The following is a 163,498-nucleotide window of genomic DNA, read 5'->3' as shown; positions in this document are numbered from 1 at the left end:
GGCTCAACTCGGCCATCTCAGTGCTCCTGTTCCAAGATTGCGCTTCAACAGCCGCAATCCTTCAAAACAGAAGCCTCAACCGCAAACCGACCCGCCAAATGCCGCGTCAGCGGCTTCGTTCAATCCCTCTTCGATTCTGTCAAAAGCTGAACCGCTCTAGACCATGCGATTTAAGTCTTTCGATTGGTGCGTGTCGTTTTCTCATAACCGCCATACGCTTTTGAGCGACATGCATTGGTAGAGGCGGCTAATATGCAGTCACCCGGCAGGGCTAGGAATTTACCTTAACCCAAGCGATTCGCGAGCCGTGGTTAAGAAATGGTTGATTTTCATACGTTCTTGCGCAAATCTGCGCTGCATAGACCGAACACGAAGCCGGCACGAGGGTAGACTGCCCGGCTCGATCCGAAAAATACCCCATGATGCTCAGGTCCGCCGCATCTCCTGGGTCCGTGGGGTCGGCCGGCCGGCGCTGGCACATAGTGGCCTCCTCGTACCGCTGCCAAACGCCGACCGGCCCCCTTTTCCAAGACATGATGTCATGAGGTAGCGCCAAACCGCGTCGCGCGCTTTCCTGCGAGCCCGCCTGCCGAAAACAAAAACGCCGCCCGAGGGGCGGCGTTTTGGCATTTCAGGATAACCAGATTACTTGATCTTGGTTTCCTTGAACTCGACGTGCTTCTTGGCGACCGGGTCGTACTTGCGGAACGACAGCTTGTCGGTCTTGGTGCGGCTGTTCTTGCTGGTCACGTAGAAGAAACCGGTGTCGGCGGTCGACAGAAGCTTGATCTTGATGTTTGCGGCTTTGGCCATGATGTTCGTCCGTTAATGTTCGTGGAGTTTTGGCCGCTGGAGCACGGGGAAAACACCCGGACGCGGGAAACTTGGCGCGACACATAAAGAACGCACCCGGAAAGTCAAGCCCGCGTAGCCTCCAAGCCGCCCTGGGGAGGCTGCTGGGGGCTGTCCGGGGCAGAGCTTCCGACGGATCAGGCGTCCTGCCGGATCAACGATTCGGCCTTCTTCCAGTCGCCGGTTGTGTTCCACCAACGGTTCGGATTGGCACGGTCGTCGAGGCCCTTGGAACGGCTGGTCAACAACGGCTGGATGCGGATCACCGGCTCCTCATAGGAGTGAGCCTGGAATATGGCCTCGACGACGCGCGCGGCAAGCGCCTGGTCGTCGGGCAGCTCGAACGACACCTCGACCGTGCCCGGGCGCCTGCGCAACTCGATCTCGGCACCCGCGGCGGCCCCTTCAAGCGTCCGGTAACGCTCGATGCCCTGCGCCGTCTGGTAGGCGTTGCCGTCATACCTGCCCATGCGCAGCGGCGTGATCGCCACCACCGCCTCCATGATGCGCTCGACATCGGCCGCCGGCGCCTGGAAGGTGACAAGCAGGAGCAGTTCCATCCTGAGGGATTTGGTTTCAAAGCCGCTGTCGATCATCGGATGTGTCCTCACTTTTCGTGCGTTGGAGCGAGGGTATAGCAGGGGTGCTGCTGACACGGTGATGTCAGGATACCCAAGCCTTGGCGACATCGCTGTGCCTTAGAAGATCTTGCGTACCAGCCGGACGCAGACCAGGAGCATATAGGCGGCAAAGAACAGCGCGAGCGACCAGCCGAAGCCTGAGGGACCGAAGGCGTCCATGCCGATGCCGATCGCCTGCGGGCCGATAACCATGCCAACGCCGTAGCAGAGCACGAATGCAGCGTTGGCGGAGGCGAGCTCGTGGCCCGAGAGCTGCGAGCCGAGATGGGCAAGCCCGATCGTGTACATGGCGGCGACCACGCCGCCCCAGACAAACAGCAGCGCCGCCATCAGGTGCCAGTTCTGGGCAAAAAGCGGCATGAAGACGGTTCCGATGAGACCGACCGTGGCGCAGGCCAGAAGCAGGTAACGGCGGTCGGAGACGCGGTCGCTGATCATGCCGATTGGTATCTGCAGGAGCACGTTGCCGAGGCCGATCATGGTAAGCAGCAGCGCTGCGTCGGCCTCCGAATAGCCAATGCGGTTGCCATAGACCGGGAACAGCGAGAAGCCGCCGGTCTCGACGGCCCCGAACACCAGCACGGCAAAGGTCGCGGTCGGCACCATCCAGACATAGCGCAGGAAGTGGCTGGTCTCGCCGTCAGCGACGATTGCCGGGCTCTCGTTGCGGGCCGCAAGCACCGGAATGGCTGCCAGCATAACCAGCACTATGGTGACGCCGAACGGCAGGAAGCCGCTGGAGCCGAGATGAGCGAACAGCCAGGGGCCGGCGGCGAAGCCGAGCGACAGCACCGTTGCGTAGATGCCGAGCACCAGGCCGCGGCGATGCGGCGGCGCCGAGGTGCTGATCCAGAATTCCGACAGGATGAAGAGCACCGTCAGCGAGATGTGCAGCGCGACGCGGAGCGGGAACCACATCCAGAAGTCCGGCGCGAAATGGAAGCCGACGAAGGCGAGCGCGCCAACGGCGATCATCAACAGCATGGTCCAGGCGACGCCGAGCCGCATGGCTAGCGGCGTGGCGAGCGGCGCGCCGGCGATCGAGGCGAGGCCGGCGACCGCCGTGTTGAGGCCGATCATCGAGGCCGAGTGGCCGCGTGTTTCGAGGATGACGCTGAGCAGCGGCATGCCGAGGCCGATGGCGATGCCGACGACGCTGATCGAGGAGATCGCCGCGATCATCGGCAGCCAGTGTACGCGTTCGTCGCCCTGTTGCTGGGTATCGACCGTCATGGGATATGGATGCTCTGCTTCTAAAGGACTTCGCGGACGAAGCGGTTTCGGACGAGCCGGAAGAACGGCACGGCACCGCCCGGTCGCAGCAAGGGATCGTGGGCGAGCCGCTTTTCCAGTTCTTCCAGGATCATGCGGGTGATGTCGGGAATGTCAGCCTTGCGGGCCTCGGCGAGCGGCAGCCAGACGAGCTCTTCCAGCTCGTTGGTCGGGCCGCCACCCGGCAATTCCACGGCGACGTCATCGCGCCAGGCGCTGAAGAAGCGCGTATCGAAACGGCGCACGCGGTTGGGCGGAGTGATGGCGCGGGCGATGAAGCGCAGAGTGTCCAATGACGGCGTCACGCCGTGATCGACGAAACCCTGCCAGTCGCGCCTGGCGGTCGCGAACAGGCCTTTGCGGCCGATGAGCAGGCCGGCTTCCTCGTAGGTCTCGCGGATGGCCGACAGGGCGATGGCGCGCGCCCGCGCGGTGCTCGCTCGGCCAGGGCCGCTGGCAAGCCTTGCCTCTTCCTTGGCGTGCAGCGGGGCAGCGACCGGAACGCGGCTGTCGGCAGGGTCAGTCCGGCCGCCGGGGAAGACGAATTTCCCGGGCATGAAGGCATGGCCGGCATGGCGCCGGCCCATCAGCACCAGAACGTCGCTGCCGCTCCTGTCGAGCAGAATCAGGGTTGCGGCATCTCGCGGACGAAGCGGCCGGCCGCCGCGCACGGCCAAGCCTTTATCGAGCTTGTCGACATCCGCCTTGGTCATTCCTTCCATGCGCTCGACCTAGCGGAAACTTCTCGAATGCGAAAGTGGCTTGCGTGTTCGGGCCTTGCGCCAGCCTCGGACGAAAGGTCGCTGCCGGAGGGATTGCGTAAAACGGAACTGCGTAAAAACAGGTCGTCAGAGTGGACGGCGTTCTGCACGATCGCTGAGTTGTTCCAGGCCTAGGGATTCAGTTCAAACTCGTCCTTCTCGCCGCCGAAACCGTGCATATAGAGCGCCCATTGCAGGCCGATGACAGCGCCCTTGATCGGCTGCAGCAGCGCGATGGCCAAACCAAATGTGAGGGGCACCCAGATCAGCGCGTGCTGCCACAGCGTAAGCGTCGAGGTCGCCTCCACGGTCATGAAGGCGCCAACCACGATGTGGCCGACGATGACGATCACCAGATAGGCGGGAAGGTCGTCGGCGCGATGGTGATGAAGCTCCTCGCCGCAGACGCTGCATTTGTCGACGGACTTGGTGAAGGCGCGGAACAGCTTGCCTTCGCCGCAATGCGGGCAGCGGCCGAGCATGCCGCGCTTGATCGCAGTCCACAGCGGGCGCGTGACGCGGCCCGAATGATGCTCGCCGCCGAAAACCTGTTGTTCCATCATCTTCTCCTGCCGCGGGGCCCGAAACGCGACTGCGATGCACGGGCGCGGCCTTTGGCCTTGTGGAACGACCGTCGCGAGCCAGGCAGCGGCTTCGGGTCGCTCAGCATCTCGAAACGCATCGCGCCGGCCATCGGCGCGACCTCGAGCAGCCGAACCTCGACGCGGTCGGCAAGCTGATAGCCTTTGCCGGTGCGTTCTCCGAACAGCGATCGAGCGGTTTCGTCGTAGATATAGTAATCGCCGTTCAAACTTGACACGGGGATGAAACCATCAGCGCCATACTGCGGCAATTGGACAAAGAGTCCCGCCTTGGTGACGCCGGAGATGCGCGCGTCGAAGGTGTCGTTGATGCGCTCGGCGAGGTAAGCGGCAATCAGCCGGTCGACGGTGTCGCGCTCGGCGGCCATGGCGCGGCGCTCGGCGGCCGAGATCAGCGCTGCGACTTCCTCCAGCCGGTCGGCTTCGGCCTGCGTCAGGCCGCCGGGACCGAGCCCGAGCGCTGCGATCAGCCCGCGATGCACGATCAGGTCGGCATAGCGCCGGATCGGCGAGGTGAAATGCGCATAGCGTCTCAGGTTGAGGCCGAAATGGCCGATATTCTTCGGCGAATATTCGGCCTGGCTCTGCGAGCGCAGCACCACTTCGTTGACCAGCGCCTCGTTGTCGGCGCCGCGCACGCGTTCCAGAATGCCGTTGAACTGGCTGGGCCGCATTTGCGCGCCGCGCGCCAATGACAGGCTGAGCGTCTGGAGGAATTCGCGCAGCGATTCCTGCTTGGCCAGCGAGGGCGCGTCGTGAATGCGGTAGACCAGCGGCTCCTTCTTGCCTTCAAGCGTCTCCGCGGCCGCGACATTGGCCTGGATCATGAATTCCTCGATCAGCTTGTGGGCATCGAGGCGCTCCGGCACGACAACCCGGTCGACGGTGCCGTCCGGCTTGAGCAGGATCTTGCGTTCCGGCAGGTCGAGCTCCAGCGGCTGGCGGGCATCGCGGCCGCGCTTCAGCACGGCGTAGGCGTCCCACAGCGGCCTGAGAACCGTCTCGAGGATCGGCTTTGTCCTGTCGTCCGGCGCGCCGTCGATCGCCGCCTGCGCCTGCGGGTAGGCGACCTTGGCCGCCGACTTCATCATGATGCGATGGAAGGAATGCCTGAGCTTGCGGCCTTCGGCGGAAAAGGTCATGCGCACGGCGATGGCCGGACGGTCCTCGCCTCCGCGCAGCGAGCAGAGATCGTTCGAGATGCGCTCGGGCAGCATCGGCACGACGCGGTCCGGGAAATAGACCGAATTGCCGCGCTTCAGCGCCTCGCGGTCGAGCGGCGTGCCAAAGCGGACATAGGCCGCGACATCGGCGATCGCCACGGTGACGATGACGCCGCCCGGATTCTTCGCGTCCGTATCTGGCGTGGCGAATACGGCGTCGTCATGGTCCTTGGCGTCGGCCGGATCGATGGTGACGAGCGGCAGGTCGCGCCAGTCCTCGCGGCCGGCAAGCGCCGCCGGCTTCGCGGCATCGGCCTCCGCGATCACATCGGTCGGAAAGATGTGCGGAATGTCATGGGCGTGGATGGCGATCATCGAGACCGCCTTCTCACTGGTCAGCGAGCCCAGCACCGCCAGCACTTTGGCGCGCGGCAGGCCATAGCGGGAGGCGCGCGCAGGCTCGACCTCGACCAGGTCGCCGTTTTTGGCGCCGTTCTGGAATTCCTTGTCGACAATGAGTTCCGGCTGGCGCCGCTCCACCGGCTCGATGCGGAAAGTCCCGTCCTTCAGCACGCGGAAGACGCCGAGGACGGCTTCACTTCGCTTCTCGAAGACCTTCATCACCCGCCCGGTATAGGCAGGGCCTGACGGATCATCGGTCGGGAAGGTCTTGGCAAGCACGCGGTCGCCGATGCCGGGAACAGGGCCGGTGGCGCCGCGCGAGATCCGGATGGCGATAACGGGCGGCGAGCCGGGGCCGGTATATTCGCTCGGATTGGCCAGCAGCACGCCGTCGGCGTCGCGGCCCACAATGTCGAGCACGGCGACATGGGGCAGGGCGCCGGCGCGGGTGAGGCGCTTGCGTTCCTTGGTCAGCAGGCCTTCGTCCTGCAGGTCGCGCAGCAGGTCCTTCAGCCAGATGCGGTCCTCGCCGCGCAGCGCGAAGGCCTTGGCTATCTCGCGCTTTCCGGAGCGATCGGGGTTTTCGGCGATATAGCGCAGGATTTCGTCGCGTGAGGGCCGGTAGTCGTCCTTGACCTTGGCCCTGGTGTCGGCGCTGCGCAGATCGCCGTGGCTTCTTCCGGAGATCCTGCGCGCCACGTCCTGCTATCCCTTCTTCGCCGCCCTGCGGAACGGCTTCTTGCCACCTCCGCCCTTGGCTTCTTTCTCGGCAATCAGGGCGATTGCCTCTTCAAGCGTCACCGATTGCGGATCCTTGCCCTTCGGCAGCGTCGCGTTGACCTTGCCGTAATTGACATAGGGGCCGTAGCGGCCGTCGCGTACCACGATCTTGCCGCCGCCGTCGGGGTGGTCGCCAAGCTCCTTCAGCGCCGCGGGCGTGGCGCCATTGCGGCCGCCCTTGCCCTTCTGCTGCTTCTCGGCGATCACCGACACGGCACGGTTGAGCCCGATCGAGAACACGTCCTCGATGCTTTCGAGATTGGCGTAGGTGCCGTCGTGCAGCACGAAGGGCCCGTAGCGGCCAAGACCGGCCGAGATCATCTTGCCGGTCTCCGGATGCTTGCCGACGTCGCGCGGCAGCGACAGCAGCGCGATCGCCTTCTCGTGGTCTATCGATTCCGCGGTCCAGCCCTTGGGCAGGCTGGAGCGCTTGGCGTCCTTGCCTTCGCCGCGCTGGATGTAGGGGCCGAAACGGCCGCTGCGCAGCGTGATCTCCTCGGCCGTGTACGGATCCTTGCCGAGCAGCTTGACGCCATCCTCGCCGTTGCCGTTCTCACCATTGGGATTGGCGGCGTCGCCGAGCTGGCGGGTGTAGGAGCATTCGGGGTAGTTCGAGCAGCCGACGAAGGCGCCGAACTTGCCGAGCTTGAGCGACAGGTTGCCGGAGCCGCATTTCGGGCAGATGCGCGGGTTCGAGCCGTCTTCCCGCTCGGGGAACACCAGCGGCGCCAACTCGTCGTTCAAGGCATCGAGCACGTCGGCGACGCGCAGTTCCTTGATGTCGTCGACAGCGCCGGAAAAATCCTTCCAGAAGTCGCGCAGCACGTCCTTCCAGGCGAGTTTGCCGTCGGAGATCTCGTCGAGCTTCTCCTCGAGCGAAGCGGTGAAATCGTACTCGACATAGCGCTCGAAGAAGCTTTCGAGGAAAGCCGAGAGCAGGCGGCCCTTGGCCTGCGGCACCAGCTTGCGGCGGTCGATGGTCACGTAGTCGCGGTCTTCCAGCGTCTTCAGGATCGCCGTGTAGGTCGACGGGCGGCCGATGCCGAGCTCTTCCAGCTTCTTGATCAGCGACGCCTCAGAGTAGCGCGGCGGCGGCTCTGTCGTGTGCTGGGTGGCGTTGATCGCCTGGCGGGCAAGCTGCTCGCCCGAGCGGATCTCGGGCAGGCGGCGGCTTTCCTCGTCCTCCGCGTCCTCGTCCTTCTGGTCGGTGTAGGCGGCAATGAAGCCGTCGAAGCGGACGACCGAGCCGACCGCGCGAAGCTCGGCGGTGCGGGCGCCGTTGACCGCCTCGATCTCGACCGTGGTGCGCTCGATCTCGGCCGGCTGCATTTGGCTGGCGATGGCGCGCTTCCAGATCAACTCGTAGAGGCGGGCCTGGTCGGCATCGAGATATTGCCGCACCGATGCCGGCGTGCGCTTGAAGTCGGTTGGGCGGATCGCCTCATGCGCTTCCTGGGCGTTCTTGGCCTTGACCGAATAATAGCGCGGCTTCTCCGGCAGGTATTTTGCGCCGAATTCGTTGACGATGGCGTCGCGCGCGGCCTCGATCGCCTCCGGCGCCATCTGCACGCCGTCGGTTCGCATGTAGGTGATGAGGCCGGCGGTCTCGCCGCCGACATCCATCCCTTCATAGAGCTTCTGAGCCACCTGCATGGTGCGGTTTGCCGAGAAGCCGAGCCGCGAGGATGCGGCCTGCTGCAGCGTCGAGGTGGTGAAGGGCGGGCCGGGGTTGCGCTTGGTGGGCTTGGCCTCGACCGACAGCGCCTTGAAGGTCGCGCCTTCCAGCATCGCCTTGATGTCGTCGGCCTGCGCCTTGTTGGCGATGTCGAGCTTCTGCAGCTTCTTGCCGGCATAGGCGGTCAGCCGGGCTTCAAAACTGTCGTTGCGCGGCGTGCCGAGGATGGCGGCGATCTGCCAGTATTCCTCGCGGATGAAGCGCTCGATCTCGGATTCGCGGTCGCAGACCAGGCGCAGCGCCACCGACTGCACACGTCCCGCGGACCGGGCGCCCGGCAGCTTGCGCCACAGCACCGGCGAGAGCGTGAAGCCGACCAGATAGTCGAGCGCGCGGCGGGCAAGATAGGCGTCGACCAGCGGCGCATCGATCTGGCGGGGATTTGCCATGGCCTCGAGCACGGAAGCCTTGGTGATGGCATTGAAGACGACGCGGCTGACCGGCTTGTCCTTCAGAGCGCGCTTCTGCCTCAGCACTTCCAGCACATGCCAGGAAATCGCCTCGCCCTCGCGATCCGGGTCGGTGGCGAGAATCAGCCCGTCGGCGTCCTTGACCGCCTTGGCGATGTCGGCGAGACGCTTGCCGGAGGCGGTGTCGACCGACCAGGACATGGCAAAATCCTCGTCGGGGCGCACCGAGCCGTCCTTGGCCGGCAGATCGCGGACATGGCCGAACGAGGCAAGGACCTTATAGTTCTTGCCCAGATATTTGTTGATTGTCTTCGCCTTGGCCGGCGATTCGACGACGACGACGTCCATGAGGTCTCTTATCAGCTGTGAGGCGGCGGAAGAACTCCGCGGCGCACGACGAAATCCCACTCTTTTCGTCGCTCACATGGCCGTGCTTTTGCAATCGGTCAAGGGGAAGAGACCAATTTGCGGACCCGCCGGGAACGATACACTCTTAGAGTGTATGGCGAAGATCACATTTTTTGGGAAGCGACGGCCCGCATGTCAGCGGACCCATATCGTCCCGATAGAGTCGAGAGGGTGAGCGTGGCCGTCGAGGCAGGCGCCGTGGGAGGGCCGGCTGCCGAAATGTCAGGCAGCCAACCGATCCTTCGAAAGTGTCAGTCGGCTTTGACGACGTGCCAAACGCCGGCGACGCCTTCGCCGGCCATGTCGCCGGCCTTCTTGTCCTTGACGAAGGTGTAGACCGGCTTGCCGTCATAGGCCCACATCTTGGTGCCGTCGGTCCGGTCGACGATCGTCCATTCGTCGTCGGCCTTGGCGCCCGCCTCAGCCTTCAGCGGCGGCCAGTTGGCGGCGCATTTGTCGTAGCAGTTGGATTTGCCCTTGTCGTCCTTGTCATAGGTGTAGAGCGTCATGCCCATGGCATCGGTGTAGATCTTCTTGCCGCCGACTTCGGCTTCCTTCCACGCCTCGGCGGCATGGGACGCGGCAGTGCCGAGCAAAAGTGCCGCCAATCCGAGTGCGATCGATTTCATGACAATCTCCCTGAGAACGAGCGCGCGGCAATCGCGCGCCTGTCCAGTCAACGCATTGGCAAGGCTGTTTCTTCCTCAGTCAGGCGACCACGTGCCACACAATGGTGATTGGCAGGGTGGCTCCGGCATCGCTATATCGACGCCAGCACAATCACGGCGGACGAAATGGCATTGGACATCGGCTATGTCAGCGCGGTCGGGGCAGGAGCGATCTCGTTCCTGTCGCCTTGCGTGCTGCCGCTGGTGCCGCCCTACCTCTGCTACATGGCCGGCGTTTCGGTCGACGATTTCCGCGGCAATCGGGGTGTGACGGCACGGGAAGGCGCGCGCGGCGCGCTGCTCTATGCCTCTTTGGCCTTCGTGCTCGGCTTCTCAACCGTCTTCGTCGCGCTCGGCGCCGGCGCCTCGACCATCGGCCGCCTGCTGCGCGTCTGGCAGGAGCCGCTGGCGATGGTGGCGGGCACGCTGATCATCGTCATGGGCCTGAACTTCCTCGGCATCCTGCGCATCCCGCTTCTGTCGCGCGAGGCGCGCTTCCAATCGCAGGGCAAGCCGGCCAACATGGTCGCGGCCTATGTGATGGGGCTTGCCTTCGCCTTCGGCTGGACGCCCTGCATCGGCCCGGTCCTGGGGCCGATCCTGACGCTGGCCGGCGGCCGCGAGACGGTGGGCGAGGGGGCGCTGCTGCTTGCCGCCTATTCGCTTGGCCTCGGCATCCCGTTCCTGATCGCGGCGCTGTTTTCCGGCGCCTTCATGCGCTTCCTCGGCAAGTTCCGCGTCCATCTCGGCCGCGTCGAGAAGGGCATCGGCGCGCTGCTGGTGGTGGCCGGCGTGTTCTTCCTGACCGGAGGCGTGCAGAGCGCTTCCTACTGGCTCTTGGAGAACTTTCCAGCGCTAGGAAGGCTGGGATAGGGTCGGCAAAGCGGGATCGGTCGAGCCAGAGAACGGCCGTGGAACTGCTGATTGAAAGTCAGCTCCTTGTCATCTCACCGGAATTTAACCGCATTGGTGCAGCATCACGCCGCTGCTAGCATGCATTGATTCAGAACGCCTTTCATATGGTTGCCTATTCATGAGCCAGAGATCCTGCCTGTCCGTCATCCTCGCCGCCGGCGAAGGCACGCGCATGAAAAGCGCGATGCCGAAGGTGCTGCATGCCATTGCCGGCCTGCCGATGGTGGCGCATGTGGTGAAGGCGGCAGAAGCCGCTGGAGCGACGGGGCTGGCGCTGGTGATCGGCCATGGCGCCGAGGAAATGAGGAAAGCGGCGCAGAAATTCGCGCCGAAGGCGGAAACGTTCGTGCAGGAGAAACGGCTCGGCACCGCGCATGCCGTGCTCGCCGCTCGCGAAGCGATATCAAAGGGTTATGACGATATTCTCGTGATGTTCGGCGACACGCCTCTGATCGATGCGGGAGCATTGGCCGCCGCGCGGCGGAAACTGGCGCAGGGTGCCGCCGTCGCGGTGATCGGCTTCCGGCCGCCCAATCCGACTGGCTATGGGCGGCTGATCGAAAAGGGCGGCCGGCTGGTCGCCATCCGCGAAGAAAAAGACTGCTCCGAAGAGGAAAAGAAGATCGGCTTCTGCAATGCCGGGATGATGGCGGTGGCCGGCAAGCACGCGCTTCGATTGCTCGACAAGGTCGGCAACAGCAATGCCAAGGGCGAGTTCTACCTCACCGACATCGTCGAGATCGCGGGTGCGGAGGGCCTCGATGTCGTCGCCACGGAGGCCAGCTTCGAGAGCGCGCTCGGCATCAACAACCGGGCCGAGCTCGCCGAGGCCGAAGCCATCTGGCAGGCGCGTCGGCGGCGCGAGGCGATGCTTTCCGGCGTGACGCTGATTGCACCGGAAACGGTCTATTTCTCGCACGACACCGAAATCGGTGCCGACGCGATCGTCGAGCCGAATGTCTGGTTCGGTCCGGGCGTCAAGATCGCCTCGGCCGCCAAGATCCACGCTTTCAGCCATATCGAGGGGGCGGCGATCGCTTCGAATTGCGACGTCGGGCCGTTCGCGCGGCTGCGGCCGGGTGCGGATTTGAAGCAGAAGGCGAAGGTCGGCAATTTCTGCGAGGTCAAACAGGCAACGGTCGAGGAAGGCGCCAAGGTCAACCATCTGACCTATATCGGCGATGCGCGCGTCGGCGCTGGAGCCAATATCGGCGCCGGCACCATCACCTGCAACTATGACGGCTTCTCGAAATTCTTCACCGATATCGGCGAGGGCGCCTTTGTCGGCTCGAACTCCTCGCTGGTGGCACCGGTGACGATCGGCAAGGGCGGCTATATCGCCTCGGGCAGCGTGATCACCGAAAACGTGCCCGACGATGCGCTCGCGTTCGGCCGCGCCCGGCAGAAGACACTGCCCGGCAAGGGCAAAGAGTTGCGCGAACGGTTCGCCTCGGCGGCCGCGGCGAAGAAAAAAGCAGCGGAATGATCGTCAAAGGGCGTTTTCGGCGCCCCATGCAGCTCCTGCAGGCGATGAACATTTGGGGACCGGTACTGCGAAAAGCCGAGCAATTGCGATAACCGGATTGCAAGCGCGGCCTGTCATGGTGCATCGAGTGCAAAAGCCGTTCCGGGTGACACGGAACGAAACGCAAAGTGACTTTCGCGTCAGGCCGGCAATCCCTAGATAACGCCGGGTTTCTGCAAGGAATCGGGGGCAGCGCATGTGCGGTATCGTTGGAATTGTCGGCCATTCGCAGGTCGCGCCGCTCATCGTCGACGCGCTGAAGCGGCTCGAATATCGCGGCTATGACTCGGCAGGCGTCGCCACCATCGAGAATGGAGCGCTCGGCCGCCGCCGCGCCGAAGGCAAGCTGATCAACCTCGAGCGGCGCCTTAAGGAAGATCCGCTCGACGGCACGATCGGCATCGGCCACACGCGCTGGGCGACGCATGGCGTGCCGAACGAGACCAACGCGCATCCGCATTTTTCCGACGGCGTCGCCATCGTCCACAACGGCATCATCGAGAATTTCGCCGAGCTGCGGGACGAGCTTGTCCGCGACGGCTACACCTTCTCCTCGCAGACCGACACCGAGGTCGTCGCACATCTGGTGGCGCGGGAGCTCGCCAAGGGGCTGAAGCCGGTGGAGGCCGCGCACCAGGCGCTGAAGCGGCTCTCGGGCGCCTTCGCGCTGGCCATCATGTTCAAGGGTGACGAGGATCTGATCGTTGGCGCCCGCAACGGCCCGCCGTTGGCCGTCGGCCATGGCGACGGCGAAATGTTTCTGGGCTCGGACGCCATCGCGCTGGCGCCGTTCACCAACTCCATCACCTATCTCGAGGATGGCGACTGGGCGGTGGTGCGCCGCAACAGCGTCGCCATCTACGACATCGACGGCAACAAGGTCGATCGCAAGCGACAGCAGTCGCTGTCGACCAGCTTCATGGTCGACAAGGGCAACCGCCGGCACTTCATGGAAAAGGAAATCCATGAGCAGCCGGAGGTTATCTCGCACACGCTGGCGCACTACGTCGATTTCGTCTCCGGCGTGTCGAAGCCGCTCGAATTGCCGTTCGACTTCGCCAAGATCGGCCGGCTGGCGCTTTCGGCCTGCGGCACCGCCTATCTCGCCGGGCTGATCTCAAAATACTGGTTCGAGCGATATGCGCGGCTGCCGGTCGACATCGATGTCGCCTCGGAATTCCGCTACCGCGAGATGCCGCTGTCGGCCAACGACGCCGCCTTCTTCATCTCGCAGTCGGGCGAGACCGCCGACACGCTGGCCTCGCTGCGCTACTGCCGCCAGGCCGGCATGAAGATCGGCGCGGTCGTCAATGTGCGGGAATCGACCATGGCGCGCGAATCCGACGTCGTGCTGCCGACGCTGGCCGGACCGGAAATCGGCGTCGCCTCGACCAAAGCCTTCACCTGCCAGCTGTCCGTGCTGGCCTCGCTGGCGGTGCGTGCGGGCGTTGCGCGCGGCACGATCTCGCGCGAGGAGGAGAAGCAACTGGTGCGCGAGCTCTCCGAGGCGCCGCGCTTCGCCACCCAGGTGCTGAAGCTCGACGAGCAGATCGAACGCATCTCGCGCGAGCTCTCCCGCTACAAGGACGTGCTCTATCTCGGCCGCGACACCAATTTCCCGCTCGCTATGGAAGGGGCGCTGAAGCTCAAGGAAATCTCCTACATCCATGCCGAGGGCTATGCCGGCGGCGAGCTGAAGCACGGGCCGATCGCGCTGATCGACGAGAATATGCCGGTGATCGTCATCGCGCCGCACGACCGCATCTTCGAAAAGACGGTGTCGAACATGCAGGAAGTGGCGGCGCGTGGCGGCAAGATTATCCTGATCACCGACGCCAAGGGTGCCGCGCAGGCGGGCATCAAGGCGATGGAGACAATCATCCTGCCCGAGGTGCCGGAGATCATCTCGCCGATCATCTACGCGCTGCCGATCCAGATGCTGGCCTATTTCACCGCCGTGTTCATGGGCACCGATGTCGACCAGCCGCGCAATCTGGCGAAATCGGTGACGGTGGAGTAGACGGATATGCCCCTTTTCTGCGAAGGCATCCTTTAAAAACTTCGCAGTTCCAAACCGGCTCGCGGTTCACTAGTCTTGCGTCGCAACCTGCGCCGCGGTGATCTCATGTCCGATGCCCTGAAGACCTCTGGCATGACCCGGCTCAGGAACTATTTCCTGACCGGCTTCATCGTCTGCGCGCCGCTGGCGATCACTGCCTATATCGCCTGGTCCCTGATCGGCTGGGTCGATTCCTGGGTGAAGCCGTACATCCCGGCGCGCTACAACCCGGATACTTATCTGCCGTTCCCGGTTCCGGGCTTCGGACTGATCGTGGCCTTGGTGCTGATCACGCTGATCGGCTTCCTGACAGCAAACATCGTCGGCCGCGCCATCGTCAATTTCGGCGAGCGGTTGCTCGGCCGCATGCCGCTGGTGCGGGGCATCTATAGCTCGCTGAAGCAGATCTTCGAGACGGTGCTGTCGAACAAGGGCGACATGTTCCGCCAGGTCGGGCTGGTCGAATATCCGCGAAAAGGGGTCTGGTCGCTGGTCTTCGTCGCCAGCGAGAAGGAAACCGAGATCAACCAGAAGCTCGATCAGGAAGGCGATCCGCTTGTCGCGGTGTTCATGCCGTGCACGCCAAACCCGACCACCGGCTTCCTGATGTATGTGCATAGATCCGAGATCGTCTTGCTCGACATGACGATCGAAGACGGCGCCAAGCTGATCGTTTCGGCCGGCATGGTGGCGCCGGAGGTCAAGACCAAGCTGGTGACGCTGAACGGCGAACGGATCGAGGGCCCGCTTGCCAACCCGCCGCTCGGCGCCGGGCCTCAGCCGGCGCGCAGCAAGCGCACAGCTTCGTCGCGACCGAACAGATAGAGCAGCAGCCGAAGCGCCTCGCCGCGTTCGGATTGCAGTTCCGGATCGCGCGACAGGATCAACCTTGCATCGTCGCGCGCGGCTTCGAGCAGGTCGGCGTGGAACTCGATGCGCGCCACCTGGAAGCCGGGCGTGCCGGACTGGCGGGTGCCCAGCAGCTCGCCTTCGCCGCGCAGCTTCAGGTCCTCCTCGGCGATGCGGAAGCCGTCCTCGGTCTCGCGCATCACCGAAAGCCGGCGCTTTGCCGTCTCGCCGAGCGGGTCCTTGTAAAGCAGCACGCAGGAGGAGGGGCGGTCGCCACGCCCGACCCGGCCGCGTAGCTGGTGCAACTGGGCGAGGCCGAAGCGCTCGGCATGCTCGATGACCATGATGGTGGCATCGGGTACGTCGACGCCGACCTCGATGACGGTGGTGGCGATCAGGATGCGGGTCTCGCCTTCTTTGAAGGCGCGCATCGCCTCGTCCTTCTCGGCCCCCTTCATCCTTCCATGCACGAGGCCGATCCGGTCGCCGAACAGCGGTTTCAGCGAAGCGAAGCGATCCTCCGCCGACATCAGCTTAATCTCCTCGGATTCCTCGACCAGCGGACAGATCCAGTAGATTTTCTGGCCTTCGGCAACGGCGTCGCGCATGCGCCCGACTAGTTCGTCCAGGCGTTCCATCGGCAGCGTCACTGTGCGGATCGGCTGCCGGCCGGCTGGCTTCTCGGTGAGCTTGGAGACGTCCATGTCGCCGAAGGCGGTCAGCACGAGCGTGCGCGGGATCGGCGTGGCCGTCATCACCAGCATGTCGGGCGCATCGCCCTTGGCGGTGATCGCCAGCCGCTGGTGAACGCCGAACCGGTGCTGCTCGTCGACGACGGCGAGAACCAGATCATGAAACGTCACCGTTTCCTGGAACAGCGCATGCGTGCCGACGACGATGTCGATGGCGCCGCTGGCCAGTCCCTCCAGCGTCTCCGTGCGCTCGCGGCCCTTCTCGCGCCCGGTGAGGATGGCCGTGCGCAGCCCTGCTCTTTCCGCCAGCGGCGCGATCGTCGCCAGATGCTGGCGCGCCAGGATCTCGGTCGGCGCCATCAGCGCGGCCTGGCCGCCGGCCTCGACCGCTCGTCCCATGGCGAGCAGCGCCACCACCGTCTTGCCGGAGCCGACGTCGCCCTGCAGCAAGCGAAGCATGCGTTCGGGGTCGGCCAGGTCGGCGTTGATCTCGCCGAGCGCAAATTCCTGGCTATGAGTAAGCTTGTAGGGCAGGGCTGCGCGCAGCTTCTCGACGATGCGGCCGTCACCGACCAGTGGCCGGCCCGACAGGCGGCGGATTCTGGCCCGCACCAGCGCCAGCGACACCTGTCCGGCCAGAAACTCGTCATAGGCAAGGCGCCGCCAGGCCGAACCTTCGACGGCGACGTCGATCGGGTCCTTCGGATTGTGGATGCGGGCAAGCGCGTCGCTGAAGCTGGGAAAAGTGTGCCGGCGCTTGAAGGCGTCGTCCTGCCATTCCGGCAGATCCGGCAAGCGGCCGAGCGCTTGCCCGATCGCGCGGCGAAGCACTTTCGCCGACAGGCCGGCGGTGAGCGGATAGACCGGCTCGACCAGCGGCAGGCCCTCGGCCTCGTCGATCGGCGCGATATGGTCGGGATGGACCATGCTCGGGCGGCCGTTGAACCATTCCATGCGGCCGGAGATCACGACATGCTCGCCTTCCGGCAGCATCTTCTGCAGGTAGGCCGCATGGGCATGGAAGAAGGTCAGCGCGATCTCGCCGGTGTCGTCATGGGCGTAGACCCTGTAGGGCACCGACTTGTTACCGCGCGGCGGCGGCTGGTGGCGGTCGACGCGCACGTCCAGCGTGACGATCTGGCCTTCGGCCGAGAGCGCGATGCCTGGGCGGTTGCGGCGATCGATCACCGTGTTGGGCAGCAGGAAAAGAAGGTCGCTGGCACGTGCGGGACGGTCGCCGAGATCGGCGGGCACGACCCGTTCGATCAGCAAGCCAACCTTCGGGCCGACGCCTGCAAGCGAGGTGATCGGAACGAACAGCGGATCGAGGATGGAGGGACGCATCGTGTCAGCTTATGTCGCGACAGCCGTAGCGCAAAGGCTGACACCGTCCTCTATCCACGCTATATGCGCCGCTTCAACTGGGAAGCGGCGTCATGACCGGAACACAGCGACCAAGCGAGGGGCTCGACGCCCGCCGGCGCAAGCTGCTGTTCCGTTCCTGGCATCGCGGCATGCGCGAGATGGACCTGATCCTCGGTCCCTTCGCCGATGCCGAGATCGGCGCCTTGACCGGCGACGAAATCGACCAATATGAAAAGCTCCTCGAAATCCCCGACACCGAATTCCTGCCGATGATCACCGGCGAACGCTCGGTCCCGCCCGATATCGATTGCGCGGTGCTGCACAAGATCCTGGCGTCACGCCGGACCATGACATTTTGAAAAACGCATAAGCATGAGCCTCATTCCTTCCATCGGCCTGCCCAAGGGCCGCGCCGGCCAGTTCATCGTCGACGGCGTCGCCGACGGCTATGAAGCCTTTGCGCTGGTGCGGACGGCGCACGAGATCGCGCCCGACAAGCCGGTGCTGTTCGTGGCGCGCGACGGCCAGCGGCTGCCGGCGATCATCGATGCGCTCGCCTTCGCCGCACCCGGCCTGCCGGTGCTGGAACTGCCGGCCTGGGATTGCCTGCCTTACGACCGTGTCTCGCCTGGCGCCGATGCCGCTGCGCGGCGCCTCGATGCGCTTTCCGCCATCATCGCGCTCGCCAGGAAGCCGCATCGCGCCGTGATCCTGACCACCGCCAATGCGCTGCTGCAACGCATTCCGCCAGCCGGGCTGATCGAAGCGCAGACCTTCCATGCCAAGCCCGGCAACCAGATCGACATGAACGTGCTGATCGCACGCCTGGAGAATTCTGGTTTTGAGCGCGTGCCCACGGTGCGCGACGTCGGCGAATTCGCGGTGCGCGGCGGTATCCTCGACCTGTTTGCGCCAGGCTGGAGCGAGGCGCTGAGGCTCGATTTCTTCGGCGACACGCTGGAATCGATCCGCGTCTTCGACGTCGCGACCCAGCGCACCACAGGGCAGCGCAAGTCGATGGCGCTGCAGGCGATGAGCGAGGTGGCGCTGACCCCGGAGACGATCAGCCGCTTCCGGCGTTCCTATATCGAGGCATTCGGCGCGCCGTCGCGCGACGACGCGCTCTATGCGGCGGTGAGCGAAGGACGCCGCTTTGCCGGCATGGAGCACTGGCTGCCCTTCTTCTACGAGCGGCTGGAGACGGTGTTCGACTATCTGCCGGATGCGCCGGTGGTCTTCGACCATCTGGCGCATGAGGCGCTGGCCGAGCGCCACACGCTGATCCTCGATCACTACGAGGCGCGCCGCAAGCAGGCCGACGCCGCGCTGAAGGATGCGGTGCCCTACAAGCCAGTGGCGCCAGATCTGCTCTATCTGTCGCCGGAGAACCTCAAAGCTTCGCTCGGGCCGCGCGAAGACATCGACTTCACTGTCTTCGATGCGCCGGATGTCGGAGCCAAGAAGGTCTTTCATGCCGGTTCGCGGCATGGCCGCAGCTTCGCCGAGGAGCGTGCCGATCCGAACACCAACGTCTTCGACGTCGTGGTGAAGCACATTGCCGAGGAGCGTGCAGCGCGCCGCCGTGTCATCGTCGCTGGCTGGACCGAGGGCTCGCTCGACCGTCTTGGCCAGATCCTTGCCGAGCATCATCTCGGCAATTTGAAGCCGGTGGCGACGCTCGCCGAGGTCGAAAAGCTCGAACCGGGGCAGGCGGGGCTCGCCGTGCTGCCCCTCGAATCCGGCTTCGAGACCGACAGCATGGTCGTCGTCGCCGAGCAGGATATTCTCGGCGACAGGCTGATCCGGCGTTCGAAGCGCAAGAAGAAGGCTTCCGACTTCATCGCCGAAGCGTCGTCGCTGTCTTCTGGCGACATTGTCGTCCACGCCGATCACGGCATCGGCCGTTTCGTCGGTCTGCGCACCATCGAGGCGGTGGGTGCGCCGCATGATTGCCTGGAAATCCACTATGCCGGCGACGACCGGCTGTTCCTGCCGGTCGAAAATATCGAGCTTCTGTCACGCTATGGTTCGGACTCGGCCGAGGCCCCGCTCGACAAGCTCGGCGGCGGCGCCTGGCAGGCGCGCAAGGCGCGGCTGAAGCGGCGTCTGCTCGACATGGCCGGACAGTTGATCCGCATCGCTGCCGAGCGGCAGATGCGCGCGGCACCCTCCATGATTCCCGCTGAAGGGATCTATGGCGAGTTTGCGGCACGCTTCCCGTATGAGGAAACCGACGACCAGCAGACGGCGATCGATTCCGTCATGGACGATCTCGGTGCCGGCAAGCCGATGGACCGGCTGGTCTGCGGCGATGTCGGCTTCGGCAAGACGGAGGTCGCGCTGCGCGCCGCCTTCATAGCGGCTATGGAAGGCTTCCAGGTGGCGGTCGTGGTGCCGACGACGCTTTTGTCGCGCCAGCATTTCAAGACCTTCTCGCAGCGCTTCTCAGGGCTGCCGATCCAGATCGCGCAGGCCTCGAGGCTGGTCGGCGCCAAGGAACTGGCCGAAACCAAGAAGGGCATCGCCGACGGCACAGTCGACATCGTCGTCGGCACGCATGCGCTGCTCGGGTCCTCGATCTCGTTCAAGAATCTCGGCCTGCTGATCATCGACGAAGAGCAGCATTTCGGCGTCAAGCACAAGGAACGTCTGAAGGAGCTCAAGAACGATGTGCATGTGCTGACGCTGTCGGCAACGCCGATCCCGCGCACGCTGCAACTGGCGCTGACGGGCGTGCGCGAGCTGTCGCTGATCGCCACGCCGCCGGTCGACCGCATGGCGGTGCGCACCTTCATCTCGCCCTTCGATCCGCTGGTCATCCGCGAGACGCTGCTGCGCGAGCGCTATCGCGGCGGCCATTCCTTCTATGTCGTGCCGCGCATCAGCGATCTTTCGGAAATCCATGATTTCCTGCGGGAATCCGTGCCGGAGCTGAAAATCGCGGTTGCCCACGGCCAGATGCCGCCGGGCGAGCTCGACGACATCATGAACGCCTTCTACGACGGTCAGTACGACGTGCTCCTGTCGACGACCATCGTCGAATCCGGCCTCGACATTCCGACTGCCAACACGCTGATCATTCATCGCGCCGACATGTTCGGCCTGGCCCAGCTCTACCAGTTGCGCGGCCGCGTCGGCCGCTCGAAGGTGCGCGCCTATGCGCTGTTCACGCTGCCTGCCAACCGCAAGCTGACCGACACGGCCGAGCGCCGGCTGAAGGTGCTGCAGTCGCTCGATACGCTCGGCGCCGGCTTCCAGCTTGCCAGCCACGACCTCGACATCCGCGGCGCGGGCAATCTGCTCGGCGAAGAGCAGTCCGGCCACATCAAGGAGGTCGGCTTCGAGCTTTACCAGCAGATGCTGGAGGAGGCGGTGGCGGAAGTGAAGGATTCCGGCGAAGTGCAGGATGGCGGCTGGTCGCCGCAGATCGCGGTCGGCACCGCGGTGATGATCCCGGAGAGCTATGTGCCGGACCTGCAGCTCAGGATGGCGCTCTATCGCCGCCTCGGCGACCTCGAAACCACCGAGGAGATCGACGGTTTCGGCGCCGAGCTGATCGACCGCTTCGGGCCGCTGCCGGAAGAGGTGACGCATCTGCTGAAGATCGTCTTCATCAAGGCGCTGTGCCGCAGGGCCAATGTCGAGAAGCTCGACGCCGGCCCCAAGGGCGTCGTCATCCATTTCCGCAAACGCGAGTTCCCCAACCCGGTCGGGCTGGTCAAGTTCATCGGCGAACAGGGGTCGCTCGCCAAGATCAGGGCCGACCACAGCGTCGTCTTCATCCGTGACTGGCCGAATGCGGAGAAGCGCCTGGCAGGCTCCGCGGTCGTCATGACGCAGTTGGCACGACTGGTCGACAAGGCCGCCTAAACGGCTTCGCCTTGGCATCCCAGGCGGTTCAAGACATTCGCCACTGCTGAAAATCCCGTCTAGAATAGGAAATCGGCTTCGTGTAAGGAGCCGCCACCTCATATTGGGGCTGAAATGGCGGGCGAGGACGTTCGCCAGGTTGTTTGACGCAATTCCGGACGGAAAACCGCTTTGGCACTTTTCCGGAAATTGCTCTGAAAGGCGTTTGGGTGCAGCGATGACGAAATGGTCGCCGAATTCGTGGAGAGCAAAGCCGATCAAGCAGGTGCCGGCCTATCCGGACCTGGCGGCGCTGCAGGCCACGGAAGCGCGGCTCGCCACCTATCCGCCGCTGGTTTTTGCCGGTGAAGCGCGCAAGCTGAAGAAGCAGCTGGCGGCGGTCGCCGCCGGCGAAGCCTTCCTGCTCCAGGGCGGCGACTGCGCCGAGAGCTTTGCCGAGCATGGCGCGGACAACATCCGCGACTTCTTCCGCGTCTTCCTGCAGATGTCGGTGGTGCTCACCTTCGCCGGCGCTCAGCCGGTGGTGAAGGTCGGCCGCGTCGCCGGTCAGTTCGCCAAGCCGCGCTCGTCCGACAACGAGACCAAGGGCGGCGTGACGCTGCCGAGCTACCGTGGCGACATCATCAACGGCATCGAATTCGACGCCGCGTCGCGCATTCCCGATCCCGCGCGGCAGGAGATGGCCTACCGCCAGTCCGCCGCGACGCTCAATCTTCTGCGCGCTTTCGCGCAGGGCGGCTACGCCAGCTTGGAGAACGTGCATCGCTGGATGATGGGCTTCGTCGCCGACAGCCCGCAGGGCGAAAAATACGAGCTGCTCGCAAACCGCATCACCGAAACGATGGACTTCATGCGGGCAGTCGGCATCACCTCCGAGACCAATTTCGCGCTGCGGGAGACCGATTTCTATACCAGCCACGAGGCGCTCCTGCTCGGCTATGAGGAGGCGCTGACCCGGGTCGATTCGACCTCCGGCGACTGGTACGCGACCTCGGGCCATATGATCTGGATCGGCGATCGAACCCGCCAGCCCGACCATGCGCATGTCGAATATTGCCGCGGCATCAAGAATCCGCTTGGCCTGAAATGCGGGCCGTCGCTGACGCCGGACGGGCTGCTGGAGCTTATCGACCTGCTCAACCCCGAGAACGAGCCGGGCCGGCTGACGCTGATCGCGCGCTTCGGTTCCGACAAAGTCGCGGAGCATCTGCCGAAGCTGGTGCGGGCTGTGAAGAAGGAGGGCCGCAACGTGGTGTGGTCGTCCGACCCGATGCACGGCAATACGATCGAGGCGGCCGGCTACAAGACGCGGCCTTTCGACCGCATCCTCAAGGAAGTGCAGACCTTCTTCGAAGTGCATCGCGCCGAAGGCACGCATCCGGGCGGTATTCATGTCGAGATGACCGGCAAGAATGTCACCGAGTGCACGGGTGGCGCCCGCGCCATCACGGCGGAAGATTTGCAGGACCGCTATCACACCCATTGCGATCCGCGCCTGAACGCCGACCAGGCGATCGAGTTGGCCTTCCTGGTCTCGGACCTCCTTAAGAAGAGCCATCCGGTCCATCAACGGCAGGCTGCCAGCGCCTGAGTCACTTGTCTAAAGCGCGTCGCGATCTTTCAGATTCGCTCGGTGCGCTTTAGGTTTGATTTTCGCGCATGCTTTTGAGATCGATCATCGATCAGAGCGCCGGCTTTCGTCCGGCGCTCTTTTTCGTTCGGGACAGCTCCTGCGAGGCGTCCGCCAAAACCTTACGAAAATTTATGTTACGCGACCATCGCGAAACCAAGATTGAGGCGGAGGTGTCGCCGCCGCGGCCGAAAAACCGCGCACACGATACAGGTTCCACAATGCGCCACGAGCATGCCATCATTCACCACCGCGCGATCGACTTCTGGTCTGCGCGGGCGGCGGTGCTTGTCGTCATCTGCCTGCAGCTTCTGGTCATCAACGACCTGTCGTTCGGTCCGCGTTGGCTGGCCCCCGCGATAGAGGCCGCACTTCTGCTGCCCTTGTCGATCGCAACGGCCTGGACGCAGATGGCGACGCAGAAGGCCGTCGACCACGAGCATTGGTACGCAATCGGCCGGTTCCGCGTCTTCATTCGCCGCACCGCCCTGGTCATGACCGGGGTCATCAGCATCATGAATTGCGGCTCGCTGGTCTTCCTGGTCCGGGCGTTGCTCGAAGGCCATGCCGGCGCGGGCTCGACACTGCTGGTCGATGCGCTGAACATCTGGGTCACCAATGTCATTGTCTTCGCGCTGTGGTTCTGGAGCACCGATCGCGGCGGTCCGCCGACCTGCGGCCTGGTCAAGCGCGCGCATGCGGACTTCCTGTTTCCGCAGATGACGCTTCCCGATCGCGAAATCCGCGACTGGCTGCCCGGCTTTGTCGACTATTTCTTCCTGGCCTTCACCAATGCGACGGCGTTCTCGCCGACCGATACCTTGCCGCTTTCCCAGCGCGCCAAGCTCTTGATGATGGCCGAGGCGATGATCTCGCTGCTGACCATCGCGCTGGTGGCGGCGCGTGCGGTCAACATCCTGGCTTAACGCGCGTCGCAACGCGCTTAAATCTTTGTTTTTTATGCATGTCGTTCTCCCAAAACCGCTGCCCACTCTTGGGCGACATGCCTTAACGTCCGCGCTCCCAGCGCATGTTCGCCAGCCGCGGATCGGGAAAGGCCGTCCTTGAGAACTCGAGCCGCTTGTCCGGGAATTCGCAGATCGCCTGGACACCGAGCGAGCCGATGCGGATACGCCAGGTGTGGGGCTCCAGCGGTTTGGCCTTGGCGAATCCCCTGCACGTCAGGAGCGCGATGTTGGCGCCCTTCGGATCGCGCGCCGAGCGGTAGCGGATCGCCTGCATCCCGGCCTCGCGCGCCACATCGGCGATGGCCTGGCAGGCGGCATAGTCGGTCGGATGCGTCCATGCCTTCTCATCGCGGTCGAGCGGCGGCCGGGTGAGGTCGACAGCCTTCTCGCATTTGATCGCCGCGGCAAAGGCGGTGTATTCGGCCGCGTCATTTGGCCATTGCGTCTGCGGCGATTCGGCAAAGAAGAGCAGGCGGTAGAAGGCCATCTCCGCCACCGCCGTCAGCATCGTCTCGGCGGCGTAGTAGACGCCTCTCGTCTTGCCGGCGCGGCGGAAACGCGAGCCGTATGGATAGATCGAGCCGTAGCGGAAGGGCGTCGCCAGGAGATAGTGAAGGTGGCGGCATTCGAGCGGGATCTGCGGCTTGGTCTGCTCGATGAGGTCCTCCAGCAGGCCCTGCTCGTCGAGCGTGTCGACGAGCTTCAGGGTCGAGACGCGGTGCTGCGCCTCGACCATCCGCCAATACTTGCCTTCGAGCCTGAGGGCCTCAGACGAGAGCGCGTCGGGAGTCCAGGTAGGCGATGACATCGACAAGTCCGGCAATGGTCAGGATCTTTTCCAGCGGCGTGCCGTCGAGCGCCGTATTCGGGTTCTTCAGCCATGCCCGGGCGACGGTCTCGTTGCCGCCGACGATGGCGTCGAGCGAGCGGAACAGCCGGACGAACAGCACCGCGAGCTCGAACGGCTTGGTGCCGCGCTCGAGCAGGAATTCCTGCTTGCGCATTCGCGAGACCGTCGCTTCCGAGACGCCGATGACGAGAGACAGCGTCCTCGCGGTGATGTCGAGCAGGTCAGCCGCGCGCAGCGTGGCCTTGGTGATGACGGCATTTTCCGCCGCTGTCGCGGCAGCGACTGGACGTTGCATAAGCGCACCCTTCATTTCTGTGGAAAATATAGTCCACAAAAATTCATTTGGAAAGGGATGGGCCTGAGTACGTCCGCCGAAATGTCAGTCTTTCTTATAGAGCAGCCAGCCCTTGCCGGCACGGCTGGCCATGGTGGAATGCCTGGTGACGCGGTTGCGGCCGCCAACTTTGGAGCGATAGAGCGCGCGGTCGGCCTTGGTATAGAGGTCCTCGGGGCTCTCGGCCTCGGAAGCCATGCAGATGCCCATGGAGACGGTCACCGTGCCGTAATTCATTCCGGTCTGGCTGCTGGTGAACGGCGTCTGCTCGATCAGCACGCGGATGCGCTCGGCGATCTCGTAGGTGGTGTCCTCGCTGGCGCCTTCGACGATCAGCGCAAACTCCTCGCCGCCGGTGCGGGCCACGAACATGTCGGCGCGGACGCTGGATCGGAGGATCTCGGCGATGATCTGGATGATCTTGTCGCCGACCGGGTGGCCGTAACGGTCGTTGATGTCCTTGAAGCGGTCGATATCGGCAAGGATCAGCGCGTTGAACAGGATCCCGCGATTGCTGTTGTAGATGCGGGTGATCTCCTTGTCGAAGGCGCGGCGATTCCAGATCTGCGTCAGCGGATCGGTATCGGCGAGCCGCTTGTATTCCTCGAGCTTCGATTTGACGCTCTCGAGCTCGGCGGTCTTTTCGCTGAGCGTGTTCGAGATCTGGCGGTTGTGATCGAGCGTCGAGCTGGTGGCGGCGGACATCGCGCCGGCAATCTTCTGCAGCAGGTCCTGGGAAAGCAGGCTGCGATTGGCCAGGCCGCTCGACGTCTCGTCGAGGATGCGGCCGTATTTCTCGATATGGCTGCGCTCGCTTCGCAACAGCGCGGCGATGTCCTCGAGCTCCTTGGCGACCATCTCGCGGGCGTGCTCGACGATGGCCGGCCCGTGATGCTGCGGGAAGAAGGTGCGCCCGATATGATCGAGATCCTCCTGCGTCGGCCGGTTGCTCAAGGAGACGACGGCAAGGCTGAGCTCGTGATTGCTGCCGCTGAGCGCCTCGTAGAAGATTTCATAATTGCGCGGCAGGCCAAGCACGCCGAGCTGACGCATGGTCGCCACAACGGTGCTGGCGATGTCGCCATTTCTGTCGGTCGGGACGGCTGCCGGCTGCATAGTCTGTTCACTACCCCTTCAGTGCGACCGCAGACCTGCCACCACCGGGAGTCGCGCTAACGGGGATTTGAAACGGAATTGCGAAATGCGACGGCGTGTCCCCAACACGACCCTCGCTTGCAGGAAACATAGATGCAATTGCGCTAAAGTTTCATTAATGGCCTGCATTTCCTCGCGATCCTTGCTACCACAGGCTGCATTTCGGTGCGGGCGCAGCTTTTGAAACGCGCCGCTTCGGTGTCGCATTTGCCTGCGCCAGGCAATCGCAAAGCTGGAATTCTGTCTGCCAGCGATTGAGGCGAGGGATGTCGAAGGAGGCCGGGATGGGAGAAAACCACAGTGGATCGTGCCTGTGCGGAGCAGTGCGTTTCCGGACAAGGGGCTCGTTGCGCGGCGTGGTCTATTGCCATTGCTCGCAATGCCGCAAGCAGACCGGCCATTTCGTAGCCGCGACCTCCTCGAAGGATGCCGAGATCGACATAGAAGGAGCCGACTTGCTCACCTGGTACGGCGCGTCCGACGTAGCCAAACGCGGGTTCTGCCGCAACTGTGGCTCGATGCTGTTCTGGAAGCACAGCGAACTGGACACAATCTCGATCATGGCCGGCTCGTTCGACAAGCCGACCGGTCTTTCGGCCGAAAGCCACATCTTCGTCGGCGACAAGGGAGATTACTACGCGATCGACGACGGACTGCCGCAGTTCGAGAAGTCGACGCAGTCGATAAAGGTCGCGGACGATTGATTTTTGCGGCGGCTGCCTTATTCCCTTGATCCTGTCGTTGCGATATCCCCCTGCGGTGACTCAGAAAAGGGCCGGGGCATGCAGCGGCTGATCGACGCATTCATCAATTCGGTGCGGGCCTTCCGTAAACTGGCCGCGCACGAAAAGGCCTTCCAGCAGGAACTCCTGCTGCTCGCGCTTGCCCTGCCAGCCGGTTGGTTCATCTCGACGTCCTGGCATGGCTACGCGTTTCTGATCGGCGCGGTGCTGCTCCTGATCATTGTCGAAGTGCTCAACACCGGCATCGAGGCGGCGTGCGACGCCTTCAGCCGCGAATTCAACGTCGACATCCAACTGGCCAAGGATTGTGGTTCGCTGGCGGTGCTGATCTCGATCGTCATAGTCGCGGGCGTCTGGGGGATCGCCCTCATCGAACGGCTCATCGGAGCTTCGATCTGATCCCCACGGGCATAGGCGCTAGCGATTTGCCTGATCGTCGCTTGCGTCCTTGACGCGTTCCCTTCCGGCGAAGTGGTGGGCGACCAGCCAGGCAAGCACCGCGACGCCGAGACCAACCGCCAGCGCAATCAGCAGGCGCTCGTGGCGGGCGAATGCCTGGCCGACCATGCGCTCCGCGCCCAATCCGAAGACGTAGCCGACAGTGCCGAAGAGGGCCGCCCATACCGCCGACGAGATGGCGTTCAGGATGACGAAGCGCGGCACCGACACGGTCGACAGCCCGGCGGCGATGCCGCCGACGAGGCGCATTCCGTAGATGTAGCGGTTTGTCAGCACGAAGATATTGGGATGGGTGTTGAGCAGCCGGTAGGCGCGGCGGAAGCCTGGCCGCCTGCGCAGCCTGCGCACATAAGGATGATCGGCAAAGCTGCGGCCGAGGGTGAAGAAGAAGGTGTCGCCGACGAAGGCGCCGAGAAACGCGGCGACAAAAGCCTGCCAGAGCACGAAGACCTGCTGATGCGCGAAGAAGCCGCCAAGGATGGCCGCGCTTTCGCCCTCGGCGACGCAGCCCAGGAAGACCGCGACCAATCCGTACTGCGCGATGAGACGATGGATGACCTCGGTCATCAGCTTGCCGACCGCGCCGACAGCTTCTCGTCGATCCGCCTGATCTGCTCGGCCATGCGCAGGATCTCGTCGCGCATGCCGATGATCTCGCTGTGGCGCAGTTCATCGAGCTTCTCATGCAGGGCCATAATCTCGATCTCGGCCTTCAGGTTGACCTCGTAATCGTGGGTGGCGTCGATGCGGTCGCGCTCGGTCTGGCGGTTCTGCGACATCATGATCACCGGCGCCTGCAGGGCGGCGACCATGGAAAGCACGAGGTTGAGGAAGATGAACGGATAAGGGTCGAAGGCGTCGCGCGTCAGCAGCCAGACATTGCCGAAGGTCCAGAGAACAAGAAAGGCGATGAAGCCGAGGATGAAGGTCCAGGAGCCGCCGATCCGGGCGATGGTGTCGGCGATACGGTCGCCATAGGTCTGGTGGAAGGCGATGGCCTTGTTGGTGTCTCTGGTGACGGTGGTGCGCTCCAGCGTGGACTTAAGCACGCGGCTCTCGAGAGGAGTGAGACCGTCCGGCTTTCGCTTCAGCCAGCGGTTCGCCAGATCCTCGACCGTCTTGTTCATTGTCCTCTCCACGTCAGGCCTGCATATTTGCTTCCACGCAATTCCGGCCGGAAACCGCAACGCACTTTCCTGGAATTGCTCATAGAGGTAGAGGCTGCCGGCCCGGACGGGAAGTGATAGATTGATCGGAACAGGCGAGGGCGGAGATGGCCGATTTCCAGAAAATTCGTGCCCGGGCGGCAAAACGCAAGGGCGGGGAAGAAGCGCTGGCGTCGCTCCTCGGACCGATGCCCGACAACACTGCGGTGGCTAAGATCAGCGACGACCGCCTCCTCTCCACCATGGCCGAGCGCATCTTCGCCGCTGGTTTCGTCTGGCGGGTCATCGAGCAGAAATGGCCGGGTTTCGAGGAGGCCTTCCTTGGTTTCGAACCCAAGCGGCTTCTGTTTCAGCCGGACGATTTCTGGCATGAGCTGGCATCCGACAAGCGGATCGTGCGCAATCCGCAGAAGATCAGATCCGTGCGCGACAACGCGGCCTTTGTCGACCGCGTCTCCAAGGAGCATGGCGGCTTCGGCAAATTCCTGGCCGAATGGCCGGCCGACGATCAGGTCGGGCTGACCGCCTATCTCGGCAAGCATGGCAGCCGGCTCGGCGGCAACACCGGCCAGTATTTCCTGCGCTGGCTGGAGTGGGACACGTTCGTCATCTCGGCCGACATGGCGGCGGCGTTGCGCGACGCCGGCCTCAACATCGCCGAAAGCCCGACCTCGAAGCGCGATCTCGACAGGATCCAGGTCCAGATCAACCAATGGTCGGCAGAGACCGGCCTGCCACGACGGCACATCTCGCGCATCCTGGCCATGTCGATCGGTGAGAACCGCTCCGTGGAGGCATTAAGCGAGTATATGAACGATTAGGCCTGATCGCATCCGCGAGCGCTGCGGATTTGGTACAAGCAATCGTCATTGCCCGGCGATTTCCGCCACGCTAAACCCGATGCATGACCCAGACCGCTCCAGACACCCTGCGCATCGCCATCGCCCAGTTGAACCCGACTGTCGGTGACGTCGCCGGCAATCTCGCCAAGGCGCGCGAGGCGAGGGCGGATGCGGCCCGCCAGGGCGCGGACCTGGTGCTCTACACCGAGCTCTTCCTCGCCGGCTATCCGCCGGAGGACCTGGTGCTGAAGCCGGCCTTCCTGAAAGCCTGTGAAAAAGCAGCGCAGGATTTCGCCAAGGACACTGCCGATGGCGGTCCAGGCGTCATCATCGGCACGCCGCTGAAGCGCAAGTCGGGCACGCACAATTCCATCGTCTTCGCCGACGGCGGCAAGATCATTGCCGAGCGCTACAAGCTCGACCTGCCGAACTACGGCGAGTTCGACGAGAAGCGCGTCTTCCAGGCCGGGCCGGAGCTGCAGGGGCCGGTGAATTTCCGCGGCGTGCGCATCGGCGTCCCGATCTGCGAGGACATCTGGGGCGACATCGCCGTCTGCGAGACGCTGGCCGAAAGCGGCGCGGAGATCCTTTTGGTGCCGAACGGCTCGCCCTATTACCGCGCCAAGATCGACGTCCGCCACCAGGTCGTCATCAGGCAGGTGATCGAAACCGGCCTGCCGATGATCTACGCCAACCAGCTCGGCGGCCAGGACGAGCTGATCTTCGACGGCGCCTCCTTTGCCATAGGCGCCGATAAGACGCTCGCCTTCCAGATGAGCCAGTTCGAGGAAGCGGTCGCCGTCACCACCTGGAAGAGAAGCCGCGTCGCCGCCGGCGCGCAAAATGGGAGCAATTCCGATCATTGGGTCTGCTCGGAAGGGCCGATGTCGAAAATCCCCGACCGGGAAGAGGCCGACTACCGCGCCTGCATGCTCGGCCTGCGCGACTACGTCAACAAGAACGGCTTCAAGAACGTGGTGCTCGGCCTCTCCGGCGGCATCGACTCGGCCATCTGCGCAGCACTTGCCGTCGACGCGCTTGGCGAGGAGCGGCTGCGCACCGTCATGATGCCCTATCGCTACACGTCCAAGGACTCGCTGAAGGATGCCGAGGACTGCGCCCGCGCGCTTGGCTGCCGCTATGATATCGTTCCGATCTTCGAGCCGGTCGAAGGTTTCCGGCACGCGCTGACCCAGCTCTTCGAGGGCACCCAGGAAGGCATCACCGAGGAGAACCTGCAGAGCCGCGCGCGCGGCACGATCCTGATGGCGATCTCGAACAAGTTCGGCTCGATGGTCGTCACCACCGGCAACAAGAGCGAGATGTCGGTCGGCTACGCCACGCTCTATGGCGACATGAACGGCGGCTTCAACCCGATCAAGGACCTCTACAAGATGCAGGTCTATGCACTGTCGCGCTGGCGCAACGCGCATGTGCCGCCCGGCGCGCTCGGCCCGTCGGGCGAGGTGATCCCCAAGAACATCATCGACAAGGCGCCTTCGGCGGAGCTGCGCGAAAACCAGACCGACCAGGATTCGTTGCCGCCCTATCCGGTGCTGGACGACATTCTCGAATGCCTGGTCGAGAACGAGATGGGCGTCGACGAGATCGTCGCGCGCGGCCATGACCGGGCGACGGTGACGCGCGTCGAGCATCTGCTCTACATCGCCGAATACAAGCGCCGGCAGGCGGCGCCCGGGGTGAAAATCACCAGGAAGAATTTCGGCCGCGACCGCCGCTACCCGATCACCAACCGGTTCCGCGACCGCGGCTAGCCGCGCACATACCCGTCATTGTTGCAAAAGCGCCTCAGTGCATGGACCAGATTTGCTTTTGGTCACGGCCTGCCTTGGCGGCGCGATGACGCATCCGTATAAGAGCCTTCCCGCGATTCCCTTGTGGGAGGACCGTATGCCAGGATTTGACATCGTTATGCGAGGCCGCGAAGCCTAGGTCTGCAGAGGCCGTCCGAAGTCCCTTCGGATAGCCGGACGCAGAACAGGCATTTGCCGCTGCCGGTCGCCGCCCCCGCGGGCGGGCGCCGGACCATACCGAACCTCCGCATTCCCAGGCGCCAAAAGGCGCCGCCGCGGGTTTTCCAATTTGACTTTACCGGGACCGGGCCTGTCTGCGCCCGGATGACATTATGGCTCGTTTCAAGATAGATCTGCGCGCCAGCGCCTTCCGCAGCGTTCTCGGCTTCACGTTTTGCCACTGGCGCCGCCAGCCGTGGCGGCTGTCGCTCATCATGGGCGCATTCCTGCTGTCGACGCTTGCCGACGTGCTGACCCCGCTCTACTCCGGGCGGCTGGTCGACGCCGTCGCCAGCAGCGCCGGCGCCGATGAGGTCGCATGGCACGCTGCAATGGTCGCGTTCTCCATCCTGATAGCGCTGGCGCTTACCGGCGTCGTGCTGCGCAATGCGGCTTTCATGTGGATCGTCGAATTGACGTTGAAGATGATGTCGGACATCGCCGCCGATGCCTTCCACCGGGTGCAGCGCTTCTCGACGGACTGGCACGCCAACAGCTTTGCCGGCTCGACCGTGCGCAAGATCACGCGCGGCATGTGGGCGCTCGACCTGCTCAACGACACGATCCTGATCGCGCTGCTGCCCTCGGTCGTCATGCTCATCGGTTCGACGCTGCTGCTCGGCTGGTTCTGGCCGATGATGGGTGTTGTGGTCGCGATCGGCTCGGTGCTCTTCATCGCCGTCACCGCGATGCTGTCGCTCGGCTATGTCGCGCCGGCCGCGCGCCTTGCCAACAGCTGGGATACGCGCCTTGGCGGCGCGATGGCCGACGCGGTGAGCTGCAACGCGGTCGTCAAGGGCTTCGGCGCCGAGACCCGCGAGGAGGCACGCCTTGCCCGCGTCGTCGCCAAATGGCGCCGGCGCACGGGCCGCACCTGGATGCGTGGCACGCTCAACGGCACCACGCAAGGCACGATGCTCCTGGTGCTCAGGGCAGCCGTGATCGGCCTGGCGCTGGCGCTCTGGAGGTGGGGCGAGGCGAGTGCCGGCGACATCGCCTTCGTGCTGACATCGTTCTTCGTCCTGCAGGGCTATCTGCGCGACATCGGCACGCATATCCGCAACCTGCAGCGCTCGATCAACGACATGGAGGAGCTCGTCGACTTCCAGTCGGAACCGCTCGGCATCGAGGACCGGCCTGGTGCCCAGCCGATCCGGATCACCAAAGGCCGCATTGCGTTCGACAAGGTGACGTTCCACTACGGCAATCATCGGCTGCCGCTCTATCGCGACTTCTCGCTCGAGATCGACGCAGGCGAACGCATCGGGCTGGTGGGGCATTCGGGATCCGGCAAGACGACCTTCGTCAAGCTGATCCAGCGCCTCTATGACGTGAATGCGGGCAGGATCCTGATCGACGGCCAGGACATCGCGCAGGTTGCGCAGGCATCGCTGCGCAGCCAGATCGCCATCGTGCAGCAGGAGCCGATCCTGTTCCACCGGTCGCTGGCCGAGAACATCGCCTATGCCAGGCCGGGCGCCACCCAGGCCGAGATCGAGTATGCGGCCAGGCTCGCCAGCGCGCACGACTTCATCGCCAATCTGCCTGAGGGCTACGGAACCCTGGTCGGCGAGCGCGGCGTGAAGCTGTCGGGCGGCGAGCGCCAGCGCGTCGCGATCGCGCGTGCCTTCCTTGCCGATGCGCGCATCCTGATCCTGGACGAGGCGACATCGAGCCTCGATTCCGAATCGGAGGTGCTCATCCAGAAGGCCATGGAGCGGCTGATGGTGGGGCGCACGACACTGGTCATCGCGCACCGGCTTTCGACCGTGCGTGCGCTCGACCGGCTGTTGGTTTTCGACCGCGGCCGCATCATCGAGGAAGGCTCGCATGACGAGCTGATCCGGCTGAACGGAGGCATCTACCGGCGGCTGTTCGAGCGCCAGGCGCTCGAACTGACCAAAGGGCTCGTCATGTGAGATAAATGGGTATCTGAAATACAGGGCATCCGGCCTCGGCCGGATGCCTTCACAAGCAAGTTGTCAGCCGTAATGCAGCTTGGGTTTGGGCTCGCTGCCGGTGAACTTGACACCGACGCGATCGTTGCGGCGCCAGCGGACTTCCGCCCGATAGGCCACGCCATCGAGCGGCACATAGAGCAGGAAACGATCGGGAATGCGCGATTCCGGCGCGACCTTCAGTTCGGCGCCGCCCTCATTCTGGTTCCGCAAGGTGCAACTCACCTCGGAATTCTGAATGCCGGTGATGATCGTCCCACCCTTGAGCACGCGCTGGCGGTGCCCACGCCGGTGTTCGCCGGAGTTCTCTTCGATCGATTGCGTGGGGTTTGTCATCGATCAACGCCGTTAGCCGAATCGGGACTACGACAGCAACAAAGCACTGACATTCATGCGCGGCAATACGCGACCGCCCGTCACGCCTGCATGGGCGACTATACGATCGACACTTAGGCGAATCTATGCGGATCGGCGCAGAAATACGCGATGATCTGGCAAAGATCCGGCTCATTGATCATCCGAACGGCCTCGGTTGAGCCAACCCATTTGCGGGTGCGTGCGCGCTTTTCCTTCCAGCGGTCGGCGACGCGGTCGACCTTGAGCGGAAACACCAGGACCTCGCAAGGCACTTCCTCGCCTGACGCCAGGACCTTGGCGTAGAAATAGCGGCCGGCTTCGAGATGGGAAATGGTGCCGCGCAGTCCAGCTTCCTCGCCAGCTTCGCGGGCAGCGGCGTCGCACAGCGGCTGCTTGGCCTCCGGCCAGCCTTTTGGCAGCACCCAGCGCCCGGTATCGCGGCTGGTGATCAGCATGACCTCGACGCTGTTCTCATTCTCGCGCCAAGGCAAGGCGGCAACCTGCAGGCGGCACGGCGCCGTGCCGAAGAGTCGCCGGACTCGTTCGGCCATTTGGTTGTGCGTCGTTGGCCTCGTCAACATGGTAGAAGCTGCCCCCAGCCTCCAGAATCATTTGCCGTCAAACGAATCTTACGACGTATTGTGGACAACAAAAGTAAAAAACTTCACTCGGACTGGTTAAGTTCGACCAGGGTGGGTCAATTTCGCGAAATAGCGCGCCCGACAGCCTTCTTTACGCAGCAAACGGCGCTCGTCGCGGGCGCTGGACAGCAATAGCTGCTTCCGGCGAATCAGCCGGCGTGGTCATCAGCGATCGGCTTCTGGTAAGTGAAGCCCATATCCCAGGGGAAATAGATCCAGGTGTCCTGGCTGACCTCGGTAACGAATGTATCGACCAGAGGCCGGCCCTTCGGCTTGGCATACACTGTCGCGAAATGTGCCTTCGGCATCATGGCGCGCACGATGCCCGCCGTCTTGCCGGTGTCGGTAAGGTCGTCGATGATCAGCACGCCGGCACCTTCGTCAGCGAGCAATGGGGGCGAAATCTCCTTCAGCACCTGCAACTGACCCTGGCTGGTGTAGTCATGATAGGAGGCGACGCAAACCGTCTCGATGACGCGGATGCCGAGCTCGCGCGCGATGATGGCCGCCGGCACCAGGCCGCCGCGTGTGATACAGACGATCGCTTTCCACTGCCCCTTGTTGGCGCCGGAAAGCCGCCAGGAGAGCGCGCGGGCGTCGCGGTGGAACTGGTCCCAGGAGACCGGGAAGGCTTTTTCGGGAAGGGACATGGTTCGCACACTCCGCAAGCGCGCGCCGCAGCGCGCAGATACAATGGAATGCATGCGGAATTAGCCGGAAAGCGCCGGCCTTGGCAAGGTGGCAGCCGGCGATGGCTGTGGACTTATCTCGACAGGAAGGCCGCTACGTTTGTCGTGCGCAGCACCGTGCGGGTGACACCGCCAAACAGAAGCTGGCGCAGCCATGAGTGGCTGTAGGCGCCGAGCACCAGCAGGTCGGCGCCGGACTCGGCGATCCTTTCCTGGATGATGTCGTCGACCGAGGCTCCGCTCGATTTTTGCACGCAAACGCTGACATTGGCGCCGTGCCGGGACAATGCCGCCGCGATCTCGGCACCCGCCGCCTCGGGAGACTCGTCCAGCGTCTCCGGCGGGTCGATGACGATGATGTCGGTCTTGTCTGCTTCACTGATGAAGGGCAGGGCGTCGAATGCGGCGCGCGCCGCCTCCTTGCTGCCGTTCCAGGCGAGCAGCACGCGCCTGAAGGTGGTGACGAGCGGCCCGCCATGCGGCACGACAAGCACCGGCCGGCCGGCGTCGTAGACAAGCGTGTCGACGTCGGCGCCCGGATCGCCACCCGTATCCCGCTGCGCCGCGACGATCAGGTCAGCCGCCCGTACGCTCGATATGCCGGTCAACGCGCTGTCGCCGGAGAAGCTCTCCAGGCTTCGCCATTCGAAAGACAGGCCGGAATCCTCGACGCGCCTGAGAAAGACCGCCTGCAGCTTGCCGGCGCGCTCCTTGTTCATCTCGGCCGAGACCTGCAGGAATTCCGTGTCGGGAAAACCGGTGGCCGACGTATAAGGGACCGGAAGCGCCTCCGCATGGATCCCGACGAGGTGGCTTTCGAACCGTTCGGCAAGCGGGATGGCGCAGTCGAGCACGCGCTCCGCGTCCTGTTCGTTCTGCAGAATGGCGACGATCGTCTTGAAGCTCATGATGTCCCTCAGACTTGTCGGCGCAAACGCGCTTGCGGCCCTCAAATCGCTGCCACGAAGTAGCGAGCCAGAAACGTCGATGCGCCCCTTCTGGTTCCGGGAGCTCAGCTCGCGGCCGACAAGCCCGCCACCATCGTCTCCATGTCCCTGCGCGCGGCCTCGAGTGCCTGTTCACTGCGGGCGCGCACCACGAGCTCGGTCCAGAACTTGCCGTCGCCGTATTTCGGGTAGGACCCGATGATGGTGTCGGGATGCGCCTTCTGGATATCGGCCAGCGGCCCGCCGATCAGGCCTTCGCCGAGCGGGCAGTGCACGGTGGCTGACAGCATTTTGGTGCCCGTCATCAGCGTCGGCACAACATTGTCGAGCATCGCCTGGAAGATCGAAGGCACGCCGGCCATCACGTGTACGTTACCGATCCGGAAGCCCGGCGCGATCGATACCGGATTGTCGATGTGGTCGGCGCCGCGCGGCATGCGCGCCATGCGTTTGCGCGCCTCGGTGAATTCCATGCCGCGCTGCGCATAGCTTGCTTCGAGCATGGCATAGGCCTTGGCATCGTATTCACAAGGCACGCCGAAGGCCTTGGCGACGGAATCCGCGGTGATGTCGTCGTGCGTAGGGCCGATGCCACCGGTGGTGAAGACATAGCTGTAGCGGGTGCGCAGCGCATTCACGGCGGCGACGATTTCCTCCTCCTCGTCGGGAACGATGCGCACTTCCTTCAGGTCGATGCCGATCGCCGTCATGATGTCGGCGAGATGGCCGATGTTCTTGTCCTTGGTGCGGCCGGAAAGGATCTCGTCGCCGATGACGAGCATGGCGGCGGTAACGATTTCAGGCATGGCTCACTCCGGCTGCAGGTCGCCTGAGATAACGCGGCGGCCGGCCGCCTGCAATGCGCAGGCGAGGCGGGCTCTTGTGGCAGAGGCGGTTGCGGATAAGGTGCGCCGGTCCGGCCGGGGTGCAAAGATGCTGATATCGGTTTTGTCGTGGCTGATCGGCGGCCTGCTTGTTGCGGCCGCTGTCGCCGTATTCGGCTTGATGCTTGCGACCTGGCGGATCGCGGCCAGGGCCGAAAGGCTGGTGCCGGCTTGCGGCAAGTTCGTCGAGATCGACGGCAACCGCATCCACTATGTCGAGGAAGGCGAGGGCAGGCCGATCGTCTTCCTGCACGGCCTCGGCGCGCAGCTTCACCATTTCCGGCATACGCTGTTCGGACGCTTCGGCGCCGGCTACCGGCTGATCGCGCTCGACCGGCCGGGTTCGGGATACTCGGCGCGCGCAGGCGGGGCGACCGGCCGTCTACCTGAACAGGCGGAAGTCGTGCGTCGCTTCATCGAGGTACTTGGGCTGGAACGGCCCTTGATCGTCGGCCATTCGCTGGGCGGCGCCATCGCGCTTGCGCTCGCGATCGAGCATCCGATGGCTATTTCCGGCATCGCGCTGCTTGCCCCGCTGACACATCTGGAAGCCAGGGTGCGTCCGAGATTCGACCTGCTTTATGTTCCCTCGCGCCTGTGGCGCCGGATACTGGCTTGCACGATAGCGATACCGGTCAGCCTGGAATACGCGGAACCGGCGATGAAGTTCATCTTCGCGCCGCAGGCCGTGCCGGGGGACTACATGACCGCCGGAGGCGGGTGGCTTGGGCTGCGGCCCGCCCATTTCCACGCGACTTCGACCGATTTCGTGGCGGTAGAAGAGGATCTCGGCCGCCTGGAGCAGCGCTATGGCGAAATCGCGATGCCGGCCGGCATTCTGTTCGGTGTGGATGACAGGGTCATCGGCATCGCGGCGCATGGCGAGCCGTTGCCGGCCAAGATCAGGGAACTCGACTTCGAACGGATCGAGGGGCTCGGGCATATGCCGCAATTCGTCGAACCGGAACGCGTGGTCGCCTTCATCCAGCGCGTCGCCGAACGTGCATTCGCGAGCATCACCTGAATTTCAGCCAAGTGGAATGTTCCAGCAGCTCACGACTTCGTCACACAAACGTGTCGAACATCTTGTCTCGTCACGATTTTTCCTTGGAACTATTGCGCCCAACCCTGGGTTTCATTCGCGTCGCCGTCAACGTTTCGGCGACCAACCGAATGGAGTATCCGATGCTTATAAAGGCTCTTGCAACCTCCGCGCTCGTGCTGGGCATGGCAACCTCGGCAATGGCGCAATCCTCGGACATGTGGTCGTGGTGGCACCATGATCGCCCGGTCTCGAACAGGCGGGTCGTGCCGGTCGATCCTTACACCACCGGCAGCATCAGCTCCGGCAGTGAGGCATCCGGCCTCAACAGCCTTGGCAATCCCGGTCCCGTCGGCCCGTGCGCTTCCAACACTCCCGGACCCGATGCCAATGCCGGGCAGAACGTCAACGACCAGTATTGCGGCAAGTGATCCACGCGCCTGCGGGCGGCCGACGTGACGGTTGGGGCCATGTCGGTCGCGGCGCGGGAATGAAGCGACAGTTAGTCCGAAACTTCCGTCTGCGGCCTGTCGCGGCCATCAGCCAGCTCGTCATGCCAGACACCCTCGGAATCCTCGTACTGGATGCCGTCCGTGGCGCCGGCGATCTGCTGTTCGGCCGAGGCAATCTCGGCGGCGCGCAGCGCGTCCTGGTGCGTGGGGAATGTTTCCGAGAAGGTCGAGCCGACCTTGTAGGCCCAACCGCCGTCATGCTCGACGATCTTGTACGTCAGTTTCGCCATGGAATCCTCCGGTCGAGAAACCCTTGCCTGCTAGAGCAGTTCGGCGCCTGTCGGAATCGCCGACCTGCTCTAATTGTTTTCACGCTATTCCGGACGGAGAACCGCTTCGCGCTTCTCCTGGAATTGCTCAGTGCAGCTTTCCGGCAGGCAACCTGTCTTCAGGAACCAGCACTTCGGATTCCTCGGCTGCCTCGATCAGCGCGCGGCGCGCGTCCGCCGTCGAACGATACCCTTCCAGCGCCTTGAGGCAAGTGTCGAGGGCATCACGATGCCGCTGGCCGCGATTGAGCGGCCAAACGGTCATCAGGCACTCGGCGGCTTCGCGGGTGCTGCTGATCTGGCGATATTTGCCGACATGGCCGAGCTCGACCACCACCGGCTTTTCAAATGGCTTGCTGTCTGTCATGGCCGCCAACGCAAAGCGGCCAATTTGGTTGCAATCGTGGCGAGACGCCTGCGCCCAAAGGTCTCAGCCCCTGCCTCACCAGCGGAAGCAGCCGCTCAGCCGGCCGCCTTCATCCAGTGCTGCATCGTCGTCACCGAGCGCGCCAGTTGCGGCGCCGGACGGATTTCCTCGCCGAACGACGCCGCCGCGCGCCAGCCCCAGCGCGGATCGGCGAGGAAGGCGCGTGCCAGCGCCACCATGTCGGCGCGGCCATCGCCCAAAATCGCCTCGGCCTGCTTCGGATCGTCGATCAGCCCCACTGCGCGTGTCGGAATGCCGGCGCCCTTGCGCACGGCTTCCGCCAGATGCACCTGATAGCCAGGGCCGCCAGGCAGCTTCTGCAATGGCGAATTGCCCCCGCTGGAGCAGCAGAGATAGGCGATGCCTTCCGCCTTCAGCGCCTTGGCCACCTCGATCGCCTCTTCGACATCGAAGCCGCCGTCGACCCATTCCTTCACCGAAAGACGCGCGCCGAGCATCAGGTTTGGGACGGCTTTCTTGACCGCCCTGGCGATCTCGACGGCAAAGCGCATGCGGTTTTCCAGCGAGCCGCCCCAGCGGTCGGTGCGCTGGTTGGAGAGCGGCGACAGGAACTGGAAGATCAGATAGCCGTGAGCGGCGTGCAGTTCGATGAAATCGAAGCCGGCGCGCTCGGCTCGTTTGGCCGCCTCGACGAAGCGTCCGATGACTTGCTGGATTTCTTCTTCCTCCAGCGCGTGCGGCACATTCCACCCGGTGTCATAGGCGATGGCTGAAGCCGAAACGGTCTGCCAGGGATCCTCGCCCGGCTGCAGGGGGCCACCGCCTTCCCAGGGCCTCCTGTTGGAGGCCTTGCGGCCGGCATGGGCGAGCTGGACGCCGAATTTGGTGCCGGGCGCCGCGACCCGCCTGGCGGCGTCGAGCGTGCGCTTGGCCGCGGCCTCGTTGTCGTCGGAGTAGAGGCCCAGGCAACCATGCGTGATGCGGCCGCGCCGTTCGACGTCGGTCATCTCGACCGTCACCATGCCGGCGCCGGAGATGGCGAGGTTCATCCAGTGATGGAGATGCCAGTCGCTGGCGGAGCCGTCCTCGGCCGAATACTGGCACATTGGCGCTACCGCGATGCGGTTGGAGAAGGTGAGGCCGCCAAGGGTGATCGGCTGGAAAAGCGATGATGCCATGAAAGGGGCTCCTGGGAGAGATACCGCTATCTAGGCAGCCGCGCGGCTTCGCGCCAGACACGAGCTGGCGAAAGTCTGCTGGGCCAGCGGCTTCGGCACATTGCGCATAAGCCTGTTCGCCGCTAACCCTTGCCGCCGTCAGCAAGGAGTTCATCATGGAAGATCGCGTTCGCATCCGCTCGGAAGAAATCCTGTCCGACGACTGGGCGGTGCTGAAGAAGACGGTGCTCGATTATCGCCGCCGCGACGGACAATGGGAAACGCAGACCCGCCAGACCTACGACCGCGGCGACGGCGCTGTGATCCTGCCCTTCGACCCGCAGCGCTCGACGGTGCTCCTGGTGCGGCAGTTCCGCTATCCGGCCTATGTCACCGGCCATCGCGAGCCGCTGATCGAGGCCTGCGCCGGGCTGCTCGACGAAAACGATCCGGAAACCTGCATCCGCAAGGAAGCGGAAGAGGAGCTCGGCTATCGGCTGAAGGACGTCGAGCGGCTGTTTGCGCCCTATATGAGCCCCGGCTCCGTAACGGAACGGCTCTGGTTCTTTACAGCACGCTATTCGCCGGCCGACCGCATCTCCGACGGCGGCGGAGCACCGGAGGAAGGCGAGGACATCGAGGTTCTGGAGATGCCGCTCGACGAGGCGCTGGCCGGCATTGCCGGCGGCCGTATCGTCGACGCCAAGACCATCATCCTGATCCAGCATCTGAAATTGAACCCGATCGTTGGCTGAGCCGAAGACATTCATGCGGCTAAGTCCGGCAGCAGCCTGCCGCGACAATTGTAAACCAGGTCAGCGGCGGCGCGAATGCTCCAGGCAGTTGGAAGCTGCAGAGATAGCAGCACTCGCCAAGGGATTTTCGCCGGCCAGGATCGCTAGCAATGTGGCAATTCCACTCCCCATTGGTGCGCCCGGCGATGGATCGGTTTGGCCCGACCATGACAGGTCCTTGATGGTCAGGGCTTGGTGAAGTCGTGGAACGAAATCTGGATGCCGGTTCCGCCGGCGAAGTCGGTGGCGTCATTGAAACTGTGCTCTATGCCGGCCATGACATGGCCGTCATTGGCAAGCTGATCCCAGATGAAAAACGCGGCGACAGCAGCAGCGATCAGGAGGATCGGTCGCATTGGACCACCTTCCGAAACTACGCCGGCTGGAGCAGTCCGAAGCCGTGCTTGCGCATCCTCAACGTCAGAAGGCGAGCCGCGGCAAACGGCGTCATGACCAAAAACGCCATCGCGACGCTGACCATGAACGACAACAAGCAGAATGCGCTAGGGACGTAACAAACGGCTTCCATAACCAAACCCCTTCAACCACCGTTAACCCGGTGGCCTCCTCCGCCCGCGCCCTAAGCATGATCCTGCTCTTTTCGAAATGCAAGCCGTTGCTAATATGCGGATGGGATCGGGAGGGGCGCTGGTGCTCAAGCCAAGGCGAAAGCCGCAAAAAGCTTATCCGAACGCCGATCGGTACGGAGAGGACGGCAGGCGGCTTTACAGCACCTACGATCCCGCCGGGACTGTCCGGCGAACTAGCCAGAAAGTCTGGGTGAAGCGCGCTCGGCTCGCGGCAACCCTACTGACGTTCGCCGCCGCAGTCCTAGCCATCATCGTCATTAGCGCCTTGCCGCACTGAGCCAGCCGATGGTGAGCCGCGTCTGCCTTGCAGCATTGTTCGTAGCGGCGCGTCTCTCCGCTCATGCCGATGGCGAACGGTGGAGTATGATCCCAGCCTGCGAGTGGGCGGTGCGGGTCGTCAGTATGCCCCACAGCTACGAACGTCTGAAAGCTGTTGAAGACTTTGAGGCGATGCGCGCGACCATTGAATACTCGTCGCGCGACGATCATGGCGCACGCCTACATCACTCGGCGCAATGCCGTTTTTGGCATCGCCGCCTGAGCGGGATGAGCATCGATAACGATGCACAAGGGCAGATAATCGTCGACTGAAGATTGCTCAGTTGGCCCTAGCCGGCGATCGCGCGCACGATGGCGAAGCCAATGCCAATAACAAGGCCGGTGAAGAGCTTCCCGAGCAGATCAAGGGCGATGATGCGGATCTTGCCCCACGCCTCTTTACGCGGCGCCTGCAGGGCTCTAGCGAGGTCGTCGAAAGTCGCGTCCATGGTTGCCACCTTTGTTTGCGATCTTTTAGGCTAACCATAAATCGAAACCTGGAATCTGTGAATCCCCACCTTTATAGCGTCTTCGCGCTATTTGGGCTTATCAACGAGCGCTGACTTCCTTTTCGGCGGGACGTAGGGCGTTACCATCCTGAGTGTGTTCAAGCGCTTGCTAATATTCTTCAGGAGGCGCAGAATTTCTGACACATGAGGCTCTTGTTGATCGCGCTCGCCGTCGCTCACAGCTGGTATACCGGCTACCATGATCCGGTCACCGGCTATGAATGCTGCGACGACAAGAAGGATTGTGGGGTCATCAGCCCGCGCTATGTCGAGCAGCTGCCGGGCGGCGGCTTCAATATCCGCACGGGGTCCAAAAGCCGATATTTCATCCCTAAGAATCGCGTCATAGAGAGCGAGGACAGTCAGTATCACATCTGCTTGTCCCCACCGTTCTCGTATATCCGCTGCTTCTTTGCGCCGCGCACGGAGGCGAGCCGATAGCGAAGCTACCCCGGCGCCAATGGGTGGAACTTGCTGCTTCGCGAGGCAGTTGACCACTGGTCGGGCGAAACCGGACCTATCCTCGAATCCAATGTTGAGGAATTGGACGGCGCGTCCTTCTCCAACCGGACACACCTCCTGCAGCTCGGAAAGCGTGGCCTTCATTTCCCTTCCGTCGCATTGCTTCGCGATAGATGTAGGCCTGTTCCAATGAGGATCTTGCCCCGGTGGCCAATTCCTGGAGCGTGGTGCGGACGACGGGAATCGAACCCGTACGATCAGAGATCGAGGGATTTTAAGTCCCTTGCGTCTACCAATTCCGCCACGTCCGCAGGCGAGCCCTTTTCAGATGCCAGTCGCCAGCCGTCAAGCGATGTTTAGGGAGGCGCTGTCATCCATCGAGAACGATGGCGCGCAACCGGCGGCAATTGGACAGTTTTTTCGCTTCAGCGACCAGCGATGGATCGGCTAGTGGCGCGATCGCGGAATTACGGATTCCGGGCGGAACGTTAGGGTTGTTCGCACGGCAGATTTGATCTGCCGAGGCCGGCGTCCATCAGGCCCTACCCATTCCCCCGCCCCCTGCGGGGCGCCGGCCTTTATCCCTCTCAGAACTTATAGCTGAAGTTCACGCCAAGCGTGTGCAGCTTTACGTCCTGGTCGCGGTCGGAGAAGTCGTCCGGGACGTCGAAATGCTCCGTGCCGAAATCGTAGTAGCGGTATTGGGCGCCCACGACGATATTGTTGCTCAGCGCATAGTCGACCCCGGCGCCGATCGTCCAGCCGGCGCTTGTGCGTGTCTTGGCGAAGCTCGGCCCCGCGTCCTGCGAGGTCTCGATCCCGGCGAAGGCGACGCCGCCGACGCCGTAGATCAGCCAGCGATCGACCGCCAAGCCGGCTTCGGCATCGACCGAGCCGAGCCATTTTATTTCGGTGCCGGCGGCATTTCCGGGTTCGAGCAAGGCCGAACCGTCGATCGAGGAATAGTTGAGCTCGGCCCGCGCGCCGATCACCGCCTGGTTGAACTGCCAGAGGCCGGCGACATGGCCGCCGACAAAGCCGCCATCGAGATCGGGTGAAGCGGCGAACGGCTCGCCTTCCGTGCCGGAGATGTCGGAGGAGCCCCAGCCATAGCCGGCCTGGAGGCCGGCATAGTAGCCTGTCCAGTCGAAGCCTGGCGCGGTCATGGGCAGGTCGGCGCCTGCGTCCGCGGCCAAGGCCCGCCCGGACAGCAGGATGAGAAAGCCGGCACTGGCAAGCGTCGAATGACGCATCGAGCGCTCCGAAATGGCGGTTTCGAAAGACTCCTTGGTGCAACCTAGCGTTTTTCGCCGCAAAGCGAAATTGCATTCCTGCAACAGTGGTTTACGCAGGTGGATTGCGGACGCGGTCTTCGAGGTCTCGCCGCTTCTCCTCAGGCGATGCCAGCCGGTTGAAGGTGTATTCGGCAAGCAGGGAGCCGGCGACGACGATCAGAATCGCCGCGACCCATGTCCAGTATGAGCGCAAAGTGAAGACGGCCACGCCGGCCAAGGCTGCCGACACCGCGAAGATCGCGAACCTGATAGTCTGCGCCATCTTTCGCCAGTCCGGATGGTCAGGGAACGACCATTGTCGCTTGCTCGCCGATGCGCCGGCTATTTGGCGTCGATGAAGTCGAGCGCCGCCTGGCTGTATTCGTCCGGCGCCTGCAGCATGGCGAAGTGGCTGGCGTTGGGCAGGATGATCGGCTTCGCACCCGGTATGACGGAGGCCATATAATCCGTGTGCTCGCGCTTGATCGCCTCGTCATGGTCGCCGGCCACGATCGCGGTCGGGGTGGTGATCTTGCCGAGCTGTTCCTTGGTCCAGGACGGTTGCGACTCCCACATATGGCTGATCTGCCCGACGAAGGCGTCATATTGGTCAGGCGTCTTCGACATCTTCTTGTAGTCTCGGCCTGACCGTTCGATGTAGGCGGCGAAGGTCTTGTTGGTCAGGACGCCGGGGTCGACACCGTCCGTGGTGACGTTGGCTGCCTGTGCGAACAGCCTCGTCAGCCGTTCGGGATGATGGAGCGCGATGTCGATGCCGATGATGCCGCCGTCGCTCCAGCCGACAAGCGCCGTCTTGTCGATCTTGAGATAGTCCAACAGCGCCAGGTAGTCCGAGGCCATCAAGTCGTAGCCGTAGGGCTCGCCCGTGCGGGTCGAGCGGCCGTGACCGCGGCTGTCGGCGACGATAACCTTGTGGGTCTTGGACATGGTCGCTACCTGGCTCGCCCATATATCGGCATGGCCGAGGCCGCCATGGATGAGCAGCAACGGGTCGCCCTTGCCGAAAACGGCATAGTACATCTGGATGCCGTTGACCGGCGCGTAGCCGCTCTCGTCGGCTTTGGGCATTGCGGCAGGCTCAGGCAAGGTCTGCCAGCGTTCCTCGGCGGTGGCGAGGCTGGTCGATGCGATGAACAGGATGATGGTGGCGAACGCTTTCGAGAAACCGGTCATTTTTTGCCTCGCAAGGGTCGGTTCGACGGCGAGCATCGCCTTTTGCCTGGAATAGTCAACATAGGCGGTGTTTTCCCCGATAGCTGTTTGAACCGCTCTGGCTCCGTGCGCCGACATTTGCGAAAGTGGCTGCAAGCAGAGGACTCGCCGATGAAGAATGCCAAGCCGAAGAGCGCCACAAAGCCGAAACCCTGGACCGAAGTGGCGACGCATCTGGTCGACGTCGCGATGGGGCGCAAGCCTGCCGACCTGGTGATCCGCAACGGGCGCTGGGTGAATGTCCATTCGGGCGAGATCATTCCCGGCACCGACATTGCGGTTGCCGCCGGACGCTTCGCCTATTGCGGACCGAATGCCGGCCACGCCATCGGGCAGGGGACCAAGGTGGTCGATGCCGGCGGCCGCTATCTGGTGCCTGGGCTCTGCGACGCGCATATGCATGTGGAAAGCGGCATGGTGACGGTGACGGAATTCTGCCGCGCGGTGATCCCGCACGGCACAACCTCGATGTTCATCGATCCGCACGAGATCGCCAACGTGCTCGGCCTGCCGGGCGTACGCCTGATGCATGACGAGGCCGTCGCGATGCCGATTAACGTGCATGTGCAGATGCCGTCCTGCGTGCCGTCTGCGCCTGGCCTGGAACATGCCGGGGCGGAGCTTACGGTCGCCGACGTCGCCGAGGCGATGACCTGGGAGAACATCATCGGGCTCGGCGAAGTGATGAATTTTCCAGGTGTCGCCGCCAACGATCCGGTGATGTCGGGCGAGATCGCCGAGACGGTGAAGGCCGGCAAGACGGTCGGCGGCCACTATGCCTCGCGCGACCTCGGGCTGCCGTTCCACGGCTATGTCGCCGGCGGCGCCGAGGACGACCATGAGGGCACGCGCGCGGAGGACGCGATCGCCCGCGTGCGCCAGGGCATGAAGGCGATGCTGAGGCTGGGGTCTGCCTGGTACGACGTCGCGGCGCAGATCAAGGCGGTGACCGAAGGCGGCATCGATCCGCGCAACTTCATCCTGTGCACCGATGACAGCCATTCCGGCACGTTGGTGCATGAGGGGCATATGGACCGCGTGGTGCGGCACGCCATCAGCCAGGGCCTGAAGCCGGTGACGGCAATCCAGATGGCAACGCTCAACACCGCGCAGCATTTCAGGCTGGAGCGCGAGATCGGCTCCATCGCGCCGGGGCGGCTGGCCGATCTCTTGATCGTTTCCGACCTGGCCCAGATGGCCATAGACGAGGTCTACGGCCGCGGCGTCAGGCTGGCGAAGGCCGGGAAGCTCGAAATCGACATTCCGGCCTATGACTATCCAAGGACGGCGAAGAACACGGTCAAGCTCGGCAAGAGGCTCAGGGCGAGGGATTTCGACATCGCCGCGCCCGAAGGCGCCAACGAGGTTCGGGCGCGCGTGATCGGCGTGATCGAGAACCAGGCGCCGACGCGGGCGCTGGAGGCAGACCTGCCGGTCGAGGACGGGCTGGTCGCAATGGACCGCCGCAACGACATCTGCCAGATCGCCCTGGTGGAGCGCCACAGGGGTACCGGCGGCGTCACCAACGCCTTCGTGTCCGGCTTCGGCTATGTCGAGGACTGCGCGATGGCGTCGAGCGTGGCGCATGACGCGCACCACATCATCGTCGTCGGCACCAACAAGGAGGACATGGCTTTGGCCGTCAACCGGTTGGGCGAGGTGGGCGGCGGCGTGGTGCTTTACTCCAAGGGCAAGGAACTGGCGCTGGTCGAAATGCCGATCGCCGGGCTGATGTCCGACGAGCGCGCCGAGATCGTCGCGGCCAAGGCGGAGCAGCTGACGGAAGCGATGCGCAAGGTCGGCTGCTCGCTGAACAACGCCTACATGCAGCATTCGCTGCTGGCGCTGGTGGTGATCCCGGAGCTTAGAATCTCGGACGTCGGCCTGGTCGACGTGACGACGTTCCAGAAGGTCGATCTTTTCGTGTGAGGAGGTTGCCCTTAGCGGATCATTGGCCGCCGGTGGCGATGGTCAGCACCTTGAACGGCGTGGTGATCACCACTTCGGCGACCGATCCCACGGCTTTGCCGAGACCTTGGCCGATATTGTCCAACCCGGCCCCTTGAGGTTCGTCCGCACGCAGGGCTGCCGGTGTGCGCAGCCGGTCGCCGAGCAATTGTACCAGGACCGGATTGTCGGCGAATTTGGCGTGGTTCAAACGGTCACCGCCTTTGGTGTTGGTCAGATCCGCAACGACCACGCCGTAGCTCGCAAGATCGGCCGCGTTGCCGTAGTCGCCGACACGGGGCTTGTCGCCGGAAATGAAGCTCGACAGCTTGAGCGCCCGGTCGTCGCCTGACAGCAGGATGGCGAACGGCTTGTTGGGCTTGCCGTAACGGATCATCTGCTTCTTGAAGACATCGACGTCGATGTCGGGCGAGGCGAGGATGACATAGCCGAGCTTGCCGCCGAGATCGCGGTCGCCGGTGATGGCGAGCTGGCGCAAGGCTTCCATCGTCAGCCAGGTTCCCATCGAATGGGCGATGATGTCGATGCTTTTGGCGCGCGTCTTGGCAAGCATCCGCAGTGTCGCCTCGAGGTCGTCGCGCGCGGCCGTGGAGCTGTCCTTGTCATAGATGTAGCCGGTCGTCTTGCCGCTCGACGCCCATGAGAACAGCACCGGCGTACCCTGATATTTCGTGTCATGCGCAATCTGGGTCAGCCGGTAGACGCCGTCGTCGAAGCCGTTGTTGAAGCCGTGCGCGAAGACCAAAGCGCGGTCGCCGCGTATGGCAATATCGGCGCCGACCGCCTTGGCGAATTGCGAGGCGTCCCCATAGTGGACGACGTCGGTGGCAGTGAACTGCTTGGCCGGATTGCTGTCGGCCGAACCCTTGGCGCGCTCGATCGCGCCAACCTGATGGCTTTTTGGAACCGTGACGTCGACACGGGCGTAGCTGGCGGTCAGCGAACGGTCGCCGTCGAACACCTGCCGCGGGTCCTTGGTCGCCTGCTGGCGTGTCGTGGCGACGAAGATCTCATGGGTGGCCGCAATATCTGAGGCCGGCACCGCGACCGCCTTCCGGTTCAGAAGATCATGCGTATTTCCGCCGGCGCAGCCCGTCAGGGCGAGCGCAAAGGCAAGGCCAAGGACGATCTTCGAACGCACGATCACCCGGGGTCCCCCAAGGGCGGCAATCCTCTGACTACTTCGATAAAGCCAGAGGGCGGCCCGGTCCAGTTCAAAGTCGATGCAGGGCTGCAGCCGCGTAAGCACGGTCACTGGGCGGTGAGCTGGCTGATGCGGTCGGTGACGTCGCGGTCGCTGGCGAAGCCATCGTCCTCGCGCAGCCGCTGGCCGATCATCTTCACCATCGCCGGGTTGTCGGCGAATTTGGTGTGGTTGAAACTGTCGCTGCCCTTTTCCTTGGAAAGGTCGACGACCGTGACGCCATAGGAAGCGAGATCGGCGGCGTCCCTGTAGTCGCCGACGCGCGGCCTTGAACCGGCAATCAGACCGGAGAGTCTCAGCGCCCGGTCGTCGTCCGACAGGAGCAGGATGAAGGGCTTGTCGGGCTTGCCGTAGCGGCGCATCTGGCTCTTGAAGACATCGACGTCGATGTCAGGCGAGGCCAGAACGACGTCGCCCAGCTTGCCGCTGAGGTCGCGGTCGCCGGTGATGGCGAGCTGACGCAGCGTCTCCATCGTCACCCATGTCCCCATCGAATGGGCGACGATGTCGATGCGCCGCGCGCCGGTCTGCGCAAGCATCCTCAGCGTCACTTCCAGCTGGTCGCGGGCGGCGGCCGCACTTTCCTTGTCATAGACATAGTCCGTGGTCTTGGCGCCCGAAGCCCAGGAGAACAGCACCGGAGTGCCGGGATAGCCGGAATCGTGGACGATCTGGGTCAGCCGGTAGACGGCGTCGTCGAAGCCGGTGTTGTAGCCGTGGACGAAGACCATGACGCGGCCGCCTCGCGCATCGATATCGGCGTTGAGCGCGCTGGCGAATTTCGGCTGGGTGTCGTAGCCGACAACCTCGGAAGCCATGAAGAACTTGGTCGGGTCGTTCGACGAGCCGCGCGAGCGCCGCTCGATCTGGCCGGTCTCGTGAACCGGCGGCACCGTGACGCTGACGCGGGCATAGTTCAGAGTCGCCGAGCGCTCGCCGTCAAAGACCTTGTTCGGGTCGTCGGAGCGCTTGCGGGTGGTGGCGATGAAGATCGAGTGGTTGCCGGCGATCTCCGTCGCTGTCGTCGGCACGACGACGCTGCCCAGAATCTCCTGCGTCTGGCGCCCGGCGCAGCCCGCCATCAGCAGGGCCAGGGCAATGATCAAAAGCGTCTTTACATGCACGTCGAACAAATCCACTGCGGCCACAATTGGCCATCCAACTCCGCGAAACCTCCCGGACAGGCCAAGTGCGGCCAAAGTAAGTCGTGTCCAGCGGAAATTCGTTCGGCGTCGGGCGACGGCGGACGCACTGTTGCGCGAAAGCCAAAACGGCGGCAGGAAGGCTTATGTCGAGGGTCATGCCCGGCGCGTGCCGCCGAGAGCGAAGATGAGGGTCTAGCCGTGAACAGCTTCTCAGCCCGGGTTGCCGCCGCCGCCGAGGCGATCCGCGGGATCTTTCCGGAGACGCCGCTGCAGGAGAACGACTATCTGTCGAAGAAGACCGGTGCCCGCATCCTTCTCAAGCGCGAGGATCTGACGCCGGTCCGCTCCTACAAGATCCGGGGCGCCTTCAATTTCTTCCGCAAGGCGCTCGCCGCCGGCAACAATGCGGAGCTGTTCGTCTGCGCCTCGGCCGGCAATCATGCGCAGGGTTTTGCCTTTGTCTGCCGGCATTTCGGCAAAAAGGGCGTCGTCTTCATGCCGGTGACGACGCCGCAGCAGAAGATCGACAAGACGCGGCTGTTCGGCGGCGATTTCGTCGAGATCCGGCTGGTCGGCGACTTCTTCGACGATTGCTATCGCGCCGCCTTCGAATTCACCGAGACCGCTGGCGCGCATATGGTGCCGCCATTCGACCACAAGGACATCATCGAGGGCCAGGCGACGGTGGCCTATGAGATCGCGGCCCAGATGCCCGCCGCGCGCATACCCGACATCGTCATGCTGCCGGTGGGCGGCGGCGGCCTGGCTGCCGGGGTGACGCACTATTTCACCGACCAGCATCGCGACCCACGCTTCGTTTTCTGCGAACCGGCGGGCGCGCCGAGCCTCAGCGAGAGCCTTGCCAGCGGCAAGCGGGTCAAGCTCGCCAAGGTCGACAATTTCGTCGACGGCGCCGCGGTGGCCGAGATCGGCCGCGAGCCGCTGCGCCATCTCAAGGAGTTCACCGCCGACGCCGTGCGCCTCGTTCCGGAAAACCGACTCTGCGCGACGATGATCGAGATGCTCAACGTCGAGGGCGTGGTGCTGGAGCCGGCCGGCGCGCTGGCGATCGACGCGCTCAAGGATTTTTCGCGCAAGGAGATCAGGGGCAAGACCATCGTGGCGGTCGTCTCCGGCGGCAATTTCGATTTCGAGCGCCTGCCCGACGTGAAGGAGCGGGCGCTGCGTTTCGAGGGGCTGAAGAAGTATTTCATCATCCGCTTTCCGCAGCGGCCCGGCGCGCTACGCGATTTCCTCGAAATGCTCGGCCCCGACGACGACATCACCCGCTTCGAGTATCTCAAGAAGTCGGCGCGCAATTTCGGCTCGGTGCTGATCGGCATCGAGACCAAGGATCGGCGCAATTTCGATCTGCTGAAAGCCAATTTCGACGCCGAGGGCGTGCAGTATCAGGACATCACCGACAACGAGACGCTGGCGGGGTTCATCATATGAGCAGGAAGGACAGGGTCTTCGTCGCGCTGTTTTCCGGCATCAATGTTGGCGGCAACCGCATCGTCAAGATGGCGGAGCTGAGGTCGTTCTTCGAGGATTTGGGGTTCACCGACGTCGCGACCTATGTGCAGAGCGGCAACGTCGTGTTCCGCGCGAAAAAGGGCGATGCGGGGTCACTGAAAAGTGAGATCGAAGCGGCCTTCGAGAGGAAATGGGGGTTCCATTCGCGCATCATGGTGCGCGATGCCGGCTGGTTCGAGTGCCTGGTTGCGGACAATCCCTATCCGGAGGTTGCCGGCGAGCCGACCAAGCTGCACGCCTATGCGCTGGAGCGCCAGCCGACCGCGGAAGAGACCGCGCGGCTGGCCGAGAAATGCACTGGGCCGGAGCGGTTCGAGATCAAGGGCGACGTGCTCTACCTGCATGCGCCGGGCGGACTCGGAAAGTCGGTGTTCGCCAACCTCATTCCCCGAACGCTCAAGGTGCCGGGCACGGCGCGCAACTGGCGGAGCGTGCTTGCCCTGCTCGAAATGGCCGGCAAGGCAGGCGGCTGAAACCCGATCCTCTCAGGCGGCCTGCTGCCAGTCGAAGCTCAGCTCCTCGCGGAAGGCGAAGCGCTTGATGTGGTCGGCGACCACGCTTTCCAGGCGCTCGAGCGAGGCGGCGTCGTCAGCGGCCACCGCAATATGAAGCGCCTTGTCGTCGGCTTCCATCACGGTGCGGCCGAGCGAAAGCTGGATGGCGCCGTGATGCGGATCGAACTCGACCGGGAACTTGTGCGCCCAATGCTTGCAGAGCTGCTGCAGATAGCGGCTGGCGTGTTCGGTGGCGACGTCGGCGCGGCTGGTCGGCATGGAATTCTCCTGGCGGATCGAGAAAACGCCAGCCTGACGAGGCTGGCGCCATAACCGGTTAGATAGGCAGCCCCCTGCCAAATGCCATAGAACTGCCGGTCAGATTTCGGCCGATGGGCTACCAGCTTCCGGTGTTCGGCATCGAGGCCCAGGGTTCGGCCTTGGCCTTGGCAGGGCCTTTCTGCAAGAGCTCGATCGAGATGCCGTCCGGCGAGCGAATGAAGGCCATGTTGCCGTCGCGCGGCGGCCGGTTGATGGTCACGCCATTGTCCATCAGCTTCTGGCACGTGGCGTAGATGTCGTCGACCTGATAGGCCAGGTGGCCGAAATTGCGGCCGCCCTTGTATTCTTCCGGATCCCAATTGTAGGTCAGCTCGACCAGCGGGGCCTTTTCGGCAATGCCGCTTTGCTCGTCTTCGGAGGCAGCGAGGAAGATCAGCGTGTAGCGTCCCTGCTCGTTCTCGTAACGGCGTACTTCCTTGAGGCCGAGCTTGTTGCAGTAGAAATCGAGCGATTGATCGATGTCGGCAATGCGGACCATGGTGTGGAGATAGCGCATATCGGGCTCCTCGGAGTTGCGTTGCGGCGCACCATAGGAGCCGCTCCGCCAAAGGGCAATCGTCCGACAAAAAACGGGCGGCGCGGCCGATTTCAGGCCACGCCGTTGCGCGTCAAACGGCGCCGGCAAACAACAATTAAGGCTTTCCAGTGCTCAACGGTGAAAAAAGGCACGTCAGGTCTTGCACACCCCGGAAGCCGCAGTGTTAATCTGATGGTAAGAATCAGTGACAGTTGCAGTTAGAAAAGGGGGCATTCTTATGGGGGAAAAGGCCTCTTTCATGGGGCGGGACGGAAGCCTTGACGACGCCTTGACGCGAGACAGTGGCGGCGATGCCGCAGAGCTTGTCGAAATCGCCGGCGCTATCAAATGGTTCGACGTGGCCAAGGGCTACGGCTTCATTCTTCCGGACGACGGCGTCTCGGGCGATGTTCTCCTCCATGTGACATGTCTTCGAAGGGACGGCTTCCAGACCGCGCTGGAAGGCGCGCGCGTCGTTTGCCTCGTCAAGCAGGGCGAGCGCGGCCTGCAGGCTTTCCGCGTTCTTTCGATGGATGCCTCGACCGCGGTGCATCCGGCGGAGCAGGAGCAGCGCACGCATGTCACGGTGACGGCGGAGAGCGGGCTCGAGCGGGCGCTGGTGAAGTGGTTCAACCGCACCAAGGGCTTCGGCTTCCTGTCCCGGGGCGAGGGCACCGAGGACATCTTCGTCCATATGGAGACGCTGCGCCGCTACGGCATCACCGAGCTCAGGCCGGGCCAGGTCGTGCTGGTTCGCTTCGGGCGCGGCGACAAGGGCCTTATGGCTGCCGAAATCCACCCCGATGTGGGCACCTTGCCGATCTCGCACTAAACGTGCGTTGATATTCAGCTGATGCCGGCCTGCAAATGCCGGGTTCCTGTGCTTCCGGCCTTCGCCGACCGAAGCACTCATGAGCGGAGTGGCAGTTTAAGGCTACGGCCGGCGTAGGCCGGTGCTCACGGACCTTAAGTACGCTCCGCTCTGGTGCTCGGAACCCGTCATTTTCGGCGCGGCCTGACGTGAATCTCAACACGCATCGAAGCGCGTTGCGTCGAAAACGATCTGGATGGCCAGTCGCGATGAGGTCGATCCTGTTCGAAACCGGTTCCACTCGCCTGGATCATGGTCTAGGACGAGCGCAGGACGAGGTATCACATGACTGACCGCAACTGGCTGACTGCAGGCGCGCTGTGCGCCGCCATCGTTTTGGCCGCCTATTTCGGTGCCTTGAAACCGAGTTCGGCGGATGGCCAGGCCATGATGCTGCCGGTCGATCCGACGCCGCTTGTCGCGGTGACCAGTTCCGGCAAGCATTCCTTCTCCATCGAGATCGCCGACACTTCGGACGAGCGCGAGGCCGGGCTGATGTTCCGCAAGGACATGGCGGACGATCACGGCATGCTGTTCGTGTTCGAGAGGCCCGGCGAGGTGAATTTCTGGATGAAGAACACGCCGATGCCGCTCGACCTGGTCTTTGTCGGCCAGGACGGCAGGATCAAGGCCATCAAGCGCGGCGAACCGGAATCGGAGGCGATCGTCTCGCCGGGGCAGCCGGTCCGTTTCGTGCTCGAGCTGAAGGCGGGAACCGCCGCGAAGGACGGTCTCAAGGATGGCGATCTCTTGCGCCACCCGGCGATCGCCAGGGCGTCGGGCGCCGGCTCCAACTGACCGCGACAGCACCGATGCAATATTTTTCCCATGACGGCTTCGAACTCGCTTACCTCGACCGCCAGCCGGCGTCCGGGCAGGGCGATCCGGTGCTGATGATCCACGGCTTTGCCTCAAGCCATTACGTCAATTGGGTCTCGCCCGGCTGGTTCAAGACGCTGAACGATGCCGGATACCGCGCCATCGCCTTCGACAATCGTGGCCACGGCTCTTCATCGAAGAGCTACGACGAGGCCGACTACACGCCGGCCAAGATGGCCTCGGATGCGGCCGCGCTGCTCGACCACCTCGGCATCGAACGCGCCCATGTCATGGGCTATTCGATGGGCGCGCGGGTGTCGGCATTCATGGCGCTATCCAATCCGGACAAGGTGGCGACGCTGGTGTTCGGCGGCCTCGGCATCGGCCTTGTCGACGGCGTCGGTGATTGGGATCCGATCGCAGACGCGCTTCTGGCCGAGGATCCGGGTACGATCAGCCATGGGCGCGGCCGCTCGTTTCGCGCCTTCGCCGACCAGACCCGCAGCGACCGCCGGGCGCTTGCCGTCTGCATCGTCGGCTCGCGCGCGTCGATGAGCGAGGACGATGTCGCGCGCATTGCCCAGCCGACCTTGATCGCCGTCGGGACCAGGGACGACATCGCCGGCTCGCCCGACGAACTGGCCGCGCTGATGCCCAACGCAAAAGCTCTTCACATCGAGGGCCGCGACCACATGCTCGCCGTCGGCGACAAGAGCTTCAAGCAGCGCGTGCTGGCGTTCTACGCCGAAAATCCGCTTTGAGGGCACCCGACCGCCGTTCTTGAGCTGACCATGGTCGACCTTCTCGTCACCTACATGGAGATGACCGCGCCGCCGTCCGGCGAGCGGCTTGCGGCGCCGATGCCCGGTGCCGTCGTGACGCGTGAGCTGCTGGACCCTCCTAGCTATGTCCGCCTCTATCGCGCCGTCGGCGGGCCGGTGCAGTGGGACCAGCGCTTGCGAATGCCCGAGGCGGAGCTCGAAATGCTGCTCGCCAGCGCCTCGACACATATCCATGTGCTGCGTGTCGATGGCCAAGCCGCCGGTTTCTGCGAGTTCAACGGCGTCGGCCAGCCAGCCGTCGAACTCGTTCATTTCGGGCTTGTTCCCACATTTCAAGAGCGGCGGTTGGGGCCGTTCCTGCTCGACCGGGCGCTGCGCGCGGCATGGTCGCATCAGCCCGAAAGGCTCTGGCTTCACACTGATACCCACGATCATCCGGCCGCCCAGTCGGTCTATGGGCGTGCCGGATTCAAGGCTTATGCGCGACGGATCGAGACCTTTCCGGACTAGGGCTTATCTGCTTTGAGAGCCATGAGCGACCGTTCCAGGTTCTGCCTCGCCCGAGGCTCGAAACGTTGCCGGAATTCGGCGGTGTGGAAGATGTGCGGGCGAGTGAGAAAGCTCTTCAGGACCGCCGCGCGGCCGGCGCGCCACATCGGCTCCTCGAGCCAGCCATACTCGCGCCGGACCGCCGTCTCATAGGCATCGGAGGCATCCGGCTCGGCGCCGAGGATGGCCAGGTCCATGTCGAGGAAGAGCGCCGCGTCGCTCGTCGCTCTCTCATCGTTGAGCGGCGGCAATTGGTGGGTGGCCGTGGCATTGATCATCGCCACGATGCGCGCGAGGCGACCGGGATTGGCGCGCCCGGCAAGCTTCTTCTCCGCCAGATCAGCGCTTTTCGCCTCGTTGTCCTTGGCGCGGCTGTCATAGATCGCGTCGTGGAACCAGATCGCCGCCTCGACGGCATCCGGGTCATGGAGCAGGCGCCGGTATTCCGTGGCTAACGCCAGCATGGCCTCGATATGGACCAGGCTATGGTAGTGCCGATCCTCAGCCTGATAGAGCGCGCGAAGCTCGCGTTTCAGGGTTTCGTCGATCAAGGGTTCGTTTTCCATGGCCGCTTGAATTTCCGTGAACCAAGTCCATTTGACAAAGCACTAAGGAAAATTGAGTTCAACCGTGCTATGATCTGGCCTATATGTGCCGCCGGAGAATGAGCAGGCCGGAGACCGTCGATGAACAGCGTAACGATAGCCCGCCCGAGCATGGTGCAGCCGGTCGACCCGATCTGGCGTTCGATCCGCGACGAGGCGATGGAAGCGGTGAACCGCGATCCGCTGCTGGCTGCTTTTCTCTATGCGACCATCCTCAACCAGGAGAGCCTGGAAGAAGCGGTGATCCACCGGCTGGCCGAGCGCCTCGACCATCAGGACATCGGCTCGGACCTGATCCGGCAGACCTTCAAGGCGATGCTTGCCGACGATCCGGAGTGGAGCGCCACAGTGCGCGTCGACATCCAGGCCTACTATGATCGTGACCCGGCTTGCGACCGCTTCATCATGCCGGTGCTCTACTTCAAGGGTTTTCATGCCATCCAGACGCACCGGCTGGCGCACTGGCTGTGGAACCAGGGCCGCAGGGACTTCGCGCTCTACCTACAGAGCCGCTCGTCCTCGGTGTTCCAGACCGACATCAATCCGGCAGCCCGCATCGGCAAGGGCATCTTCCTCGACCATGCCACCGGCCTGGTCGTCGGCCAGACAGCCGTCATCGAGGACGATGTCTCGATCCTGCATGGGGTGACGCTCGGTGGTACCGGCAAGGCCAGCGGCGACCGCCATCCGAAGATCCGCCGCGGCGTGCTGATCGGCGCCGGCGCCAAGATCCTCGGCAATATCGAGGTCGGCCACTGCTCGAAGATCGCGGCCGGTTCGGTGGTGCTGTCGCCCGTGCCGCACAACAAGACGGTCGCCGGCGTGCCGGCGCGCGTTGTCGGCGAGACCGGCTGCGACCAGCCCTCGCGGCAGATGGACCAGCTCCTGCCCTCGCAGACGATGGACCACGTCGTCAGCTTCGACATCTGAATCCGGCCGTCATCGACGGCGGCCGGATCGCGGCCGTCATTTCAGGTGCGGGTCGTCCCGTGTTATCCTTGCCGGCTTGCCTTTACATCGCCATTGTCGGCGTGTCAGAAGCGCGTTCCAACGAGCAGACCGACATTTCGGAGAAGACTTTTGAAGCCGGACGAGATCAGAAAACTGGACGCCTATTTCAAGCGCGTCTTCCAGAATCCCAAGCTGCAGGTGAAGGCGCGCCCGCGCAAGGAAGACTCGGCCGAGGTCTATGTCGGCGATGAATTCCTCGGCATCGTCTTCAAGGACGAGGACGACGGCGACTACAATTTCTCGATGGCGATCCTCGACGTCGATCTGGCCTGAGCCTGCCCGGTGCTGACCGGGCGCGACAGCAACAGCCCGGTCGGACCAGACTTCACTAAGTTTGCTCCTAGTCCTGGCAATGCCGCGGAATATGCACCCGCCGCCAACTGGTCGAGCCTTCCCGCACCACCACGCGGCGCGCCACTGTCCTGTAGGAAGGCGGGATATCGGTGATGCGCCGCTCTCCTGGCCGCACCAGCACTTGGCGGGCAACGCTCTCATACTCGGCCGGGAGGACGACGCGCCGGACGCGCTCCGGCTCGACGATGACGGTTTCGGCGACCCGGGCGTAGCGCGCCTTGCGCCACACCTTGCACAGCACCTTGCGGCCGTGGATGACGCGCCATTCCCAGGCATAGCCGCCATTGTCCACCTTGACCGTGTGGTAGACGGTGCGTGTGACGGCTGGCACGGCCTCATAGGTGACGCGAGGCGGGGCGATCTGCTCCAGCCCTTCGCTCGTGCCGTAGATCGGCGGGTCATAGTCGACAAACTGGCCGCCGGGGCTCACCATCACGTCCTCGTAGACGGTGTCGTAAAGGGCAGGCCGATGCACCGGCTCGTAACATTCGAGGGCACGGCCGCCGGCCGCGGTTTGCGACACGCCGGCAAGCGTTGCGAGGCTGGCCGCGGCCAGGGATATGGAACTGTTGCGAAGGGAACCTTGGCGAAAGGAGCTCTGGCGAAGCATGACATTCCCCCGTTGAAAAACGACGCCGGTTCAACGCGGGAGTGTAGCGGAAGGACCGCCCTCCGACAGGGATTTTAGGGCTTGTCGTTAAGCCATGCGGTTAAGAAATTGCTACCGTCGCGGCCGGTCAGCGCTTGAGCACTTCGGGCAGGGGTAATCCGGCGCGCAACCATGGGTATTTCCTTCGGCCGGGGCGCTTGATTCGACTTAACCAGATGGCTAGGAGGGGCGGCCTTGCGCTAGGGTGAGCCGGCATCCTATTTAGGTCTTAACGATCCAGAACCGATTCCGCCGATTGCTCATATTTTCACGGCGCCGGAATCCATCCAACAAGGGTAGTCCATGAAGAACCCCGTCGAAACCTACATGAACCTCGTTCCGATGGTGGTCGAGCAGACCAATCGCGGCGAGCGCGCCTACGACATTTTCTCGCGCCTCTTGAAGGAACGCATCATCTTCATCACCGGCCCGGTCGAGGACGGCATGGCGACGCTGGTTTGTGCACAGCTTTTGTTCCTCGAGGCTGAGAACCCGAAGAAGGAAATCAACCTCTACATCAACTCGCCGGGCGGTGTCGTCACCTCGGGCATGGCAATCTACGACACCATGCAGTTCATCAAGCCGGCGGTGTCGACGCTCTGCATCGGCCAGGCGGCCTCGATGGGCTCTCTGCTGCTTTGCGCCGGCCACAAGGACATGCGCTTCGCCACGCCGAATGCCCGCATCATGGTGCATCAGCCGTCAGGCGGCTTCCAGGGCCAGGCGTCAGACATCGAACGTCATGCGCAGGACATCATCAAGCTGAAGCGTCGCTTGAACGAGGTCTATGTCAAGCACACCGGCAAAAGCTATGACGAGATCGAGCGGACGCTCGACCGCGACCATTTCATGAGCGCCGACGAGGCCAAGGACTTTGGTCTGATCGACAAGGTCATCACGACGCGCGAGCTGGGCGAAACCACCGCCGCGTAGGCCCTGATTGGCAGCTGAATGGCCGGATAACGCGCTTTTGGCGCGGCTTGCGGCATTTCGGCCACAATTGCCTGTTCCCTCGACGGTCGGGATTGCCTACGTTAAGGCTATGTTGATTTTCGACGGCTTAGCTTTGCATGGGGTTGCTGCGAATCATTGAAGCGTTTTCTGATTGTGTTTCGTACGGAATGCGCTGTGTGAGCCGAGACACTGGCGGCTGCGGATTCCTGCGATAGATTGGTGAGACGCCAATGCGGCCAGATCATCGGCGGGCAGGCGGTGAAAGGACAAGAAAATGAGCAAGGTAAGCAACAACGGCGGTGATTCAAAGAACACGCTCTATTGCTCGTTTTGCGGCAAAAGCCAGCATGAAGTGCGCAAGCTGATCGCCGGTCCGACCGTCTTCATCTGCGACGAATGCGTCGAGCTCTGCATGGACATCATCCGCGAGGAGAACAAGACCTCGATGGTGAAGTCGCGCGAGGGCGTTCCGACCCCGCAGGAGATCCTCAAGGTCCTCGACGACTATGTCATCGGCCAGCCCTACGCCAAGCGGGTGCTGTCGGTGGCCGTCCACAACCACTACAAGCGCCTCGCGCATGCCGGCAAGAACAACGACGTAGAGTTGGCGAAGTCGAATATCCTGCTGATCGGCCCGACCGGCTGCGGCAAGACGCTGCTTGCGCAGACGCTCGCCCGCATCATCGACGTGCCCTTCACCATGGCCGACGCCACGACGCTGACCGAGGCCGGGTATGTCGGCGAGGACGTCGAGAACATCATCCTGAAGCTGTTGCAGTCGGCCGACTACAATGTCGAGCGCGCCCAGCGTGGCATCGTCTATATCGACGAGATCGACAAGATCTCGCGCAAGTCGGACAACCCCTCGATCACCCGCGACGTGTCGGGCGAGGGCGTGCAGCAGGCGCTCTTGAAGATCATGGAGGGCACGGTCGCTTCCGTGCCGCCGCAGGGCGGCCGCAAGCATCCGCAGCAGGAATTCCTGCAGGTCGACACCGCCAACATCCTGTTCATCTGCGGCGGCGCCTTCGCCGGGCTCGACAAGATCATCTCGGATCGCGGCCGCAAGACCTCGATCGGCTTCGGCGCCACGGTGGCCTCGCCCGAGGATCGCCGCACCGGCGACCTGTTCCGCCAGGTCGAGCCCGAGGATCTCCTGAAATTCGGCCTGATCCCCGAATTCGTCGGCCGTCTGCCGGTGCTTGCCACGCTCGAGGACCTCGACGAGCCGGCGCTGATCCAGATTCTGACCGAGCCGAAGAACGCGCTGGTCAAGCAGTATCAGCGGCTGTTCGAGATGGAGAATGTCGACCTGACCTTCCACGAGAACGCGCTCTCGGCGATCGCCAAGCGCGCCATCGAGCGCAAGACCGGCGCGCGCGGCCTGCGCTCCATCATGGAAGCGATCCTGCTCGACACCATGTTCGAGCTTCCGGCGCTGGAAGGCGTGCGCGAAGTGGTGATCTCGGAAGAGGTGGTCTCGGGCAATGCCAGGCCGCTCTACATCTATTCCGAGCAGAAGGAAAAGAAGGGCAACGTCAGCGCCTGACATGGCAGCTCACCCGGCATTTTTCATGGAACGGCGCCCGCGTGGCGCCGTTTTGCTGGGAGGGATGTGCCGCCTGGTGATGGAGTGGACGAACGGACCGTGCTAACCCTTGATCTTTGCCCCGCCCGCATCCACCTAACAGCGGAAGGCCGAAGCGCCGGATTCTGTGCTGTAAAACTCCCGTCACAAACGGTGGTAGGCGGAACGACGCTCGGTCGTTAATATAAGATTCGCGGTTGGCTCAATTAGCGGCCGCGACATGAAAGGTTGGACAATGGCCAAGATATCCAAATCTTCCAGCGACGGCGTTTTCGCGGTTCTCCCACTGCGCGATATCGTCGTGTTCCCGCACATGATCGTTCCGCTCTTCGTGGGCCGCGAAAAGTCGATCAAGGCCCTGGAAGAAGTGATGGGTCAGGAAAAGCAGATCCTGCTTGCCACCCAGATGAACGCAGCCGACGACGATCCTGAGCCCGATGCCATCTTCGACATCGGCACGCTCGCCAATGTGCTGCAGCTGCTGAAGCTTCCCGACGGCACCGTGAAGGTGCTGGTCGAGGGCGCCTCGCGCGCCAAGATCGTCTCGTTCACCGATCGCGCCGACTTCCACGAGGCCCGCGCCACGGCGCTGGTCGAGCCGGAGGAGGAAGAGGTCGAGATCGAGGCGCTCGCCCGCTCGGTCGTCACCGACTTCGAAAACTACGTCAAGCTGAACAAGAAGATCTCGCCCGAAGTGGTTGGCGCCGCAAGCCAGATCGACGACTATTCCAAGCTCGCCGACACGGTCGCCTCGCATCTTGCCATCAAGATCCCCGAGAAGCAGGAGATGCTGGCCACGCTCTCCGTCAAGGAGCGTCTCGAGAAGGCGATGGGCTTCATGGAAGCCGAGATCTCCGTGCTCCAGGTAGAGAAGCGCATCCGCTCGCGCGTCAAGCGCCAGATGGAGAAGACGCAGCGCGAGTACTACCTCAACGAGCAGATGAAGGCGATCCAGAAGGAGCTCGGCGAGGGCGAGGACGGCCGCGACGAGGCTGCCGAGATCGAGGCGCGCATCAAGAAGACCAAGCTTTCCAAGGAGGCCCGCGAGAAGGCGGAAGCCGAGTTGAAGAAGCTGCGGTCGATGTCGCCGATGTCGGCTGAATCGACGGTCGTGCGCAACTATCTCGACTGGCTGCTGTCGATCCCGTGGGGCAAGAACTCCAAGGTCAAGCAGGATCTAGGCTATGCGCAGGACGTGCTCGACGCCGACCATTTCGGCCTCGACAAGGTCAAGGAGCGCATCGTCGAGTATCTCGCCGTGCAGAGCCGCCAGAAGAAGCTCAAGGGACCGATCCTGTGCCTCGTCGGACCGCCCGGCGTCGGCAAGACCTCGCTCGGCAAGTCGATCGCCAAGGCCACGGGGCGCGAGTTCATCCGCATGGCGCTCGGCGGCGTGCGCGACGAGGCCGAGATTCGGGGCCACCGGCGGACCTATATCGGCTCGATGCCCGGCAAGGTCATCCAGTCGATGAAGAAGGCCAAGAAGTCCAACCCGCTCTTCCTGCTCGACGAGATCGACAAGATGGGCCAGGACTTCCGCGGCGATCCGTCGTCGGCGCTGCTCGAGGTGCTCGATCCGGAGCAGAACTCGTCGTTCATGGACCATTACCTCGAGGTCGAATACGACCTGTCGAGCGTGATGTTCGTGACGACGGCGAACACGCTGAACATCCCTGCGCCCCTGATGGATCGCATGGAGATCATCCGTATCGCCGGCTACACCGAGGATGAGAAGATCGAGATCGCCAAGCGGCACCTGATGCCGAAGGTGATCCGCGACCACGCCCTGCAGCCGAACGAGTTCTCGGTCGGCGAGGACGCGATCCGCGGCATCATCCAGACCTACACCAGGGAAGCCGGCGTGCGCAGCCTGGAGCGCGAGCTGATGAAGCTCGGGCGCAAGGCGGTGACCGAGATCCTAAAGACGAAGAAGAAGACGGTGAAGATCACGGCGAACAACCTCGCCGACTATCTCGGCGTTCCGCGCTTCCGCTTCGGTCAGGTCGAGGCTGACGATCAGGTCGGCGTCGTCACCGGTCTTGCCTGGACGGAAGTCGGCGGCGAGCTGCTGACGGTCGAAGGCGTCATGATGCCCGGCAAGGGCCGCATGACGGTGACCGGCAACCTGCGCGACGTGATGAAGGAATCGATCTCGGCGGCGGCTTCCTATGTCCGCTCGCGGGCGATCGATTTCGGCATCGAGCCGCCGCTGTTCGACAAGCGTGACATCCACGTGCACTTGCCGGAGGGCGCCACGCCGAAGGATGGCCCGTCTGCTGGCGCCGCCATGGCCACGGCCATCGTGTCGATCCTGACCGGTATTCCGGTCCGGGCCGATGTGGCGATGACTGGCGAGATAACGCTTCGCGGCCGTATCTTGCCGATCGGCGGCCTGAAGGAGAAGCTGCTCGCGGCGCTGCGCGGCGGCATCAAGAAGGTGCTGATCCCGGAAGAGAACGTCAAGGATCTGGCGGAGATTCCGGACAATGTGAAGAACAACATGGAGATCATCCCGGTCTCGCGGGTCGGCGAGGTGCTGAAGCACGCGCTGGTCAGGATGCCGGAGCCGATCGAATGGGTCGAGCCGGTCAATCCGCCGGCTGCCGTGGATGCCGGCGACGATGCCGGCAAGTCGCTAGCTCATTAGAATCTTCTAACATTGCAGCGCACAAAGAGAGAGCCGGGCTTCAAGCCCGGCTTTTTCATGTGAAAAAAGCTCCGAAAAGTCGAAAAAAGCCCGGAATTCCGCGGTTTTCGGCTTGGGTTCCGGAACGCTTCTTTCTAAAGTCCGTTTCCTGCCGGATGAGTCGTAGTTCCGGTTTTCTCATGGAAGGGAATTTTGATGAACAAGAACGAACTGGTGTCCGCTGTCGCCGACTCCGCAAGCATTTCGAAGGCTGATGCACAGTCCGCCGTCGATGCGGTGTTCTCCGTGATCACTGGCGAACTGAAGAAGGGCGGCGATGTCCGGCTTGTCGGCTTCGGAAATTTCACCGTGTCAAAACGCGCTGCTTCGACCGGCCGTAATCCGCAGACCGGCGCGGAAGTGAAGATTCCGGCGCGCACCGTGCCGAAGTTCTCGGCTGGCAAGGGCCTCAAGGACGCGGTCAACTAAGACCTTTTCTTTAAAGCTCAGAAGAGCCGGGCTTGCCCGGCTCTTCTTTTTTGTGCCCTGCAGCGGCACGACATGCATCAAGGCAAGACCAAAAAGCGCGGCGCGCTTTAACCGGTCGGCGCGTCGGCGCGCATCAGGCCTTCCTGCTTGAGATCCGCCCACAAGTCCCCCGGGATCTTGACGTCGAGCAGCGCTCGGTTGCTTTCGACCTCGGCCGGCCGCTGACCGCCGGGGATCACCGACATCACGCAAGGATGCCGCAGCGGGAACTGCAGCGCAGCCTCGATCAGCCGAACGCCATGGCGCTTGCAGACTGCCTCGATGCGCGCCACGCGCTCGAGCACACCCTTTGGCGCCTCGCTGTAGTTGTAGAAGGCGCCCGGCCTCGGTCCCGTCGCCAGTATGCCGGAATTGTAAGGCCCGCCAAGAACGACGCCGATGCCACGCTTTTCGCAGAGCGGCAGGAAGGAGCCTAGCGCTTCCTGCTCGAGCAGCGTGTAGCGGCCGGCGAGCAGGAACAGGTCGAAGTCGCCGCGCTCGGCCAGTGTCTGGCAGACCTGCCATTCGTTGATGCCGCCGCCGAACGCCTTGATCACGCCCTGGTCGCGCAGCGAAAGCAGGCCGTAATAGCCGGAGCACATGAACTCCTCGATGCGCCGGTCCGACGCCTCCTTGCTGCCATGGGTGAAGATGTCGACATCGTGCACATAGAGGATGTCGATGCGATCGACGCCGAGACGCTCCAGCGAAGCCTCGAAGGAACGCATCACGCCGTCATAGCTGTAGTCGTAGACTTCCTTGCGCGATGGCGTGTCGAAGAACTTGCCGATGCCGGTGCGCTGGTCGGGTGGGCAGACGCGCATGAGGCGGCCGACCTTGCTCGACAGCACATAGTCGTCACGCTTCTTGCCGCGCAGGAACGGGTTGAGCCGGGTTTCGGAGAGGCCGAGGCCGTAGAGAGGCGCAGTGTCGAAGTAGCGGCAGCCGGTTTCCCATGCCGCTTCCAGCGTGGCGTTGGCGTCCTCATCGGAGACGGCACGGTAAAGATTGCCGAGCGGCGCGGTGCCGAAGCCAAGTTCGGTGAAGGTGATGCCGCCATTGCCGATGCGGTCGAAGTGCCGTGTCTTCATAGTCCACGATGTCCCGGATTGATTTGTCCGACATGACACTACCACGCCGGCGGCACAGCAAAAGCGCCGAGGCTCGTTGGACACGAGTTTTCGCAGTGATAGCATGAACAAAAACAAGTGTTTCGCGGGACGGGCGGTTGCGAAGCCGCAAGCCTATGCAAGCTTCGGTAACGGGACGAAGAGCCATGACGCAAGCCGGATCGGAGATGTTTGCGGCCGCGCTGGACGAACTCGGCGCCGTGGTGGGGCGCATCGACGGCGATCGGATCGACGCCGCCTGCGAAATGCTTGCCGGCGCCGGCAGGATCGCCGTCTACGGCTGCGGCCGCGAAGCGCTGCAGGTCAAGGGCTTCGCCATGCGGCTCTTCCATCTCGGCCTGCCCGTCGCGGTGGTAGGCGACATGACCACGCCGCCACTGGGCGAAGGCGATGTCTTCCTTGTGAGTTCCGGACCGGGCGAGACCACGACGGTGCTGACCCTGATGCGAGTTGCGCGCGATGCCGGCGCCAAGGTGCTGCTTCTGACGGCCGAGCCGGCAGGCAGCGCCGCGAAGCTTGCCGATTTCACGCTGTTCGTTCCGGCCCAGACCATGGCCAGCGACCAGGGCGCCGCCAGAACCTCCGTGCTGCCGATGGGCTCGCTGTTCGAGGGCGCGCTGTTCCTGCTGTTCGAGGTGATGGTGCTGAAGCTGAAGGCGCTGACAGGCGCGACGCCGGAGGCGATGCGTGCCCGGCATACCAATATGGAGTAGTGTGATGCGCTACGAGCTGATGCTGCCGCACCAGATCGGCAAGGCGATCGAAGAGAACTGGCCGGTCGTGCTGCCACTCGGCGTGCTCGAATACCATGGCGAGCACATGGCGGTCGGCATGGACACGCTGGCGGTGATCAAGACGCTGGAACGCTTCGAGAAGGAGACGGACATCGTCATCCTGCCGCCCTTCTACTATGGCGCGGCGAGCTATGCCGTGGCGGCGCCGGAAGGCAGCGGCTCGGTGCAGGTCGGCGGCCCGGTGCTGGCGCCTTTCGCCGAGGAGCTGTTTTATGGCCTGCTGCGTATCGGCTTCCGCAACATCCACGCCATCATCCATCACCAGACCGAGAACTTTGTTGCCGGCATGCCGACCGATCTCGCCTTCAAGACCGCCGGCCGCCAGGCGATCTTCCGCTTCCTGGAAAAGGAGCGCGGCGAGGGCTGGTGGGGCTCCGACAAGATGGCCGATTACTATGCCGGCCATGCTGCGGGCGAGAACGTCTTCAACTGGGTGCAGGTGCATCCGCTTATGCCGGCCGCGATGAACGGCAGATACCCGTTCGACCATGCCGGTATCGGCGAGACCTCGCTGATGCTGGCGCTGTGTCCCGAAGCGGTGGACGCCAATCATTTCGCGGACAACACCGGCTGGTACACGAAAAGCGCGCCGGAGGCGTCGGCCGAGCTCGGGCAGAAGGGTGTCGCGATGATCCTCGATCATCTCAGGGCGATATTGGTGAGGTAGGTGCGCGTCTCCTTCTCCCGCAAGGGAAGAAGGGGAAAGCCGCCTACTTCACCGAACCGGCCGTCATGCCCATGATCAGGTAGCGTTCGAGCGCGATGCCGATGATCGCCAACGGCGCGATCGCCGCCGTGGCAAGGGCTGCCATCGACCACCAGTTGATGCCTTGCGAGCCCGTCTGGCTCGCCACCATGACGGGGATGGTCTTGGCATCGGTCGAGGTGAGCAGGGCGGCGAAGAAATATTCGTTCCAGCAGAGCACCATCGCCAGGATGAAGGCGGCGACCATGCCCGGAAGCGCGATCGGCATGACGATGCGGAAGAAGGCGCCCCAGATCGTCAGGCCGTCGACCAGTGCTGCCTCCTCCAACTCGACGGGAATAGAGTTGAACTGGTCGCGCATGATCCAGATGACGATCGGCAGCACCATCAGCGTGTAGAGCAGGACGAGGCCGATGCGTGTGTCGAGCAGCGCCACTTCGCGGTAGAGCACCAGGAAGGGCAGCGCCAGCACGACCGGCGGCAGGATGAGCTGCGACAGGAAGAAGAAGGAGATATCCTCGTTCTTGAACCAGGCGAACTTGTAGCGGTAGCGCGTGAGGCCGTAGGCGGCGAGGCTGCCGATGACGATGGCGAGGCTCGATGCGCCGACCGAAGTGATGACCGAGTTCATGAAGCGCTTGATGAACTCGTCGCGCACGGTCGAGGTCTGGAAGATCGAATCCGGCGACAGGCCGAGCGAGCGCCAGCCTTTCCAGTCGGGCATGAAGTCGACGAACGGGATGAGGTGGCCCTGCGTGACGTCGACCGCCGATTTGAAAGAGGTGGTTATCGTCCAATAGATCGGGAACAGGCAGACGAAGGACCAGAACACCAGCGCGCCATAGATGAAGACGCGGCTGGCAAGGAAGGCCGCCGGCGAGCGGATCTCGGAAACGGTGTAGTCAGTGGTCTGGATGCTCATGATGCCGCTCAGTTGACGTTGCGCACGAAGCGGCTGGCGAGCTTCAGTAGCCAGGTGACGAACACGATGATGAGGACGAGATAGGCCATGGCCAGCATGGTGCCGTAGCCGACATTCGAGCGGTCGCGATACTCGCGATAAATGAAGCTCGACACGGAATCGGTGGCGCCGCCAGGGCCGCCGGATGTCAAGGTGATGATGATGTCGGCAAGCTTCAGCTTGAAGATGATACGCAGGATTACCGCCGTCACCGACACGGGCAGCATCAGCGGGAAGGTGACCTGCCAGAATGTCTGCCATGCGGTCGCGCCGTCGACCCGCGCGGCTTCCAGCACCTCGCGCGACATCGCCTGCAACCCGGCAAGCAGCATGATCATCATGAACGGGATGAAGGTCCACGCGTCGAGCATCATGATCGAGATGCGGGCGGTGATCGGATCGGAGAAGAAGGCGGGATTGTTCCAGCCGAGATGACGCGCCAGCGTTGCCGCAGGCCCGAAGCGGTACTCCATCAGCGACTTGCCGACCATCCAGGACACGGCGACCGGTGACAGCATCAGCGGCAGCAGGAAGACAACGCGGAAGAGTTTCCTGGCGCGGATCTGCGCGTTGAGGAGCAGCGCCAGCGCGAAGGCGATGACATATTCGACCAGCACCGCCAGCACATAGAGCACCATGTTGAGCAGCGCGTTGCGGTAATAGGGATCGCTCAGCATCTGCCAGAAATTGTCGAGGCCGTTGAACCTGCGCCCGGTGAAAGAGCTGAGGTTCCAGTCGGTGAGCGCAATGTAGAAGCCGAACAGCGTCGGGAAGATCACCATGGCGATGGTGAAGAGAAGCGCCGGCAGCAGGAACAGCGCGCGCTGACCATCCTCGCCGCGCGTCAGCACCTGCCATGCGCCCAGCGCAATGCCCCACAGCACATAGGCGTAGATCACCGGCCGCCATGTGTCGAAACCGGTTGTCGACATCTCGGTCTTGTAGAGGATCTGCACGACGATGATCGCCAGAAGGGCAAGCGTCGCGATAGCCAGCAGGCCCCAGCCGAGGCGTTTGCGGCTGGCCGGGATCAGGTCCGCCGGATTTGCCGGCCATGCATTCGCGGTCGAAGTCTGCTCAGCCACGCCTCTCGCCTCTTTGCACAAATATCCCGGCCGCGGCCGGTAAAGATACGGCCCGGCGACATGGCGTCGCCGGGCCGCGACTTGGTTGAGACTACATGCCGAGTGAGGCTTTGTAGAGCTTGATCTGGTTCTCGCGGCCGATCTGGTCGGTCAGCTTCTCCCAGGCGGCTGCGATGGCGTCGGCGCCTTCCTGCGCCTTCATCTTGCCGGCGAAGGTGTTGGCCAGGATATCCTCGGCGGCGCTGTAATACTGGAAGATGCCGGGGATACGCGGCTCGATCGCTGCGTTCGGATGGTTGTAGGAATCGCCTTCCGACTTGAGGTAGGAGGTGATGAAGGCCTCGTCATAGCCGGCCGCCACCCATTCCGGAATGTTGAAATGGGAGTTGCGGTAGGGCTGGAAGCCGGACGGATACATCGCCGTCCAGATCGACAGGTCCTTGCCGCCGAGATGGGCTGCGGCGGACCATGCGGCCTTCTTCTTCTTCTCGTCGCTGTCGACGCGGGCCATGACGTAGACGCCCCAGCCGAGATAGGCGCAGTTCGGCGCATAGTTCGGGCCGCTGGCGAGTTTGTCCCACTTGCCGGTCTTGGAGTTGTAGACGTCGTCCGAGCCGGGCAGGATCGAGAAGCCGGTGACGTCGCCGATCACCGAGGAGTCATTGGTCTTCACGTTCGAGCCGACGTCGCCCCACCAGGGGATCATCGAGCCGGTGCCGGCCAGGAATTGCTGGAAGGCGGTTGTATTCGGATCGGCGTTGATCTGGTCGGCGGGCTCGGACGGCAGGGCGTCGATGACGTCCTGGATCGCCCGCACCCAGGCCGGGTTGTTGATGCGCGGCTTCATGGTGTCGGCATCGAACAGCCAGGCCTTGTCGTCGGGATGCTTGGCATAAGCGCTGGCGCGGCTGCCGAGGAAGTAGAAGCCAAAACCGCCCCAGGGCTTGGGCGCGTCGAGATAGCCATAGACGTCCTGGCCCTTGAACTGCTTGCCCTTGAGGAACTTGGTGACGGCCTGGACTTCCTGCCAGGTCTTCGGCACGCCCCATTCGGTGGTCGCCCCGCTTTCCTTCCACGCCTTGGCGAGGTCGGGATCGGAGAAGACATCGGTGCGATAGTTGAAGTTATGCGCGTCGCCATCGATGGTGATGCGATACTGCTTGCCGTTCCAGGTGCCGACCGGCGGCTTGAGGTAGTTGACCAGATCGTCGAAATCGATCTGCTTCTTGACCCAGTCGGGCATCTCGGAGGTGAGGCCCTTGCCGCAGACATCGCCTTCGAAGGGCGCGCCCATCTCGATGATGTCGAAGTCGACGGTGCCCGTGGCGATCGACTGCTGCAGGCGGGCGTTGTAGTCGGCCTGGGCGAGGTCGATCCAGCTGATCTTGGCGCCGGTATAGGCCTCCCACGGCTTCAGGAAGCCACGGAACAGCACATTGTGCAGGTTCTGGTTGTTGAGGCCCATGAAGGTGAGCTCGACGCCGGCGAACTCGCCTTCCTTGACGTTGGCCTTAGTTGCTTCCAGGCAAAGCTCGCCAACCTTCTGGAAGTCGGAATCCGTGGGCTGGCCTTTGCCTACACCCGGAATCTGCAGGATTTTGGCGCGCAAGCTGTCGTCGGCGGCCGCCGGCTTTGTCAGCGCGCCGAGCCCGGCGCCGGACGCCGCGGCGAGTGCGGCCATGCTGGCCGCGCCTTTCAATAGATCGCGGCGGGTCGCCCCGGCGCGTACCAGCTTTTCGTAAAGATCGACTCTCATCTCAAGGTTCCTCCCAGAACTTCAGGTCGTGATTTGACCGATTTCGAATTGGATATGCCAATCTCTCAGACGCCCAAACGTCTGTGGTTCTCCTATACCATAGGGGGACGTGGGACCCCACCCTGCGTCGCCTGGAGATCCGATTTCCTGGGTCAAGACCGAAAACCGGATTGGCACTCGCCAACTATTCGCGTAATCGATTACCTTGTCAACAAGAATGGCTTTTTATCTATAAGATACCGACTTGCCCTTGCCGCTGGCAATGGCTAGCTTCACCGAAAAAGATAGGGGAGAGGATGGCTCAAGTCGCAATCACCAATGTGGCCAAGGCTTTTGGAACCGTCAAGGTTCTGCATGAGGTCAGCGTCGATATCGCCGACGGCCAGTTCGTTGTCCTGGTCGGCCCTTCGGGGTGCGGCAAGTCCACGCTCTTGAGGATGGTGGCGGGGCTGGAGACGGTCTCCGGCGGGACGATCTCGATCGGCGACCGCATCGTCAACAACCTGCCGCCGGCCAAACGCGACATCGCCATGGTGTTCCAGAACTACGCGCTCTATCCGCACAAGACGGTAGAGCAGAACATGGCTTTTGCGCTGAAGCTGCGCGGCACCGATCCGGCCGTGGTCGCCGAGCGGGTCAAGCGCGCGGCCGACATCCTCGACCTCGCCCCCTATCTCAAGCGCTATCCGCGCCAGCTTTCCGGTGGCCAGCGTCAGCGCGTCGCCATGGGCCGCGCCATTGTGCGCAATCCGCAGGTGTTCCTGTTCGACGAGCCGCTCTCCAACCTCGACGCCAAGCTTCGCGTGCAGATGCGCACCGAGATCAAGGAACTGCACCAGCGGCTGAAGACCACCACCATCTACGTCACCCACGATCAGATTGAAGCCATGACCATGGCCGACAAGATCGTGGTGATGCGCGACGGCCGCATCGAGCAGGTCGGCGCGCCGCTGGAACTGTTCGACCGGCCTGCCAACCTGTTCGTTGCCGGCTTCATCGGCTCGCCGGCGATGAACCTGCTCAAGGGCACGGTGAAGAAGGGCGGGAAGTCCGTGGTCGACATCGCCGGCTCGGCCTTTCCGATGCCTGCCGGCACCCAAACCGAGGATGGACAGGCCGTCGTCTATGGCGTGCGCCCGGAGCATCTGGAAATCCATCCCGACGGCGTCGCCTCGACGATTTCGGTGGTCGAGCCGACGGGCTCGGAAACCCTGGTGTTCGTGCGCTTTGGCGAGGCCGAGATGGTGGCCCTGTTCCGCGAGCGTCACGACTTCAAGCCAGGCGATACGCTGAAGCTCAGGCCGCGGCTCGACCACGTGCATCTCTTCGACGCAGGGACCGGCAAGCGTCTCTGACCGCAACAGACTTCCAAGAGGAAACCATGCTCAAAGGGATCAATCCGCTGCTCAATGCCGATGTGCTCCAGGCGCTGCGGGCGATGGGCCATGGCGATGACCTGATCATCGCCGACACCAATTTCCCGTCCGATTCCGTCGCGAAGCAGACCGTGCTCGGCAGGCTGCTGCGCATCGATGCGCCGGCGGCCGATGTGGTGAAGGCGGTGCTGTCGCTCTATCCGCTGGACAGCTTCGTCGACGATGCGGCCGCACGCATGGAGATCGTCGGCAAGCCGACCGAGATCCCGCCCGTGCAGAAGGAAGTACAGAAGGAGATCGACGCTGCCGAGGGCAAGTCCTGGCCGATGATCTCGATCGAGCGATACGCCTTCTACGAGCGCGCCAAGAAGGCCTATTGCGTCATCCAGACCGGCGAGCGCCGCTTCTATGGCTGCTTCGCCTTCCGCAAGGGTGTCATTCCGCCGGATGCGGAGTAGGACAATGGCCATCGGGAAGCCCGTCGTCATCCTCGGTGTCTTCGTCGCGGATACCGCTTATCGCGCCGACCGCCAGCCACGCATGGGCGAGACGATCCTCGGCAATTCGTTCAAGCTCGGGCCGGGCGGCAAGGGCTCGAACCAGGCGGTGGCGGCAGGCAAGCTCGGCGCCGACATCACGTTCCTGACGCGGCTCGGCGTCGATGCCTTTGCCGACATGGCCAAGCAGACCTGGAAGGGCGCCGGCGTGAAGAGCGCGGTCATCGACACGCCCGACAGCTACACGGGGGCGGCCTACATCTTCGTCGAGGAGGGCAGCGGCAACAACGCCATCATCGTCAGCCCGGGCGCGGCGATGCTGATCTCGCCCGCCGACATCGAGGCGCATGCCGGTTTGATCCGTTCTGCGGGCGTCTTCGTCACCCAGCTCGAGCAACCGATCGAGGCGGCGCTGAAGGCGCTTGAAATCGCGCGCGGGGCAGGGGTGACGACCATCCTCAATCCGGCTCCGGCGGCCACCTTGCCGGATAGCATCTACGCGCTCTGCGACTATGTCACGCCCAACGAGTCGGAGGCCGAAGGGCTGACCGGCATCACGGTCTCGTCGATCGACGAGGCCCGCCGGGCCGCCGACAATCTTTTGGCGAAGGGCGTCGGCACCGTCATCGTGACGCTCGGCGAGAAGGGCGCGCTGCTGCACACCAAAGACCGTTCCGACCATGTCGGTGCTGTCAATGCCGGCCCGGTGGTCGAGACCACGGGGGCGGGCGACGCTTTCAATGGCGGGCTGGCCACTGTACTTGCCAAGGGCGTCGAACCGCTGGAAGCAGTGCGTTTTGCCTGCGCCGTCGCCGGCATTTCGGTGACCCGCCCGGGCACCGCGCCCTCCATGCCGACGCTCCAGGAAGTCGAGGCGCTGCTGGCGAGGGGTTGAGCCGCCCCATTTTCGCTCTGCCTCCGCGCTTCGGAACGCAACCGGAGCGCGCGCGTTCACTGTCTTGACCGATACACTTGGTCGACAAAAGGCGGCCTGGTTCCGGAACGGCGCGATGAAGAAGCCCTATGAAAAGCCCACGCTCGTGAAGCGCGAGAAGCTCACCGCGCGAACCGCCCAGATTGTCGCCTCCGGCGTCGTGTTGGGCGAGTGAGCCAGCCGCTGGAGCAGCTCCAGGAAGAGTGTGCGGCGGTTTCCGTCCGGAAGCGTAGAACAGACGGTTAGAGCGGCTAAACGACTGCGGACCGATTCCGCTGTCTGGCCCCGTCAATCAAGGCTGCCGCTGAAGCCGGCTTGGCGACCCCCGAGTCGAGCATCGGCGCCGTCTATGCCGGCCCGGTGGCCGAAAACGGGGGCGAGCGCGGCGGCAGGCGAGGGCATGAGCCTGACTGTCGCTCTCTCCAATCCATCAAAGTCTAATGATCGGGAAAGTACACCAGTAGGCACGTGCGGTAACAGTTGATTCAACCATTGCTGGTATGTTTGCGAAAGGTGGCGGCTCCGACACGGCGATGGGGTGCTGGGATGTCGGAGCCGCCCGCGCAGTCAGGGGGGTGTGTTGACCGCGCTGTCTCAGAATAGGACAGTGCGGTCTATGATTAGTTAACGCTAATCAACGGCGCTGCAATCGGCGTTCGATAGGGGAGCGGACCGGCACCTGCGTTCGTCCCTTTGGGCACCGGACAGGGCGCAAACCCTGGCCTGACAGTCCTCCTCACTCGGTCTTTCCGGTCACGGTTACATATTAGCCACAGTTAATGTTAATCGACGCTCCTGTCTTGCGCCTTAGGCATAGATGTCCCGTAATGGGTCATCAGGGCTGGCACCGCAATTGCTCTGTCAGCAATGCCGGGGCGACCATCACCCTGGTAGCCGGGGGGCAAATTAGGGGGCCCCGCCGCTTCACAAAAGAAGCGGCGGGCTCTTTATCGGCCGAGTCCGAAGCCGCCTGAAACATGGGAGGCCGCAGCCATGCATTTTCCTCGATTTCTAGTGGGCATGCTCGCGACGTCCTTCGTCGTGGCGATGTGGGCTGAAATAACCGGTTCGGGGTGGGAAGCGCTCGGCTGGGCTGTCCTTGCCATGATCATTCTTCAGGCCGGATATTTCGGTCTGATCATCTGCCTGATCTGCACACGGAGACCGGAACGCGCGGAGGCCATCCGCATATCAGCAAATTCCACGCCGTCCGCCTGAATACCGGCGATAGGGCTTCGCCGCAGCGCGCAGCCGCGCGGGCAGGAACAAAAGCTGAGATTCTCCGACATCTGGAAACTTGAAACTTGTTTCGGAGAAGCAGGGCCCAGGCCCTTGAAAAGACTGGCGCGAGTGACGGGGCTCGAACCCGCGACCTCCGGCGTGACAGGCCGGCACTCTAACCGACTGAGCTACACCCGCGCACTGACGAGCACGTGTCAGGCGTGTTCGTCGTTGGGGCGCTGGATAAGGGGTTCGTTTGCGGGTGTCAAGCGCGGCATGTGAGCATAACAGCAAACTAGAGAAGGTTTTTTGACAAGTCCGACGGCGCCGCGGAAATCCGCCTGGCGACTGGCCGCCCGGTTGCTCATTGGGCCTTGCGAATAGAGCCCTAACTGCTTAAAGGTCCGGCCCGGAGCGGGCGATTAGCTCAGTTGGTAGAGCGCTTCGTTTACACCGAAGATGTCGGCGGTTCGAGCCCGTCATCGCCCACCATTTTCCCGGCACCAATCAAGAATCACGGCGGCGTCAGGCGGAAATCCTGGCCTTCGGGCAGCAACTGGCCGCCGTCGACGACGATGGTCGTGCCGGTGATGTAGCCGGCGTCGTCCGAGGCCAGGAACAGGAAGGCGTTGGCGACGTCGCGCGGCGTGCCGAGGCGCCCGAGCGGCACGGCGTCCTCCATGCTCTTGATGAAGGCGGCATCGCGATGCAGCTTCATGCCTTCGGTCAGGATGTTGCCGGGCTCGACGCCGTTGACTGTGATGCCATAGCCGGAAAATTCCAGCGCCGCGGCACGGATGAAGCCGTTGATGCCGGCTTTGCTTGCCGAGTAGTGGCCATGCCCGGGGCTGCTCACCTGGGGGCCGGTGATGGAGGAGGTGAAGAGCATGCGGCCGCTGCGCTGCGCCTTCATCGGCGCGAGCGCTGCGCGCGCGGCGTTGAAGCTGCCGCGCAGGTTGACCGCCATGACGCGGTCCCAGTCCTCCGGGCTGGTGTTCTCGATGAGCTGCCAGGGGTAGATGCCGGCGTTCTGGACGATGATATCGAGGCGGCCGTGGCGTTCCAGCGCCAGTGCCACCACCGCTTCCGCATCGGCCATCCTCGAAATGTCGGTGTGGATGAAGGCGGCGCTCAACTCGTCGGCGCTCGCCTTGCCGGCTTCGGCTTCGCTGTCCGCAAGCATCAGTGTTGCGCCTTCCTCGGCAAAGCGCCGGGCTATGCCCTTGCCGATGCCGCGCGCAGCGCCAACGATCACCGCCACCTTGCCTTCGATGCGTCCGGTCATGCGAGCCGCCCTTTCATGCGAGTTTTTGGCGAATGGTTTGCTTGAAAGCGTCGAGCAGCACGGCCGCCAGCACCAGCAGGCCGTGGATGACCTGGGTGAAGTTGGCGGGCAGGCCCATGAGGTTGATGGCGGTGTTGATGGCCGACAGAAGCAAAACACCAGCATAGACGCCGGGCAGGGTGCCGACGCCGCCCTTGAGGCTGACGCCGCCGATGACGACGGCGGCGAAGGCGTTGAAGAGCAGGCCGACGCCGAGATTGGCGGTTGCGCCGGACGTGCGGATGGCAAGCAGCCAGCCGGCCAGCCCGGCGATGGCGCCGGCAAGCACGAAGGCGATGATCAGGTTGCGGTTGACGCGGATGCCGGCACGGAAAGTCGCCGTCTCGTTGCCGCCGATCATCACCAGATGCCGGCCAAAGGGCGTCTTGGCCAGGATCAGCGAGAAGACCACGAAGCAGCTGACCGCGATCCATGCGGTGAGCGGTAGGCCTGCGAGCCGCTGGATACCGAACCAGCGTATGGCGGGTGCGAGATCCTGCGCCGAGCGTCCGCCGGAAACGACGAGCACCAGGCCCCGCACCCAGATGTAGGAGGCAAGCGTGATGATGAAGGCGCTCATCTTCAGCCTGACAATCAGAAAACCGTTGATGATGCCGATGATGCCGCCGACGGCAAGCGCGATGGCAAGCGACACGGGCACCATCAGCCAGTCCGGATGCAGTTGCAAGCCAAGGCCGATGCCGGACGAGCAGAACATGATGCCGACCGCCATGGCGCTGAGCGCGGCGACCGATTCGACCGAAAGGTCCATATGGCCGGCAATGATCACCAGCGCCAGGCCGATCGACATCACGCCGAGCACGCTGGAGGCTTCGATGATGTTGGCAAAGATGCCGAGCTGGAAGAAGTTCGGGATGAAAATCGAAAAGACCGCCAGCACAAAGACCAGCATGAACCAGACGAGATTGTCGAGCACGAACTCGAGACTATGGCGGGTGCGCGGACTCATAGGCCGATCCGGTTGACGTCAGGACGTGATGCGCAGCCGCCTCAGGCGGACGCGCCGCGAGGCTCCGGGCCACAGGCCCGGAGCTCGATGGAAAAAGCCTATTCGACGGACTTCACTGTATCCGTCGGTGGCTTCTGGTTGCCCCAGAAGGCGGGGTTGCCGACGTTTTCCTTGGTGATCGCCGCACCCGGGATCTTGATATTCGGGCCCCAGGCCTCCTTGGTCACCACCGATTTCAGGCCGAGTACGTCATAGTCGCCGGGCTTGATCTCCTGCTTGTTGGCGATCTTGTCCATGAACATGGCGACGGCTGCCGCTTGCGCGTAGAGCGGTTGCTCGACCTCGACGTTCAGCCAGCCCTTGCGGATCAGGTCGAGGCCGACCGGAGCGCCGTTCGAGCTCATCAGCATAACGTCGCCCGGCTTCTTGCCGGCGGCCTCCAGCGAAGCGACTGCCGCGACCGAAAGATGAGCGGCGTGGCTGAAGATCAGGTCGATGTCGGGATTGGCCAGCATCTGGTCGGCGACGATGGTGCCGGCGTTGCTCGCCTCCCACTGCATGGCCGGCAGCGAGATGATCTTGACGTCCGGAAACGCCTTCATCTTCTCCTCGAAGCCCTTCTGGATGTCGAGCGTGTACGGGTCGCCGGGATCGCCGAGCACCTGCAGGATCTTGCCCTTGACCGAGCCGTTCTTGGCCTTCAGCAGCGCCTCGGCCTGGTCGGCCGCGATATGGCCGATCTCGACCGTTCCGGCGACAGAAGTGAAGTCGGACGGTGTCGCGGTGATCTGGCGGTCGAACTCGACTACCGGGATGCCGGCCGCGCGGGCGGCTTCAACAGACGGCTTCAAGGCGTTGAAATCGACCGCGGCGAGGATGATCGCCTTTGGCTTCAGCGCGATGACGTCGTTCATCTGCGATTGCTGGGCGTCGGTCTTGTTGTCGGCGTTCAGCGTCTTCATCTCGTAGCCGACCTGCTTCAGGAACAGTTCCAGCGCGCTCACCGAGCCGGTCTGGAATTCGTCGAGCAGTGTCGGGACCAGGTAGTAGACGGTACCCTTGGACTGGGCGAATGCCGGCGTGAGCGTGGCAATGGCCAGTGCCAGGATACCGAAGACAGAAAGTAGCATTCGCTTCATGTCGTTCGCTCCTCTTCTCGCCGGACCCCTCATTTGTCCTCAGCTCGCCGGTCCGGCACCGGCGAGTGTTTCCCCGGTGATCATGTTGATCACCGCATCGGGACTTGTCTTGTTGCGGGCAACGTCGCCCGCCACGACGCCCTGGCGGATCACCACGATCCGATCGGCGACCTGAAAGGCCTGCTGCATGATGTGGGTGATGATGACGACACCGATGCCCTGGCTCGCCACCTGGCGGATCATGTCGAGGCCGCGGCGCGTCTGCTCGACGCCAAGCGCGGCAAAAGGCTCGTCGAGCAGGACCAGCTTGCCGCCCCAATGGACGAAGCGGTTGAGCTCGATCGCCTGCCGCTGGCCTCCCGAGAGATGCTCGACTTTGGTGCGCAACGAGGGAATGCGCGTGCCCGCATTGGCCAGCGCCTTCGCCACCACCGCTTCCATAGCGCGCTCGTCGAGCACCGGAACGCCCAGCACCTTGCGGGTGATCTCGCGGCCCATGAAGAAGTTCGCCACCACGTCGACATTGGTGCAGAGCGAGAGGTCCTGATAGACGGTCTCGATGCCGGCGGCCTTGGCCTCGGCGGGGGATCTGGCGAGGAACTCCTTGCCCTCGAACAACATGCGACCGGAGGTCGGCTCGAGCCCGCCGGCGATGATCTTGACCAGCGTCGACTTGCCGGCGCCATTGTCGCCGAGCAGCGCCACGACCTCGCCGCGCCTAATCGAAAAGCTGATGCCGCGCAGCGCCTGGATGGCGCCGTAGTTCTTGGCGACGTTGTCGAGGACCAGCAGGGGTTCGCTCATGCCGCGATGTCTCCACCTTTCAGAAGGTCGCCCTCGCTCTGTCGCCTGGCAGTGAAGATCTGGCCGAAGCGAGGCGAAAGCACGCCCGAAACGGCGAGCGCCGCCGCTCCCCGCAGCACCGTGTGCTGTCCTCCTTGCGCCACCAGGATGCGCGGCGTCGTGCGATCCTTGCGGGCCGAGACCGAATTGTGCAGCGGCTCCGCCGATGCCGCCAGCCGCTCGAGCAGGGCAGGCGAGGCGAGCCCGCCAAGGACGATCGTCTCAGGGTCGAAGAGGTTTTCGATGGTGGCGATGGCGTTGCGAAGGATCGGTGCGACCTCGGCGACCCACTCGGCATCATCGCCATCCCAGCGGCCGCGAGCTTCCAGCGAGACGTAGCGTTCGAGGCAGCCGCGATTGCCGCAGGGACAAAGCTCGCCGCCGGGGACGACCGGGACATGGCCAATCTCGCCGGCATTGCCCCAGGCGCCGCGCAACACGCTGCCATCATGCAGCATGGTGCCGCCAAGCCCGAAGCCGAAGTAGAGATAGTAACATTCGGAGTGTTTTGTGCCGAGACCGTAGAGGCGCTCGCCCATCGCGGCGGCGGCCATGTCATTTTCGAAGAAGGCCGGCAGGCCGGTAACAGCCGCCAGCCGCTCGCGCAGCGGAACGTCCTGCCAGCCGGCCATGGTTGTCGGGCCGACGAAGCTCATCGGCTCGACGCCGAACGGTCCAGGCAGCGCCATGCCGATGCCGATGACGCGGCCACCAGAGCGGCGGCCGGTCAATTCGGCGACCATGGCGCCGATTGCATCGAATGCATCGTTGGGGGCTGCATTGGGTGCCTCGCGATGCGCGCTCTCGATCACGTCGCCGCTGAGATTGATCAGCGCGGCATCGATGCCGAGCGGGGTGAGGTGGATGCCGACGGCATAACCGCCTTCCGGATTGACGCGCAGCGTCGCCGGCGGCAGGCCGCGACCCTTCGGTTCCTCGCGGACCGACAGGATAAAGCCCTGTTCCTCCAGTTCGCGGACGATGGTCGACACCGTCTGGACGGTGAGCCCGACATGCCGGGCGATTTCGCCGCGAGCGATAGGCCCGAAGCGGCGGATGGATTCAAGGACGATACGCCGATTGTAGGGCCGCCCGAACTCCTGATTGGTCCCCCGCAATGCCATGCCTTGCGCTCCCCGGTTGACGCAAGGTTCGCAGAGAATATTTATTCAGTCAAATGGAATTCAAAAATAATTTTGGACCGGCAAACTGGCGATCGCGCTGGTCGCAGCGCGGCAGACCGGGCCTGGAGGATTAGTATCTGATGGCGCGGCGTTCGATCAGCACGACGATGCAGAACAGCGCGATCGACAGCGACGACGACAGCATGATCGCCGCATAAAGGCGGTCGGACTGGTAGTTGAAGGTCGCCTGGATGATCAGCGCGCCGAGCCCCTTGTCCGAGCCGATCCATTCGCCGACGATGGCGCCGATCACGGCGGTCGCGGAAGCTATGCGGAGCGAGGAGAACAGCATCGGCAGCGCGCGCGGCAGGCGCAGGCTCCAGAACACCTCCCAGCGCGTCGCCGACAATACCCGAAACAGCTCGTGCTCGTTGTCACCAGCCGAATCCAGCCCCCGGATCATGTTCACCAATGTCGGGAAGAAGCAGATCACGGCGGCGATCACGATCTTCGGCGTCATGCCGAGGCCGAAGATCAGGATGATGATCGGTGACAGCGCCAGGATCGGGATGGTGTTGAGGAACAGCACGATCGGGAAATAGGCGGCCTGGAGGATGCGGCTGTGCACGAAGAGCACGGCAAGCAGCACAGCGGCCAGGTTACCGATGACGAAGCCTGCCAGCGCCTCGATCAGCGTCGGCCTCAGGTTGTCAATGAGCAGGGCGAAATTCTTCTGGAAGACGCCGAAGATCGCCGTCGGCGTCGGCACGATATATGCCGGCACGCCAAGCAGCGGCAGAAGATACTGCCAGGCGAGCAGGATCGAAGCAGCGCCGAGAACCGGCAGCGCAACGGTCATTTGCGGGGAAAGCGGCGCCGCTCTCACGATGCGCGCTCCAGCGCCGTGCGCAATTCCGCCATTGCGGCGACGATCGCGGCGTCCTCGCGCGAGCAGCGGTTGCCTTCCTGCTTGATGGGCCTCATGTCGAGGTCCGTCACCACGCGCCCCGGATTGGCGGCAAGGACGATCACGCGTTCGCCGAGATAGGCGGCTTCGGCGATCGAATGGGTGACGAAGAGGATCGTCGTGCCGGTACGCCGCCAGAGCGAAAGCAGCTCGTCGTTGAGACGATCGCGGGTGATCTCGTCCAGGGCGCCGAACGGCTCATCCATCAACAGCAGCTTGGGCTCGCCAAGCAGAGCGCGGGCGATTGCGACCCGCTGGCGCTGACCGCCGGACAGTTGGTGCGGCAGGCGCTCGCCGAGGCCGCCAAGCCCCATCAACTCCAGCAGTTCGGTGCTGCGGTCCTCGATGCTGCGCGTCAGGCTGCCCTGGCCGACGCCGAGCGGCAGACGCACATTGTCGCGCACCGTGCGCCAGGGCAATAGGGTGGCATCCTGGAAGACGAAGCCGACGTCGCGGCGCGAGCGCACCGCGTGCGGCGTGGCGCCAAGCACGCTGATGGTGCCGCCGAGCGGGTCGAGCAGGTCGGCGACTACTCTCAGCAGGGTCGACTTGCCGCAGCCGGACGGTCCCAGGATCGCGAGGAAGGAACCGGCCGCGACCGTGAGGTCGAGGCCGGAGAGCACTTTGATGGCCGCCCGCTGGCCGCCATAGCCGACATCGAGCTTGCTGGCTTCGATCGCGTTCGGCATTAGATCAGTATGACGTTTGGTTGAATCATCATACTGATCTAACTCTTTGCTCGAGCATGATCTTTTCCCAAAACCGGTTCCCACTTTTTGCTACGCGGACCTTCGCTTCAGGATCATGCTCTAGGCCGCGGGCGCGTCGAGCTTGGGCCGGTCGGCGGCGGAAAGCTCCAGGATCTTGGTGGTGTAGACATCCTTGGCGGCCGGGCGCCCGTTCGGATACTGGCCGACCTTGTCGAGCAGCGCCAACTGCTCCTCGATCGAAGCGGGGTCGAACGTGCCCCAGCCGTCCTTGGCGGTTGCGCCGTCGAAGGAGAGCTTCAGCACCAGGTTTACGGTCTTTTCTTCCCAGCCGAGATCCATTTCCGGATAGGCGGCGACCATCTTCTTCACCGCTTCCTGCGGGTTGGCATGCACCCAGCCCCAGCCCTTGCTGACGGCGCCGATGAATTTCGCCAGCGTCTCCGGGTCCTTCTCGATCGCCGCGTCAGTGGCGAAATAGACGTCGGCGTAGGAGGCAAGCCCGAGGTCGCGCACCAGGAGATCGATGCGGTCGTCGCCCACCACGCTCAGCGCCTGGGTGTTGGTGATCCAGCCGCCGATGGCGTCGACGTCGCCGCGCACCAGCGGCGCCTTGTCGAAGCCTACATTGACGATGGTAACTTCGGAGGCATCGATCCCGTTCTTGGCCAGGATCTCGTCAATGACGAAGCGCGCTGTCGGCTGGATGCCGATCTTCTTGCCCTTGAGGTCGGCGACATTGCGGATCGGCTTCCCCGGCTTCGAGGTCAGCGCATAGGGGCCGGTGCGGAAGCCGCAGGCGATGATCTTCACCGGCACGCCGCTGGCGCGCGCGGCATAGAGCTGCGGTGTCTCGGAGAACTGGCCAAGCTGCGCGGCGCCGGAAATCACCGGCGGCACGGTCGAGGCGTTGGGGCCGCCGGGGCTGAATTCGACCTCCAGCCCGGCATCCTTGAAATAGCCGTTGGCGACGGCGGCGATGTCGCCGATCTGGCCGTTGGACATCAGCCAGTCATACTGGATGACAACCTTGCCGGCCGCTCTGGCGCCCGACGTCAGCACGAGTTGCATGCCCGCCGACGCGGCCGCGACAGCGGCGAGACCACCTTTCACGAAAGTGCGGCGATTTAATCGATAGTCCGTGTTCCCACTCATTTTTCGCTCCTGTTGCAGACTTCTTGTATCTTCTTCAGGCGGGCCGCTCCCTCTGGCGCGGCGTCGTCTACGGCTGTTCGTCGTGGTAGTCGCCAGGGCCGCCGTCGAGCCAGGCGTAAAGCTCCCAGAGCGTATCGTCCGGGTCGGTGAAATAGGCGCAGCGCGCATTCCAGACATAGTTTTCGGGCGGCCCGTAGAAGGGCACGCCCTTGGCGCTGAGTTCGGCGTGCAGCCGGTCGATATCGCCAGGTGTGTCGAGCCGGACCGCCACGCAGACTTTGTGCGCATGGTGCGGCGATCTCAGCTTCGAAACGCCGGTATGCCGGTTGATGTGGTCGAGCTCCCACGCGGCGAGCGTGACGCCCTCGCCATGAAAGTCGGCAAAGCCTTCGGCGCGGCGGCGCAGCCGGAAGCCGAGTTTCTCGACATAGAAGTCGACTGTGCGCTCGATGTTCTCCACCAGCAGGCAGACGTCGGAGATGCGGGTGACGCTCGCCGGCATGGTCATTTCGCTCCACGAAGTGGCAGCTTGACCCCGACGCGATCGGCCGCGCCGACAATGTGGGCGCGCATCGCTGCTTCCGCCGCTGCCGGATCGCCCGCCACCAGCGCCTCGTAGATGCGCACATGCTCGCCGACATTGACCTCGACGAGATCGTGCAGAGGGTTGGTCAGGCGGGCGTAGTGGATCGAGTGCCGGATCTGCTCGCAGACGAAAGAGATGAAGGTGTGAATGTAGCTGTTGCCGGTCGCCCGCGCGATCTCGCGGTGGAAGAGCAGGTCGGCGTCGATGCTGCCTTCCTCCCAGCGCTCCTCGCCGCTCATGCGGTCGAGCGCCGCCTTGATCGAATCGAGATGCTCCTGCCCGCGACGCGCCGCGGCGAGCGCCGCCGACTCGGCCTCGAGGATGCAGCGCAGCTCGAACAGCCGCTCCATATTGTGCGTGTCCTTGAGCGCCTCGCGGTCGATACGGATAGCGGCCCGCTGCTCCGGCGCCAGCACGAAGGCGCCGATGCCTTGGCGGGCCTCGATCATACCGTCGGCCCTGAGCTGGGCGATCGCCTCGCGCACCACGTTGCGGCTGACGCCGAATTTGTCGGAAAGCTCCTGCTCGGTCGGCAGCCGCGCGCCGGGGTTCAACTCGCCGGATTCGATCTCGCGGCTGAGGAAGGCGGCGACCCGGTGCGGCAGGGTCTCGACGGTGCCGATGGCGGCCAGTCTTTGTTTCATGGAAAAGTCTCCGTCGAGGGCAGCAGGCAGCCGGGATTCATCATCCCGTTGGGATCGAAGGCGGTCTTCAGCGCGGAGACCATACGGCGATGCGTCGGCGAGAGCCCGTCCCAGAATTCACGCCGACGGCTGCGGCCGATGCCGTGCTCGGCGCTGATCGAGCCGCCGAGGTTGACTGCAATGTCGTAGAGCCCCGCCGTGACTTCCGCGCCGCGCGAACGCGCTTCGCTTTCCCCGAGCGCGAGCGGCGGCAGCACATTGAAATGAATGTTGCCGTCGCCGGCATGGCCGTAGGCAAGGGGGATCCAGCCGCGATGTTCGAGCGCGACGAAGCGGCGGGCGCGCTCGATCAGGGCCGGCATGTCGGAAATGCGCACCGACAGATCGGTGCGCACATGATAGCCGCGCCTCGCCTGGCCTTCGACCAATCCCTCGCGGATCGCCCAGAAGGTCTTCGCCTGGGCGCCGCTAGTGGCAAGGACCGCGTCGCTCACCAGTCCTTTTTTCATCGCATCGCCAAGGAAGCCGGCCAGCACGCCGTTGAGGTCGATGGTCGGCCCTGAGGACAATTCGATCAGCACCTGGACGGGCGCCGAGACCGGCTCCGTCATTGCAGGGTCGATCAGCCGGGCCATCTCGATGCACTCGGAACCGATGATCTCAAAAGCCGAGATCAGGTCGCAGCAGTCGCGGCGCGCCCGGTTGAACAGCGCGATGGCCGCCTCGAAGGAGGCGAGGCCGAGATAGGCCGTTTCGGTACGGGCCGGTTTCGGGAACAGCTTGACCTCGACGCCGGTGACGATGCCGAGCGTGCCTTCCGAGCCGATGAAAAGCTGCTTCAGGTCGTAGCCGCTGTTGTTCTTGCGCAGACCAGAGAAGCCGTTCCACAGTTCGCCATCGGCGAGCACGACTTCCAACCCGAGGATCAGATCGCGCGCCATGCCGTAGCGCAGCACATTGACGCCGCCGGCATTGCTCGCCGCGTTGCCGCCGATCTGGCAGCTGCCTTGCGCGCCGAGCGCCAGCGGAAACAGGCAATCCTGTGCCTCGCTCGCGTCCTTGATCGTTTGCAGCACGCAGCCGGCGTCGGCCTGCAGCGTGAAGTTCTCAGGATCGATTTGGCGGATGGCATTCAGCCGCTCCAGGCTGACGACGACCATGCCGGCGCCATTCGTGTCGATGGCGCCCGAAACCAGCCCGGTGTTGCCGCCCTGCGGAATGACGCCGAGGCCCAACGCGCCGCAAAGCCGCATCGACGCCTGCACCTCGGCAACCGAAGCCGGTCGCAACACTGCGAGGGCGCCGCCGCGATAGTCGCCCGCCCAATCGCCAAGATACTTCGCCATCCCTGCCGGCTCGGCAGTCAAGCCATTGCGCCCGACGGCGCCTTCGAGGGCGTCGAGAACGTCTGGCGAAAGGCTGTGAGCGGTCATCGGCGGCGCAATTTTGGTGTCAGGCGATAGGGTGATACATATCATCCTACAACTTAATCCGAGTCAATCCGGCGTAACTTCCGGCTGGCAGGTCAAACTGGGATGGACGGATAAAGCTCGCCGGTGTGCAGCGAGCGAAAGCACTACAGGAACTGCGCTACCTTCTTGCCGACTGCGAGGAAGCGCAGCGGGTCGACCGCCTCGCCATTGTGGCGCACTTCGTAGTGGAGATGCGGGCCGGTCGAGCGGCCACTGCTTCCCGTCTTTCCGATCACGTCGCCGGCGGCGAGCTTCTGGCCGACGGCGACGTCGATTTCGCTCAGATGCCCGTAGCGCGTGGCAAAACCGTTGCCGTGGTCGACCTCGACCATGCGTCCGTAGCCGCCGTTCCAGCCGGCCTTGGTGACAATTCCGGCGGCCGTGACCTTGGCCGGCATGCCGATCGGTGCCCGGAAGTCCATTCCCGTGTGCAAGGCGGCCGTGCCGAGGATCGGGTCGGTGCGCACGCCGAACGGGCTGGTCACCGCATGGCCTGGGGCGGGATTGGTGAGCGGCAGTTTGCGCGCTTCCTTCTTGATTTGATCAAGAGCATCAAGAGCTTCGTCCAGCTCCTTGACCTTGCTGTCAAAGATCAGCGAGGAATCGAGGGGGACCAGGGGGCCGCCGACATCGTTCTTGTCAAGCTCGGCGTCGACCGGCAAGCCCGCCGCTTCGAGCGCCTGACTGATCGCGTCGGCGTTCTTGTAGGCATTGTCCGCAAGCGTGGTGATGCGGGTAAGCTGCTGGCTCTCGATGGCCTTGAGCGATGCGTTGATCGATACGAACAGCCTGTCGGCGCGATCCGCGGCGGTTTCGCTATCGAGCGGGTCGGACCGGGTCGACCACAGCGAGAAGGGCCTTGTATCGCCGGCGCTCAAGGATGCGACGGAGTAGGCAGAGCCCTGCGAAAGGCCGCCGGTTGCGTCGGCATGCTCGTCGGGCTTCGTCGTGGTATCGGCCGCGGCGGGCGCATCGCCGACTTCGCTTTCGGCGCGTTCGAGGATCGGTCCGAGCCGCCCATGGCGCTGGCTCAGCTGGGTCTGCCTGGCCAGCAGCTCGCTGACCTTGGTTTCCATGAGCTGCTGGTCGAGAAGCTGGCGGCTCGTGATGCGGTCAACCTGGGCGCGCAGCGCGGAGATGCGGTCCTCATAGGCCTGCTGCATGCGCGCCTGCCTGGCCGTGGTAGCGCCGATCAGGTCGTCGCGCAGGACCAGATAGGAGGTGGCGAGGAGATAGCCGATGGCGATCGCCGCGAGCGCCGATCCGATGAACGCGACCAGCCAGGGGCGGATGGTGAAATGCTTGATCTCGTTGCCCCTGGCGATGATGACCGTGTGGGGCTCCTTGCGCCTGCCGAAGACCGTTGACTGACCGTTTGGTTTCACGGGACCGAGCTTTCGTTACGACTCCAACGACAGGCCGGGATTACACATTATTAGGGTTAACAAAGCTTTGTCGGGCAGGGCTTCGCGGTAACGAATGCCCGTTGTGCAGGCGATGGGTTGCAGGAGCTTGTTGCGGCCGGCGGTGCGGGTAGGAGACTTAAAGAGCCCGCACCGTCTCCAGCACCTCTTCGGCATGGCCCTTGACACGGACCTGCCGCCAGATGCGGGCAATCCGTCCGTCCCCGCCGATCAGGAAGGTGGCGCGCTCGACGCCCATGTATTTGCGGCCGTACATCATTTTCTCGACCCACAGATGGTAGGCCCCTATCACCTTGCGCTCCTCGTCGGCGACGAGGTCGACAGTGAGATCGTACTTCGCCTTGAATTTGTCGTGTTTCTTGACGCTATCGGGAGACAGCCCGATGACCACGGCGCCCGCCTTCTCGAATTCCGGCATCAGCTGCGAGAAGCCGATCGCCTCATTGGTGCAGCTTGTGGTGTCGTCCTGCGGATAGAAGTAGAGTACGACAGGCTTTCCCCGGACTGCAGAGAGGCTGAGAGAGCCGCCGCCGTCGCGCGGGAGATCGAATTGCGGCGCAACGTCGCCCACTGCGAGATCAGCCATATCGATGCCCTTGTCTGAGGTTACGCGCGGATCGAGCATCGATATAACGTAAGGCGGGGATTCGTCCACGACGAGTTCGTTACAACGGAATATTGCGTGGATCAGGAGCACCCGCAGCACGAGAAGATCAGGTTCAGGCGTGACGAAATCACGGACCTGGGGACGTTTCCGTCCGCGTGCGGCGTGCCGCCACTCGGCCGCGCTTCGGTGCGCCGCCGCTTCCGCGCCGTCGGCCGGGTGCTCGCCGGGCTCTGCGCGCTCCTGCTTCTTGCAGCGGCAGGCGTTTATGTGCTCGGCACGTCCGGCATCGGCACGGAGCGGCTTCGCGCCGAGGCCGAGACAGCCATCGAGAAGCTCGCCGGCGTCGATGTCAACGTCACGGTCGGACCGGCGCGGCTGACGCTTGACGGATCGAGCTTCGTCGCGCTGCAGGTGAGCGACGTCAGCCTGAAGACCGCCGATGGCAAGCCGATGGCCGATGTCGGGCGTGTCCGCTTCGGCATTCGCCTGCTGCCGCTGCTGTCCGGCGACGTCCGGCTGACCAGCGCCAGGTTTTCCGATGCCCGCATCATGGTTGCCGCGATGCCCTCCGGCGGCGGCGACTGGACAACGGCGCTGCGCAATGAAGACGGTCTGGTCGATCCGGAGAAGGTGTCGGCGACGGTGTTTTCCGGCGTCAACGAGGCACTGGATGCGGTGCGTGCGGATTCGATGCGCCAGATCGACCTCAGCAATGTCGAATTCGAGCTGCCAGTGGGCGGATCGGTCAAGCGCGTGACCGTCACCGAGGCCACGGTCGCGCAAACCGGCACGGGCAGCATGGAACTGTCTGCTGATGCCGATGTCGACGGCAGGCTCGTCAGCCTCACTGCTTCCGCCGCCCGCGATCCGAGCGCCAGGCGGATCGCATCGCTGGACGCCAGCCTCGGGGTTGCCGACGCCAGCGGAACGCCGGCTCAAGGAAGCTCAGGCGGCGGAAACTCCGGCGCCCAGAGCGGCAAGCTCGGTTCGGTCGCGCTGAAATTTTCGGGCGCCGAAGCGTCCGGCGAAACGCCATCGCGGCTGACGGCCTCGCTGTCGCTCGGCGATTCGGTGCTCGATCTCGGCTCGCGCGGGCTGCTGCCGGCTGATGTCGATGCCAATGCCACGCTGGTGGCGGGGTCCAACAAGATCTCGGTCGACCGGCTGCTGATCAAGACCGGCCGCTCGACCTTCGATTTCGCCGGCTCGATCGGGCCGAAGCCAGCAGCCGCGGGCGAGGAGCCGTCCTACCGCTATGATCTCATCAGCGACGGCTCGACGCTTGCCCCATCGGAATCGCCGGAACCGGCGCTTCAGTTCCTCGCCCGCATTGCCGGTGTCTACCAGACCAAGAGCCGCAAGCTCGTCGCCGAGCAGATCGGCGTCCGCTCAGGCGGTTCGAGCGAGGTGCTGGGCACGGCGTCGCTTGCGTTCATCGACAATGGCCCGCCGGGCATATCGCTTTCGCTCAATGTCCACGACATGCCTGTCTCGCATGTGAAGCAGTTGTGGCCATGGTTCTCCGCCCGCAACGCGCGGCTTTGGGTGCTGGACAACTTGTTCGGCGGCCGCGTCGTCGACGCCAACCTGCAGTTCCAGGTCGTGCCGGGGCGGCTGGGCAACGGCGTTCCGCTTTCCGGCGACGAGGTGTTCGGCCGCTTCCAGGTCGAGGGCTCGCGCTTCGATACGGCCGGCCGCATCCCCCCGATCCGCGACGCGGTCGGCGTCGTTGCCTTCCACGGCAACGATGTCGACATCACGCTGTCCTCGGGTAGCGTCTATATGCCGAGCGGCCGCACCGTGGCTGCAAGCGGCGGCACGCTGACCGTGAAGCAGGCGAACCGCTCGCCGGTCATCGGCGCGCTCGACATCGACGTCGCCGGTGAAGCGCCGGCAATCGCCGAGCTCGCCTCCTTCGAGCCGATCAACGCCATGCGCCATGTCGGCCTTGCGCCGGAGGATTTGAGCGGCACCGTCACCGGCCACGTGCGGGCCGACATTCCGCTGACCTCCGGCGTCGACACCTCGACGCTCGATTGGCTGGTGGCGCTGGACTACCAGGATCTTTCCTTGGCCAAGCCGTTCGAGGACCAGACGGTGACCGAGGCCGACGGCTCGATCACCGTCAGCCCGGACCGCGCGGTGATATCGGCCAAGGCCAGGCTCAACGGCATTCCGGCGGAGCTCGATCTCGTCGAACCGCTCGAGGACAACGGTCCGCCGCGCAGCCGCAAGGTCGAGCTGGTGCTCGACGACAAGACGCGCGACGCGACGATGCCCGGCCTTTCGCCGCTGCTTTCGGGAACGATCAAGGTGGCGATCGACAAAAGCGGGCAGGGCGGTCAGGACGTGTCGGCCGACCTGACCAACGCAAGGCTCGACATCCCATGGGCCGGGTGGAGCAAGGGGGCAGGCATCCCGGCCAAGGTCACCTTCACCATGGCGAAGTCCGGCGGCACCACCACGCTGTCCGATTTCGATCTCGAGGGAAAAAGCTTTTCGGTCGGCGGCGATGTGACGCTGGTCAACGGGGCGCTGTCCTCGGCCCGCTTCAGCAGGGTCGCGCTCAACAGGGGCGACGACGTCGCGGTCTCAGTCAAACGATCGGGCAAGAATTATGCGGTGGATATCAGCGGCGAATCCCTCGACGCCCGCTCGCTCATCAAGCAGTTCACCTCGGACGTCGACACCGCGACGAAAGGCGCAGGCGCCGACGCGATCTCGGTCAGCGCCGACGTGAAGTCGCTTACCGGCTTTCACGACGAGGTGCTGTCGAACCTGAAGCTGGATTACAGCGGTGCCGGGTCGCGCGTGAACGGCCTCGATGTCAGCGCGACAGCGAGTTCGGGCGCGGCGATCACCGTCAAGAACATGGCCGGCGAGGGCAGCCGGTCGCTCAGGATGAAATCGGCCGACGCCGGGGCCATCCTGCGGTTCCTCAACATCTATGAGCACATGGAGGGCGGGGCGATCACGCTGTCGCTCTCGGGCGCCGGCGACGGGCCGATGAAGGGGCAGGTCGACGCCAGCAACTTCTATGTCGTCAATGAGCCGAAGCTAGCGTCGATCGTGTCGACCAAGCCGGTCGGCGACACGCGCAGCCTCAATCAGGCGGTGAAGGCCGACATCGACACCTCAAGAGTGCAGTTCGAGCGCGGCTTCGCCGAGATCGACAAGGGGGCCGGCTATCTCAGATTGGCCAACGGCGTGCTGCGCGGTCCGCGAATCGGCACCACCTTCCAGGGCACGCTCTACGACCAGGACAACAATATGGACATGACCGGCACCTTTATGCCGGTCTACGGGCTGAACCGCATCTTCGGCGAATTGCCGCTGTTCGGGCCGCTGCTCGGCAACGGCCGCGACCGCGGCCTCATCGGCGTAACCTATCGCTTACGCGGCAACGCCAACAAGCCGACCCTCAACATCAATCCGCTGTCCGTGGTGGCGCCCGGGATCTTCAGGTCGATCTTCGAGTACAGGTAAGACGGCCGGTTAATCAGACCGGCCGCACCAGGACGTGCTTCTTCCTGCCGAGCGAGAGCTTTACGAAACCCTCCGCGCCCAGATCCTGAAGCGTCACCATGCGCCGATCGTCCGTCACCGGCTGGTCGTTGAGACGCACCGCGCCGCCCTGGATGTGCCGGCGTGCCTCGCCATTCGATCCCGCCAGTCCGGCGGTCACGAACAGCGAGAGGATGCCGATGCCGGCCTCGAGATCGGCCTTGGCCACCTCGACGCTCGGCAGCGTGTCGGCGAGCGCGCCTTCCTCAAAGGTCTTGCGGGCGGTCTCGCTCGCCGTCTCGGCGGCGGCCCGGCCGTGCAACATGGCGGTGATCTCGGTGGCGAGGATCTTCTTGGCCTCGTTGATCTCCGAACCGCCGAGTTTTTCGAGCCGCGCCACCTCGTCGAGCGGCAGCGTCGTGTAGAGCTTCAGGAAGCGGCCGACATCGGCGTCCTCTGTGTTGCGCCAGTACTGCCAGAACTCGTAAGGCGACAGCATGTCGCCGTCGAGCCAGATCGCGCCCGAGGCCGACTTGCCCATCTTGGCGCCGGACGACGTGGTGAGCAGCGGCGTGGTCATGGCGAAGAGCTGCACGCCTTCCATGCGATGGCCGAGATCGATGCCGTTGACGATATTGCCCCACTGGTCGGAGCCGCCCATCTGCAGCCTGCAGCCGACGCGCTTGTAGAGTTCCACGAAATCGTATGCCTGCAGGATCATGTAGTTGAATTCGAGGAAGGACAGCGACTGCTCGCGATCGAGCCTGAGCTTGACGGAATCGAAGGCGAGCATGCGGTTGACGGAGAAATGCCGGCCGACATCGCGCAGGAAATTGACGTAGTTGATCTCCATCAGCCAGTCGGCGTTGTTGACCATGATGGCGTCGCCGGCGCCTTCGCCGAATTTGAGGTAAGGGGTGAAATTACGGCGGATGCCGGCGAGATTGTCGTCGATGTCCTGCGGCGTCAGCAGCTTGCGCGCCTCGTCCTTGAACGAAGGATCGCCGATCATCGAGGTGCCGCCCCCCATCAGCGCGATCGGCCGGTGGCCGGTCTGCTGCAGCCAGTGCAGCATCATAATCTGGATCAGCGACCCGGCATGCAGGCTCTTCGCCGTCGCGTCGAAACCGATATAGGCGCTCACCGTTTCCCTGGCGAAGAGCTGGTCGAGGCCGGTTTCATCCGAAATCTGGTGGATGAAGCCCCGCTCGCTCATGATGCGCAGGAAATCGGACTTGAAGGCGGACATTTTTTCTTCCCGGAGTTCGCCCGGCGCTTAAGCCAAAGCGTGACATGAAGGCGCGCGTTTAGCATCAGCGAGCGATCAGCAAAAGTGGTTTCCGGTTTTGCGTTCGATCGCCCGCAATGGCGCGCATTCTTGCTTCGTCCCCTTTGCTGGCGTAATGAGGCGCCCGCGCAAGGGCAGCGCGCCCCAAGCGCCGCGACGGGGCTATCCCGCAGATCAGATCGGACAAGCTCCCGCGATGAACAGGAACATCCTTATCCTCTTTCTGTTCAGCATCGTCATGTCCGTCAGCGGCCTGGCGAGCCTGCCGCCGATCGACCGCGATGAATCTCGTTTCGTTCAGTCGACCAAGCAGATGGTCGAGACCGGCGACTACATCGATATCCGCCTGCAGGATGTCACGCGCTACAAGAAGCCGATCGGCATCTACTGGCTGCAATCAGCCGCCGTTGCGCTGAGTGGCGAGGGGGCGCAAGCGCCGATCTGGGTCTATCGACTGGTCTCGATGCTGGGCATTGCGCTCGCCGTCGTCGGCATAGGCTGGACGGGCACGAAACTCTTCGGCGCCGATGCGGGCCTTGCCGCCGGGCTGATGATGGCGGCGATCTTCGCCACCGCCTTCGAGGGCCGCGACGCCAAGACCGACGCCATGCTTCTGGCCTGCTGCGTGGCCGCGCAAGGCGCGCTGGCGCAGGTCTATCTCGCCGCCCGCCGCAAGGAGCCGGTTGCCAGTCATTTGCCCTGGATCTTCTGGATCGCGCAGGGGCTGGGCATCCTGATCAAAGGACCTGTCGCGCCGCTGCTGTCCTTGCTGACGGCGGCCGCGCTGTTTGCCTTCGATCGTGACTGGCGCTGGCTATTGAAGCTGAAGCTGGTGCGCGGCATCGCGACCGTGCTGGTCATCGTGCTGCCCTGGATCGTTCTGATCAGCTGGAAGAGCGGCGGCGCCTTCTTCCAGGAAGCTGTCGGCAAGGACATGCTGAACAAGGTGGCGCAAGGCGAGGAATCGCATGGCCTGCCGCCGGGCTTCTACATGCTCACCTATTCGTTGTTCATGTGGCCTTTCGGCCTGATCGCGGTCGGCGCTGGCTTGCAGGCCCTCAACCGCTTCTGGGACGATCCGCGCCTGCGCTTCTGTCTTGCCTGGTACATTCCGTTCTGGCTGGTGTTCGAGGCGATCCCGACCAAGCTGCCGCATTATGTGATGCCTGCCTATCCCGGCATGGCGCTGCTGATCGGCTGGCTGCTCACCTTGCCGGCCGACCAGGCTGATGCGCCGCTGAAGCGCTGGCAGAACTGGCTGTGGTGGTCAACGGCCTTCGGCGTGGTCGTCGTGTCGATCGGGCTGGCCGCGGTGTGTATCGGGGCGCCGATCTATTTTGCGAAAGCCTTTTCCTGGTGGAGCATCCCGGCGGCAATCGCTGCTTTGGTCACCGGCTATCTCGCCTTCCCGCGCCAATTGCAGGTTCCGCTCGGGCGCATCGCCGCGATCGCCGTCGGCGCCGGCATCACCTTCAGCCTGCTGTTCGGGGTCGTTGCACCGTCGCTGAAGCCGATCTGGCTGAGCCCCGCTATCAAGGCCGCCGTCGATGCCAACCGTCCTTGCGATACTACCGGGCTCGCATCGTCTCCCTATCACGAGCCGAGCCTGGTGTTCCTAGTCGGCACCAACACCGTGCTGACCGATGTTGACGGCGTCGCAAAGCACCTGCTAGCCGATCCGGCTTGCGCGCTGGGACTTGCGCCGGTGAAGGACGAGCAGAAGCTCAACGAACTGCTTGCCGGGCAGGGCAAGTCGGCGAAGCGGCTTACCGAAATCGACGGGCTCAACTATTCGTCAGGAGACAAGCTGTCGCTCGGCCTTTATCGGGTGGCGCAGTGAGGAATAGTGTCGGGCCCCAAAAACCCCTGTAGACTCAGCCATGTCCGCCGTCGCCCTTTATCGCCGCTCGCTCGGCAATTTCCTCGACACGATGCGCATCGTGAAGCGGCGCTTTGCCGTGCGCCCGGCGCGCTATCCCGAGAATGCGTGGGTTGTCTGGGTGTTCGCCTGGCTCCTGCTCGCCGCGGCCGCTTTCCTCAGCCTCGACAGCGCCGCCGGCAGGATGCGCGGAGTGTGGACGCCGGGTTTCGTTCATTTCACCGATTTCTTCACGGATTTCGGCCTGGGCGGCTGGTACCTCATCCCGGCGGCTCTCTGTTTCGTTGCAGCCAATCTGACGGACTGGCGGCGCCTTTCCCGGCAAACGCGCCTTCTCGTCTACAACTGGACCTGCTTCGCCTTCCTGGTGCTTTGCGCCGTCGGCCTTTCCGGGCTGGCGGTCAACCTGCTGAAATACGGCATCGGCCGGGCGCGCCCGCTCTACTTCAACGATTTCGGCGTGCTGTCGCTGCATCCCTTCGCCATGGACGCGCGCTTCGCCGGCTTTCCGTCCGGCCATGCCACGACGATGGGCGCGGTGTTCGGCATTCTTTTGCTTTTGTTCCCTAAGCGCTGGCACATCGCGCTGGCGGTCACGGCCTGCATCGCCTCGACGCGCGTCTTTGTCGGCGCGCACTATCCAAGCGACACGGTAGCTGGCTTCGGGCTTGGCCTCGCCTTCGCGATTGTCACGGGACTAGTCTTCGCGCGGCTCGGCTTCATCTTCCAGCGGCCGTCCTCGACCAGGCCGGTGCCGAAACGCACGTTCCGGCTGCGATGGTCGAGCGGGTCGAAGGACAGAATAGCGTCGGCCCGGCAAAGCCGCGAACGCCTGACAGCCGACCACTCTTAGGGGCGTTTCGCGGTCTATCTCAGCCGCTTCGGCCGCGGATCGGCGAGCTCGCCCGCCAGTCGGCGGTCGAGGTAGTCGGCGCATTCCTCGATCAGCAATTCGGCGTGGTTGGCGAAGAAATGATTGGCGCCGGGCAGCGTCTTCTGCGTGATGGTGATGCCTTTTTGCGTGTGCAGCTTGTCGACCAGCGTCTGCACGTCCTTCGGCGGCGCCACCTTGTCGGCATCGCCATGGATGATGAGGCCGGACGACGGACAGGGCGCCAGGAACGAGAAGTCGTAGGTATTGGGCTGCGGGGCGACCGAGATGAATCCTTCGATCTCCGGCCGGCGCATGAGCAACTGCATGCCGATCCAGGAACCGAAGGAATAGCCGGCGACCCAGCAGCTCTTGGAATCGGGATGCAGCGACTGCACCCAGTCGAGCGCGGCGGCCGCGTCCGACAGTTCGCCGGTGCCGTGGTCGAACTCGCCCTGGCTGCGGCCGATGCCGCGGAAATTGAAGCGCAGCGTGGTGAAATCGCGCTTCTGGAACATGTAGAAGAGGTCGTAGACGATCTTGTTGTTCATCGTGCCGCCGAATTGCGGGTGCGGATGCAGGACGATGGCGATCGGCGCGCTCTTTTCCTTGGAAGGCTGGTAACGGCCCTCCAGGCGACCAGCCGGACCGGCGAAAATGACCTCAGGCATAAAATACTCCACATGGCATATCAAAGCGCTTGCCCCGAACTTGCTTTGGCCCGGAACTCTTCCCTTGGCCCATTCTGTGGCCTTGACGCCGGGCAAGCGCCTTCCTAGAAGCTAGTTTAGAATTGTTCAAAACTGGGTGGCCGAAACGCGATAATCCGGCCGCCCGCGCCGCAAGCCGGGTAAATAGGACGGCTTGCCTTGCAATTTCAAGGAAATAACGCGCTATCCTCGCGGAATGGCTGCTGACAGGATCGACGGAAGGAAAATGGCCGCAACCCGCGCCTATCTCGACTACAACGCCAGCGCGCCTCTCATTGCAGAGGCGCGGGCGGCGATGGTCGTCGCGCTCGATGCCGCCAATCCGTCGTCGGTTCATTCGGAAGGCCGCGCGGCGCGGCGGCTGATCGAGGACGCCAGGCGTGACGTGGCAGGGCTGGTCAACGCCAGGCCCGAGCATGTCGTGTTCACGTCGGGCGCGACGGAGGCCGCGTCGACGCTGCTCACCCCTGACTGGCAGATGGGACGCGGCGCCGTCCGCATGGGCCACCTCTATGTCTGCGAGGCCGATCATCCTTGCATCCTGGGCGGCGGACGCTTTCCGGCCGCGCAGGTGACGCGGATCGGCGTCGATCAAAATGGCATCGCTGATCTCGAGGCGCTGACAAGGGCGCTGGCTGCGCATGGCAAGGCCGGCGGCCTGCCGCTGGTGGCGATCCATGCCGCTAACAACGAGACGGGCGTGATCCAGCCAATCGGCCGTATCGCTGAAATCGTCAAGGCGGCGGGCGGGGTCCTCGTCGTCGACGCCGTGCAGGCGGCCGGACGGATTCCGATCGATATGTCAGTCGGTTATGCGGACTATTTGATCTTGTCTTCGCACAAGATCGGCGGCCCGAAGGGCGTCGGCGCGATCGTCGCTCAGTCCGACCTGATGATGCCGAAGCCGCTGGTCAATGGCGGCGGCCAGGAGAAGGGCCATCGCGCCGGCACGGAGAACCTTCCCGGCATTGCCGGCTTCGCCGCCGCGGCGCGGGCGGCACTTGCTGGCCTGGATGAGATGGAACAGGTTGCGCGCCGCCGCGACGGGATCGAGGCAATCGTGAAGGAACTCGTCCCGGACGCTGAAATCTTTGGAGCGGCGGCACCAAGGCTTGCCAACACGACATTCCTCGCTATTCCGGGCATCAAGGCCGAGACGGCGCAGATCGCTTTCGATCTTGCAGGCGTAGCGCTGTCGGCCGGCTCCGCCTGCTCGTCGGGAAAAGTCGGACCGAGCCATGTGCTGAAGGCGATGGGGCATGCCGATAGCCTTGGCGCCTTGCGCGTCTCGATCGGCCGCGCCACGGGCGGCGAGGAGATCGAGGCGTTCCGGAAAGCCCTGGCGGGCGTTGTCGCGCGCCGGGCCGGGAAGGAAAAAGCTGCCTGACGGCGGCAGGAGCATCGGATGCGGGCCTAGGGCTCCCGAATCCGGTTTGAAATGAAATTCAGGCCATCCGGCCTGGTAGAGCCGTGCGTTTCGTCTTGGCCGGGTGAATTCCCGGCGGGAATGCACTATATGGAGCTTACTCCGCTTCAAGTCCCTCGGGGCAGCGGCGGTGCCATAGTTTGAAAACTGTCGGGCCTTGACCCCGGCGTGGATGGAGAACGCTTATGCCTGCTGTGCAGGAGACGATCGATCGAGTCCGAAAGATCGACGTCGACCAGTATAAATACGGATTCCAGACAGAGATCGAGATGGACAAGGCCCCCAAGGGCCTGAGCGAAGACATTATTCGCTTGATCTCCGAGAAGAAGGGCGAGCCGGACTGGATGCTGGAATGGCGCCTGGGGGCCTATCGCCGCTGGCTGACGCTGGAAGAGCCGACCTGGGCGCGCGTCCACTATCCGAAGATCGACTTCCAGGACATCCATTATTACGCGGCGCCGAAAAGCACGCCCGGCCCGAAGTCGCTGAGCGAGGTCGATCCTGAACTGCTCAAGGTCTACGAGAAGCTCGGCATCCCGCTGAAGGAACAGGAAATCCTCGCGGGCGTGCAGAAGACCGAGAAGACTGAAGAGTCGGAGCTGGAGGAAGCCAACGACAACGTCTACAAGTCGGGCCGCGTCGCGGTCGACGCCGTGTTCGATTCTGTCTCGGTCGTCACTACCTTCAAGGAGGAGCTCGCCAAGGCCGGCGTCATCTTCTGCTCGATCTCGGAAGCGATCCGCGAGCATCCGGAGCTGGTGCAGAAATATCTGGGCTCTGTCGTGCCGACCACCGACAATTTCTATGCCACGCTGAATTCGGCCGTGTTCACCGACGGTTCTTTCGTCTTTGTGCCGAAGGGCGTGCGCTGCCCGATGGAGCTCTCGACCTATTTCCGCATCAACGAGAAGAACACCGGCCAGTTCGAGCGCACGCTGATTATCGCCGAGGAGGGGGCCTACGTATCCTATCTCGAGGGCTGCACGGCGCCGCAGCGCGACGAGAACCAGCTTCATGCGGCGGTGGTCGAACTCATCGCGCTTGACGATGCCGAGATCAAATATTCGACGGTGCAGAACTGGTACCCCGGCGACGCCGAGGGCAAGGGCGGCATCTACAACTTCGTCACCAAGCGCGGCGACTGCCGCGGCGACCGCTCGAAGATCTCGTGGACGCAGGTCGAGACCGGCTCGGCCATCACCTGGAAATATCCGAGCTGCATCCTGCGCGGCGACGACTCCAGCGGCGAGTTCTATTCGATCGCCGTTTCGAACGGCTATCAGCAGGTCGACAGCGGCACCAAGATGATCCATCTCGGCAAGAACACGTCGAGCCGCATCATCTCCAAGGGCATCGCCGCGGGCTTCTCGCAGAACACCTATCGCGGCCAGGTTTCGGCGCACCGCAAGGCGGCCAACGCGCGCAACTTCACCAACTGCGACTCGCTTCTGATCGGCGACCAGTGCGGCGCGCACACCGTGCCCTACATGGAAGCCAAGAACGCGACGGCGAAGTTCGAGCACGAGGCGACGACGTCGAAGATCTCCGAGGACCAGAAGTTCTACGTCATGCAGCGCGGGATCCCCGAGGAAGAGGCGATCGCGCTCATCGTCAACGGCTTCGTCAAGGACGTCATCCAGCAACTGCCGATGGAGTTCGCTGTCGAGGCGCAGAAGCTGATCGGCATCAGCCTAGAGGGTTCGGTCGGCTGACCGCAAAAGATATTCAGGAAAGAAATATGCTTGAGATAAAGAACCTGCATGCCCGTATCGTCGACGACGGCACCGAGATCATCCGCGGCCTGGACCTGACGGTGAAAGCCGGCGAGGTCGCCGCCATCATGGGGCCGAACGGCTCCGGCAAGTCGACGCTGTCCTATATCCTCGCCGGCCGCGAGGACTATGAGGTCACCGAGGGCGACATCCTCTACAACGGCCAGTCGATCCTGGAAATGGATCCGGCCGAACGCGCCGCCGCCGGCATCTTCCTCGCCTTCCAATATCCGATGGAGATACCGGGCGTCGCCACCATGGAATTCCTCAAGGTGGCGATGAACGAGCAGCGCAAGGCGCGCGGCGAGGAGCCGCTGAAGGTTCCGGAGTTCCTGAAGCGCGTGAAGGAAGCGGCCGCCTCGCTCAGCATGGACATCAACATGCTGAAGCGGCCGCTCAATGTCGGCTTCTCCGGCGGCGAGAAGAAGCGCGCCGAGATCCTGCAGATGAAGCTTCTGGAGCCGAAGCTCTGCGTGCTCGACGAGACCGACTCCGGCCTCGATATCGACGCGCTGAAGATCGTCGCCGATGGCGTCAATGCGCTGCGCTCGCCCGACCGCGCGATCGTCGTCATCACCCACTACCAGCGCCTGCTTGAGCACATCGTGCCGGACAGCGTGCACGTTCTCTACAAGGGCCAGGTCATCAAGTCGGGCGACAAGTCGCTGGCGCTCGATCTCGAAACCAACGGCTATGCCGGCGTGATCGGCGAAGCCGCGTGAGATGGGGCCGAGTGAGGCGAGAGCAATGAACATGCACGCACAGCCCCAGCGGACACTGGCCGAGACGGCGCTGATCGATGCCTTCGGCGAGCGGCTGTCGCTGCTGCCCGGCGACGGCGCGGTGATGGTCAAGCGCGACGACGCGATCGAGGCCATCAAGCACGGCCTGCCGACGCGGCGCGTCGAATCCTGGCACTATACGGACCTGCGCCGGCTGCTGACCTCGGTGCCGGCCTTCGAGGCGGAGGTGGCGGCGAAAGCCCTCGACCCGGTCCTCGACGGCTCCGCCGTGCTGCCGGTGCTGAACGGCGCCTCGAGCGCCAAGCTACCCGACGTCGAAGGCGTCACGGTGCAGCGCCTGTCGGAAAAGCTGACCGATGGAAGCGTCGCCCCCGGGCTCGACCCTTACGGCGCTGACGACGCGATCGGCGCGCTCAACACGGCCTTCGTTGCCGATGGCTATTTCGTCGACATCGCCGATGGCACCCAACTGGAAAAGCCGATCGAACTGCAGAACCTGCAGTCCGGCGGCCAGGCGCACGTGCGGCTGCTGACGCGGGTCGGCGCCGGCGCCAAGGCGATTATCGTCGAGCGCCAGGCAGGCGAGGGCGGCGATGCCCTCATCAGCTCGGTGAGCCAGCTCGTCCTCGACGAAGGCGCCGAGGTGACCTGGCTGATCGTGCAGGAGCAGCCGGACACGGCCACGCATCTCGCCCAGTTCAAGGCGCATATCGGCAAGGACGCCAAGCTGACCCTGTTCGTGATGAATGCCGGCGGCAGACTGGTGCGCCAGGAAGTCGTGGTGCGCACAACGGGCGAGGGCGCCGACTTCAAGCTGCGCGGCATCAACCTCCTGGCCGGCGACACGCATACCGACACCACCATGGTGCTCGACCATACCGTGCCGCATACGACCTCGACCGAAGTGATGCGCAATGTGGTGACCGGCAAGGCGCGCGGCGTGTTCCAGGGGCGCATCAACGTGCATCAATACGCGCAGAAGACCAACGCCAAGATGGCCTGCAACACGCTGCTCCTGTCGGACGACGGCGAGTTCTCGACCAAGCCTGAGCTGGAGATCTTCGCCGACGACGTCGTCTGCGGCCATGGCGCGACCGTCACCGAGATCGACCACGACCACCTGTTCTACCTGATGGCGCGCGGCATCGACGAGAAGACCGCGCGTGGGCTTCTGGTGAAGGCGTTCGTCGCGGAAGTGATCGAGGAACTGGACGACGAGGCGCTGGTCGACGCGCTCGAAGCACGGCTCGACGGCTGGTTTTCGACGCACGGGTAGCGCCCAGCCTTCTCCCCTTGTGGGAGAAGGTGGATTGGCGCGGAGCGCCAAGACAGATGAGGGGTGCTGGAAGGATCGCGGCCTTGGCCGACAAGGACTTCGAAATGGACCAGAAGATCGAAACCACTCCCTATGACGTCGAGGCGATCCGCCGCAACTTCCCAATCCTGTCGCGCCAGGTCTACGGCAAGCCGCTGGTCTATCTCGACAATGGCGCTTCGGCGCAGAAGCCGCAGGTGGTGCTCGACACCATCCAGCACGCCTATGCCGAAGAATACGCCAACGTCCATCGCGGCCTGCATTTCCTGTCGAACGCCGCGACCGACGCCTACGAGAAGGCGCGGGAGTCGGTCCGCCGCTTCCTCAACGCGCCCAGCACCGACAACATCGTCTTCACCTCCAACACCACCTCGGCGATCAACACGGTCGCCTATGGCTGGGGCATGCCGAGGATCGGCGAAGGCGACGAGATCGTGCTCTCGATCATGGAGCACCACTCCAACATCGTGCCCTGGCATTTCATCCGCGAGCGACAGAGCGCCAAGCTGGTCTGGGTGCCGGTCGACGATCTTGGCGCCTTTCATATCGAGGAATTCGAAAAGCGGCTGACCGATCGCACCAAGCTCGTCGCCATCACCCAGATGTCTAATGCGCTGGGCACGGTGACGCCGATCAAGGAGATCGTGCGCATCGCGCATGCGCGTGGAATTCCCGTCCTCGTCGACGGCAGCCAGAGCGCCGTGCATATGCCGATCGACGTGCAGGACCTCGACTGCGATTTCTTCGTCTTTACCGGCCATAAGGTCTACGGCCCGTCGGGCATCGGCGTGCTCTACGGCAAGAAGCACATGCTGGAAGAGATGCGGCCCTTCATGGGCGGCGGCGAGATGATCGAGGAGGTGACGCAGGACATCGTCACCTATAACGAGCCGCCGCACCGTTTCGAGGCCGGCACGCCGCCGATCGTGCAGGCGATAGGGCTCGGTGCCGCGCTCGAATATATGGAGAAGGTCGGCCGCGATCGCATCGCCGCGCACGAGGCGGACCTCAAGGATTACGCGCATGAGCGGCTCAGGGCCATCAACTCGCTGCGCATCTTCGGCGACGCACCGGGCAAGGGCGCCATCATCTCGTTCGAATTGCAGGGCATCCATGCCCATGACGTGTCGATGGTGATCGACAGGCAGGGCGTGGCCGTCCGTGCGGGCACCCATTGCGCCCAGCCGCTGTTGAAACGCTTCGGCGTGACCTCCACATGCAGGGCGTCGTTCGGCATGTATAATACGAGGGCCGAAGTCGACGCTTTGGCCGATGCGCTGGAAAAGGCGCGAAAGTTCTTCGGGTGAGACCATGGACGATGTGAGCACCACCGCAGAGACCGCCCCGGCTGGGAACGGTATCGTTTCGGCCTCGGCGATCCCCGCCGAGGAGCTGGCGCGGCTGACCGACGACATCGTCTCGGCGCTGAAGACGGTCTACGACCCGGAAATCCCGGCCGACATCTACGAACTCGGCCTCGTCTACAGGATCGACATCGAAGACGACCGTACGGTCAAGATCGACATGACCCTGACCGCGCCAGGCTGCCCGGTGGCCGGCGAGATGCCGGGCTGGGTCGAAAATGCGGTCGGCGCCGTCGAGGGTGTTTCCGGTGTCGAGGTCAACATGGTGTTCGACCCGCCATGGACGCCCGACCGGATGTCGGAAGAGGCGCAGGTCGCGGTCGGATGGTACTAGATGTTTTTTGGCGCAATTCCGGACGGAAAACCGCTGCGCACTTTTCCTGGAATTGCTTTGGTATCGCCCCAACAAGATTGGCTGACTTGCAGCAAAGGTGAAACTTCACCATTTTAAGGGCAGACTCATTCCGCGGGCCTTGAACCCGCGCGAACGTGGAGAATGACATGGGACGCTTCGCCGTCATCACGATGACCGACAAGGCCGCGGACCGCGTGCGCGAGATCGTTGCTACCCGCGAGAACGCCAGCGGCATCCGCCTCGGCATCAGGAAGGGCGGCTGCGCCGGCATGGAATACACGATCGATCTGGTGTCCGAGCCGAACCCCAAGGACGACCATGTCGAGCGCGATGGCGCGCATGTCTATGTCGCGCCGGAAGCGGCCCTCTTCCTGCTCGGAACCGAGATGGATTTTGAGCAGACGACGCTGCGCACCGGTTTCACCTTCAGAAACCCGAACCAGAGCTCGGCCTGTGGCTGCGGCGAATCTGTCGAGCTCAAGCCGGCCGACCTCAAGGCGCTGGCCGAGGCGCGCGCTTCGGCCTGAGGGCCTCCTGGCGTTTGCTCAGTCCGGTAGCGCGGCTATGACGACAAGCTCGACGACCAGGTCTGGCTGCGCGAGAGCGGCAACGCCGATCACCTCTGACGGTGGCGGATTGTTGTAGCTGCAGTGTTTTGGGCAATGTTCGGCGAAGAACTCGTCCAACACGTCCAGGCGGAAATTCGGTGAACTAAGGACGCCGCCGGACGGAAAAGGTCCTTTGACGTAGAATGTGACCTTGACCAGATGGTCGAGCGAGCTGCCAAGCTCTTCCAGATCCGCTTTGATATTGGCAAGGACCGCGCGCCATTGGCTGGCCGGGTCGCCGATCGCGCCGCCCTGGTGGTTCGACGGATCGTAATCGTCAACCGTGGCGGTGTTGCCACAGAGAAAAACATAACCTTTCGCGTCCGTGACGACCGTGCCTTTGCCCCAGGGCATCAGACGATCGCCTTTGAATTTCTTGTATGTCGTGAGGTTCATTTTAGCCTCCCGTTACTAATCCACCCACATGCCGGTCCGTTTGTGCCAATCGGCGATCGATTCCTCGGGATAGACCTCGAACACCTTGTCTTTCTTGCCGATCACCGGCTCGACCCAGTTCGCCTTGTATTTCAGCATCAGGTGCACCTTTTCCGGCGGCGTCGGCAGGTCGCTGTCGATGGCTGACGCGAACGGATGGACGAGGTCCGGCCAGGTCGGGTCGTAGAGCCAGAGTGCTGATCCGCATTTCCGGCAGAAGTTGCGCTCGCCCGTCGAGACATCGCAATGCGGATGCTCGTCGTCCTCGATCTCGGCGCGGTAGACGCCGAGGCTGCGCTTGCCACTGATTTTCAGCGTTTCGTAGTCGGCGCCGAGGTTGATGGCAAAACCGCCGCCGCCCTGCTGCTTGCGGCAGATCGAGCAGTAGCAGAGCATGAACGGCACCGGCGTGTGGCTTTCGACTTCGAAGCCGACGGCGCCGCAGCGGCAGGAGCCTTTGAGCAGGACAGGCATGGAGAGAGCTCCGTTTTCGTGTCTCAACTTGTCAGCATGCCTTTGGTTGCGGCGATGACAAGACCCATGCCGGATGAGATGATCGCGGCATGGACAATGCGCGCCTTGAAGAACTGTTCGAAAGCCTGGGGCCGATCAGCATCCGAAAACTGTTCGGCGGAAAGGGCATCTATTGCGACGGCGTCATCGTCGCGGTCGTCGTGCGCGGCGAGCTGATGCTGAAGGCTGACGAGGAGAGCATTCCGGATTTCGAGGCCGCCGGCTGCAGCCAGTGGACCTATACCGGCTCGCGCCATGGCAAAGAGGTGGCGATGCCCTATTGGAGCGTTCCCGACGACGCCTTCGATGATCCCGACGAAATGGCGATCTGGGCGCGGCGGGCTTACGAGGCCGGACGGCGAGCCGGAAAGTAAGCCGTTGCTTTACGCAAATCCGAACGGAAAACCGCCATGCGCTTTTCCCGGGATTGCTCTTACAGCGCCTTCGCGATCTCCGCCGCCAGCCGCGCATTGTTTTCGACCAACGCGATGTTGGTCTTCAGGCTGCGGCCGCCGGTCAGCTCCAGGATCTTCGACAAAAGGAACGGCGTCACCGCCTTGCCGGTGACGTTGAGCGCTTCGGCCGCCTTCTGCGCGGCCTTGATGTAGCCGTCCATCTCCGCTGCCGGTATCTCGTCATTTTGCGGCACCGGATTGGCGATCAGCACGCCGCCGCCGAGGCCCAGCGCCACGCGCGTGCGGTAGAAATGCGCGATGTCCTGCGGTGCATTCAGCGTCAGCGGCGCGCGGAACGGCGATTGCCTCGACCAGAAGGCGGGCATCGTCTCGCAGCCATGGCCGATGACAGGCACGCCGCGCGTCTCCAGCACTTCCAGTGTCTTCTCGATGTCGAGGATCGCCTTGGCGCCGGCCGAGACGACTATGACCGGGGTGCGCGCCAGTTCGTCGAGGTCGGCCGAGATATCGAAGCTCTTTTCCGCGCCCTTGTGGACGCCGCCAATGCCGCCGGTGGCGAAAACCTTTATCCCGCCCATATGCGCGGCGATCATGGTGGCCGCAACCGTGGTGCCGCCGGTGCGCCTTTGAGCGACGGCAAAGCCGAGATCGGCGCGCGACAGCTTCATGGCGTCGCCGGTCATGGCGAGCGATTCGCGCTCGCCGTCGGAAAGGCCGATCTTGATGCGGCCATCGACCACGGCGATAGTCGCCGGCACCGCGCCGCCGTCAACGATGATCTGCTCGACCTTGGCCGCCATCGCGCCATTGTCGGGGTAGGGCATGCCATGGGTGATGATGGTGCTTTCCAGCGCCACCACCGGCCGCCCGGCGGCAAGCGCCTCCGCCACCGGCGGATGGATGTCGATGAAGGGGCGGGCGGTCTGGGGCGTCATGTCTGTTCTCCAGTCCGGAGAAAACACTCCGGCAAGATGGTCTGGTGGCGCTATGCCACCTCCCGTGCCTCCGGCACAAGGGCAAGCTCCTGCGCGAAACCGGCGGCGGTGAAGGACGGGACGGCCTCCGCGCTCTCGATGGCGAGCATCGCCGCGGCAACACCTTCGCGCAGCGCTGCCCGCAAAGGCAGGCCGCGCAGCAGCGCGGCAACCGTGGCCCCTGTCAGCGCATCGCCGGCGCCGGTCACGTCGGCGACCTGTCGCGGCGCCGGCGGATCGATGGCAAAGACGCCGGATTGATCGAAGCCCAGCACCGGCGCGCTGCCGGCTGTGATCACGCCCGCCGCCAGCCCCAATCGCTTCACCGCGTCGACAAGATCCCGGCCGGACATGTCGGCGCCGGCGAGCGCTGCCGCCTCGCGGCGGTTCATGAACAGCAGCGATAAATCGCCGAGCAGCGGCGCCAGCCGCACCACCTTGGCCGGCGAGATGGCGATGGCGAAGAGCGGCCTGCCGCCGGCTTGCGCAACGAGACGCTCGAGCGCTGCTGTTGGCAGGTTCGCGTCGCAAAGGATCGCGTCAACTCCGGCGATCGCCTCGCGCACCTTGGCGCGGCGGATCTGCTTGGGGAATGCGAGGTCGTAGAGGCCCATATCGGCGAAGCCGACGATCAGCTCGCCCTCGGTGTCGATCAGCGCCGTGTAGCTCGGGGTCGTGCGGTCGAGGAACACCACCGAAAGATCGTCGATGCCGGCGCCGGCGATCGCCGATGCGACGGTTTCCGCCGCAGCGTCGCCGCCGCGCACCGAAAGCAGCGAAGCCGACACGCCGCGCTTCACCACGCTGCGCAGTGCGTTGAAGACGCCGCCGCCGACATCCTCGCGCATGATACCGGGGTTGGAAGCGGCGGGCACGTAGGTGCCCGACACCTGGCCGCGCCGGTCGATATGGGCGCCGCCCAGAGCCAGGATTCTTGGGGATGTCGGCATGCGGGAGAGGTGACCTTCGTTGATTGTTCGCGTGCGCACACTAGGTTTCCGTGCATCGCCCCGCAATCGCTGACGCGATTCGGGCCGGCTGGACGTCAAAATCTCTGTTAGGCCAGCACGCCGGTGCGCTCTAGCTATAGTGAGACAAAACTAGAACAAATCCAGATATTGATTGTTTTTCAGTCAGTTGTTACCCCTTGCCAAATGAGAACAAAAAAGGTACAAAACTGCAGGGATCACGGATTGTCCGGCCTTCATTGACGACCAAGGGGTGATGTATCATGGCTCAGAATTCTTTGCGGCTTGTAGAGGATAAGGCAGTGGACAAATCAAAGGCTCTGGATGCGGCGCTGTCGCAAATCGAGCGCGCGTTCGGCAAGGGCTCGATCATGCGGCTTGGCGCCAACGAGCAGGTGGTCGAGATCGAAACCGTGCCGACGGGATCGCTGGGCCTCGATATCGCGCTCGGCGTCGGCGGCCTGCCGCGCGGCCGCATCATCGAAATCTACGGGCCGGAAAGCTCGGGCAAGACGACGCTGGCGCTGCACACGGTTGCGGAAGCGCAGAAGAAGGGCGGCATCTGCGCCTTCGTCGATGCCGAGCACGCGCTCGATCCGGTCTATGCCCGCAAGCTCGGTGTCGACCTGGAAAACCTTCTGATCTCGCAGCCCGATACCGGCGAGCAGGCGCTGGAGATCTGCGACACGCTGGTGCGCTCCGGCGCCATCGATGTGCTGGTGGTCGATTCGGTGGCGGCGCTGACGCCGCGCGCCGAGATCGAGGGCGAAATGGGCGATGCGCTTCCCGGACTGCAGGCCCGGCTGATGAGCCAGGCGCTGCGCAAGCTGACCGCCTCGATCTCGCGCTCCAACACCATGGTCATCTTCATCAACCAGATCCGCATGAAGATCGGCGTCATGTTCGGCTCGCCGGAGACGACCACCGGCGGCAATGCGCTGAAGTTCTACGCCTCGGTGCGTCTCGACATCCGCCGCATCGGCTCGGTCAAGGACCGCGACGAGGTGGTCGGCAACCAGACCCGCGTCAAGGTGGTGAAGAACAAGCTGGCCCCGCCCTTCAAGGTGGTCGAGTTCGACATCATGTATGGCGAGGGCGTGTCGAAGACCGGCGAGCTCGTCGATCTCGGGGTCAAGGCCGGCGTGGTCGAAAAGTCGGGCGCCTGGTTCTCCTACAATTCGCAGCGTCTCGGCCAGGGCCGAGAAAACGCCAAGCTGTTCCTGCGCGACAATCCCGACACGGCGCGCGAGATCGAACTGGCGCTACGCCAGAATGCCGGGCTGATCGCGGAAAAGTTCCTCGAGAATGGCGGCTCCGAAGGCGGCGACGACGGTTTTGAGGACGAAGCCGGCGCGATGTGAGGCCAGGCAATTCCAGGAAAACTGCGCGTCGGTTTTCCGTCCGGAATAGCGTAGAGCAAGCTGGATCGGCCGGAGTTTGGCCATAATCCCGTTATATCTACATATGCTTATGTAATCGAGTTCTGGTATTGCGTCCCGAACCGCCGGCCTTCGTGCCGGCGGTTTGCGTTTGCGGACAGCGTGAACGCGGCGGACTGATCTTGCCGATTTGATGCATGTCGTTTGCCCAAACCGCTGCGCGCTTTTGGACGGCGTGGCTCGATCCGTGTTTCTGGACAGGGTCAAGGGCTACGGCTAAAAGGCCAATCTATCTTCTGGAACACGAAAGTCATTTGCCGCCGGCCAAGCCGGCGGTTCTCGCGAAAAGGCAGTACTCATGAGTGGCGTGAACGACATCCGGTCGACATTCCTCGACTACTTCCGCAAGGAGGGCCACGAGATCGTCGCCTCCAGCCCGCTGGTGCCGCGCAACGACCCGACGCTGATGTTCACCAACGCCGGCATGGTGCAGTTCAAGAACGTTTTCACCGGCCTGGAGAAGCGCCCCTATTCGCGCGCCTCGACGGCGCAGAAGAGCGTGCGCGCCGGCGGCAAGCACAACGACCTCGACAATGTCGGCTATACCGCGCGCCATCTCACCTTCTTCGAGATGCTCGGCAATTTCTCGTTCGGCGACTATTTCAAGGAACGCGCGATCGAGCTTGCGTGGAACCTGATTACCAAGGATTTCGGCCTGCCGAAGGACAAGCTCCTGGTCACGGTCTACCACACCGATGACGAGGCGGCCGGCTACTGGAAGAAGATCGCCGGCTTCTCCGACGATCGCATCATCCGCATTCCGACCTCGGACAATTTCTGGGCGATGGGCGACACCGGACCCTGCGGCCCGTGCTCGGAAATCTTCATCGACCGTGGCGAGCACATCTGGGGCGGCCCGCCCGGCAGCCCAGAGGAGGATGGCGATCGCTTCCTCGAATTCTGGAACCTGGTGTTCATGCAGTATGAGCAGGTGACGAAGGACGAGCGTATCGACCTGCCGCGTCCGTCGATCGACACCGGCATGGGCCTGGAGCGTATGGCGTCCATCCTGCAAGGGGTGGAGAGCGTCTTCGAGACGGATCTGTTCAAGCATCTGATCGATGCCGCGTCCTCGGCGCTCGGCCAGGGTCCCAATCAGGAGAACGTCGCGTCCTACCGCGTGATCGCGGACCACCTGCGTTCATGTTCCTTCCTGGTGGCTGACGGTGTGCTGCCGTCGAATGAAGGTCGCGGCTATGTGCTGCGCCGCATCATGCGCCGCGGCATGCGTCATGCGCAGCTTTTGGGCGCGAAAGAGCCGCTGATGTGGCAGCTGGTGCCGGCGCTGGTGCGCGAGATGGGCCAGGCCTATCCGGAGCTGGTGCGTGGGGAAGCGCTGATCACCGAGACGCTGAAGCTTGAGGAGACGCGTTTCCGCAAGACGCTGGTGCGCGGCCTCGGCCTGCTTTCGGAGGCGACGGAACAGCTCCACGCGGGCGATATGCTGGATGGCGAGACGGCCTTCAAGCTCTACGACACCTATGGCTTCCCGCTCGATCTGACGCAGGACGCGCTGCGCCAGCGCAGCATCTCGGTCGATATCGCCGGCTTCACCGATGCGATGGAGCGGCAGAAGGCGGAGGCGCGGGCGCATTGGGCGGGCTCCGGCGAGGCCGCGACCGAGACGGTCTGGTTCCCGGTACGCGAGAAGGCGGGCGCGACCGATTTCCTCGGCTACGAGACGGAGGAGGCGGAAGGCCTGATCCAGGCGCTGGTCAAGGACGGCAAGACCGTCGACAGCGCAAGCCAGGGCGACGCGGTGGCCGTGGTCGTCAACCAGACGCCGTTCTATGGCGAATCGGGCGGCCAGATGGGCGACACCGGCGTCATTTCCGGCGACGGCTTCTCGGTTGAGGTATCCGACACCCAGAAGAAGGCTGACGGGCTGTTCGTGCATATGGGCAAGGTGACGAACGGCACCGTCAAGACGGGTGCTGCCGTCGAGCTGAAGGTCGACCATGCGCGCCGCTCCAAGCTGCGCGCCAACCATTCCGCGACGCACCTTATCCATGAGGCGCTGCGCGAGGTGCTGGGCACCCATGTCGCGCAGAAGGGCTCGCTCGTCGCGCCGGAGCGGCTGCGCCTCGACGTCTCGCACAACAAGCCGATCTCGGCGGAAGAACTCGAGGATGTCGAGCGCATGGCGAACGAGATCGTCGTGCAGAACAGCCCGGTGACGACGCGACTGATGTCGGTCGACGATGCCATCGCCGAAGGCGCGATGGCGCTGTTCGGCGAGAAATACGGCGATGAAGTGCGCGTCGTGTCGATGGGCACGGGTCTGCATGGCGCCAAGGCCAACCGTCCCTACTCGGTCGAGCTCTGCGGCGGCACGCATGTCAGGTCGACCGGCGATATCGGCCTGGTGCGCATCCTGTCGGACAGCGCGGTGGCCGCCGGGGTGCGCCGTATCGAGGCGCTGACCGGCGAGGCGGCGCGCAGGCACCTCGACGAGCAGGACAAGCGGCTGAAGGCCGCGGCGGCGACTTTGAAGATCTCGCCGGCCGACGTGCCGGCGCGCGTCGAGACGCTGCTCGAGGAGCGCAAGAAGCTCGAGAAGGATCTTGCCGAGGCACGCAAGAAACTGGCGCTCGGTGGCGGCACGGCCGTTGCCGATGCTCCTGCCGCCAATGAGACGGTGGCCGGCGTCGGCTTCCTCGGCAAGGCGGTCAGCGGCGTCGCGCCGAAGGACCTGAAGCCGCTTGCCGATGCCGGCAAGAAGACGCTCGGTTCCGGCGTGGTCGTCTTCGTCGGCGCCGGCGAGGACAACAAGGCAAGCGTCGTGGTCGGCGTCACCGAAGACCTCACCGGCCGCTTCAGCGCCATCGATCTGGTGCGCGTCGCCTCTGCCGCGCTCGGCGGGCAGGGTGGCGGCGGGCGCCCCGACATGGCGCAAGCCGGCGGCCCTGACGCTTCCAAAGCCGACGACGCGATCGCAGCGGTGAGGGCGGCCCTCGAAGCCGCCTGAGCATGCGGATGAAGGTCCTCGTCCTTGGTGGCTATGGACTGATCGGAGAAGCCGTCCTCGGACGCTTGATCTCGGACGGTCACGACCTTGTCGGGGTCGGTCGTGACGTCCACGATGCGCGGCGGCGCAAACCGGGCGTACAATGGATCGCGGTGGATATGTCGCGACTGCTCGCAGCGGCAGACTGGATGCCCCTGCTTGCCGGCGTGGAGGCGGTTGTGAATGCCGCCGGCGCTTTGCAGGATGGCCCGCGCGATCATCTGGACGCCATCCACCGGCTGTCGGTCGCCGCTCTCGTCACCGCTTGCGAACAGGCCGGTGTGCGCCGACTTGTGCAGATCTCCGCAATCGGCGCCGATCTCGCTTCCGATAACGCGTTCTTTCGAACCAAGGCCGAAGGCGACCGCGCGGTCGCGTCATCCTCGCTAGAATGGACCATCCTGCGGCCCGGCCTGGTCATCGCGCCGGCTGCTTATGGCGGAACAGCCCTGTTGCGCGCTCTGGCCGCGTTTCCATGGTTCGTGCCCGCCGTCCTTGCGGACCGGCCGATCCAGACGGTGTCCGTCGCGGATGTCGCCGAGGCGGTGTCGCGCGCCGTCGAGGAAGATCTGGCGCGCGGGCAGATCATCGATCTCGTCGAGGAACGGGCCAGACCGCTTGGCGCCGTCCTGCTTGAATTTCGAGCCTGGCTCGGCCTGCCCAAGGCGCGGGTCGTGACGGTGCCCGCAATTGTCGGCCGGCTCGCCGCCACGGCCGCCGATGGGCTCGGCCTTCTCGGGTGGCGGTCCCCCTTGCGCAGTGCCGCCCTTGCCGCGCTGGAGAAGGGCGTTACCGGCAACTCGACACCCTGGGCCGAAATCACTGATCGCCCACCGCAAGCACTGGAAACAACGCTGGCAGCCATGCCGGCGCATGTTCAGGAGCGGTGGTTCGCGCGCCTGTGGCTGCTGAAGCCGGTGGTGTTTGCCGTCTTGTCTTGGTTCTGGCTGTTTTCGGGCGTTGTCGGGCTTGTCCGGCAGGATGCGGCCGCCGACATTCTCATCTCGCGCGGCCTGCCGGGCACGCTGGCGTTCGGGATGGTTCTTGCCGGAAGTATCGCGGACATCGTCGTTGGCGCCGCGGTTGTCGTGCGACCCCTCGCACGATCGGCGCTGATTGCGATGATAGCCATCACCTTGCTCTATCTTGCCGCCGCGACCGCACTTGCCCCCGATCTGTGGCTCGATCCCCTCGGGGCCATCGTCAAGGCCGTGCCCATGCTTTGCCTCGTCCTGGCGGCTCTTGCGATCTTGGAAGAGCGATGAGCCTGTGGGCCGATATATTGCGGTGGTTGCACGTGATCGGCGCCACGGTGCTGTTCGGCACCGGTGCCGGCATAGCGTTCTTCATGCTGATGGCGCAGCGAACAGGCCGGCCCGACGTCGTCGCTCATGTCGCCGGCACGGTTGTCATCGCCGACGCCATCTTCACGGCGACGGCCGTAGTAGCCCAGCCGATCACCGGAGCATTGCTGGCGCGCGAGATGGGGTGGCCACTCTCGCAGGGCTGGATCGTGCTTTCGTTGCTGCTCTATGCGGTTGCCGGCGCCTTCTGGCTACCGGTAGTCTGGATCCAGATGCGCATACGTGATCTGGCGCGAAAGGCGGTCCGTGAACAGGCTCCGCTGCCGGGCGAGGAAAAGCGCCTCTTTCGCATCTGGTTCGCCTGCGGTTTCCCGGCCTTTGGTGCGGTGCTCGCCATTCTCTGGCTGATGGCGACCCGGCCAGAGTTAGGCTTCTAAGGCGCGTCGCAATCTTTCAGATTCGCTCCATACGCCTTACGCCTTTCCCACATTCGGGGGACATACTTAGACAGCCCCAGCGGCCTTGCCCGCTGGCCGACAGCCGGCCGTTTCAGCCGGCTTTCTCCGTTCTGGCGAAGCTCGGGCGCGCAGCGACGCGCGCATACCAGTCCTGGATGCCTGCAAACCGTGCCAGCGTGTCACGCCCTTCGGCGACCTTGACGAAATAGGCGATGACCGGCGCCGCGTGCAGGTCGGCCAGCGTCAGATGGTTGCCGAGCAGCCAGGGGCCTTTTGCCTTCAGCGACGTCAGCACCTTTAGCACAGTCTCCGCCCGGCTTAGGCCGCCGGCGATCAGCGCCTCGTCGGGCGCTTCTTTCTCCAGGCGCTCCACGGCAACGTCCCAGACCATGGCACGATAGCCATAGGCGTCGAGCATGCCGGCAATCTGGCCCATCCTTGCACGACCGCGCGGATCGGCGGGCTGCAGGGCCGGACCGGCAAAAGCCTCGTCGATGTAGCGTGCGATGGCGCTCGTCTCGAAGAGACGGAAACCGTCATGCTCTAAGGCCGGGATGCGGCCGAACGGGTGGTGTTCGAGATACCAGGCCGGAATGCCGTCGGCCGCGAAGATGTCGACCGGGACGAGCTCGTAATCGACGCCCTTCTCCTCCAGTGCCATCCGCGCGATGCGCACGTAGACGCTATAGTCGGCGCCGTAGAGGGTCGGCTTCTTCATGCTGCTCTTTCGCTATGCCGGAGCCAGACACACAGACCCCCAACGGGTTCGAAGCCGGCCACGCGCGCCGCATGCAGCGCGTCGCCATGCTCATATCCGACGAGTGGCAGATCGTCGGCGTAGATTGCGGCGACGCGAGTGGCGTCCTGATAAGCAGTAGCCGCGCCAACTCCATTTGCAAAGACGTTGGACGGCCCGACTGCCCCTGGCGAACGATTCACGATGCAGCCGGCGTCAAAACCGCCGGCGGATGCACACCCAAAAAATGCAATGTCAGGATTATCGAGGATCGCCGGTGGAAAGACGCGCCGGTCGCGTGGATTGTCTTCGGCCCAGGCATCTTCCCAGGCACGTAGCGCATCGGGATCACGGATGCGCTCCCAGCCAAAAGGCATGCGGCTATGAGCGCCAGCGGCTGCACGGCTCGGATTGGCCCAAGTCCAGCTTGCCCTGAAAAGCAGCTTGAAGCCGAGGCTGGCCAGATCGAGCCGGCAAAATCCATCCTTGACTGCAAACGGGCCGTCAAGCGCCGAACTCAGCTGCTTGACGGCTTGGTGCTGGGCCTCGATCGCATCGGGATCAAGCGTCGTCACATTGGAGTAATAGGGTGGAGCGGGCGACTCGCTCCACCACAAGAGCGGGTTTCGCTGCCGATTCAGTCCGTGCGCTCGAAACACCGCCCCGTGAAGATCGGCATTGCTTGCCGCGCAGACGCGGGCCTTGTCGGCCGCGGCCAGCATCACTACCCCATCGCCCTCTGAAGATTCTCGTCAATCTTGTCGAGGAAGCCGGTGGTTGACAGCCAGGGCTGGTCGGGGCCGATCAGCAGCGACAGATCCTTGGTCATGAAGCCGGACTCGACCGTCTGGATGCAGACCTTCTCCAGCGTCTCGGCGAAGCGCTTCAGCTCGGCATTGTCGTCGAGCTTGGCGCGGTGGGCGAGACCGCGCGTCCAGGCGAAGATCGAGGCGATCGAGTTGGTCGAGGTTTCCTCGCCCTTTTGGTGCTGGCGGTAGTGGCGCGTGACGGTGCCGTGCGCGGCTTCCGCTTCCACCGTCTTGCCGTCCGGCGTCATCAGCACCGAGGTCATCAGGCCAAGCGAGCCGAAACCCTGCGCCACCGTGTCGGACTGCACGTCGCCGTCATAGTTCTTGCAGGCCCAGACATAGCCGCCCGACCACTTCAGGCTGGAGGCCACCATGTCGTCGATCAGGCGGTGCTCATACCAGAGCTTCTTCGCCTTGAACTCGGCCTCGAACTCCTTCTCGTAGACTTCCTGGAAGATGTCCTTGAAGCGGCCGTCATAGGCCTTGAGGATGGTATTCTTGGTCGACAGATAGACCGGATAGTTCCGCAGCAGGCCGTAGTTCAGCGAGGCGCGGGCGAATTCGCGGATCGATTCATCCAGATTGTACATGGCCATGGCGACGCCGGAGGAGGGCGCGTCGAACACATCGTGCTCGATCACCTGGCCGTCCTCGCCGACGAACTTGATCGTCAACTTGCCCTTGCCGGGGAAGCGAAAATCGGTTGCACGGTACTGGTCGCCAAAGGCGTGACGGCCGACGATGATCGGCTTGGTCCAGCCCGGCACCAGGCGCGGCACGTTCTTCATTATGATCGGCTCGCGGAAGATGGTGCCGCCGAGGATGTTGCGGATTGTGCCGTTGGGCGACTTCCACATCTTCTTGAGCTTGAATTCCTCGACGCGCGCCTCGTCGGGCGTGATCGTCGCGCATTTCACACCGACGCCGTACTTCTTGATGGCGTTGGCCGAGTCGATCGTCACCTGGTCGTTGGTGGCGTCGCGGTTCTCGATGCCGAGGTCGAAATAATCCAGCTTGATGTCGAGATAGGGGTGGATCAGCTTGTCCTTGATGAACTGCCAGATGATGCGGGTCATCTCGTCGCCGTCGAGCTCGACGACCGGGTTCGCCACCTTGATCTTCGCCATGGAAAGAATGCCTCGTTGCTGGGGGATCTGAACGGCCTTGCCCGCATGGCTTTCGGCCGGGGTTGCGGAGCGTATATCAAAGCCTTTTTGAGCGCGCAAACCGCGATAAGCGCATCACGGACAGGTGCCGTGCCTGTGAATGCTTCATTTTCCGGGCCGGATGTGGCAGGGGACGCCGAAACGCCGCAAACCCTGATTACCGAGAACCATGCCAACCGCGAACGAACCCGCTAACACCGCCGGACCGGCGATCATCCTCGTCGAGCCGCAGCTCGGCGAGAATATCGGCATGGTCGCGCGCGCCATGGCGAATTTCGGCCTTTCCGAGCTGCGCCTGGTCAATCCACGCGACGGCTGGCCAAGCGAGAAGGCGCGCGCGGCCGCCAGCCGCGCCGACCATGTCATCGATGCAACGAAGGTGTTCGACGATCTGGCTTCGGCGGTCGCCGACCTCAACTTCGTCTTCGCCACCACGGCACGCGAGCGCGACGGCTTCAAGCCGGTGCGCGGTCCGGTGGAAGCGGGCAGGGCGCTCCGCGCCTATGATCAGGCCGGATTGCGCACCGGGATTCTCTTCGGCCGCGAGCGCTTCGGCCTCTACAATGACGAGGTCGGCCTCGCCGACGAGATCGTCACCTTTCCCGTCGATCCAAGCTTCTCCTCGCTCAACATCGCGCAGGCGGTGCTTTTGATGTCTTATGAATGGATGAAGTCCGGCCTCGCCGAGGAGACCGCGACCAATTTCTCCGGACCGGAGCTGGTTCCTGCGACCAAGGAGCAACTGCACAGCCTGTTCGCCTATCTTGAAGGCGCTCTCGAGGCGCGCGGCTATTTCCGCCCTGAGGAGAAGAAACCGAAGATGGTCGACAATCTGCGCGCCGTGTTGACGCGGGCGGGCTTCGCCGAACCGGAGTTGAAGGTGCTGCGCGGCATTATTTCATCGCTCGACAGGTTTTCGCCGGCGATGCCGCGCGGCGACGGCTCGCCGGGAGACGATCCGAGGCGGCTGCCGGCTGCGCGGGGGCGAGCAGCGGACAAAGAAAGTTAAAATCTGTAAGCTCCGATCCTTCAAAGTAACCGAATGTTATGCGGTTTTGATCCATCGTTATTGAAACGGTGGAGCAGCAAATGTTTACGTCCAATATTGGCCGTCTGCGTTTCTTCTTCTATTCGCTTGGCCTGTTCATAGCGGAGGCGGTGGCGATCGTGCTCTGCATCGCCGTGACGATCGGCTTCGCGGGATTGATCAATTCGATGCCGGGACCATCGCGGCAGGGGCTGGCCGGCGCCGCGCTTGTTGTATCGCTCATCTTCGTCGCCCTGCGCGGTAACATCGCCTGGCGCCGCAGCCGCGACGCCAGCGGTTCGCGCTGGATCTTGTGGTCCTATATCGTCTTTTCCGGCATCTATGCCTTCCTGCAGGCGGGCACGCTTCTGGTCATCGATTTCGGCAATCCCGAGAGCGCGCCTGGCGGCCTCAATCTGCTCGGCCTTGCTATATTCGGCCTCTGGTGCACGATCCTGTGGGCGAAGCCTGTCGCAGGCAGCAATATCAACGAGTTGACCGACATTTTCGACTTTGAAGGCGCGGTGTCGGCACCGGCGCCAACGCGCGCTGACCGGACGGCCGCAGTCGCACCGGCTCCCCGCAGCACAGCGCCGGCCGCGCGCCCGGCGCCGCAGCCGTTTGGCCGGCCGCGGCCTGCCGGTTTCGGTAAGCGCGGGCTCTGAGCTGACTTGCGCAAAAGCTGCTGGCATTTGCCACTTCAACACCATGATCGTTCAGGATAGAAGCGCCGGTGGCCAAATCACGGGCCAGCTTCTTCCTGTGGTCGGATGACAATGAACGATCGATCAAGCCAGCGCCCGATCCTGATGTTCGATTCCGGTGTCGGAGGACTGACGGTGCTGCGCGAGGCGCGTGTCCTGTTGCCCGATCGGCGCTTCGTCTATGTCGCCGACGACGCGGCCTTCCCCTATGGCGCATGGGAGGAACCGGCGCTCAAGGACCATATACTGGCTCTATTCGGCAAGTTGCTCGACCGCCTCCAGCCGGCGATTTCGGTGATCGCCTGCAACACCGCCTCGACCCTGGTGATCGATGCGCTGCGTGAAAAATTCCCCGGCCATCCCTTCGTCGGCACCGTGCCGGCAATCAAGCCCGCCGCGGAGCGCACGCGGTCCGGTCTGGTGTCGGTGCTGGCGACGCCTGGAACGGTCAAGCGCCAGTACACACGCGACCTGATCAGCAAATGGGCGCAGAAGTGCCATGTCCGGCTGGTCGGCAGCGACCGGCTGGCAGGTCTGGCCGAGATCTACATGCGCGAGGGCTTCGTCGACGAGGAGGCCGTGCGCGCAGAGATCGCCCCCTGCTTCATCGAGCGCGACGGGCAGCGCACCGACATCGTCGTGCTTGCCTGCACGCATTATCCGTTTCTTGCCAACCGCATGCGCAAGACGGCGCCTTGGCCCGTCGACTGGATCGATCCGGCGGAAGCGATTGCGCGCCGCGCGATGTCGCTGCTCGAACCGATCAGCGAGCCGTCCGGCGAAAGCGAGCCAGACATCGCCGTCTTCACCTCCGGCAAGGCGGATTTCGCCACAAGACGGCTTATCCAGGGGTTTGGATTGACCGCAGGCTAGCGCCGGAACTGCGGCCCATCGCGCGGCGTTTCTCCTTAGAGCAAAGGAGGACCCAAACCATGCCTGCCACATCACAAGCTCAGCAGAAGGCCGCCGGCGCTGCGCTGGCAGCCAAACGTGGCGAGATCAAGAAGAGCGAGCTCAAGGGCGCCTCGCGCGAAATGTATGAATCGATGAGCGAGGCGCAACTCGAGGAATTCGCCGAGACCAAGCGCAAGGGCCTGCCCGCGAAGAAGTCATGAGTGCGCCAGGTCGGGCCGGCACCGGATACAAAAAGCCCGCGGGTTGAGCGCGGGCTTCGCCTTTTTGGCTCAAGCTGCCGACTTACCGGCGCCACCAGCAGTGCCGCACCTTGTAACGGATGACGTGCCGGTGGCCGTGCCGCCAGACGACTCTTTTCTTCACCACGACGCGGCAGACCTGTGTATGGCCCTGCCAGTGCCTCGCCATGGCAGGTTCCGGCGCCATGACCGCCATCGATCCTGCCAACACCGCAGCTCCGGCTAAAGTAAGGAAGAACTTCTTCATGGGATTTCGGACTCCTCAGCTCCAGTCCCTTCATCAGATGTCAGGGCAAGCTTACGTCCAGAATGGTTGCACCCCGCCCTGATGCCGGCGGCGTCCGCCGTATCGGCACCGCATGCAACGCAGGATGGTATCGGGTCGCCCGTTCTGTCGCCAGTCACAAGCTTGACACCGGTTAAATCTCTGTTTAACAGACCCACCAACACCGGGTGGCGACGCCCGGTGGTTTCTTTTGCATGGGCAAGACCTCGCCGAGCTATTGGCGGTCTTGTTCGAATTGACGTGTCCCGTGGGTTTTCCGTCGCGTTGCGTGGAAAACCCTGTCAGGTCTCGAAAACGGAGGCCAGAGGAGGGCGCGTTTCCTTCACCCGGAGCCATGGGGCTGCGGGTATATTGTTTTGAAAGGGAATGCGATGAGCAAGCGCGAATCCGCGAAATACAAGATCGACCGCCGTCTCGGCGAAAACATCTGGGGCCGCCCGAAGTCCCCGGTCAACAAGCGTGAATACGGCCCCGGCCAGCACGGCCAGCGCCGCAAGGGCAAGCTTTCCGACTTCGGCCTGCAGCTGCGCGCCAAGCAGAAGCTGAAGGGCCATTACGGCGACGTTTCGGAAAAGCAGTTCCGCAAGGTCTATGAAGAGGCCAACCGCCGCAAGGGCGACACTTCCGAGAATTTGATCGGCCTGCTCGAGTCGCGTCTCGACGCGATCGTCTACCGCGCCAAGTTCGTGCCGACCATTTTTGCCGCCCGCCAGTTCGTCAACCACGGCCATGTCAACGTCAACGGCAAGCGCACCAACATCGGTTCGTACCGCTGCAAGCCGGGCGACGTCATCGAGGTGCGCGAGAAGTCGAAGCAGCTCGTCATCGTGCTGGAATCGGTCGGTCTGGCCGAGCGCGACGTGCCGGACTACATCGAGGCCGACCACAACAAGATGACCGCGACCTACAGCCGCGTCCCCGGTCTGTCGGACGTGCCGTTCGCCGTCCAGATGGAGCCGAACCTGGTCGTCGAATTCTATTCGCGCTGATCGAAGCCGATCAGCGACACCAGTCAGGGCCGCCTCTCGAGGCGGCCTTTTCTTTGCTGCCTATGTCCGCTAATCCGGACGGCATCAAAGACTGCGGGGCGCGAGCGCCATGAATATGCTGCCAGATACCAAATCGCTTGACGTCAAATCGCTCGAGCCGATCGACGACGGGGAAGAGGGCGGGTTTCATCCGCTGTTTCGCGATGTGCCGTCCTCGGTCGAGTTCAACAAGCTGCGCAAGCGGCTCTTGAGACTCACTCGCCAGGCGATCGAGGATTTCGCCATGGTCAAGCCCGGCGAGCGCTGGCTGGTGGCGCTCTCCGGCGGCAAGGATTCCTACGGCCTGCTTGCCCTGCTGCTCGACCTCAAATGGCGCGGGCTGCTGCCGGTCGAGCTGCTCGCCTGCAACCTCGATCAGGGCCAGCCGAATTTTCCAAAGCACATCCTGCCTGACTATCTCAGCGCCAACGGCATTGCGCACCGCATAGAGTACCAGGACACCTATTCGGTGGTTACCGACAAGCTGCCCGAGGGCAGCACCTATTGTTCGCTGTGCTCGCGGCTGAGGCGCGGTCATCTTTACCGCATCGCGCGCGAGGAGGGGTGCTCGGCGCTGGTGCTCGGCCACCACCGCGAAGACATTCTCGAGACTTTCTTCATGAACCTCTTCCATGGCGGGCGTCTCGCGGCCATGCCGCCCAAGCTTCTCAATGACGAGGGCGACGTCATGGTGCTGCGCCCGCTCGCCTATTGCGCGGAGGCCGACCTCGAGAAATTCGCTGGCGCCATGAAGTTCCCGATCATCCCCTGCGACCTCTGCGGCAGCCAGGAAGGGCTGCAGCGCAACGCCATGAAGGCGATGCTCGACGACATCGAGAAACGCATGCCCGGCCGCAAGGACACGATGATCCGCGCCATGACCAATGTGCGCCCGTCGCACCTGCTTGACCGGAAACTGTTCGATTTCGCCGCGCTCGGTGCGCGCTTCACCACAGGGCAAGACATTTCTGATGACATTTGACGACCGTGCGATCGACTGGCTCGCAGACCTTCTCGCCGATGCAGCTAGGGCCGAAATCATGCCGCGCTTCCGCCGGCTGGGCGATGGTGATGTGCGCCAGAAGACCTCGGCCGCGGATCTGGTGACCGAAGCGGACGTCAATGCAGAAAGGCTGATCACCGGCAGGCTGCGCGAGCGTTACCCTTCGGCGATGATCGTCGGCGAGGAGGCCTGCTCCGACAATCCGGCCTTGCTTGCGGGACTGGGCGACGCCGAACTCGCCTTCGTCATCGATCCCGTCGACGGTACCTTCAATTTCGCCTCCGGCGTTCCGCTCTTCGGCGTCATGCTCGGCGTCATCGTCGAAGGCGAGACTGTTGCCGGCATCATCCACGACCCGGTCGGCAAGGACTGGTTGGTCGGCGCCAAAGGCGCCGGCAGCCATATCCGCCACTCGGATGGCGCGTGGGAGAGGGTGCGGGTCGCCGAGCCGGTACCGATCTCTGAGATGACCGGCGCGGTGTCCTGGCAATATCTGAAGGAGCCGGAACGCTCGCGGCTCGCGCGCAACCAGACCAAGGCGCTGTCGCAGTTCGGCTATCGCTGCGCGGCGCACGAATACCGGCTGCTGGCCAGCGGCCATGCGCATTTCGTCGTCTACAACAAGCTGATGCCGTGGGATCACCTCGCGGGCGTGCTGATCCATCAGGAAGCCGGCGGCCACGCCGCGCGCATCGACGGCGATCCCTATTTGCCGTCGCATGTCGACGGCGGCCTGCTCGTCGCGCCAGACAAGACGAGCTGGGACGAATTGCGTCGCGAGCTTTGGGCGGACTGACCGGAGCGAGGACGCCTACACCGGCGGGTTGTGCGGCTGGAACAGCCTGCCGCGCTCGGCGATCAGGATCATCAGCAAGGCCGCGACCGAGACGCTGCAGAAGCCGGCGGCCAGCGGCGTGACCGTGCCGTTATAGGCCTGGCCGATCAGCGTGCCGAGGAGGCCGCCGAGAAAAGTCTGCATGAAGCCGAGGATGGAGGACGCCGTGCCGGCAAGCTCGCCAAGCGGCTCCATCGCCAGCGCGTTGAAGTTCGCGCCCAGGCAGCCGAATGGCACCATCGCGCCGGCGAAAAAGGCGACGAACAGCCACAGCGGCATCTGAATCTCCAGCGAAACGACGAGCCAGATCATGCTGATGCCGAGGAACAGGAGCAGCGCGCTTTGCGACAGGCGGCGCATGCCGATCTTGCCGACGAGCCGCGCGTTGAGGAAGTTCGAGAAGGCGAGCACGCCGGCGACGCCGGCGAAGATCAAGGGGAACAGCTCGCCGACATGGAAGACTTCGAGATAGATCTGCTGCGCCGAATTGATGAAGCCGAACATGGCGCCGAAGATGAAAGTGCTGGCAAAGGCGTAGCAAAGCGCGATGCGGTTGGTGAGCACGATGCGAAAGCCGCCGACGACCGCGTTGACCGTCAGCGGACGGCGATATTCCGGATGCAGCGTCTCCGGCAGGCGAAGCAGCGACCATGTCGAGACGATCAGTGCGCCGACGGCCATGGTGACGAAGATCCAGTGCCAGGTGGCGAAGAGCATGATGAACTGACCGATGCCCGGGGCGACGACAGGGATCGCCATGAACACCATGAATATCAGCGACATCACCTCGGCCATGCGACGGCCTTCGAACGTGTCGCGCACGATCGAAACCGCGATGACGCGCGTCGCCGCGGCGCCGATGCCTTGCACGACACGGCAGGCAAGCAGAATGCCAAAACTGGGCGCGACGGCAGCAGCGGCAACCGCCGCGACATAGATGATCAGGCCGACGACCAGCGGCGCGCGGCGGCCGAAACGATCGGAGATTGGCCCGAAGAAAAGCTGTCCGGTGCCGAAGCCAAGTATATAGGCCGTGATCACGTACTGGCGGTGGTTTTCATTCTCGACGCCGAGCGAGGCGCCGATCTGCTGCAATGCCGGCAGCATGATATCGATGGCCAGAGAGTTGAGCGCCATCAGCGCCGCGCAGAGCGCGATGAATTCCCAGCGCGGAATGGGCAAGCTGCTTGCCGATTGCTGCGCCACTACCTGCTTGTCCACGGCAAAATCCGATCTTGCAAACGAACATGCGCCGGTAAGCCGGCGCATCGGTTCGTCCCGTTCCCGTGCCAGGGAAACTATGGTGCCGAGGTGGGGCAGCCCCGGATTTCACAGCGCAGCCGGCTGCGCCGGCCGGCGCGGGGTTCAAATCAGGCGGCGCCTTTGACGCTGACGCCCTTCTCGACCAGGAAATCCTGCAGCTCGCCGGCCTGGAACATCTCGCGCACGATGTCGCAACCACCGACGAACTCGCCCTTGACGTAGAGCTGCGGAATGGTCGGCCAGTTGGAATAGTCCTTGATGCCCTGGCGCAGTTCGGCGGAGGTCAGCACGTTCACGCCTTTGTAGTCGACCCCGACATAGTCGAGGATCTGGACCACCTGGCCGGAAAAGCCGCATTGCGGGAAGCCGGGCGTGCCCTTCATGAAGAGCACGACGTCGTTGCTCTTCACTTCGCTGTCGATGTAGTCGTTGATGCCACTCATGGACGATCCTTTCACGCCTGTGGGAGCCAGGCTCGAAGCATGTCCATCAAATAGACCCATAGGTTGGCTGAAACAAGACGTTAGCCGCGGCGCCATTGGAATGGCGCAAAGGATGACGCGTTCTTGGGCCAAGCCTGAACGGCAGCGATGTTCAATCCGGAACGCTGGTCTGCAGGGCCAGCGCGTGCAGCACGCCACCCATATTGCCCTTCAGCGCATCATAGACCATCTGGTGCTGCTGGACGCGGCTTTTGCCGCGGAAGCTTTCGGCCACCACTTCGGCCGCGTAGTGGTCGCCGTCGCCGGCGAGGTCGCGAATCGTCACCTTGGCGTCCGGAATGCCTTCCTTGATCAGCCGTTCGATCTCGTGCGCGTCCATTGCCATGACATTAATCCTGTTTTCGGGCGGGGAGCGGTGCAGCCCGTGCGATGAAGAGTCGGGATCAGCGTAGAGCCTTTCCGGTCCGGATTGAAGCGGTTCCGTCTACAGCGCGAGAGGGAACTCAGGGAGCGTTTCGCTTCGGAAGGGTCGCATCGTCCGCGGGTGCATCCTCGCGGGTCGAGAAGGCGCGGCCGAGGCTGAAGGTCAGGACATAGAGCGGGACGTTGATCACCAGGCCGAGGAGGGGAAGATAGCTGGCCCACTGCCAGAGCGGCGAGACGAACGTCTGGCCATAGCCGTCGCACATGAGCGAGGAGCCATACGCCCACAGCAGCCCCATGACGACGGTGACGGCGAAGAGCTTGACGCAGGTGACGACATGCCTTGCTCGCGCGGGCTCTGGCGAAAGGCGGTCCCAAAGCACCAAGCAAACGATCGGGACCGCATAGATAAGGCTCTGGACCGCCAGCATCGGAAGCGTGCCGTTGGCCGTCGCGAGGAACTCGGCCCGCGTTTCGAGCCGCGGACAGACCTCATCCGACGTCGTCGACAGCAGCAGAAAGACGAACGGGCCGAGAAACCAGAAAAAGAACAGCGACGGCCAGAAGACGACTGCAAGCAGCGCCCGGACCGCCAATCTGGTCAAATGGCCTGGTCCATGAAGCGCGGGAACCAGCCTTCATGGGCAGCTTTCAGCTCACTGACCGGTATGGCCCTCGTCTCGCCGAGTTTCAGCGCGTTGCCGCCGGTGGTGCCGATCCACGGGGCGAAGATGCCGAGCTTGCCCTGCTCCTCGCGGATCCTGTCCCACTCGCCGCTTTGCGGGTCGATCGACAGCGTCAGCAGGTAGCGGCCCTGGTCCTCGCCGAACCAGACCGGAATCGGGTCGGTGCCGGTGAGGCCGGGGATGGTGGCGCCGATGCCGGACGCCATCGCCATTTCGGCCAGCGCCACGGCAAGGCCGCCGTCCGAGACGTCGTGCGCGGCAGTGACGATGCCCGAGGCGATCAGCGAACGCACATGGTCGCCGACACGCTTTTCATGGTCGAGGTCGACGGGCGGGGGCGGGCCATCGGCGCGGCCGTGGATGTCGCGCATATAGACGGACTGGCCGAGATGGCTGCCCCAGCTCGGCGGCGCGCCGACCAGCACGATCATCTGGCCCTCGGCGGCAAAGCCGATGCGGGCCATTTTCGACCAGTCGGCGATCAGTCCGACGCCGCCGATGGTCGGCGTCGGCAGGATGCCGCGGCCGTTGGTTTCGTTATAAAGCGAGACATTGCCGGAGACGATCGGGAAGCCGAGCGCGCGGCAGGCATCGCCGATGCCTTTTATGGCACCGACAAACTGGCCCATGATTTCGGGTCGCTCCGGATTGCCGAAATTGAGATTGTCGGTGGCCGCAAGCGGCAAGGCGCCGGTGGCAGTCAGGTTGCGCCAGCATTCGGCCACGGCCTGCTTGCCGCCCTCATAAGGATCGGCCTCGCAATAGCGCGGCGTGACGTCGGAGGAGAAGGCGAGCGCTTTGGTCGGATGGCCCTCGACGCGCACCACGCCGGCATCGCCGCCCGGAAGCTGCAGCGAATTGCCCTGGATCAGCGTGTCGTACTGTTCCCACACCCAGCGGCGCGAGGAGAGGTCCGGCCCGCCGAGCATTTTCAGCAGCGCATCCGCGACATCGGCCTTGGGCGCATCGCTCACGGCCAGCGGCTCCGGCTTCTTCGCTTCGACCCAAGGACGGTGATACTCGGGCGCCTGATCACCCAGTTCCTTGATCGGCAAATTGGCGACCTCGTCGCCCTGGTGCAGCACGCGGAAGCGCAGGTCGTCGGTCGTCTTGCCGACGATGGCGAAATCGAGGCCCCATTTGCGGAAGATCGCCTCGGCTTCCTGCTCTTTCTCGGGGCGCAGCACCATCAGCATGCGCTCCTGGCTTTCCGACAGCATCATCTCATAGGCGCTCATGCGCTCCTCGCGCACCGGCACCTTGTCGAGGTCGAGCTCGATGCCGAGATCGCCCTTGGCGCCCATCTCGACCGCCGAGCAGGTGAGGCCGGCGGCACCCATGTCCTGGATGGCGATGACGGCCCCCGAGGCCATCAATTCGAGGCAGGCCTCCAGCAGGCATTTTTCGGTGAAGGGGTCGCCAACCTGCACGGTCGGCCGCTTCTCCTCGATCTTGTCGTCGAACTCGGCCGAGGCCATGGTGGCGCCGCCGACGCCGTCGCGCCCGGTCTTGGCACCGAGATAGACGACCGGCAGGCCGACACCTTTCGCCTGCGACAGGAAGATGGCGTTGGTCTTGGCGAGGCCGGCCGCGAAGGCATTGACCAGGATGTTGCCGTTGTAGCGGGCGTCGAAATTCACCTCGCCGCCAACCGTCGGCACGCCGAAGGAGTTGCCGTAGCCGCCGACACCGGAAATGACGCCGGCGACCAGATGCCGGGTCTTGGGATGGTCGGGCGCGCCGAAACGCAGCGCGTTCATCGCCGCAACCGGCCGCGCACCCATGGTGAAGACGTCGCGCAGAATGCCGCCGACGCCGGTCGCGGCACCCTGGTAGGGTTCGATGTAGGAGGGATGGTTGTGGCTCTCCATCTTGAAAACGACGCAATCGCCGTCGCCGATGTCGACCACGCCGGCATTCTCGCCTGGTCCCTGGATGACCTGCGGGCCGCTGGTGGGCAGCGTGCGCAGCCATTTCTTGGAAGACTTGTAGGAGCAGTGCTCGTTCCACATCGCCGAGAATATGCCGAGCTCGGTAAAGCTCGGCTCGCGCCCGACAAGGTCGAGGATGCGCTGGTATTCGTCGGGCTTCAGCCCATGCGCGGCGACGAGCTCGGGAGTGATCGGCACGGAATTGGAAATGGTCATGAGCGGCGATTTGTGTCCGTGGGAGAGGGGGATTTTCGAGTCTCTCTTATCGCAAGCTTTCGCGCGATACACCCCACCGGATGACGAAAAACGCCTGAAAACCCGCTGCGCCGGCACCCGCTCGGCCGGTAGCGCGCCGGGCGGTCAGGAAAAACTGTCGTAGCCGGCGCGGCCTTCGTCCAGGAGCCGCCGGATGACGGCGACGCCGCCGGCCACCTCCTGGCTTTGGCGGGGCTGCGACACGCCGAAGCGCACACTATGGAAAACCTGCTCGGAACGGCCGGCCTTGAACTCGTCCTCATCGTCGATGAGAACGCCTTGCGCCAGGCAGGCATTCTTGAAGGTGCCGGAGAGCCAGGGATCAGGCAAGGTGAGCCAGACGAAGGGCACATTGTCCCTTGTCCTGAAATCGAATCCGGCCAGTGTCTCGCGCACCACATGGAGACGGGCCTGGATCTCGGCAATGCAGCGCTTGCGGATTTCGCTTGCCTGGCCGGACATCACCAGCCTGGTGCCGACCTCCGCCAGCAGGAAGGGCAAGCCGCCTGTCATCATCTTGTGCGCGATGCGGATGCGGTGGCGGTAGGCGGGCGGACAGGATAGCCAGCCGCCGCGCACGCCGGCCGCGACGGATTTCGACAGACCGCCGGCGACGATCGTGCGCTCCGGGGCGTATTCCGCAAGCAGCGGCGTCGGATCGTCGGTCAACTCGCCGTAGAGATCGTCCTCGATCAGCGCGACATTGTATTCACGCGCGATGCGCGCGATCGCCTGGCGCCGTTCCGCCGAGAGCGTCACCAGCGTCGGGTTCTTCGCCGTCGGCATCACGAACATCATCTTCGGGTGTTTCTGCGCGCAGACGCGCTCGAAATCGACGGGATCGAGACCTTCGTCGTCCGCCGAGACCAGCGCCGTGCGGCGCCCGATCAGCCCGGCGCTGCGCGAGATCTGCGAATAGGTGAGATGCTCGAAGACGATATAGTCGCCAGGCATGGTGAGCGCGGCGATCGCCGCCATCACGGCGGCATGCGTGCCCAGCGTCGGCACGATTGAATCGGGCGAGGGGCGGAAGGAGTTGCGCGCCAGCCAGCGGCTGCCCGCCTCGTACCAGCGTTCGGGAAAATCCCTGGTGTAGCTCGAAATGTCGTGCGGATGTTCCTGCGCCGTGCGCGCCAGCAGGTCCGCAATGACGGCACCCTGGCCGACATCGGGCGCCGCGGTGCTGTCGAAGCGCAGCTTGCCCGTCGGCGCATCGATGGGGCGCGTGCCTAGGACGGCGGGCTCGTGATCCACTTTCGGGGTATCCGCACGCCGCGCAAGCACATAGGTGCCGCGCCCGACCTCGCCGCTGACCAATCCACGCTCGCGCAGCAACTGATAGGCCCGGCCGACGGTGCCGACCGTCGCGCCGATATCGTAGGCGAGATCGCGCTGCGGCGGCAGTTTTGCACCGGCATCGATAACGCCCTTGTCGATATCTGACTCAATGCTGTCAGCAAGGCGCTGATACAGCGGGCCGGAGCCGGAGGAGAGATTGGGGAGCCAATTTGTCATGGTGACAATTTTCTATATTGCGCCGCGCGATGAGTCAATCGATATGACTACGTGCGCACTAGAGGTACAATTCATTAGTTTGGCAGATCGAAAGATGAATACAATTGATACATTCCATCGCGATGGCGCCGAGTTGCATGGCCATTCGTCGGTTCGCCGCAGCTTCGTCGATCGGCTGGCGCTCGTGTTTCGTTCCATCGCAAGGCAGCTCGGGCGGATGCTGGAGCGCCGTCGCGGCCGCCTTGCGCTCCTCGAGATGACCGACGAGCAGCTCAAGGACATCGGCATCTCGCGCTGCGATGCCCATCGCGAAGGCATCAGGCCGTTCTGGGACTAATCGCTGCCGAGCGAGACAGGCCGGTCCGGGCTACTTCCGCAGGCGGCCGACGCCGTGGTCGGCAAGCACGGCGAGCACGCTGAGGCCGAGAAACAATGCGGTGATGGTCAGCGACGCAATGGCGACGCTGGCCGCGCCGTTCTTCGCCACGTCGAGGAACGGGTAGGGTACTTCGCCGGCGAATGGCGCCCGTATCAGCGCATAGGCAAGATAAGCGAGCGGATAGGTCATCCACCAGGAAATGTCGCGCCAGCGGGTGCGGCCGTCGGCGCCCGCGATCAGCCACCACAGCACGAAGATCAGCGGCGCCACATAGTGCAACAGCACGTCGCAGAGGAAGAACAGCCCTTCCGGCGCCCAAAGGCGCGCGAGCACCGTCGCGTACACGATGAAGACCAGCGTTATGGCGGCCGCGACGCCGGCCCGCACGCGCCTTCCGGCAAAGGCCGGGAACCAGGCATAGCCGGTGGGCGAGAGCAGCGAAGCGTGCACCAGCACGGCGGCGACGTTTGTCAGGATGGTGAAGAAGCTGAAATAGAAGACCACCGAACCGAGCAGGCCGCGGCCCGCCGCCATCGACGCCGGGATAGTGATCGCGAACTGCAGGACGAGCCCTATCAGCCCGGCAACCAGTCCCGCGAATTGCAGGAACCGGCCCATGGCCGGCTCACGCGGCGGCTGCGCAGGACGGATTGCCGGCCTGCCAGCGGGCGATGTCGGAGCCGATGCGCGCGCCGAGCGGCTCGGCCATCAGAGGGCCGAACACATCGACCTTGCTGGAATTGCCCTGCGCCTGCACGACCAGCAGCGGCTTGCCGCCATAGTGCTTGGCCGGCACCAGCAGGAAGCGCGGCGTGCCGCTGTAGGAATTGAGCTCATTGGCCATCTGGTAGGACTTGAAGGCCGGGTCCTTGCTGGCGATCCAGCACTTATGCGCGGCAATCGCGACCTGCTCCATGGCAAGCAAAGAGGCGCTCTTGCCTGACGGCGCCGGCGCGGTCTTGGAACCGGACTGGCAGGAAGCCAACACAAGTCCGGCGGCCAGGAGAGCAAGGCGAGCAATCGTCAGTCTCATACGGTCCGCCCCGCGTTCTGAAAGGAAATGTCTGAAAGAGATCAAGCAGCGATGCCGAGGGCGCCTTCGAACAGCGCCCGGCCGTCGCTGCCGCCATGTGCTGCCTCGATCAGGTTCTCGGGATGCGGCATCAGGCCAAGCACATTGCCTTTTTCGTTGACGATGCCGGCGATGTCGTTGATCGAGCCGTTGGGATTGGTGCCCTCGGCATAGCGGAACACTACCTGGCCTTCACCCTCGAGGCGCGCAAGCGTCTCGGTATCGGCGAAATAGTTGCCGTCATGATGCGCCACCGGTGAACGGATGATCTGGCCCGGCTGGTAGCGGCGGGTGAACATGGTGTTGGCGTTGGCGATCTGGAGCTTCACCTGCCGGCAGACGAACTTCAGCGAGGCGTTACGCATCAGCGCGCCGGGCAGCAGCCCCGCCTCGACCAGGATCTGGAAGCCGTTGCAGACGCCGATGACCATGACGCCCTTGGCCGCCTTTTCGGCCACCGCCCGCATCACCGGCATGCGCGCCGCGATCGCGCCGCAGCGCAGATAGTCGCCGAAGGAGAAGCCGCCGGGAATGGCGATCAGGTCGACGTCGGGAATCTCAGTGTCGGTCTGCCAGACGGTCGCCGGCGCCTGTCCGGAAATCTTGGTCAGCGCCGCGATCATGTCGCGGTCGCGGTTGAGGCCAGGCAGGAGGACGACGGCTGATTTCATTGTCAGGCGATCTCCACCGCGTAATTCTCAATCACCGTGTTCGCCAGAAGCCTGTCGCACATGGCCTTTAGGTCGGCTTCGGCCTTGGCCTTGTCGGTACCGTTGAGCTCGATGTCGAAGACCTTGCCCTGGCGAACCTGGCCGACGCCGTCGAAGCCCAGCCCCGACAGCGCATGCTCGATCGCCTTGCCCTGCGGGTCGAGGACGCCGTTCTTGAGGGTGACGGTGATGCGGGCTTTCATCGGTACTCCTGGTTGGTCGGTAGTGCGTAGCGAACCCGCCGTTGCCGCCAGGTCCGCATCGGCAGTCAGTGCTTGGTGCCTTTCGACGGCTCGGAGGAGGCGACGAGCACTGGCCCGGTCGGGCGCGGCGGCTCGTTCTCGTTCATGATGCCGAGGCGGCGGGCAACCTCCTGGTAGGCTTCGACCAGTCCGCCCATGTCGCGGCGGAAACGGTCCTTGTCGAGCTTGTCCTGGGTGGCGACGTCCCACAGGCGGCAGGAATCCGGCGAGATCTCGTCGGCGACGACGATGCGCATCATGTCGCCCTCGAACAGGCGTCCGCACTCGATCTTGAAGTCGACGAGTTGGATGCCGACGCCCAGGAACAGGCCGGACAAGAAGTCGTTGACGCGGATGGCCAGAGCCATGATGTCGTCGATCTCCTGCGGGCTCGCCCAGCCGAAGGCGGTGATGTGCTCTTCCGACACCATCGGATCGTCGAGCGCGTCGGCCTTGTAATAGAATTCGATGATCGAGCGCGGCAGCACCGTGCCTTCCTCGATACCCAGGCGCTTCGCGAGCGAGCCGGCAGCGACGTTGCGCACGACCACTTCGAGCGGGATGATCTCGACTTCCTTGATCAACTGCTCGCGCATGTTGAGCCGGCGGATGAAATGGGTCGGGATGCCCATGCGATTGAGGTGGTTGAAGATGTGCTCGGAAATGCGGTTGTTGAGCACGCCCTTGCCGTCGACCACCTCGTGCTTTTTCTTGTTGAAGGCGGTGGCGTCGTCCTTGAAGAACTGAATCAGCGTTCCAGGCTCGGGTCCTTCATAGAGGATCTTGGCCTTGCCTTCGTAAATGCGGCGGCGATTTTTCATCTGATTTTTTTCTCTGGATTGGCGGGCAGGCGGCAAGCGACCGGTTCCTGTCCGTCTGCCTAAATTAGTTGCGGCGACGGTAGCGTTCAATGCCGGTGTCTATAGCAATCGTAATGTTTGCTCAATCGGCAAATCCTGCCGATCAACCGGTTTCGGGACCGAAATGCCGCAGCGCAGCATGCCATCAAGGATATTGACCGGCCCGCGGGCTTTTGGTTTGTGCTGGGTAAGCACACATATTCACCGCCAAGCGAATCGGATTGACCGGAGGGACGTCATGAGCAGCATGAAAGACCGCGAAGAGGGCTTCGAGCGCAAATTCGTCTTCGACGAGGAGCTTCGCTTCAAGGCCGCGGCGCGCCGCAACAGGGCGCTTGGCCTGTGGGCCGCTGAAAAGCTCGGCAAAACCGGCGCCGATGCCGAGGCCTATGCCAAGGAGGTAGTCGTCTCCGACATCGAGGAAGCCGGCGATCACGACGTCTTCCGCAAGATCCGCAAGGATTTCGACGCGGCCGGGGTCAGCCAGTCAGACCACCAGATCCGCCGGACGATGGACGAGCTGATGGCGCAGGCGATCGAGGAGATCAAGAACACCTGAGCCTTTATGAGCATGATGTCGTCCGAAAACCGCTTTACACTTTTCGCCATCATGCTCTATCTCTTTGTTTTTACGCAATTCCGGACGGAAAACCGTTACACACTTTTCCTGGAATTGCTCTGACTGGACCAATCGACCGCCCGGCTCAGCCGGGCGGTTTTTCTTTGCCTTGCCGCCGTTTCCGTCTGAAACTGCGGATCGTTAACAAGGAAGGCCCGATGTCCCTCAAATCCCGCCTGGCTGCCGACGAGACGCTTTTCACCGCCTGGTCCGGCGTGCCGGACGCGCTGACTGTCGAAATCATCGCCAAGCAGGGTTTTGACGCCGTCACGCTCGACATGCAGCACGGCGGCCATCATGAGGACAGCGTGCTGCGCGGCCTGGTGCCGGTGCTTGCCGCCAACAAGCCGGCGCTGGTGCGCATCCCGGTCGGCCGCTTCGACATGGCGAGCCGGGCGCTCGATTTCGGCGCCGAGGCGGTGATCGCGCCAATGGTGAATTCCGTCGCGGACGCGAGGCAGTTCGCCGCTGCGATGAAATATCCGCCGATGGGCGAGCGTTCCTGGGGCCCTACCTATGCTTTCCCGCGCCACGGCAAGGGCGACCATGCCGAATGGCTGCGCGACTCGAACCAGCGCACCATGGCCTTCGCGATGGTCGAGACGCGGGCGGCGTTCGAGGCGCTGGACGGCATCCTCGACACACCCGGCATCGACGGCATCTTCGTCGGGCCGTCGGATTTCTCGATCGCCTGGTCGAACGGCACCGCCGTCAATTCGACGCTGGAGAGCATGATGGAGACGGTCGCCTCGATCGCCGAAAGGACGCGCAAGGCCGGCAAGCATGCCGCGATCTATGTCATCGAGCCGGCCATTGCCGGCCGCGTCGTATCGATGGGCTATCGGCTGCTCGCCATGGGCTCGGACCACACGCTGATCTCGCTCGGCGCCAAGACGCTGTTGAAGAGCATGCGGGATTCGATCGGCTCCTGAGCGCACCCGCCGGCTTCAGGGTATTCTCAGCTCCGTCAGGAACTTGGCGAAGGTCATCGAGCCTTCGGGCCACGGGCCAAACCCGGCATCGGCATTGAGATGACCGGCCTCGCCGGCATCGATGAACAGCGACCCCCAGGCGGCGGCAATGTCTTCGGCGACGTCGAAGGCGCAGAACGGATCGTTGCGGCTGGCGATCACGATCGAGGGGAAGGGCAGGGGCTCGCGCGAATAAGGCCCGAAGGTCATCAGATGCCTCGGCCTGATCTCCGGATTGGCTACGTCGGGCGGCGCCACGAAGAAGGCTCCGGCAACCGGTTTCTGGAATTGCGGAATGGCCTGTACCGCCGCCGCCACGCCCAGTGAATGGGCGACGATCACCACCGGCCGCTCGGCCTCGTTGACGGCTTTCGCCACACTTGTCGTCCAGTCATGCCGCACCGGCTTCGACCATTCGGCCTGCTCGACCCTACGCGCCGTCGACAGTTTCGACTGCCAGCGGGTCTGCCAGTGTTCGGGACCGGAATTGGTGTAGCCCGGTATGATGAGAATATCTGCGTCCTTGACTTTCATGGCGCCGATGTAGCGAGCAGCCCTGCCTCTTGCAACCGTACCGATGGATGCGGGCGCAGCGCGTCATAATTGTGAACAACCTGTTCGATTCTTTCTGACTTGTGTGAACGATCGCAATCGACGATCTCACTATGACTAATAAAAGCTGGGGCGCGGCTGCCTTTTTGGAGAGGCCGGCGCCTAAACGGAGAGTCTCATGAGCGAACTGCCTTTTGCTGCGACCACACCGGTCAGCGTCTCGCGTGTCGGACTGAAGGCGCGCGACGCCGAAAGCCTGGCCGCCTATTACCGCGCCGTTGTCGGCCTGCAGGAACTGAGCCGCGCCGACGGCGCGATCACGCTCGGCGCCGCCAATCGTCCGCTGCTGGTGCTGGAGCCGGATGCCTCGGCCAAGCCTGACGATCCGCGCAGCGCCGGCCTTTTCCACACGGCCTTCCTACTGCCGTCGCGCGCCGATCTCGGCCGCTGGATCAACCATGCCGCCGCCAGCCGGATCGGCATTGAGGGCGCGTCGGATCATCTGGTCAGCGAGGCGCTTTATCTCACCGACCCGGAGGGCAACGGCATCGAGATCTATGCCGACCGCCGTCCGCAGGACTGGAAATGGAACGGCGACAGAATAGCCATGGCGACCGAGCGGCTGAACCTGCCCGCGGTCGTCGCCAGCGTGCCGGCCGGTGACGCCGGCTGGCGGGGCGCGCCGGAGAACACCATCGTCGGCCATGTCCACCTGCGCGTCGGCCGCCCAGAGGACGCCGAAGCCTGGTGGCACGACGAGTTCGGCTTCGACACAGTGGCCAGATATGGCAGCCAGGCGGTGTTCCTGTCGTCAGGCCACTACCACCATCATATCGGCGCCAATGCCTGGCACAGCGCCGGCGCAGGCCGCCGCGATCCGTCCCGCTCGGGATTGGCCTGGGTCGAGATGCGCTCGGACAATGTGAAGGAAGGGACTGCGCGGGAAGACCCGTGGGGCACGGTGATCAGGACCGTTCCCGGCAAGGCCTGATCGGGATGGTCAATCTTCAAAATGAAAAGGCTCGCCAATGGCGAGCCTTTTCATTTGGGACGGTTGCTTAGGCCTCTCCAAACACCCGCTTGAAGATCGTGTCGACATGCTTGGTGTGATAGCCGAGATCGAATTTCTCGCGGATCTCGGCCTCCGGGAGCGCTGCGGTCACTTCCTTGTCGGCGAGAAGTTCCTCAAGGAAATCAGCGCCTTGTTCCCATACCTTCATGGCATTGCGCTGCACCAGGCGGTAAGCGTCCTCACGTGATACGCCGGCCTGCGTCAGCGCCAGGAGCACGCGCTGCGAATGCACCAGGCCATGGAACTTGTTCATGTTCTTCAGCATGTTCTCGGGATAGACGAGCAGCTTGTCGACGACGCCGGTGAGCCGTGACAGCGCGAAGTCCAGGGTCACCGTGGCGTCGGGCCCGATCATGCGCTCGACCGAGGAGTGCGAGATGTCGCGCTCGTGCCAGAGCGCCACATCCTCCATGGCCGGCATGGCGTAGGAACGCACCATGCGGGCAAGGCCCGTTAGGTTTTCGGTCAGCACCGGGTTGCGCTTGTGCGGCATCGCCGACGAGCCCTTTTGTCCCGGCGAGAAATACTCTTCCGCTTCCAGCACCTCGGTGCGCTGCAGATGGCGGATCTCGATGGCAAGGCGTTCGACCGAAGAGGCGATCACGCCGAGCGTGGCGAAGAACATGGCGTGGCGGTCGCGCGGGATGACCTGCGTCGATACCGGCTCCGGCTTCAGCCCGAGCTTCTTCGCCACATGCTCCTCCACATAAGGATCGATGTTGGCGAAGGTGCCGACCGCGCCCGAAATGGCGCAGGTGGCGATGTCTTCGCGCGCATGCAGCAGCCGCTCGCGGCAACGCGAGAACTCGGCATAAGCCTGCGCCAGCTTGACGCCGAAGGTCGTCGGCTCGGCATGGATGCCGTGGCTGCGGCCGATGGTGATGGTGTCCTTGTGCTCGAACGCGCGGCGCTTCAGGGCGCCAAGCAGCGCGTCGATGTCGGCGAGCAGGATGTCGCTGGCGCGCGTCAGCTGCACCGCCAAGCAGGTGTCGAGAACGTCCGACGAAGTCATGCCCTGGTGGATGAAGCGGGCGTCCGGTCCGACGAACTCGGCGAGATGGGTGAGGAAAGCGATCACGTCGTGCTTGGTGACGCGCTCGATCTCGTCGATTTTCTCGACGTTGAATTTGGCCGCGCCGCCCTTTTCCCAGATGGTTCTCGCGGCTTCCTTCGGGATGATGCCGAGCTCGGCCAGCGCGTCGCAAGCGTGCGCCTCGATCTCGAACCAGATGCGGAACCGGGTTTCGGGCGACCAGATGGCGACCATTTCCGGCCGGGAATAGCGAGGGATCATCGTTTCCAGTCCTGCTGGGAGAAGCTTCGGCCGCGTCCTAACAGAGGCCGGGCCAATGCTCAACGCCGCTGACGCGCAAACCAGACGCTGGCGGCGACAAGTGCGGCAAAGCCGAGCGGAAAATAGAGCCGCACACCCAGGACGACGAACTGGTAGAGCGCCGTCAGCATGGTGAAGACGAACTCGAATGCCCAGGTCAGCGTGAAGGCCGGCGCATGCCATTCGGCGTAGTAGGAGCGGTATTGCAGCGCGAACAGGCCACCGGTGAAGGCAAGCGTTGCGCCGAGCAGGCATACGAAAGCAGCGGCCAGCGCCGTTTCCCAGTGGCGGCCACGCGACACCAGCCCGGCGAGCGTCAACCCCACCGGAAAGGCAAGCGCGCCGCCGAGGGCATAGAGCAGCACGACGAAGCGGACTTTGCCGGGCGTCTCCCAGTCGTGGAGATTGAGGAAAGAGCTGGCCGCCATCGCAAAGCTCCACATCGATGTGCCCAGGACCGACGTGCGCAGTGCCGGCAGAGCCTCGCGCAGGTTCAGGCGGCTGCGCAGTGAAAGTTGCTCGCGCGGTGTCACAGGCGGCCGGTCACGGCGATCCAACGAAAATCCGGCCCTTCGAAGCCGTAGTGGCGCACTGCGATCAGCACCGCATAGGCGCTGAGACCTTGCATCGAGAAGGTCTGCACCGCGCCGATGCGGTAGCCGTTCGGGCAGCCTCGACTTTTCGGGATGGATTTGTCCTCATGCAAAAGCTCGGTCTTGCCGCCGTCCTTGGCATTGATGCGCAGGAGGCGGAAACCGTTGATCTCGCCCTGGCTTTGGCAACCCTCGGTGTCGTTCAGGGCGACTTCGTCGAGACGGAACTCGAGTGGATCGTCGACCGGGGAAAAGATCGGCCGCGGGTTGACCGCCATGCGATAGGGATCGGCCGAGAGCTCGGTCACCGCGTTGAAGCCGGCGGTGATGCCGCGGTTGGCGGCGAGCTCGGCCTGGCTGACGATTGCCTCGCCCTTCTGGCGAGACTGGAGGCGCGCCGCCTCGAGCGTCGCCGCCTCGTCGTCGAGGCGGACCTTGACCGGCGTGCCTTTGAGGAATGTGTCGGTGGCGGTGTCGATGTAGTAGCGATTGGCATAGGGAAATCCCGAGCCATCCTGGACACCATACTCCTCGAAAGCGAAGACGCTGCCATCCTTGCTGAAGCCGAGGATCTCCAGTTCGGCGACGTCGCCGGCATTCGCCTCGGCTATGCCCGCAAGCTGCGCGAGTATCCATGCTCCGATCAGGATAGGAATTCGCATTGGCTGGTTACTCCGGCTGGCAGGGTAGGGCTTTTCCGTATCACGTCATGGTGAACAGGTCGTGCCATGCGGCGCCAATGCATCCAATTCGGCTTTCGTTTGTTATTGTCGGCCGACCTCCCAATGGAGAACTATCATGACCGACCTCAGCAAGATACGCGAGCATATGGAAGTGATCGGCGCCGATGGCGTCCATATCGGCACCGTCGACAAGGTGGACGGTCAGCGGATCAAGCTGACCAAGGCCGACAGCGGCATGGGCTCGCACAGGGGCCATCACCACTATATTCCGCTCAGCCTCGTCGCCGAGATCGACGGAGACAAAGTCTGGCTGTCGGCGAATTCGGATGTCGCGGTAACCTTCGAGGAAGAGAAGTCCGACCCGACCTGATCCCCGAACGATCGTCAGCGCGACGACCAGACCGGAAACAGGTCGCCGTCAGCGGGCGTCGCCGCATAGACGCCGCGGCTGATGGCGCGTGCCATCGTAGCACCCGCCGCGGCATAGAGATCGATCGCCGCGTCGGCGCCGAGCTCGATGCCGCTTCTGCCGGTCGCCAGCGCAAAGACCAGGTCGCCGTCGGCCGGCGTGTGCGTTGGCCAGATGGCGCGGGCGAAGCCGTCATGCGCCGAAATCGCCAGCCGCTTGGCGGCAGCCTTGGTCAGAACCGCGTCGGTGGCGATGACGGCAATGGTGGTGCCGCCGCCTTCCGGCTGGGTCCCGACATGCCGGTCGCGGAATTTCAGCAGTATTTTCCTGGCGTCTTCCGGCATCGGGTCGGGATAGCCCAGGCCGCCGAATTCGTTGCCGATCTCGAAAGGAGCCGCCCAGAAATGGCGACTGCGCCCGACAGTCACCGAGCCGGTCGGGTTGACGGCGGCGAGCGCGCCGACGGTGACGCCGTTGTCGAGCATCGTCGAGGCTGAACCCAGCCCCCCCTTCAGTCCGAAGGTCAGCGCGCCGGTGCCGGCGCCGACCGTGCCGATCTGGAAGTCGGCCATTGCCGCCTGAACCGCCTCATAGCCAAGCTCTCGATAAGCCGGGTATCGGCCCCAGTCCTTGTCGCCACCGTTGCGCAGGTCGAAGAGGATGGCCCCCGGCACGATCGGCACGCGGAAGCCGCCGACCTCGACGCCGATGTTCTTCTCCCGCAGCGCCGCCTGGACGCCGGAGGCGGCATCAAGGCCGAAGGCCGAGCCGCCGGACAGCACGACGGCGTGAATGGCGGCGATCGAGTTCTGCGGCTCGAGCAGATCGGTCTCACGCGTGCCCGGCGCGCCACCCAGCACCTGGACGCCAGCCACAGCCGGTTCCTCGCACAGCACCACGGTGACGCCGGATTTCAGCCTGGCGTTCGCAGTGTTGCCAACGCTTAAGCCCGCGACATCGGTGATCAGGTTGCGTGGTCCGGTGCGGAACATCACTTTTCCTCCAGCGGCACGAAATGCGTGCCGTCGAAGCGGAAGGCTCGAAAAGGATTCTGGCTGAGATCGCCCTTTTCGTCGAAGCGGATGGTACCGATTGCAGTGGCGAAGTCATGTCCGGTCAGCACCTCGGCAAGCGGCTTGCCGGAACTTTCAGCGTCCGCTGTTGCCGCCTTGGCGATCTCGACCGCCGCATAGGCCGGCAAGGTATAGCCGTCCGTCACGATATTCCGATCGGCGAAGGACTGCACCACCTTGGGGTCGGCGGCTTCCGCCCATTCCGGCAGCGCGATCATCAGCGTGCCTGCCGCGTAGGGCACGTCACCGGGCGGCGCGCGAAGCGTCTCGCCGCCCGCGAAAGCGATGCCGGCATTCAACTGGGCGGCGTCGCGGCCCATGATGGCTATGTCGTCGCCGTCGCCGCCGGCGAATACCTTGGTCGCGCCGGCCTTCTTCAAGCGGCCGATGAGCCCGATCTGGTTGTCGAGCTGCGGCCGGAACGTGTCGACGAAGACCGGCTTCAGCGCTGCCTGCTCCGCGGCCGCGCGGAAGGTCTCGGCGATCTCGCGGCCATAGATGGTGCCGTCATCGACAATGGCGAACAGTTCGTTCTGCCAGAGCCGGGTGAGGATCGTGGCCGCCGCATTGCGTTCGTCGTCGCCGCGCGGCCCGAGCCGGTAGACGGGCCAGCCGGTCTTGGCGCGGCGATCGGTCAGGCTCTCGGTGCGCACGCCCAAGGTGATGACCGGAATATTGGCATCCTTCAGGACCGGAAGTGCAGCCTCGATCGCTTCGGTGCAGAGAAAGCCGACGACGATATTGACCTTGGCGTCCACGAACTGCCGGGCGGCGGCCGCGCCGCCGTCGGCCGTGCAGGCATCGTCGATGGTCTTGAGCGCGACGCCCTGGGCTTCCGCAGCCAGTCCGGTTCCGGCCTCGATCTGCTTGCCGAGGATTGTCGACGGCCCGGACAGCGGTGCGGCGACGCCAACCAGCGTCTCGGCGTGGACGCTCGCGGCCAGCGAAAGCAGCGCGGCTAAAGTCGTCGTGAGAAGGCGCATTCGGGCGAAGAGGTCCTCCGTGCCGGGAGTATGGTTCGGCACTATTCCAGCAAAGACCTAAAGGCTGGCTAAGGTCGGTGCAACACGCGAATTTCAGGATTGCGGTCAAGCGCTTCGCCCATGCTAGGCAACTTGTGGCATGCAATATGCCGCCATATATAACGGGCTGGTTTTTTACAGGTGGATCATCGCGTGCTGAAGATCAATGACATCGGGCCACAGGCCTATCGTGATGCGATGGCGCATTTTGCCGGCCATGTGCATGTGGTGACCACCGACGGCCCGTCGGGCAAAAGGGGTGCCACAGTGATCGCCGCCTGCTCGGTGTCGGACACGCCGCCCACGGTGCTGGTCTGCCTCAACCGCGAAAATGCGAAGAACGAGGCGTTCATCAAGAACCGCAACTTTGCACTCAACACGCTGGCGTCTGACCAGGAAGCGCTGTCGATCGGCTTTTCCGGCATCACCGGTCTGCCGCTCGAGGAACGCTTCGCGCTTGGCGATTGGGATATCATCTCCACGGGAGCGCCGACGCTGAAAGGGGCTCTTGCCGTCTTCGATTGCGAGATCATCGATGCCAAGGATCTCGCCACCCACCGTGTGCTTTTTGGCAAGGTGACAGGCCTGCGTATCGGCGATAATTTGCGGCCGCTGATCTACCACAACCGCGGCTACCACGTTCTGTGAAACGGGCGAGCGGGATCCACGGAGACAAGATGACCGCCCCGCGCCCCGCGCCGAAGTCGATCGACGAGACGCTCGATCTCCTGACCGGCGCGGATTATGTCGCCGATCGCTCGCTGGCGACGGTGCTTTTCCTGTCGCTGCGCATGAAGCGGCCACTGTTCCTCGAAGGCGAGGCCGGTGTCGGCAAGACCGAGATCGCCAAGGTGCTGGCGCAAGCGCTCGGCCGCCGGCTGATCCGCCTGCAATGCTATGAAGGGCTCGACGTCTCCTCCGCCGTCTACGAGTGGAACTACGCCGCCCAGATGATCGAGATCCGCATGGAAGAGGCGGCCGGCAAGGTCGTGCGCTCCGACATGGAGCGCAACGTCTTTTCCGAAAAATACCTGATCCGCCGCCCGGTGCTCGATGCGCTGACAGGCAAGGCGGGTGCGGCGCCGGTGTTCCTGATCGACGAGCTTGACCGCACCGACGAGGCCTTCGAGGCGTTCCTGCTCGAGATCCTGTCGGACTTCCAGGTGACCGTCCCGGAACTCGGCACGATCAAGGCGGAAGAGCCGCCAATCGTCATCATCACCACCAACCGCACGCGCGAGATCCACGACGCGCTGAAGCGGCGCTGCCTCTATCACTGGGTCGACTATCCCAACGCTGAGCGCGAGTTGGAGATCGTGCGCCGCAAGGTGCCGCAGGCGAACAGCCGGCTGTCGGCCGAATTGGTTTCCTTCATCCAGAAGCTGCGCCAGATCGAGCTGTTCAAGGCGCCCGGCGTCGCCGAAACCATCGACTGGGCCGGCGCGCTGACCGAGCTCGACAAGGTGGCCCTCGATCCGGAAACCGTATCCGACACGATCGGCGTGCTTCTGAAATACCAGGACGACATCGCCCGCATCGAGCAGGGCGAAGGCCGGCGCATCCTCAACGAGGTGAAGGCCGAGCTTTCGGCCGCGGAGTAGGCGCCATGCCGTCGCGTCCGGACCCCAAAGAGGCGACAGCGGATGGGCGCATCGCCGACAACATCGTCTATTTCGCCCGCGCGCTGCGCAAGGCCGGCATGCGCGTCGGACCGGCCTCGGTCAAGGACGCCATCGAGGCGGTGCTTGCCGCCGGCATCGGCTCGCGCGACGATTTCTACTGGACGCTGCATGCGGTTCTGGTCTCGCGGCATGAGGATCATCCGGTTTTCGACGAAGCCTTCCGCCTGTTCTGGAAGTCGCGCGAGCTGATCGAGAAGCTGCTGGCGATGTTTTCGCCCGTCGCTCCCGACGATCGTGAAAAGCAAAAGCCGCGCGCGGCCGAGAACCGCGCCAGCCAGGCGATGTTCGAAGGGCATCACAAGAACCAGCCGGTACGGGAAGTGCCGGAGATCGAGGTCGATGCGCGCTTCACCTTCTCCGGCAACGAGGTGCTACGCGGCAGGGATTTCGCCCAGATGGACGCGGCCGAACTCGCCGAGGCCAAAAAGGCGATCGCGGCCTTGCGACTGCCCTTCGATATGGTGCGCACGCGCCGCTTCAAGGCTGACGCGCAAGGGCGGCGCATCCATCCGCGCGCCATGATGCGTTCTGCCGCGCGCACCGGCGGCGCGCTGATCCTGCCGAAGTTCCGTTCGCCGCGCGAGGTGCATCCACCGCTGGTCGTGCTTGCCGACATTTCCGGCTCGATGAGCCAATACACGCGCATCTTTCTCCACTTCCTGCACGCGCTGACGGAAAAGCGCCGGCGCGTGCACGCCTTCGTCTTCGGCACGCGGCTGACGAACCTGACGCATCAGATGCGCCATCGCGATCCCGATGAGGCGCTGGCCGAATGCTCGACAGCGGTGAAGGACTGGTCGGGCGGCACCCGCATCGGCGACGCGCTCGCCGAGTTCAACTGGCTGTGGTCGCGCCGCGTGCTGGGGCAGGGCGCAGTGGTGCTTCTGATCACCGATGGGCTCGAGCGCGACGACGTCACCGGTTTGTCGGAGGAGATGGAGCGGCTGCACAAATCCTGCCGGCGGCTGATCTGGCTCAATCCGCTATTGCGCTTCGACGGGTTCGAGGCGCGCGCCCGCGGCGTCAAGGCGATGCTGCCGCATGTCGATGAGTTCCGCGCGGTGCACAATCTCGATGCGCTGGCCGATCTTTGCGCCTCACTCGACCAGCGGCCGGCGGCTTCGGTCGATCCGCGCCACTGGCTGCAAACTGGCGGGAGGCGCGTCGCGTAGCCATATGTTCGTTGGGAAAACTAGAGTTTCCCCTGAAAAACAGACTTTGTGAGAAGCGACGAATGGACGAGAGCATCTATCTCGATGAAGCCCGCGATCCCTTGATCATCGCGGAAGGCTGGATGAAGGACGGCAAGGATGTCGCCATCGCGACCGTGGTCGAGACCTGGGGTTCGGCGCCGCGCCCGGTCGGCAGCCATCTGGTCATCGATGCCGAGGGCAATTTCCACGGCTCCGTTTCGGGCGGCTGTGTCGAGGGCGCTGTGGTGACCGAGGCGATCGATGTCATCGGCAGCGGCAAGGCCAGGATGCTGGAGTTCGGCGTTGCCGACGAAACGGCCTGGCAGGTTGGCCTGTCATGCGGCGGCCGCATCAAGGTCTATGTCGAGAGACTAGGCTGATCACATGGACCCTTATGTCCTGAAGACCCTGAACGAAGAACGCCGCGCTCGCCGCGCGGCGGTGCTTGTCACCGATCTCGGCGACGGCCGCGACCGCGTCGTGCGCGAGGGCGATCACGTTGCAGGCGATCTCGGGGCGGCGATCGCCAGGGCGTTCCGCACCGGCAATTCGGCATCGGTGGAAGCGGAAGGGCGGACTTTCTTCCTCAATGCGCATCTGCCTCGCCCGCGTCTGGTGGTGATCGGCGCGGTCCACATCAGCCAGGCGCTGGCGCCGATGGCCAGGATCGCCGGCTATCCGGTCGAGATCATCGACCCGCGCACCGCCTTCGCCACGCCGGAACGCTTCCCGGATGTGGCGCTGCATGCCGAATGGCCGCAGGATGTGCTGCAGCGCGAGCCGCTCGACAGCTACACCGCACTTGCCGCGGTCACTCATGATCCGAAGATCGACGATCTCGCGCTGAAGGCCGCGCTCGATGCCAGGTGCTTCTATGTAGGGGCGCTCGGCAGCCGCAAAACTCACGCCAAGCGGGTGGAACGCCTGCTGGCGCTCGGCGCCAGCGCCGACCAGATCGCCCGCATCCATGCGCCGATCGGTCTCGACATCGGCGCGGCGAGCCCGGCCGAGATTGCCGTCGCCGTCCTTGCGCAGACCATCCACGCGTTTCGCTCTCGCGGCCTCGAAAGCAAAGGCGCGGCGGCGTGAAATTCGGTCCGGTTCCGATCGACGAAGCTGAAGGCGCGGTTCTGGCGCATGCGACCGCTGCCGGCGAACGCCGGTTCCGCAAGGCGCATCGGCTGAGCGGCGACGATGTCGCGGTGCTGAAGGCGGCCGGTGTGAGAGAGGTCGTAGCGGCGGTTCTGTCCTCCGACGATCTCGGCGAGGATGCGGCGGCCGAGAAGATCGCTGCCGGAATGAGCCACCGCAACATCGAGGTGAAGCCCGCTGCGACCGGACGGGTCAATCTTCATGCCGAGACCGCGGGCGTGTTCACTGTCGACGCCAGGATGATCGACGCCATCAATGCCATCGATCCGGCAATCACCATCGCTACGCTGGCGCAGCACGCGCCGGTCGAGAAAGGGCAGATGGTGGCGACAGTGAAGATCATTCCCTTCGCTGTCGCCGCAGACCTGATCGGTGCGGTGATGAAGATCTGCGCCGGTGGCGAGATCTTCGCCGTTAACGCCTATCGTCCGGTCCGTGTCGGCGTCATCCAGACGGTGTTGCCCGGCGTGAAGCCTGGCGTGTTCGACAAGACGCTGCGCGTCACCGAGGCGCGGCTGGCGCGCTTCGGCGGCCGGCTGACGGTGGAGCGGCGCACGCCGCATGAGATTGCGCCCGTCGCGGAAGCCGCGACCGCGCTGGCGCGCGACAACGACATGGTGGTGATCTTCGGCGCCTCGGCGATGAGCGATTTCGCCGATGTCGTTCCGGCGGCGATTGAACGCGCGGGGGGTACCGTGATCCGCGCGGGCATGCCGGTCGATCCCGGCAATCTCCTGGTGCTCGGAACGCTGGGCGGAAAGCGCGTCATCGGCGCGCCCGGCTGCGCCCGCAGTCCGAAGGAGAACGGTTTCGACTGGGTGCTCGACCGGCTGGTCGCCGGGCTCGACGTGACGGCGCGCGACATTGCCGGCATGGGGGTTGGTGGCCTTCTCATGGAAATCCCGACCAGGCCGCAGCCGCGCGAGCCGCTGCCGGTGAGAGCGGAACCCAAGGTCGACATTGTGCTTCTCGCTGCCGGCCGCTCCAGCCGCATGGGCGGGCCGAACAAGCTGCTGGCACTGTTCGAAGGCAAGCCGCTGGTGCGCCGCACGGCCGAGCGGGCGCTCGCTTCGAAAGCCGCCGGCACCATCGTCGTTACCGGCCATCAGCGCGAGCGCGTGCGGTTGGCGCTCTCCGGCCTCGATGTGAGGCTCGCCGACAATCCAGACTTCGCCGATGGATTGGCCTCGTCCCTGAAGGCGGGCATCGCGCGGGTCGCGGCCGATGCCGCCGGCGCCATGATCGTGCTCGGCGACATGCCGGGCGTGTCGTCGAAGGACCTCGACAGCCTGATCGATGCCTTCCGCCGGTCCGGCGGCCGCGCCGTGGTGCGGGCGGCGCATCTCGGCAAGCGCGGCAACCCGGTGCTGCTGCCGCGTTCGCTGTTTTCCGCCGTCGCGCATCTCGAGGGCGACACCGGCGCGCGCCACCTGGTCGAGGCCGAAGGTCTCGATGTCATCGACGTCGAGATCGGGCAGGGCGCCTCGATCGACGTCGACACGCGCGAGGCGCTGGAAGGGGCAGGCGGCGTCCTTCAGGATTGACAAACCGAAGTCGAATTTCGCATGGCTTCGGAATGTCTTTGCACTTCCGGTTTTTTCCCGCACTGCTGGCCGCGTCAGCTTTTTTCCTCTCGGCAACAGAGGGACAGACGCTGGAACTGAAATCCTTCAAGGATGATCTCTTCGCCTACCCGGCGACGCTGTCGAGCGCCGACAACGGCGCCTACACGGTCCTCGACTATCGCGAGATGCGGGATATCAACCAGCGCGACGAGGTGCCGGAAAAGCGCGTGCATGCCCAGTACACGGACCCCGGCGTGCGCAAGGTCCAGCAGGATCTGATGCTGAAAACCGATGCCGGCGATATCCGGCATGTCGCAATCGGCAAGACAGAGGGTGCCGCCGTCATCGTGCTTTACCTGCACGGGCAGGGCGGCAGCCGCAAGCAAGGCGTCGACGACTTCACCTTCGGTGGCAATTTCAACCGCCTCAAGAATCTGATGGCTGCAAATGGCGGCCTCTATCTTTCACCGGATTTTCCCGATTTCGGCGACAATGGCGCCGCGCAGGTTGCGGCGCTGATCGATCACTATGCGGGGAAATCGCCAGGCGCCAAGATCTTCGTCGCCTGCGGCTCGATGGGCGGCATCCTCTGCTGGAAGCTGGCCGACCGCACGGATACGGGCGGCCGCATCAACGGGCTGCTGCTGCTCGGCTCACTGTGGGACGAGAGTTTTTTGACCAGCCCGGCTTTCAAGCGCCGGGTGCCGGTGTTCTTCGGCCAGGGCAGCCATGACGTGGTTTTCCAGGTTGAGAAGCAGGAAGCCTTCTTCCGCTCGATCCTTGCCAAATCGAAGACCTATCCGACCCGCTTCATCCGTTTCGAGACCGGCACGCATGGAACGCCGATCCGTATGGTCGACTGGCGCGGCACGCTGAACTGGATGCTGACGAAAGCACCTTGAGGGACGCCAGACCGGTCGCGCCGACTCAGGGCGCCGTGTTGTAATCCAGGACGGTCTCGGGGTTGATCTCGCCGTCATAGGACGCGTCGACGTCGTATTGCACCAGCGAGAAATTGCCGTTGCGGAACAAATAGGTACCGGTCGACGACGCGTCGCCGACGCCGCGCCATTTGTTCATCGAGGTGATCGTCCTAGTCTTGTCGTCATAATCGGAATTGACCAGCTGGTCGTCGGTCTGGAAGCCGATGATGTGGATGCCTTCGACCTTGCCTTCGCTGTTGTTGTTTTCGTAGCGGATGTCGAGCTCGGGCGCTGCGAACTGCAGCTGCCGGACACCGGAGACATCGTCATAGATGTAATAGACCGCGCTTTCATTGTAGGCGGCCATCGAGCAGAAGAAGCGGAAGAGCCGCGTCTCGCGCTCCGGCTCGTCGGCTCCGGCATCCTTGTCCTTGTAGCGGATGGAATAGGCGGCCGGTTCGCCGACCGGTTTGCCTTCCGGATCCTCCTTGTCGCACTGTTCGCCATAGGCGGCGAGGAAGGCCTTCCTGGCCTGTTCCAGCGCTTCGTCCTTCTTGGGCGGTGGCGGTCCGTCGCCGCAACTGGCCGGCACCGCATCTTCGAAATCCGAAGTCGACGGCTTCAGCGCTCCCTTGTCGATGAAGATCGGCTGGAACGGCGGTTCCTGGATCTGCGCGTTGACCTGGCGCAGCGTGTAGCAGCCGGCAAAGACTTTCGCCTCGCCCTTCTTGTCGGTCGCCTGGATGGCGACTGGAACGCTGTAGTAGATGCTGCCGGCGGCGCCCTCGTTCGACACAGCGCCGGTCTTCACCTCGACCGTATCCGTGTTGTCGTAGCCCTTCACGAAGGCATTGAAATCTTTCGCCGGCTTGGTATCGCCGAAATAGCCCCAGGCGCGGGCGAATTCGTGCCGGCCGATGGCGCTGTAGAGCGAGCGGATCACCGCTTCAGCGCTGGACCTGTCGTCAATATAGGGCGCCTCGGCCGCAAGCGCCGATTGGCCGATGCCGGCAAGGGAGAACAAGGCAGTCGCCGCGAGAAGGACATGTCTCATAGGGAATCTCCACCCGATAACGAAAATACTACCACGGCGATTGCGGCGGCGCGGTGACGCGGCGGCAGGACCGCTTGAAGAATCGGACCGGGAGGCGCTAGCTCACCAGCCGCGGCGCTGGGGCCGCCTGGAGAGATTACTCACGTGACCATATCCATGTACGACATTTCCGTGGCCGTCTTTTCGGCCCGGCTGAAGGCGCTGGCCAGTGTGCTGTCCCTGGCCGAACAGAACGCCGCCGATCGCAAGATCGACCCGCAGGTATTCCTGACCGCCAGGCTTGCACCCGACATGTTCGCCTTGACCCGGCAAGTGCAGATCGCCACCGACCATGCCAAGGGCGCGCCGTCACGGCTCGCCGGCCGTGAAGTGCCGAAATACGAGGACAATGAATCAAGCTTCGAAGAGCTGCAGGCGCGAATCACCAAGACGCTCGATCATCTGGCTACGTTCTCGGCCGCTGATCTGGATGGGTCGGAGGCGCGGACGATCGAACTCAGGCTTGCCGGGCGCGAGGTGTCGATGAGCGGACTGCAATATCTGCTCAACGCCGCCATGCCGAACTTCTACTTTCACGTCACCACGGCCTACGACATCCTGCGGCACAACGGCGTGCCACTGGGCAAGGCGACGTTCCTGGGACGCTGAAGACCAAAAGGTTCCCCCGCACCGCGGGGAAACCTCATTTCATCGTTTATTCAGCGTATCGACATCTCGCGTGCGATGCGCGGAAAATCGGCCGGCTTGATGCCGATATCGGCGCGGTCGGCGTTGCTCATCGCATTCAGAAGCGCGAGCGCAGCGCGGTAACGCTGCTGTTCCTGCGGGCGCGGCCGCGCGAACATTTCGGTGAAGAACCCCATTTCCCAGGCCCCTTATTTGCCCTCCACACGGCCAGCATATAGGTGATTTGTTACGATTGTGCAGTGCAGCAATTGCATGGCAGCCATGCTTTTCAATTTTTTTCGCCACAATCGATTTTTTTTGAAACTTTTGCGGAAGCTCGACCGTATGCCTCGATGCCGGTACATCGCCGGCTTTTTCCTCGCCACTCCTGGCGATCTTGCCGGGCAGCATGAGAAATGCAGCCCGGCTCTTTAATTCTCGGAGCGTTCGGCAACGGCTTTCGGCGCTGAAAAGCCCGCAATTGTTAGCGTCGTCGGCATTCATTTTTAACGACAGCGATTTATGGTCGAGGGCGACAATGATGCGGTTGCGACAGGAGGAGGCTGAGATCGGCACCGGGAACAAGCTCGATTTCGCTTCGTTGCTCGACGACCTGATCATCGCTTCCGAGAAGGGCGAAGACGGGGGCGCGCGGCCTTCCATTCCGTTTGACTATCTGTCGGTGGCGGACGAGCTCCACTCCGGCCGTATCAAGGTTGCCGGCGAGACCGTCGCCGCCGAATACCGCGAGGCGGGCGCCGACCTCGCCGCGGAGTTCGCCGCGCTTCTCGACCAGGCCAAGCTGTCGCTTGCCGATGAAGAGCACCGGCCGGAAGAAGACCTGCCGCCGATCGATCCCGAATCGATTGCCGGCGAACTTGGCCTCGACCGCCTGGCCAAGAATGCCGATCTCGGCCGCATGCGCCGCAACTTCGCCTTCGCCAACCATCCGGACCGCGTCGCCCCGCATCTGCGCCAACGCGCCATGATCCGCATGCAGGTGGCGAACATGCTGATCGACGAGGCCAAGCGACGGGCGCTGGCCGCGGCACGACGCTAAGGCCTACCGATATTCAGCTGAGGCCGGCCTGCAAATGGCGGCTTCCTGCGCTTCCGGTGCTCACGACCTTCAAGTACGCTCCGCTCCGGTTCTCGGAAACCACCATTTTCGGCTCGCCCTGAGCTGAATCTCGGCAAGCCTAAATGGGCTCGCAATACATGCAAAAGTCGCCGGGATCGGGCTTGGAGAACATCCGGCCTATGCTTTATGCTTGAATTTCCTCCTCGCGCAGCCGCGCAAACCTTCCGCCGGAGACATTCCATGCAAAAACGCCGCCTCGGTCGGACCGACCTCCTTGTTTCGCAAATCTGCCTGGGCTCGATGACCTGGGGCCAACAGAACACCGAGGCCGAAGGCCATGCGCAGATGGACCTGGCCTTTTCACGCGGGGTCAATTTCATCGACACTGCCGAGCTTTACTCGATCCCACCCAAGGCGGAGACGCAAGGGCGGACCGAGAGGATCATTGGCAGCTGGATGAAGGAGAAGGGAAACCGCGACCAGGTCGTCATCGCTTCGAAAGTGGTCGGCCGCACCGCCAACACCTGGTTCCGCGGCGACCGACCGTCCAAGCTGGTACGCGCTGATATCTTCGATGCGATCGAGAAGTCGCTGGCCAAGCTCGGTACGGACTACATCGATCTCTATCAGATCCATTGGCCGGATCGGGACATCCCATGGGGCGCGAACCCGACACGCGTCGGAGCTGTAGCGCGGCGGGCCGACGCTGCCAGTGCTCCTGCCGACGAGACGCCGATCGCCGAAACGCTCGCCGTCTTCGAGGAACTGGTTAAGGCCGGCAAGATCCGGCATCTCGGCCTGTCAAATGAAAGCTCGTGGGGCGTCATGCGGTTCCTTGCCGAGTCCGAGAAGGGTATCGGCCCGCGCGTCGCCTCGCTGCAGAACGCCTACAATCTGGTCAACCGCACCTTCGAGGTGAACCTTGCCGAAGTCTGTGATCGCGAGCAGGTTGCCTTCCTTCCCTATTCGCCATTGGCGCAGGGCTATCTGACCGGCAAATACGATCATGGCGCGCGGCCGATCGGCTCACGCTCGCAGCTCTTCAACCGCGGCCAGCGCTACGAGACGCCGAATGCGGCGCAAGTGCTGCTCCAATACAACGAGCTGGCGCGCTCCTTCGGCATGGAGCCGGCGCTTTTCGCCAACGCCTATGTGTCGAGCCGGCCTTTCGTGACCGCGAACATCGTCGGCGCCACCAGTGTCGCGCAGCTCGACATGGCGCTGTCCTCGGTCGAACTCACCTGGACGGAGGAGATGCAGAAGGCGGTCGACGCCATCCATCAGCGTGTCGGCAATCCCTGCCCGTGACGGCAAATTATCGAGAAATGACAAAGGGATGGAGACGATGGCAGATTTTCCGATCGAGGCCGTGCGCGGGAAATTTCCGGCACTTTCGCTGACCGACAAAGATCGCCGCCGGATCTATCTCGACAATCCTGCCGGCACGCAGGTGCCGCAGGCGGTGGTGGATGCGGTGTCGCGCTGCCTCACCACCACAAATGCCAATCTCGGCGGCTTCTTCGAGACGACGGTCGCGGCGCAGGCCGTGGTCGACGAGGCGCATGCGGCGATGGCCGATTTCCTCGGTGCGGCAACCGCCGAGGAGGTCATCATCGGCGCCAACATGACGACGCTGACCTATCATATGTCGCGCACGATCGGCCGCACGATGAAGGCTGGCGACGAGATCATCCTCACCCGCATGGACCATGAGGGCAATGTCTCGCCCTGGCTGCAGCTTGCCGAGGATCTTGGTCTCGTCGTGCGCTTCCTGCCGTTCGACGAGCAGAGCTGGCAAGTCGAGGAGGCGGCCCTGCAGGCGCTGCTTTCGGAAAAGACGCGGCTGGTGGCGCTGAACTACGCCTCGAACCTCACCGGCTCGATCAACCGGGTGAAGGCGCTGACGGCGATCGCCGGGCAGGCCGGCGCGCTGGTCTATGTCGATGCCGTGCAGTTCGCACCGCACGGGCTGATCGACGTTCAGGCGCTCGGTTGCGATTTCCTGGTCTGCTCGGCCTACAAGTTCTTCGGGCCGCATATGGGCATATTGTGGGGCCGACGCGATGTCATCGATACGCTCAAGCCCTATAAGTGCCGCTGCTCGTCCAACGGCCTGCCGGAGCGGTTCGAACTCGGCACGCCGCAGATCGAGCTGATGGCAGGCCTGACCGCTGCCGTCGATTATTTCGCCGATCTTGGTGCTGCGGCCGGCGAGGGCGGCTCGCGGCGGCAGCGGATCGCGAGAGCCTTCGAAGTGTCGATAGCCTATGAAAACGCGCTGGCCCGTCAACTGATCGAAGGCCTGTCGGATATCGCTGGCCTGACCATTCGCGGCATCAGCGATCCCGAGCGCTTCAACGAACGCGTGCCGACGGTTTCCTTCACGGTCGAGGGCTTCGCGCCGGAGACGATCGTGAAGCAGATGAATGCCGAGAACATTTTTCTCTGGTCAGGTCATAACTACGCGTGGGAAATCGTCCACCAGCTCGGCATCCCGCCGGAGCAGGGCGTCGTGCGCATCGGCATCGCGCACTACAACACCGCGGCCGAGATCGACGAGACGCTGGAAAGCGTGCACCGCGTGATCGCCATGCTGAAGCAGCAGCGCACCTGAGAACCCGGTTACCGCTGCCTGCCGCCGAAGCCGGTCAGGAAGGCGGTGAGGTTGTCGCCCAGCGCATCGCAGAGATAGCCGCCTTCCTGGACGATCACCGTCGGCAGGCCGAGTCCGGCAATGGCCTCGCCGATGCGCGAGAAGCCTGGCGTCGTCACCGACAGGCCACCGAACGGGTCGCCTTCGAAGGCATCGAGGCCGAGCGCCACGACCAACGCATCGGGAGCGAAAGCGTGGATGCGCCGAAAGGCTGAGGCCAGCGCTTCGAGAAACGCAGCGTCGCCGGATTTGCGCGGCAGCGGCAGGTTGAGATTGTAGCCGAGGCCAGGGCCTTCGCCGCGCTCGTCTGCATGACCCCAGAAGAAGGGGTAGAAGCGCACCGGATCGGCATGCAGCGAGACGGTCAGCACGTCGGGCCTGGCATAGAAGATGCCTTGCGTGCCATTGCCGTGATGCAGGTCGACATCGAGGATCGCGACGCGCGCAGCGTTCGTTCTCAGCACCTGTGCCGCGACCGCCGAATTGTTGATGAAGCAGAAGCCGCCGGCGATATCGGCGAAGGCATGATGGCCGGGCGGGCGGCAGAGCGCGTAGGCCGAAGGCGCGCCGGCCATTACGGCCTCGGCCGCCTCGACCGCGCTCCACGCGCTCCACAACGCGCTGTTCCAGGTCTCGGCCGAGATCGGGCAGGCGGTGTCGGCCATGTGATAGCCGGCCTGGCCGACCGCCGAGGCCGGATAGGAGCCGTTGCGGGCGATCGGGTGGATGTTCGGAATGACCTCCGCCGATGCGCCTTCGATGCGCTGCCAGCGCGCGAAGATGTGCTCGAGGAAGTCGAGATATTCGGGCGTGTGCACGGCCGCGATCGGCCCAAGGCCATGATCCTTCGGCCGTTCGACCGTCAAGCCGGCCGACCTCGCTCCGGCCAACAGTCTTTCGACGCGCTCCGGCTTTTCCGGATTGGGCTGTGCTGCGCCGCTGGAGAGGAAGGCCTTGGGGTCGTGGCGCTTTTGTTCCTCGGCATAGAAGGCTTTCATCGTTCTTCCTCCGGCGCATCGGCAAAGGCGAAGAAAGCCTCGCCGACGATCTTTTGCACCTGTTCGTAACTCGACCAGCCGATGCCGAGCTTTTCATAGAAGGCCTTGGCCGTCTCGTTGTCGGTGTCGACCGAGAGTCTTAGATAGACGCCGCCCGCCGCGCGGCATTCCCTCGCTACGCGCCGCAACAGCTTTTCACCGATGCGGCGGCCGCGAAAGCGATCCTCGACATAAAGGTCCTGCACAAAGACGCCGGGACGGCCCATCCAGGTCGAGAAGATGGGAAAATGCAGGCAGAGCCCGGCGAACTCGCCGTCGACCTCGGCGATCAGGGTCGAGAAGGCGGGTTTTTCGCCGAAGCCGTAGCGGCGCAGATCGTCGGGGGTGGAGGTGATTTCCTGGTGCGCGCCGATATGGGTGCCGAGGCGAAGCAGGGCGGCATGTATTGCGTCGGCGTCGTTGACTGTGCCGGAGCGGATGACAATGTCGGTGGGTCGAGTGTCCTGCCGCATCGATCAGGCCCTAGGTCCGGCAGGGTCCGAGCCGGTCAAAAGATCATCAAGCTCGCCGATCCTGTCTTCTGAGAAGACACGGATGCCGCTTTCTTCAAGCAGCGCGGTGGTCGTGCCATGGCCCGCCATGCGCTTTCCTGAAAAACGCCCATCATAGATAAAGCTGCTGCCGCAAGACGGGCTGCCGTCAGTCAGTACGGCGTAGCGGCATCCTGTTTCGCGCGCGAGATCGAGCGCGAGCCGCGCGGCCTCACGGTAAAGGTGTGTTACATCGTTGCCTGTCTGCTCGATCACTCGCCCCTGACCTTGCAGAACCCCATGGCCGTCGCCTGCACCTTGAATTTCGGCCGGAGGGCGCGGCGTGGAGAAGCCGGCGGCAACTTCGGGGCAGATCTGCACGATCCGGCCTTCCAATTGCCACCGAGCAAGGATGGGATGATGGTTGAGCCGGAACGAACCGTTGTAACGCACCTTGCTGCCAAGCAGGCAGGCCGAGACAAGCACCCTTTCCATATCGGCTCCTTTGCCGCGCATTGCTGCTCCGAACAATAGAACGCTTCCCTGTCGCGTCAGCCTTCTACCGGCAGGTCGAGTTCCGCGGCCAACGCTTGGAGCGAGTCGCCGAGGATTGCGATGATCTCGCCGATCTGGTCGCGGGTGATGATCATCGGTGGCGCCACCATGAAATTGTCGCCGTCGAGGCCGCCCTTGACCTTGCGCCCGTAGATGATCAGGCCGCGCGCATAGGCGAGGTCGAGCAGGCGCTGCGTCGCCTTGCGAGCCGGGTCGATCGGTTTCAATCTTTCCGGATCAGCGACCATTTCCACGCCAAGAAGCAATCCCTTGCCGCGCACGTCGGCCATGAATGGGAAGCGTTTCCCCAGTCCTCTCAGTTCTTCGATCAGCACGTCGCCCATGGCGGCGGCATTGGCGATGAGGTCGAGCCGGTCCATCTCGCCGAGCACGGCAAGGCCGGCGGCGCAGGCGAGCGGATTGCCGGCATAGGTGTGACCATGCTGGAAGCCGCCTGAGGCAAGCAGCGGCTCGACCAGCCGCATCGGTGCCGCCAGCGCGCCGAGCGGCGCATAGCCCGAGCCCAGCCCCTTCGAGAGCGCGACGATGTCCGGCCTGCAGTTCCAATGGTCGCCGCCGAGGAACCTGCCGGTGCGCCCGGCGCCGCTCATCACCTCGTCATGGATGAGCAGGATGCCATAGCGGTCGCAGATCTCGCGGATGCGCGGGTAGTAGCTGTCGGGCGCGACAAGCGCTGCCGTCGCAGCGCCCCCGACCGTCTCCATGATGAAGGCGAGCACGCTTTCCGGGCCTTCGGCGAGGATCTTTTCCTCGAGCATGTCGGCATAGCGGATGCCGCGCTGCTCCATCGACAGGTTGTCGCGGTCACGCCAGGCGGTGGGCGCCGGCACCGTCGGCATCACCCGCATCAGCGGCGTGAAGGTTTCGACCAGAGCGTCGTCGCCGGTGACTGCAAGCGAGCCCAGCGTGCCGCCGTGATAGGACGGAAAACGGGTGATCACCTTCCAGCGCTTCGGCTGGCCGGTGGCGACCGCCCATTGCCGGGCGAGCTTGATGCAGGATTCGGTCGCTTCCGAGCCGCCGGAGACGAAGAAGATGCGGTCCATGCCTTCCGGCAGTTTGCCGGCGAGCTTCCGCGCAAGCTCTTCCGCCGGCTCGTTCTCGAAATGCAGCCGGTAGGCGAAGGTGGCCTTGTCCATCTGCCACTTCATGGCGTCGAGCACATTGCGGTTGGAATGGCCGATATTGGCGACCATCGGCCCGCTCGAACCGTCGATGAAGCGGCGGCCGTCCTTGGTCCAGAAATAGATGCCCTCGGCGCGGTCGACGAGCGGCCGGCGCAGGCTCGACAGATAAAACAGATGCGACGGTTGCCGCGCCTCGGCTTGCGGAGTGGTCTGGACTTCCAATTTCGACATGTCAGGACTTTCCAAGATAGCGGTCGAGAACATTCTTGGTCACGCGCTCGACCATCGCGTCCTGCCTTAGCAGGCCGGCGACCCATTCGCAGCTTCCGGCATGGAACACCTCGCCCTTGCCGCGCGGGAAGTTGACGATCATGCCGTTGCCGCGCTTGACCTTGTCGAGGTTGGCGTCGCTGGCTTCGCCAAACAGCGTCTCGGCGGTGAAGCGTCCGTCCTCGTCGGTCAAGAACTGGTCCTCGATCGGGATGTCGGCGCTTTCCTCGACCTGGCTCGCCATACCGACTGCGAGCACCTGCAAGCCATCCGGCGCGCCGCTCTCCGCAGTCGGGTAGGGCAGGCCGCCGCGGATCTCGAAATCCAGCCCGTCCACCTCGTAGCCATAGACGTGGCTGTCGGCGCCAAGCAGGTCGCCATAATAGATGCCGGTGCCGGCAAAGGCCCAGTGTTCGGGCCGGTAGACCGGGAAGCCGCGCACGCCGCGCGGCGCGCAGCCGCCCCAGCCGGCATAGACGCCCCTGGTCGCATTGAGGCCGAAGGTGGCGCTGCCGGGACGGCCGATCTCCGGCGCCTCCCAGGAATTGGTGGCGCGGGTGATGTCGCCGCGGTAGGCGGGGTCCTCGGCGCGGGCGCGGTATTTGTAGCAGACCTGCCTGCGGCCCTCGTCCTCCAGCCTGGTCTGCCACATGAAATTGCCGGCAAAGCGCGCCGCATGGCCGCCGCGCTCGACGTAAGCGTCGAGCGCGTCGCGCATTTCCCACGTCCAGTATTCGTCATGGCCAGTGAAGACGACGCAGTCATAACCGTCGAGGATTTCGGGCGCGAAATGCAGCTCATGCTGGCTGGCGAGATCGACCGCATAGCCGGCGCGCTCGGCGAAGTGGAAGAAATGGCTGTCATAGCTTGCCCAGCCGGAAGAGGCGTATTTCTTCGAATGGCCGGTGGCGAAGGCCCATTCCATATGCGGATAGCGCGGCACGGTCTTCGGCGGCACCGCGACTTCCAGCGGCACGCGCGGGGCATCCTTGGGCAGCGTGACGAAGCCGCGACACCAGGGGCGCTGCGTCGACACCGTCGTTGCGTACTGATCGCGGTTCGGCCCGGTGATGCCCTGGTAGTGGTTGGAGCCGCCCCAGGTGTTGTAGGCGAGCCAGGTGCCGGTTGCCGCAACCTGCAGCAAGCGCCCGGGGTTGCGGCCGGGCAGGGGCGCGACAATGAAGAGGTGATGGCTGTGGATCGGCCTGCCGTCGCGGCCATCGGCCGAAAGCGCGATGCGATAGGCGCCCGACGGCCAGTCGTCGCCAATGCGGAATTCGAACGACGCGCCCCAGCCGCAGCCTGCGACCGAACATTGGTCGGGCGTGTCCTGCCAATGTGCCGATAGGCCGGTCTTTTCGAGGACCTTGGTCTCGCTGCCGCCGTCGCGGACGATCGCGATGCCGAATTGCGGTGCCGTCGAGCTGACGAAAAGCGTCACGGTATCGCCCGGGCGATACGAAAAGCGGTCGCTGTAGCACCAGATTTCGCCGCTTGAGCCATCCATGCCCGGCCATTCGTAATAATGGCCGCGCACCGCCTCGCGGCGCTGCTCGGGCGTCAGCCCGAAATCTGGAAATTCGGTCGGGAGGTGAGCCATGCATGCCCTTGAACGATCGGAAGCCGCCATTTCGGCGATCCGCCACGGGGGCGTCAAATGGAAACAATCGGGCCAGCCGACGCTTGGCCATATCGGGCAAACGGACTATCTCATCCTTTGGCGATGTTTCATGGCGGGAGCGGACATGCTGCGGGTGCAAAAGGTCAAGGTCGACGACATCTACGTGCCGACGGCGCGTCGCAAGACGCTGCATCCCGAGACGGTGCGGCATCTCGCGGAGGATATCCTCGAGAACGGTATGAAGATGCCGATCCAGGTCCGCCACGACGGCAAGCGCCATGTCCTGGTCGAAGGGCTGCATCGGCTCGAGGCCGCCAAATGGCTCGGCGAGACCGAGATCGACGCCTATCTCGTCCAGGCCAGGCGCCACTGATCTCCATCTATTTTATTGCCAAGCCGACGCCGGCATCAGCGTGACCGATCGCATTCCATCAATGCTTTTTGTTTGACGCTGTCATGCCGGCCGCTACCGTGCCCGGCATTCCCACAAAGCGAGTGCTTGCGATGACGAAATACCAGGGCGGATGCCTGTGCGGCGCGGTGCGCTATCGTGCCGAGGCCGAACCGATCAACGAGCGTGTCTGCCATTGCCGGATCTGCCAGAGGGCGATCGGCGCTGCCTTCAACGCGCGGCTGCTGTTCCGCATCGACGACGTGAGCGTGGAAGGGCCTGTCGCGACAGTCAATTCATCGCCGGACCTCGAGCGCGGCTTCTGCCCGGTCTGCGGCACGACGATTTTTTCGCGCCGCGACTCCAGGGGCATCCTCGGCATCACTTGCGGCTCGCTCGACGATCCGTCCGTGTTCAAGCCCGACATGCATTTCTGGACGGCTTCCATGCAACCCTGGGTGCAGCTCGATGACGGCCTGCCGCAACATGAAGGCGCGCCGCCGGCGTAGCACTCTCCCTTCTCCCACAGGAGGAGAAGGGAAGAACTGCACAAAAATTTCATCTTCGATTCACGAGATAGCCGGCAAAGCGTCATTGGCGGGCCATCATTGGCTGCCTATCTAAGCGCCACGCGGGAAGGCATCGAGGAGGCGACGGATGAGCGAGAGCATCAACACCCTGGACGAGCTTTTGAACGACCCGATGATCCAACTCGTGATGGAACGGGACCGGGTGCGCCCGGCCGAGATTCGCATGCTGCTGGAAAAGGCTCGTCACAAGGCCGCCGACGATTCCCGCATCGACCAGCCTATGGTGCCGCCGGCCCATGTCGTGGCCAGGAGCTGCCTGACGCAATGGCTACACCGCTAAGCCATGAAAGGGCTCTGGCTCGAATACGCCGGCAAATAGCTGTAATGGCTACGGAAATAGGCAATCTTGAAACCGAGCCGCGCGTAGTTGCGGTAGGCCGGACCATCGCGTTCGGGGCTTGGCGCTTCGATATCGGCGACGAACAGTTTCGCGCCGGCGGCTATGCCGTCGCGAACCAGCCTTTCGCCAAGCACGGCGTCGAGATCGAAGCTCGGCGCCGTGATGCCTGGAACCGGCGCGTCGATGCCGCTCCACGCCGCGCCGCCTGAGATGAACAACGAGCGCACCGCGGCCACCGCGCCGTCACGCTTCAGCATGTAATGACGCCAGCCCTTGCGGCCGACCAGCGCCATGAGCCAGGGCGAGGTAGGCAGCCTGTACCGGGCGTCGATGAAGGCAGCCCATTCCGCAGCCGTCTCGGATGTAACCTCCTCGACCGATACATCGTCGGTCGGGAAGAGCGGTTCGGCCGCCGGGGGCGTCGCATCGCGAAAGATGCGTTCCCAGCCGCCCTGATGCTGCAGCCCGCGCGCCTCCAGCCAGCATCGCAGCCGCGACGGCTCGGTATGCGGACTTGTGTAGAACCAAGGCCGCAAGATGCCAGCGGCGCGATAATGCTCCAGCAGCGCGTCGACCTGTTCCTCCGCGGCCGGACCATCGACGCCGATGTTCTTGACGCAGTTGAAATGGATGAACGGGATCGTCGTGCAGGTGGTCCAGACCAGGTCGCCGTCGCGAGCGATCGACAGGCCGTGCCGCGCGGCGAAATCCGCGGGCGCGGCGTCATAGAGGTCGAGCCAGGCATCGACCTCGGCGCGCTCGATGGCGCGGCTGAGATCGCGGGAAACATCCTCGATCCCGATTTCGGGAACGTGTGGTTCCGGCGGCACGACCGGCTGCAGTTCCGAGAGGGCGGCGGTCGACATGCTGGTCCTCCTCTAACTTGCCTTACAGTGTAAGATTAGTGGATGATAATATGGAGGCGCCGGTTGTCAAGCAGGATTAGCGCCACCTTACAAATCCGTGAGTTGGATTCACGCTATCGTGACGCTAAGCCTGTCCTTGAGGGGCTTTCCGAAATGACGAATTCTTCGCCCCGAAAAGGACTGGGGCTCTGCGGAAAGGACTGGGATGACCGACGTCTGCACTCAAGGGTTGGATACAGGCTTTGTCGGCCTGGGTTATGCCAAGGTGGCCTTTCTCGGCGTCATCCAAGGCATCACCGAACTGCTGCCGATCTCTTCGACGGCGCATATGCGCGTCGTGCCCGCCGTGCTCGGCTGGCAGGATCCCGGTTCCGCCTTCTCGGCCGCCATGCAGCTTGCCGCATTGGCGGCGGTCGTCAGCTATTTCTGGAGCGATATCAGGGAAGTTGCGGTGGGCTCGCTCGCGGCGCTGGCGCGGCGCGACTACGCCAACTGCTATTTCCGCCTGGCGGTCGGCATTGTGCTTGCGACCGTTCCGATCGTCATCGCCGGCCTTGCGCTTTCCAGCGTGCTCAATGCCTGCAACTCGCCGCTGCGCGGCATCGCCGTGATCGGCTTGGCCTGCATCGTCATGGCGGTGCTGCTTGCACTGTCCGAGATCTATGCCAGCCACAGGCTGACGCTCGACAAGGTTTCCGTGCTCGACGCGTTGCTTGTCGGCATTGCCCAGGTCGGCGCCCTCATTCCCGGGGTGTCGCGCTCGGGATCGACGCTGACGGCAGCGCTGGGTCTTGGCTATGCCCGGCCTGAGGCGGCGCGGCTCTCCTTCCTGCTCGGCCTGCCGGCGATCGCGCTTGCCGGCTTGAAGGAGCTTTGGGAGTTGCACAAGATTCACCTCGGCGCCTACGGCTGGTCGGTCCTGGCCGTCGGTCTCGTCGTCGCCTCGATCTCGGCCTTCTTCGCCATATGGGGGCTGATGCGAGTGCTCGAGCGCTTTTCCGCCTGGCCCTTCGTCATCTATCGCGGCCTGCTCGGCGTCGTGCTGCTTATCGGCGTCGCGGTCGGCTGGCTGAGTTAGGTTGTGCCGATATCCAGCGATGCCGGCCTGACCTCAATCTCAACACCGCGTTAACGACCGAATCCGCTATATCAACACCCGACCTTGGCTTCGGGTGCGCTGATGGATCTCGCGACGCTTCTGCAATCGGTGCCCTTGCTGGCGATGCTGGTGAAATCGGCGCTGCCGGCGACAGTCGGAGCGGGCATGGGGCTTGGCCAGTGGCTGGCGGCGCTGCCGCCGTGCCGCGACCGCACCTTCGAGAGCGCTACCTATCTCGTCTGCGAGACCGATCCGAAACACTATTCGATCGAGCTGTTCTGGAAGGATCCCGACGGCAAGCTCTACCAGTCGCTGCACAATCTTCGCAGCGCGCAACAGGCTGCCGGGCGCACGATGCTCTTCGGCATCAATGCCGGCATGTACCATCCCAATCTTGCGCCGGTCGGGCTCTATGTCGAGCGGGGGCAGCAGATCGCGTCGGCGAAGATCGGGACCGGCACCGGCAATTTTTCCATGCAGCCGAACGGCATCTTCTACTTAAGCGACAGCAAGGCCGGCGTTCGCGCGACCAAGGATTATCTGAAGCGTCCCCCGAAGGTGGATTTTGCCACTCAATCGGGACCGATGCTGGTCATCGACGGCAAGCTGCATCCAAAATTCCAGCCAGGCAGCCCGTCGCGAAAAATCCGCGATGGCGTCGGCGTGCGTGCCGACGGCGTTGCCGTCTTCGCCATCTCGAACGACGTCGTGACCTTCCATGAATTCGCCCGCCTGTTCCGCGACGAGCTCGGCTGCCCGAACGCGCTGTTCCTCGACGGCTCGATATCGAGCCTTTATGCGCCGGCCATCGGCCGCAACGACGATTTCTGGAATCTCGGGCCGATGATCGGGGTGTTCAGGCGCTAGCCCAGAACCCCACCTGGCGGGCCAGCCGCGAATCGCCCGGCCGGACCAAAAGTAAATTTTGATTCAAACTTTGTTGGTAATTTCTCATTAGGAATGGAGCTTCCGGCGGCGCCGTTCCTGCCTTCGGTCTGTTTTGTATTTGCGTACAGGTCAAGATGCGGATTTCAGGCGTCGTCAGTTTCGTGGTCGCATCGCTTTGCCTTGCCGGCTGTTCGTCCACGTCGGGCGTCGATGCCTTGCAGGTGCCGTCAAGCGAAACGACGAGCTCCGTGGTCAGGCCAAGCGCCCCGGTAGCCAGGGCCGTGAAGACCGCCGACACCGAGACCACCGTCGAGACCGCGTCGATGACGGGCGCTGCGCGCTTCAGGCCGCCGGCGCCGTTGCTTGACGACCAGAATTCGCGTCCTGACGACGAGAACTCGCGTCCTGACGACGAGAACTCGCGTCCTGACGACGAGAACTCGCGTCCTTTCGGCCTTGCCGAGGAAGAGACGGTGGCGTTTCCTGCTCCAGACCTGCCGGACACGGTCGAACCGCCGGTTCAGGAGGCGGCGCTCGTCTCGCCGCCGAAGCGGCTGTCGCGGGCAGCGCCCGCGATGCTGGCGAGCCCTGTCACCCGCTATGCTTTCCGCGATGCCAAGCCGATCAATTTCGGCCGATCCTCGCCCCGGCATCTTGCCGTCCACGGCGTCGATGTCTCGCGCTGGCAGGGCAATATCAATTGGCAGAAGCTGCGCGCCCAGGGCGCCAATTTCGCCTATATCAAGGCGACCGACGGCGGCGACCACCTCGACCCGATGTTCATGAGGAACTGGCGCAATGCCGATGCCGCCGGCCTGAAGCGCGGCGCCTACCATTTCTTCTACTGGTGCCGCACCGCCGGCGAGCAGGCCGACTGGTTCATCCGCAACGTGCCGAAGGTCGACGGCGCGCTGCCACCGGTCATCGATGTCGAATGGAACGGCGACTCCTCCTGCAGGCGCCGGCCGTCGCGTGAAAAAGTCCTGGAGAAGATGCAGGTGTTCATGGACAAGCTGGAGCGCCACTATGGCCAGCGGCCCATCATCTACACCAGCCCCGACTTCTATCGCGACAACCTTCGCGGCGCCTTCCCGGACTATCCGTTCTGGTTGCGCGCGGTCGCCGCGCACCCGTCAAAGGTCTATCCGGGCCGCAAGTGGCTGTTCTGGCAGTATTCCGGCTCCGGCCTGTCACACGGAGTGAGCGGCCGCGTCGACCTTAATGTCTTTCACGGCGACGAGCGGCAGTGGCGCAACTGGCTGGGCGGCGGGCAGATGGTGGCCGACGCGGATTGATCCGCTTTCGGACCTCTTCGGCTGCGCACGCGGCCGAAGGCGCGATTCCGCTAAGGTTGCGTAGGCCAGCACGCCCATGAAGACGGCGAAATAGGCCAGGACGACAGCGAGGACGATCAGGGTTTCGGTGGGCACATCCAGTCTCCTTGAATGAACAGCCAAGGAGACAGCGGGAAGAGCCGCGATGCGTTGACCTGGATCAAGCGATTTGCCGTTTGTTGGTTTGAAACCGCCCCGCGCATCGGCGGCAATTTTAGTATTTCGCTAACGCTTCGCTCACTCTGTCTATTAGCGGTACTGCAACTGCCCTTCCGGTAACGTATCCGTGATCGCTACCTGGAGGGGGTCAATGCGCAAACTGATTGTTACAGCCGCTTTGGTGGCCGCCGTCGGCTACGGGTTTTTCAATTCGACGGCTCACATGCGCGGCAGCGAGCCCAAGGACAATGTGGTCGCCTATTCCACCACCGACGAGGCGATGCAAGGCGCCAAGGCCAAGGGCCATTCGACGCTGCCGCGCTTCCATGAACTGATGGACGCCCGCACGCCTGGCACCTACACGGTCAAATTCCCGCTGACCCAGAACGGCGCCACCGAGCATATCTGGATGCAGCTTGTGGCCTTCAGCGACGGCCATTTCGTCGGCCTGCTCGCCGACAAGCCGGTCAACGGCAACCAGTACAAAATGGGTGATCGCATGACGGTGGCCGAGGCCGACGTCGAGGACTGGATGATCCGCAACGGCGGCGACGTCTATGGCGGCTACACGGTCCGCCAGGCGCTGGCGGATATGCCGAAGGAAAAGGCCGCGCAATACGGGATCACGTTCAAGGATTGAGGCGCGAACGTGGAGGTGCGGCTCAGACCGTGACCAGATCCGTGTGGCCAAAGCCTTTCGAGTAGTCGAGCACGGAAATCACCGAGGGCACCACGCGGAAGATGCGCACCTGCTCCGCCGTCGGCATCGGGCCGGGCAGCGAGGCTTGCGGCGGATACTTCATCGGCAGCATCCGCAGAACCTTCTCAGCCTCGGCCCTGTCGGTGACCGGCTGGGCACGCGCCGCCATGGAAAGTCCGGTGATTTCCATCACCTGTGGCGCGTCGTGGTCGATGGTCAGCGACACACGATCGTCCCGCGCGATGTTGGCCGCCTTCTGGCTTTCCAGGCCGCAGAGGAAGTAGAGGGTGAAGCCGTCGTTGACGTAGCCGACCGTCGTCGCCTGCGGCCAACCATCCGGCCTCAGGGTCGCAACCGTCATGACCCGATGCTGATCCAGCAGCGTCTCGATCTTGTCCTTGATCTCCTTGTCCATCGTCGCCTCCATAGCCATTGCTGACGGTGGCGATGGTAGACCTCATGGCTGGTGTGGCTTTGACGTATGTCAACGCATTGGTGGCAATGACCACCGCGAGGGTGCCGGTCACGCCTCGTTGATCATTCCCTCGATGTTGTAGCCGTCGGGATCGAGCACGAAGCAGGCATAGTAGTTCGCTCCATAGTCCGGACGCGGGCCGGGGGCACCATTGTCCGCGGCGCCCGCCTCGAGCGCAGCCAGATAGAAGGCATCGACCTCCGGCTTGCTCTTCGCCCGGAAGGC

Annotated in this window: 171 protein-coding genes and 3 tRNA genes (1 of these 174 running past the window's edge); 85 read left to right on the top strand and 89 right to left on the bottom strand. The window is 63.8% G+C overall.

Annotation, left to right across the window (positions count from 1 at the left end; translation table 11 throughout):
• Positions 1–645 precede the first annotated feature (645 nt).
• The 8 genes from rpmG to EN853_RS13150 form a co-directional block, all read right to left on the bottom strand.
• A complete protein-coding gene (gene rpmG, locus EN853_RS13185) occupies positions 646–813 on the bottom strand; it encodes a 50S ribosomal protein L33 (RefSeq protein WP_006201775.1) in 168 nt (55 codons plus the stop codon).
• Positions 814–989: 176 nt separating this feature from the next.
• The gene (locus tag EN853_RS13180) at positions 990–1,448 is read right to left on the bottom strand and encodes a hypothetical protein (RefSeq protein WP_127860009.1); all 459 of its coding nucleotides are present in this window, start codon (positions 1,446–1,448) and stop codon (positions 990–992) included.
• A gap of 102 nt (positions 1,449–1,550) precedes the next feature.
• Entirely contained in the window at positions 1,551–2,726 is a 1,176-nt protein-coding gene (locus tag EN853_RS13175) for an MFS transporter (protein ID WP_127860010.1), read from the bottom strand.
• A 20-nt stretch (positions 2,727–2,746) separates the two neighbouring features.
• Positions 2,747–3,487 (bottom strand): NUDIX hydrolase, encoded by a 741-nt coding sequence (locus EN853_RS13170; protein ID WP_127860011.1) that lies wholly within the window; start codon positions 3,485–3,487, stop codon positions 2,747–2,749.
• 170 nt (positions 3,488–3,657) lie between these two features.
• Positions 3,658–4,086: a DUF983 domain-containing protein gene (locus EN853_RS13165; protein WP_127860012.1), complete on the bottom strand. Its 429-nt coding sequence runs from the start codon at positions 4,084–4,086 to the stop codon at positions 3,658–3,660.
• Positions 4,086–6,392, bottom strand: coding sequence for a ribonuclease R (gene rnr / locus EN853_RS13160; RefSeq protein ID WP_127860013.1), 2,307 nt, complete (start codon positions 6,390–6,392; stop codon positions 4,086–4,088). The genes EN853_RS13165 and rnr overlap by 1 nt, the downstream gene beginning before the upstream one ends.
• A gap of 6 nt (positions 6,393–6,398) precedes the next feature.
• The gene (gene topA, locus EN853_RS13155) at positions 6,399–8,966 is read right to left on the bottom strand and encodes a type I DNA topoisomerase (RefSeq protein ID WP_127860014.1); all 2,568 of its coding nucleotides are present in this window, start codon (positions 8,964–8,966) and stop codon (positions 6,399–6,401) included.
• Between the two features lie 311 nt (positions 8,967–9,277).
• Complete coding sequence (locus EN853_RS13150; protein WP_127860015.1) at positions 9,278–9,655, bottom strand: hypothetical protein; 378 nt, start codon at positions 9,653–9,655, stop codon at positions 9,278–9,280.
• Between the two features lie 165 nt (positions 9,656–9,820).
• Here EN853_RS13150 and EN853_RS13145 point away from each other — a divergent pair, with 165 nt between their 5' ends.
• The 4 genes from EN853_RS13145 (at position 9,821) to EN853_RS13130 (ending at position 15,018) form a co-directional block, all read left to right on the top strand.
• Positions 9,821–10,567 (top strand): cytochrome c biogenesis CcdA family protein, encoded by a 747-nt coding sequence (locus EN853_RS13145; RefSeq protein ID WP_127860016.1) that lies wholly within the window; start codon positions 9,821–9,823, stop codon positions 10,565–10,567.
• A gap of 160 nt (positions 10,568–10,727) precedes the next feature.
• The gene (gene glmU, locus EN853_RS13140) at positions 10,728–12,095 is read left to right on the top strand and encodes a bifunctional UDP-N-acetylglucosamine diphosphorylase/glucosamine-1-phosphate N-acetyltransferase GlmU (RefSeq protein WP_127860017.1); all 1,368 of its coding nucleotides are present in this window, start codon (positions 10,728–10,730) and stop codon (positions 12,093–12,095) included.
• Between the two features lie 235 nt (positions 12,096–12,330).
• Entirely contained in the window at positions 12,331–14,154 is a 1,824-nt protein-coding gene (gene glmS / locus EN853_RS13135) for a glutamine--fructose-6-phosphate transaminase (isomerizing) (RefSeq protein ID WP_127860018.1), read from the top strand.
• Positions 14,155–14,259: 105 nt separating this feature from the next.
• Complete coding sequence (locus tag EN853_RS13130; protein ID WP_127860019.1) at positions 14,260–15,018, top strand: DUF502 domain-containing protein; 759 nt, start codon at positions 14,260–14,262, stop codon at positions 15,016–15,018.
• Here the strand turns inward: EN853_RS13130 and recG are convergent.
• On the bottom strand, positions 14,970–17,078 hold the full coding sequence (gene recG / locus EN853_RS13125) for an ATP-dependent DNA helicase RecG (protein ID WP_127860020.1): 2,109 nt from the start codon (positions 17,076–17,078) through the stop codon (positions 14,970–14,972). The genes EN853_RS13130 and recG overlap by 49 nt on opposite strands.
• A 92-nt stretch (positions 17,079–17,170) precedes the next feature.
• Between recG and EN853_RS13120 the strand changes: the two genes are divergently transcribed.
• The 4 genes from EN853_RS13120 (at position 17,171) to EN853_RS13105 (ending at position 23,525) form a co-directional block, all read left to right on the top strand.
• A complete protein-coding gene (locus tag EN853_RS13120) occupies positions 17,171–17,458 on the top strand; it encodes a succinate dehydrogenase assembly factor 2 (protein WP_127860021.1) in 288 nt (95 codons plus the stop codon).
• Between the two features lie 13 nt (positions 17,459–17,471).
• Positions 17,472–20,969 carry a transcription-repair coupling factor gene (gene mfd / locus EN853_RS13115; RefSeq protein ID WP_127860022.1) on the top strand — a complete coding sequence of 1,166 codons (3,498 nt, stop codon included), beginning with the start codon at positions 17,472–17,474 and terminating at the stop codon, positions 20,967–20,969.
• A gap of 217 nt (positions 20,970–21,186) precedes the next feature.
• The gene (locus EN853_RS13110) at positions 21,187–22,560 is read left to right on the top strand and encodes a 3-deoxy-7-phosphoheptulonate synthase class II (protein ID WP_127860023.1); all 1,374 of its coding nucleotides are present in this window, start codon (positions 21,187–21,189) and stop codon (positions 22,558–22,560) included.
• 260 nt (positions 22,561–22,820) lie between these two features.
• The gene (locus tag EN853_RS13105; RefSeq protein ID WP_127860024.1) at positions 22,821–23,525 is read left to right on the top strand and encodes a hypothetical protein; all 705 of its coding nucleotides are present in this window, start codon (positions 22,821–22,823) and stop codon (positions 23,523–23,525) included.
• An 82-nt stretch (positions 23,526–23,607) separates the two neighbouring features.
• Here the strand turns inward: EN853_RS13105 and EN853_RS13100 are convergent, their stop codons facing one another.
• From EN853_RS13100 to EN853_RS13090, 3 genes are all read right to left on the bottom strand, one after another.
• A complete protein-coding gene (locus tag EN853_RS13100; protein WP_127860025.1) occupies positions 23,608–24,375 on the bottom strand; it encodes an RES family NAD+ phosphorylase in 768 nt (255 codons plus the stop codon).
• The gene (locus tag EN853_RS13095) at positions 24,335–24,712 is read right to left on the bottom strand and encodes an antitoxin Xre/MbcA/ParS toxin-binding domain-containing protein (protein WP_127860026.1); all 378 of its coding nucleotides are present in this window, start codon (positions 24,710–24,712) and stop codon (positions 24,335–24,337) included. Before EN853_RS13095 ends, EN853_RS13100 begins: the two co-directional genes overlap by 41 nt.
• A gap of 84 nt (positions 24,713–24,796) precedes the next feature.
• Positions 24,797–25,867, bottom strand: a complete 1,071-nt coding sequence (locus EN853_RS13090) for a GGDEF domain-containing protein (RefSeq protein ID WP_127860027.1) — start codon at positions 25,865–25,867, stop codon at positions 24,797–24,799.
• Positions 25,868–26,190: 323 nt separating this feature from the next.
• On the opposite strand from EN853_RS13090, the gene EN853_RS13085 reads away from it, so the two are divergent.
• Positions 26,191–26,610: a GFA family protein gene (locus tag EN853_RS13085; protein WP_127860028.1), complete on the top strand. Its 420-nt coding sequence runs from the start codon at positions 26,191–26,193 to the stop codon at positions 26,608–26,610.
• A 78-nt stretch (positions 26,611–26,688) separates the two neighbouring features.
• Entirely contained in the window at positions 26,689–27,048 is a 360-nt protein-coding gene (locus EN853_RS13080; protein WP_127860029.1) for a diacylglycerol kinase, read from the top strand.
• Between the two features lie 18 nt (positions 27,049–27,066).
• Here EN853_RS13080 and EN853_RS13075 read toward each other — a convergent pair whose 3' ends face one another.
• Both EN853_RS13075 and EN853_RS13070 read right to left on the bottom strand, forming a co-directional pair.
• On the bottom strand, positions 27,067–27,675 hold the full coding sequence (locus tag EN853_RS13075; protein ID WP_127860030.1) for a DedA family protein: 609 nt from the start codon (positions 27,673–27,675) through the stop codon (positions 27,067–27,069).
• On the bottom strand, positions 27,675–28,235 hold the full coding sequence (locus tag EN853_RS13070) for a DUF1003 domain-containing protein (RefSeq protein WP_127860031.1): 561 nt from the start codon (positions 28,233–28,235) through the stop codon (positions 27,675–27,677). Before EN853_RS13070 ends, EN853_RS13075 begins: the two co-directional genes overlap by 1 nt.
• A 146-nt stretch (positions 28,236–28,381) precedes the next feature.
• Here EN853_RS13070 and EN853_RS13065 point away from each other — a divergent pair, with 146 nt between their 5' ends.
• From EN853_RS13065 to EN853_RS13055, 3 genes are all read left to right on the top strand, one after another.
• On the top strand, positions 28,382–29,095 hold the full coding sequence (locus tag EN853_RS13065) for a DNA-3-methyladenine glycosylase I (protein WP_127860032.1): 714 nt from the start codon (positions 28,382–28,384) through the stop codon (positions 29,093–29,095).
• A gap of 83 nt (positions 29,096–29,178) precedes the next feature.
• A complete protein-coding gene (locus EN853_RS13060) occupies positions 29,179–30,891 on the top strand; it encodes an NAD+ synthase (RefSeq protein WP_127860033.1) in 1,713 nt (570 codons plus the stop codon).
• Between the two features lie 371 nt (positions 30,892–31,262).
• Positions 31,263–33,068: an ABC transporter ATP-binding protein gene (locus EN853_RS13055; protein ID WP_127860034.1), complete on the top strand. Its 1,806-nt coding sequence runs from the start codon at positions 31,263–31,265 to the stop codon at positions 33,066–33,068.
• A 63-nt stretch (positions 33,069–33,131) separates the two neighbouring features.
• On the opposite strand, the gene EN853_RS13050 is transcribed toward EN853_RS13055, so the two are convergent.
• The 5 genes from EN853_RS13050 to EN853_RS13030 form a co-directional block, all read right to left on the bottom strand.
• On the bottom strand, positions 33,132–33,443 hold the full coding sequence (locus tag EN853_RS13050) for a PilZ domain-containing protein (protein WP_127860035.1): 312 nt from the start codon (positions 33,441–33,443) through the stop codon (positions 33,132–33,134).
• Between the two features lie 113 nt (positions 33,444–33,556).
• Positions 33,557–34,045, bottom strand: coding sequence for an NUDIX hydrolase (locus tag EN853_RS13045; RefSeq protein ID WP_127860036.1), 489 nt, complete (start codon positions 34,043–34,045; stop codon positions 33,557–33,559).
• A gap of 209 nt (positions 34,046–34,254) precedes the next feature.
• Positions 34,255–34,755, bottom strand: coding sequence for a xanthine phosphoribosyltransferase (gpt, locus tag EN853_RS13040; RefSeq protein WP_127860037.1), 501 nt, complete (start codon positions 34,753–34,755; stop codon positions 34,255–34,257).
• 113 nt (positions 34,756–34,868) lie between these two features.
• Positions 34,869–35,702 carry a universal stress protein gene (locus tag EN853_RS13035; protein WP_127860038.1) on the bottom strand — a complete coding sequence of 278 codons (834 nt, stop codon included), beginning with the start codon at positions 35,700–35,702 and terminating at the stop codon, positions 34,869–34,871.
• A 104-nt stretch (positions 35,703–35,806) separates the two neighbouring features.
• A complete protein-coding gene (locus tag EN853_RS13030) occupies positions 35,807–36,547 on the bottom strand; it encodes a competence/damage-inducible protein A (RefSeq protein WP_127860039.1) in 741 nt (246 codons plus the stop codon).
• Positions 36,548–36,674: 127 nt separating this feature from the next.
• On the opposite strand from EN853_RS13030, the gene EN853_RS13025 reads away from it, so the two are divergent.
• Positions 36,675–37,649, top strand: a complete 975-nt coding sequence (locus EN853_RS13025; RefSeq protein WP_127860040.1) for an alpha/beta fold hydrolase — start codon at positions 36,675–36,677, stop codon at positions 37,647–37,649.
• A gap of 161 nt (positions 37,650–37,810) precedes the next feature.
• Positions 37,811–38,098, top strand: a complete 288-nt coding sequence (locus EN853_RS13020) for a hypothetical protein (RefSeq protein WP_127860041.1) — start codon at positions 37,811–37,813, stop codon at positions 38,096–38,098.
• Positions 38,099–38,169: 71 nt separating this feature from the next.
• On the opposite strand, the gene EN853_RS13015 is transcribed toward EN853_RS13020, so the two are convergent.
• The 3 genes from EN853_RS13015 to EN853_RS13005 form a co-directional block, all read right to left on the bottom strand.
• Positions 38,170–38,409, bottom strand: a complete 240-nt coding sequence (locus tag EN853_RS13015; RefSeq protein WP_127428219.1) for a DUF2188 domain-containing protein — start codon at positions 38,407–38,409, stop codon at positions 38,170–38,172.
• A 127-nt stretch (positions 38,410–38,536) separates the two neighbouring features.
• Positions 38,537–38,815 carry a DUF982 domain-containing protein gene (locus EN853_RS13010; protein ID WP_127860042.1) on the bottom strand — a complete coding sequence of 93 codons (279 nt, stop codon included), beginning with the start codon at positions 38,813–38,815 and terminating at the stop codon, positions 38,537–38,539.
• 95 nt (positions 38,816–38,910) lie between these two features.
• Positions 38,911–40,014 (bottom strand): NADH:flavin oxidoreductase/NADH oxidase, encoded by a 1,104-nt coding sequence (locus EN853_RS13005; protein WP_127860043.1) that lies wholly within the window; start codon positions 40,012–40,014, stop codon positions 38,911–38,913.
• 155 nt (positions 40,015–40,169) lie between these two features.
• On the opposite strand from EN853_RS13005, the gene EN853_RS13000 reads away from it, so the two are divergent.
• The 3 genes from EN853_RS13000 (at position 40,170) to EN853_RS12995 (ending at position 41,968) form a co-directional block, all read left to right on the top strand.
• Entirely contained in the window at positions 40,170–40,748 is a 579-nt protein-coding gene (locus EN853_RS13000; RefSeq protein ID WP_127860044.1) for an NUDIX domain-containing protein, read from the top strand.
• 242 nt (positions 40,749–40,990) lie between these two features.
• Positions 40,991–41,302, top strand: a complete 312-nt coding sequence (locus EN853_RS34360) for a hypothetical protein (protein WP_127860045.1) — start codon at positions 40,991–40,993, stop codon at positions 41,300–41,302.
• 360 nt (positions 41,303–41,662) lie between these two features.
• Complete coding sequence (locus tag EN853_RS12995) at positions 41,663–41,968, top strand: hypothetical protein (protein ID WP_127860046.1); 306 nt, start codon at positions 41,663–41,665, stop codon at positions 41,966–41,968.
• 17 nt (positions 41,969–41,985) lie between these two features.
• Here the strand turns inward: EN853_RS12995 and EN853_RS33920 are convergent, their stop codons facing one another.
• Positions 41,986–42,144 (bottom strand): hypothetical protein, encoded by a 159-nt coding sequence (locus EN853_RS33920; RefSeq protein ID WP_167524454.1) that lies wholly within the window; start codon positions 42,142–42,144, stop codon positions 41,986–41,988.
• A gap of 216 nt (positions 42,145–42,360) precedes the next feature.
• Here EN853_RS33920 and EN853_RS12990 point away from each other — a divergent pair, with 216 nt between their 5' ends.
• Entirely contained in the window at positions 42,361–42,645 is a 285-nt protein-coding gene (locus tag EN853_RS12990; protein ID WP_127860047.1) for a hypothetical protein, read from the top strand.
• A gap of 246 nt (positions 42,646–42,891) precedes the next feature.
• Here the strand turns inward: EN853_RS12990 and EN853_RS12985 are convergent.
• The 4 genes from EN853_RS12985 to EN853_RS12970 all read right to left on the bottom strand — a co-directional run bounded on the left by EN853_RS12985 (position 42,892) and on the right by EN853_RS12970 (position 45,134).
• A tRNA-Leu gene (locus tag EN853_RS12985) sits at positions 42,892–42,977 on the bottom strand.
• Between the two features lie 276 nt (positions 42,978–43,253).
• Positions 43,254–43,919, bottom strand: a complete 666-nt coding sequence (locus EN853_RS12980; protein ID WP_127860048.1) for an outer membrane protein — start codon at positions 43,917–43,919, stop codon at positions 43,254–43,256.
• Positions 43,920–44,010: 91 nt separating this feature from the next.
• Positions 44,011–44,223, bottom strand: a complete 213-nt coding sequence (locus tag EN853_RS12975; protein ID WP_127860049.1) for a hypothetical protein — start codon at positions 44,221–44,223, stop codon at positions 44,011–44,013.
• Between the two features lie 59 nt (positions 44,224–44,282).
• Positions 44,283–45,134: an alpha/beta hydrolase gene (locus tag EN853_RS12970; protein ID WP_127860050.1), complete on the bottom strand. Its 852-nt coding sequence runs from the start codon at positions 45,132–45,134 to the stop codon at positions 44,283–44,285.
• Positions 45,135–45,284: 150 nt separating this feature from the next.
• Here EN853_RS12970 and ade point away from each other — a divergent pair, with 150 nt between their 5' ends.
• Positions 45,285–47,102: an adenine deaminase gene (gene ade / locus EN853_RS12965; RefSeq protein ID WP_127860051.1), complete on the top strand. Its 1,818-nt coding sequence runs from the start codon at positions 45,285–45,287 to the stop codon at positions 47,100–47,102.
• Between the two features lie 19 nt (positions 47,103–47,121).
• Here ade and EN853_RS12960 read toward each other — a convergent pair whose 3' ends face one another.
• A complete protein-coding gene (locus EN853_RS12960) occupies positions 47,122–48,288 on the bottom strand; it encodes an alpha/beta hydrolase (RefSeq protein WP_127860052.1) in 1,167 nt (388 codons plus the stop codon).
• Positions 48,289–48,392: 104 nt separating this feature from the next.
• Positions 48,393–49,427 carry an alpha/beta hydrolase gene (locus EN853_RS12955; RefSeq protein ID WP_245516950.1) on the bottom strand — a complete coding sequence of 345 codons (1,035 nt, stop codon included), beginning with the start codon at positions 49,425–49,427 and terminating at the stop codon, positions 48,393–48,395.
• 261 nt (positions 49,428–49,688) lie between these two features.
• On the opposite strand from EN853_RS12955, the gene ilvA reads away from it, so the two are divergent.
• Both ilvA and EN853_RS12945 read left to right on the top strand, forming a co-directional pair.
• Positions 49,689–50,945 (top strand): threonine ammonia-lyase IlvA, encoded by a 1,257-nt coding sequence (ilvA, locus tag EN853_RS12950; protein ID WP_127860053.1) that lies wholly within the window; start codon positions 49,689–49,691, stop codon positions 50,943–50,945.
• Positions 50,942–51,499 carry a DUF1697 domain-containing protein gene (locus tag EN853_RS12945; RefSeq protein ID WP_127860054.1) on the top strand — a complete coding sequence of 186 codons (558 nt, stop codon included), beginning with the start codon at positions 50,942–50,944 and terminating at the stop codon, positions 51,497–51,499. The genes ilvA and EN853_RS12945 overlap by 4 nt, the downstream gene beginning before the upstream one ends.
• Positions 51,500–51,511: 12 nt before the next feature.
• On the opposite strand, the gene EN853_RS12940 is transcribed toward EN853_RS12945, so the two are convergent.
• Together EN853_RS12940 and gloA are read right to left on the bottom strand one after the other, a co-directional pair.
• Entirely contained in the window at positions 51,512–51,799 is a 288-nt protein-coding gene (locus EN853_RS12940) for a DUF2218 domain-containing protein (RefSeq protein ID WP_127860055.1), read from the bottom strand.
• Between the two features lie 118 nt (positions 51,800–51,917).
• Positions 51,918–52,358, bottom strand: coding sequence for a lactoylglutathione lyase (gene gloA, locus EN853_RS12935; RefSeq protein ID WP_127860056.1), 441 nt, complete (start codon positions 52,356–52,358; stop codon positions 51,918–51,920).
• A gap of 280 nt (positions 52,359–52,638) precedes the next feature.
• On the opposite strand from gloA, the gene EN853_RS12930 reads away from it, so the two are divergent.
• From EN853_RS12930 to EN853_RS12915, 4 genes are all read left to right on the top strand, one after another.
• Positions 52,639–53,211, top strand: coding sequence for a cold-shock protein (locus EN853_RS12930; protein ID WP_189343879.1), 573 nt, complete (start codon positions 52,639–52,641; stop codon positions 53,209–53,211).
• A 324-nt stretch (positions 53,212–53,535) separates the two neighbouring features.
• A complete protein-coding gene (locus EN853_RS12925) occupies positions 53,536–54,048 on the top strand; it encodes a DUF192 domain-containing protein (protein WP_127860058.1) in 513 nt (170 codons plus the stop codon).
• A 14-nt stretch (positions 54,049–54,062) separates the two neighbouring features.
• Positions 54,063–54,830: an alpha/beta hydrolase gene (locus tag EN853_RS12920; RefSeq protein ID WP_127860059.1), complete on the top strand. Its 768-nt coding sequence runs from the start codon at positions 54,063–54,065 to the stop codon at positions 54,828–54,830.
• Between the two features lie 30 nt (positions 54,831–54,860).
• Entirely contained in the window at positions 54,861–55,361 is a 501-nt protein-coding gene (locus EN853_RS12915; protein ID WP_127860060.1) for a GNAT family N-acetyltransferase, read from the top strand.
• Here the strand turns inward: EN853_RS12915 and EN853_RS12910 are convergent.
• The gene (locus tag EN853_RS12910; RefSeq protein ID WP_127860061.1) at positions 55,358–55,966 is read right to left on the bottom strand and encodes a hypothetical protein; all 609 of its coding nucleotides are present in this window, start codon (positions 55,964–55,966) and stop codon (positions 55,358–55,360) included. The two genes, EN853_RS12915 and EN853_RS12910, sit on opposite strands and share 4 nt — an antisense overlap.
• A 120-nt stretch (positions 55,967–56,086) precedes the next feature.
• Here EN853_RS12910 and cysE point away from each other — a divergent pair, with 120 nt between their 5' ends.
• Both cysE and EN853_RS12900 read left to right on the top strand, forming a co-directional pair.
• The gene (gene cysE / locus EN853_RS12905) at positions 56,087–56,935 is read left to right on the top strand and encodes a serine O-acetyltransferase (protein ID WP_126088948.1); all 849 of its coding nucleotides are present in this window, start codon (positions 56,087–56,089) and stop codon (positions 56,933–56,935) included.
• Positions 56,936–57,085: 150 nt separating this feature from the next.
• On the top strand, positions 57,086–57,289 hold the full coding sequence (locus EN853_RS12900; protein WP_040969488.1) for a DUF3126 family protein: 204 nt from the start codon (positions 57,086–57,088) through the stop codon (positions 57,287–57,289).
• A 67-nt stretch (positions 57,290–57,356) separates the two neighbouring features.
• Here the strand turns inward: EN853_RS12900 and EN853_RS12895 are convergent, their stop codons facing one another.
• Positions 57,357–57,980, bottom strand: coding sequence for a hypothetical protein (locus EN853_RS12895; protein WP_245516948.1), 624 nt, complete (start codon positions 57,978–57,980; stop codon positions 57,357–57,359).
• Positions 57,981–58,322: 342 nt separating this feature from the next.
• Between EN853_RS12895 and clpP the strand changes: the two genes are divergently transcribed.
• The 4 genes from clpP (at position 58,323) to hupB (ending at position 63,676) form a co-directional block, all read left to right on the top strand.
• Positions 58,323–58,952 (top strand): ATP-dependent Clp endopeptidase proteolytic subunit ClpP, encoded by a 630-nt coding sequence (clpP, locus tag EN853_RS12890; RefSeq protein ID WP_127860062.1) that lies wholly within the window; start codon positions 58,323–58,325, stop codon positions 58,950–58,952.
• Positions 58,953–59,247: 295 nt separating this feature from the next.
• Positions 59,248–60,522, top strand: a complete 1,275-nt coding sequence (clpX, locus tag EN853_RS12885) for an ATP-dependent Clp protease ATP-binding subunit ClpX (RefSeq protein WP_059185169.1) — start codon at positions 59,248–59,250, stop codon at positions 60,520–60,522.
• Between the two features lie 274 nt (positions 60,523–60,796).
• On the top strand, positions 60,797–63,208 hold the full coding sequence (gene lon / locus EN853_RS12880) for an endopeptidase La (protein ID WP_127860063.1): 2,412 nt from the start codon (positions 60,797–60,799) through the stop codon (positions 63,206–63,208).
• A 195-nt stretch (positions 63,209–63,403) separates the two neighbouring features.
• The gene (gene hupB, locus EN853_RS12875) at positions 63,404–63,676 is read left to right on the top strand and encodes a DNA-binding protein HupB (RefSeq protein WP_027166452.1); all 273 of its coding nucleotides are present in this window, start codon (positions 63,404–63,406) and stop codon (positions 63,674–63,676) included.
• 107 nt (positions 63,677–63,783) lie between these two features.
• Here the strand turns inward: hupB and EN853_RS12870 are convergent, their stop codons facing one another.
• Positions 63,784–64,806: an aldo/keto reductase gene (locus tag EN853_RS12870; protein ID WP_127860064.1), complete on the bottom strand. Its 1,023-nt coding sequence runs from the start codon at positions 64,804–64,806 to the stop codon at positions 63,784–63,786.
• 185 nt (positions 64,807–64,991) lie between these two features.
• Here EN853_RS12870 and EN853_RS12865 point away from each other — a divergent pair, with 185 nt between their 5' ends.
• Positions 64,992–65,558 (top strand): SIS domain-containing protein, encoded by a 567-nt coding sequence (locus EN853_RS12865; protein ID WP_127860065.1) that lies wholly within the window; start codon positions 64,992–64,994, stop codon positions 65,556–65,558.
• A gap of 4 nt (positions 65,559–65,562) precedes the next feature.
• Positions 65,563–66,306: a creatininase family protein gene (locus EN853_RS12860; RefSeq protein WP_127860066.1), complete on the top strand. Its 744-nt coding sequence runs from the start codon at positions 65,563–65,565 to the stop codon at positions 66,304–66,306.
• Between the two features lie 43 nt (positions 66,307–66,349).
• Here EN853_RS12860 and EN853_RS12855 read toward each other — a convergent pair whose 3' ends face one another.
• The 3 genes from EN853_RS12855 to EN853_RS12845 form a co-directional block, all read right to left on the bottom strand.
• A complete protein-coding gene (locus tag EN853_RS12855; protein ID WP_127860067.1) occupies positions 66,350–67,267 on the bottom strand; it encodes a carbohydrate ABC transporter permease in 918 nt (305 codons plus the stop codon).
• A gap of 8 nt (positions 67,268–67,275) precedes the next feature.
• A complete protein-coding gene (locus EN853_RS12850) occupies positions 67,276–68,391 on the bottom strand; it encodes a sugar ABC transporter permease (RefSeq protein WP_127860068.1) in 1,116 nt (371 codons plus the stop codon).
• Positions 68,392–68,482: 91 nt separating this feature from the next.
• Positions 68,483–70,147 (bottom strand): sugar ABC transporter substrate-binding protein, encoded by a 1,665-nt coding sequence (locus EN853_RS12845; protein ID WP_127860069.1) that lies wholly within the window; start codon positions 70,145–70,147, stop codon positions 68,483–68,485.
• Positions 70,148–70,443: 296 nt separating this feature from the next.
• On the opposite strand from EN853_RS12845, the gene ugpC reads away from it, so the two are divergent.
• The 5 genes from ugpC to EN853_RS12825 all read left to right on the top strand — a co-directional run bounded on the left by ugpC (position 70,444) and on the right by EN853_RS12825 (position 74,172).
• The gene (gene ugpC / locus EN853_RS12840) at positions 70,444–71,502 is read left to right on the top strand and encodes a sn-glycerol-3-phosphate ABC transporter ATP-binding protein UgpC (RefSeq protein ID WP_127860070.1); all 1,059 of its coding nucleotides are present in this window, start codon (positions 70,444–70,446) and stop codon (positions 71,500–71,502) included.
• A gap of 26 nt (positions 71,503–71,528) precedes the next feature.
• Positions 71,529–71,981: an RbsD/FucU family protein gene (locus EN853_RS12835; RefSeq protein ID WP_127860071.1), complete on the top strand. Its 453-nt coding sequence runs from the start codon at positions 71,529–71,531 to the stop codon at positions 71,979–71,981.
• A 4-nt stretch (positions 71,982–71,985) separates the two neighbouring features.
• Positions 71,986–72,915 carry a ribokinase gene (rbsK, locus tag EN853_RS12830; protein WP_127860072.1) on the top strand — a complete coding sequence of 310 codons (930 nt, stop codon included), beginning with the start codon at positions 71,986–71,988 and terminating at the stop codon, positions 72,913–72,915.
• Between the two features lie 115 nt (positions 72,916–73,030).
• Positions 73,031–73,129, top strand: coding sequence for a putative RiPP precursor (locus EN853_RS33915; protein WP_189343878.1), 99 nt, complete (start codon positions 73,031–73,033; stop codon positions 73,127–73,129).
• 818 nt (positions 73,130–73,947) lie between these two features.
• Positions 73,948–74,172: a hypothetical protein gene (locus EN853_RS12825; protein WP_127860073.1), complete on the top strand. Its 225-nt coding sequence runs from the start codon at positions 73,948–73,950 to the stop codon at positions 74,170–74,172.
• A gap of 124 nt (positions 74,173–74,296) precedes the next feature.
• Here EN853_RS12825 and EN853_RS12820 read toward each other — a convergent pair.
• Positions 74,297–74,373, bottom strand: a tRNA-Asp gene (locus tag EN853_RS12820).
• 218 nt (positions 74,374–74,591) lie between these two features.
• Between EN853_RS12820 and EN853_RS12815 the strand changes: the two genes are divergently transcribed.
• A tRNA-Val gene (locus tag EN853_RS12815) sits at positions 74,592–74,667 on the top strand.
• Positions 74,668–74,689: 22 nt separating this feature from the next.
• On the opposite strand, the gene EN853_RS12810 is transcribed toward EN853_RS12815, so the two are convergent.
• The 13 genes from EN853_RS12810 to EN853_RS12750 all read right to left on the bottom strand — a co-directional run bounded on the left by EN853_RS12810 (position 74,690) and on the right by EN853_RS12750 (position 87,116).
• Complete coding sequence (locus EN853_RS12810) at positions 74,690–75,460, bottom strand: SDR family oxidoreductase (protein ID WP_127860074.1); 771 nt, start codon at positions 75,458–75,460, stop codon at positions 74,690–74,692.
• 13 nt (positions 75,461–75,473) lie between these two features.
• Entirely contained in the window at positions 75,474–76,469 is a 996-nt protein-coding gene (locus EN853_RS12805; protein WP_127860075.1) for an ABC transporter permease, read from the bottom strand.
• A 98-nt stretch (positions 76,470–76,567) separates the two neighbouring features.
• Positions 76,568–77,608 (bottom strand): sugar ABC transporter substrate-binding protein, encoded by a 1,041-nt coding sequence (locus EN853_RS12800; RefSeq protein WP_127860076.1) that lies wholly within the window; start codon positions 77,606–77,608, stop codon positions 76,568–76,570.
• A 39-nt stretch (positions 77,609–77,647) separates the two neighbouring features.
• Positions 77,648–78,412, bottom strand: a complete 765-nt coding sequence (locus tag EN853_RS12795) for an ATP-binding cassette domain-containing protein (RefSeq protein ID WP_127860077.1) — start codon at positions 78,410–78,412, stop codon at positions 77,648–77,650.
• Positions 78,409–79,575, bottom strand: coding sequence for an ROK family transcriptional regulator (locus EN853_RS12790; RefSeq protein WP_127860078.1), 1,167 nt, complete (start codon positions 79,573–79,575; stop codon positions 78,409–78,411). The genes EN853_RS12795 and EN853_RS12790 overlap by 4 nt, the downstream gene beginning before the upstream one ends.
• Before the next feature lie 130 nt (positions 79,576–79,705).
• On the bottom strand, positions 79,706–80,461 hold the full coding sequence (locus EN853_RS12785) for an ABC transporter permease (RefSeq protein ID WP_127860079.1): 756 nt from the start codon (positions 80,459–80,461) through the stop codon (positions 79,706–79,708).
• A complete protein-coding gene (locus EN853_RS12780) occupies positions 80,458–81,231 on the bottom strand; it encodes an ABC transporter ATP-binding protein (protein ID WP_127860080.1) in 774 nt (257 codons plus the stop codon). Before EN853_RS12780 ends, EN853_RS12785 begins: the two co-directional genes overlap by 4 nt.
• 120 nt (positions 81,232–81,351) lie before the next feature.
• The gene (locus EN853_RS12775; RefSeq protein WP_127860081.1) at positions 81,352–82,404 is read right to left on the bottom strand and encodes an ABC transporter substrate-binding protein; all 1,053 of its coding nucleotides are present in this window, start codon (positions 82,402–82,404) and stop codon (positions 81,352–81,354) included.
• A 67-nt stretch (positions 82,405–82,471) separates the two neighbouring features.
• Positions 82,472–82,912 carry a VOC family protein gene (locus tag EN853_RS12770; RefSeq protein ID WP_127860082.1) on the bottom strand — a complete coding sequence of 147 codons (441 nt, stop codon included), beginning with the start codon at positions 82,910–82,912 and terminating at the stop codon, positions 82,472–82,474.
• On the bottom strand, positions 82,909–83,634 hold the full coding sequence (locus EN853_RS12765; protein ID WP_127860083.1) for a FadR/GntR family transcriptional regulator: 726 nt from the start codon (positions 83,632–83,634) through the stop codon (positions 82,909–82,911). Before EN853_RS12765 ends, EN853_RS12770 begins: the two co-directional genes overlap by 4 nt.
• Entirely contained in the window at positions 83,631–85,067 is a 1,437-nt protein-coding gene (locus EN853_RS12760) for an FAD-binding oxidoreductase (RefSeq protein ID WP_127860084.1), read from the bottom strand. The genes EN853_RS12765 and EN853_RS12760 overlap by 4 nt, the downstream gene beginning before the upstream one ends.
• A 143-nt stretch (positions 85,068–85,210) precedes the next feature.
• Positions 85,211–86,491, bottom strand: a complete 1,281-nt coding sequence (locus EN853_RS12755; protein ID WP_127860085.1) for a M23 family metallopeptidase — start codon at positions 86,489–86,491, stop codon at positions 85,211–85,213.
• A 157-nt stretch (positions 86,492–86,648) separates the two neighbouring features.
• A complete protein-coding gene (locus EN853_RS12750) occupies positions 86,649–87,116 on the bottom strand; it encodes a peroxiredoxin (RefSeq protein WP_127860202.1) in 468 nt (155 codons plus the stop codon).
• Positions 87,117–87,212: 96 nt separating this feature from the next.
• Between EN853_RS12750 and EN853_RS12745 the strand changes: the two genes are divergently transcribed.
• On the top strand, positions 87,213–90,623 hold the full coding sequence (locus EN853_RS12745; RefSeq protein ID WP_127860086.1) for a DUF3971 domain-containing protein: 3,411 nt from the start codon (positions 87,213–87,215) through the stop codon (positions 90,621–90,623).
• A gap of 13 nt (positions 90,624–90,636) precedes the next feature.
• Here the strand turns inward: EN853_RS12745 and tyrS are convergent, their stop codons facing one another.
• Positions 90,637–91,890, bottom strand: a complete 1,254-nt coding sequence (gene tyrS, locus EN853_RS12740) for a tyrosine--tRNA ligase (RefSeq protein ID WP_127860087.1) — start codon at positions 91,888–91,890, stop codon at positions 90,637–90,639.
• 235 nt (positions 91,891–92,125) lie between these two features.
• Here tyrS and EN853_RS12735 point away from each other — a divergent pair, with 235 nt between their 5' ends.
• Positions 92,126–93,769, top strand: a complete 1,644-nt coding sequence (locus tag EN853_RS12735; protein ID WP_127860088.1) for a glycosyltransferase family 39 protein — start codon at positions 92,126–92,128, stop codon at positions 93,767–93,769.
• Between the two features lie 40 nt (positions 93,770–93,809).
• Positions 93,810–94,661 carry a phosphatase PAP2 family protein gene (locus EN853_RS12730; protein WP_127860089.1) on the top strand — a complete coding sequence of 284 codons (852 nt, stop codon included), beginning with the start codon at positions 93,810–93,812 and terminating at the stop codon, positions 94,659–94,661.
• A 14-nt stretch (positions 94,662–94,675) separates the two neighbouring features.
• Here the strand turns inward: EN853_RS12730 and EN853_RS12725 are convergent, their stop codons facing one another.
• Positions 94,676–95,350, bottom strand: a complete 675-nt coding sequence (locus EN853_RS12725; protein WP_126093582.1) for an alpha/beta hydrolase — start codon at positions 95,348–95,350, stop codon at positions 94,676–94,678.
• Between the two features lie 265 nt (positions 95,351–95,615).
• Here EN853_RS12725 and EN853_RS12720 point away from each other — a divergent pair, with 265 nt between their 5' ends.
• The 7 genes from EN853_RS12720 (at position 95,616) to sufA (ending at position 102,891) form a co-directional block, all read left to right on the top strand.
• Entirely contained in the window at positions 95,616–96,776 is a 1,161-nt protein-coding gene (locus tag EN853_RS12720) for a cysteine desulfurase family protein (RefSeq protein WP_127860090.1), read from the top strand.
• 224 nt (positions 96,777–97,000) lie between these two features.
• Positions 97,001–98,527 carry a Fe-S cluster assembly protein SufB gene (gene sufB / locus EN853_RS12715; RefSeq protein ID WP_127860091.1) on the top strand — a complete coding sequence of 509 codons (1,527 nt, stop codon included), beginning with the start codon at positions 97,001–97,003 and terminating at the stop codon, positions 98,525–98,527.
• A 26-nt stretch (positions 98,528–98,553) separates the two neighbouring features.
• Positions 98,554–99,309: a Fe-S cluster assembly ATPase SufC gene (gene sufC, locus EN853_RS12710; RefSeq protein WP_127860092.1), complete on the top strand. Its 756-nt coding sequence runs from the start codon at positions 98,554–98,556 to the stop codon at positions 99,307–99,309.
• 25 nt (positions 99,310–99,334) lie between these two features.
• Positions 99,335–100,606 (top strand): Fe-S cluster assembly protein SufD, encoded by a 1,272-nt coding sequence (sufD, locus tag EN853_RS12705; RefSeq protein WP_127860093.1) that lies wholly within the window; start codon positions 99,335–99,337, stop codon positions 100,604–100,606.
• Between the two features lie 104 nt (positions 100,607–100,710).
• Complete coding sequence (locus EN853_RS12700; RefSeq protein WP_127860203.1) at positions 100,711–101,952, top strand: cysteine desulfurase; 1,242 nt, start codon at positions 100,711–100,713, stop codon at positions 101,950–101,952.
• A 4-nt stretch (positions 101,953–101,956) separates the two neighbouring features.
• Positions 101,957–102,343 carry an SUF system Fe-S cluster assembly protein gene (locus EN853_RS12695; protein ID WP_127860094.1) on the top strand — a complete coding sequence of 129 codons (387 nt, stop codon included), beginning with the start codon at positions 101,957–101,959 and terminating at the stop codon, positions 102,341–102,343.
• Between the two features lie 167 nt (positions 102,344–102,510).
• A complete protein-coding gene (gene sufA / locus EN853_RS12690) occupies positions 102,511–102,891 on the top strand; it encodes a Fe-S cluster assembly scaffold SufA (RefSeq protein WP_127860095.1) in 381 nt (126 codons plus the stop codon).
• Between the two features lie 18 nt (positions 102,892–102,909).
• On the opposite strand, the gene EN853_RS12685 is transcribed toward sufA, so the two are convergent.
• Both EN853_RS12685 and EN853_RS12680 read right to left on the bottom strand, forming a co-directional pair.
• Positions 102,910–103,326, bottom strand: coding sequence for a RidA family protein (locus EN853_RS12685; RefSeq protein WP_245517130.1), 417 nt, complete (start codon positions 103,324–103,326; stop codon positions 102,910–102,912).
• Positions 103,327–103,383: 57 nt separating this feature from the next.
• Complete coding sequence (locus EN853_RS12680) at positions 103,384–103,881, bottom strand: GFA family protein (protein WP_127860097.1); 498 nt, start codon at positions 103,879–103,881, stop codon at positions 103,384–103,386.
• Positions 103,882–103,970: 89 nt separating this feature from the next.
• Between EN853_RS12680 and EN853_RS12675 the strand changes: the two genes are divergently transcribed.
• Positions 103,971–104,294: a TfoX/Sxy family protein gene (locus EN853_RS12675; protein ID WP_127860098.1), complete on the top strand. Its 324-nt coding sequence runs from the start codon at positions 103,971–103,973 to the stop codon at positions 104,292–104,294.
• Positions 104,295–104,353: 59 nt separating this feature from the next.
• On the opposite strand, the gene EN853_RS12670 is transcribed toward EN853_RS12675, so the two are convergent.
• On the bottom strand, positions 104,354–105,271 hold the full coding sequence (locus tag EN853_RS12670) for a pseudouridine-5'-phosphate glycosidase (protein WP_127860099.1): 918 nt from the start codon (positions 105,269–105,271) through the stop codon (positions 104,354–104,356).
• A 50-nt stretch (positions 105,272–105,321) separates the two neighbouring features.
• Complete coding sequence (locus tag EN853_RS12665) at positions 105,322–106,260, bottom strand: carbohydrate kinase family protein (RefSeq protein WP_127860204.1); 939 nt, start codon at positions 106,258–106,260, stop codon at positions 105,322–105,324.
• 281 nt (positions 106,261–106,541) lie between these two features.
• Between EN853_RS12665 and recA the strand changes: the two genes are divergently transcribed.
• The 4 genes from recA (at position 106,542) to EN853_RS12645 (ending at position 112,465) form a co-directional block, all read left to right on the top strand.
• Entirely contained in the window at positions 106,542–107,639 is a 1,098-nt protein-coding gene (gene recA, locus EN853_RS12660) for a recombinase RecA (protein WP_059185132.1), read from the top strand.
• Between the two features lie 376 nt (positions 107,640–108,015).
• Complete coding sequence (alaS, locus tag EN853_RS12655; RefSeq protein ID WP_127860100.1) at positions 108,016–110,685, top strand: alanine--tRNA ligase; 2,670 nt, start codon at positions 108,016–108,018, stop codon at positions 110,683–110,685.
• Between the two features lie 8 nt (positions 110,686–110,693).
• Positions 110,694–111,989 carry an SDR family oxidoreductase gene (locus EN853_RS12650; protein WP_127860101.1) on the top strand — a complete coding sequence of 432 codons (1,296 nt, stop codon included), beginning with the start codon at positions 110,694–110,696 and terminating at the stop codon, positions 111,987–111,989.
• A complete protein-coding gene (locus EN853_RS12645; protein WP_127860102.1) occupies positions 111,986–112,465 on the top strand; it encodes a DUF2269 domain-containing protein in 480 nt (159 codons plus the stop codon). Before EN853_RS12650 ends, EN853_RS12645 begins: the two co-directional genes overlap by 4 nt.
• 112 nt (positions 112,466–112,577) lie before the next feature.
• Here EN853_RS12645 and EN853_RS12640 read toward each other — a convergent pair whose 3' ends face one another.
• From EN853_RS12640 to EN853_RS12630, 3 genes are read right to left on the bottom strand one after another with little or no spacing between them, the layout of a single operon-like run.
• On the bottom strand, positions 112,578–113,204 hold the full coding sequence (locus tag EN853_RS12640; RefSeq protein WP_127860103.1) for a glutathione S-transferase family protein: 627 nt from the start codon (positions 113,202–113,204) through the stop codon (positions 112,578–112,580).
• Positions 113,201–113,944 (bottom strand): hypothetical protein, encoded by a 744-nt coding sequence (locus EN853_RS12635; protein ID WP_127860104.1) that lies wholly within the window; start codon positions 113,942–113,944, stop codon positions 113,201–113,203. The genes EN853_RS12640 and EN853_RS12635 overlap by 4 nt, the downstream gene beginning before the upstream one ends.
• Before the next feature lie 2 nt (positions 113,945–113,946).
• Entirely contained in the window at positions 113,947–115,158 is a 1,212-nt protein-coding gene (locus EN853_RS12630; protein WP_127860105.1) for an NADP-dependent isocitrate dehydrogenase, read from the bottom strand.
• A 208-nt stretch (positions 115,159–115,366) separates the two neighbouring features.
• On the opposite strand from EN853_RS12630, the gene EN853_RS12625 reads away from it, so the two are divergent.
• The 4 genes from EN853_RS12625 (at position 115,367) to EN853_RS12610 (ending at position 118,043) form a co-directional block, all read left to right on the top strand.
• Positions 115,367–116,206, top strand: a complete 840-nt coding sequence (locus EN853_RS12625) for an RNA methyltransferase (RefSeq protein WP_127860106.1) — start codon at positions 115,367–115,369, stop codon at positions 116,204–116,206.
• An 80-nt stretch (positions 116,207–116,286) separates the two neighbouring features.
• Positions 116,287–116,889: a hypothetical protein gene (locus tag EN853_RS12620; protein ID WP_127860107.1), complete on the top strand. Its 603-nt coding sequence runs from the start codon at positions 116,287–116,289 to the stop codon at positions 116,887–116,889.
• A gap of 111 nt (positions 116,890–117,000) precedes the next feature.
• The gene (gene murI, locus EN853_RS12615) at positions 117,001–117,801 is read left to right on the top strand and encodes a glutamate racemase (protein WP_127860108.1); all 801 of its coding nucleotides are present in this window, start codon (positions 117,001–117,003) and stop codon (positions 117,799–117,801) included.
• A 59-nt stretch (positions 117,802–117,860) separates the two neighbouring features.
• Positions 117,861–118,043, top strand: coding sequence for a DUF3008 family protein (locus tag EN853_RS12610; RefSeq protein WP_127860109.1), 183 nt, complete (start codon positions 117,861–117,863; stop codon positions 118,041–118,043).
• Between the two features lie 82 nt (positions 118,044–118,125).
• On the opposite strand, the gene EN853_RS12605 is transcribed toward EN853_RS12610, so the two are convergent.
• A complete protein-coding gene (locus EN853_RS12605) occupies positions 118,126–118,329 on the bottom strand; it encodes a hypothetical protein (RefSeq protein ID WP_127860110.1) in 204 nt (67 codons plus the stop codon).
• 410 nt (positions 118,330–118,739) lie between these two features.
• On the opposite strand from EN853_RS12605, the gene rpsD reads away from it, so the two are divergent.
• The 3 genes from rpsD (at position 118,740) to EN853_RS12590 (ending at position 121,195) form a co-directional block, all read left to right on the top strand.
• Positions 118,740–119,357, top strand: coding sequence for a 30S ribosomal protein S4 (gene rpsD / locus EN853_RS12600; protein WP_127860111.1), 618 nt, complete (start codon positions 118,740–118,742; stop codon positions 119,355–119,357).
• A 109-nt stretch (positions 119,358–119,466) separates the two neighbouring features.
• Entirely contained in the window at positions 119,467–120,378 is a 912-nt protein-coding gene (ttcA, locus tag EN853_RS12595) for a tRNA 2-thiocytidine(32) synthetase TtcA (RefSeq protein WP_127860112.1), read from the top strand.
• The gene (locus tag EN853_RS12590; RefSeq protein WP_127860113.1) at positions 120,368–121,195 is read left to right on the top strand and encodes an inositol monophosphatase family protein; all 828 of its coding nucleotides are present in this window, start codon (positions 120,368–120,370) and stop codon (positions 121,193–121,195) included. The genes ttcA and EN853_RS12590 overlap by 11 nt, the downstream gene beginning before the upstream one ends.
• Before the next feature lie 15 nt (positions 121,196–121,210).
• On the opposite strand, the gene EN853_RS12585 is transcribed toward EN853_RS12590, so the two are convergent.
• From EN853_RS12585 to EN853_RS12560, 6 genes are all read right to left on the bottom strand, one after another.
• Positions 121,211–122,455: a multidrug effflux MFS transporter gene (locus tag EN853_RS12585; protein WP_127860114.1), complete on the bottom strand. Its 1,245-nt coding sequence runs from the start codon at positions 122,453–122,455 to the stop codon at positions 121,211–121,213.
• Positions 122,456–122,604: 149 nt separating this feature from the next.
• Complete coding sequence (gene grxD, locus EN853_RS12580; RefSeq protein ID WP_066995148.1) at positions 122,605–122,940, bottom strand: Grx4 family monothiol glutaredoxin; 336 nt, start codon at positions 122,938–122,940, stop codon at positions 122,605–122,607.
• A 151-nt stretch (positions 122,941–123,091) separates the two neighbouring features.
• The gene (locus EN853_RS12575) at positions 123,092–123,325 is read right to left on the bottom strand and encodes a BolA family transcriptional regulator (RefSeq protein WP_127860115.1); all 234 of its coding nucleotides are present in this window, start codon (positions 123,323–123,325) and stop codon (positions 123,092–123,094) included.
• 118 nt (positions 123,326–123,443) lie between these two features.
• Positions 123,444–123,968 carry a hypothetical protein gene (locus EN853_RS12570; protein WP_127860116.1) on the bottom strand — a complete coding sequence of 175 codons (525 nt, stop codon included), beginning with the start codon at positions 123,966–123,968 and terminating at the stop codon, positions 123,444–123,446.
• Positions 123,965–126,196 carry a phosphoribosylformylglycinamidine synthase subunit PurL gene (gene purL, locus EN853_RS12565; RefSeq protein WP_127860117.1) on the bottom strand — a complete coding sequence of 744 codons (2,232 nt, stop codon included), beginning with the start codon at positions 126,194–126,196 and terminating at the stop codon, positions 123,965–123,967. Before purL ends, EN853_RS12570 begins: the two co-directional genes overlap by 4 nt.
• A gap of 144 nt (positions 126,197–126,340) precedes the next feature.
• On the bottom strand, positions 126,341–127,750 hold the full coding sequence (locus EN853_RS12560; RefSeq protein WP_127860118.1) for a PLP-dependent aminotransferase family protein: 1,410 nt from the start codon (positions 127,748–127,750) through the stop codon (positions 126,341–126,343).
• Between the two features lie 94 nt (positions 127,751–127,844).
• Here EN853_RS12560 and EN853_RS12555 point away from each other — a divergent pair, with 94 nt between their 5' ends.
• Positions 127,845–128,087 carry a DUF1127 domain-containing protein gene (locus EN853_RS12555; protein WP_127860119.1) on the top strand — a complete coding sequence of 81 codons (243 nt, stop codon included), beginning with the start codon at positions 127,845–127,847 and terminating at the stop codon, positions 128,085–128,087.
• A gap of 30 nt (positions 128,088–128,117) precedes the next feature.
• On the opposite strand, the gene EN853_RS12550 is transcribed toward EN853_RS12555, so the two are convergent.
• From EN853_RS12550 to purC, 5 genes are all read right to left on the bottom strand, one after another.
• On the bottom strand, positions 128,118–128,747 hold the full coding sequence (locus EN853_RS12550; RefSeq protein ID WP_127860120.1) for a Pr6Pr family membrane protein: 630 nt from the start codon (positions 128,745–128,747) through the stop codon (positions 128,118–128,120).
• 7 nt (positions 128,748–128,754) lie between these two features.
• The gene (locus tag EN853_RS12545; protein ID WP_127860121.1) at positions 128,755–129,162 is read right to left on the bottom strand and encodes a hypothetical protein; all 408 of its coding nucleotides are present in this window, start codon (positions 129,160–129,162) and stop codon (positions 128,755–128,757) included.
• A gap of 41 nt (positions 129,163–129,203) precedes the next feature.
• Complete coding sequence (gene purQ, locus EN853_RS12540) at positions 129,204–129,872, bottom strand: phosphoribosylformylglycinamidine synthase subunit PurQ (protein ID WP_127860122.1); 669 nt, start codon at positions 129,870–129,872, stop codon at positions 129,204–129,206.
• Positions 129,873–129,874: 2 nt separating this feature from the next.
• The gene (purS, locus tag EN853_RS12535; protein WP_127860123.1) at positions 129,875–130,114 is read right to left on the bottom strand and encodes a phosphoribosylformylglycinamidine synthase subunit PurS; all 240 of its coding nucleotides are present in this window, start codon (positions 130,112–130,114) and stop codon (positions 129,875–129,877) included.
• Positions 130,115–130,179: 65 nt separating this feature from the next.
• Positions 130,180–130,974, bottom strand: coding sequence for a phosphoribosylaminoimidazolesuccinocarboxamide synthase (gene purC, locus EN853_RS12530; protein ID WP_059185109.1), 795 nt, complete (start codon positions 130,972–130,974; stop codon positions 130,180–130,182).
• A gap of 277 nt (positions 130,975–131,251) precedes the next feature.
• On the opposite strand from purC, the gene EN853_RS12525 reads away from it, so the two are divergent.
• A complete protein-coding gene (locus EN853_RS12525; RefSeq protein ID WP_127860124.1) occupies positions 131,252–131,572 on the top strand; it encodes a DUF1476 domain-containing protein in 321 nt (106 codons plus the stop codon).
• Between the two features lie 218 nt (positions 131,573–131,790).
• Positions 131,791–132,564: an HpcH/HpaI aldolase/citrate lyase family protein gene (locus EN853_RS12520; protein ID WP_127860125.1), complete on the top strand. Its 774-nt coding sequence runs from the start codon at positions 131,791–131,793 to the stop codon at positions 132,562–132,564.
• A 15-nt stretch (positions 132,565–132,579) separates the two neighbouring features.
• On the opposite strand, the gene EN853_RS12515 is transcribed toward EN853_RS12520, so the two are convergent.
• Complete coding sequence (locus EN853_RS12515) at positions 132,580–133,137, bottom strand: alpha/beta hydrolase (RefSeq protein ID WP_127860126.1); 558 nt, start codon at positions 133,135–133,137, stop codon at positions 132,580–132,582.
• Positions 133,138–133,333: 196 nt separating this feature from the next.
• On the opposite strand from EN853_RS12515, the gene EN853_RS12510 reads away from it, so the two are divergent.
• Positions 133,334–134,146, top strand: coding sequence for a VOC family protein (locus EN853_RS12510; protein WP_127860127.1), 813 nt, complete (start codon positions 133,334–133,336; stop codon positions 134,144–134,146).
• A gap of 67 nt (positions 134,147–134,213) precedes the next feature.
• Here the strand turns inward: EN853_RS12510 and purB are convergent, their stop codons facing one another.
• From purB to EN853_RS12495, 3 genes are all read right to left on the bottom strand, one after another.
• Entirely contained in the window at positions 134,214–135,521 is a 1,308-nt protein-coding gene (gene purB / locus EN853_RS12505) for an adenylosuccinate lyase (protein ID WP_127860128.1), read from the bottom strand.
• A 59-nt stretch (positions 135,522–135,580) separates the two neighbouring features.
• The gene (locus EN853_RS12500; protein WP_127860129.1) at positions 135,581–135,988 is read right to left on the bottom strand and encodes a hypothetical protein; all 408 of its coding nucleotides are present in this window, start codon (positions 135,986–135,988) and stop codon (positions 135,581–135,583) included.
• Between the two features lie 101 nt (positions 135,989–136,089).
• Positions 136,090–136,815: a DUF2259 domain-containing protein gene (locus EN853_RS12495; protein ID WP_127860130.1), complete on the bottom strand. Its 726-nt coding sequence runs from the start codon at positions 136,813–136,815 to the stop codon at positions 136,090–136,092.
• 136 nt (positions 136,816–136,951) lie between these two features.
• On the opposite strand from EN853_RS12495, the gene EN853_RS12490 reads away from it, so the two are divergent.
• Positions 136,952–137,206 (top strand): DUF2171 domain-containing protein, encoded by a 255-nt coding sequence (locus EN853_RS12490; protein WP_127860131.1) that lies wholly within the window; start codon positions 136,952–136,954, stop codon positions 137,204–137,206.
• A 14-nt stretch (positions 137,207–137,220) separates the two neighbouring features.
• On the opposite strand, the gene EN853_RS12485 is transcribed toward EN853_RS12490, so the two are convergent.
• On the bottom strand, positions 137,221–138,237 hold the full coding sequence (locus EN853_RS12485) for a P1 family peptidase (RefSeq protein ID WP_127860132.1): 1,017 nt from the start codon (positions 138,235–138,237) through the stop codon (positions 137,221–137,223).
• On the bottom strand, positions 138,237–139,301 hold the full coding sequence (locus EN853_RS12480; protein WP_127860133.1) for a branched-chain amino acid ABC transporter substrate-binding protein: 1,065 nt from the start codon (positions 139,299–139,301) through the stop codon (positions 138,237–138,239). The genes EN853_RS12485 and EN853_RS12480 overlap by 1 nt, the downstream gene beginning before the upstream one ends.
• Positions 139,302–139,493: 192 nt before the next feature.
• Here EN853_RS12480 and EN853_RS12475 point away from each other — a divergent pair, with 192 nt between their 5' ends.
• The 7 genes from EN853_RS12475 (at position 139,494) to EN853_RS12445 (ending at position 145,834) form a co-directional block, all read left to right on the top strand.
• Positions 139,494–139,988: a flavin reductase gene (locus EN853_RS12475; RefSeq protein ID WP_127860134.1), complete on the top strand. Its 495-nt coding sequence runs from the start codon at positions 139,494–139,496 to the stop codon at positions 139,986–139,988.
• A gap of 29 nt (positions 139,989–140,017) precedes the next feature.
• Positions 140,018–140,941: a MoxR family ATPase gene (locus tag EN853_RS12470; RefSeq protein ID WP_127860135.1), complete on the top strand. Its 924-nt coding sequence runs from the start codon at positions 140,018–140,020 to the stop codon at positions 140,939–140,941.
• A gap of 5 nt (positions 140,942–140,946) precedes the next feature.
• On the top strand, positions 140,947–142,194 hold the full coding sequence (locus EN853_RS12465; RefSeq protein ID WP_127860136.1) for a VWA domain-containing protein: 1,248 nt from the start codon (positions 140,947–140,949) through the stop codon (positions 142,192–142,194).
• Positions 142,195–142,256: 62 nt separating this feature from the next.
• Positions 142,257–142,595 (top strand): XdhC family protein, encoded by a 339-nt coding sequence (locus EN853_RS12460; RefSeq protein ID WP_042644561.1) that lies wholly within the window; start codon positions 142,257–142,259, stop codon positions 142,593–142,595.
• Positions 142,596–142,599: 4 nt separating this feature from the next.
• Positions 142,600–143,304: an XdhC family protein gene (locus tag EN853_RS12455; RefSeq protein ID WP_127860137.1), complete on the top strand. Its 705-nt coding sequence runs from the start codon at positions 142,600–142,602 to the stop codon at positions 143,302–143,304.
• Positions 143,301–144,911 (top strand): molybdopterin-binding/glycosyltransferase family 2 protein, encoded by a 1,611-nt coding sequence (locus tag EN853_RS12450; protein ID WP_127860138.1) that lies wholly within the window; start codon positions 143,301–143,303, stop codon positions 144,909–144,911. Before EN853_RS12455 ends, EN853_RS12450 begins: the two co-directional genes overlap by 4 nt.
• A 32-nt stretch (positions 144,912–144,943) precedes the next feature.
• The gene (locus EN853_RS12445; RefSeq protein WP_127860139.1) at positions 144,944–145,834 is read left to right on the top strand and encodes an alpha/beta hydrolase; all 891 of its coding nucleotides are present in this window, start codon (positions 144,944–144,946) and stop codon (positions 145,832–145,834) included.
• Between the two features lie 25 nt (positions 145,835–145,859).
• On the opposite strand, the gene EN853_RS12440 is transcribed toward EN853_RS12445, so the two are convergent.
• Positions 145,860–146,909, bottom strand: coding sequence for a DUF1176 domain-containing protein (locus EN853_RS12440; protein ID WP_127860140.1), 1,050 nt, complete (start codon positions 146,907–146,909; stop codon positions 145,860–145,862).
• Between the two features lie 144 nt (positions 146,910–147,053).
• On the opposite strand from EN853_RS12440, the gene EN853_RS12435 reads away from it, so the two are divergent.
• On the top strand, positions 147,054–147,557 hold the full coding sequence (locus EN853_RS12435; RefSeq protein ID WP_127860141.1) for a DUF1993 family protein: 504 nt from the start codon (positions 147,054–147,056) through the stop codon (positions 147,555–147,557).
• A gap of 50 nt (positions 147,558–147,607) precedes the next feature.
• Here the strand turns inward: EN853_RS12435 and EN853_RS12430 are convergent, their stop codons facing one another.
• Positions 147,608–147,772 carry a DUF1127 domain-containing protein gene (locus tag EN853_RS12430; protein WP_096874857.1) on the bottom strand — a complete coding sequence of 55 codons (165 nt, stop codon included), beginning with the start codon at positions 147,770–147,772 and terminating at the stop codon, positions 147,608–147,610.
• Positions 147,773–148,116: 344 nt separating this feature from the next.
• Between EN853_RS12430 and EN853_RS12425 the strand changes: the two genes are divergently transcribed.
• The 3 genes from EN853_RS12425 (at position 148,117) to EN853_RS12415 (ending at position 151,270) form a co-directional block, all read left to right on the top strand.
• Positions 148,117–148,635 (top strand): hypothetical protein, encoded by a 519-nt coding sequence (locus EN853_RS12425; protein ID WP_167524456.1) that lies wholly within the window; start codon positions 148,117–148,119, stop codon positions 148,633–148,635.
• Between the two features lie 261 nt (positions 148,636–148,896).
• Positions 148,897–149,964, top strand: coding sequence for an aldo/keto reductase (locus EN853_RS12420; protein WP_127860142.1), 1,068 nt, complete (start codon positions 148,897–148,899; stop codon positions 149,962–149,964).
• A 37-nt stretch (positions 149,965–150,001) separates the two neighbouring features.
• Positions 150,002–151,270 (top strand): cysteine desulfurase-like protein, encoded by a 1,269-nt coding sequence (locus tag EN853_RS12415; RefSeq protein WP_127860143.1) that lies wholly within the window; start codon positions 150,002–150,004, stop codon positions 151,268–151,270.
• A gap of 8 nt (positions 151,271–151,278) precedes the next feature.
• Here the strand turns inward: EN853_RS12415 and EN853_RS12410 are convergent, their stop codons facing one another.
• The 5 genes from EN853_RS12410 to EN853_RS12390 are packed head-to-tail and all read right to left on the bottom strand — an operon-like array spanning position 151,279 to position 156,410.
• Complete coding sequence (locus EN853_RS12410) at positions 151,279–152,307, bottom strand: histone deacetylase family protein (RefSeq protein ID WP_127860144.1); 1,029 nt, start codon at positions 152,305–152,307, stop codon at positions 151,279–151,281.
• Positions 152,304–152,819 carry a GNAT family N-acetyltransferase gene (locus EN853_RS12405; RefSeq protein ID WP_127860145.1) on the bottom strand — a complete coding sequence of 172 codons (516 nt, stop codon included), beginning with the start codon at positions 152,817–152,819 and terminating at the stop codon, positions 152,304–152,306. Before EN853_RS12405 ends, EN853_RS12410 begins: the two co-directional genes overlap by 4 nt.
• 3 nt (positions 152,820–152,822) lie before the next feature.
• Positions 152,823–153,353, bottom strand: a complete 531-nt coding sequence (locus tag EN853_RS12400) for a DUF523 domain-containing protein (protein WP_348631573.1) — start codon at positions 153,351–153,353, stop codon at positions 152,823–152,825.
• Positions 153,354–153,388: 35 nt separating this feature from the next.
• Positions 153,389–154,771: an aspartate aminotransferase family protein gene (locus EN853_RS12395; RefSeq protein WP_127860146.1), complete on the bottom strand. Its 1,383-nt coding sequence runs from the start codon at positions 154,769–154,771 to the stop codon at positions 153,389–153,391.
• 1 nt (position 154,772) lies between these two features.
• A complete protein-coding gene (locus EN853_RS12390; RefSeq protein WP_127860147.1) occupies positions 154,773–156,410 on the bottom strand; it encodes a N,N-dimethylformamidase beta subunit family domain-containing protein in 1,638 nt (545 codons plus the stop codon).
• Between the two features lie 145 nt (positions 156,411–156,555).
• Between EN853_RS12390 and EN853_RS35290 the strand changes: the two genes are divergently transcribed.
• From EN853_RS35290 to EN853_RS12375, 3 genes are all read left to right on the top strand, one after another.
• Positions 156,556–156,804 (top strand): ParB N-terminal domain-containing protein, encoded by a 249-nt coding sequence (locus EN853_RS35290; RefSeq protein ID WP_127860207.1) that lies wholly within the window; start codon positions 156,556–156,558, stop codon positions 156,802–156,804.
• A gap of 131 nt (positions 156,805–156,935) precedes the next feature.
• On the top strand, positions 156,936–157,331 hold the full coding sequence (locus EN853_RS12380) for a GFA family protein (RefSeq protein ID WP_127860148.1): 396 nt from the start codon (positions 156,936–156,938) through the stop codon (positions 157,329–157,331).
• Positions 157,332–157,479: 148 nt separating this feature from the next.
• Positions 157,480–157,692: a hypothetical protein gene (locus EN853_RS12375; RefSeq protein WP_127860149.1), complete on the top strand. Its 213-nt coding sequence runs from the start codon at positions 157,480–157,482 to the stop codon at positions 157,690–157,692.
• On the opposite strand, the gene EN853_RS12370 is transcribed toward EN853_RS12375, so the two are convergent.
• The gene (locus EN853_RS12370; RefSeq protein ID WP_127860150.1) at positions 157,689–158,618 is read right to left on the bottom strand and encodes a hypothetical protein; all 930 of its coding nucleotides are present in this window, start codon (positions 158,616–158,618) and stop codon (positions 157,689–157,691) included. The two genes, EN853_RS12375 and EN853_RS12370, sit on opposite strands and share 4 nt — an antisense overlap.
• Positions 158,619–158,823: 205 nt before the next feature.
• On the opposite strand from EN853_RS12370, the gene EN853_RS12365 reads away from it, so the two are divergent.
• Both EN853_RS12365 and EN853_RS12360 read left to right on the top strand, forming a co-directional pair.
• Positions 158,824–159,696 carry an undecaprenyl-diphosphate phosphatase gene (locus tag EN853_RS12365; RefSeq protein WP_127860151.1) on the top strand — a complete coding sequence of 291 codons (873 nt, stop codon included), beginning with the start codon at positions 158,824–158,826 and terminating at the stop codon, positions 159,694–159,696.
• Positions 159,697–159,798: 102 nt separating this feature from the next.
• Positions 159,799–160,584 carry a phosphodiester glycosidase family protein gene (locus EN853_RS12360; protein ID WP_127860152.1) on the top strand — a complete coding sequence of 262 codons (786 nt, stop codon included), beginning with the start codon at positions 159,799–159,801 and terminating at the stop codon, positions 160,582–160,584.
• Here EN853_RS12360 and EN853_RS34530 read toward each other — a convergent pair.
• Entirely contained in the window at positions 160,574–160,903 is a 330-nt protein-coding gene (locus EN853_RS34530) for a hypothetical protein (protein WP_245516944.1), read from the bottom strand. The genes EN853_RS12360 and EN853_RS34530 overlap by 11 nt on opposite strands.
• Here EN853_RS34530 and EN853_RS12355 point away from each other — a divergent pair.
• Together EN853_RS12355 and EN853_RS12350 are read left to right on the top strand one after the other, a co-directional pair.
• Positions 160,887–161,900, top strand: a complete 1,014-nt coding sequence (locus EN853_RS12355; protein WP_245516942.1) for a glycoside hydrolase family 25 protein — start codon at positions 160,887–160,889, stop codon at positions 161,898–161,900. The genes EN853_RS34530 and EN853_RS12355 overlap by 17 nt on opposite strands.
• A gap of 349 nt (positions 161,901–162,249) precedes the next feature.
• Entirely contained in the window at positions 162,250–162,738 is a 489-nt protein-coding gene (locus EN853_RS12350; RefSeq protein ID WP_127860154.1) for a DUF2314 domain-containing protein, read from the top strand.
• 22 nt (positions 162,739–162,760) lie between these two features.
• Here the strand turns inward: EN853_RS12350 and EN853_RS12345 are convergent, their stop codons facing one another.
• Positions 162,761–163,213, bottom strand: coding sequence for a pyridoxamine 5'-phosphate oxidase family protein (locus EN853_RS12345; protein ID WP_127860155.1), 453 nt, complete (start codon positions 163,211–163,213; stop codon positions 162,761–162,763).
• Positions 163,214–163,321: 108 nt separating this feature from the next.
• A protein-coding gene (locus EN853_RS12340; protein ID WP_127860156.1) for a VOC family protein crosses the window boundary here: on the bottom strand, positions 163,322–163,498 show its end. 195 nt of this gene lie beyond the right edge of the window; only the last 177 of its 372 coding nucleotides appear in the window; its start codon lies beyond the right edge, outside the window; it ends in the stop codon at positions 163,322–163,324.

Source organism: Mesorhizobium sp. M1C.F.Ca.ET.210.01.1.1 (genome assembly GCF_004791585.1).
In the GTDB taxonomy this organism is placed as follows: domain Bacteria; phylum Pseudomonadota; class Alphaproteobacteria; order Rhizobiales; family Rhizobiaceae; genus Mesorhizobium.
Note: the sequence above shows the minus strand (reverse complement) of the source record. Positions and strands in the feature narration are given on the sequence as shown.

Excerpts from the sequence above, each read along its gene's own strand:
- rpmG (WP_006201775.1), bottom strand. The coding sequence starts at position 813 with ATGGCCAAAGCCGCAAACATCAAGATCAAGCTTCTGTCGACCGCCGAC.
- EN853_RS13180 (WP_127860009.1), bottom strand. The coding sequence starts at position 1,448 with ATGATCGACAGCGGCTTTGAAACCAAATCCCTCAGGATGGAACTGCTC.
- EN853_RS13175 (WP_127860010.1), bottom strand. The coding sequence starts at position 2,726 with ATGACGGTCGATACCCAGCAACAGGGCGACGAACGCGTACACTGGCTG.
- EN853_RS13170 (WP_127860011.1), bottom strand. The coding sequence starts at position 3,487 with ATGGAAGGAATGACCAAGGCGGATGTCGACAAGCTCGATAAAGGCTTG.
- EN853_RS13165 (WP_127860012.1), bottom strand. The coding sequence starts at position 4,086 with ATGGAACAACAGGTTTTCGGCGGCGAGCATCATTCGGGCCGCGTCACG.
- topA (WP_127860014.1), bottom strand. The coding sequence starts at position 8,966 with ATGGACGTCGTCGTCGTCGAATCGCCGGCCAAGGCGAAGACAATCAAC.
- EN853_RS13150 (WP_127860015.1), bottom strand. The coding sequence starts at position 9,655 with ATGAAATCGATCGCACTCGGATTGGCGGCACTTTTGCTCGGCACTGCC.
- EN853_RS13145 (WP_127860016.1), top strand. The coding sequence starts at position 9,821 with ATGGCATTGGACATCGGCTATGTCAGCGCGGTCGGGGCAGGAGCGATC.
- glmU (WP_127860017.1), top strand. The coding sequence starts at position 10,728 with ATGAGCCAGAGATCCTGCCTGTCCGTCATCCTCGCCGCCGGCGAAGGC.
- glmS (WP_127860018.1), top strand. The coding sequence starts at position 12,331 with ATGTGCGGTATCGTTGGAATTGTCGGCCATTCGCAGGTCGCGCCGCTC.
- EN853_RS13130 (WP_127860019.1), top strand. The coding sequence starts at position 14,260 with ATGTCCGATGCCCTGAAGACCTCTGGCATGACCCGGCTCAGGAACTAT.
- recG (WP_127860020.1), bottom strand. The coding sequence starts at position 17,078 with ATGCGTCCCTCCATCCTCGATCCGCTGTTCGTTCCGATCACCTCGCTT.
- EN853_RS13120 (WP_127860021.1), top strand. The coding sequence starts at position 17,171 with ATGACCGGAACACAGCGACCAAGCGAGGGGCTCGACGCCCGCCGGCGC.
- mfd (WP_127860022.1), top strand. The coding sequence starts at position 17,472 with ATGAGCCTCATTCCTTCCATCGGCCTGCCCAAGGGCCGCGCCGGCCAG.
- EN853_RS13110 (WP_127860023.1), top strand. The coding sequence starts at position 21,187 with ATGACGAAATGGTCGCCGAATTCGTGGAGAGCAAAGCCGATCAAGCAG.
- EN853_RS13105 (WP_127860024.1), top strand. The coding sequence starts at position 22,821 with ATGCGCCACGAGCATGCCATCATTCACCACCGCGCGATCGACTTCTGG.
- EN853_RS13100 (WP_127860025.1), bottom strand. The coding sequence starts at position 24,375 with ATGTCATCGCCTACCTGGACTCCCGACGCGCTCTCGTCTGAGGCCCTC.
- EN853_RS13095 (WP_127860026.1), bottom strand. The coding sequence starts at position 24,712 with ATGCAACGTCCAGTCGCTGCCGCGACAGCGGCGGAAAATGCCGTCATC.
- EN853_RS13090 (WP_127860027.1), bottom strand. The coding sequence starts at position 25,867 with ATGCAGCCGGCAGCCGTCCCGACCGACAGAAATGGCGACATCGCCAGC.
- EN853_RS13085 (WP_127860028.1), top strand. The coding sequence starts at position 26,191 with ATGGGAGAAAACCACAGTGGATCGTGCCTGTGCGGAGCAGTGCGTTTC.
- EN853_RS13080 (WP_127860029.1), top strand. The coding sequence starts at position 26,689 with ATGCAGCGGCTGATCGACGCATTCATCAATTCGGTGCGGGCCTTCCGT.
- EN853_RS13075 (WP_127860030.1), bottom strand. The coding sequence starts at position 27,675 with ATGACCGAGGTCATCCATCGTCTCATCGCGCAGTACGGATTGGTCGCG.
- EN853_RS13070 (WP_127860031.1), bottom strand. The coding sequence starts at position 28,235 with ATGAACAAGACGGTCGAGGATCTGGCGAACCGCTGGCTGAAGCGAAAG.
- EN853_RS13065 (WP_127860032.1), top strand. The coding sequence starts at position 28,382 with ATGGCCGATTTCCAGAAAATTCGTGCCCGGGCGGCAAAACGCAAGGGC.
- EN853_RS13060 (WP_127860033.1), top strand. The coding sequence starts at position 29,179 with ATGACCCAGACCGCTCCAGACACCCTGCGCATCGCCATCGCCCAGTTG.
- EN853_RS13055 (WP_127860034.1), top strand. The coding sequence starts at position 31,263 with ATGGCTCGTTTCAAGATAGATCTGCGCGCCAGCGCCTTCCGCAGCGTT.
- EN853_RS13050 (WP_127860035.1), bottom strand. The coding sequence starts at position 33,443 with ATGACAAACCCCACGCAATCGATCGAAGAGAACTCCGGCGAACACCGG.
- EN853_RS13045 (WP_127860036.1), bottom strand. The coding sequence starts at position 34,045 with ATGTTGACGAGGCCAACGACGCACAACCAAATGGCCGAACGAGTCCGG.
- gpt (WP_127860037.1), bottom strand. The coding sequence starts at position 34,755 with ATGTCCCTTCCCGAAAAAGCCTTCCCGGTCTCCTGGGACCAGTTCCAC.
- EN853_RS13035 (WP_127860038.1), bottom strand. The coding sequence starts at position 35,702 with ATGAGCTTCAAGACGATCGTCGCCATTCTGCAGAACGAACAGGACGCG.
- EN853_RS13030 (WP_127860039.1), bottom strand. The coding sequence starts at position 36,547 with ATGCCTGAAATCGTTACCGCCGCCATGCTCGTCATCGGCGACGAGATC.
- EN853_RS13025 (WP_127860040.1), top strand. The coding sequence starts at position 36,675 with ATGCTGATATCGGTTTTGTCGTGGCTGATCGGCGGCCTGCTTGTTGCG.
- EN853_RS13020 (WP_127860041.1), top strand. The coding sequence starts at position 37,811 with ATGCTTATAAAGGCTCTTGCAACCTCCGCGCTCGTGCTGGGCATGGCA.
- EN853_RS13015 (WP_127428219.1), bottom strand. The coding sequence starts at position 38,409 with ATGGCGAAACTGACGTACAAGATCGTCGAGCATGACGGCGGTTGGGCC.
- EN853_RS13010 (WP_127860042.1), bottom strand. The coding sequence starts at position 38,815 with ATGACAGACAGCAAGCCATTTGAAAAGCCGGTGGTGGTCGAGCTCGGC.
- EN853_RS13005 (WP_127860043.1), bottom strand. The coding sequence starts at position 40,014 with ATGGCATCATCGCTTTTCCAGCCGATCACCCTTGGCGGCCTCACCTTC.
- EN853_RS13000 (WP_127860044.1), top strand. The coding sequence starts at position 40,170 with ATGGAAGATCGCGTTCGCATCCGCTCGGAAGAAATCCTGTCCGACGAC.
- EN853_RS12995 (WP_127860046.1), top strand. The coding sequence starts at position 41,663 with ATGGTGAGCCGCGTCTGCCTTGCAGCATTGTTCGTAGCGGCGCGTCTC.
- EN853_RS33920 (WP_167524454.1), bottom strand. The coding sequence starts at position 42,144 with ATGGACGCGACTTTCGACGACCTCGCTAGAGCCCTGCAGGCGCCGCGT.
- EN853_RS12980 (WP_127860048.1), bottom strand. The coding sequence starts at position 43,919 with ATGCGTCATTCGACGCTTGCCAGTGCCGGCTTTCTCATCCTGCTGTCC.
- EN853_RS12975 (WP_127860049.1), bottom strand. The coding sequence starts at position 44,223 with ATGGCGCAGACTATCAGGTTCGCGATCTTCGCGGTGTCGGCAGCCTTG.
- EN853_RS12970 (WP_127860050.1), bottom strand. The coding sequence starts at position 45,134 with ATGACCGGTTTCTCGAAAGCGTTCGCCACCATCATCCTGTTCATCGCA.
- ade (WP_127860051.1), top strand. The coding sequence starts at position 45,285 with ATGAAGAATGCCAAGCCGAAGAGCGCCACAAAGCCGAAACCCTGGACC.
- EN853_RS12955 (WP_245516950.1), bottom strand. The coding sequence starts at position 49,427 with ATGGCGGGCTGCGCCGGGCGCCAGACGCAGGAGATTCTGGGCAGCGTC.
- EN853_RS12945 (WP_127860054.1), top strand. The coding sequence starts at position 50,942 with ATGAGCAGGAAGGACAGGGTCTTCGTCGCGCTGTTTTCCGGCATCAAT.
- EN853_RS12940 (WP_127860055.1), bottom strand. The coding sequence starts at position 51,799 with ATGCCGACCAGCCGCGCCGACGTCGCCACCGAACACGCCAGCCGCTAT.
- gloA (WP_127860056.1), bottom strand. The coding sequence starts at position 52,358 with ATGCGCTATCTCCACACCATGGTCCGCATTGCCGACATCGATCAATCG.
- EN853_RS12930 (WP_189343879.1), top strand. The coding sequence starts at position 52,639 with ATGGGGCGGGACGGAAGCCTTGACGACGCCTTGACGCGAGACAGTGGC.
- EN853_RS12925 (WP_127860058.1), top strand. The coding sequence starts at position 53,536 with ATGACTGACCGCAACTGGCTGACTGCAGGCGCGCTGTGCGCCGCCATC.
- EN853_RS12920 (WP_127860059.1), top strand. The coding sequence starts at position 54,063 with ATGCAATATTTTTCCCATGACGGCTTCGAACTCGCTTACCTCGACCGC.
- EN853_RS12915 (WP_127860060.1), top strand. The coding sequence starts at position 54,861 with ATGGTCGACCTTCTCGTCACCTACATGGAGATGACCGCGCCGCCGTCC.
- EN853_RS12910 (WP_127860061.1), bottom strand. The coding sequence starts at position 55,966 with ATGGAAAACGAACCCTTGATCGACGAAACCCTGAAACGCGAGCTTCGC.
- cysE (WP_126088948.1), top strand. The coding sequence starts at position 56,087 with ATGAACAGCGTAACGATAGCCCGCCCGAGCATGGTGCAGCCGGTCGAC.
- EN853_RS12895 (WP_245516948.1), bottom strand. The coding sequence starts at position 57,980 with ATGCTTCGCCAGAGCTCCTTTCGCCAAGGTTCCCTTCGCAACAGTTCC.
- clpP (WP_127860062.1), top strand. The coding sequence starts at position 58,323 with ATGAAGAACCCCGTCGAAACCTACATGAACCTCGTTCCGATGGTGGTC.
- clpX (WP_059185169.1), top strand. The coding sequence starts at position 59,248 with ATGAGCAAGGTAAGCAACAACGGCGGTGATTCAAAGAACACGCTCTAT.
- lon (WP_127860063.1), top strand. The coding sequence starts at position 60,797 with ATGGCCAAGATATCCAAATCTTCCAGCGACGGCGTTTTCGCGGTTCTC.
- hupB (WP_027166452.1), top strand. The coding sequence starts at position 63,404 with ATGAACAAGAACGAACTGGTGTCCGCTGTCGCCGACTCCGCAAGCATT.
- EN853_RS12870 (WP_127860064.1), bottom strand. The coding sequence starts at position 64,806 with ATGAAGACACGGCACTTCGACCGCATCGGCAATGGCGGCATCACCTTC.
- EN853_RS12865 (WP_127860065.1), top strand. The coding sequence starts at position 64,992 with ATGACGCAAGCCGGATCGGAGATGTTTGCGGCCGCGCTGGACGAACTC.
- EN853_RS12860 (WP_127860066.1), top strand. The coding sequence starts at position 65,563 with ATGCGCTACGAGCTGATGCTGCCGCACCAGATCGGCAAGGCGATCGAA.
- EN853_RS12855 (WP_127860067.1), bottom strand. The coding sequence starts at position 67,267 with ATGAGCATCCAGACCACTGACTACACCGTTTCCGAGATCCGCTCGCCG.
- EN853_RS12845 (WP_127860069.1), bottom strand. The coding sequence starts at position 70,147 with ATGAGAGTCGATCTTTACGAAAAGCTGGTACGCGCCGGGGCGACCCGC.
- ugpC (WP_127860070.1), top strand. The coding sequence starts at position 70,444 with ATGGCTCAAGTCGCAATCACCAATGTGGCCAAGGCTTTTGGAACCGTC.
- EN853_RS12835 (WP_127860071.1), top strand. The coding sequence starts at position 71,529 with ATGCTCAAAGGGATCAATCCGCTGCTCAATGCCGATGTGCTCCAGGCG.
- rbsK (WP_127860072.1), top strand. The coding sequence starts at position 71,986 with ATGGCCATCGGGAAGCCCGTCGTCATCCTCGGTGTCTTCGTCGCGGAT.
- EN853_RS33915 (WP_189343878.1), top strand. The coding sequence starts at position 73,031 with ATGAAGAAGCCCTATGAAAAGCCCACGCTCGTGAAGCGCGAGAAGCTC.
- EN853_RS12825 (WP_127860073.1), top strand. The coding sequence starts at position 73,948 with ATGCATTTTCCTCGATTTCTAGTGGGCATGCTCGCGACGTCCTTCGTC.
- EN853_RS12810 (WP_127860074.1), bottom strand. The coding sequence starts at position 75,460 with ATGACCGGACGCATCGAAGGCAAGGTGGCGGTGATCGTTGGCGCTGCG.
- EN853_RS12805 (WP_127860075.1), bottom strand. The coding sequence starts at position 76,469 with ATGAGTCCGCGCACCCGCCATAGTCTCGAGTTCGTGCTCGACAATCTC.
- EN853_RS12800 (WP_127860076.1), bottom strand. The coding sequence starts at position 77,608 with ATGAAGCGAATGCTACTTTCTGTCTTCGGTATCCTGGCACTGGCCATT.
- EN853_RS12795 (WP_127860077.1), bottom strand. The coding sequence starts at position 78,412 with ATGAGCGAACCCCTGCTGGTCCTCGACAACGTCGCCAAGAACTACGGC.
- EN853_RS12790 (WP_127860078.1), bottom strand. The coding sequence starts at position 79,575 with ATGGCATTGCGGGGGACCAATCAGGAGTTCGGGCGGCCCTACAATCGG.
- EN853_RS12780 (WP_127860080.1), bottom strand. The coding sequence starts at position 81,231 with ATGCCGAACGCGATCGAAGCCAGCAAGCTCGATGTCGGCTATGGCGGC.
- EN853_RS12775 (WP_127860081.1), bottom strand. The coding sequence starts at position 82,404 with ATGAGTGGGAACACGGACTATCGATTAAATCGCCGCACTTTCGTGAAA.
- EN853_RS12770 (WP_127860082.1), bottom strand. The coding sequence starts at position 82,912 with ATGACCATGCCGGCGAGCGTCACCCGCATCTCCGACGTCTGCCTGCTG.
- EN853_RS12765 (WP_127860083.1), bottom strand. The coding sequence starts at position 83,634 with ATGAAACAAAGACTGGCCGCCATCGGCACCGTCGAGACCCTGCCGCAC.
- EN853_RS12760 (WP_127860084.1), bottom strand. The coding sequence starts at position 85,067 with ATGACCGCTCACAGCCTTTCGCCAGACGTTCTCGACGCCCTCGAAGGC.
- EN853_RS12750 (WP_127860202.1), bottom strand. The coding sequence starts at position 87,116 with ATGGCTGATCTCGCAGTGGGCGACGTTGCGCCGCAATTCGATCTCCCG.
- tyrS (WP_127860087.1), bottom strand. The coding sequence starts at position 91,890 with ATGTCCGCCTTCAAGTCCGATTTCCTGCGCATCATGAGCGAGCGGGGC.
- EN853_RS12735 (WP_127860088.1), top strand. The coding sequence starts at position 92,126 with ATGAACAGGAACATCCTTATCCTCTTTCTGTTCAGCATCGTCATGTCC.
- EN853_RS12730 (WP_127860089.1), top strand. The coding sequence starts at position 93,810 with ATGTCCGCCGTCGCCCTTTATCGCCGCTCGCTCGGCAATTTCCTCGAC.
- EN853_RS12725 (WP_126093582.1), bottom strand. The coding sequence starts at position 95,350 with ATGCCTGAGGTCATTTTCGCCGGTCCGGCTGGTCGCCTGGAGGGCCGT.
- EN853_RS12720 (WP_127860090.1), top strand. The coding sequence starts at position 95,616 with ATGGCCGCAACCCGCGCCTATCTCGACTACAACGCCAGCGCGCCTCTC.
- sufB (WP_127860091.1), top strand. The coding sequence starts at position 97,001 with ATGCCTGCTGTGCAGGAGACGATCGATCGAGTCCGAAAGATCGACGTC.
- sufC (WP_127860092.1), top strand. The coding sequence starts at position 98,554 with ATGCTTGAGATAAAGAACCTGCATGCCCGTATCGTCGACGACGGCACC.
- sufD (WP_127860093.1), top strand. The coding sequence starts at position 99,335 with ATGAACATGCACGCACAGCCCCAGCGGACACTGGCCGAGACGGCGCTG.
- EN853_RS12700 (WP_127860203.1), top strand. The coding sequence starts at position 100,711 with ATGGACCAGAAGATCGAAACCACTCCCTATGACGTCGAGGCGATCCGC.
- EN853_RS12695 (WP_127860094.1), top strand. The coding sequence starts at position 101,957 with ATGGACGATGTGAGCACCACCGCAGAGACCGCCCCGGCTGGGAACGGT.
- sufA (WP_127860095.1), top strand. The coding sequence starts at position 102,511 with ATGGGACGCTTCGCCGTCATCACGATGACCGACAAGGCCGCGGACCGC.
- EN853_RS12685 (WP_245517130.1), bottom strand. The coding sequence starts at position 103,326 with ATGCCCTGGGGCAAAGGCACGGTCGTCACGGACGCGAAAGGTTATGTT.
- EN853_RS12680 (WP_127860097.1), bottom strand. The coding sequence starts at position 103,881 with ATGCCTGTCCTGCTCAAAGGCTCCTGCCGCTGCGGCGCCGTCGGCTTC.
- EN853_RS12675 (WP_127860098.1), top strand. The coding sequence starts at position 103,971 with ATGGACAATGCGCGCCTTGAAGAACTGTTCGAAAGCCTGGGGCCGATC.
- EN853_RS12670 (WP_127860099.1), bottom strand. The coding sequence starts at position 105,271 with ATGACGCCCCAGACCGCCCGCCCCTTCATCGACATCCATCCGCCGGTG.
- EN853_RS12665 (WP_127860204.1), bottom strand. The coding sequence starts at position 106,260 with ATGCCGACATCCCCAAGAATCCTGGCTCTGGGCGGCGCCCATATCGAC.
- recA (WP_059185132.1), top strand. The coding sequence starts at position 106,542 with ATGGCTCAGAATTCTTTGCGGCTTGTAGAGGATAAGGCAGTGGACAAA.
- alaS (WP_127860100.1), top strand. The coding sequence starts at position 108,016 with ATGAGTGGCGTGAACGACATCCGGTCGACATTCCTCGACTACTTCCGC.
- EN853_RS12650 (WP_127860101.1), top strand. The coding sequence starts at position 110,694 with ATGAAGGTCCTCGTCCTTGGTGGCTATGGACTGATCGGAGAAGCCGTC.
- EN853_RS12645 (WP_127860102.1), top strand. The coding sequence starts at position 111,986 with ATGAGCCTGTGGGCCGATATATTGCGGTGGTTGCACGTGATCGGCGCC.
- EN853_RS12640 (WP_127860103.1), bottom strand. The coding sequence starts at position 113,204 with ATGAAGAAGCCGACCCTCTACGGCGCCGACTATAGCGTCTACGTGCGC.
- EN853_RS12635 (WP_127860104.1), bottom strand. The coding sequence starts at position 113,944 with ATGCTGGCCGCGGCCGACAAGGCCCGCGTCTGCGCGGCAAGCAATGCC.
- EN853_RS12630 (WP_127860105.1), bottom strand. The coding sequence starts at position 115,158 with ATGGCGAAGATCAAGGTGGCGAACCCGGTCGTCGAGCTCGACGGCGAC.
- EN853_RS12625 (WP_127860106.1), top strand. The coding sequence starts at position 115,367 with ATGCCAACCGCGAACGAACCCGCTAACACCGCCGGACCGGCGATCATC.
- EN853_RS12620 (WP_127860107.1), top strand. The coding sequence starts at position 116,287 with ATGTTTACGTCCAATATTGGCCGTCTGCGTTTCTTCTTCTATTCGCTT.
- murI (WP_127860108.1), top strand. The coding sequence starts at position 117,001 with ATGAACGATCGATCAAGCCAGCGCCCGATCCTGATGTTCGATTCCGGT.
- EN853_RS12610 (WP_127860109.1), top strand. The coding sequence starts at position 117,861 with ATGCCTGCCACATCACAAGCTCAGCAGAAGGCCGCCGGCGCTGCGCTG.
- EN853_RS12605 (WP_127860110.1), bottom strand. The coding sequence starts at position 118,329 with ATGAAGAAGTTCTTCCTTACTTTAGCCGGAGCTGCGGTGTTGGCAGGA.
- rpsD (WP_127860111.1), top strand. The coding sequence starts at position 118,740 with ATGAGCAAGCGCGAATCCGCGAAATACAAGATCGACCGCCGTCTCGGC.
- ttcA (WP_127860112.1), top strand. The coding sequence starts at position 119,467 with ATGAATATGCTGCCAGATACCAAATCGCTTGACGTCAAATCGCTCGAG.
- EN853_RS12590 (WP_127860113.1), top strand. The coding sequence starts at position 120,368 with ATGACATTTGACGACCGTGCGATCGACTGGCTCGCAGACCTTCTCGCC.
- grxD (WP_066995148.1), bottom strand. The coding sequence starts at position 122,940 with ATGAGTGGCATCAACGACTACATCGACAGCGAAGTGAAGAGCAACGAC.
- EN853_RS12575 (WP_127860115.1), bottom strand. The coding sequence starts at position 123,325 with ATGGCAATGGACGCGCACGAGATCGAACGGCTGATCAAGGAAGGCATT.
- purL (WP_127860117.1), bottom strand. The coding sequence starts at position 126,196 with ATGACCATTTCCAATTCCGTGCCGATCACTCCCGAGCTCGTCGCCGCG.
- EN853_RS12560 (WP_127860118.1), bottom strand. The coding sequence starts at position 127,750 with ATGACAAATTGGCTCCCCAATCTCTCCTCCGGCTCCGGCCCGCTGTAT.
- EN853_RS12555 (WP_127860119.1), top strand. The coding sequence starts at position 127,845 with ATGAATACAATTGATACATTCCATCGCGATGGCGCCGAGTTGCATGGC.
- EN853_RS12550 (WP_127860120.1), bottom strand. The coding sequence starts at position 128,747 with ATGGGCCGGTTCCTGCAATTCGCGGGACTGGTTGCCGGGCTGATAGGG.
- EN853_RS12545 (WP_127860121.1), bottom strand. The coding sequence starts at position 129,162 with ATGAGACTGACGATTGCTCGCCTTGCTCTCCTGGCCGCCGGACTTGTG.
- purQ (WP_127860122.1), bottom strand. The coding sequence starts at position 129,872 with ATGAAATCAGCCGTCGTCCTCCTGCCTGGCCTCAACCGCGACCGCGAC.
- purS (WP_127860123.1), bottom strand. The coding sequence starts at position 130,114 with ATGAAAGCCCGCATCACCGTCACCCTCAAGAACGGCGTCCTCGACCCG.
- purC (WP_059185109.1), bottom strand. The coding sequence starts at position 130,974 with ATGAAAAATCGCCGCCGCATTTACGAAGGCAAGGCCAAGATCCTCTAT.
- EN853_RS12525 (WP_127860124.1), top strand. The coding sequence starts at position 131,252 with ATGAGCAGCATGAAAGACCGCGAAGAGGGCTTCGAGCGCAAATTCGTC.
- EN853_RS12520 (WP_127860125.1), top strand. The coding sequence starts at position 131,791 with ATGTCCCTCAAATCCCGCCTGGCTGCCGACGAGACGCTTTTCACCGCC.
- EN853_RS12515 (WP_127860126.1), bottom strand. The coding sequence starts at position 133,137 with ATGAAAGTCAAGGACGCAGATATTCTCATCATACCGGGCTACACCAAT.
- EN853_RS12510 (WP_127860127.1), top strand. The coding sequence starts at position 133,334 with ATGAGCGAACTGCCTTTTGCTGCGACCACACCGGTCAGCGTCTCGCGT.
- purB (WP_127860128.1), bottom strand. The coding sequence starts at position 135,521 with ATGATCCCTCGCTATTCCCGGCCGGAAATGGTCGCCATCTGGTCGCCC.
- EN853_RS12500 (WP_127860129.1), bottom strand. The coding sequence starts at position 135,988 with ATGGCGGCCAGCTCTTTCCTCAATCTCCACGACTGGGAGACGCCCGGC.
- EN853_RS12495 (WP_127860130.1), bottom strand. The coding sequence starts at position 136,815 with ATGCGAATTCCTATCCTGATCGGAGCATGGATACTCGCGCAGCTTGCG.
- EN853_RS12490 (WP_127860131.1), top strand. The coding sequence starts at position 136,952 with ATGACCGACCTCAGCAAGATACGCGAGCATATGGAAGTGATCGGCGCC.
- EN853_RS12485 (WP_127860132.1), bottom strand. The coding sequence starts at position 138,237 with ATGTTCCGCACCGGACCACGCAACCTGATCACCGATGTCGCGGGCTTA.
- EN853_RS12480 (WP_127860133.1), bottom strand. The coding sequence starts at position 139,301 with ATGCGCCTTCTCACGACGACTTTAGCCGCGCTGCTTTCGCTGGCCGCG.
- EN853_RS12470 (WP_127860135.1), top strand. The coding sequence starts at position 140,018 with ATGACCGCCCCGCGCCCCGCGCCGAAGTCGATCGACGAGACGCTCGAT.
- EN853_RS12465 (WP_127860136.1), top strand. The coding sequence starts at position 140,947 with ATGCCGTCGCGTCCGGACCCCAAAGAGGCGACAGCGGATGGGCGCATC.
- EN853_RS12460 (WP_042644561.1), top strand. The coding sequence starts at position 142,257 with ATGGACGAGAGCATCTATCTCGATGAAGCCCGCGATCCCTTGATCATC.
- EN853_RS12455 (WP_127860137.1), top strand. The coding sequence starts at position 142,600 with ATGGACCCTTATGTCCTGAAGACCCTGAACGAAGAACGCCGCGCTCGC.
- EN853_RS12445 (WP_127860139.1), top strand. The coding sequence starts at position 144,944 with ATGTCTTTGCACTTCCGGTTTTTTCCCGCACTGCTGGCCGCGTCAGCT.
- EN853_RS12440 (WP_127860140.1), bottom strand. The coding sequence starts at position 146,909 with ATGAGACATGTCCTTCTCGCGGCGACTGCCTTGTTCTCCCTTGCCGGC.
- EN853_RS12430 (WP_096874857.1), bottom strand. The coding sequence starts at position 147,772 with ATGGGGTTCTTCACCGAAATGTTCGCGCGGCCGCGCCCGCAGGAACAG.
- EN853_RS12425 (WP_167524456.1), top strand. The coding sequence starts at position 148,117 with ATGCGGTTGCGACAGGAGGAGGCTGAGATCGGCACCGGGAACAAGCTC.
- EN853_RS12420 (WP_127860142.1), top strand. The coding sequence starts at position 148,897 with ATGCAAAAACGCCGCCTCGGTCGGACCGACCTCCTTGTTTCGCAAATC.
- EN853_RS12415 (WP_127860143.1), top strand. The coding sequence starts at position 150,002 with ATGGCAGATTTTCCGATCGAGGCCGTGCGCGGGAAATTTCCGGCACTT.
- EN853_RS12410 (WP_127860144.1), bottom strand. The coding sequence starts at position 152,307 with ATGAAAGCCTTCTATGCCGAGGAACAAAAGCGCCACGACCCCAAGGCC.
- EN853_RS12405 (WP_127860145.1), bottom strand. The coding sequence starts at position 152,819 with ATGCGGCAGGACACTCGACCCACCGACATTGTCATCCGCTCCGGCACA.
- EN853_RS12400 (WP_348631573.1), bottom strand. The coding sequence starts at position 153,353 with ATGCGCGGCAAAGGAGCCGATATGGAAAGGGTGCTTGTCTCGGCCTGC.
- EN853_RS12395 (WP_127860146.1), bottom strand. The coding sequence starts at position 154,771 with ATGTCGAAATTGGAAGTCCAGACCACTCCGCAAGCCGAGGCGCGGCAA.
- EN853_RS12390 (WP_127860147.1), bottom strand. The coding sequence starts at position 156,410 with ATGGCTCACCTCCCGACCGAATTTCCAGATTTCGGGCTGACGCCCGAG.
- EN853_RS35290 (WP_127860207.1), top strand. The coding sequence starts at position 156,556 with ATGCTGCGGGTGCAAAAGGTCAAGGTCGACGACATCTACGTGCCGACG.
- EN853_RS12380 (WP_127860148.1), top strand. The coding sequence starts at position 156,936 with ATGACGAAATACCAGGGCGGATGCCTGTGCGGCGCGGTGCGCTATCGT.
- EN853_RS12375 (WP_127860149.1), top strand. The coding sequence starts at position 157,480 with ATGAGCGAGAGCATCAACACCCTGGACGAGCTTTTGAACGACCCGATG.
- EN853_RS12370 (WP_127860150.1), bottom strand. The coding sequence starts at position 158,618 with ATGTCGACCGCCGCCCTCTCGGAACTGCAGCCGGTCGTGCCGCCGGAA.
- EN853_RS12365 (WP_127860151.1), top strand. The coding sequence starts at position 158,824 with ATGACCGACGTCTGCACTCAAGGGTTGGATACAGGCTTTGTCGGCCTG.
- EN853_RS12360 (WP_127860152.1), top strand. The coding sequence starts at position 159,799 with ATGGATCTCGCGACGCTTCTGCAATCGGTGCCCTTGCTGGCGATGCTG.
- EN853_RS12350 (WP_127860154.1), top strand. The coding sequence starts at position 162,250 with ATGCGCAAACTGATTGTTACAGCCGCTTTGGTGGCCGCCGTCGGCTAC.
- EN853_RS12345 (WP_127860155.1), bottom strand. The coding sequence starts at position 163,213 with ATGGACAAGGAGATCAAGGACAAGATCGAGACGCTGCTGGATCAGCAT.